This window comes from Amycolatopsis mediterranei (assembly GCF_026017845.1).
Taxonomy (GTDB): domain Bacteria; phylum Actinomycetota; class Actinomycetes; order Mycobacteriales; family Pseudonocardiaceae; genus Amycolatopsis; species Amycolatopsis mediterranei.
This window is the reverse complement of the sequence record NZ_CP100416.1, coordinates 8,093,857-8,308,627: the sequence shown is the minus strand read 5'-3', so window position 1 is coordinate 8,308,627 and position 214,771 is coordinate 8,093,857. Positions and strand designations below refer to the sequence as shown.

The 214,771-nt window shown below is 70.5% G+C and carries 213 protein-coding genes, 2 tRNA genes, 4 pseudogenes and 1 riboswitch; of the genes and pseudogenes, 126 read left to right on the top strand and 93 right to left on the bottom strand.

Annotation, left to right across the window (positions count from 1 at the left end):
• Positions 1 to 12 precede the first annotated feature (12 nt).
• Positions 13 to 579: an isochorismatase family protein gene (locus ISP_RS37345; protein ID WP_265049879.1), complete on the bottom strand. Its 567-nt coding sequence runs from the start codon at positions 577 to 579 to the stop codon at positions 13 to 15.
• 325 nt (positions 580 to 904) lie between these two features.
• Between ISP_RS37345 and ISP_RS37340 the strand changes: the two genes are divergently transcribed.
• Both ISP_RS37340 and ISP_RS37335 read left to right on the top strand, forming a co-directional pair.
• A complete protein-coding gene (locus ISP_RS37340) occupies positions 905 to 1,303 on the top strand; it encodes a YybH family protein (RefSeq protein ID WP_013228981.1) in 399 nt (132 codons plus the stop codon).
• A gap of 10 nt (positions 1,304 to 1,313) precedes the next feature.
• Positions 1,314 to 1,712: a nuclear transport factor 2 family protein gene (locus ISP_RS37335; RefSeq protein WP_013228980.1), complete on the top strand. Its 399-nt coding sequence runs from the start codon at positions 1,314 to 1,316 to the stop codon at positions 1,710 to 1,712.
• Positions 1,713 to 1,759: 47 nt separating this feature from the next.
• On the opposite strand, the gene ISP_RS37330 is transcribed toward ISP_RS37335, so the two are convergent.
• The 3 genes from ISP_RS37330 to ISP_RS37320 form a co-directional block, all read right to left on the bottom strand.
• Complete coding sequence (locus tag ISP_RS37330) at positions 1,760 to 1,954, bottom strand: hypothetical protein (protein ID WP_013228979.1); 195 nt, start codon at positions 1,952 to 1,954, stop codon at positions 1,760 to 1,762.
• On the bottom strand, positions 1,951 to 3,042 hold the full coding sequence (locus ISP_RS37325) for a flavin-containing monooxygenase (protein ID WP_230468975.1): 1,092 nt from the start codon (positions 3,040 to 3,042) through the stop codon (positions 1,951 to 1,953). The genes ISP_RS37330 and ISP_RS37325 overlap by 4 nt, the downstream gene beginning before the upstream one ends.
• A gap of 90 nt (positions 3,043 to 3,132) precedes the next feature.
• Positions 3,133 to 3,357, bottom strand: coding sequence for an NAD(P)-binding protein (locus ISP_RS37320; protein WP_230468520.1), 225 nt, complete (start codon positions 3,355 to 3,357; stop codon positions 3,133 to 3,135).
• 353 nt (positions 3,358 to 3,710) lie between these two features.
• On the opposite strand from ISP_RS37320, the gene fabG reads away from it, so the two are divergent.
• The 5 genes from fabG (at position 3,711) to ISP_RS37295 (ending at position 9,264) form a co-directional block, all read left to right on the top strand.
• Entirely contained in the window at positions 3,711 to 4,748 is a 1,038-nt protein-coding gene (gene fabG / locus ISP_RS37315; RefSeq protein WP_230468974.1) for a 3-oxoacyl-ACP reductase FabG, read from the top strand.
• 84 nt (positions 4,749 to 4,832) lie between these two features.
• Positions 4,833 to 6,008 (top strand): NAD(P)/FAD-dependent oxidoreductase, encoded by a 1,176-nt coding sequence (locus ISP_RS37310; protein WP_013228975.1) that lies wholly within the window; start codon positions 4,833 to 4,835, stop codon positions 6,006 to 6,008.
• A gap of 17 nt (positions 6,009 to 6,025) precedes the next feature.
• Positions 6,026 to 6,220 carry a ferredoxin gene (locus ISP_RS37305; RefSeq protein WP_013228974.1) on the top strand — a complete coding sequence of 65 codons (195 nt, stop codon included), beginning with the start codon at positions 6,026 to 6,028 and terminating at the stop codon, positions 6,218 to 6,220.
• Positions 6,221 to 6,252: 32 nt separating this feature from the next.
• The gene (locus tag ISP_RS37300) at positions 6,253 to 7,473 is read left to right on the top strand and encodes a cytochrome P450 (RefSeq protein ID WP_014467579.1); all 1,221 of its coding nucleotides are present in this window, start codon (positions 6,253 to 6,255) and stop codon (positions 7,471 to 7,473) included.
• Positions 7,474 to 7,635: 162 nt separating this feature from the next.
• Entirely contained in the window at positions 7,636 to 9,264 is a 1,629-nt protein-coding gene (locus ISP_RS37295; protein WP_013228972.1) for a CocE/NonD family hydrolase, read from the top strand.
• Here ISP_RS37295 and ISP_RS37290 read toward each other — a convergent pair.
• Positions 9,245 to 10,723 carry an aldehyde dehydrogenase family protein gene (locus tag ISP_RS37290; protein ID WP_013228971.1) on the bottom strand — a complete coding sequence of 493 codons (1,479 nt, stop codon included), beginning with the start codon at positions 10,721 to 10,723 and terminating at the stop codon, positions 9,245 to 9,247. The two genes, ISP_RS37295 and ISP_RS37290, sit on opposite strands and share 20 nt — an antisense overlap.
• A gap of 206 nt (positions 10,724 to 10,929) precedes the next feature.
• Here ISP_RS37290 and ISP_RS37285 point away from each other — a divergent pair, with 206 nt between their 5' ends.
• Genes ISP_RS37285 through ISP_RS37275 form a run of 3 tightly spaced genes read left to right on the top strand, consistent with a single transcriptional unit; the run spans position 10,930 to position 13,778 of the window.
• Positions 10,930 to 12,186 (top strand): amidohydrolase family protein, encoded by a 1,257-nt coding sequence (locus ISP_RS37285; protein ID WP_230468519.1) that lies wholly within the window; start codon positions 10,930 to 10,932, stop codon positions 12,184 to 12,186.
• Positions 12,187 to 12,243: 57 nt separating this feature from the next.
• Positions 12,244 to 13,080, top strand: coding sequence for a dihydropteroate synthase (gene folP, locus ISP_RS37280; protein WP_013228969.1), 837 nt, complete (start codon positions 12,244 to 12,246; stop codon positions 13,078 to 13,080).
• Positions 13,077 to 13,778, top strand: a complete 702-nt coding sequence (locus ISP_RS37275; RefSeq protein ID WP_013228968.1) for a class III extradiol ring-cleavage dioxygenase family protein — start codon at positions 13,077 to 13,079, stop codon at positions 13,776 to 13,778. The genes folP and ISP_RS37275 overlap by 4 nt, the downstream gene beginning before the upstream one ends.
• Here the strand turns inward: ISP_RS37275 and ISP_RS37270 are convergent.
• Positions 13,729 to 14,757, bottom strand: coding sequence for an enoyl-CoA hydratase/isomerase family protein (locus tag ISP_RS37270; RefSeq protein WP_230468518.1), 1,029 nt, complete (start codon positions 14,755 to 14,757; stop codon positions 13,729 to 13,731). The genes ISP_RS37275 and ISP_RS37270 overlap by 50 nt on opposite strands.
• A gap of 27 nt (positions 14,758 to 14,784) precedes the next feature.
• Between ISP_RS37270 and ISP_RS37265 the strand changes: the two genes are divergently transcribed.
• Entirely contained in the window at positions 14,785 to 15,939 is a 1,155-nt protein-coding gene (locus tag ISP_RS37265; protein ID WP_230468517.1) for a CoA transferase, read from the top strand.
• On the top strand, positions 15,936 to 17,366 hold the full coding sequence (locus ISP_RS37260) for an amidohydrolase family protein (RefSeq protein WP_013228965.1): 1,431 nt from the start codon (positions 15,936 to 15,938) through the stop codon (positions 17,364 to 17,366). Before ISP_RS37265 ends, ISP_RS37260 begins: the two co-directional genes overlap by 4 nt.
• A 6-nt stretch (positions 17,367 to 17,372) precedes the next feature.
• Here ISP_RS37260 and ISP_RS37255 read toward each other — a convergent pair whose 3' ends face one another.
• Both ISP_RS37255 and ISP_RS37250 read right to left on the bottom strand, forming a co-directional pair.
• Positions 17,373 to 18,356 carry an LLM class flavin-dependent oxidoreductase gene (locus ISP_RS37255; RefSeq protein WP_013228964.1) on the bottom strand — a complete coding sequence of 328 codons (984 nt, stop codon included), beginning with the start codon at positions 18,354 to 18,356 and terminating at the stop codon, positions 17,373 to 17,375.
• A 41-nt stretch (positions 18,357 to 18,397) separates the two neighbouring features.
• The gene (locus ISP_RS37250) at positions 18,398 to 19,165 is read right to left on the bottom strand and encodes an enoyl-CoA hydratase/isomerase family protein (protein WP_013228963.1); all 768 of its coding nucleotides are present in this window, start codon (positions 19,163 to 19,165) and stop codon (positions 18,398 to 18,400) included.
• A 46-nt stretch (positions 19,166 to 19,211) separates the two neighbouring features.
• On the opposite strand from ISP_RS37250, the gene ISP_RS37245 reads away from it, so the two are divergent.
• Genes ISP_RS37245 through ISP_RS37235 form a run of 3 tightly spaced genes read left to right on the top strand, consistent with a single transcriptional unit; the run spans position 19,212 to position 21,669 of the window.
• Positions 19,212 to 20,384, top strand: coding sequence for a thiolase family protein (locus ISP_RS37245; RefSeq protein ID WP_013228962.1), 1,173 nt, complete (start codon positions 19,212 to 19,214; stop codon positions 20,382 to 20,384).
• Entirely contained in the window at positions 20,381 to 21,175 is a 795-nt protein-coding gene (locus ISP_RS37240) for an enoyl-CoA hydratase-related protein (protein WP_013228961.1), read from the top strand. The genes ISP_RS37245 and ISP_RS37240 overlap by 4 nt, the downstream gene beginning before the upstream one ends.
• Positions 21,172 to 21,669, top strand: coding sequence for a DoxX family protein (locus ISP_RS37235; protein WP_013228960.1), 498 nt, complete (start codon positions 21,172 to 21,174; stop codon positions 21,667 to 21,669). Before ISP_RS37240 ends, ISP_RS37235 begins: the two co-directional genes overlap by 4 nt.
• A gap of 5 nt (positions 21,670 to 21,674) precedes the next feature.
• On the opposite strand, the gene ISP_RS37230 is transcribed toward ISP_RS37235, so the two are convergent.
• A complete protein-coding gene (locus ISP_RS37230) occupies positions 21,675 to 23,252 on the bottom strand; it encodes an acyl-CoA synthetase (RefSeq protein ID WP_013228959.1) in 1,578 nt (525 codons plus the stop codon).
• A gap of 132 nt (positions 23,253 to 23,384) precedes the next feature.
• Between ISP_RS37230 and ISP_RS37225 the strand changes: the two genes are divergently transcribed.
• Both ISP_RS37225 and ISP_RS37220 read left to right on the top strand, forming a co-directional pair.
• Positions 23,385 to 23,696, top strand: coding sequence for a hypothetical protein (locus ISP_RS37225; RefSeq protein WP_013228958.1), 312 nt, complete (start codon positions 23,385 to 23,387; stop codon positions 23,694 to 23,696).
• 5 nt (positions 23,697 to 23,701) lie between these two features.
• A complete protein-coding gene (locus ISP_RS37220) occupies positions 23,702 to 26,728 on the top strand; it encodes a class I adenylate-forming enzyme family protein (protein WP_013228957.1) in 3,027 nt (1,008 codons plus the stop codon).
• Here ISP_RS37220 and ISP_RS37215 read toward each other — a convergent pair.
• From ISP_RS37215 to ISP_RS37205, 3 genes are read right to left on the bottom strand one after another with little or no spacing between them, the layout of a single operon-like run.
• Entirely contained in the window at positions 26,649 to 27,353 is a 705-nt protein-coding gene (locus tag ISP_RS37215; protein WP_080582943.1) for a TetR/AcrR family transcriptional regulator, read from the bottom strand. The genes ISP_RS37220 and ISP_RS37215 overlap by 80 nt on opposite strands.
• Entirely contained in the window at positions 27,353 to 28,114 is a 762-nt protein-coding gene (locus ISP_RS37210; protein ID WP_013228956.1) for an SDR family NAD(P)-dependent oxidoreductase, read from the bottom strand. Before ISP_RS37210 ends, ISP_RS37215 begins: the two co-directional genes overlap by 1 nt.
• Positions 28,115 to 28,123: 9 nt before the next feature.
• Positions 28,124 to 29,272 carry an acyl-CoA dehydrogenase family protein gene (locus tag ISP_RS37205; protein ID WP_013228955.1) on the bottom strand — a complete coding sequence of 383 codons (1,149 nt, stop codon included), beginning with the start codon at positions 29,270 to 29,272 and terminating at the stop codon, positions 28,124 to 28,126.
• Between the two features lie 70 nt (positions 29,273 to 29,342).
• Here ISP_RS37205 and ISP_RS37200 point away from each other — a divergent pair.
• The 4 genes and pseudogenes from ISP_RS37200 to ISP_RS37185 all read left to right on the top strand — a co-directional run.
• Positions 29,343 to 29,972 (top strand): annotated as a pseudogene (locus ISP_RS37200) (crotonase/enoyl-CoA hydratase family protein); the annotation flags it as partial.
• A 66-nt stretch (positions 29,973 to 30,038) separates the two neighbouring features.
• Complete coding sequence (locus tag ISP_RS37195; RefSeq protein ID WP_013228953.1) at positions 30,039 to 31,154, top strand: CaiB/BaiF CoA transferase family protein; 1,116 nt, start codon at positions 30,039 to 30,041, stop codon at positions 31,152 to 31,154.
• Complete coding sequence (locus tag ISP_RS37190) at positions 31,151 to 32,296, top strand: thiolase family protein (protein WP_013228952.1); 1,146 nt, start codon at positions 31,151 to 31,153, stop codon at positions 32,294 to 32,296. Before ISP_RS37195 ends, ISP_RS37190 begins: the two co-directional genes overlap by 4 nt.
• A 133-nt stretch (positions 32,297 to 32,429) precedes the next feature.
• Positions 32,430 to 32,855 carry a pyridoxamine 5'-phosphate oxidase family protein gene (locus ISP_RS37185; protein ID WP_013228951.1) on the top strand — a complete coding sequence of 142 codons (426 nt, stop codon included), beginning with the start codon at positions 32,430 to 32,432 and terminating at the stop codon, positions 32,853 to 32,855.
• Between the two features lie 208 nt (positions 32,856 to 33,063).
• Here the strand turns inward: ISP_RS37185 and ISP_RS37180 are convergent, their stop codons facing one another.
• From ISP_RS37180 to ISP_RS37155, 6 genes are all read right to left on the bottom strand, one after another.
• Complete coding sequence (locus ISP_RS37180) at positions 33,064 to 33,921, bottom strand: mycofactocin-coupled SDR family oxidoreductase (protein ID WP_013228950.1); 858 nt, start codon at positions 33,919 to 33,921, stop codon at positions 33,064 to 33,066.
• Positions 33,922 to 33,947: 26 nt separating this feature from the next.
• Positions 33,948 to 34,466 carry a flavin reductase family protein gene (locus ISP_RS37175; RefSeq protein WP_013228949.1) on the bottom strand — a complete coding sequence of 173 codons (519 nt, stop codon included), beginning with the start codon at positions 34,464 to 34,466 and terminating at the stop codon, positions 33,948 to 33,950.
• Between the two features lie 13 nt (positions 34,467 to 34,479).
• A complete protein-coding gene (locus tag ISP_RS37170) occupies positions 34,480 to 35,661 on the bottom strand; it encodes an acyl-CoA dehydrogenase family protein (protein ID WP_013228948.1) in 1,182 nt (393 codons plus the stop codon).
• Positions 35,651 to 36,535, bottom strand: coding sequence for an alpha/beta fold hydrolase (locus ISP_RS37165; RefSeq protein WP_013228947.1), 885 nt, complete (start codon positions 36,533 to 36,535; stop codon positions 35,651 to 35,653). The genes ISP_RS37170 and ISP_RS37165 overlap by 11 nt, the downstream gene beginning before the upstream one ends.
• Positions 36,532 to 37,527, bottom strand: coding sequence for a VOC family protein (locus tag ISP_RS37160; protein ID WP_013228946.1), 996 nt, complete (start codon positions 37,525 to 37,527; stop codon positions 36,532 to 36,534). Before ISP_RS37160 ends, ISP_RS37165 begins: the two co-directional genes overlap by 4 nt.
• 85 nt (positions 37,528 to 37,612) lie before the next feature.
• Positions 37,613 to 38,371, bottom strand: coding sequence for an IclR family transcriptional regulator (locus ISP_RS37155; protein WP_013228945.1), 759 nt, complete (start codon positions 38,369 to 38,371; stop codon positions 37,613 to 37,615).
• A 216-nt stretch (positions 38,372 to 38,587) separates the two neighbouring features.
• Between ISP_RS37155 and ISP_RS37150 the strand changes: the two genes are divergently transcribed.
• Together ISP_RS37150 and ISP_RS37145 are read left to right on the top strand one after the other, a co-directional pair.
• Entirely contained in the window at positions 38,588 to 40,192 is a 1,605-nt protein-coding gene (locus ISP_RS37150; protein WP_013228944.1) for an FAD-binding protein, read from the top strand.
• Between the two features lie 32 nt (positions 40,193 to 40,224).
• Entirely contained in the window at positions 40,225 to 40,959 is a 735-nt protein-coding gene (locus tag ISP_RS37145) for a hypothetical protein (RefSeq protein ID WP_014467575.1), read from the top strand.
• A gap of 42 nt (positions 40,960 to 41,001) precedes the next feature.
• On the opposite strand, the gene ISP_RS37140 is transcribed toward ISP_RS37145, so the two are convergent.
• The gene (locus ISP_RS37140; RefSeq protein WP_013228942.1) at positions 41,002 to 42,642 is read right to left on the bottom strand and encodes a thiolase C-terminal domain-containing protein; all 1,641 of its coding nucleotides are present in this window, start codon (positions 42,640 to 42,642) and stop codon (positions 41,002 to 41,004) included.
• Positions 42,643 to 42,830: 188 nt separating this feature from the next.
• On the opposite strand from ISP_RS37140, the gene ISP_RS37135 reads away from it, so the two are divergent.
• From ISP_RS37135 to ISP_RS37110, 6 genes are read left to right on the top strand one after another with little or no spacing between them, the layout of a single operon-like run.
• Positions 42,831 to 43,979, top strand: a complete 1,149-nt coding sequence (locus ISP_RS37135) for an amidohydrolase family protein (protein WP_013228941.1) — start codon at positions 42,831 to 42,833, stop codon at positions 43,977 to 43,979.
• Positions 43,976 to 44,176: a hypothetical protein gene (locus tag ISP_RS37130; RefSeq protein WP_013228940.1), complete on the top strand. Its 201-nt coding sequence runs from the start codon at positions 43,976 to 43,978 to the stop codon at positions 44,174 to 44,176. Before ISP_RS37135 ends, ISP_RS37130 begins: the two co-directional genes overlap by 4 nt.
• A complete protein-coding gene (locus ISP_RS37125; RefSeq protein ID WP_013228939.1) occupies positions 44,173 to 44,991 on the top strand; it encodes a mycofactocin-coupled SDR family oxidoreductase in 819 nt (272 codons plus the stop codon). Before ISP_RS37130 ends, ISP_RS37125 begins: the two co-directional genes overlap by 4 nt.
• Positions 44,992 to 45,009: 18 nt before the next feature.
• Positions 45,010 to 45,822 carry an NAD(P)-dependent oxidoreductase gene (locus tag ISP_RS37120; protein ID WP_013228938.1) on the top strand — a complete coding sequence of 271 codons (813 nt, stop codon included), beginning with the start codon at positions 45,010 to 45,012 and terminating at the stop codon, positions 45,820 to 45,822.
• Entirely contained in the window at positions 45,819 to 46,007 is a 189-nt protein-coding gene (locus ISP_RS37115) for a ferredoxin (protein WP_013228937.1), read from the top strand. Before ISP_RS37120 ends, ISP_RS37115 begins: the two co-directional genes overlap by 4 nt.
• A 23-nt stretch (positions 46,008 to 46,030) precedes the next feature.
• Positions 46,031 to 47,251 carry a CaiB/BaiF CoA transferase family protein gene (locus tag ISP_RS37110; protein WP_013228936.1) on the top strand — a complete coding sequence of 407 codons (1,221 nt, stop codon included), beginning with the start codon at positions 46,031 to 46,033 and terminating at the stop codon, positions 47,249 to 47,251.
• Between the two features lie 12 nt (positions 47,252 to 47,263).
• Here the strand turns inward: ISP_RS37110 and ISP_RS37105 are convergent, their stop codons facing one another.
• Genes ISP_RS37105 through ISP_RS37090 form a run of 4 tightly spaced genes read right to left on the bottom strand, consistent with a single transcriptional unit; the run spans position 47,264 to position 51,571 of the window.
• Positions 47,264 to 48,451, bottom strand: a complete 1,188-nt coding sequence (locus tag ISP_RS37105; RefSeq protein ID WP_080582942.1) for a pentapeptide repeat-containing protein — start codon at positions 48,449 to 48,451, stop codon at positions 47,264 to 47,266.
• Between the two features lie 47 nt (positions 48,452 to 48,498).
• Positions 48,499 to 49,236 carry an SDR family NAD(P)-dependent oxidoreductase gene (locus ISP_RS37100; protein ID WP_013228934.1) on the bottom strand — a complete coding sequence of 246 codons (738 nt, stop codon included), beginning with the start codon at positions 49,234 to 49,236 and terminating at the stop codon, positions 48,499 to 48,501.
• The gene (locus ISP_RS37095) at positions 49,233 to 50,552 is read right to left on the bottom strand and encodes an acyl-CoA dehydrogenase family protein (protein WP_013228933.1); all 1,320 of its coding nucleotides are present in this window, start codon (positions 50,550 to 50,552) and stop codon (positions 49,233 to 49,235) included. The genes ISP_RS37100 and ISP_RS37095 overlap by 4 nt, the downstream gene beginning before the upstream one ends.
• A gap of 8 nt (positions 50,553 to 50,560) precedes the next feature.
• Positions 50,561 to 51,571 carry a phosphotransferase family protein gene (locus tag ISP_RS37090; RefSeq protein WP_013228932.1) on the bottom strand — a complete coding sequence of 337 codons (1,011 nt, stop codon included), beginning with the start codon at positions 51,569 to 51,571 and terminating at the stop codon, positions 50,561 to 50,563.
• Between the two features lie 114 nt (positions 51,572 to 51,685).
• On the opposite strand from ISP_RS37090, the gene ISP_RS37085 reads away from it, so the two are divergent.
• The 8 genes from ISP_RS37085 to ISP_RS37050 are packed head-to-tail and all read left to right on the top strand — an operon-like array spanning position 51,686 to position 59,382.
• A complete protein-coding gene (locus ISP_RS37085) occupies positions 51,686 to 52,450 on the top strand; it encodes a crotonase/enoyl-CoA hydratase family protein (RefSeq protein ID WP_013228931.1) in 765 nt (254 codons plus the stop codon).
• A gap of 57 nt (positions 52,451 to 52,507) precedes the next feature.
• On the top strand, positions 52,508 to 53,707 hold the full coding sequence (locus ISP_RS37080; RefSeq protein WP_013228930.1) for a cytochrome P450: 1,200 nt from the start codon (positions 52,508 to 52,510) through the stop codon (positions 53,705 to 53,707).
• Positions 53,708 to 53,712: 5 nt separating this feature from the next.
• A complete protein-coding gene (locus tag ISP_RS37075; RefSeq protein WP_230468516.1) occupies positions 53,713 to 54,180 on the top strand; it encodes a VOC family protein in 468 nt (155 codons plus the stop codon).
• Positions 54,177 to 55,223, top strand: coding sequence for an acyl-CoA dehydrogenase family protein (locus tag ISP_RS37070; RefSeq protein ID WP_013228928.1), 1,047 nt, complete (start codon positions 54,177 to 54,179; stop codon positions 55,221 to 55,223). Before ISP_RS37075 ends, ISP_RS37070 begins: the two co-directional genes overlap by 4 nt.
• A 1-nt stretch (position 55,224) precedes the next feature.
• Entirely contained in the window at positions 55,225 to 56,385 is a 1,161-nt protein-coding gene (locus ISP_RS37065; RefSeq protein ID WP_013228927.1) for an acyl-CoA dehydrogenase family protein, read from the top strand.
• Entirely contained in the window at positions 56,382 to 57,356 is a 975-nt protein-coding gene (locus tag ISP_RS37060) for an NADPH:quinone oxidoreductase family protein (RefSeq protein WP_013228926.1), read from the top strand. Before ISP_RS37065 ends, ISP_RS37060 begins: the two co-directional genes overlap by 4 nt.
• Positions 57,353 to 58,111 carry an SDR family NAD(P)-dependent oxidoreductase gene (locus ISP_RS37055; RefSeq protein WP_034283886.1) on the top strand — a complete coding sequence of 253 codons (759 nt, stop codon included), beginning with the start codon at positions 57,353 to 57,355 and terminating at the stop codon, positions 58,109 to 58,111. The genes ISP_RS37060 and ISP_RS37055 overlap by 4 nt, the downstream gene beginning before the upstream one ends.
• A gap of 35 nt (positions 58,112 to 58,146) precedes the next feature.
• Positions 58,147 to 59,382, top strand: a complete 1,236-nt coding sequence (locus ISP_RS37050) for an FAS1-like dehydratase domain-containing protein (RefSeq protein ID WP_013228924.1) — start codon at positions 58,147 to 58,149, stop codon at positions 59,380 to 59,382.
• A gap of 88 nt (positions 59,383 to 59,470) precedes the next feature.
• Here ISP_RS37050 and ISP_RS37045 read toward each other — a convergent pair whose 3' ends face one another.
• From ISP_RS37045 to ISP_RS37035, 3 genes are all read right to left on the bottom strand, one after another.
• A complete protein-coding gene (locus tag ISP_RS37045; RefSeq protein WP_013228923.1) occupies positions 59,471 to 60,955 on the bottom strand; it encodes a FadR/GntR family transcriptional regulator in 1,485 nt (494 codons plus the stop codon).
• Between the two features lie 97 nt (positions 60,956 to 61,052).
• Positions 61,053 to 61,823 carry an SDR family NAD(P)-dependent oxidoreductase gene (locus tag ISP_RS37040; RefSeq protein WP_013228922.1) on the bottom strand — a complete coding sequence of 257 codons (771 nt, stop codon included), beginning with the start codon at positions 61,821 to 61,823 and terminating at the stop codon, positions 61,053 to 61,055.
• A 17-nt stretch (positions 61,824 to 61,840) separates the two neighbouring features.
• On the bottom strand, positions 61,841 to 62,965 hold the full coding sequence (locus ISP_RS37035) for an acyl-CoA dehydrogenase family protein (RefSeq protein WP_013228921.1): 1,125 nt from the start codon (positions 62,963 to 62,965) through the stop codon (positions 61,841 to 61,843).
• Positions 62,966 to 63,089: 124 nt separating this feature from the next.
• Here ISP_RS37035 and ISP_RS37030 point away from each other — a divergent pair, with 124 nt between their 5' ends.
• From ISP_RS37030 to ISP_RS37010, 5 genes are all read left to right on the top strand, one after another.
• Positions 63,090 to 64,298, top strand: coding sequence for an acyl-CoA dehydrogenase family protein (locus ISP_RS37030; protein WP_013228920.1), 1,209 nt, complete (start codon positions 63,090 to 63,092; stop codon positions 64,296 to 64,298).
• Between the two features lie 31 nt (positions 64,299 to 64,329).
• On the top strand, positions 64,330 to 64,773 hold the full coding sequence (locus ISP_RS37025; protein ID WP_013228919.1) for an acyl-CoA-like ligand-binding transcription factor: 444 nt from the start codon (positions 64,330 to 64,332) through the stop codon (positions 64,771 to 64,773).
• 119 nt (positions 64,774 to 64,892) lie between these two features.
• Positions 64,893 to 66,242 (top strand): ABC transporter substrate-binding protein, encoded by a 1,350-nt coding sequence (locus tag ISP_RS37020; RefSeq protein WP_230468515.1) that lies wholly within the window; start codon positions 64,893 to 64,895, stop codon positions 66,240 to 66,242.
• Between the two features lie 7 nt (positions 66,243 to 66,249).
• Positions 66,250 to 68,994, top strand: a complete 2,745-nt coding sequence (locus ISP_RS37015) for a branched-chain amino acid ABC transporter permease/ATP-binding protein (protein ID WP_013228917.1) — start codon at positions 66,250 to 66,252, stop codon at positions 68,992 to 68,994.
• A gap of 23 nt (positions 68,995 to 69,017) precedes the next feature.
• Positions 69,018 to 69,710 carry an ABC transporter ATP-binding protein gene (locus ISP_RS37010; protein WP_230468514.1) on the top strand — a complete coding sequence of 231 codons (693 nt, stop codon included), beginning with the start codon at positions 69,018 to 69,020 and terminating at the stop codon, positions 69,708 to 69,710.
• A gap of 389 nt (positions 69,711 to 70,099) precedes the next feature.
• Here ISP_RS37010 and ISP_RS37005 read toward each other — a convergent pair whose 3' ends face one another.
• From ISP_RS37005 to ISP_RS36985, 5 genes are read right to left on the bottom strand one after another with little or no spacing between them, the layout of a single operon-like run.
• On the bottom strand, positions 70,100 to 70,873 hold the full coding sequence (locus ISP_RS37005) for an NAD(P)H-binding protein (protein WP_200881091.1): 774 nt from the start codon (positions 70,871 to 70,873) through the stop codon (positions 70,100 to 70,102).
• A 30-nt stretch (positions 70,874 to 70,903) separates the two neighbouring features.
• Entirely contained in the window at positions 70,904 to 71,545 is a 642-nt protein-coding gene (locus ISP_RS37000; protein WP_013228914.1) for an NAD(P)-dependent oxidoreductase, read from the bottom strand.
• A complete protein-coding gene (locus tag ISP_RS36995) occupies positions 71,542 to 72,591 on the bottom strand; it encodes an LLM class flavin-dependent oxidoreductase (RefSeq protein WP_013228913.1) in 1,050 nt (349 codons plus the stop codon). The genes ISP_RS37000 and ISP_RS36995 overlap by 4 nt, the downstream gene beginning before the upstream one ends.
• 25 nt (positions 72,592 to 72,616) lie before the next feature.
• A complete protein-coding gene (locus ISP_RS36990) occupies positions 72,617 to 72,988 on the bottom strand; it encodes a DoxX family protein (protein ID WP_013228912.1) in 372 nt (123 codons plus the stop codon).
• A 41-nt stretch (positions 72,989 to 73,029) separates the two neighbouring features.
• Positions 73,030 to 73,974 (bottom strand): NADP-dependent oxidoreductase, encoded by a 945-nt coding sequence (locus ISP_RS36985; protein ID WP_034283935.1) that lies wholly within the window; start codon positions 73,972 to 73,974, stop codon positions 73,030 to 73,032.
• Between the two features lie 101 nt (positions 73,975 to 74,075).
• On the opposite strand from ISP_RS36985, the gene ISP_RS36980 reads away from it, so the two are divergent.
• The gene (locus ISP_RS36980; protein ID WP_230468513.1) at positions 74,076 to 74,783 is read left to right on the top strand and encodes a TetR/AcrR family transcriptional regulator; all 708 of its coding nucleotides are present in this window, start codon (positions 74,076 to 74,078) and stop codon (positions 74,781 to 74,783) included.
• Between the two features lie 366 nt (positions 74,784 to 75,149).
• Here the strand turns inward: ISP_RS36980 and ISP_RS36975 are convergent, their stop codons facing one another.
• Together ISP_RS36975 and ISP_RS36970 are read right to left on the bottom strand one after the other, a co-directional pair.
• Positions 75,150 to 75,845 carry a TetR/AcrR family transcriptional regulator gene (locus tag ISP_RS36975; protein WP_013228909.1) on the bottom strand — a complete coding sequence of 232 codons (696 nt, stop codon included), beginning with the start codon at positions 75,843 to 75,845 and terminating at the stop codon, positions 75,150 to 75,152.
• Between the two features lie 62 nt (positions 75,846 to 75,907).
• Positions 75,908 to 76,342 carry a nuclear transport factor 2 family protein gene (locus ISP_RS36970; RefSeq protein ID WP_013228908.1) on the bottom strand — a complete coding sequence of 145 codons (435 nt, stop codon included), beginning with the start codon at positions 76,340 to 76,342 and terminating at the stop codon, positions 75,908 to 75,910.
• Between the two features lie 238 nt (positions 76,343 to 76,580).
• Here ISP_RS36970 and ISP_RS36965 point away from each other — a divergent pair, with 238 nt between their 5' ends.
• The 12 genes from ISP_RS36965 to ISP_RS36910 are packed head-to-tail and all read left to right on the top strand — an operon-like array spanning position 76,581 to position 88,497.
• Entirely contained in the window at positions 76,581 to 77,000 is a 420-nt protein-coding gene (locus ISP_RS36965) for a carboxymuconolactone decarboxylase family protein (RefSeq protein WP_013228907.1), read from the top strand.
• Entirely contained in the window at positions 77,000 to 77,737 is a 738-nt protein-coding gene (locus ISP_RS36960; protein WP_013228906.1) for an SDR family NAD(P)-dependent oxidoreductase, read from the top strand. The genes ISP_RS36965 and ISP_RS36960 overlap by 1 nt, the downstream gene beginning before the upstream one ends.
• Positions 77,738 to 77,765: 28 nt before the next feature.
• Positions 77,766 to 78,956: an NAD(P)/FAD-dependent oxidoreductase gene (locus ISP_RS36955; RefSeq protein WP_013228905.1), complete on the top strand. Its 1,191-nt coding sequence runs from the start codon at positions 77,766 to 77,768 to the stop codon at positions 78,954 to 78,956.
• Positions 78,957 to 78,974: 18 nt separating this feature from the next.
• Entirely contained in the window at positions 78,975 to 79,169 is a 195-nt protein-coding gene (locus ISP_RS36950) for a ferredoxin (protein WP_013228904.1), read from the top strand.
• 42 nt (positions 79,170 to 79,211) lie between these two features.
• On the top strand, positions 79,212 to 80,441 hold the full coding sequence (locus ISP_RS36945) for a cytochrome P450 (protein ID WP_013228903.1): 1,230 nt from the start codon (positions 79,212 to 79,214) through the stop codon (positions 80,439 to 80,441).
• A 37-nt stretch (positions 80,442 to 80,478) separates the two neighbouring features.
• Positions 80,479 to 81,423: a VOC family protein gene (locus ISP_RS36940; RefSeq protein WP_230468512.1), complete on the top strand. Its 945-nt coding sequence runs from the start codon at positions 80,479 to 80,481 to the stop codon at positions 81,421 to 81,423.
• The gene (locus tag ISP_RS36935) at positions 81,423 to 83,021 is read left to right on the top strand and encodes a flavin-containing monooxygenase (protein ID WP_014467572.1); all 1,599 of its coding nucleotides are present in this window, start codon (positions 81,423 to 81,425) and stop codon (positions 83,019 to 83,021) included. Before ISP_RS36940 ends, ISP_RS36935 begins: the two co-directional genes overlap by 1 nt.
• A 28-nt stretch (positions 83,022 to 83,049) precedes the next feature.
• Positions 83,050 to 83,976: an SDR family NAD(P)-dependent oxidoreductase gene (locus tag ISP_RS36930; RefSeq protein ID WP_013228900.1), complete on the top strand. Its 927-nt coding sequence runs from the start codon at positions 83,050 to 83,052 to the stop codon at positions 83,974 to 83,976.
• Positions 83,977 to 83,985: 9 nt separating this feature from the next.
• On the top strand, positions 83,986 to 84,918 hold the full coding sequence (locus ISP_RS36925; RefSeq protein ID WP_013228899.1) for a cyclase family protein: 933 nt from the start codon (positions 83,986 to 83,988) through the stop codon (positions 84,916 to 84,918).
• On the top strand, positions 84,918 to 85,331 hold the full coding sequence (locus tag ISP_RS36920) for a nuclear transport factor 2 family protein (RefSeq protein WP_013228898.1): 414 nt from the start codon (positions 84,918 to 84,920) through the stop codon (positions 85,329 to 85,331). Before ISP_RS36925 ends, ISP_RS36920 begins: the two co-directional genes overlap by 1 nt.
• Entirely contained in the window at positions 85,219 to 87,066 is a 1,848-nt protein-coding gene (locus ISP_RS36915) for a CoA transferase (protein WP_265049878.1), read from the top strand. The genes ISP_RS36920 and ISP_RS36915 overlap by 113 nt, the downstream gene beginning before the upstream one ends.
• A gap of 3 nt (positions 87,067 to 87,069) precedes the next feature.
• Positions 87,070 to 88,497 (top strand): aldehyde dehydrogenase family protein, encoded by a 1,428-nt coding sequence (locus ISP_RS36910; RefSeq protein WP_013228896.1) that lies wholly within the window; start codon positions 87,070 to 87,072, stop codon positions 88,495 to 88,497.
• Here the strand turns inward: ISP_RS36910 and ISP_RS36905 are convergent, their stop codons facing one another.
• The gene (locus tag ISP_RS36905) at positions 88,498 to 89,208 is read right to left on the bottom strand and encodes a GntR family transcriptional regulator (protein WP_013228895.1); all 711 of its coding nucleotides are present in this window, start codon (positions 89,206 to 89,208) and stop codon (positions 88,498 to 88,500) included.
• 102 nt (positions 89,209 to 89,310) lie between these two features.
• Between ISP_RS36905 and ISP_RS36900 the strand changes: the two genes are divergently transcribed.
• The 4 genes from ISP_RS36900 (at position 89,311) to ISP_RS36885 (ending at position 92,658) form a co-directional block, all read left to right on the top strand.
• Positions 89,311 to 90,690 carry an LLM class flavin-dependent oxidoreductase gene (locus ISP_RS36900; protein ID WP_034283890.1) on the top strand — a complete coding sequence of 460 codons (1,380 nt, stop codon included), beginning with the start codon at positions 89,311 to 89,313 and terminating at the stop codon, positions 90,688 to 90,690.
• Positions 90,683 to 91,600 (top strand): HpcH/HpaI aldolase/citrate lyase family protein, encoded by a 918-nt coding sequence (locus tag ISP_RS36895; RefSeq protein WP_013228893.1) that lies wholly within the window; start codon positions 90,683 to 90,685, stop codon positions 91,598 to 91,600. Before ISP_RS36900 ends, ISP_RS36895 begins: the two co-directional genes overlap by 8 nt.
• Positions 91,601 to 91,637: 37 nt before the next feature.
• Positions 91,638 to 92,036 carry a flavin reductase family protein gene (locus ISP_RS36890; protein WP_187324695.1) on the top strand — a complete coding sequence of 133 codons (399 nt, stop codon included), beginning with the start codon at positions 91,638 to 91,640 and terminating at the stop codon, positions 92,034 to 92,036.
• A 397-nt stretch (positions 92,037 to 92,433) separates the two neighbouring features.
• Positions 92,434 to 92,658 (top strand): SDR family oxidoreductase, encoded by a 225-nt coding sequence (locus ISP_RS36885; protein WP_200881093.1) that lies wholly within the window; start codon positions 92,434 to 92,436, stop codon positions 92,656 to 92,658.
• Positions 92,659 to 92,667: 9 nt separating this feature from the next.
• On the opposite strand, the gene ISP_RS36880 is transcribed toward ISP_RS36885, so the two are convergent.
• Positions 92,668 to 94,119, bottom strand: a complete 1,452-nt coding sequence (locus ISP_RS36880) for an MFS transporter (RefSeq protein WP_230468511.1) — start codon at positions 94,117 to 94,119, stop codon at positions 92,668 to 92,670.
• A 263-nt stretch (positions 94,120 to 94,382) separates the two neighbouring features.
• Between ISP_RS36880 and ISP_RS36875 the strand changes: the two genes are divergently transcribed.
• The 3 genes from ISP_RS36875 to ISP_RS36865 all read left to right on the top strand — a co-directional run bounded on the left by ISP_RS36875 (position 94,383) and on the right by ISP_RS36865 (position 96,815).
• A complete protein-coding gene (locus ISP_RS36875; RefSeq protein WP_013228890.1) occupies positions 94,383 to 94,736 on the top strand; it encodes a VOC family protein in 354 nt (117 codons plus the stop codon).
• A 241-nt stretch (positions 94,737 to 94,977) separates the two neighbouring features.
• Complete coding sequence (locus ISP_RS36870) at positions 94,978 to 95,766, top strand: VOC family protein (RefSeq protein ID WP_013228889.1); 789 nt, start codon at positions 94,978 to 94,980, stop codon at positions 95,764 to 95,766.
• Entirely contained in the window at positions 95,763 to 96,815 is a 1,053-nt protein-coding gene (locus tag ISP_RS36865) for a cyclase family protein (RefSeq protein ID WP_013228888.1), read from the top strand. Before ISP_RS36870 ends, ISP_RS36865 begins: the two co-directional genes overlap by 4 nt.
• Positions 96,816 to 96,858: 43 nt before the next feature.
• Here the strand turns inward: ISP_RS36865 and ISP_RS36860 are convergent, their stop codons facing one another.
• From ISP_RS36860 to ISP_RS36845, 4 genes are all read right to left on the bottom strand, one after another.
• Positions 96,859 to 97,623 carry an enoyl-CoA hydratase/isomerase family protein gene (locus ISP_RS36860; RefSeq protein WP_013228887.1) on the bottom strand — a complete coding sequence of 255 codons (765 nt, stop codon included), beginning with the start codon at positions 97,621 to 97,623 and terminating at the stop codon, positions 96,859 to 96,861.
• Positions 97,620 to 98,357 (bottom strand): SDR family NAD(P)-dependent oxidoreductase, encoded by a 738-nt coding sequence (locus ISP_RS36855; RefSeq protein WP_013228886.1) that lies wholly within the window; start codon positions 98,355 to 98,357, stop codon positions 97,620 to 97,622. The genes ISP_RS36860 and ISP_RS36855 overlap by 4 nt, the downstream gene beginning before the upstream one ends.
• Complete coding sequence (locus ISP_RS36850; protein WP_013228885.1) at positions 98,354 to 99,859, bottom strand: acyl-CoA synthetase; 1,506 nt, start codon at positions 99,857 to 99,859, stop codon at positions 98,354 to 98,356. Before ISP_RS36850 ends, ISP_RS36855 begins: the two co-directional genes overlap by 4 nt.
• 110 nt (positions 99,860 to 99,969) lie before the next feature.
• Positions 99,970 to 101,940 (bottom strand): alpha-ketoacid dehydrogenase subunit alpha/beta, encoded by a 1,971-nt coding sequence (locus tag ISP_RS36845; RefSeq protein WP_013228884.1) that lies wholly within the window; start codon positions 101,938 to 101,940, stop codon positions 99,970 to 99,972.
• 109 nt (positions 101,941 to 102,049) lie between these two features.
• Here ISP_RS36845 and ISP_RS36840 point away from each other — a divergent pair, with 109 nt between their 5' ends.
• The 6 genes from ISP_RS36840 to ISP_RS36815 all read left to right on the top strand — a co-directional run bounded on the left by ISP_RS36840 (position 102,050) and on the right by ISP_RS36815 (position 106,130).
• Complete coding sequence (locus ISP_RS36840; RefSeq protein WP_013228883.1) at positions 102,050 to 103,114, top strand: 2,3-butanediol dehydrogenase; 1,065 nt, start codon at positions 102,050 to 102,052, stop codon at positions 103,112 to 103,114.
• Positions 103,114 to 104,262, top strand: coding sequence for an acyl-CoA dehydrogenase family protein (locus tag ISP_RS36835; protein WP_013228882.1), 1,149 nt, complete (start codon positions 103,114 to 103,116; stop codon positions 104,260 to 104,262). The genes ISP_RS36840 and ISP_RS36835 overlap by 1 nt, the downstream gene beginning before the upstream one ends.
• A 115-nt stretch (positions 104,263 to 104,377) precedes the next feature.
• Entirely contained in the window at positions 104,378 to 104,470 is a 93-nt protein-coding gene (mftA, locus tag ISP_RS36830) for a mycofactocin precursor MftA (protein WP_063606962.1), read from the top strand.
• Between the two features lie 6 nt (positions 104,471 to 104,476).
• Positions 104,477 to 104,608 (top strand): mycofactocin biosynthesis chaperone MftB, encoded by a 132-nt coding sequence (gene mftB, locus ISP_RS36825; RefSeq protein ID WP_014467569.1) that lies wholly within the window; start codon positions 104,477 to 104,479, stop codon positions 104,606 to 104,608.
• Between the two features lie 303 nt (positions 104,609 to 104,911).
• Positions 104,912 to 105,505, top strand: a complete 594-nt coding sequence (locus tag ISP_RS36820) for a hypothetical protein (RefSeq protein WP_013228881.1) — start codon at positions 104,912 to 104,914, stop codon at positions 105,503 to 105,505.
• Positions 105,506 to 105,518: 13 nt separating this feature from the next.
• Positions 105,519 to 106,130, top strand: coding sequence for a GNAT family N-acetyltransferase (locus ISP_RS36815; protein ID WP_014467568.1), 612 nt, complete (start codon positions 105,519 to 105,521; stop codon positions 106,128 to 106,130).
• A 29-nt stretch (positions 106,131 to 106,159) separates the two neighbouring features.
• On the opposite strand, the gene ISP_RS36810 is transcribed toward ISP_RS36815, so the two are convergent.
• The 3 genes from ISP_RS36810 to ISP_RS36805 are packed head-to-tail and all read right to left on the bottom strand — an operon-like array spanning position 106,160 to position 107,243.
• Entirely contained in the window at positions 106,160 to 106,489 is a 330-nt protein-coding gene (locus tag ISP_RS36810; protein ID WP_013228880.1) for a hypothetical protein, read from the bottom strand.
• A complete protein-coding gene (locus ISP_RS48420; protein ID WP_350601856.1) occupies positions 106,486 to 106,836 on the bottom strand; it encodes a TauD/TfdA family dioxygenase in 351 nt (116 codons plus the stop codon). The genes ISP_RS36810 and ISP_RS48420 overlap by 4 nt, the downstream gene beginning before the upstream one ends.
• The gene (locus ISP_RS36805; protein ID WP_013228879.1) at positions 106,833 to 107,243 is read right to left on the bottom strand and encodes a TauD/TfdA family dioxygenase; all 411 of its coding nucleotides are present in this window, start codon (positions 107,241 to 107,243) and stop codon (positions 106,833 to 106,835) included. The genes ISP_RS48420 and ISP_RS36805 overlap by 4 nt, the downstream gene beginning before the upstream one ends.
• Before the next feature lie 165 nt (positions 107,244 to 107,408).
• Between ISP_RS36805 and ISP_RS36800 the strand changes: the two genes are divergently transcribed.
• On the top strand, positions 107,409 to 107,825 hold the full coding sequence (locus ISP_RS36800; protein ID WP_230468510.1) for an NUDIX hydrolase: 417 nt from the start codon (positions 107,409 to 107,411) through the stop codon (positions 107,823 to 107,825).
• Between the two features lie 13 nt (positions 107,826 to 107,838).
• On the top strand, positions 107,839 to 108,576 hold the full coding sequence (locus ISP_RS36795; protein WP_013228877.1) for a hypothetical protein: 738 nt from the start codon (positions 107,839 to 107,841) through the stop codon (positions 108,574 to 108,576).
• On the opposite strand, the gene ISP_RS36790 is transcribed toward ISP_RS36795, so the two are convergent.
• The 6 genes from ISP_RS36790 to ISP_RS36765 all read right to left on the bottom strand — a co-directional run bounded on the left by ISP_RS36790 (position 108,568) and on the right by ISP_RS36765 (position 111,319).
• Positions 108,568 to 108,822 carry a hypothetical protein gene (locus ISP_RS36790; RefSeq protein WP_014467566.1) on the bottom strand — a complete coding sequence of 85 codons (255 nt, stop codon included), beginning with the start codon at positions 108,820 to 108,822 and terminating at the stop codon, positions 108,568 to 108,570. The genes ISP_RS36795 and ISP_RS36790 overlap by 9 nt on opposite strands.
• A gap of 39 nt (positions 108,823 to 108,861) precedes the next feature.
• Positions 108,862 to 109,152 (bottom strand): hypothetical protein, encoded by a 291-nt coding sequence (locus tag ISP_RS36785; protein WP_014467565.1) that lies wholly within the window; start codon positions 109,150 to 109,152, stop codon positions 108,862 to 108,864.
• Positions 109,149 to 109,883 (bottom strand): Scr1 family TA system antitoxin-like transcriptional regulator, encoded by a 735-nt coding sequence (locus ISP_RS36780; RefSeq protein WP_013228875.1) that lies wholly within the window; start codon positions 109,881 to 109,883, stop codon positions 109,149 to 109,151. Before ISP_RS36780 ends, ISP_RS36785 begins: the two co-directional genes overlap by 4 nt.
• 8 nt (positions 109,884 to 109,891) lie before the next feature.
• On the bottom strand, positions 109,892 to 110,254 hold the full coding sequence (locus ISP_RS36775) for a hypothetical protein (RefSeq protein ID WP_230468509.1): 363 nt from the start codon (positions 110,252 to 110,254) through the stop codon (positions 109,892 to 109,894).
• 193 nt (positions 110,255 to 110,447) lie between these two features.
• Entirely contained in the window at positions 110,448 to 110,990 is a 543-nt protein-coding gene (locus ISP_RS36770; protein WP_013228873.1) for a helix-turn-helix domain-containing protein, read from the bottom strand.
• Positions 110,987 to 111,319: a hypothetical protein gene (locus tag ISP_RS36765; RefSeq protein WP_013228872.1), complete on the bottom strand. Its 333-nt coding sequence runs from the start codon at positions 111,317 to 111,319 to the stop codon at positions 110,987 to 110,989. Before ISP_RS36765 ends, ISP_RS36770 begins: the two co-directional genes overlap by 4 nt.
• A 247-nt stretch (positions 111,320 to 111,566) precedes the next feature.
• Between ISP_RS36765 and ISP_RS36760 the strand changes: the two genes are divergently transcribed.
• The 3 genes from ISP_RS36760 to ISP_RS36750 all read left to right on the top strand — a co-directional run bounded on the left by ISP_RS36760 (position 111,567) and on the right by ISP_RS36750 (position 113,658).
• Complete coding sequence (locus ISP_RS36760; RefSeq protein ID WP_265049877.1) at positions 111,567 to 112,430, top strand: helix-turn-helix domain-containing protein; 864 nt, start codon at positions 111,567 to 111,569, stop codon at positions 112,428 to 112,430.
• A 21-nt stretch (positions 112,431 to 112,451) separates the two neighbouring features.
• Positions 112,452 to 112,643, top strand: a complete 192-nt coding sequence (locus ISP_RS36755) for a DUF397 domain-containing protein (protein WP_013228870.1) — start codon at positions 112,452 to 112,454, stop codon at positions 112,641 to 112,643.
• Between the two features lie 385 nt (positions 112,644 to 113,028).
• Positions 113,029 to 113,658, top strand: coding sequence for a prepilin peptidase (locus ISP_RS36750; RefSeq protein ID WP_014467563.1), 630 nt, complete (start codon positions 113,029 to 113,031; stop codon positions 113,656 to 113,658).
• Here ISP_RS36750 and ISP_RS36745 read toward each other — a convergent pair.
• Together ISP_RS36745 and ISP_RS36740 are read right to left on the bottom strand one after the other, a co-directional pair.
• A complete protein-coding gene (locus ISP_RS36745; protein ID WP_014868666.1) occupies positions 113,653 to 115,323 on the bottom strand; it encodes a hypothetical protein in 1,671 nt (556 codons plus the stop codon). The two genes, ISP_RS36750 and ISP_RS36745, sit on opposite strands and share 6 nt — an antisense overlap.
• 185 nt (positions 115,324 to 115,508) lie before the next feature.
• Entirely contained in the window at positions 115,509 to 115,961 is a 453-nt protein-coding gene (locus ISP_RS36740; RefSeq protein ID WP_013228868.1) for a winged helix-turn-helix transcriptional regulator, read from the bottom strand.
• 152 nt (positions 115,962 to 116,113) lie between these two features.
• On the opposite strand from ISP_RS36740, the gene ISP_RS36735 reads away from it, so the two are divergent.
• The 19 genes from ISP_RS36735 (at position 116,114) to ISP_RS36645 (ending at position 130,788) form a co-directional block, all read left to right on the top strand.
• A complete protein-coding gene (locus ISP_RS36735; RefSeq protein WP_013228867.1) occupies positions 116,114 to 116,572 on the top strand; it encodes a helix-turn-helix domain-containing protein in 459 nt (152 codons plus the stop codon).
• Positions 116,569 to 117,120: a hypothetical protein gene (locus ISP_RS36730; protein WP_013228866.1), complete on the top strand. Its 552-nt coding sequence runs from the start codon at positions 116,569 to 116,571 to the stop codon at positions 117,118 to 117,120. The genes ISP_RS36735 and ISP_RS36730 overlap by 4 nt, the downstream gene beginning before the upstream one ends.
• Positions 117,117 to 118,241, top strand: coding sequence for an MAB_1171c family putative transporter (locus tag ISP_RS36725; protein ID WP_013228865.1), 1,125 nt, complete (start codon positions 117,117 to 117,119; stop codon positions 118,239 to 118,241). Before ISP_RS36730 ends, ISP_RS36725 begins: the two co-directional genes overlap by 4 nt.
• The gene (locus ISP_RS36720) at positions 118,238 to 119,443 is read left to right on the top strand and encodes an FAD-dependent monooxygenase (RefSeq protein ID WP_013228864.1); all 1,206 of its coding nucleotides are present in this window, start codon (positions 118,238 to 118,240) and stop codon (positions 119,441 to 119,443) included. The genes ISP_RS36725 and ISP_RS36720 overlap by 4 nt, the downstream gene beginning before the upstream one ends.
• A 10-nt stretch (positions 119,444 to 119,453) precedes the next feature.
• Positions 119,454 to 119,942, top strand: coding sequence for a hypothetical protein (locus ISP_RS36715; RefSeq protein WP_014467561.1), 489 nt, complete (start codon positions 119,454 to 119,456; stop codon positions 119,940 to 119,942).
• Positions 119,943 to 120,000: 58 nt separating this feature from the next.
• Positions 120,001 to 120,165 carry a hypothetical protein gene (locus tag ISP_RS36710; protein WP_014467560.1) on the top strand — a complete coding sequence of 55 codons (165 nt, stop codon included), beginning with the start codon at positions 120,001 to 120,003 and terminating at the stop codon, positions 120,163 to 120,165.
• A 136-nt stretch (positions 120,166 to 120,301) separates the two neighbouring features.
• On the top strand, positions 120,302 to 120,643 hold the full coding sequence (locus ISP_RS36705) for a DUF6355 family natural product biosynthesis protein (protein ID WP_320109488.1): 342 nt from the start codon (positions 120,302 to 120,304) through the stop codon (positions 120,641 to 120,643).
• An 81-nt stretch (positions 120,644 to 120,724) separates the two neighbouring features.
• Complete coding sequence (locus tag ISP_RS36700) at positions 120,725 to 121,297, top strand: hypothetical protein (protein ID WP_230468507.1); 573 nt, start codon at positions 120,725 to 120,727, stop codon at positions 121,295 to 121,297.
• Between the two features lie 299 nt (positions 121,298 to 121,596).
• On the top strand, positions 121,597 to 122,178 hold the full coding sequence (locus ISP_RS36695; RefSeq protein ID WP_013228862.1) for a hypothetical protein: 582 nt from the start codon (positions 121,597 to 121,599) through the stop codon (positions 122,176 to 122,178).
• Positions 122,175 to 122,840: an SAF domain-containing protein gene (locus ISP_RS36690; protein ID WP_013228861.1), complete on the top strand. Its 666-nt coding sequence runs from the start codon at positions 122,175 to 122,177 to the stop codon at positions 122,838 to 122,840. The genes ISP_RS36695 and ISP_RS36690 overlap by 4 nt, the downstream gene beginning before the upstream one ends.
• Positions 122,837 to 123,643 (top strand): P-loop NTPase family protein, encoded by an 807-nt coding sequence (locus ISP_RS36685; protein ID WP_013228860.1) that lies wholly within the window; start codon positions 122,837 to 122,839, stop codon positions 123,641 to 123,643. Before ISP_RS36690 ends, ISP_RS36685 begins: the two co-directional genes overlap by 4 nt.
• Positions 123,633 to 124,985, top strand: coding sequence for a CpaF family protein (locus ISP_RS36680; RefSeq protein ID WP_013228859.1), 1,353 nt, complete (start codon positions 123,633 to 123,635; stop codon positions 124,983 to 124,985). Before ISP_RS36685 ends, ISP_RS36680 begins: the two co-directional genes overlap by 11 nt.
• Entirely contained in the window at positions 124,982 to 125,833 is an 852-nt protein-coding gene (locus ISP_RS36675; protein ID WP_013228858.1) for a type II secretion system F family protein, read from the top strand. The genes ISP_RS36680 and ISP_RS36675 overlap by 4 nt, the downstream gene beginning before the upstream one ends.
• Entirely contained in the window at positions 125,830 to 126,681 is an 852-nt protein-coding gene (locus ISP_RS36670; protein WP_013228857.1) for a type II secretion system protein, read from the top strand. The genes ISP_RS36675 and ISP_RS36670 overlap by 4 nt, the downstream gene beginning before the upstream one ends.
• Positions 126,682 to 126,694: 13 nt before the next feature.
• Positions 126,695 to 126,889, top strand: a complete 195-nt coding sequence (locus ISP_RS36665; RefSeq protein WP_013228856.1) for a hypothetical protein — start codon at positions 126,695 to 126,697, stop codon at positions 126,887 to 126,889.
• Positions 126,889 to 127,260, top strand: a complete 372-nt coding sequence (locus ISP_RS36660) for a hypothetical protein (protein ID WP_013228855.1) — start codon at positions 126,889 to 126,891, stop codon at positions 127,258 to 127,260. Before ISP_RS36665 ends, ISP_RS36660 begins: the two co-directional genes overlap by 1 nt.
• Complete coding sequence (locus ISP_RS36655) at positions 127,257 to 127,679, top strand: hypothetical protein (RefSeq protein WP_013228854.1); 423 nt, start codon at positions 127,257 to 127,259, stop codon at positions 127,677 to 127,679. Before ISP_RS36660 ends, ISP_RS36655 begins: the two co-directional genes overlap by 4 nt.
• A complete protein-coding gene (locus ISP_RS36650; protein ID WP_013228853.1) occupies positions 127,676 to 128,080 on the top strand; it encodes a hypothetical protein in 405 nt (134 codons plus the stop codon). The genes ISP_RS36655 and ISP_RS36650 overlap by 4 nt, the downstream gene beginning before the upstream one ends.
• A 14-nt stretch (positions 128,081 to 128,094) precedes the next feature.
• Positions 128,095 to 130,788, top strand: coding sequence for a BTAD domain-containing putative transcriptional regulator (locus ISP_RS36645; RefSeq protein WP_013228852.1), 2,694 nt, complete (start codon positions 128,095 to 128,097; stop codon positions 130,786 to 130,788).
• A gap of 18 nt (positions 130,789 to 130,806) precedes the next feature.
• Here ISP_RS36645 and ISP_RS36640 read toward each other — a convergent pair whose 3' ends face one another.
• On the bottom strand, positions 130,807 to 131,037 hold the full coding sequence (locus ISP_RS36640; RefSeq protein WP_200881092.1) for a hypothetical protein: 231 nt from the start codon (positions 131,035 to 131,037) through the stop codon (positions 130,807 to 130,809).
• 262 nt (positions 131,038 to 131,299) lie between these two features.
• On the opposite strand from ISP_RS36640, the gene ISP_RS36635 reads away from it, so the two are divergent.
• The 4 genes and pseudogenes from ISP_RS36635 to ISP_RS48415 all read left to right on the top strand — a co-directional run.
• The gene (locus ISP_RS36635) at positions 131,300 to 131,761 is read left to right on the top strand and encodes a DNA methyltransferase (protein ID WP_326938646.1); all 462 of its coding nucleotides are present in this window, start codon (positions 131,300 to 131,302) and stop codon (positions 131,759 to 131,761) included.
• Positions 131,758 to 132,564, top strand: coding sequence for a DNA-methyltransferase (locus ISP_RS36630; RefSeq protein WP_013228850.1), 807 nt, complete (start codon positions 131,758 to 131,760; stop codon positions 132,562 to 132,564). The genes ISP_RS36635 and ISP_RS36630 overlap by 4 nt, the downstream gene beginning before the upstream one ends.
• The gene (locus ISP_RS36625) at positions 132,561 to 132,779 is read left to right on the top strand and encodes a helix-turn-helix domain-containing protein (RefSeq protein WP_013228849.1); all 219 of its coding nucleotides are present in this window, start codon (positions 132,561 to 132,563) and stop codon (positions 132,777 to 132,779) included. Before ISP_RS36630 ends, ISP_RS36625 begins: the two co-directional genes overlap by 4 nt.
• Before the next feature lie 102 nt (positions 132,780 to 132,881).
• A pseudogene (locus tag ISP_RS48415) lies at positions 132,882 to 134,204 on the top strand (tyrosine-type recombinase/integrase); the annotation flags it as partial.
• A 248-nt stretch (positions 134,205 to 134,452) separates the two neighbouring features.
• On the opposite strand, the gene ISP_RS36615 reads toward ISP_RS48415, so the two are convergent.
• Positions 134,453 to 134,525 (bottom strand) — tRNA-Lys (locus tag ISP_RS36615).
• 165 nt (positions 134,526 to 134,690) lie between these two features.
• Between ISP_RS36615 and ISP_RS36610 the strand changes: the two genes are divergently transcribed.
• Positions 134,691 to 135,896, top strand: coding sequence for a L,D-transpeptidase (locus tag ISP_RS36610; protein WP_187324685.1), 1,206 nt, complete (start codon positions 134,691 to 134,693; stop codon positions 135,894 to 135,896).
• On the opposite strand, the gene proP is transcribed toward ISP_RS36610, so the two are convergent.
• The 3 genes from proP to orn all read right to left on the bottom strand — a co-directional run bounded on the left by proP (position 135,893) and on the right by orn (position 138,295).
• The gene (gene proP / locus ISP_RS36605; RefSeq protein WP_071831685.1) at positions 135,893 to 137,299 is read right to left on the bottom strand and encodes a glycine betaine/L-proline transporter ProP; all 1,407 of its coding nucleotides are present in this window, start codon (positions 137,297 to 137,299) and stop codon (positions 135,893 to 135,895) included. The two genes, ISP_RS36610 and proP, sit on opposite strands and share 4 nt — an antisense overlap.
• A gap of 234 nt (positions 137,300 to 137,533) precedes the next feature.
• Positions 137,534 to 137,609: transfer RNA gene (locus tag ISP_RS36600), tRNA-His, on the bottom strand.
• A 77-nt stretch (positions 137,610 to 137,686) separates the two neighbouring features.
• On the bottom strand, positions 137,687 to 138,295 hold the full coding sequence (orn, locus tag ISP_RS36595; RefSeq protein WP_071831683.1) for an oligoribonuclease: 609 nt from the start codon (positions 138,293 to 138,295) through the stop codon (positions 137,687 to 137,689).
• A gap of 113 nt (positions 138,296 to 138,408) precedes the next feature.
• Here orn and ISP_RS36590 point away from each other — a divergent pair, with 113 nt between their 5' ends.
• Positions 138,409 to 139,935, top strand: coding sequence for a helicase HerA-like domain-containing protein (locus ISP_RS36590; RefSeq protein WP_013228844.1), 1,527 nt, complete (start codon positions 138,409 to 138,411; stop codon positions 139,933 to 139,935).
• Between the two features lie 69 nt (positions 139,936 to 140,004).
• Complete coding sequence (locus ISP_RS36585; RefSeq protein ID WP_013228843.1) at positions 140,005 to 140,379, top strand: DUF3224 domain-containing protein; 375 nt, start codon at positions 140,005 to 140,007, stop codon at positions 140,377 to 140,379.
• Between the two features lie 115 nt (positions 140,380 to 140,494).
• On the opposite strand, the gene ISP_RS36580 is transcribed toward ISP_RS36585, so the two are convergent.
• Entirely contained in the window at positions 140,495 to 141,514 is a 1,020-nt protein-coding gene (locus tag ISP_RS36580) for a S1C family serine protease (protein ID WP_013228842.1), read from the bottom strand.
• A 98-nt stretch (positions 141,515 to 141,612) separates the two neighbouring features.
• Positions 141,613 to 142,935 (bottom strand): M20 family metallopeptidase, encoded by a 1,323-nt coding sequence (locus ISP_RS36575; RefSeq protein ID WP_013228841.1) that lies wholly within the window; start codon positions 142,933 to 142,935, stop codon positions 141,613 to 141,615.
• A 269-nt stretch (positions 142,936 to 143,204) separates the two neighbouring features.
• On the opposite strand from ISP_RS36575, the gene ISP_RS36570 reads away from it, so the two are divergent.
• Positions 143,205 to 144,110, top strand: a complete 906-nt coding sequence (locus tag ISP_RS36570) for a DNA-3-methyladenine glycosylase family protein (protein ID WP_013228840.1) — start codon at positions 143,205 to 143,207, stop codon at positions 144,108 to 144,110.
• A 342-nt stretch (positions 144,111 to 144,452) separates the two neighbouring features.
• Here the strand turns inward: ISP_RS36570 and ISP_RS36565 are convergent, their stop codons facing one another.
• Complete coding sequence (locus ISP_RS36565; RefSeq protein ID WP_013228839.1) at positions 144,453 to 145,601, bottom strand: IS701 family transposase; 1,149 nt, start codon at positions 145,599 to 145,601, stop codon at positions 144,453 to 144,455.
• A 182-nt stretch (positions 145,602 to 145,783) separates the two neighbouring features.
• Between ISP_RS36565 and ISP_RS36560 the strand changes: the two genes are divergently transcribed.
• From ISP_RS36560 to ISP_RS36550, 3 genes are all read left to right on the top strand, one after another.
• On the top strand, positions 145,784 to 146,569 hold the full coding sequence (locus tag ISP_RS36560) for a M50 family metallopeptidase (protein ID WP_013228838.1): 786 nt from the start codon (positions 145,784 to 145,786) through the stop codon (positions 146,567 to 146,569).
• Between the two features lie 539 nt (positions 146,570 to 147,108).
• Positions 147,109 to 148,341 carry an aldehyde dehydrogenase family protein gene (locus ISP_RS36555; protein ID WP_013228837.1) on the top strand — a complete coding sequence of 411 codons (1,233 nt, stop codon included), beginning with the start codon at positions 147,109 to 147,111 and terminating at the stop codon, positions 148,339 to 148,341.
• A 6-nt stretch (positions 148,342 to 148,347) separates the two neighbouring features.
• Positions 148,348 to 148,737, top strand: a complete 390-nt coding sequence (locus ISP_RS36550; protein ID WP_013228836.1) for a hypothetical protein — start codon at positions 148,348 to 148,350, stop codon at positions 148,735 to 148,737.
• A 7-nt stretch (positions 148,738 to 148,744) separates the two neighbouring features.
• Here the strand turns inward: ISP_RS36550 and ISP_RS36545 are convergent, their stop codons facing one another.
• On the bottom strand, positions 148,745 to 148,996 hold the full coding sequence (locus tag ISP_RS36545) for a hypothetical protein (protein WP_013228835.1): 252 nt from the start codon (positions 148,994 to 148,996) through the stop codon (positions 148,745 to 148,747).
• An 86-nt stretch (positions 148,997 to 149,082) separates the two neighbouring features.
• Between ISP_RS36545 and ISP_RS36540 the strand changes: the two genes are divergently transcribed.
• Complete coding sequence (locus tag ISP_RS36540) at positions 149,083 to 150,174, top strand: dihydrofolate reductase family protein (protein ID WP_013228834.1); 1,092 nt, start codon at positions 149,083 to 149,085, stop codon at positions 150,172 to 150,174.
• Between the two features lie 4 nt (positions 150,175 to 150,178).
• Here the strand turns inward: ISP_RS36540 and ISP_RS36535 are convergent, their stop codons facing one another.
• Both ISP_RS36535 and cobN read right to left on the bottom strand, forming a co-directional pair.
• On the bottom strand, positions 150,179 to 151,384 hold the full coding sequence (locus ISP_RS36535; RefSeq protein ID WP_013228833.1) for a chitinase: 1,206 nt from the start codon (positions 151,382 to 151,384) through the stop codon (positions 150,179 to 150,181).
• Between the two features lie 166 nt (positions 151,385 to 151,550).
• Positions 151,551 to 155,114, bottom strand: coding sequence for a cobaltochelatase subunit CobN (cobN, locus tag ISP_RS36530; RefSeq protein ID WP_013228832.1), 3,564 nt, complete (start codon positions 155,112 to 155,114; stop codon positions 151,551 to 151,553).
• A 49-nt stretch (positions 155,115 to 155,163) separates the two neighbouring features.
• Positions 155,164 to 155,277: riboswitch (cobalamin riboswitch) on the bottom strand.
• Positions 155,278 to 155,363: 86 nt separating this feature from the next.
• Between cobN and ISP_RS36525 the strand changes: the two genes are divergently transcribed.
• Positions 155,364 to 156,092: a hypothetical protein gene (locus tag ISP_RS36525; RefSeq protein ID WP_013228831.1), complete on the top strand. Its 729-nt coding sequence runs from the start codon at positions 155,364 to 155,366 to the stop codon at positions 156,090 to 156,092.
• On the opposite strand, the gene ISP_RS36520 is transcribed toward ISP_RS36525, so the two are convergent.
• From ISP_RS36520 to ISP_RS36510, 3 genes are read right to left on the bottom strand one after another with little or no spacing between them, the layout of a single operon-like run.
• Positions 156,089 to 156,322, bottom strand: coding sequence for a helix-turn-helix transcriptional regulator (locus ISP_RS36520; protein WP_013228830.1), 234 nt, complete (start codon positions 156,320 to 156,322; stop codon positions 156,089 to 156,091). The genes ISP_RS36525 and ISP_RS36520 overlap by 4 nt on opposite strands.
• A 2-nt stretch (positions 156,323 to 156,324) precedes the next feature.
• The gene (locus tag ISP_RS36515; RefSeq protein ID WP_013228829.1) at positions 156,325 to 157,176 is read right to left on the bottom strand and encodes an ABC transporter permease; all 852 of its coding nucleotides are present in this window, start codon (positions 157,174 to 157,176) and stop codon (positions 156,325 to 156,327) included.
• Entirely contained in the window at positions 157,173 to 158,099 is a 927-nt protein-coding gene (locus ISP_RS36510; RefSeq protein ID WP_013228828.1) for an ABC transporter ATP-binding protein, read from the bottom strand. Before ISP_RS36510 ends, ISP_RS36515 begins: the two co-directional genes overlap by 4 nt.
• A 109-nt stretch (positions 158,100 to 158,208) precedes the next feature.
• Here ISP_RS36510 and ISP_RS36505 point away from each other — a divergent pair, with 109 nt between their 5' ends.
• From ISP_RS36505 to ISP_RS36490, 4 genes are read left to right on the top strand one after another with little or no spacing between them, the layout of a single operon-like run.
• A complete protein-coding gene (locus tag ISP_RS36505) occupies positions 158,209 to 158,523 on the top strand; it encodes a DUF6191 domain-containing protein (RefSeq protein WP_013228827.1) in 315 nt (104 codons plus the stop codon).
• A gap of 4 nt (positions 158,524 to 158,527) precedes the next feature.
• A complete protein-coding gene (locus ISP_RS36500) occupies positions 158,528 to 159,604 on the top strand; it encodes a nitrite/sulfite reductase (protein ID WP_013228826.1) in 1,077 nt (358 codons plus the stop codon).
• Positions 159,601 to 160,224 carry a precorrin-8X methylmutase gene (locus ISP_RS36495; protein WP_013228825.1) on the top strand — a complete coding sequence of 208 codons (624 nt, stop codon included), beginning with the start codon at positions 159,601 to 159,603 and terminating at the stop codon, positions 160,222 to 160,224. Before ISP_RS36500 ends, ISP_RS36495 begins: the two co-directional genes overlap by 4 nt.
• The gene (locus ISP_RS36490) at positions 160,221 to 161,708 is read left to right on the top strand and encodes a precorrin-2 C(20)-methyltransferase (RefSeq protein ID WP_013228824.1); all 1,488 of its coding nucleotides are present in this window, start codon (positions 160,221 to 160,223) and stop codon (positions 161,706 to 161,708) included. The genes ISP_RS36495 and ISP_RS36490 overlap by 4 nt, the downstream gene beginning before the upstream one ends.
• A 71-nt stretch (positions 161,709 to 161,779) precedes the next feature.
• On the opposite strand, the gene ISP_RS36485 is transcribed toward ISP_RS36490, so the two are convergent.
• The 6 genes from ISP_RS36485 to ISP_RS36460 form a co-directional block, all read right to left on the bottom strand.
• Positions 161,780 to 164,461, bottom strand: coding sequence for an RICIN domain-containing protein (locus tag ISP_RS36485; RefSeq protein WP_034285559.1), 2,682 nt, complete (start codon positions 164,459 to 164,461; stop codon positions 161,780 to 161,782).
• A 21-nt stretch (positions 164,462 to 164,482) separates the two neighbouring features.
• Positions 164,483 to 165,568: an RICIN domain-containing protein gene (locus tag ISP_RS36480; protein ID WP_013225269.1), complete on the bottom strand. Its 1,086-nt coding sequence runs from the start codon at positions 165,566 to 165,568 to the stop codon at positions 164,483 to 164,485.
• A gap of 118 nt (positions 165,569 to 165,686) precedes the next feature.
• A complete protein-coding gene (locus tag ISP_RS36475) occupies positions 165,687 to 167,567 on the bottom strand; it encodes a glycoside hydrolase family 127 protein (RefSeq protein ID WP_013225268.1) in 1,881 nt (626 codons plus the stop codon).
• A 13-nt stretch (positions 167,568 to 167,580) separates the two neighbouring features.
• On the bottom strand, positions 167,581 to 168,384 hold the full coding sequence (locus ISP_RS36470; protein ID WP_013225267.1) for a carbohydrate ABC transporter permease: 804 nt from the start codon (positions 168,382 to 168,384) through the stop codon (positions 167,581 to 167,583).
• Complete coding sequence (locus ISP_RS36465; protein ID WP_013225266.1) at positions 168,381 to 169,307, bottom strand: carbohydrate ABC transporter permease; 927 nt, start codon at positions 169,305 to 169,307, stop codon at positions 168,381 to 168,383. The genes ISP_RS36470 and ISP_RS36465 overlap by 4 nt, the downstream gene beginning before the upstream one ends.
• Before the next feature lie 2 nt (positions 169,308 to 169,309).
• On the bottom strand, positions 169,310 to 170,617 hold the full coding sequence (locus ISP_RS36460; protein WP_013225265.1) for an ABC transporter substrate-binding protein: 1,308 nt from the start codon (positions 170,615 to 170,617) through the stop codon (positions 169,310 to 169,312).
• A 176-nt stretch (positions 170,618 to 170,793) separates the two neighbouring features.
• Here ISP_RS36460 and ISP_RS36455 point away from each other — a divergent pair, with 176 nt between their 5' ends.
• On the top strand, positions 170,794 to 171,825 hold the full coding sequence (locus ISP_RS36455) for a LacI family DNA-binding transcriptional regulator (RefSeq protein ID WP_013225264.1): 1,032 nt from the start codon (positions 170,794 to 170,796) through the stop codon (positions 171,823 to 171,825).
• On the opposite strand, the gene ISP_RS36450 is transcribed toward ISP_RS36455, so the two are convergent.
• On the bottom strand, positions 171,822 to 173,729 hold the full coding sequence (locus ISP_RS36450) for an RICIN domain-containing protein (RefSeq protein WP_013225263.1): 1,908 nt from the start codon (positions 173,727 to 173,729) through the stop codon (positions 171,822 to 171,824). The two genes, ISP_RS36455 and ISP_RS36450, sit on opposite strands and share 4 nt — an antisense overlap.
• Positions 173,730 to 173,866: 137 nt before the next feature.
• Between ISP_RS36450 and ISP_RS36445 the strand changes: the two genes are divergently transcribed.
• The 3 genes from ISP_RS36445 to ISP_RS36435 are packed head-to-tail and all read left to right on the top strand — an operon-like array spanning position 173,867 to position 175,260.
• The gene (locus ISP_RS36445; RefSeq protein ID WP_013225262.1) at positions 173,867 to 174,025 is read left to right on the top strand and encodes a ribbon-helix-helix domain-containing protein; all 159 of its coding nucleotides are present in this window, start codon (positions 173,867 to 173,869) and stop codon (positions 174,023 to 174,025) included.
• Between the two features lies 1 nt (position 174,026).
• A complete protein-coding gene (locus ISP_RS36440; protein WP_013225261.1) occupies positions 174,027 to 174,371 on the top strand; it encodes a VOC family protein in 345 nt (114 codons plus the stop codon).
• Position 174,372: 1 nt separating this feature from the next.
• Entirely contained in the window at positions 174,373 to 175,260 is an 888-nt protein-coding gene (locus tag ISP_RS36435; RefSeq protein ID WP_013225260.1) for a class I SAM-dependent methyltransferase, read from the top strand.
• Here ISP_RS36435 and ISP_RS36430 read toward each other — a convergent pair.
• From ISP_RS36430 to ISP_RS36420, 3 genes are all read right to left on the bottom strand, one after another.
• On the bottom strand, positions 175,214 to 175,843 hold the full coding sequence (locus ISP_RS36430; protein WP_013225259.1) for a TetR/AcrR family transcriptional regulator: 630 nt from the start codon (positions 175,841 to 175,843) through the stop codon (positions 175,214 to 175,216). The genes ISP_RS36435 and ISP_RS36430 overlap by 47 nt on opposite strands.
• A 166-nt stretch (positions 175,844 to 176,009) precedes the next feature.
• On the bottom strand, positions 176,010 to 177,479 hold the full coding sequence (locus ISP_RS36425; protein ID WP_013225258.1) for an FAD-dependent oxidoreductase: 1,470 nt from the start codon (positions 177,477 to 177,479) through the stop codon (positions 176,010 to 176,012).
• 1 nt (position 177,480) lies between these two features.
• Positions 177,481 to 178,383 (bottom strand): AurF N-oxygenase family protein, encoded by a 903-nt coding sequence (locus tag ISP_RS36420; protein WP_013225257.1) that lies wholly within the window; start codon positions 178,381 to 178,383, stop codon positions 177,481 to 177,483.
• 106 nt (positions 178,384 to 178,489) lie between these two features.
• On the opposite strand from ISP_RS36420, the gene ISP_RS36415 reads away from it, so the two are divergent.
• Both ISP_RS36415 and ISP_RS36410 read left to right on the top strand, forming a co-directional pair.
• Positions 178,490 to 180,046, top strand: a complete 1,557-nt coding sequence (locus tag ISP_RS36415) for an adenylate/guanylate cyclase domain-containing protein (protein ID WP_013225256.1) — start codon at positions 178,490 to 178,492, stop codon at positions 180,044 to 180,046.
• 43 nt (positions 180,047 to 180,089) lie between these two features.
• Positions 180,090 to 181,010: an alpha/beta fold hydrolase gene (locus ISP_RS36410; RefSeq protein WP_013225255.1), complete on the top strand. Its 921-nt coding sequence runs from the start codon at positions 180,090 to 180,092 to the stop codon at positions 181,008 to 181,010.
• 5 nt (positions 181,011 to 181,015) lie between these two features.
• On the opposite strand, the gene ISP_RS36405 is transcribed toward ISP_RS36410, so the two are convergent.
• Positions 181,016 to 182,029, bottom strand: a complete 1,014-nt coding sequence (locus ISP_RS36405) for a zinc-dependent alcohol dehydrogenase (RefSeq protein WP_013225254.1) — start codon at positions 182,027 to 182,029, stop codon at positions 181,016 to 181,018.
• 80 nt (positions 182,030 to 182,109) lie between these two features.
• Between ISP_RS36405 and ISP_RS36400 the strand changes: the two genes are divergently transcribed.
• The 3 genes from ISP_RS36400 (at position 182,110) to ISP_RS36390 (ending at position 186,386) form a co-directional block, all read left to right on the top strand.
• Positions 182,110 to 182,718, top strand: coding sequence for a TetR/AcrR family transcriptional regulator (locus ISP_RS36400; protein ID WP_013225253.1), 609 nt, complete (start codon positions 182,110 to 182,112; stop codon positions 182,716 to 182,718).
• The gene (locus ISP_RS36395) at positions 182,715 to 184,331 is read left to right on the top strand and encodes a CocE/NonD family hydrolase (protein WP_013225252.1); all 1,617 of its coding nucleotides are present in this window, start codon (positions 182,715 to 182,717) and stop codon (positions 184,329 to 184,331) included. The genes ISP_RS36400 and ISP_RS36395 overlap by 4 nt, the downstream gene beginning before the upstream one ends.
• A gap of 132 nt (positions 184,332 to 184,463) precedes the next feature.
• Positions 184,464 to 186,386, top strand: coding sequence for a DNA/RNA non-specific endonuclease (locus ISP_RS36390; RefSeq protein ID WP_013225251.1), 1,923 nt, complete (start codon positions 184,464 to 184,466; stop codon positions 186,384 to 186,386).
• A 3-nt stretch (positions 186,387 to 186,389) separates the two neighbouring features.
• On the opposite strand, the gene ISP_RS36385 is transcribed toward ISP_RS36390, so the two are convergent.
• Entirely contained in the window at positions 186,390 to 187,046 is a 657-nt protein-coding gene (locus ISP_RS36385; RefSeq protein ID WP_013225250.1) for a GntR family transcriptional regulator, read from the bottom strand.
• 45 nt (positions 187,047 to 187,091) lie between these two features.
• Between ISP_RS36385 and ISP_RS36380 the strand changes: the two genes are divergently transcribed.
• Complete coding sequence (locus tag ISP_RS36380; protein ID WP_013225249.1) at positions 187,092 to 187,514, top strand: VOC family protein; 423 nt, start codon at positions 187,092 to 187,094, stop codon at positions 187,512 to 187,514.
• Positions 187,515 to 187,623: 109 nt separating this feature from the next.
• Positions 187,624 to 188,364 carry a sigma-70 family RNA polymerase sigma factor gene (locus tag ISP_RS36375; protein ID WP_013225248.1) on the top strand — a complete coding sequence of 247 codons (741 nt, stop codon included), beginning with the start codon at positions 187,624 to 187,626 and terminating at the stop codon, positions 188,362 to 188,364.
• On the opposite strand, the gene ISP_RS36370 is transcribed toward ISP_RS36375, so the two are convergent.
• From ISP_RS36370 to ISP_RS36350, 5 genes are read right to left on the bottom strand one after another with little or no spacing between them, the layout of a single operon-like run.
• Positions 188,354 to 189,403: an acyl-CoA dehydrogenase family protein gene (locus tag ISP_RS36370; RefSeq protein ID WP_176742091.1), complete on the bottom strand. Its 1,050-nt coding sequence runs from the start codon at positions 189,401 to 189,403 to the stop codon at positions 188,354 to 188,356. The genes ISP_RS36375 and ISP_RS36370 overlap by 11 nt on opposite strands.
• A complete protein-coding gene (locus ISP_RS36365; protein WP_013225246.1) occupies positions 189,400 to 190,317 on the bottom strand; it encodes an acyl-CoA dehydrogenase family protein in 918 nt (305 codons plus the stop codon). The genes ISP_RS36370 and ISP_RS36365 overlap by 4 nt, the downstream gene beginning before the upstream one ends.
• Positions 190,314 to 191,444, bottom strand: a complete 1,131-nt coding sequence (locus ISP_RS36360; RefSeq protein ID WP_013225245.1) for an acyl-CoA dehydrogenase family protein — start codon at positions 191,442 to 191,444, stop codon at positions 190,314 to 190,316. Before ISP_RS36360 ends, ISP_RS36365 begins: the two co-directional genes overlap by 4 nt.
• Positions 191,444 to 192,289, bottom strand: coding sequence for an enoyl-CoA hydratase (locus tag ISP_RS36355; RefSeq protein WP_013225244.1), 846 nt, complete (start codon positions 192,287 to 192,289; stop codon positions 191,444 to 191,446). Before ISP_RS36355 ends, ISP_RS36360 begins: the two co-directional genes overlap by 1 nt.
• Positions 192,286 to 193,818 (bottom strand): FadD3 family acyl-CoA ligase, encoded by a 1,533-nt coding sequence (locus ISP_RS36350; protein WP_013225243.1) that lies wholly within the window; start codon positions 193,816 to 193,818, stop codon positions 192,286 to 192,288. Before ISP_RS36350 ends, ISP_RS36355 begins: the two co-directional genes overlap by 4 nt.
• An 82-nt stretch (positions 193,819 to 193,900) precedes the next feature.
• Here ISP_RS36350 and ISP_RS36345 point away from each other — a divergent pair, with 82 nt between their 5' ends.
• The 3 genes from ISP_RS36345 to ISP_RS36335 are packed head-to-tail and all read left to right on the top strand — an operon-like array spanning position 193,901 to position 196,973.
• Positions 193,901 to 195,046: an acyl-CoA dehydrogenase family protein gene (locus ISP_RS36345; protein WP_013225242.1), complete on the top strand. Its 1,146-nt coding sequence runs from the start codon at positions 193,901 to 193,903 to the stop codon at positions 195,044 to 195,046.
• On the top strand, positions 195,043 to 195,813 hold the full coding sequence (locus tag ISP_RS36340) for an SDR family oxidoreductase (RefSeq protein WP_013225241.1): 771 nt from the start codon (positions 195,043 to 195,045) through the stop codon (positions 195,811 to 195,813). Before ISP_RS36345 ends, ISP_RS36340 begins: the two co-directional genes overlap by 4 nt.
• An 8-nt stretch (positions 195,814 to 195,821) precedes the next feature.
• Positions 195,822 to 196,973, top strand: a complete 1,152-nt coding sequence (locus tag ISP_RS36335; protein ID WP_013225240.1) for an acetyl-CoA C-acetyltransferase — start codon at positions 195,822 to 195,824, stop codon at positions 196,971 to 196,973.
• Between the two features lie 72 nt (positions 196,974 to 197,045).
• Here the strand turns inward: ISP_RS36335 and fgd are convergent, their stop codons facing one another.
• The 8 genes from fgd to ISP_RS36295 form a co-directional block, all read right to left on the bottom strand.
• Entirely contained in the window at positions 197,046 to 198,047 is a 1,002-nt protein-coding gene (gene fgd / locus ISP_RS36330; RefSeq protein WP_013225239.1) for a glucose-6-phosphate dehydrogenase (coenzyme-F420), read from the bottom strand.
• Positions 198,048 to 198,054: 7 nt separating this feature from the next.
• A complete protein-coding gene (locus tag ISP_RS36325; RefSeq protein WP_013225238.1) occupies positions 198,055 to 199,110 on the bottom strand; it encodes an NAD(P)H-dependent flavin oxidoreductase in 1,056 nt (351 codons plus the stop codon).
• Positions 199,107 to 199,838, bottom strand: a complete 732-nt coding sequence (locus tag ISP_RS36320; protein WP_013225237.1) for a CoA-transferase subunit beta — start codon at positions 199,836 to 199,838, stop codon at positions 199,107 to 199,109. The genes ISP_RS36325 and ISP_RS36320 overlap by 4 nt, the downstream gene beginning before the upstream one ends.
• Complete coding sequence (locus ISP_RS36315) at positions 199,835 to 200,698, bottom strand: CoA transferase subunit A (RefSeq protein WP_013225236.1); 864 nt, start codon at positions 200,696 to 200,698, stop codon at positions 199,835 to 199,837. Before ISP_RS36315 ends, ISP_RS36320 begins: the two co-directional genes overlap by 4 nt.
• Positions 200,688 to 201,428 carry an enoyl-CoA hydratase family protein gene (locus ISP_RS36310; protein ID WP_013225235.1) on the bottom strand — a complete coding sequence of 247 codons (741 nt, stop codon included), beginning with the start codon at positions 201,426 to 201,428 and terminating at the stop codon, positions 200,688 to 200,690. Before ISP_RS36310 ends, ISP_RS36315 begins: the two co-directional genes overlap by 11 nt.
• Positions 201,428 to 202,306 (bottom strand): SDR family oxidoreductase, encoded by an 879-nt coding sequence (locus tag ISP_RS36305; protein WP_013225234.1) that lies wholly within the window; start codon positions 202,304 to 202,306, stop codon positions 201,428 to 201,430. Before ISP_RS36305 ends, ISP_RS36310 begins: the two co-directional genes overlap by 1 nt.
• Positions 202,303 to 203,070 carry an SDR family oxidoreductase gene (locus ISP_RS36300; RefSeq protein ID WP_013225233.1) on the bottom strand — a complete coding sequence of 256 codons (768 nt, stop codon included), beginning with the start codon at positions 203,068 to 203,070 and terminating at the stop codon, positions 202,303 to 202,305. The genes ISP_RS36305 and ISP_RS36300 overlap by 4 nt, the downstream gene beginning before the upstream one ends.
• Positions 203,071 to 203,148: 78 nt before the next feature.
• On the bottom strand, positions 203,149 to 204,363 hold the full coding sequence (locus tag ISP_RS36295) for a helix-turn-helix domain-containing protein (protein ID WP_230468815.1): 1,215 nt from the start codon (positions 204,361 to 204,363) through the stop codon (positions 203,149 to 203,151).
• A gap of 141 nt (positions 204,364 to 204,504) precedes the next feature.
• Here ISP_RS36295 and ISP_RS36290 point away from each other — a divergent pair, with 141 nt between their 5' ends.
• From ISP_RS36290 to ISP_RS36280, 3 genes and pseudogenes are all read left to right on the top strand, one after another.
• Positions 204,505 to 205,242 carry a TetR/AcrR family transcriptional regulator gene (locus ISP_RS36290; protein ID WP_013225231.1) on the top strand — a complete coding sequence of 246 codons (738 nt, stop codon included), beginning with the start codon at positions 204,505 to 204,507 and terminating at the stop codon, positions 205,240 to 205,242.
• A 176-nt stretch (positions 205,243 to 205,418) separates the two neighbouring features.
• Positions 205,419 to 205,751, top strand: a pseudogene (locus ISP_RS36285) (cutinase family protein); the annotation flags it as partial.
• 142 nt (positions 205,752 to 205,893) lie between these two features.
• Positions 205,894 to 206,079, top strand: coding sequence for a cutinase family protein (locus tag ISP_RS36280; protein WP_013225230.1), 186 nt, complete (start codon positions 205,894 to 205,896; stop codon positions 206,077 to 206,079).
• 72 nt (positions 206,080 to 206,151) lie between these two features.
• On the opposite strand, the pseudogene ISP_RS48410 reads toward ISP_RS36280, so the two are convergent.
• The 4 genes and pseudogenes from ISP_RS48410 to ISP_RS36250 form a co-directional block, all read right to left on the bottom strand.
• Positions 206,152 to 207,373, bottom strand: a pseudogene (locus ISP_RS48410) (lipase family protein).
• 18 nt (positions 207,374 to 207,391) lie between these two features.
• Complete coding sequence (locus ISP_RS36260) at positions 207,392 to 208,366, bottom strand: alpha/beta hydrolase (protein WP_013225228.1); 975 nt, start codon at positions 208,364 to 208,366, stop codon at positions 207,392 to 207,394.
• A gap of 9 nt (positions 208,367 to 208,375) precedes the next feature.
• Complete coding sequence (locus ISP_RS36255) at positions 208,376 to 209,953, bottom strand: acyl-CoA carboxylase subunit beta (protein ID WP_013225227.1); 1,578 nt, start codon at positions 209,951 to 209,953, stop codon at positions 208,376 to 208,378.
• Positions 209,953 to 214,771 (bottom strand): SDR family NAD(P)-dependent oxidoreductase (locus ISP_RS36250; protein WP_265049876.1); only part of this gene is annotated, 4,819 nt, incomplete at its 5' end. The genes ISP_RS36255 and ISP_RS36250, both read right to left, overlap by 1 nt.

Sequence of the window (214,771 nt, the reverse complement as noted above, 5' to 3'; positions counted from 1 at the left end):
CCCGCGGCTCGATCAGATTGTCTCGACCAGCTTCAGCACCTCGTCGGTGGTGCCGGTCTCCCCGAGTGCGGGGAAGACCCGGACGACGCTGTTCTCGTGCGCTTCGGCGCTGAAGTCGGTCATCGCGTCGGTCGCGAGCGTGACGTGGTAACCGTGTTCGTACGCCTGCCGTGCGGTGGACTCCACGCCGAAGCTGGTCGCGACGCCGACCACGACAACCTGGGTCACCCCGAGGCTCCTGAGGAGCTCGTCGAGCCCGGTGCGCATGAACGCACCCCAGGTCTGCTTGAGGATCTCGTGGTCGGTGTCCTGCTGGTTCAGCTCCGGGAGCAGGTCCGCAGCGTCGGCGGGCGGCAGGGGCGCTCCCGGCCTGCTGAACGACCGTTCCGTGCGGCCGGGCGCGATGCCGGTGGCCCGGACGAGGACAACGGGCAGGCCGCGCGCACGGAACGCGTTGGCCAGGCGAGCCGCGTTGGCCGCGACCTCGGCGATCGGGTGCGCCGCCGGCAGTGCGGCGATGGCCTTTTGCAGGTCGATGACGATGAGCGCGGTCTTCGGGTCGAGGGTGGACAGGGCCACGGAACCTCCTGAGTGGACGGACGAGGAAGAGCTGGTCAGACGGTGGCGACCGGGGTCAGCGGACTGCCCGGGACACCTGGCAGCCGGAGGGGGATCGGCCAGTAGGAAGCGGCGGTTACTCCTCCCTGGCAGGCGGTCCTCGATGACGGCTGCCTCGGCATGCTACGAACTGGGTACTGATCGGGTCAACGAAACACTGAACGATGGGTTGCCCGTGAGCGTTCCCGTCGCTTAACCTGAGGTTCTCAATATTCGACTGATCGGTCTAAATAATGAATGGGATGGGGCGACGCCGAGCGCAGACCCCTTCGACTACGGAGAGACCATGAGCGAAGCCACACAGGCGTGGGTCGCGGTGGGCGTGCGCGCCGTGCTCGGAGCGCACACCCAGGCGCAGGACGCCGGACGCACCGATGACGTCGTCGCCCTTTACGTGCCGGACGGAGTGCTCGAACTGCCCGGCGTGGATCCGATCGAAGGTCATGACGCGCTCCGTGAAGCGTTCAAGGGCTGGGCGCCGACGCAACCGCAGCTGCACCTCGTGACCAACACGGTGCTCACCTCGTGGACCGACGAAGAGGCGACGGCGGTGAGCGACGTGGCGTTACTCCTGCGCGGTGAGTCCGGTTGGGCCGTCCAGGTCGTGGGGCGCTACGACGACACGCTGCGGCGGCACGGTGGCGAATGGCGGTTGCGGCGGCGCAAGACGACCTACCAGGCCTAGGAGACGCGAGATGAGCACGATCACCGAAGAGTCGGTCGCGGCGGGCGTACAGGCGGCCATCGCCGCGTACGCGCACGCGCTGGACGCCGGCCGGACCGACGACATCGTGGAGCTGTTCTGGCCGGACGGCGTCGCCGAAATCGCCGGGATGGGGATCTTCGAAGGGCATGACGCGATCCGCGAGGGCTACGCCGCCTTCGTCCCGACGCAGCCGCAGCTGCACGTCGTGGCCAACACGGTGCTCACGTCGTGGGCCGCATACGAAGCCACGGCGATCAGCAACCTGGCCTTCTTCCAGCGCGGCGAGGCCGGTTGGGCGGTCCAGCTCGTCGGACGCTACGACGACACGCTGCACCGGCGCAAGAACGTGTGGAAGTTCCAGCGTCGCATGACGACTTTCCTACCGTAGGAAGCCGCCGGCCGGATGGGCCCGGTGGGCGCACCCGGCCGGCGGAATCACGCGGCTCTTTCGGAGACTCTGGTGAACGGGAACGCTGCGTAGCCGTCTTCGGCGACTTCGACGACCATTTTCTGGAGCGTCCAGCGTCCGGTCGGGTTGAGCAATTGCTGGACCGGCTTGCCGGGGATGTTGGCCCCGGAGAAATAGCTGCTCTTGAGGAACGACGAACGCGTGTCGTTGTCGTTCATCATGGCCGTCCACGTTTCCTCGGCCTGATGGTCACTTCGACCACGTCGTACCCGTGGTCACGGGTGTGGACCAGCGCGTCGACGCCGAAGTACACCTGGTCACCCGGGTAGCGCGGGTTGTCGCCGAGCGCGCCGTGCGGCCGCCGGGGAAGAAGAAGTTCGGGAAGCCGGCGGTCACCATTCCGAGAAAAGGTCCGCGGGCGGTCCGCCCAATGCTCTTCCAGTGCGAGCCCTTCCCGGCCACGGACGCCCACCCGGTTGAGCGCACCGGTGCCGAAGTCGTAGCCGGTCGCCCAGATGATGATGTCGAAGCCCTGAGCTCCCGCGGCCGTCTCTATCCCCGTTTCGGTGATGAGCACGTTCGGGTCGTCCAGCAGCGAGACGAGCGAGACGTTGGGGTTGTTGTAGGCCTCGTAGTGGTCGTTGGGGATGAGCTTGCCGGCCGTCTCGGGATCGGCGACGATCGCGCGGATCTTCCGTACCGTGAACTCGCACCACTCCGCGTTCACGGCCGGGTCGGTCAGCATGTCGAGGCAGTTCTCGGTCAGCTTCGTGAAGTCTGGGCCCTTCCGCATCTTCTCGTAGAACTCCGGGCGATCCTGCGCGGAGTCTTCGGCGGCCTTGCGCATGTTGATCGTGTGCGGGAAACCGCTCGGAGACGGGTTGAGGGTGTCGCGGATCCGCTCGTAGTCCGCCTTGAGCTGCGCCTGCTCCTCGGCCGAAAGGGGGCCGTTGTTGTTGAGCGGGATGCACCAGTCGGGAGTGCGCTGCTGCACCGTCAGCGAGGCCACCTCGCCGGCGAGGGCGGGGACGAGCTGGACGCCACTGGAACCGGTACCGATGAGGGCGACGCGCTTGCCGGCGAAGTCGACGGGTGTCTTCGGCCAGAGGCCGGTGTGGTGCTGATCGCCGCGGAAGCCCGCACGCCCGGGGATATCCGGGATGTGCGGCACCGAGAGGATGCCGGTCGCTGCGACGGGGAACCGCGCCCGCACCTCGGTGCCGTCGGCCGTCCGGACGGTCCAGAGCCCGGTCGTCTCGTACCAGGTGGCGGAGACCATCTTGGCGCCGAAGCGGATGTCGCGGCGCAGGTAGGACCGGTCGACGACGTGGTTGAAGTAGCGCTCGATCTCCGGCTGTCGGGCGAAGCGCTCCGACCACTCCCACTCTTCCCGCAGCTCTCAGGAGAACAGGCAGCCGTAGGTGTAGCTCTCCGAATCGAAGCGTGCCTCCGGGTAGCGGTTCCAGTACCGGGTGCCGCCCACGCCGTAGTCCGCTTCGAGGAGCTTCACCGAGAACCTGGCTTCGCGGGCTCGGTACAGCTGATAGATCCCCGTGACACCGCCTCCCGCGACCAGAACATCGACTCGGCCCGCCGCGTCCGCCATGTTTGGCGGTTCGCTCATCGGCCCTCCCGCGTCGCTGTTATTTCGGTCAGCCGGTCGAATATACAGCTCTGTGAGTAGATGAGGAGGCGACTGTCGTTCAACGGAGGTTTCAGGGAAGTTGCGGCGAAGCGTTGATTGTTTCGACCGACTGTTCTAATTTTGCATACGACCAGTGCGCGACCGGACGTACCAGGAGGTACGCATGAGGACCGAGGACGCCGAGGGAACCGAGCCCAGCCTGCGGACGCTGGCGCTCGACACGATGAGCCGGATGCTGCCCGGCGTGTTCCCCGACGGGGACATCGACCTGCGGGACGGCGGCCTCGGCGAGGACCTCGTGGAAATCGGCCTGACCCAGCGTCTGGGCCGGGCTGTGGGCTCGCGAAGGGCTCAGTCACGGGAATCGCAGCCTCGTCACGCTCGGCATGTTGATCGCGCTCGGCGCCGATCCGGAACTGCGCACCCACTTCCGGATCGCGGTGACGAACGGGCTGACCGAAGACGAGCTGGCCGAGGTCATCTACCACGCCAGCGGCTACGCCGGTTCCCCCGCACCGTCGCGGCCCGCGCTGCGGTCCGCGAGGCTCCGGCCGGATAGCGAGCCGCTGCGCGGCCAGGCGATGCGCCCGGTCGCGGGGCGGCCGTACGACGAGACACAGGGAGTCAGCATGTCACTCGAAGGAAAGGTTGCGGTCGTCACCGGCGGCGGCCGCGGGATCGGCGAGGCGATCGCCGCCGTGCTCGGTGCGCAGGGTGCCGCCGTCGCGGTCTGGGACCTGGACGGCGAGGGGGCCGAGAAGACCGTCGCCGGCATCCGCGAGGCGGGTGGCACGGCGATCGCGGTGGCGGGCGATGCGGCCGATGCTGCCGCGGTGGCCGCGGCGGCGGCCCGGACTCGCGCCGAGCTCGGGCCCGTCTCGATCCTGGTCAACAACGCCGGAATCACCGCCTACGAACCGTTCACGACCATCACCGAGGAATCGTGGGACCGCCTGATCGGGGTCAACCTGCGTGGTCCGTTCCTGGTCACGCGGGAGCTGGTGCCCGACATGCTCGCGACGGGCTGGGGGCGGATCGTCAACATCTCCTCGTCGTCCGCGCAGACCGGGGCGCCCGCGATGGCCCATTACGCGGCGTCCAAGGGCGGCGTCATCGGACTCACGAAGGCGCTCGCCATGGAGTACGCCGACAAGGGGATCACGGTGAACAACGTGCCGCCCGGGTTCATCGACACGCCTTTGATCCGCGAAGGGCCTATCGACGTCGAGGCGGCCGCGGCCACGATGCCGATGAAGCGGGCGGGCCGGCCGGAGGACATCGCCTACGCGGTCGCGTACCTCGTCTCCGAGGAGGCCGGGTACGTGACCGGCCAGACGCTCAGCGCCAACGGCGGGCGCTACCTGGTTTGATTGGTTCGACCGAGTGGTCTATTTTTCGTCATGTCAGGTTCGTCGGCCGCAGGAGGAGTCAGTCATGATTTCGCGGGTGTTCGCATGACGGGCCCGGCGAGGGTGCTGGTGGTGGGCGCGTCCGCGTCCGGTATGTCCACAGTGGAGTCACTGCGGCGCAGGGGGTACGCGGGCGAGGTCGTGGTGCTCGGCGACGAGCCGCACGCGCCGTACGACCGGCCGCCGCTGTCCAAGCAGGTGCTCTTGGGCGCGTGGGAGCCGGCGCGGGCCGCGCTGCGGCCACCGGAGGCGGTGTCCGCACTGGCCGCTGGCTTCGTCCTGGGTGACCCGGCGGTCGCCTTGGACCCGGTGACGCAGACCGTGTGGACGGCGTCGGGCCGTGAGCTGCAGGCCGACGCGATCGTCATCGCGACAGGACTGCGGCCGCGAACTCTACCGGACCAGGAGGGCCTCACCGGCGTGCATGTGCTGCGCACGCTCGACGACGCGCTGGCGCTGCGGCGGGATCTCTCGGACGGCGCACGGGTGGTGGTCGTCGGCGAAGGCGTGCTCGGCGCCGAGATCACGGCGACCGCGCGGACCCTCGGTCTGGATGTGACCATGACTGGCCCGCAGCGGGCGCCGATGGCGCTGCAGGTGGGGACGCGGGTGTCGGCGGCCTTGGCGGACCTGCACCAAGAACGCGGGGTGCGGCTCCGGCTGGGCGACGGCGTCGTGGGGCTGACGGCAGAGGGAACGCGCGTCACCGGCGTGCGGCTGAGTACCGGCGAGGTGCTGCCCGCCGACGCCGTAGTGGTCGCGATCGGCGCCTCTCCGGCGACGGAGTGGCTGGCGGGCAGCGGCCTGCGCCTCGACAACGGTGTGGTCTGCGACTCCCGTTGCCGGGCGGCGGAGGGAATCTACGCGGTCGGGGACGTGGCCCGGTGGCACCACGAGCGGCTCGGCCGGCTGGTCCGCCTGGAGAACCGGACGAACGCCACGATGCAGGCCGCGGCGGTCGCCGGGGTGATCCTCGGGGAAGACGAGCCATACGTGCCGGTGCCGTACTTCTGGACCGACCAGTTCGACGCGAAGCTCCATGTGCACGGCTTCCTGTCCGCCGACGCCGATGCCGAGGTCGTCGAGGGCGACGTTGCGGACCGCCGGTTCGTCGCGCGGTACCGCAGCGGCGGTGCGGTCACCGGTGTCCTCGGCTGGAACATGCCGAAGCAGGCCCGCCTGCGTCGCGCGGAGATCGACGACGTACCCGCCCTTCTTTGAACGAGCAGGAGAAAGCCATGAAGATCGTCGTCGACGAGGAGAAGTGCGTCGCGGCCGGGCAGTGCGTGGTCGCGGCGCCGGACGTGTTCGATCAGCGTGACGAGGACGGCATCGTCGTGCTGCTGGACGAGAACCCACCACCACGGCTGGCCGGCGACGTTCGCCAGGCGGCGGCGGTGTGCCCGGCCCTGGCGATCAGCATCGAGGACTGACCGCGTTCCCACACGAGTTCGGAGGAATGACCATGGCCGAGACACAAACCGCGGAAACGCGGGTGCCCGAGTACCCGGGTGTCAGGGACGGCCGGTGCCCGTTCGCGCCGCCGGCCGAGCTGCTCCAACAAGGGAAACCCCTGTTCCGGGCCCGCATCTGGGACGGCAGCACGCCGTGGATCGTCACCGGGCACGCCGCGCAGCGCGAAATCCTGTCGGACCCGCGGGTGAGCGTGAACGAGAAGCTGCCCGGGTTCCCGTACCCGACCCAGGCGATGGCCGAGACGGTCGACCACCGGCCGTTGACGATCTTCAACGCCGACGGCGCCGACCACGTGCGGATCCGGCGGATGATGACGGCCCCGTTCACCCGTAACCGGATGGAGAAGCTCCGGCCCGCGATCCAGCAGTTCACCGAAGAGCTCATCGACCGGATGCTGGCCGGGCCGAAGCCGGCGGACCTGGTGACCGCGCTGTCGTTGCCGTTGCCGTCGCTGATGATCTGCGAGCTGCTCGGCGTGCCGTACACCGACCACGACTTCTTCCAGGAACACGCCACGGTGGCCGTCAAACGGGACGCCACCGCCGAGGAGAGCCTCGCGGGCATGCAGGCGTTGGGCGGCTACTTGACGCAGCTGCTCGAGAAGAAGCTGACCGAGCCGGAAAACGACGTGCTGTCGGACTTCGCGGCGCGGGTGAAGGCGGGCGAGCTGGAACTGCCCGACGCCACGCTGCTGGCCATGGTGCTGCTGATCGCCGGGCACGAGACCAGCGCGAACATGATCACGCTGGGCACCGCCGCGCTGCTGGAGAATCCGGACCAGCTGGAGCTCCTGCGGACCACCGAGGACCCGGCGGTCGTCGCGAACGCGGTCGAAGAGCTGCTGCGCTACCTGACCATCCCGCACCTCGGGCAACGGCGGATCGCGCTGGAGGACATTGAGATCGCGGGAGAGACCATCCGGGCCGGCGACGGCATCATCGTCTCGCTGCCTGCGGGCAACTGGGACCCCGAGGCGTTCCCCGAGCCGGACCGCCTCGACCTCACCCGCGCGGCGCGGCACCACCACGCGTTCGCCTGGGGCGCCCACCAATGCCTCGGCCAGCAGCTGGCCCGCATCGAACTCCAGGTGGTCTACCGCACGCTCTACCGGCGGGTGCCGACCCTGCGGCTCGCCGTCGGCCGGGACGAGCTGGAGTTCAAGGGCGATTCGCTCGCCTACGGCGTGTACGAGCTACCGGTGACCTGGTAGCGGGATGTGCGTCCGGATCCGGTTCACCACCAGCGTGCCCCCACCGCCGCCGACCGGGGACCGAGCCCGGATCCGGCCGGCGGCGGTGACCATGGCCGCCACGGTGGCGGCCCACCCGGGAAGAAGCGTGACTCCCGGCCGGGAGCCGGGGGTGACCCGCCGGTGAACCTGATCAGCCACCTCCTCCAGCGCGCGCTGCGGCTGGATCCGCCGCTGACGCGGGATCTGCTCGTACAGCGCGATCTTCGCGTTCCCATGCCCGACGGCGTCGTTCTCCTGGCGGACCGGTGGGCACCCCGCGCCGGGGGTGACGGGCTGCCGGTCGCGCTGCTGCGCAGCCCGTACGGCCGGAGTGGCCTGCGAGGCGCGGGCATGGCGAGGCCGCTGGCCGAGCGCGGGTTCCAGGTACTGATGCAGAGCGTCCGGGGCACGTTCGGCGCGGATGGCGTCTTCGAGCCGTTCCGGCGCGAGCGGGACGACGGCCTGGCGACCCTCGACTGGGTGATGGAGCAACCGTGGTTCGGTGACTCCATCGTGCTGACCGGCACGAGCTATCTCGGGTACGCACAGTGGGCGATGGCCGATCAGCTGCCGCCCGAGGTCAAGGCGATGGTTCCGGTGCTGACCGAGTCGGCGCTCACGCTGGAGTTCCTGCGCGCGGACGGGCTGTCGCTGGAGACGCCGTTCCAGTGGGGCGTCATGACGGCGCGGCAGGAGCGACGTGGCGCGCTGGGGGACCTGCTGACCCAGGGGCGGCGGAGGCGCCGGGCGCTGCTGACGCTCCCGCTGGCGCGGTCCGACGTCGTCGCGGCGGGGCGCCGCGTCGACTACGTCCAGGACATCCTCACCGAGGACCGGGAATCGGAGCGCTGGGCCGGGATCGACCACCGGCACCGGGTCGCCGGCACGACCGTGCCGGTCAGCACGCTCGCGGGCTGGTACGACATCTTCCTGCCCGGTCAGCTCGAAGACTTCCAGATCCTTCAGGACGCGGGGCGGCCGGCCCGGCTGACGGTCGGTCCGTGGACGCACCTCACAGCCGACGGCACGCCGATCAAGGAGGCCGTCGAGTTCGGGCTCGCCCACGCGCGTGGCGAACGGCCCGCCGAGCGCGGGGCGGTGCGCTTGTACGTGATGGGGGAGGAGGCCTGGCGGGACTTCGACCGCTGGCCACCCCGCGGCTACCCGGCCCGGCGTTTCCACCTCCGGCCCGGCGGTGCGCTGTCCGCCGACGTCTCCGCGGACTCACCGCCCGATCGGTACCGCTACGACCCGGCCGACCCCACTCCCGCGGTCGGCGGCGTGCGCATGGTTCGCGGCAGCGGGCGCGCCGACAACACCGGACTGGAGGCACGGCCGGACGTGCTCACCTACACCACTCCGGTGCTCGAACAGGACGTCGAGGTGATCGGCGAAGTCACCGCGGAGATCTGGTTCCGCTCCAGCCTGCCCTGGGCGGACGTCTTCGTCCGGCTGTGCGACGTCGATCCCCGCGGGCGCTCGCACAACGTGTGCGACGGACTGGTCGGCTTGACCGGCGCTGACGAGCTCACCTGCGCGGAGGTCAGGTTGTGGGCCACCGCGCATCGCTTCGGGCGCGGGCACCGCATCAGGGTCCAGATTTCCAGCGGCGCGTTCCCGCGGTACGCCCGTAACACCGGCACCGGTGAGCCGCACGGCACCGCGAGCACGTTGCGTGCCGCCGATCAGGAGGTCCACCACGATGCGACTCACCCGTCGGCAATCGTCCTGCCCGTGCGCGACACGAGTCTCAGCGAGCGTTCCAGCTGATGCTCTTGGTCTGCAGGTACTCGTCGAGCCCGAACTCGCCCCATTCCCGGCCGAGCCCGCTCTGCTTGTACCCGCCGAACGCCGCCCGGGGGTTCACCCCGCCGCCACCGCCGTTGATCGACACGCTCCCGGCGCGGATCTGCGTCGCGATCTCGTACGCCGTCGCGGTGTCGGCGCTCCACACGCCCCCGGCGAGGCCGTAGGGGCTGTCGTTGGCGATGCGGACCGCTTCTTCGTCGGTGCGGAACGGGATGACGACCCCGACCGGGCCGAAGAACTCCGTCCGTGCGATCGTCATCGAGTTGTCGACACCGGTGAAGAGCGTCGGCTCCACGAAGTAGCCCTTGCCGAGGCCGGCCGGGCGGCGACCGCCGCTGACGAGCCGGGCCCCTTCCTCTTCGCCGGTGCGGATCAGCTTCTCGACCTTGGCCCGTTGCGCTTCGCTGATCAGCGGGCCCATCGTGGTGGACTCGTGGGCGGGATCGCCGACGGTGACCCTGGCCAGGCCCGCGCGCACCCGCTCGACCAGTTCGTCGTGGACGGACTCGTGGACGATCGTGCGCGTGAGCAGCGAGCAGCCTTGCCCGGCGTGCACCGTGATGCCCGCCAGCGCCGACCGGACGGCGCCGTCGAGGTCGGCGTCGGCGCGGACGATGCTCGCGGACTTCCCGCCGAGCTCGAGGACGACCTTCTTCAGCGACCCCGCGGCCTGCGCGTAGACCGTGCGCCCGACGGCGTCGGATCCGGTGAAGCTGACGAGGTCCACCATAGGGTTTGTGGTCAGCTCCCGCCCGGCATCTGCGTCGCCGGTCACGACGTTCAGCACCCCCGGCGGCAGGCCTGCGGCGTCGGCGAAGTCGCCGAGCAGCAGCGATTCCAGCGGAGTGGCGGGCGCCGGTTTGAGCACCACGGTGCAGCCCGCCGCCAGCGCCGGGACCAGCTTCATCATGCTGAGGAAGAACGGGAAGTTGTAGGCCGGGATCAACGCGCACACCCCGAACGGCTCGCGGCGCAGCAGTCCCTGCGAGATGCCGGCCCGCGGCGTGATCGTAGGGTCCATCGGACGGTCCCATGCGAAGGCCGGGATCACGCGCTCGGCCATGTCCCGAAGGTGTGCCACGGGGACGCGCGTCTGGATGCTCTCCGCCACCCAGCGGACGGAGCCCGCTTCGGCTGTGTTCACGGCGACGAGATCGGGGAGCCGGCGTTCCATCTCCGCCGCCATGCGCAGCAGGACCGCTGCGCGTCCGGCGGGCTTCAGCCGCGGCCACGGACCTTCGTCGAAGGCCGTCCGGGCGGCCGTGATCGCTTGGCGCACATCGGCGAGCGAGGCTTGGGGGACCTCCGCGACCGTCTCCTCCGTCGCCGGGTTGCGAACGGTGACGCGCGTGTCCGAGCTGCCGTCGGTCCAGCTTCCGCCGATGTAGAGCCGCGAAGAGAACGAGTACGCCGTCGTCATGCTTTGAGTCTACTCATTAGACGGCGAGATGCGTGATCTTCCCTGTCATCGCCGGGAAACGGTCGTGGACTTGGCACATTGAATACACTGAAAGCGTTGACCTGACCGGTCGGTACAGCTAAATTCGGTAGTCAGCCGGGTACCGGGGCTCTGGAGCGGACGTCGAGGTTCGAAGAGAGGTACGGCCTGTGTTCAAGGAATTCGTCGTGTCAGGTGATTCGCACATCATCGAGCCGGTCGACCTGTTCAAGACCCGGCTGCCGCGGCCCCTGCGGGATCGCGCCCTCTGGGAAGAGGAGTTCACCCTCGACGAGCCGATCGTCGAGGGCGGGCACACGGAGTTCAAGAAGCTGCACACGATCGGCTTCGACGGCTGGACGATCTCCAAGTACCGGCAGACCGGCGGGGAGACCCCGGACGGCGAGCCTGACCACATCATCCGGGACATGGACTTCGACGGCGTCGACGCATCGGTGATGTTCCCGAACCTGTCACTGTTCGTCCTGTTCACCGACGACCACGAGCTGTCGATGGCGCACTGTCGCGTGTGGAACGACTACCTCGTCGAAAGGTACCTCCCGTACAAGGAGCGGCTGCGCCCGACGGCCGCGATCCCGCTCACCGACGTCCCGGCCGCGGTCGCCGAGATCGAGCGGATCGCCCGCGCCGGACTGGGTGCCATCCTGCTGCCGGAGATCCCGCCGCTGCCGTACTGGTCGCGCGAGTACGACCCGGTGTGGGCCGCCGCGCAGTCGCTCGGGTTGCCGGTCTTCTTCCACGTCGCCACCGGCGGGGTGTTCGTCAAGGAGCAGGTGTCCGAGACGGCGACCACGGTCAAGGGCCTGATGACGGCGATGAACATGGGCAAGGGTCAGCTGACCGACGACATGGTGTCGGGCCGGACCATGGGCGGCGGGAACACCGCGTCGGCCAGCCCGCAGGGCATCATCGCCGCCCTCGTCGGCGGCGGGGTCTGCGAGCGGTTCCCCGACCTACACTTCAACCTGACCGAGTTCGGCGCCGGCTGGCTGGTGTCGTACATGGGCATGATGGAGAAGTCCTGGCGCATGGGCATCGGCCAGGACCCGGACTGGTGGCTCGGCTTCTGGGACGACAGCCGCCCGGCGAACGACCAGCCCTCGATGGGACGGCTGTTCGCCATCAACGACAAGTGGCCCTACCCGCTCAAGCCGACCGAGTACGTCCAGCGGCAGATCCACGTGCAGTTCGCCGACGACCCGACCGCCGTCAAGGCCCGCCACATCACCGGGCTGTCGACGATCACTTGGGGCAACGACTACCCGCACGCCGAGGGCACCTTCCGCAGCAGCGCCGACTGCGTCGCCTTCAACTTCGAAGGGGTCGGCGACGACGACCGCGCGGCCATCCTCGGCGGCACCCTGGCCGACGTCGCGCACTTCGACAAGACCAAGAAGCTGGCCAAGGCACCCGAAACCGTCTGAGCAGGCACCCCGATGCGAGCCCGCAGGCCCCCGGAAATCCGGTTCCGGGGGCGTCCGATGCGGCAGGACCGGGCCCTGATCATGGCGATCGTGAACCGCACCCCGGACTCCTTCTACGACCGCGGTTCGACCTTCGGCCGGGACCAGGCCTTGGCGGCGGTCGAACGGGCCGTCGCGGACGGAGCGGACATCGTCGACATCGGCGGCGTCAAGGCCGGGCCGGGCGCCGAGGTCGGCGTGCCGGAGGAGATCCGCCGGGTCGTCCCGTTCGTCACCGAAGTCCGCGCCCGGTTCCCGGACCTGGCCATCAGCGTCGACACCTGGCGCCACGAGGTCGGCCGGCTCGCCTGCGAAGCCGGCGCGGATCTGCTCAACGACACCTGGGCGGGCGCGGATCCGAAGCTCGCCGATGTCGCCGCGGAATTCGGCGCCGGGTACGTGTGCACCCACACCGGCGGCGCCGCCCCGCGCACGCGCCCGCACCGGGCCGCGTTCGTCGACGTGGTCGCCGACGTCGTCGACGAGGTCACCAGCCGGGCCGACGCGCTCGTCCGGGCGGGCGTGCCCGCGGCGGGCATCCTGATCGACCCCACGCACGACTTCGGCAAGAACACCTGGCATTCGCTGGAGCTGACCCGCCGGTTCGCGCAGCTGACCGGCACCGGGTGGCCGGTACTCGCCGCGCTGTCGAACAAGGACTTCATCGGCGAAGCACTGGACGCGGCGGTACCGGATCGGGTCGCCGGCAGTCTCGCGGTGACGGCGGTCTGCGCCTGGGAAGGGGCCGCGGTGTTCCGGGCGCACAACATCGCCGAAACGCGCGACGTCCTGGACATGGTCGCGGTCGTGAGCGGCCGGAAGGCCCCGGCCAGAGCAGTCCGGGGGCTCGCATGATCGTCCGTGCGGTCACGTGTCCGCACCCGCCGCTGCTGCTTCCCGGTGTGACCGGCGGGCCGGTCCCGGAAGTCGAGGAACTGCGTACCGCGTGCCGGGCGGCGGTCGGGGAACTGACCGGCGTGGACGTCGTCGTGGCCGTCGGAAGCGCACCCGAGACCCGGATCTGGCCGGCGGAAGCCCGATCGCCACGGCTCTTCTTCGCGCCGGGCCTCGAACCCGTGCCGTCAGGTGCGGTGCTGCCGCTCAGCCTCGCCGTGGCTCGGGAACTCGTCGAGGGAGTGCCGGTCGAGCTCCACGGGGTGGACGCGGCGCTGCCGGTCGAGGACTGTCGCGGCTACGGCAGGCTCCTCGCCGCCCGGCCCGAGCGGATCGGGCTGCTGGTGCTGGCCGACGGCAGCGCACGACGAGGCCCGAAAGCGCCCGGCTACGAGGATTCTCGGGCGCGGGAACTGGACCAGCTGCTCGAAGACGCCTTGCGCGCGGGGGATCCCGAACCGTTCCTCAAGCTCGAACCGGACCTGGCGGACGAGCTGCTCGTCGGCGGCCGGGCGGCGTGGCAGGTCCTCTCCGGGGCGTGGGAAGGCCGTACCGCGCGGGCGGAGTGCCATTACAGCGCGGATCCGTTCGGGGTCTGGTACCCCGTGTTCAGCTGGACGCCGACAGCTCGTCCACCAGACCCCAGTCCAGCGCGGTAGCGGCGTCGAGTGGCGCGCCGGACAGAGCGAGGAGCAGCGTGCGCCAGCGCCCGATCCGGCGCGGGATACTCACCGTGCCGCCGGCGCCGGGGATCAGGCCCATGCCGGTTTCGGGCAGCCGGAAGTTGGTCGCGGGATGAGCGATCACCCGGCCGGCGAACGCGGGCAGCTCGATCCCCGCGCCGACACAGCTTCCGTGCACGCGCGCCTCGACGCGGGCGGACAGTCGGTGCAGCGGCAAGCCGGCCCCGGCCCGGGTGCGCACGAAGTGCGCGGTCGCGAGGTCCGGGGTGGTGCCGAACTCGGCGAGGTCGCCGCCCGCGCAGAACGACGGCCCCGCGCCGTCGAGCACGATCCGCACCACGGTGGCGTCCAGCTCGGCGATGCCCAGCGCGTCCACGAGCGCGTCACGGAGTTGGCGGCCGTAAGCGTTGCGGCGTTCGGGACGGTTCAGGGTGATGCGCAGGACGTCGCCGTTCCTCGTGACGAGGACCGGGTCCGCCGAGGCGGGCGGCAACGCTCGGGGTCCGCGCCGGGCGAGCCAGCGCCGGAACTCGCCGCCGCCGAGCAAGGTCGAGTACGCCAGGGACTCGGCGTCCAGCGCGGCCGGGACGGGGAGGTCCCCGGTGGTGCGCAGCACCTGCGCGAGCACGAGGGCGGCTTGCGGGTTCGCCTCGGCCGCCGCCCGCAGGGTCTCGGGATCGCCGGCGGCGGCGAACATCCGGCCGGACGCGGCGAGCGTCGCGGGGCCGAGCGTGAGATCCAGCGTGGCGGCGAGGTTCCGGTGCCCCTCGTCGAGGGTGTCCGCGGTGGTGATCCCGACGAGCACCCGATCCGATCGGACCGGGCCGTCCGGGAGGGGCGTGTCGAGGTCGACCACGAGGAGGGGATCGACGATGCGCCCGCGGTCGTCGAGCAACGGTGCCCGGGCGGCACCGGCGAGTTCGGCGCAGGACACCGCGCGACGAGGACCGTCCACAACGGAACGCAGCGTAACATCGCCGCGGTGTCGGAGGAACCCGTGACGGACTGGGCGGACAGCGGCGTCGTGCCCCTGACCGGTCCGGCGGCCGGACCACCGCTGGTGCCGCCCGGCCGCGCCGCGACGGTCGCCCGGGAGATCGCCGCCCGGTGCTCGCTGCCGGTCGACGGGGCGTTGCTGCTGTCCGAGCGGGCTGCGTTCACCGGCCGCGGCCGACGCGGTGCGATTTCGGTGGGCGGGGGCTGCCGGATCCTGCCGACGTCCGACGGCTGGGCGGCCGTTTCGTGTGCCCGGCCGGACGACCCGCTGCTGCTGGGTGCCCTGGTCGGAGCCGAGCTCCCCGCCGATCCCTGGCCTGCGGTGGCGCGGTGGCTGCGGGCGCACTCCGGGGACGAACTCGTCGCCCGCGCCACTCTGCTCGGTGTCGCGGCCGGTCCGGTCCGGCCACCGGCGACGCCCCCGCGATCGCCCCGGCCGGGACGAGCCCGCTCGGTCGAGGGGCTGCTGGTGGTGGACTTCAGCGCGCTCTGGGCCGGACCGCTGTGCGCGCACCTGCTCGGGCTCCTCGGGGCGGACGTCGTCAAGGTCGAGACGCCCCAGCGCCCGGACGGGGCGCGGGGCGGCAACGCGGAGTTCTACCGCCTCCTGCACGCGGGACACCGGTCGGTGGTCCTCGACCCCGGCACCGCCGGCGGACGACGGGCGATGGCCGGGCTGGTCGAGGCCGCGGACATCGTCATCGAGGCGTCCCGACCGCGCGCGCTGGCCGGCTTCGGGCTCGACGCGGAGTCCGCCGCGCGCGCGGGAACGGTCTGGGTGTCGATCACGGCGTACGGCCGGAGTTCGGACCGCGTCGGCTTCGGCGACGACGTCGCCGCGGCGAACGGCCTGGTGGCCCTCGGCGAGGACGGCACCCCGTACTTCTGCGGCGACGCCATCGCGGACCCGCTCACCGGGCTGGTCGCGACCGAACTCGCCCGGTCCGCCCCGGCGGACGGCCGCGGCGTCGTGTTCGACCTGGCGATGGCGGACGTCGTGGCGTCCACTTTGGACGACACGCTGCCGGGCGGCCCGTGGTCCGGAGACTGCGCGCGGCCGCGTCGGCGCACGGCCGTGGGAACCGCTCCGGCCGGTGGCGCGCACACCGGGGAAGTGCTGCGGGAGCTGGGCATTCGATGACCATTTTGGTGCGCGGCGCAGAACTCGACGGCACCCGGCGAGCCGACGTCCGGATCGACGGTGGCGTGGTCACCGAGCTCGCCCCGGCACTGGACCGGCGGCCGGGGGAGGCCGTGCTCGAGGCGCACGGCGGGGCGTTGCTGCCCGGCCTCTGCGACCACCACCTGCACCTGCACGCACTCGCCGCCCACGGCCGCTCGCTGCCGTGCGGGCCATCCGACGTGACCACGCCAGCCGCCCTCGGTGCCGCGCTTTCCGGTGCTCGCGCCGACGAGCACGGCTGGATCCGCGGCATCGGTTACCACGAGTCCGTGGCCGGGCCGCTCGACATGGACATCCTCGACCGCCTGCACCCCGGACGTCCGGTCCGGATCCAGCACCGCAGCGGCGCGCTGTGGGTGGTGAACGGTGCTGGTGTCGCGGCACTCGGGCTCACGGCCGGAGACCACCCCGGAATCGAGCGGGACACCGGGGGCCGGCCCACCGGACGGCTCTGGCGCGCCGACGACTGGCTGCGCGAGCGCCTGCCCCGGTCCCGTCCACCGGACCTCACGGAGACCGGCGAGCGGCTGGCCCGCCTGGGCATCACGGCCGTCACGGACGCGACGCCCGACCTCGGCCAGGCCGCGATCGACGCGCTTACGGCGGGTGACTTGCCCCAGCGCGTGCTGCTGCTCGGCGTGCCGCTCGGCCACGGCCACGCCGCGCTCACCGCGAGTGTCGTAGCCCAGCGCGGGCTGCCGCTCGGCCGAGGGTTTCCGGCCGGCCCGCACAAGATCGTCCTCGCCGACTCCGGGCTGCTCGCGTTCGACGAGCTAGCCGCACGGATCCGGGCCGCCCACGGCGAAAACCGGGCGGTGGCGGTGCACTGCGTGACCCGCGAGGCGCTGGTGCTGCTGCTCGCCGCGTTCGACGAGACCGGTACCCGGCCCGGTGACCGGATCGAGCACGCGGCTCTGGTACCGGCGGAGCTGCTGCCCCGGATCGCTGAGCTGCGGCTGCGCGTCGTCACCCAGCCGGGGTTCCTGGCCCAGCGTGGCGACGACTACCTGCGCGACCTCCCGCCCGCCGAGTACCCGGATCTCTACCGCCTGCGGTCCCTCCTCGAGGCGGGCATCCCGTGCACGTCCTCGAGCGACGCCCCGTACGGGCCGCTCGACCCCTGGGCCGTCCTCCGGGCCGCGGCCGATCGCCGGACCGCCTCCGGCCGGACGGTCGGCACTGGCGAGCGGATCGCCGTGGGCGAGGCACTCGCGGGATACCTCAGCCCGCCGGACGACCCCGGCGGCCCGGTCCGACGCGTCCGTCCCGGGACGGACGCGGACCTGGTGCTGCTGCACGAGCCGCTGGCCGAAGCACTGCGAAACCCGTCGGCAGATCTGGTGGGCGAAACGCTGATCGGCGGCACTCCGGTGATCAGCGATTGACGGGCGTCAAGCTTCGCCGATCAGGGCGAGACTGGACCGCGCGTAGGCGGCGCGCCGCTTGTGTCCCACCAGGAAACTCGGCGGCGCGAAGTACCCGACGTCCCGGGGAAGGGATCCGGCCCGGCGGCGGAGCAGTTCCGTGGCGTCGGCGGTCGTCCCGCACACGGCGATCTCGGTGAGCATCTCGTCCGTCACCGCGGTGGCCATCCCGTCCGTGTCGCCCGTCCGGAACGCCGCACGCAGCCGCGCGACCGGGTCTTCCCAGCCGTGGTGGGCGACGAACGGGTCGTACGTCTTCACCGTGAGGTAAAAGGCGATCATCCGCCGGGCGTCGGCGATCGCGCGTTCGGGGGCGGCGTCGTCGACGGCCGTGATGATCCAGCCCTGCTCGGTGCGGGATCGACCCCCCGAGCCCCTCTCGACCGCCGGACGTACGACGTCGGCCCACCAGGAGCGGGTGAACAGCCCGTGCCCGATCACGCCGTCGGCGACCCGGCCCGCCGTCACGGCCATGCGCGCGTTGAACGCCGCCAGCAGCACCGGGATCTCGAGGCGGCCGAGCACCGGGGCGCGGACGTCGGCGTCGATCGCGTAGAACTCGCCGGAGTAGCGCACCTTTTCGCCGTTCTCGGCGTGCAGCCAGGCGCGGACCGCTTCGACGGTCTCGGCGGCCCGGGCCACCGGCCGGTCCGCGGGTACGCCGAACCAGTCGCGGTTGACGCGGAAGGCCGCCGTCCCCAGCCCGAGGAACAACCGGCCCGGCGCCTTCGCGTGCAGCTGGCGCATCGCGGTCGCGTGGGCGTACGGGGTCCGGGCGAACGCGTACGCGATGGCGGGACCGACCAAGGCGCGTTCGGAGTTCGCGACGATCTCCGCGAGCGTGGTGTACGCGTCGTGGTCGGCGAAGTCTCCCGTGCAGAACGCGCCGACACCGGCCTGCTCGGCTTCGCGAGCGACGCCGGCGCCGGGCCAAGGCATGCCGAAGCGCATCCAGTCTCCTTTAAAAAAGGGCACTCTTTGTCAAGAGAGTATCAGCGCAACTTCCACTGTCCCCGGGGCACCGAGGCGCGGTCCACTTCAGCCTTCCCGAGCGGGTTGCCGAGCTGGGTGTAGGACAGTCCGGTGCGCAGTGCCTGGGTGCGGGTTGCGTCGAGCGACTCCCAGATCGCGCGCACCGTGCCCTGGATCGCGGCGGGCGGCTTGGCGGCGATGACGCGGGCGATCTCGTCGGCGCGGTCCCAGAGTTCCGCGCGCGGCAGTACCTCGCTGACCAGCCCGATCTGCAATGCCCGTTCGGGGGAGAGGCGTTCGTCGAGGCCGAGCAGCGCGATCCGCAGGGCCTCGCCGAGCGGGATGCGCCGGGCGAGGCCGATCGGCTCCAGCGCGGCGGTGAGCCCGTAGCTGACGTGCGGGTCGAAGAACGTGGCGTCGTCTGAGCAGATGATGACGTCCGCCTCGTTGAGCCAATAGAACGCGCCGCCGGCCACCATCCCGTGCACCGCGCACACGAGGGGTTTCCACACCTGGTTGAGCTTGGGTGAGAGCTGCTCGCCCGGATCGGTCTGGCTCCACACGTTGGATCGGCGGTCGATGCCCTCCTTGACGTCCATGCCGGTGCTGAACGCGCGCTCGCCCGCGGCGCGCAGCACGACGACGTGCACGTCGTCGTCGGCCTTGACCGTCCGCCAGATGCCGGCGAAGTCGTCGAGCATCGCCTGGTTGAAGCTGTTCATGGCTTCCGGGCGGTTGAGGGTGATCGTCGCGACGTGCCGTGTCACGTCGAACAGGACGGTCTCCATGGTGCCTCTCTTCCCGTCGGCGTCAGAATAGAGTACAACGAATTACATGACCGACGCCGTCTTGCTGTCAGCCTGCCGCACCGCCATCGGCACCGCTCGCAAGGGCGCGCTGCGCGAAGTGAGCGCGTTCGACCTCGCCACCACGGTCGTCCGCGAAGCCGCGCACCGCTCGGGTCTGCCACCGGAGTCCTTCGACGACGTCGTGCTCGGGGAGTCCATGGCTGGCGGCGGGGACATCGCCCGGTACGCGGCGCTCGAAGCCGGGCTGACCCGGGTGCCCGGCCTGGCGCAGAACCGGCATTGTGCGTCCGGGCTCGCCAGCGTCGCCACCGCGGCGGCGGGCGTCCGGGCGGGGATGGACCGCGCGGTCATCGCCGGTGGCACCCAGTCGTCCTCCACGGCGCCGGTGTCACGGCGGCGGATCCCCGGCACCGAGGAGTGGCAGGACCCCTGGAGTTCGCCGTCGCACGTGCCGACCCCCGAATCACCCAACCAGGACATGTCGATCCTCGTCGGCTGGAACACCGCCCGGCTGGCCGGCGTCTCGCGGGCGGAGATGGACGCCTGGGCGCTGCGTTCGCACGAGCGCGCCATCCGGGCCATCGACGCGGGGCGGTTCGCCGACGAGATCGTTCCGGTCAAGGTCGCCGGCGCCGACGGTGCGGTGTCGGTGTTCGACGTCGACGAACACCCGCGGCGCGGCACCAGCCTTGCGAAGCTGGCAGCGTTGAAGGTGCTGCACCCGGAGATCGAGGGTTTCTCCATCACCGCGGGCAACTCCAGCGGGGTCAACGACGGAGCGGCCGCGCTCGTCGTCGCCGATGCCGCGCTCGCGGCGGACCACGGCCTCACGCCGCTGGCGACGGTCCGTTCGTGGGCGAGCGTCGGCGTCGACCCGGTGGAGACGGGACTCGCCCCGATCGCCGCCATCCGCAAGGCACTGGGCCGGGCCGGGATCGAGGTCGGCGACGTCGACCTCTTCGAAGTCAACGAAGCGTTCGCGTCGGTCGCCGTGGCCGCCGCTCGCGAGCTGGGGCTCGACGAGAAGCGGGTCAACCCGTTCGGCAGCGGCTGCAGCCTCGGCCACCCCATCGCCATGACCGGGGCGCGGATGGTCACCACGCTGGCCCACGAGCTGCGCCGCCGCGGTGGTGGGACGGCGGTCGCGGCGATGTGCGCGGGCGGTGGCATGGGCTCGGCGCTGGTCCTCACGGCGTGATCGAGGATCCGGGCGCCGTCGGGCTCGGGTGCCGCTGGGCGGACGGGGTGCTCTGGCTGACTCTGGACCGCCCAGAGGCGCGCAACGCGCTGACGATCGCGATGCGGCGCGGACTGATCACCGCGATCCGGGCGGCGGACGCGGATCCGCAGACGCGGGTGGTCGTGCTGACCGGGACCGATCCGGCCTTCTCCGCGGGCGTCGACCTCAAGGAGTCGCTCGGGGCGCCGCGCGGCGCCCGGACCGACCCGGCGGAGGCGGTGCGGGCGGCTCGCGCTCCGGTGCTCGGGGTGATCAACGGCCCGTGTTACACCGGAGCGCTGGAGCTGGCGCTGTCGTGCGACTTCCTCGTCGCCTCGGACCGCGCCCGGTTCGCCGACACGCACGCCGCGCTCGGCCTGGTGGCCGGGTGGGGGATGAGCGCGCTGCTGCCCCGGGCGGTCGGCGTGCGGCTGGCCCGGCAGATGATGCTGACCGGCGAGCCCGTCGACGCTGGGCAGGCGGTGCGTGCTGGGCTGGTGAATGAGGTCGTGCCCCACGAGCGGCTGGCGGAGCGGGTCCGGCAGGTCGTGGCCGGGATCCTCGCCGCCGCGCCGGAAGCGGCCGACGCCACGCTGCAGCTGCTCGCCGACGGCGAGGACGTGCCCCTGGCGCACGCTCTCGCGCTGGAGGCGAGGGCGAAGCGGCGGCGGCGGATAGACGTGGCGGAGGTGGCCCGCCGGTTCGCGGCCCGGACCGCTCACGTAAGTGACCACAATGGAATGATGCGCACGGGAGCGGAGGACCGATGAAAGGCACGGATGTCGCGCGGTGGGCGCTGCGCGCCGTGGTCGGCGGCACGATGATCGCGCACGGGGTGCGGCACGCCCGGACGCTCGACGGCACGGCGGGCTGGTTCTCCTCCATCGGATTCCGTGAGCCCCGGCTCCAGGCAGTGGCCAGCGCGGTCGTCGAAGTCGGGGCGGGTGCCGCGTTGGTCGCCGGCGCGGCGACCCCGCTGGCGGCGTCGGCGGTCGTCGGGACGATGGGCGTCGCCGCCCGCACGGTGCACCTGCCCAACGGGTTCTTCGTGCTCAACGAGGGCTACGAGTTCGTGCTCAACCTCGGTGCCGCGTCCGTGGCGCTGGCCGCGCTCGGACCGGGCCGGTTCAGCGTCGACCGGGCACTCGGGCTGGACGGCCGGTCGAGCGGTCCGAGGCGGGCCGCGTTCGCGGCCGGGCTTGGACTCGCTGCGGCCGCCGCCCAGCTCGCGGTCTTCTGGCGGCGCCCGGCCGGCAGCGCCTGAGCGGATCAGCGCGTGCGCGGCGTTTCCCGGGAGCCGGCCTGCTGTGCTTCCGGACCGGGCCCCGTGCCCGCGTACTGCGCACGCAACCGCCGGCGCAGCAGCTTGCCCGTGGGCAACCGCGGCAGTTCGGTCACGAACTCGACCGCGCGAGGGCACTTGAAGCGGGCGAGCGACGTGCGGCAGTGCGCAATGAGCGCTTCGGCCAGCTCCGGGTCCGCGACCTCACCCGGTGCCGGCTGCACGACGGCGAGGACCGCCTGGCCCAGTTCCGCGTCGGGCACGCCGATCACCGCGACGTCGGCGACGGCCGGGTGCAGGACCAGGGCGCTCTCGATCTCCGCCGGGTAGATGTTGACGCCGCCGGAGACGACCAGGTCCGTCCGGCGGTCGGCGAGGTGGAGGTAGCCGTCGCCGTCGAGGTGGCCCAGGTCGCCCAGGGTGGCCCAGCCCCGTTCGTCGATCGCCTTCGCCGTCTGCTCCGGATCCCGGTGGTACTCGAAGGTGCCGCCGCCGGAGAAGTAGACGGTGCCGATCTCGCCGGTGGGCAGTTCCCGGCCGTCCTCGCCCACGATGTGCACGACGCCGCGCGCGGCCCGGCCGACGGAACCGGGGTGTGCCAGCCAGTCCGCCGAGTCGATGATCGTCATGCCGACCGCCTCGGACCCGGAGTAGAACTCGATCAGCTTCGGTCCGAGCCAGTCGATCATCCGCCGCTTGACCTCTACCGGGCACGGCGCGGCGGCGTGGACCACGACCTCGAGACTGGACAGGTCGAACGCGTGCCGCTGCTCCTCCGGCAGCTTGAGCAGGCGCACGAAGTGGGTCGGGACGAACTGCGCGTGCGTCACGCGGAAGCGCTCGATGGCGCGCAGGCACGCCAGCGGGTCGAACCGCTCCATCAGCACCACGGTGCCGCCGTTGCGCTGGGTGCCCATCGACCAGCCGGCCGGCGCCGCGTGGTGGAGTGGGGCGGGGCAGAGGTACACCGAGTCCGGACCGAATCCGAACGCGGCGGCCATCCGGTGGTCGATCGGCCGGCCGGTGCCGAACGGCGGGAACCCGTGGCCGGGCTTGATGCCTTTCGGCCGGCCGGTCGTGCCGGCCGAGTAGAAGAAGTAGCTGCCTTCGACCTCCTCCGGCACCGGTTCGACCGGGATGCCGTCGAGCGCCCGCGCGTAGTCGGTCAGGCCGTCGCGGGCACCGCCGACGGTGAACGCCGACTCGACTTCGGGGCAGTGTCGGACGACTGTGGCGGCCAGCTCGGCCGTTTCGGCGGCGGCGAACAGCGCCCGGGCGCCGCAATCCGCGACGACGTAGGACGCTTCCTCGGCGGTGAGGTGCCAGTTCACCGGTGTCCAGTACAGCCCACAGCGCTGGGCGCCCCATGCCGCTTCGAGGAATTCCGGCCGGTTGCCCATCAAGAGCGCGACGTGGTCGCGGACGCCGAGCCCACGTGCCCGGAGCAGCTGGGCGACCCGCCGGCTGCGCCGGTCCAGTTCGGCGTAGGTGACCGTCCGGCTGCCGTCGGCCAGGACGATCGCGGGCTTGTCCGGTGTCCGGTCCGCGATGCGGGTCAGATGCATCGCTCCTCCAATTCAGTACACTGAACCTCTTGCCGTAGCCGCACATGTGGCTCAATAATGCGGTGATTGAGCTTAATCGTATACTCTTCTCCGGTCCCCGGCCGGTACAACGAGATCCGCGGAGGACGCTGTATGAAGCCGCGTGTGGGGCAGACGCTCACCAGCACGGTCGACGCGACGACGGTGATCGTGGTCCGCTGCCCGGACGACGAGCTGGACATCACCTGCGGTGGCGCGGCCATGGTCGACCCGCGCGGGCCGGAGGCGGGGACCAGCGGCACGGCCGACCCGGCCCAGCAAGGTGGCGCGCTGCTCGGCAAGCGTTATGCCGCTGACGAATTCGGCCTGGAGCTGCTCTGCACGAAGGCGGGGCCGGGCACGCTCGCGGTGAACGGCGTCCCACTGCCGATCAAGGGCGCCAAGCCCCTGCCGGCTTCGGACTGACCCCGGTGAACATCGCGACGCTGCTGGACATGGCAGCCGACGGGTTCGGCGAGCGGATCGTGGCCGGCCGCGCGGAAGACGGTGTCACGGCCGCGAGATTGCGCGAGCTGTCCGCGGGCGCGGCGCGAAAGCTGGCCGGGGCGGGCGCGCTCGTCCACCTCGCGGTCAACGGTCCGGCTTTCCCGGTCGCGCTCTTCGCCGCGGCCCGCGCCGGGGTACCCCTGGTCCCGCTGAACTACCGGCTGGGCCGCGAACAGCTCGACGCGGTGCTGGCCGAGCACCCCCGCGCGCTGGGCATCGCCGATCCGGCGTACGCCGGGGCGCTGGGCCGCGCCGGGCTGCCGGTGTGGAGCCCGGCCGAGTGGCTCGCCGCGGCCGAAAGCGAAGCAGGCGAAGGGGATGAGCCCGAGCCGCAGCCGGAAGCCCCCGCGGTGGTGATCTACACGAGCGGGACGACCTCCGCCCCGAAAGGGGTGATCCTGCACCACCACAACCTGGTCTCGTACGTGCTCGGCACCGTCGAATTCGCCGGCGCCGGGTCCGACGAGGCCGCGTTGATGAGCGTGCCGCCGTACCACATCGCCGCCGTGTCGAACGTGCTGACGAACCTGTACGCGGGGCGGCGCGTGCTCACCCTCGAGCAGTTCACCCCCGGTGGCTGGCTCGATCTGGTGCGGGCGCAGCGCGTCACGAACGCGATGGTCGTGCCCACGATGCTGGCCCGCCTCATGGACACCGAAGGCCTGGACCGGTCGGTGCCGTCGTTGCGGGCGCTGGCCTACGGCGGCGCCAAAATGCCGGTCCGGGTGATCGAGACCGCGCTGCGCGCTTGGCCGCACGTGGACTTCGTCAACGCGTACGGACTGACCGAAACCTCGTCCACCATCTCGGTTCTCGGCCCGGAGGACCACCGGATGGCCGTCGCGAGCGCCGACCCGGTGGTGCGGGCGCGACTGGGTTCGGCCGGCCGGCCGCTGCCGTCGATCGACCTCGAAGTCCGCAACGAGACTGGCGCGATCGTCGCGCCGGGGGAGCCCGGCCAGATCTGGGTGCGCGGCGAGCAGGTCTCGGGCGAGTACGCCGGACACGGTTCCCCGCTCGACGAGCGGGGGTTCTTCCCCACCCGCGACCAGGGCCGCCTCGACGCCGACGGCTACCTCCACGTCGAGGGCCGGCTCGACGACACCATCATCCGCGGCGCGGAGAACATCGCCCCCGCGGAGATCGAGGACGTCCTGCTGCGGCACCCCGATGTCCTCGACGCCGTCGTCGTCGGGGTCCCGGACGAGGAGTGGGGCCAGCGGATCGAGGCCGTCGTCGTACCGCGTGCCGGTGCGGACGTCGACCTCGAAGCGCTGCGTGCGACGATCCGCGCCACCCTGCGCGGGTCGAAGACGCCGGACCGGATCGTCTGCTGGCCCGAACTGCCCCGGACCGCGACCGGCAAGCTCGTGCGCCGTGACATCGTGGCCGGACTGGCCGGCCCGAAGGGCACGCCGACCCCCGGCGACCGGCCGCTCCCGGCCCGCCTGCGCCGGGTGCTCGCCGCCGACCCCGGGGCGACCGCGCTGACCTTCGAGGACCGCAGCTACCCGTGGGCATTCCTGCGGCACGCCGTCGACGACCTCGACCGGCTGCTCGCCGAAGCCGGCGCCCCGGACGCGCACCGGATCGGGATCGTCCTGCGGAACCGCCCGGGGCACCTGGCCGCTCTGGTCGCGGTGATCGCCACCGGGCGCCAGGTGGTGACGCTCAGCCCGTTCCACGGTGACGTGGCGCTGGCCGAGGACATCACGACGCTGGCGCCGCAGGTGGTGGTGGCCGGCGCGGAAGACTGGGCTCGGCCGGGGGTGGCCGCCGCGGCGGCCGGGGTGTCGGCAATGCCCCTCGCCACGGGCGAAGAGGACCGGCCGCTGCGGTCCCACCCCGCGGACTGGACGGTCGCGCCCGGCGCGGCCGAGCGCGGCGACGTCGCGGTGCTCATGCAGACCAGCGGGACGACCGGGCGGCCGAAGCGGGTGGAGCTGACCTACCGCAAGCTCACCGCCGCGTTCGAGGCGTCGGGCACGCCGGTCGCCTCGCCCGAGGTGCGGCTGCGCACGCACCCGTCGATCCTCTGGACGTCGCTCGTGCACATCGGTGGGCTGTACTTCGCAATCGCCAACGTGGCGGCCGGATTGCCGACGGCGCTGCTGGAGCGGTTCGACGTCCGCAAATGGGCCGCCCTCGTGCGCCGGACCCGGCCGCGGCGCGTCCGGCTGGCGCCGACCGCACTGCGCATGGTGTTGCAGTCGGACCTGCCTGCCGACACGTTCGACGGGGTCGAGCAGGTGTCGTCCGGCACGGCTCCGCTGCCTCCCGACGACGCCGACCGGTTCACCGCGCGCTTCGGCGTCCCGGTGCTGTCGGTCTACGGCGCGACGGAGTTCGCGGGGGCGATCGCGGGCTGGGACCTCGCGCTGTACCGGGAATGGTGGGGGGCGAAGCGCGGCAGCGTCGGACGGGCGTTCCGCGGCATCGCGCTGCGCATCGTGGACCGGGAGACCGGCGAGCCGGTGCCGGCCGGCACCGCCGGCGTGCTCGAGGCGAAGGGCGCGCAACTGCCGGACGACGGCTGGGTCCGCACCACCGACCTCGCGAGCCTCGACGACGACGGATTCCTCTTCGTCCACGGGCGCGCCGACGACGCGATCAACCGGGGCGGCTTCAAGATCGTCCCGAGCGTGATCGAGGAGGCGTTGCGGGCGCATCCGGCGGTGCGCGACGCGTCCGCGGTCGGCATCCCCGACGAACGGCTCGGCGAAGTGCCGGTCGCGGCGGTGACGATGCGGGACGGGGCGCGCGTTCCGGTCGCCGAACTCCTGCGGTGGCTGGCCGAGCGGCTCGCCCGCTACCACCTGCCCACCGAGGTCCGGGTCGTCGACGAGCTGCCCCGCACCCCGTCGATGAAGGTCAGCCGGCCGGACGTGCAGGCGCTGTTCCGGGCCGCTCCGGCCGGAAACCGGCCTGGTCGGCCGGCTCCGGGGCGGTGACCGGTGCCGACCACAGGCCGGTGAGGGCGTCGATCAGCCCGGCCGCGACGTCCGGCCAGTCCCGGCGGGGAGGGGGCGAACCCTCGGCGAGAGCGCGTTCGTGGTCGGCGACCACGTGCACCAGCAGCTGGCGGGTCATGTCGCCGCGTTCGGCGCGCACGCCGGCCGGCATGGGAGGCGAGCACCGGTGCACCCCGGCCACGATGCGCACCAGCGCCGGGGACGACAGCGACTCTTCGACCATGATCGGGCGAAGTGCCGGGTCCGTCATCATCTGCGCGCCGAACCGGCCGTACCACGTCGAGCTGCCCGCCGCCGCGAGGTGCTCGACGACCGGGGTCACGAGGCAGCTGATCCAGTCTCGCAGAGTTGCGTCGCCGCCGATTCCCGCCAGTCTGCGGCGGCGCAGTTCGTCGATCGCGGCGGAGTGCCGGCTGGCGATCGCACGGACCAGCTCGGCCTTGGTGCCGAAGTGGTATCCGACCGCGGCATTGTTGCCCTGCCCGGCGGCTTCGCAGATCTGCCGGTTGGACACCGCGTGCACGCCGCGCTCGGCGAACATCCGTTCCGCCGTGCTCAGAAGCCGTTCCCGGGTCGCCCGCGCGAGCCGTGTTTCGCCGGGCATCAGCGCGGGGCCATCCGGATGGCCCCGTCGAGCCGGACGGTCTGGCCGTTCAGATAAGGGTTTTCGAGCATCTCGACAGCGAGGCGGGCGAAGTCGTCCGGGTCGCCGAGCCGCTTCGGGTGGGGTACCGAGGCCGCCAGGCCTTCGCGGATGTCGGTGCGCAAGCGGCCCAGCATCGGCGTGTCCATGATCCCCGGGGCGATGGTGTTCACCCGGATCTGCCGGCTCGCCAGGTCCCGGGCCGCGACGAGGGTAAGACCGTGCACACCGGCTTTGGAGGCGCTGTAAGAAGTCTGCCCGATCTGGCCGTCGAACGCGGCGACGGACGCGGTCAGCACGATGGCTCCGCGGTCGCCGTCGTCGAGGGTGTCGTTCTCCGCGATGCGGGCGGCGGCCAGGCGCAGGATGTTGTAGGTGCCGATCAAGTTGATTCGCACGACCTCGGCGAACGTCGTGAGGTCGCCGGGGCGGCCGTCCTTGCCGAGGATCCGGGTGCGGTCGCCGCCGCGGCCGGCGCAGTGCACGGCGAACCGGAGCGGGCTCGCGGCGTCGAGGGCGGCTTTTACCGCCGTCTCGTCGGTGACGTCCGCCCGCACGAACCGGGCGGCGTCGCCGAGGTCGGCGACCGCCTTGGCCCCCAGTTCTTCGGAGAGGTCGGCGATGACCACCCGGCCGCCGCGGCCGACGATCTGGCGCGCGGTGGCCAGGCCGAGCCCGGACGCGCCGCCGGTGACCAGTGCCGAGGAACCCTCGATGTGCATGCCAACCCCTTACAGGCCCAAGGATTTGCTGATGATGGTCTTCATGACTTCGCTGGTGCCGCCGTAGATGCGGCTCACCCGGGCGTCGGCGTACAGCCGGGCGATCGGGTATTCGAGGATGTAGCCGTAGCCGCCGTGCAGCTGGAGGCAGCGGTCGACCACCCGGCCCTGCACCTCGGTGCAGAACAGCTTGGCCTTGGCCGCGTCCACGGCGCTCAGCTCGCCGGCGACGTGGGCCGTGACCGCGGCGTCGAGCATCGCTTGCGCGGCCTCGAGTTCAGCCGCCATCGCCGCGAGCTCGAACTTCGTGTTCTGGAAGTGCGCGACCGGCTGCCCGAAGACCTTCCGGTTCCGGACGTAGGCGATGGTCAGGTCGATGGCGGCCCGGGACTGGGCGACCGCGCCGACCGTGATGGCCAGCCGCTCCTGTGCGAGGTTCCGGCCGAGGTAGGAGAACGCCGCGCCTTCCTCGCCGAGCCGGTCGGCGACCGGGACACGGACGTCGGCGAAGGACAGTTCGACGGTGTCCTGGACGGTCAGCCCGAGCTTGTCCAGCTTGCGTCCCACGGTGAACCCGGGCAGGTCCTTCGCCACCACGAGCAGCGTCAGGCCGTGGCGCCGGTCGCCCGGATCGGTCGAGGTGCGGGCGACGACGATCACGAGGTCGGCGTGGTACCCGCCGGTGATGAACGTCTTGGCGCCGTTGAGCACGTAATGGTCGCCGTCGCGAACCGCCGTCGTCGCGATGCCCGCGAGGTCCGAGCCCGTCCCCGGTTCGCTCATCGCGATCGCGGTGTACAGCTCTCCGGAAGCCAGTCCGGGGAACCAGCGTTCGCGCTGCCCGGCGTCCGCCAGCCCCAGGAAGTACGGGACGACGACGTCCAGGTGGGTGCGCAGTCCGCCCAGCGTCACGACCGCGCGGGCACACTCCTCCTGGATGACCACGTTGTACCGGTAGTCGTCCTGGCCACCGCCGCCGTACTCCTCGGGGACGGCCGTGCCGAGGATGCCGAGCTTGCCCAGCGCGGTGAACAGTTCGCGGGGGACGAGACCGGCCTGGCGCCAGTCCTCGTACACCGGGACGACCTCACGGGCGAGGAATTCGCGGACCAGGAGGCGGAAGTCTTCGTGATCTTGCGTGAACAGCGTGCGACGCATCAATTCAGTATACGCATTAGCTCCAGTGGGCAGTATGCTGAATCGATCGGAACCCCGCGAGGGAGGGCATGTGCCGGACGAAGTCCTCGTCGAACGCCACGGCGCCGTCCAGGTCGTCACGATCAACCGTCCCTCGGTAAGGAACGCGCTGAACGCCGGGGTCGCCGAGGCGGTGGCCGCCGCGGTCGACGAGCTCGACGCGTCGGACGACCTGCGCGCCGGCGTCCTCACGGGTGGCGGTGGGACGTTCTCCGCGGGGATGGACCTGAAGGCCTTCCTGCGCGGCGAAAGCCCCTCCATCGAAGGTCGCGGCCTGTGCGGGATCACCATGACCCCGCCGCGGAAGCCGCTGATCGGCGCCGTCGAGGGGTGGGCGCTCGCCGGGGGGTTCGAACTCCTGCTCGCCTGCGATCTCGTCGTCGCGGCGCGGACGGCCAGGATGGGGGTGCCCGAGGTCAAGCGGGCCCTGGTGGCCAGGGCGGGGGCGGCCATGCTGCTGCCGCGGCGTGTTCCGTCCGCGATCGCGCTGGAGCTGCTGCTGACCGGCGAGCCGATCGGTGCCGAGCGGGCCGCGGAGATCGGTCTGGTCAACCGGCTCACCGAAGAGGGTGGGGCACTGGAAGGCGCGCTCGAGCTCGCCGAGGTGATCGCCGGGAACGACCCGCTCGCGGTCGTGGCGACCAAGCGGATTGCCCGCGCCGGTTGATCCGATAATAAAGAGGATACTCTATAGTTGCGAGGTTCCCTTGAGTTCAGGAGATCGATGATGGCTGCGGGACCGCTGGCGGGGTGCCGGGTGGTCGAGCTCGGCGGCATCGGCCCGGGCCCGTTCGCCGGAATGCTCCTCGCCGACCTCGGCGCCGAGGTCGTCCGCGTGGATCGGCCCGCGGCGACCGGAGAGGCGGGCCGGGGCGGTCCGGCGGATGTGCTCAACCGGGGCAAGCGATCGGTGGTGCTCGACCTGAAACAGCCGGACGGTGTCGCCGCGCTGCTCGGGCTGGCCGGCCGCGCCGACGTCCTGCTCGAAGGATTCCGGCCCGGTGTCGCAGAACGCCTGGGTATCGGGCCCGGCGAGTGCCTGGCGCGCAATCCCCGGCTGGTCTACGGCCGGATGACCGGCTGGGGCCAGGACGGACCCCTCGCCGCCACGGCCGGGCACGACCTCACCTACATCGCGCTCACCGGGGCGCTGGGCGCGGTGGGTGCCGCGGGCGGCCCGCCGCAGATCCCGCTCAACCTCGTCGGCGACTTCGGGGGCGGCGGCTGCTACCTCGTCATCGGCGTGCTCGCGGCGTTGCGCGCCGCGGAACTGAGCGGCCGCGGGCAAGTCGTCGACGCGGCGATCGTCGACGGAACCGCGCACCTGCTCGCCAGCACGTTCGCCAAGCTCGCCCGCGGCGCCTGGACCGACGAGCGCGGGGTGAACCAGCTGGACGGTGGCTGGCCGTTCTACGCCGTCTACGAAACCAAGGACGGCCGGCATGTGGCGGTCGGCGCGCTGGAACCGAAGTTCTACCGGCGGCTCGTCGAGCTCCTGGAGCTCGACGTGGACCCGGACAGGCAGCACGACCGGTCCCGGTGGCCAGAACTGCGGCGGCTGCTGGAGAAGCGGTTCGCCGAGCGTACGCGGGACGAATGGGCGACGCTGTTCGAGGGAACGGACGGCTGCGTTGCGCCGGTCCTGAGCCTCGCTGAGGCGGCCGGTCACCCGCACCTGGCCGCCCGCGGGAGCGTGGTGGTCCGGGACGGCGTGCTCCAGCCGGCTGCGGCGCCGCGGTTTTCGCAGACGCCGTCGGCTCCCGGCGCCGCCGCGCCGGCGGTGGGTGCCGACACCCGTGCCGTGCTGACCGACTGGGGCATCGACGAAAGGATCATTCCATGAGGGACGCCGTCATCGTCGACGCCGTGCGCACGCCGATCGGCAAGCGCAACGGCTCGCTGGCCGGGATTCACGCGGCCGACCTGTCGGCCCGGGTGCTCACCGCGCTGGTGGAGCGCACCGGGGTCGATCCCGCCACGGTGGACGACGTGGTCTGGGGGTGCGTGACCCAGATCGGTGACCAGTCGAGCAACATCGGCCGGTTCGCCGTGCTCGCGGCCGGGTGGCCGGAGCACGTGCCCGGGGTGACGATCAACCGGGCGTGCGGGTCGAGCCAGCAGGCGGTGGACTCCGCGGCGCACGCGGTCATGGCGGGGCAGTACGACCTCGTGGTCGCCGGCGGGGTGGAGACGATGAGCCGGGTCCCGCTCGGCTCGCACCGGACCACCGGCATGCCCTACGGGCCCGGTGTGCTGGCGCGGTACGACGGGTTCGAATTCAACCAGGGCATCGGCGCCGAGCTGATCGCCGAACGGTGGGGCTTCGACCGGCGGCAGCTCGACGACTTCGCCGCCGGTTCGCACGCCAAGGCCGCGGCGGCGATCGACGACGGCGTGTTCGACGACCACGTCGTGCCGGTCGAGGTCGACGGCACGAAGCTCACCGTGGACGAAGGGCTGCGGCGCGGAACGTCGGCGAAGACTTTGGCCGGTCTCAAGCCTTCGTTCAAGCCGGACGGCGTGATCCACGCCGGGAACGCCTCCCAGATCTCCGACGGCGCGGCCGCGCTCCTCATCACGACCACGGACCGCGCCCGCGAGCTGGGCCTGACGCCGATCGCGCGCTACCACGCCGGAGCGGTCAGCGGCGCGGACCCGATCACCATGCTCACCGGCCCGATCCCGGCGACGGAGAAGGTACTCCGCCGCAGCGGACTGTCCATTGAGGACATCGGCGTGTTCGAGGTCAACGAAGCGTTCGCGCCGGTCCCGTTGGCCTGGCTGGCCGAGACGGGCGCCGACTCCGAGCGGCTCAACCCGCTGGGCGGGGCGATCGCGGTCGGCCACCCCCTGGGCGGCTCGGGCGCGATCCTGATGACCCGCCTGCTCGCGCAGATGCGGCGCCGCGACCTGCGGTACGGGCTGCAGACCATGTGCGAAGGCGGCGGCACCGCGAACGCCACCATCGTCGAACTGCTGCGCTGAAGGCAAAATGGTCAGGTCGTCTCCTTGGGATGATCATGGTGTGCCGGCGGGTCGTGGTCGTGCTCGTCGAACAGGACCTAGGTCGCCGGATCCGGTCGAATTCCGCCGACGGTCCAACGTCTGGAGGCAAGAAGTGACAGACCCGATGACGCGTGCTCAGTTCGTCGCGTTCGTAAGGGCGGCAGGGCAGGGCGTCGTCGCCACGGTCGACGTCAGGGGGAACCCGGAGGCCGCGCTGGTGGGCCTCGCTGTCACCGATGAGGCCGAGGTGATCTTCGATTCGTTGACCGAAACACGAAAGGTGCGCAACATCCGCGCTCACCCTCGCATTGCGCTGGTGGTCGGATGGGACAGCGGAGTGTCCGTACAGGTCGAGGGAGCTGCAGACGTCGTGTCGGGCGCCGAGCGTGACAGATACGGGGAGATCTACCTTTCGCAGTTCCCGGGAGCACGAGCACTCGCTGATGAGTTCTCGATCGTCAGGGTTGTCCCGCACTGGTTGCGCTACTACGATGCTCGGCCGGGATCGGCGCTGGTGGTGGAAAGTGAGTGCTGGTGAACGAACTCGCGTCGAGACACTCCGGTCGAGTTCAAGGTCAAGGTGTGAACCTGCCCGAGCCGGAGGCGTAGGTCGGAAACGTCCGGCCTCCCTCCGCTTGCACCTGTAGCGCAAGGTTGGCTTTGGGTGCGTTGGGCGCACCCAAAGCCACGTCGGGTGTTTCCCTGCCGACTCGCGAGCGAGACCACCGGCCTCGTCGTGGTGCCGGTCAGAACTGCGGCTGCTGCATCCGCCGGTTGACGATCGCGCCGGCGTCGACGCGCAGCTGGACCCCCGTGATGTAACGGGATTCGTCGGACACCAGGAACAGCACCGCATCGGCGATGTCCCGCGGTTCGACGTACGGCAAGCCCATCGCGGTCATGACGTGGAACGCGGGCAGGGCGTCCTCGCGGGTCGGGTTGTCCAGGTCCGGGCGGAACTCCCGGTACATCGGGTCGCTGTTCAGCATGGGGGTGTTGGTGTTCGTCGGATGCACGGCGTTCGCCCGGATCCGGCGCGGGGCGAGCACGATCGCCAGGTCGTTCACGAACGCTGCCACCGAGCGCTTGGCGAACGAGTAGCCGAGCTTCCCTGAGTCCGGCGTGCCGTTGTGGGTGGACGGCATCAGCGCGGCCGTCGAGCCGGTCGCGACGACCGAGCTCCCGTCGGGCAGGTACGGCAGCGCCGCTTCGACCGCGTTCACGACCCCGTTGAAGTCGACGGTGACCGCGTCGAGGAACGCCTGCGGTTCGGGCCGGCCGATCGGCGCGATCCCGGCCTGGGCGACCACGGCGTCGAGCCGGCCCAGCTCCGCCACCCCGGCCGCGACCGCGGCCTGGAGGGCGGCCGGATCGCGGACGTCCGCCGTCAGCGTTACGATCCGCCGGTCCAGCTTATCCACCTGGCGCGCGGTTTCCTCAAGGTCGTCCTGGCTCGCCATCGGGTAGCGGACGCTGTCGATCTGCGCGCAGATGTCGACCGCGATGATGTCCGCGCCTTCCTCGGCGAGCCGCAGCGCGTGGGCGCGCCCCTGCCCCCGGGCGGCTCCGGTGATGAAGACGACCTTGTCCTGTACCCGTCCCATCCGGGTCTCCTCTCAGGTGACTGTGCCTACCAGCCGACGAGCCGGTCCAGCACGAGCGATGTGGTGGAGAAGTAGTCGCCGTACCCGCCCCGGAAGAACAGCAGCGGCGTCTTCGGCGACTCGACGCGCAGGTCGCGGACCCGGCCCACCGCGAGGAAGTGGTCGCCGAGCTCCACCACTTTCTCGAGCTCGCAGTCGACCCACGCGACGATCCCGTCGAGCACGGGATTGCCCAGCGGGGACGATGTCCAGACCACGCCGTCGAACTTGCCGGGCCCGCTCACCGCCAGCCGACGGCAGAGGTGTTCCTGGTCGGCCGCCAGCACGTTGGCGCAGTAGCGGCCGGCGGCCCGGATCTTCGCGAAGGTCTTCGAAGCGCGACCGGCCAGGAACGACACCAGCGGCGGGTCGAGCGAGACCGAGGTGAACGTGCCGACGACCATCCCCGCCGGCTGCCGGTCCGGCCCCACCGCGGTCACGGCGACCACGCCCGTCGGCAGGTTTCCCAGCACGTCGCGGAAGTGCCGTCCGTCCAGAGGGCTCATCCGGTGTTCCCCTTCAGATCAGGATGCGCATCTGCGGCGGCAGCTCGAGCCCCATCTGGGCCAGGGCGTTCGCGTGGTAGGCCACGCCGGGCACGTGGATCATGTGCTGGAGCCCGACGTGCGCGTCCCGCCAGTACCGCTGCAGCGGGTTGTTGCGCCGGATCACGTTCCCGCCGGACCGGGCGAAGATCTCGTCCAGGGCCGAGACGGCGCGCCACGCGCAGCGGACTTGGTTGCGCCGGACGTTCGACCGGTCCTCGATGGTCACCGGCTGCCCGGCGTCGAGCTTGTCGTAAAGCCGGCTGATGCCGTCGATCAGCTGGATCCGGGCGGCCTCGATCTCGGCCGACGCCTCCCCAGTCGCATAGAGCACGTATGGATCGTCGCGGACCTGGACGCCGGTGACAGCGACCCGGTCGCGTTGCTGGCCGATGTGGGCGGCCAAGGCGCCCTCGCAGATGCCGATGACGGCCGCCGTGATCCCGAGCGGGAACATCGCAGCGAAAGGCAGCTTGTACAGCGTGTCGGTGACGCCGTGGCGCGCCGCGGCCTGCCCTTCCTGGACGTCTCCCTGGTTGATCGTGCGGTGCTCGGGGACGAACGCGTCTTTGACGACGACGTCCTTGCTGCCGGTGCCCGAAAGGCCGATCACGTCCCAGGTGCCGTCGATGATCTCGTAGTCGGACCGCGGGAGGATCACGTGCAGTACGGCCGGCGGTGTCGCGGGCTTTCCCTTGCCGTCGCCGACCAGCGCGCCGAGGAAGTCCCACTCGCAGTGGTCGGCGCCCGAGGAGAACGGCCAGCGTCCATTGAGGACGTACCCGCCGTCGACCGGTTCGGCGATCCCGTTCGGCATGTAGGGCGACGCGATCCAGGTGTCCGGGTTCTCACCCCAGACCTCCTGCGCGATCCGCGGGTCCAGTTGCGCGGCCTCCCACGGGTGGACGCCGACGACGCCGCAGACCCAGCCCGCCGCGCCGTCGTGCCGGGCGACGGCCATCACCGCTTCGGCGAAGTCGCGGGGATGCGCGGCGTGGCCGCCGAACTTCGTGGGCTGCAGCAACCGCACCACGCCGGCCGAGCGGAGCAGGGCGACGGTTTCGTCGCTCAGCTTGCCCAAGCTCTCGTTCTCGTCGGCCAGCGCCGCCAGCTTGGGCCCGATTTCCTCGATGCGGTCGACCACTTCATGAGCCATGACGCGTACCTCCGGTTTCCTCGGTGAGATCGGACGCCTTGCGAGTGAGGAACTCGATCACGACCCGCTCGAAGTCGGACTTGCGCTCGATCTGGATCCAGTGCCCGCAGCGCGAGAACGTGTGCAGCTCGACGTCGGGCAGCCACCGGTTCGCGAAATGGGCCTGGTCATAGGGGAGCATCCGATCGTCCCGGCCCCAGAGCAGCAGGGTCGGTGTGGTGACGCTCGCCGCTTTGGTCCACAGTGGCGTGTACTGCGCCTGACGGCGGGGGTCGAACATGGACGCGAAGATCGCCTTCGTCTTCTCGAGCACGCCCTCTGCCGTGGCGTTGCTCATGCGTTCGTCGACGAGGGCATCGGTGATCCGCCGCGGATCGAAGACCATCGTCTTGACCCACCCGATCATCCGCTCCCGGGTGGGCTCTTCGAGGAACTCGAAGAGCCGCTTGAAGCCCTCGCTCGGCTCCGCCTGGAAGATCCCGACGGACAGCCCGCCGGACCCCATCAGGGCCATCCGCCGCACGCGGTCCGGCGCCAGCACGGCGAGTTCCGCGGCGACCGCGCCGCCCATGGAGTTGCCGACGAACACCGCCGACTCGATGCCCAGCTCGTCCATCAGCCGGGCGATCCACTTGGCCGCGGCCCGGGGATAGACCTCGTCGAGCTCGGGCAGGTCCGTCCCGCCGAAACCCGGCAGGTCGGGCATGATCGTCCGGAACCGCTCGGCGAACACCGGCAGGTTGTCCCGGAAGTTCGACCAGGCGCTGACACCTGGCCCCGAACCGTGGAGCATGAGCAGCGGCTCGCCCTCGCCCGCCTCGTGGTAGGCGAACGTGAGCCCGTCGACGTTCCTCGTCACCGGCGTCGAGGTCATGGCACCAGACCCGCCGACGGCGTCGTGGACAGGAACGAGCCGCCCGGGCCGACGTCGAGGACGTCGCCGTACCACGTCTGCCCCAGCTGCAGCTCGGGCAGCTTCCACTCGAGCGCGTCCCAGTCGGGGTCGTAGATGTGGTAGCCACCGGAGTAGAGCTCGATCCGGTGTCCGGAGCCGGGGTCGTGGATGTAGAGGTACATCGCCTGGCCGATGCCGTGCTTGCCCGGGCCGGCGCCGTAGGCGATGTCGAGGTCGCGGATCTGGTCCGCCGCGGTGAGGATGTCGTGGAAGTTCTCGACGTTGAACGCCACGTGGTGGAACTGGCCGGGCCGGTCCTCGGCAGCTACGCCGATGGCGATGTCGTGCACCTGCGACGTCACCGACAGCCAGGACGCCATGATGACGTCCGGCGCCTGCGGGATCCGCGCGAACTCGCGGCGCTTGAACCCCAGTTCCTCGCGCAACCACCCTTCGGCCTGGTTGACCGTGGCGGCGCTGGTCTGCAGGTTGATATGGTCGAGCCGGCGCACGCCGAGCCCGCGGCGGCGCGAGCTGTTGCTGAGGTTCTTCGAGCGAAGGGACTCCTCGGCGATCGGCCGCTCGATGTCGTAGTAGAACTCGAAGGGGTGCTCACTGCCCGGCACGAGGAAGCGGAGCGCCTCACCCCGGCCGCGCTCACGACCGGTGGCGTCGACCGTTCGCAGTCCCTGGTTTTCGAACTGCTTGTGGAACAGTTCGACGTCCTGCTTGCGCTTGACGCGGAAGCCGTAGGAGTTCACCACGGCCTCCTCCTGCTGGGTCAGGACGAGGGAGTGGTGGACGTGTTCCTGGTACCCGCGCAGGTAGGCGACACCGTCGACCTGTTCGACGACCTCCATGCCGAGCAGGTCGCGGAAGAACCAGAGCGACTTCTCGAGATCCGGGGTGCCGAGGCCGATGCTGCCGGCGTACGCGATCTGCGGTCCCGGGTCGTAGTCCGGCTGAGTCATGTGGTGCTTCCTTTCCTGGCTTTCGGGCATCGTCGCTGTTCGGGTGGGCGACCGGACGCGGCGCGTCCGCTGAGCGGGACGGTGATCACGCGGGCAGGGGGTGGGCCGTCGCGGTGAGGCGCCGCGAGATCTCCGCGGCGGTCCACATGACGCGGTACTTGAGCTCGTCGACGCGGATGCGTTCCTGCGGACCGCACACCGAGATCGCCGCGACGGCGGAGTCGAACTCGAGGATCGGCGCGGCGACGCACGCTACTCCGGGTGAAGCCTCGCCGCTCTCGGTCGAATAGCCGCAGTTGCGGATCCGGACCATCGCGGCCTCGAGTGCGTCGGCCGAGCCGATGCTCGTGCGCGTCCGCGGGCACAGGCCCCCTTCGAGGTACCGGTCGACGACGGCCCGGGGGGAGTAGGCGAGGAGAACCTTGCCCACCCCGGTGCAGTGCGCGGGAAGGCGCCCGCCCACCCGCGACGGCAGGGTGCTGGCGAACGCCCCGCCGATCTTCTCCAGGTAGACGACATCCCGCTCGTCCAGCAGCGCGAGGTGAACGACCTGACCGGTGGTCGCGCACAGCTCCTGCATGAAGGGCCGGGCGACGTCGCTGATCCGCGTGCGGCGCACGACCAGGCTGCCGATCTCGAACATGCGGAGCCCGAGGGTGTACTCGTTGTCGCTGCGCTGGAGCCAGCGGGCGCTGACCAACTGCTGCAGGATCCGGTGCACGGAGGTGCGGGGCAGGCCGCTGCGCGAGCTGATCTGTCCCAGGGTCAGCCGCCCGCCGGACCGCTCGAAGACCCCCAGGATCAGGACCACCCGGTCGACCATGCTCGACGGACCATCGGACATGTGCGACCTCCTCGTGCGCCGACTCCATTATGAGCGGAGTTCACTAAGAAGAGTATCCCTAACTGAGGATTGACACTGTCGCGATGGCAGCGCACCATCCCGGTACGCCGTGGGTTGACGCCGCTCCGTGCGGCGCGACACCGAGATGAGGTTACTCAGTACGGTCTGATCGCCATGGCGAGTCGCGTGCTCCGGTGCACGGATCTGGAGGTAGGGATGACCACCAACGAGGAGACCTACGACATCGTCGTCGTCGGTTCCGGGGGAGGAGGTCTGGTCGGGGCCTACGTGGCCGCGTCACGCGGCCTGCGCACCCTCGTCATCGAAAAGACCGGCCTGGCCGGCGGCACGACCGCCTATTCCGGTGCCGGGCTGTGGTTCCCCGGCTCGGCCCCGATCGCGCGGGCCGGTGTCGAGGACGATGTGGAGAACGCCCGGGCGTATCTGCGGGACGTCGTCGGCGACAGCTCGCGGGAACGGCTCCAGGACGCCTACCTCGAGGCGGGTGTCCGGCTGATCGACGAACTCGAGCGGAACCCGTGGTTCCAATCGTTCGTGCACGGCCCCGTGCCGGACTACTTCGCCTCCGCACCGGGTGCTTCGGTGGCCGGGCGGACGATCTTCCCGCCGGAGATCCCCGCCGCCGGGCTCGGCGACCACGCCCGGCTCGTCCGCGGTCCCCTTTCCGCCGAGCGCTGGGGCGTCGACCAGGGCCCGGTGCTCAACGGCGGCCGCGCGTTGATCGGCCGGGCGCTGGCGGCGTTCCTGGAAACCGGCAAGGGAACGCTGCGCGTCGACACCGCCCTGGACAGCCTCGTGGTCGAGGACGGCCGGGTCGTCGGGGTGGACGCGGTGAGCGACGGCGCGCCGGTCCGGTTCCGCGCCACCCGCGGGATCCTCCTCGCGGCCGGCGGTTTCGAGCGCAACGCCGAGCTGCGCGCGAAGTACCAGCCGATTCCGCTGACCGGTGAGTGGTCCAACGGCGCCCCGGGCAACACCGGCGACGCGCTCTTGGCGGGCATCGCCGCCGGCGCGGACACCGACCTGCTCGACGAATCCTGGTACGTCCCCGGCCTGGTGCAGCCGGACGGCCTCCCGGTCTTCCAGAGCGGCCTGCGCGGCGGGATCTGGGTGAACGCCGCGGGGGAACGGTTCATGAACGAGGCTCGTCCGTACGACCAGGCCGGCCACGAGATCGCCCGCCTGCACGCGGAGACCGGCGTCTCGCACATCCCCGCCCACTGGGTCTTCGACCAGCGGCAGCTCGACCGGGACAGCTTCGGCGGCCCGCCGGACCAGCCGGTCCGCCCGGAGTGGTTCTCCTCCGGGGCGTTGCGGAAGGCCGACACCCTCGAGGAGCTGGCCGAGCTGATCGACGTCCCGTTCGGGACGCTGAACCGGACGGTCGAGAAGTTCAACGGCTACGCGCGGACCGGCGTCGACAAGCAGTTCCACCGCGGCGAGACACCGTGGGACCGGATGTTCCACCACGTGATCCCGTTCCCGTTCCTGCCCGAGCTGAACTACCTGGCGAAGCCTTCGCCGGAGTGGCCCAACCCGATCCTGCTGCCGCTGGACACCCCGCCGTTCTACGTCGCGACCATCGTTCTGTCCGACATCGGCACCAAGGGCGGCCTGAAGACCGACGAGAACGCGCGAGTGCTGCGGCCGGACGGCCAGGCGATCGAAGGCCTCTACGCGGCGGGCAACACGGCGGCCGCGATGTCCGGCCACGTGTACCCGGGCGCGGGGACGCCGATCGGCTCGAGTCTCGCCTTCGCCTACCGGGCGGTGCTCGACATCGCCGGCTCCGCGACCTGACCCCCGCACCACACCCGATCAAAGGAGATCCCGTGGACGAAAAAGTGAAGTTCAAGCTTTACCGGATGTCGGTCTGGTGCGGTGTGCTGGTCCTGATCGCCGCCACCCTCGCCTTCTCCGTGGTGGGGCACCTGACCCCGCCGCCGTCCCCGACGGCCGGTGCGGACGAGATCGCGAAGTTCCTGGCCGAGAACCGGTCGGGCATCCTCTGGGCCACCGTGATCATGGGCCTGTTCGTGCCGTTCTTCTACGCCTTCGCCGTCATCACGAGCCTGCAGATACGCCGGATCGAGGGTGGCTGGGGCCTGCTGTCGATGGTGCAGCTGACGACCGCCGTAGTCGCGCCGACCGGCTGGGTCTACCCGCTGGCGGTGCTCGCCACCGCGGCGTACCGGCCAGGCCGGGACCCGCAGCTGGTGCTGCTGCTGAGCGACCAGTTCTGGCTGACCTACGTGGGCATCGCCGTCATCTTCGTCTTCAACCTCGCGTCGATCGGCGTCGCGGCGCTCGTCGACCGCCGGTCCGAACCGGTCTTCCCGCGCTGGTTCGGCTACCTGAACTTCGTCCTGGGGCTGCTCTTGCTCCCGGGCGTGTTCGTTTACGTGGCCACGGACGGCCCGTTCGCGTGGAACGGCCTGTTCACGAACATCATCCCGTCCATCGCCTTCATCATCTGGAAGATCGCGATGATCTACGTGCTGCTCCGGGCGGTCAAGCAGGAGGAGCGGGAAACCCTGGGCGCCCCGATCGTCCCCGCGACAGCCTGACCTCGGAGCCGGGCTTCCGCCGACCGCGGGATCCCGGCTCCGCTATGCCGTGCGCAGCAGCAGCACGCCGGACGGCACCCCGCCGCCCGAGGTGACGACCGCCGTCCGCGCGCCTTCGACCTGACGTCCGTGGGCTTCGCCGCGCAGTTGCAGCATGGCTTCGCGGACGAAGCCGTAGCCGTGGAGGCGGCCGGCCGAGAGCTGCCCGCCGTGCGGGTTGAGGGGGAGTTCGCCGTCGAGCGCAATCGTCTTGCCGCCGGCGAGGAAGGCGGTCGCCTCGCCGGGGCCGCAGAAGCCGAGACCCTCCAGCCAGGACACGACGTTGAACGTGAACCCGTCGTAGAGCAGGGCGACGTCGACGTCGGCCGGGGTCAGGTCCGTCCGGGTCCACACGTGCGCGGACGGGCCTTGGGACTGGGGCAGGTGGGTGAGGGTGTCCTGGTCCCAGCTGAGCCGTTCGAGAATCGCCGTCCCCGCGGCCTCGACGAAAACGGGTGCCTTGGGACGGTCGGCGGCGGTCTCGATCGCCGAGACGACGACGGCCACCGCCCCGTCGCAGGGCACGTCGCAGTCGTACAGCCCGAACGGCGTGGTGATCAGGCGGGCACCGAAGTAGTCGTCGATCGCCAGCGGGTCCCGGTAGAGCGCTTCCGGGTTCCGCGCGGCGCCGGCCCGCGTGGTGACGGCGATGGCGCCGAGTGCTTCGCGGCCGACGCCGTAACGGTGCATGTAGTGCGAGGCGTGACAGCCGATCCACTGCGCGGCCGACACGGCGCCGAACGGGGCCCGCCACTCCAGCATCCCGGTGGCGCGCCCGCCATTCGCCTGCCACTCACCGGACCGGACCAGGGCGGCGTGGGAGGACTCCCAGACCGTGCGGAAGCACAGGACGTGCCGGCACAGCCCGGCGGCGACCGCGAGCATGGCGGCGGTGATCGAGCCGATCTGCCCCGGCACCTCGCTCCCGCCGTTGACCCAGGTGGGCCGCAGCTGCAGCGCCTCGGACAGTGCGGTGATCCCGCCTTCGCTCATGCCCGTCGGGCTCACCGCGGGGTAGGTGGAGAGGCCGTCGATCTCGTCGAGGTCGAGGCCCGCGTCCGCCACCGCGGCCAGGCACGCGTCGACGGTCAGCGAGATCGGGTCGACCATGAGCCGGCGGCCCACACGCGACTGGCCGACGCCGGTCAGCGCGACCCGGTCCTCGTACTTCCGGGGAGAAGCCATGGGACGCAGCGCGGCGCGGACGTCACGGGGCTCGGGCAGCGGACCCGGTCCGTCGGCTTCGGGGTCCGGTTCGAACAGCGGCAGGTACACGTCTTCCTGCTGCTCGAAGCGCACCCGGACGCGCATCCCGACGTACACCTCGTCCGGCTCGCAGCCGACGATGTTCGTCGTCAGGCGCGCGCGGTCGTCCTCGGCGAGCGCGACCACAGCCACGACGTAGGGCGGCGGGAACGCGGGCAGCCACGTCTGGTGGTCGACGCTGAAGCCGACGACCACCGCCTTCCCGGAGGTGGGCGCGAGCGCCACCGCGCGCCCGCGGCAGCCGGGGCACACCGGCATCGGCGGGTGGAAGTACCGCCCGCAGTCGTCGCAGCAGGCGATCCGGAGCACACCGTCGGCGCCCGATCGCCAGAACCCGGCGCTCGCGAGCGTCGGCTGTGGGAGGGGGCGCGTCGTCATGGGGAGTCCATTCGGAGAGATAATCAGGGCACTTAATACTAGGCATGGCGCGATAGTCGTGGGAAGGTGGTCCCGCGTGGGCAGGGAAAGTGCCGGAGTTGCCCTGAGGCAACACGGGATCAGGTGTACACAATGATCGTCCGGAGGTAGTCTCGGAAGACCCGGGCGGATGGCGAGGGAGCGCGACGATGCCGTTGCAGTCATGGATGAAGCTGCTGTCAACCGACGACCACCTGATCGAACCCCCGCGGTTGTGGTCGGACCGGCTCCCGGCGAAGCACCGCGAGGCCGGTCCGCGAATCGTGGAGCAGTCGCGGGGCGAAGGCGTCGCGCCCGCGGAGGTGTGGACCTACGAGGACCGGATCTACCCGTACATCGGGTTGAACGCCGTGGCGGGCAAGAAGCCCGAGGAGTTCGGCATGGAGCCGACGCGGTACGACGAGATGATCCCCGGCTGCTACGACCCCAAGGTCCGGCTGCGGGACATGGACCTGGACGGGGTGTGGGGCGCGTTGTCCTTCCCGTCGTTCCCCCGGTTCGCCGGCACGGTGTTCCTCGAAGGACAGGACCCGGAACTCGCGCTGCTCTGCGTGCGGGCGTGGAACGACTTCCAGCTCGACGAGTGGTGCGCGACGGCGCCGGACCGGCTGATCCCGCTGGTCATCCTACCGCTGTGGGACGTCGAAGCCTGTGTGGCCGAGATCCACCGGACCGCGGCCAAGGGCGCGAAGGCGATCTCGTTCCCGGAGAATCCGGTCCCGCTGGGGCTGCCGTCGTTCCACACCGACCACTGGGACCCCGTGTTCTCGGCGGCGGAGGAGACGGACATGCCGCTGTGCCTGCACTTCGGCACCTCGGGCAGCGCGCCGAAGACCGCCCCGGAAGCGCCGTTCGCCGTGACGATCGCCCTGTTCGGCTGCAATTCGATGTACGCGACCGCCGACCTGCTGTTCTCCCCGGTGTTCCACCGGCACCCCAAGCTCAAGGTGGGGCTGTCCGAGGGCGGGATCGGCTGGGTGCCGTACCTGCTGGAACGGATCGACGGCACCTGGGAACGGCACCGGTTCTACCAGAACGTCAACCAGGACGTGCGGCCGTCGGAGTTGTTCCACAAGCACATGCACGGCTGTTTCATCGACGACCGGTTCGGGGTGCGCAACCGGCACGACATCGGGGTCGACCACATCACCTGGGAATGCGACTACCCGCACTCCGACTCGTACTGGCCGAAGAGCCGTGCCTACGCGGCGGAGGTGCTCGCCGACGTCCCGGACGACGAGGTGCACCAGATCGTCGAACTGAACACCCGCCGCCTCTACAACTTCCCCGCCGCATGAGCCGCCGACCGGAGTCCGAGCGGTCCGATTGGACCGACCTGGACCTGCTGACCCGCGAGGAGGCGGCCGGCCGGCTCCAGGAGGAGATCGCGGACATCGAGCCACGCCTGGGTGACGCCGACCCCGGCGAACGGGAACTCCTGCAGACCCGGCTGCACGCCCTGCGCGAGGCCGTCGACGAATTGGCTGCCTCGTGACCGCCGGGCGGGTGGCGGGCAAGATCGCCCTCGTCACCGGTGCGGCCCGCGGGCAGGGCCGCTCGCACGCGGTGCGCCTGGCCGAGGAGGGCGCGGACGTCGTCGTCACCGACGTCTGTCACGACATCACCGACGTGCTGCCTTACTCGCTGGCTTCGAAGGAACAGCTCGAGGAGACCGTCGCGCTCGTGCGGGCGACGGGCCGCCGGTGTGTCGCCGTCCAGGCCGACGTCCGGTCGATCACCGACGTCCGCGCGGCCGTGGACGCGGCGACAGCCGAGTTCGGCCGGCTCGACGTCGTCGTGGCGAACGCCGGTGTGATGAGCTCCGGGCGGGCCTGGGAACTGTCCGAAGAGGAATGGGACGTCGTCATGGACGTCAACCTCAAGGGAGTCTGGAACACGGCGCGCGCGGCGCTCCCCGGGATGATCGAGGCCGGGGCAGGCGGATCGATCGTCATGATCAGCTCGGCCGCCGGGATCCGGGGCCACGTGCCGTACGCCCACTACGTGGCGAGCAAGCATGGTGTGGTGGGCCTGATGAAGGCGCTGTCCAACGAGCTGGCTCGGTACGAGATCCGCGTGAACACGGTGCACCCCACCGGAGTGAGCGACACCGGGATCACCGTCGGTGTGCCGATCGAGGAGCTGTCGGCCCGCGAGCCACTGTTCGGCCTGGGGGCGATGAATCCGCTCGCCCCCTTCGTCGAGCCTCGTGACGTGTCGAACGCCGTGCTGTTCCTCGCCTCGGACGAGGCGCGGTACGTCACGGGTCTGCAGTTCACGGTCGACGCCGGCGGAACGAACAAGCCGTAGCCGTTGCGGAGGAGTGCGGTGGGAACGATCGGGTTCGTCGGCGCCGGGAGCATCGGCGAGCCGATGGTGGAGCGGTTGCTGGCGGCCGGGCACCCCGTTCGCGTGTTCGCCCGGCGGACCGAAGTCCGGGACCGGCTCCGCGCCGCCGGGGCGGAGCTCGTCGACCGGGTGCGTTACCTCGCCGCGTGCGATGTCGTCGTGAGCTGCCTGTACGACGACGCCCAGGTGCTCGACGTCCTGCCCGAGGTCGTCCGGGAGATGGCGGCGAGCACGGTGCTGGTGTCACACACGACCGGCCGCCCGGAGACGCTGAGCAGGCTCGCGCCGATGGGAAAGGCAGCGATCGTGGACGCGGCGTTCAGCGGGACGGCGGAGGCGGTCCGCGCCGGCCGGCTCACGGTCTACCTCGGCGGGGAGCCCGGGCCCGTCGCGACGGCGCGCGAGATCGTCGGTGCGTATGCCGATCCTGTGATCACGACCGGCTCCCTGGGGTCGGCGCTGCGGGTGAAGCTGCTCAACAACCTGCTCTTCGCCGCGATCTCGCAAGTGACGTTGCGGGGACTGGAGGCGGGCCTGGTGATGGGGATCGACGAGAGCGTCCTGCTCGAAGCCCTCGCCGTCGGCAGCGGCGGGAGCAGCGCGGGGCGCTACATCGCTGCTCGCGGTGGGGCCGAACGCTACGTCGCCGCGGTCACGCCGTTCCTGCGCAAGGACCTGGCGGCCTGCCGGGAGACCGCGGCCGGGCTGGGCGCCGACCTGGCGAAGCTGCTGGCCGCGGCCTGCGACGGGCCGATGGACCTGGAGAACCTCGAGAACGGAGTGGTTCGGTGAAGATCACCATCGACACGGGTTTGTGCTCCGGGCACGCGCGGTGCGCGGCTACGGCACCGGAGGTGTTCGAACTCGACGACAACGGCTACGCACTGCCCTTCGACGGCGAAGTCCCGGCCGCCCTCGAAGAGAAGGCGCGCGAAGGTGCGTTCGCGTGCCCGGAACGGGCGATCACCGCTCAGTGAGGAGGCACGGAGTGCATCGGCCGATGGAAGGTGTGCGCGTCCTGGAGGTCGCGCAGTTCACGTTCGTCCCTGCGGCGGGTGCCGTGCTCGCGGACTGGGGCGCCGACGTCATCAAGATCGAGCACGCCGAGCGGGGTGACGGCCAACGCGGGTTGTCGCGGGTGCTCGGTGTGGCGACGGCGAGCGAGGGCTCGTCGTTCTTCCCGATCATGGAGGGCCCGAACCGCGGCAAGCGCAGTGTCGGGCTGGCCCTGGAGAAACCGTCCGCGCGGGCGGTGTTCGAGGAGCTGGTCCGCTCCAGTGACGTCTTCTTGACAAACTTCTTGCCCGGCGCGCGGGCGAAGCTGAAGATCGACGTCGAGGACGTCCGGGAAATCAACCCGGACATCATCTACGTGCGAGGGAGCGGCTTCGGTGCCCGGGGGCCGGAGAGCACCAAGGGCGGTTACGACAGCACCGCGTTCTGGGCGCGTGGCGGCAGCGCGGCCGGGCTGACCCTGCCCGAAGTCGAGCGGATGCCGAGGATGCCGGCCGGTGCCTACGGCGATTCGATGGGCGGGATGACGATCGCGGGTGGAATCGCCGCCGCCCTGTACTCGCGCCAGGTCACCGGCGAACCGTCCGTTGTGGACGTTTCCCTGCTCGGCGTGGGCGCGTGGGCGACCCAGTACTCGGTGAACCAGGCCCTGATGACGGGCGGCCCGCTGCCCCCGCGAGAGCAGCCGAAGTATGGCTCGGCCACCAACCCGCTGATCGGCGCGTACCGCACAGCTGACGGCCGGTGGCTCGAGTTCGCGATGCTGCAGCCGGGCCGGTACTGGCCGGAGTTCTGCCGGCTGGCCGGCCGAGAGGACCTCGCGGCCGATCCGCGCTTCGCCGACGTCTCGCAGATCATGGCCAATGCTTCCGCGGCCGCGGAGATCGTCGCGGAGATCATCGGGGCGCGGACGTTCGCAGAGTGGACCGAGATCCTGTCGCACGGCGAGGGCCAGTGGGCGGCGGTGCAGAACGCGTGGGAGGTGGCGCAGGACCCGTCGTTGCGCGCGAACGGGCTGATCGCCCGGGTCGTGGACGCGGAAGGGAAAGAGCGGGAGCTGGTGGCGAACCCGGTCCAGTTCGAGGAGACCGCGGCGACGCTCACCCGGGCGCCCCTGTTCGCCGAGCACACCGACGAGGTCCTGCGTGAACTGGGTTTGTCCGAAGAGGAACTGATCCAGCTGAAGATCGACGGCGCGGCAACGTGACATGAGCAAGAGTTACTCATCCGTCGAGTTCGCCATCTCGGAAGCGGAGTCGGTCACATCCTCGACTCCGGCCTGAGCGGGATCGAAATCCGTCGGCCACTTGGTGGTGGCGTCTGCTACCGCTCCTCGAAAGTTCGCGGCGTTGGTCCCGTCTTCGTCGGCCAGTAGCGCATTGGTCAGGTCTGATCCTGTCAGATTGGCCTGGGCGAACTGGGCTCCTCTGAGGTCTGCGTCGCTGAGATCCGCCATGAACAGGTCGGTGCCGTGGAAGTCTGCCTGGATGGCGGATGCTTCCGAAAAGTATGAGCCGGACATCTGATTTCCGGCAAAATTCGCGCGAGCGCAATTCGCGGCAGCGAAGTTTGCGCCCTCGCAGAAGCTTCCCGAGAGGTTCACCTCTTGCAAGTTTGATCCACGAAACAGTGCCCCTTCGAAATGTGCCAATGTTAGGTTTGCGCCGCGGAGGGACGTCGAAGAAAGGTCGACCAGGTTTCGGTCGGTCCGGCGGAGAAGTTCTTCCAGGGTAGGCGCTTCGTTCCAGGCTCTCCCGAGTGCCGTGAGAGCCAGCTGGATGTCCACCGGTGGCCGCTGTGACGGTCGACCCCACCGGGCCTGTTGCTCTTGGTCTGCATCTCCGTTGTTCGTGTGAGCAAGTGGGGATCCATTGCGAATGAAGGCACACAAGATTTCGACGGCGATATCTCGAAGCTGATCATCTTCTCGGGCAAGCTGCTCCAGGGAGGCTGCTCCGCCGAGTCGGGTGGTGGTGCTCTCGCTGCCAAGCTGGTCCACGGCCCGTGAGAATGTCTCTCTCTGTTGAACCTGCCTGGTGGCCTCGAAGCTTTCGAGGCTGGTTCGTCTGCTGAGTTCCAGCTGCGCCCAGTTTGCTGCCACCTGGTCCCGGTTGATGCGAAGTTGTCGTGTTGTCAGGACTATCCCAATCAGCAGGATTATTCCACCAAATGCTTGAATCAGGGATGTACGAACACTGTTCTCGGCGTTGAGCACTTCAGCGGCGGAGAGCTGACCTCCTGCTGCTGTGCGCGACTGTGTGGTCGTGACGATCACTGTCGGCAGCCAAATGGTTGCCGCGCATAGAAGCGTGACGCCGGTCAGTATCATCGCGACTGTAACGAGGTTTGACCTGAGCCCGATGTGGTTCGAACTTCGAGGTGGCTGGTCCCGCTCGGCCCTGCTCATTGGCTCAGGCTACTGCCGGCGACTGCGGGCACTGCGCAGACGGGTCCTCAGTACAGCCCGCCGTCCACTCGGATCAGCGCTCCCGTCGTGTAACTCGATGCGTCGTCGGCGAGATACAGCGCCGTGCCGACGATCTCCTCAGGACGCCCGGGCCGGCCAAGCGCACTTCGGGCGGATTCGCGCTTCTCCGGCGCCCAAGCCTTCGAGACGTCGGTGAGGAACGGCCCGGCCGAGATGGTGTTCACCCGCACCTTCGGCCCGTATTCCAACGCGAAGACGTTCGTCAAGGCGTTGAGAGCAGCCTTCGCCCCCGCGTACGGGCCGAACCGCGGCTGCGGCATCAGCGCTCCCGAAGAAGAGACGTTGATGATCGAACCCCCGTCACCGTCGGCCATGCGCTGCCCGATCAGCGAAGCCAAGCGGAACGGGCCCTTGAAGTTGACCCCGATCACCTTGTCGAACAGTTCCTCGCTGGTCTCCGCCGACGACGGCGCCAGCGGTGACATACCCGCGTTGTTGACCAGGATGTCGACCTTCCCGAACTCGTCGTACGCGGCGTCGGTGAGCCGGCCGAGATCGTCCCAGTGCCCGACGTGCGCCGCGACCGGCAGGGCGCGTCGGCCGAGCGCCCGAACCGACTCGGCGGCTGCTTCGCACGCGTCGAGCTTGCGGCTGGTGATCACCACGTCCGCCCCCGCGGCGGCGAAAGCGCGCACCATCTCCAGTCCCAGGCCCCGGCTGCCGCCGGTGACCAGCGCGACCTTGCCGGAGAGGTCGAACGTCATGCGTTCACCCGGCCGGACAGCGCGGAGTCGTTGATGATGTGCGCGTACCGCTTGCGGGCGGCCTCGAGCCGCGGCGGGATGTGCTCACTGGGGAAGAGCCCCTCGGCCGGCCGGTGGTTCTTGAGCACCTGCTTGGCGATCGTGGTGCGGTGCACCTCGGTCGGGCCGTCGGCGAGGGCCAGGTTCGGCACGGCCATCCACCAGTGCGCGAGCGGCAGCTCACCGGTGGTGCCCAGCGAGCCGTGCAGGTGCAGGGCCCGCTGGATGACGTCGTGCAGCACCTTGGCCATCGCGACCTTGCACATCGCGATCTGCGTGCGTGCGGCGCCGTGTGGCTGGGTATCGATGATCCACGCCGTGTTCAGCACGAGCAGGCGGAACTGTTGCAGCTCGATCCACGAGTCCGCGATGAACTGCTGGACTGCCTGCTTCTCGGCGAGCGGGGTTCCCTGCGTACGGCGGGAAAGGGCGCGCTCGCACATCATGTCGAAGGCGCGGGCACATTTGCCGACCGAGCGCATCGCGTGGTGCACCCGGCCGCCGCCGAGGCGGGCCTGAGCCACCTTGAAGCCGTCACCGGGACCGCCGAGCATGGCGTCGAGGGGGACGCGCACCTGGTGGTAGCGCAGGTAGGCGTGGATGCCTTCGTCGAGCGACTCGCGTTCGTCCATGGTGCCGACGTTGCGCTTGATCTCGATCCCGGGCGTCTCGGCCGGCACGACGAACATCGACATCCGCCGGTGCGGCGGTGCGTCCGGGTCCGTGACGGCCATGACGATGAGGAACTCCGCGTACCGCGCGTTGGAGGAGAACCACTTCTCGCCGTCGATCACCCACTCGTCAGCTTCACGCCAAGCACGGCAGACGAACTCCTTCGGGTCCGCGCCGCCTTGGGGCTCGGTCATCGAGAAGGTGGAGACGATGTCGCCGTCCAGGAGCGGCTGCAGGTAACGCGCCTTCTGCTCCTCGGTGCCGAACATCGCCAGGATCTCGGCGTTGCCGGTGTCGGGGGCGGCGGTGCCGAAGACCGTCGGCGCCCAGTAGGAGCGGCCGAGGATCTCGTTGAGGTAGGCGAGCTTGACCTGCCCGTAGCCGGGCCCGCCCAGCTCGGGGCCGAGGTGGCAGGCCCACAGGCCCTGAGCCCGGACCTGCTTCTGCAACGGCTTGACGATCGCGCGCGCCTTCTCGTTGCGCGTGTCGTACGGGTCGCCGCCGTGGGGGAAGAGCAGGTCGAGCGGCTCGACCTCCGCCCGGACGAAGGCGGCGGCCCAGTCGAGCTTGGCCTGGAACTCCGGCTCGATCGAGAAGTCCAGCATGGGTCCTCCTAGCGGCGGGTGAGGTGGGTGAGCGCGGCGGTGAGCAGCAGCGGGATCCCGCGGCGCATCCGCTCCACTCGGTCGGTGACCTGGTCGCGGCGCTCGGCGTTCTTCACCAGCAGCGCGGACGCGGCGGCCTGCTTGTACCGCACGAGCGCGTCGAACCACGCCAGGTCCGCCACCGGGGAGCCGTACGCGGCCAGCAGTTCGCCGGGTTCCAGCGTGGGTGCCTCCGGCGCGACGGCGGTCGGGTGCGCGGGATCGGACATCAGCCGCAGCCACGCGAGGTCCAGCCGCGGGTCGCCGATCGACCAGATCTCCCAGTCGATCACCGCCCGGATGCCGGCGCCGTCGCACTGCATGTTGCCCAGCCGCCAATCGCCGTGCAGCACCGCGGGCCGCAGGGGAGCGGGGATCGCCGCGGTGAGCTGTTCGCGGCACTCGAGTTCGGCGCGGGCGGCGGCCGGCTCGAGCGCGCACGTTGCCAGCGCTTTCCGCCACCGCTCGACCTCGGTTTCCAGCGTCACGGCTTCCTCGGTGATCCCCAGCTTCGCCGGGTCGGCGGTGTGCAGGGCCGCCAGCATGCGGGCCGCCGCCGTGGCCCGGCCGCGCACGTCGGCCGCCGGCGGCCGACGTGCGCGCGCGATGTGCCGGGGTTCGTAGCTCTCACCGTCCGCATAGGACATGACGAACAGCGGGGGGACGTCCGGCGGGGCACCGGGGTCGGACCCCAGCACCTCCGGGACGGCCACCTCAGGCACCTCGGACAGCGCCGTCAGCACCCGCGCCTGGCGCAGGACGTCCCGGTTGCGGACCGGCTCGAGCCCGGGCGGGGCGACCTTCACGACGACGCGGACGCCGGAGTCCGTCACGGCGGAGTAGGTGAGGCTGGAAGTACCGCCGGGCAGGGGCTCGAGTTGGTGCAGTGGCTGTCCGGCGGCGTTCGTCGCCCGCCGGACGACGTCGGCGCGATCGGCGATGCCGACCTTCGTCCGCGCTGCTGGTGATCCGTCGACCATGCGCCTCCGTTCGTCGAGATGAGTATACGCAAATGAGCGGATGGACCGCGAGACTATCGCCTTGGGGCCGGTTAAGGGTACTCTTCTGTCGCACCGTCGCGTGGAGGAGGAAAAGTGCCGGACGAGGTTGTCGTCGAGCGCCACGGCGCCGTCCAGGTGATCACTATCAATCGCCCCCGGGTGAAGAACGCCCTCGACGCCGCCGTGGCGGCCGGGGTGGCGGCGGCCGCCGACGAGCTCGACGAGTCGGCCGAGCTGCGGGTCGGCGTGCTCACCGGCGCGGGCGGGACGTTCTCCGCCGGGATGGACCTGAAAGCGTTCCTGCGCGGCGAAAGCCCGGCGATCGAGGGGCGCGGGCTGTGCGGGATCACGATGACGCCGCCGCGCAAACCACTCATCGGCGCGGTGGAGGGCTGGGCGCTGGCCGGCGGGTTCGAGCTGCTGCTCGCTTGCGACCTCGTCGTCGCGGCGCGGACGGCGCGGTTCGGGGTCCCCGAGGTGAAGCGGTCACTGGTGGCAGGCGGCGGTGCGGCGTTGCTCCTGCCGCGGCGGGTGCCGTTCGCGCTCGCGCTGGAGCTCCTGCTGACGGGCGAGCCGTTCGACGCGGAACGCGCGGCCGCGGCCGGCCTGGTGAACCGGCTCACCGACGACGGCGGCGCGCTCGAAGGGGCACTGCGGCTGGCCGGGACCATCGCCGCCAACGGCCCGCTCGCCGTCGCCGCGACCAAGCAGATTGCCCGGTCGAGTGCCGACTGGACGCTTGAAGAGGGCTGGGCCGAGCAGGCCGAGATCGTCCGGCCGGTGTTCGACTCGGACGACGCCAAGGAAGGGGCGACCGCGTTCGCCGAGAAGCGCGCGCCGGTCTGGCGGGGGCGCTGACCGCCTGGGCAACCCCCGCGATCGCCCACTGCAGCAGCGTTCGACGAAAGGACCGTCATGAGCACCATGCTCGAGCCGGAGGGAACCTACGAAGGGGTGCCCGCCTACCACTACGACAACACCGCGAGCGGTCCGGTCCTGAGCCACCACCAGCGGTGGGACGAGATCGCCGCGACGCACTCCGGGTTCCGCAGCAGCATCGCGCGCGGGTACTGGGTGGTCACCGACGGCGCGGCGGTGCAGGAAGCGCTGCAGGACTGGCGGACGTTCTCGAGCAAGTCCGTGACGGCGCTCGACCCGGACCCGAAGTTCCTGTGGATCCCGGAAATGCTGGACCCGCCCGTGCACACGCAATGGCGGCGGCTGCTGGGGCGGGAGTTCTCACCGAACGCGGTCGCCGCCCGGGAACCGGAGATCCGGCGGGTCGCGGCCGAGATGATCGACCGGCTGACCGGCGCCGGTGGCGCCGACGTCCTCGACGAGTTCGCCCGCCGGTTCCCCACGCTGATCTTCCTACGGCTGATGGGCTTGCCCGAAGAGGACCTGGACAAGTTCCTCGGCTGGGTGCACAACATGCTGCACTTGTCCTACGAGCAGGACCCGGACCGGAGCCGGCAGCTGGCGGCGATCACCGAGGCGTCGGCGTACTTCGAGGAGCAGATCGCGCTGCGGCGGCAAGCCCCGCGGGACGACCTGCTCTCCCGCGCGATGACGTGGGAGATCGACGGCGAGCCGATCAGCGATCGGGACATGCACGCCTTCTGCGTGCTGATGTTCCAGGCCGGGCTGGACACGGTCCCGATCTCGGTCGGCTGGGCCCTGTATCACTTCGCCGGTCATCCCGAGCAGCGCGCGGCGATCGTGGCCGACCCGTCGCTCATCCCGACGAGCGTGGAGGAGATCCTCCGCGTCTACTCGTTCGTCATTCCGGCCCGCAAGGCGACGAAGGACGTCGAGATCGGTGGCTGCCCGGTCAAGTCCGGCGAGATGGTGATGCTCCCGCTGGCGGTCAGCAACCGTGACCCCGCGCGGTACGAGAACCCCTTCGAAGTGGACCTGAACCGCAAGACCAGCAACCACATCGCGTTCGGTTCCGGGCCGCACCGCTGCCTGGGCTCGCACCTGGCCCGTCTCGAGCTGAACGTGGCGATCGAGGAGTGGCATCAGCGGATCCCGGACTACCGGATCGCGGACGGCCAGGACCTGGAGGAGACCGGCAACATGTACGGCCTGAAGTCACTGAGGCTCGAGTGGTGAAGCCCGTGACACCGCCGCTCAATGCCGCGGACCTCTACCACACGGGAATCGTGGTCCCAGACCTCGAAGCGTCGATGGCACGGCTGGCCGAGGTCGCCGGTTATCGGTGGACGACGATCCAGTCCGCCGAGTTGACCATCCGCCTCGCGGACGGCGAGCGGATATTGACACTGCGGTACGCGTACTCGCTCGACGGGCCGCACCTCGAACTTGTGCAGGAGATCCCGGGGACGCCATGGACGGCTGCCCCGCGCGTCGCGACGCACCACCTCGGGTACTTCTGCGACGACGTCCCGGCGACGTCGAAGCTGCTGGAGGAGTCGGGTTTCGCGTTCGAAGCCGGTGCGGTGCTCGAGGGCACGCCCTCCCTGTTCGCCTACCACCTGGATCCTTCGGGGGTGCGGATCGAGGTCGTCGACCGTGGTCTGATCCCGGACTTCCCCACCTACCTGCGCGCGAGGACCCCGCGGTGATCGCGTTCACGGAGGAGCAGGAGGACCTGCGCGCGGTGGTGCGTCGGTTCCTGGCCGACCGGGCGGACGTGCGCGCCCGGCTGGACTCCGGGGAAGGCCACGATCTGGCCGTGTGGCGGCAGCTGGCCGACCAGCTCGGGCTCCCCGGCATCGCTGTGCCAGAGGAGTACGGCGGGTCGGGCGGCGGCCCGGTCGAGCTGGGGATCGTGCTGGAGGAGATGGGACGGGTGCTGCTGCCGTCGCCGTTCTTCGCGACGGTGGCACTGGTCGGTCAGGCACTCACCGCTTCCGGTGATGATGCGGCGAAGTCCCGGTGGCTGCCCGGCATCGCCGACGGTTCGCTGACCGCGACCCTCGCCGTCGCGGAGGAAAGCGGGCGGGCGACCGACCTCACGACCACCGCCACCGGCGGGACCCTCTCCGGCACCAAGATGTTCGTCGTCGACGGGCACACAGCCGACCTCCTGCTCGTGGTCGCGCGCACCGGACTGTTCGCCGTCGAAGGCACCGCGCCCGGGGTGACGAGGACCCGGCTCGAAACGCTCGACCGGACCCGCCGGCTGGCGCGGATCGACTTCGACGGCGCGCCCGCGGTGCCGATCGGGGAGTCGCCGCCGCGCAAGGCACTCGACCTGGCCGTCGTCGCGCTCGCCGCGGAGCAGGTCGGTGGCGCGCAGGCGTGCCTCGACATGGCGGTCGGCCACGCGAAGGTCCGGGTCCAGTTCGACCGTCCGATCGGGACGTTCCAGGCGATCAAGCACAAGTGCGCGGACATGCTGCTGGCGATCGAGGCCGCGCGGTCGGCCGTCTACCACGCGGCGTCGGCCGGGGACGAGCTGCCCGTGGCCGCGAGCGTGGCCGGGGCGTACTGCTCGGTGGCCTTCACCCACGCGGCCAAGGAGAACATCCAGATCCACGGCGGCGTCGGCTACACGTGGGAGCACGACGCGCACCGCTACCTGAAGCGCGCCAAGTCGTCCGAGCAGCTGTTCGGCGCCCCCGCGGCACACCGCGCCCGGCTGGCCGACCTGGTGGGTATCTGAGGTGCACGACGACGACTTCCGGGCGCGGCTGCGGGCCTTCCTCGTGGAGCACCACCCCGGCCGCCGCCCGAAGGACCGCACCGAACGGCTGGCCTGGCAGAAGGCTTGGCTGGCGAAACTCTTCGACGCGGGGTACGCGGGTCCGAGCTGGCCGCGCGAGTACGGCGGGATGGACCTCAGCTTCGCCCGGCAGGTGATCTACCAGGAGGAGTACGCGAAAGCGCGCGTACCCGGGCCGCTGGGCACGGGCCTGGGCATCGCCGCTCCCACGCTCGTCAAATACGGTACTGCGGAACAGAAAGAGCGGTACTTGCGCCCCATGCTGCGCGGGGACGCGGTGTGGGCGCAGGGCTACTCCGAGCCCGACGCCGGTTCGGATCTCCCGGCGCTGCGGACGACGGCCCGGCGGGAGGGCGACGAGTACATCGTCAACGGGCAGAAAGTGTGGACCAGCTCCGGCGACATCGCCGACGTCCTCTTCACCCTCGTCCGCACCGGCACGCCGGCATCGCGCCAGCACGGGATCAGCTACCTGCTCGTCGACGCGCACGCCCCCGGGGTCACCGTGCGGCCCCTGCGCGACCTCACCGGCGACGCGCACTTCTGCGAGATCTTCTTCACCGACGTCCGGGTCCCCGTGGCCGACCGCGTTGGCGAGGAGAACGGCGGGTGGCCACTGGTGCGCACGAGCCTCGGCCACGAGCGCGCGGCCGGGGCGATGAACCAGGCCGCGCGGTACCGGCGGGTGCTCGACGAGCTGATCGAACTGGCCCACGAGCGCGGCGCGACCGCCGACCCGCTGGTGCGCGCGCGGCTCGCGGACTTCGAGATGCGGGTGCGGATCATGCGCTACACCGGGATGCGGACGATCGCCGACATCCTGGCTCGCGGCGAACCGGGGCCGGCGTCGTCGACGTCCCGGCTCTTCGTCGTCACCTTCGAACAGGACCTCCACGAGTTCGCCGTCGACCTCCTCGGGCCGTACGGGATGCTCGGCCGGGACGACCCGCATGCCGTGCAACGCGGCCGCTGGGTGTGGGGTTTCCTGCGCACCCGCGCGTCGACGATCGGGGCGGGGACGGCGGAGATCCAGCGCAACACGATCGCGGAGCAGCTGCTGGGCCTGCCCCGCGACCCGGCCATGCCGCCGAGTTCGCGGTGAAGGCCGCCTGGTGCGTGGAGTACGGTCCGCCGAGCGGCATTTCGGTGGCGGAGCTCGACGAGCCCGAGCCCGGGACGGGCGAGGTCCTGGTCCGGGTGCACGCCGCGGCCGTCAACTACCCCGACGTGCTCATCGCCGCGAACCACTACCAGGTGTCCGCGCCGCTGCCCTTCACCCCCGGCAGCGAGTTCGCCGGTGTTGTCACCGCGCTCGGGGCTGGGGTGACCGGACCGGCGGTGGGGTCTCCCGTGGCCGGGGCCGTGTTGAGCGGAGCGTTCGCCGAGCAGGTCGTGGCGCCCGTCGAAGCGTTGCGCCCGATCCCCGATGGACTCGACATGGTGCACGCGGCCGCGTTCCACGTCACCTACACCACCGCATACCACGCGCTCGTGACGATCGGCGGGGCCACGGCGGGGGAGTGGGTGGCGGTGCTCGGTGCGTCGGGCGGGGTCGGCTCGGCCGTGGTCGACGTCGCGACGCGGCTGGGTCTGCACGTCGTCGCGGCGGCGTCGAGCGAGCAGCGGCTCGCGGTCGCACGGAAGCTCGGTGCCGAGGCCGGGATCGACTACCTCCGTGAGGACCTCAAGACCCGGATCCGGGAGCTGACCGGGGGCGCGCACCTCGTCATCGACCCGGTCGGCGGCGACCACGCGGAAGCCGCGCTGCGGGCGTTGCGCCGGGCCGGCCGGTTCGTCACGGTCGGGTTCGCCGACGGCGCGATCCCGCGCATCCCGCTGAACCTGGTGCTGCTCAAGAACTTGGTCGTGCGGGGCTTCGAAGCCCGGATGATCCGCCATGAGGATCCGGAAGCCACGCTCGCGGCCGAACGCGCCCTCGCCGGGATGGTCCGGGACGGGATGCGCCCGCTGGTTTCCCGCGTGCACCCGCTGTCCGACGTCGCGGGCGCGCTGACGGCCGTCGCCGAGCGCCGCACGACCGGAAAGATCGTCCTCGAGATGGCGGCCCGATGAGGGCAGCGCTCAGCGGGCGACGCGTGATCGTGACGGGAGCGGCCGGCGGGATCGGCGCGGCGGCCGTAACCGTGTTCCTCGAGGCCGAAGCCCAGGTCGCCGGGCTGTTCCACGCCACGCCGCCGCCGGACGACCTTGCAGGGCGCTGCCAGTGGATTCCCTGCGACGCGCGGGACCGCCGTTCGGTGGGAACCGCGTTCGAGCGGGCCACGTCGGCCTTGGGCGGTCTCGACGTGCTGGTGCACGCGGTGGGCAGCTGGCGGCCGAGCACCCCGGAGTCGTTGTCCGACGACGAGTTCGACCTCGTCCTCGACACGAACCTCCGATCGACGGTGCTCGCCAACCAAGCGGCCTTCGAACGCATGCGCGCCGGTGGCGGGCAGATCGTGAATCTCGGTTCCAGCGAGGGCGTCCGCGGGAATCCGCTGGCCCCGCACTACGCGATGGCGAAGGCCGGTGTCCACGCGTGGACCCGGTCAGCAGCCGCGGCGTGGGGACGGTTCGGGGTCACGGTCAACGCCCTGGCGCCCGCGGTCGGGACACCGGGCGCCGAGCGCCTCTGGGCGCACCTGGGCGATGACCGGACCGCGGCGTTCAAGGAGCGCTTGCGGACGAGCATGCCGCTGCGGGGCGAGCTCGGCGATCCGGAGACGGATCTCGGGCCGGTCCTGGTGTTCCTGGCCGGTCCGGGCGCCCGGTTCATGACCGGACAGCTGATCGCCGTCGACGGCGGGCTGCAGATGCTCGGCGCCTGACCGCCGGACACGCTTGTGAACTAGGAGGACCTGGGATGACGAGTACCGAGTTCGGGTCACTGACCGACGAGGCGATCGAGCGATCCCGCCGACGGCTCGGCGTCCCGAACCCCCAGCGCAACCCACCGCACAACTACGAAGTGACCTGGGACGGCGTGCGGCACTTCGCGTTCGGTTACGGCGACGACAATCCGCTCTACTGCGACCCTTCGTATGCCGCCGGCAGCCGCTGGGGTTCGCTGGTCGCGCCACCGACGTTCCTCTACACGATGGGCGAGGACGCCGCCCCGAAGCCGGACCCCGAGACCAAGGCGCTGTTGAAGGGCGACCCGTTCGCCGGGCTCGGCTCCTACCAGGCCGTCATGGAGTTCGAGTGGTGGCGACCGCTGCGCCTGGGCGACCGGTGCCGCGTGCTGCAGACCCAGGTCGGCGTGCAGCCCAAGCGAAGCAGCTTCGGCGGACGCACCGCACACGTCACCCACGACTACCTCTACACCAACGGCGAGGGAGAGATGCACGCCGTCCGCCGCGGTACGTGGATCAACGCCGAGCGGCACACGTCGCAGAAGCGGGCCAAGGAGAAGCTGGAACAACAGCCGTACACGTCCGGCCAGCTCGCCGAGATCGACGCCGCGTACGCGGCTGAGACGCGCCGCGGCGCCGAGCCGCGATACTGGGAGGACGTCGAGGTCGGCGATCCGCTGCAGCCCAAGGTGAAGGGGCCGTTGACCACCACGGACGTGATCGTCTGGCACCTCGGCTGGGGGATGCAGCTGACTCCGCCGGGGGTGTTCAAGATCGCCGCGGGCATCCGGCGCAAGGCCCCGGGGCTCTACCCGCCGAACGGGCTGAACATCCCGGACACGGTGCAGCGGCTGCACTGGGAATCCGCGCGGGCGACCGAGCTGGGACTGCCGAACTCCTACGACTACGGCGGCATGCGCGAAACCTGGCTGTGCCACCTGCTCACCGACTGGATCGGCGACGACGGCTGGCTGTGGAAACTGCGGTGCGAGCACCGCAAGTTCAACTACCTGGGCGACACCACGTGGGTGCGCGGCGAAGTCGTCGGCAAGCAGCTGGTCGACGGGCGTGGCGAGGTGCAGCTCGCGGTGCGCTGCGAAAACCAGCGTGGCGAGGTCACGACCCCGGGCACCGCGGTCGTGGTGCTGCCGACGCGGGACCGCGCCGTGGAGCTGCCCGCGCAGCCCGCACCGGACCTCGACGGCATGGTGGCGCGCGAACTGGCCCGGTTTAACGTCCCCGGCTGACTGGGTCGGTTATACAACGTCGCGAATGACTCATTCGGGACCACTGAAGTCTCAAATGAGTCATTCGCGACGCCACGTCACTGCGCACTCAGTGCCACCAGGGGATGAGGGCGTCGAGGTGGCGGCGCATCCGGTGCCGGGCCACGCCGGCATCACCCACGAGGATCGCGTCGAGGATGCGCTGGTGCACGTGCTGCACCTCGTCGGCCGCCGAGTCGCCGGGTAGCGGTCGGTCCTGGCCGGCCGCGTGCCGGCGGAACAGCTCGGTGATGATGCTCAGGAAAAGCGACAGCACGGGGTTGCCGGCCAGTTCGGCCAGTTCGGCGTGGAACAGGTCGGCTTTGCGGGGAGCGTCGGCCGGGCCTTCCGTCGGCCACCGGACGGCCGCGGCGAGGCGTTCGGCCACCTCGGCGTCGCCGTCGGCGTGCCGGGCGGTCACCCGGGCGACGGTACCGAGCTCGATGGCGTCGCGGACGATCCGCAGGTCGTCGGCCGTGACGCACTGGTACTCGAGGAACAGCGCCATCGTGTCGATGCTCGCCTGCGGCTCGGGGGCCGCGACGATGAGCCCGCCACCGGGGCCGCGGCGCATACGCGCCACTGAGTGGTACTCGAGGAGGCGGACGGCTTCGCGCAGCACGGCCCGACTGATCCCGTAGCGGGCGAGGAGATCGGCCTCCGAGCCGAGCGCCGAGCCAACCTGCCAGCCGCGGGCGGCGATGTCGTCGTGGATCCGGGCGGCGACCACCTCGGCGAGCTTGGCCCGTGGCCCCTCGACCATCTCGGGCTCGATCACGGTGCCGGTGATCTTCGTGCGCTGCACGCGGTGCTTTTCGATCCAGCCGGCCACCCACTCCACGTGCGCGGTCAGCGTCGTCTGGGCCCGGGCGCCGTCACCAGCGATCACGGCGTCGGCGATGGCCCGGTGCGCCTCGTGGGAGAGCTCCTTCGAACTCGCCACTTCCGCCTTGGGGACGCGCCGGGACGTGTGCGCGTAGCGCGCGGTGAGCCGGGTGAGCACGTCGATGAACAAGTGCAGGACCGGGTTGCCCGACAGCTTGCCGAGCAGCGGGTGCAGCGGGTCCTGTGTCCCGATGCCCAGCTCGCCGCCGTGGGCCAGTTCGTCCTCGAGCGTGGCACGAAGGGTCTCGATGCCTTCCTCGGTGACCTGGTCCGCGGCCAGCCCGGCGGCAATCGGCTCCAGCAGCAGGCGTGCCTGGAGCAGGTCCGTGACGCTGGTGCCGATGTACTCGAGGTAGATCACCATGGACCGGGTCGCCGGGCCCGCGTCGGGCGCGCACACGAGCAGCCCGCCGTTTGGACCCCGGCGCATCCGGGCGACCTGGTGGTGCTCGACCAGCCGTACCGCTTCGCGCAACACCGAACGGCTGACACCGAAGTGCTCGCGCAGGTCCAGTTCGGACCCCAGCGACTCACCGACGGGCCAGCCCCGGCGTACCACGTCCGCTTCGATGCGGTGCGCGATCCGGGCGGCGAGCGTGCCGACCTTCGCGCCGGCGAGGTCGGATTCCCGCTCATCGTCGGCGGACTCGAGGTCGACGCCAGTCGTCATACTGCTGACTCCTCAGGACGTTGCGTACCCTCAGTCTAGTCGGATGCTGCTCGACGGCCGTCGCGACGCACCGTCGGGTCGGGGTTGGGGATACTGTTCACCGGGGCGCGAAGCGCTGGCCGGCGTCGAGGCGCAGGCACTGCCCGTTGAGCATCGGGTTGTCGACGATGGCGAGCACCAGCTTGGCGTACTCCTCCGGGCGGCCCAGGCGCTTCGGGAACGCCGCGTCCTTCACCAGCGAGATCTTCACGTCGTCCGGGATCTTCGCCACCGCGCCGGTCTCGAACAGGCTCGGCGCGATCGCCAGCACGCGGATGCCCAGCGAGCCCAGGTCGCGCGCCATCGTGAGGCACATGCCGGCGATGGCGGCTTTGGCGGCGCTGTAGGCCACCTGGCCGATCTGTCCCTCGAACGCGGCGATGGACGACGTGGTGACGATGACGCCGCGTTCGCCGGTGACCTCGGGGTCCTCGGGTTCGTTGCGGCTCATGTGCGCCGCGGCGAGCCGGCTGATGTTGAACGTCGCGACCGCGTTGAGGTCGAGGACCCGGCGAAAGGTGGCCAGGTCGTGCGGACCGTCCTTGCCGAGGGTGCGTCCGGCCACGCCGCCACCCGCCGTGGTGACGGTGACGTGCAGGCTGCCGAGGTCCGCCACCGCCGCGGCGAGCGCCTGCTCGGTGCCTTCGAAGTCGGTGACGTCGACCGGGTGGAAGCTGCCGCCGACCGCGGCGGCGACTTCGACGCCTGCCGAGCCGGGGCGGTCCAGCACGGCCACGTCGGCACCGCGGGCGGCGAGCAGCTCCGCGGACGCCCGGCCCATGCCGGACGCGCCGCCGAACACCGCGGCCTTCTTGCCCTTGATTTCCACTGGCTTCCCTTCGTGCTTCAGTGCGCCGCCGGCACCGGCCGGACCAGGTCGCACAGCCGGTCCCGGTGGATCGCGGCGTCGCCGTAGAGCACGCCGTCGGTCTCGGCTCGGCGCAGGTAGAGGTGCAGGTCGTGGTCCCAGGTGAAGCCGATCCCGCCGTGCAGTTGCAGCGCTTCGCCGGACATGTCACCGGTCGCGGCACTCGAGTACGACGCGGCGACGGACGCGGCCCGGGCTGCGTCGGGCGCAGCGGCGTCGGCGGCCATCGCGGCGTAGTAGGTGGCGGCGCGGGTGCCGTGGACCAGCATCGCCATCGTGGCGCACTTGTGCTTGACGGCTTGGAAGCTGCCCAGGGGCCGGTCGAACTGGACCCGCACCTTGAGGTACTCGACGGTCAGCTCCAGCAGCCGGTGCAGCACGCCGAGGGTTTCACCCGACGTCAGCACCGAAGCGTCGTCGAGCCCCTGCTGCACCTCGGCGGGTCCGCTGTGGACGCGGTGGTCCCGGGGGACCCGGACGCCGTCGAGCCGGACTTCGTAGAACGAGCGGGTCAGGTCGAGGACCCGCTGGCGCCGGACGACGACGCCGGGCGCGTCGCGGTCGACGAGGAACGACGCCGGTGCCCCTTCGTGCCGCGCGGTCACCAGCAGCCAGCGCGCACCACCCGCGTCCTGCACGGCGGTCTTGACACCGTCGAGCACGACCGAGACGCCGTCGGTGCGTGCGGTGGCGTGGATGCCGTCGAGGGTCCACGGCGAGCGCGGTTCGGCGAACGCCCACGTCGCCCAGGCGGCGCCGGTGGCCAGCGCGGGCAGCACTGCCGCTCGCAGCGGCGGTGCCGCGTCGCGCGCCAGCGCGCGCCCGACGAGCGCGGAGGGCAGGAACGGCCCCCGTGCCACGGCCCGGCCGATCTCCTCGGCGACGAGGGTGAGTTCGGCCAGGCCCTGGCCGGCGCCGTCGTGCTCTTCCGGGATGGCAAGCCCGAGCCACCCGAGCTGCGCCGCGAGGCGCCAGAGCGCAGGGTCGACGTCGTCGTCCTGATCCAGCTGCGCTCGGACGACGTCGATCGAGGCACGGTCGGACAGCAGGTCGCGGGACGCCGCACGCAGCATCGCCTGCTCGTCACTGAGCTCGAAGTCCACTAGAGGAAAGTATCCTCTTTTAGGGAACCAGTCGAGGTGTTAGCCGAATCTCGCTCTCGTCAGCGAGCGGCTTCTCAGTTTAGAGTGACCTCATAAGCGGTCTCGACGATGGGAGAAGGGGACCATGCGGCTGGAGCCCACACCGGAGCTCGAAGCCTTCCGGGAGAAGGTCCGGGCGTTCGTCGCCGAGCACGCGCCTGGTACCAAGCGGCACGCGGGAGTCCGGGCGCCCGACCCCGGGCTCATGCCGGCGATCCGGGCGTGGACCGCGAAACTCTACGAAGCGGGTTTCCTCGGGATCACCTGGCCCGCTGAGTACGGCGGCCGGCCCGACGCACACGCCCTCGAACCGTTCGTCGTGGCCGAGGAGATCGCCCGGGCCCGCACGTGGCCACCCGTCGGGGCGGCGGCGCTGGCCTCGGCCGCGGTGATCGACTTCGGCACCGACGAGCAACGGGCCCGGTTCCTGCCGCGGATCCGCTCCTGCGAAGACGTGTGGTGCCAGCTGTTCAGCGAGCCGGGCGCGGGCAGCGACCTGGCGGCATTGCAGACCCGCGCGCGCCGCGATGGCGAGGATTTCGTCGTCGACGGGCAGAAGGTGTGGACCACCAACGGTCAGCACGCCGACCTGGGCTACCTCCTCGCTCGCACCGACCGCACCACTCCCAAGCACAAGGGCATCACGGCGTTCGCGCTCGACATGCGCAGCCACGGCGTCGACGTCCGGCCGCTGCGGGAGATCACCGGCACCACCGACTTCAACGAGGTCTTCCTTGACGGCGTCCGGATCCCGGCCGCGAACGTGCTCGGCCGGGTGAACGACGGCTGGCGGGTGGCGATGAGCAGCCTCGGTCACGAGCGCTCGGGGGTGGCTGCGCGCGGGGTCGAGTTGTTCGCCGCGCTCGACGACCTGCTGCGGCTCGCCGGCGACATCTCCTTCGGGGGGCATCCGGCCCTTGAGGATTCCGCCACGCGGCAAACGATCGGCGAATTCGCCACCCGGGCGCACGTCAACGCCGCGATGGTCGGTCTTGCGCGGTCGCGGCTGCTGCACGGCACCGAGCAGTCCGCCGATGCCGCGCTCGGCAAGATCTTCTTCAGCGAGCTCAACCACGACTTGGTCGCGTTCGGCGTGCGGCTGCAGGGCGCGGACGGGTTGCTCGCCGAGGGCGACCCGGCCGCGGTGGCCGGAGGCTGGTGGCAGGACGCACACCTGTACTCGCGCGCCTACACGATCGCCGGTGGCGCCAACGAAGTCCTGCGCACTCAGGTCGCGGAGCGCGGGCTCGGGTTGCCTCGCGAACCGCCGGGCGCGACGGTCCGCGGACTGTGACGCGGTCGCGGCGGTGGGACGACGACCGACTGTGAACCACGACTCGGTGTCCGGCTTGCAGTGGAAGGCGTTCGACCAGGAGGTCGAGACGATGCGCGAGCTGCTGGCCGGCCTGCCCGGCGAGCTGCCCGTCCTGGAGGCCGTGCGCCGTGCCGTGCTGGGCGCCAACCAGTACCGCGTCGGCGACCTTGCCGAGCTGCGCATGCGGGTGAGCCTGCTTGCCGGACCGGTTCCCGGCCTCGCCAACGACGATGCGCTGCACTACGGCGCGTGGGAGCGTGCGGTCAGCGCCTACGTCGGCCGTCGTTCCGGTCAGCCCGCGGACTCCCTTTACCCGATCACTGTCGGACGCGTCGTGCTCGCCGTCTGCTGCGCGGCCTACGAGTACTGGGCCCGGCGAGCCGACGGCGACCTGTCCGGCTACCTCGACGCTGCCCTCCGCAGTCTCGCCACAGGGTTCGGATACGTGCACTGAAATATCTTCGGAGTCGGGGATTGAGCCTTGTCGAAGGTGGACGGTGCTATTAAAGTGCACTCTATAGAGATCCGGCGGACTTCGGCACGAACCGCCGTCCCATCCCTCAAGAGGCAGCAGTGTGGCTGCGGCTCCGGCCCTTCGCGCTGCTCTTTCGCCGACCGCAGCGGGTGCCGGGCACTCGCCGAAACTCCGGGAAGACAGCCATGTCCAAGTCGGTTGCGTGCGCACGCCGGTCACGAGTATCGATCTCGCTGGTGTTGATCACCGGTCTCCTCCTGGCGGCGTGCGGGGGTGGCGGCGACGCGGGCAGCACCGGCGGAACGGAACGACCGGCCGCGCTGGCGAGCGCCTTCCCGGGCAAGAAGGCCACTGGAGAACCGGTGAAGATCGGCCTGATCACCAACGAGGGCGGAGCCGGCATCAGCCAGCCCGAGACCCGGGAGGCCGCCGACGCCGCCAGGAAGTACGCCAACGACAACCTCGGCGGGATCGCGGGCCGGCCAATCGACTTCGTGGTCTGCAAGACCAAAGAGGAGCCGGCGACCGCCCGGGACTGCGCCAACCGGATGGTCGAGCAGAAGGTGGCCGCCGTCATCCTGACCAGCAGCGGACTCGGCGGTTCGATGGTCCCGATCGTGACCCAGGCCGGTATCCCCTGGACGACCGCGGTGGCGACTAGCAACGCCGAAAGCACCAGCACCAACGCCTTCTCTTGGACCGGGGGCTTCGCGGCGAACCTGGCGTCGATGGCCGAGTACGCGAAGGAGAAGGCGTACAAGAAGGTCGTCGCTTTCGTGATCGACGTGCCCTCGGCCGTGGCAGGCACCGAAGCCGTCGGCAAGCCGGCCTTCGCCAAGGCCGGCGTCGATCTGCGGATCGTGAAGATCGCCGCCGGCACGCCGGACGCCTCACCGCAGGTGAGTGCCGCGCTTCAGGACAAACCCGACGCCATCAGCATCGTGGGGGAATCGACCGTGTGCACTTCCGTGCTCCAAGCGATGAGCACCCTCGGTGGCACCACCGGCCGGATGATCCTCCAGCCGTGTGTGGCCCCCGAAGTCCTCGATGCGCTGGGACCAGCCCTGGACGGGGCGCAGGTGTTCAGCAGTTTCGACACGAGCAGTGACGACCTCGAGGCCCAGCTGTACCGGCAGGTGATGAAGCAGTACAGCCCCGATACCCCGGCCGGTGGGTATGCGGCAGTCGGTTACCAAGGGGCGCTCGGTCTGGTGCGCGCGCTGAAAAACCTGACGGGCGAGGTCACGCCGGCGTCGATCACCGTGGCACTTGGCGCAGCCAAGGACGTCGTGCTGCCCGCGGGCCACGGCAACACGTTCACCTGTGACTCCTCTGCGATACCGGGGCTGAAAGCGGCGTGTTCGGCCAAGCAGGTCACCGGCACCGTGACCGGCGGCAAGCTGGAGAACGTCCGGAGCGTCGATCCCGCGTCTCTGCTGGGCAAGTAGCCCGACGATGAGCCAGTACGTGTTGTTCCTCCTCCTGGGCCTGGGAAACGGTGCGGTGTTCGGCGCGCTCGCGATGGCGCTGGTCCTGACCTACCGCAGTTCCGGGGTGGTCAACTTCGCCACCGGTGCGATCGCCCTTTACAGCGCGTACACGTACGCGTTCCTACGCAAAGGTGAAATGCTCGTCCCGATTCCGGGCCTGCCCAAGACGATCGTCCTCGGCCCACCGCTCGGACTCGTCCCGGCGGCGGCGATCTCGGTGGGGCTCGGCGCCGGGTTCGGGGTGGTGCTGTACGGACTGGTCTTCCGGCCCCTGCGGTCCGCGCCGCCGGTGGCGAAGGCGGTCGCCTCAATCGGAGTGATGCTGGCGATCCAGGCCGTGCTCGCGGCGCGCGTCGGCACGGCACCGGTGTCGGTCAGGCCTGTTCTGCCGAACGATGCCGTGGACTGGGCCGGGACGCGCATCCCAGGCGACCGGCTGTGGTTCGCCGCCGTTGTCGTCGTGCTGACCGTGGTTCTGGCGCTGGTGTTCCGGTTGACCAAGTTCGGGCTGGCGGCCAGGGCCGCGGCCGAAACGGAAAAGGGCGCGCTGGTCAGCGGGCTGTCGCCGGAGCGGATCGCGGTGGCGAACTGGGCGCTGAGCTCGGCCGTGGCCGGGCTGGCCGGCATCCTGATCGCCCCGATCGTCCCCCTGGTCCCGATCTCCTACACCCTGTTCATCGTGCCCGCGCTCGCCGCGGCGCTCGTGGGCAACTTCACCGCCCTCGTCCCGGCCGTCGGGGCCGGCCTGGTCATCGGCATGCTGCAGTCCGAACTGCAGTTCCTGCAAGGCAAGTGGACGTGGCTGCCGCAGACCGGGATGACGCAGCTGGTACCGCTCGCTGTGATCGTGGTCTACCTCGTTGTCCGCGGACGGCCGCTACCCGGGCGCGGCGCGATGATCCGGCAGACTCTGGGGCACGCCCCACGACCCGACCGCGTACTGGTCCCCGCGATCGTGAGCACCGGTGTGGGCGTCGTCGTGCTCACCGCCACCCACGGCAGCATCCGCGCCGCGGTCATCACATCGCTGACCTTGGGGGTGATCTCGTTGTCGCTGGTGGTCGTCACCGGCTTTGCCGGCCAGATCTCGCTGGCTCAGCTCACCTTGGCGGGCGTCGGCGCGTTCAGCCTCAGCAAGCTCAGCACGGCTTGGGGTATCCCGTTTCCGTTCGCGCCGGTGCTGGCGGCGGTGGTCGCGATGGTGATCGGTGTCGTGATCGGACTGCCGGCCCTGCGCATCCGCGGACTCCCGGCGGCGGTCGTCACGGTCGCGCTGGCGGTGGCCCTCGAGGCGTTCTGGTTCCGCAACACCGAGCTCAACGGCGGCCTGGACGGCTCGAAGATCCCGCCACCCCGCCTGTTCGGGCTGGACCTGGGCATCGGTGCCGGGCAAGGCTATCCGCGGCTGCCGTTCGCACTGCTGTGCCTGGGGGTGCTGGTGCTGGCCGGCCTGGGGGTGGCCTGGCTACGACGCAGCCGGCTGGGCGCGGCGATGCTGGCGGTGCGGGCCAACGAGCGGTCGGCCGCCGCGGCCGGTGTCGACGTCGCCCGCACGAAGATCGTCGCCTTCGCGATCGGGGCGTTCATCGCCGGGCTCGGCGGTGCTTTGCTCGGCTACCAGCAGACTGTCGCCGACGCCGAGATGTTCACGGCGATCGGCGGGCTAGGGTTGTTCGCCACCGCCTACCTCGCCGGCATCACCGCCCTGTCCGGCGGCGTCGTGGCCGGAGTGATGGGTGCCGGGGGCCTGCTGGTGGTGCTCCTGGACCGGGCGCTGTCACTGGGGGAGTGGTACAGCGTGATCATGGGGATCGGGTTGGTGCTCACCGTGATCACGAACCCGGAGGGGCTGGTAGGGCCGGCGCACGACCTGATGGCGAAACTAAGGCGCCGCCCGCCCGTCGCCGACGAACAGGACAGTGACGCGCTGAAGGAGACGGCGGCACCTGATCGGTGCCCTGCCCCGGAGCCGGGCGAGGTGGTGCTTTCGTTAAGCGACGTCAGAGTTCGACACGGCGGTGTGGTGGCGGTCGACGCGGTGTCGTTCGCCGTGCGCTCGAGGGAGATCGTAGGCGTCATCGGCCCGAACGGAGCCGGGAAGACCACACTCCTCGACGCGATCAGCGGGTACCAGGCCAGTACCGGCACGATCGAGTTCCACGGGCGCCGGATTTCACGGCTCAAGCCGCACCAGCGGAGCCGGGCCGGGCTGGGCCGCACGTTCCAGGGCATCGAACTCTACGAGGACCTCAGCGTGGAGGAGAACGTGCTGGTCGGGGAAACTGCGGCCCGGCACGGCGACCGGGAGCGGCCGGACCTGCGGGACACGCTGCTCGAGACACTCCACCTGGACCGGTTCCGCGCCCGGCCGGCACGCGAACTCTCGCAGGGCAGACGGCAGCTGGTGTCGATCGCGCGGGCTCTGGCCGGGCGTCCCCGGATGCTGCTGCTGGACGAGCCCGCCGCCGGTTTGGACAGTGGCGAGAGCCGATGGCTGGGTGAACGGTTGCGAGCCGTCCGGGACGCCGGTGTGACGGTGCTCCTCGTCGACCACGACATGGGACTGGTGCTCGACGTGTGCGACCGGATCGTGGTGCTGGACGTCGGAAAGGTGATCGCCCTGGGAACCCCGGCCGAGATCAAGGCAGACCCCCAAGTCTCCGCCGCCTACTTCGGTGCGGCCCCGGCCCGGGCCGAGGTCGCGCGATGACCGCGCAATTGGCCTGCGCGGGCTTGGCCGCGGGCTACACCAAGGGGTATCCGGTGGTGCGGGCGTTCGATCTGGAGGTAGCAGCGGGAGAAGTCGTCGCGCTGCTCGGGCCGAACGGCGCCGGGAAAACGACCGTGCTGCTCACGCTCGCGGGCTTGCTGCCGGCGCTTGACGGCACGGTGGTCTTGTGCGGACAGCGGGTGCCGCCGGGTCGCGCCCGAGCCGCCGCACGGAACGGCGTGGTTCTGGTCCCCGACGACCGAGCGCTGTTCACCCAGCTGACGGTGCGCGACAACCTGACGCTCGCCCGTCGTCGCCGGGCCGGCGCGGTGGACGAGGTGCTCGACTTCTTCCCCGCACTGGGAAAGCGACTGAAGGTCGCGGCCGGAATGCTTTCCGGTGGGGAACAGCAGATGCTGGCCCTCGGCCGGGCTCTGATCCAGCACCCGAGAGTTCTGCTCATCGACGAACTCAGCATGGGTCTGGCACCGGCGATCGTCGAGGACCTGCTGCCCTCGGTGCGCCGCGTGGCCGATGACACCGGTGCGGCGGTGGTGCTGGTCGAGCAGCACGTCCGGCTGGCTTTGGAGGTGACGGACCGAGCGGTGATCCTCGTGCACGGACAAACGGTCCTCGATGGTCCCGCGGCGCGGTTCGCGGCCGATCCCGGGCTGCTCGAACGTGCCTATCTCGGAGAGTCGACGTCCGCGCCCTGATCGCCGGGCAGCGGCGCGGCGCGGCGAACCGGCAAGCGGATTCTCGTAGCAGGCCCGCTCCGGCCCTGCTTCCGGGAGCCGGTCGGCGACTGCGGACCGCGTTCACCGGACCGCGCGAAGACGGCCGCGCAGTGCTGCGCCGGAACATCGCGCGCACGGGGTTCGCGATCGGCGTGCGCCCCGGACTGCCTGGCCGAACCGCCTCCGGACCCTGCCGAGCTCGATCGCCTGCGCGGCTACGATCCGCAGCGCAACTCGCAGAGTGATGCCTTGTTGCGCCGTGGCAATCGCCGGCCGAGTCCCCGCGGGTCAGCTCCAGGTGTTCAGGGTTGCGGCCAATGGTTCGGTGGATCGGTTGATGAGACGGGCCAGGTCGCCGGGGGTGGGAGTCATGGCGCCGTGGCCCAGGTCGGTGTTGAGCGCGACCAGGAAGCCCGCGGTGCCTTCGTCCAGGCCGTGGGACAACAGCTGTTCCCGTTCCTGTTCGGCGGTGAGCGGCTGGTAGACCACGGGCCTGCCGCGCAGTTCTTGTGCGGTGGCGGCGAATTCGGTGAAGTTCCAGGCGATGTCGCCGGACAGTTCGTAGGCCTTGCCTTCGTGCCCAGGAGTGGAGAGGACGGCGGCGGAGGCTTCGGCGTAGTCCTTGCGCGGGGCGGTGGCGAGGCGTCCATCGCCGAGGCTGTTGGCGATGACGCCGTGTTCGCGGGCGGCGGTGAAGTCCTGCTGGTGGTTTCGGTGTACCAGCCGTTGCGCAGAAAGGTGGCGGGGATACCGGAGGCGGTGATGAGTTCTTCGGTGGCCTTGTGGTCGGCCGCGAGCCGCAGGACGGTCGTCGGTGCGTGCAGGCCGGAGGTGTAGACCAGGTGCGGCACGTTTGCCTGTCGGGCGGCGTCGATGGCGTTGCCGTGCTGGGCGACCCGGCCGCCCAGGTCGCCGAAGGACACCAGCAGCAGCTTCTCGACGCCGGTGAGCGCGGCGGCGGTGCCGGCGACGTCGTCCAGGTCGATGACGCTGGTGCGCAGGCCGCGCTGGGCGAGCGCAGCTAGGCTTTCGGCGTTGCGGCCCAGGGCGAGGATGTCGCCTGCGGGGACGCCGCGGTGGAGCAGGGCGTCGAGGATGAGGCCGCCGAGCTTGCCGGTGGCGCCGATGATCGCGATGGTCACGGGGATCTCTTTCGTCGAGGAGGGATCGGGTCAGTTGCTGATGGCGGGGGCGCGGCCGATGTAGGTGGTGTCCTCGACTTGCGCGGCGGTGAACGCGGCGACGTCGGCGCGGCTGACGGCGAAGCCCAGCTTGTCGGTGCCGAAGAACCCGGCCCGCACGCGTGGCTGCTTGGGGGTGTCCTTGGGGGCGATGAACCGGACGATGGTCCAGTCCAGATCGGAGCGGGTGACGAGGTCGCTCATGCCGGTGATTTCGTCGTAGGCGCGGCGCATGAAGGTGCGGGGCAGGAAGCGAATGAGCCGCGTGACCGGGGTGGGCTTTTCGTGCGGGTCGAGGATGGCCGGGGTGGCGTGGCCGATGTAGCGGCGCACACCGTGGCGCCTCATGGCGTCCAAAATGTGGGCGGTCCCCGCGACCAGCGGCAAGCCGGTGGCCTTGCGGTCCATGCTCGGCCCGAGCGCGCTGACGACCGCGTCCGCCCCGGCCACGGCCGAGTCGATCGCGGCGGCGTCCGACATCTCACCGATCACGACCTTCACCTGATCTCCCCAGGACGCGGGGACTTTCGCGGGGTTGCGGGCGTAGGCGGTGACCTGGTGGCCGCGCTGCAGGAGTTCGGCGACAGTGAGCGAGCCGATGGCGCCGGTGGCGCCGAAGACGGTGACGTTCATGCGGGCGTGTCCTTGTCGAGTTCGGCGTGGATCTGCGGAAGCACTTTGGTGCCGAGCAGTTCGATGGCGTGCAGGAATTCCCGCTGCGGCATCCCGCCGACGTCCATCTGCAGGATCTGGCGGGTGTGGCCGAGCAGGCCGTGCAGGTGCAGGATGCGATCGGCGATCTCGTCGGGGCTGCCGGCGAAGACCATGCCGCCGCGGCCGAAGGCGGCGGCGCGGTCGGAGCGGGCCGGGGCGAGGCGGCCTAGTTCGGCGAGTCCGTCGGCCATCATGCGGTGCTCGTGCTCGAGGTAGGTGGCGTGGGCTTGCGCGGTGGTGTCGGCGACGAACCCGTGGACCGCGACGGCGATGTCGGCGTGGTCGACGGGATGTCCGGCCTGGGTCCAGGCGTCGCGGTAAGCGTGCCCGTAGCGGGCCCAGTGCTCGGGGGTGCCGCCGAGGATGCCCAGGAACATCGGCAACCCGAGTTCGGCGGCCCGGTACACCGACTCGGGGCTGCCGCCGGTGCCCAGCCAGATCTTCAACGGCTGTTCCGGTCTGGGGAACGCGGTGGCGTTGTGCAGCGGGCGGGTGCGGTGCGGTCCGGTCCAGGTGAGGTTCTCTCCGGCGTTGAGGGCCATCAGCAGCTCGAGCTTGGAGGCGTAGAGCCTGTCGTAGTCGTTCTCGTCGTAGTCGAACAGCGGGAACGTGATGGTGGACGATCCGCGCCCGGCGACCGCCTCGATCCGGCCCGGTGCGACCGCGGCGGCGGTCGCGAGTTGCTGGAACACGCGGATCGGGTCGTCGGTCGACAGGACGGTGACGGCGGTGCTGAGCCTGATCCGGCGGGTCGACGCGGCCGCGGCGTTGAGCACCGAGGTGGGCGAGGACAGCGGCATGGTCCGCATGTGGTGCTCGCCGACGCCGAAGAAGTCCAGCCCGACCTCGTCGGCGAGCTTGATGGCCTCGAGCACGTCGCGGATGGCTTGTGCGGTCAGGCCGCGGCTGCCGTCGGGCAGCCGCGGGGTGTTGCCGAAGGAGTAGACGCCGAGTTCGAAGGTCATGGCAGGTTCCTCAGGACGCGGGGTTTCAGAAGGCGTAGGGGCCGAACCGGCCCCAGGCGACGACGGCCGCGACGATCAGCAGGACGACGTTGAAGGCGATCGCCTGGGGTTCTTTGCGGCGGGCATGGGTGATGATCGCGCCGAGCATGATGACGACTAGTCCGGTCGCCGCGAGCGGAGTGAGGACGGGGGCGATGTCGAGCGCGGCGGGCAGGATCAGGCCGAGGGCCGCGGCGAGCTCGGCGACACCGATGACCTTCACGACGCCGGGGGAGAAGTCCTTCACCCACGGCAGTTTCTCGGCGAGTTTGTCCTTGGGCTGGGTCGACTTCATCACGCCGGCCATGCCGAACATCGCGGCGAGCACGGCTTGCAGGATCCACAAGGTCACGTTCATTGCGGGTCTCTTTCGAAGCAGGGAGGTGAGGAAGGAACCGGTCAGGAGCAGGTGACGGCGATCTTGCCGAGGCTGCCTTCGCCGAACGCGGCCAACGCCTCGTGGGCCTGCTCCAGCGGGTAAATCGCGGTGACCGGGACCCGCAGTGCCCCGGAAGCGGCCTGCTCGGCCAGGACGGTCAGGATCTGGCTGGTGGGGTCGGCCATGATCGGGTACACGGTGACGTCCTCGATCTCGACGGCGTCCGAGGTGAGGCCGCGGGTCGAGGCGATCCGGCCGCCCTTGGCCAGCAGGCCGGCCAGCTCGGCACCGTCGCCCGCCAGGTGCAGGACCACGTCCACACCGTCCGGGGCGATCGCGCGGACCTGCCCGCCGAGGTCGCCGGTGTAGTCGACGACGTCGACGTCGACGTCGGCGCTGGTGAGGCCCGTGACGAAATCGGCTTCGGCGCCGGGACGGGCGGTGGCGATCACCGTCGCGCCGCGCGCGGCGGCGAGTTGGACGGCGAGCGCGCCGACGCCGCCGGTCGCGCCGGAGATCAGCACGGTGTCACCGCCAGCGACCTGGGCGGCGTCGAGGCTGTCGAGCGCGGCGGTTCCGGCCAGGCCGAGCGCGCCCGCGTCCAGCGTCGAAAGGCCTGCGGGAATACGGGCCAGGCCGTGGGCGGCGGGCACGGTCACGAACTGCGCCAGCGTCCCGGCCTGCAGGACCGGCTTCATCACCACGCCGAACACCTGGTCGCCGACCGCGAACCCCTCGACTCCCTCACCCAGCTCGGTGACCGTCCCGGCGAAGTCCTTGCCCCGCACGAGCGGGAAGCGGTGCTCCAGCATCCCCTGCACATGCCCGGCCGCGACCGACAGGTCGAAGCCGTTCACCGACGCCGACGTCACCTCCACCAGGACCTCCCCGGCCTCCGGGCGCGGCGCTTCCACGTCGCTGAGCTGTGGGTTGGCGGGGACGGTGTCGACTGCGACAGCACGCATGGTGATCTCCTCGGTCAAGTGAAACGGCCTTTCCGTTTCCATCGCAGACTGTAACACCACATGTGGAAAGGCTATTCCAGTTGTCGCCTATGATGGGTGCCATGGGCCGCGCCGACCACGAAACCCCAGGCCAGATCGCAGAGCACGACGACGGGCAGGACTCGGCGCCGCTGCGGGTGGACGCCGAACGCAACCGGGAGCGGATCCTCGACGCCGCCCGCCGGGTCTTCGCCGCCGAGGGGATCGAGGTGTCGATGTCAGCGGTCGCCCGCGCCGCGGGAGTCGGGGTGGCCACCTTGTTCCGGCGCTTCCCCACCCGCGAGGACCTCCTCGACGCCGTGTTCGCCGACACCATGCGCGGCTACGTCGAAGCCGCCGAGATCGCCGAAGCCGACCCCGACCCCTGGAACGGCTTCACCGGCTACATCCGTGCCGTGTGCTCCATGCAAGTGGCCAACCGCGGCTTCGCCGACGTGCTCACCATGACCTTCCCCGCCGCCGCCCACCTGGAAGAACACCGTGCCCGGGCCTACGAGGGCTTCCTGCGGCTCATCGATGCCGCCAAGGCCGCGGGGAAACTGCGTCCCGACTTCGCCGACCAGGACATGGTCGTCCTGCTCATGGCCAACGCCGGCGTCATCACCGCCGCTGGCGCGACCGCCCCCGACAGCTCGGCCCGCCTGGTCGCCTACCTGATTCAAGCATTCACCGCGCCCCAGTCCGCCACCCTGCCGCCACCCCCGGACCCCGACGCCCTCGCCCACGCCATGCTCGGCCTGGACTGCGCCGGCAACGAGAAGTCCGAGTGAGCCTCCCGCGCGGCACACCGACAGGGACAGGCGGTCGGTGCCGTTCAGGTTTCGGGGGCTGGTGCTGTCGCTCCAGGTTCCTGTGTCAAGGCGGTGCACCATGGTCGCCACGGAGGCGACGATCTCGGGCACGGCCTACGCGCAGTGCCCGACCGCGTCCACGAGCGACTGACGGTACAGACTGGTCTTGCCGTTGGCGCGGACTCCTTCCGCGTAGCCCGCCGTCAGCGCCGCGCTCTTCTGTGCCGTGATCCTTGGATAGTCGTTGATGTGCCACAGCTCGGCCGGAATCTGGTGGGTGCGGTCCAGCCCGGCCTTGGCGAGCCGGCAGTCGCCGCCACCTGATCGGAAGCGACCGCGTCCGCGTCAGCGCTTGCGGGTGACCTTCGGCGCTTGGGGATCTTCGCTCTCGCGCTGCGCGATGATGCCGACCATCCGCTCCTCCAGGTCGTCGCACTGGTAGTCCGGGCTGCGGAAGCCGGAGATCAGCGTCGCGCAGTACTCGCGGGAGAGGTACTCCGCGTCCCAGTCGCCGCCGGGCTTGACCCACTGGTAGGTGTGGTTGTGCAGGTTGAGGAACTGCAACGTGGCCAGGCGCGGGTCGAGCTTGCGGAACGAACCGATGTCCATCGCGGCGACCAGGAGGCCCTCGACGATCTTCTCGAACTCGCGCCGCTGGCGCATAAGCCGGGCACGGTTCGTGCCCTTGAGGTTCCGGTAGTCGTGCTCGTAGACCCACACGTGGTCCAGGCGGGCGAGGATGTTCTCCAGCAGGGCCTGGGACAGCATGCGCAGCCGCAGCACCGGGTCGTCGTCCAGGGTGGCGATGCGCCGGGCCGAGACCAGCAGCGGGCGCATCACCCGGTCCTGGATCTCGACGAGCAGGTTCTCCTTGGAGCCGATGTAGTAGTACAACGCGCCCCGGGCGACGCCAGTCTCCTCGAGGAGCTCCGCGATGCCGGTGGCGGCGTAGCCCTGCTTGGCGAAGAGTGCGGCGGCTCGGTCGATGATCTCTTGGCGCTTGATCTCGTAGCCTGGCCCGTGCCCTGGTGGTCTTGGCATGATTCAGCAGCTTATAGGCCCGTCACGGAACCCGTCGAACCACACGGGCGCCCCGGTGTGTCTCAGGCGGGCGCCGGGGCGGTGAAGGTCAGCGACCGGCCGGCGAAGAGCCAGTGTCCGTCGTGCCGGCGCAGCACGTCGTCGTAGCGCCCGGCCAGCGCGATCTGCCAGCCGTTCTCGCCGTGGCTCAGGAACACCAGGTCGCTGACCGCGCTGACCTGGTTGCCGTCCCCGGTGGACACGGCGGTGTTGACGACGACGTGGCGGGTGGTCCCGCCCTGCGCGGTCACGCCCCGGTACAGCTCGCGCAGAGCGTCGTGCCCTTCGACCGGATCCATGCCCGGTAGCGCGGACACCCCGTCCGGCGTGAACAACGAGACCAGGTCATCGACCCGGCCGTCGTCGAGGGCTTGGCAGTAGGCGGCGATGGCGTGGCGGACCTCCGCGACGACCTCCGCTCCGCCCTGAGCAGTGGATCCGGGGGTGGCGGTCGGCATGCGACACTCCTTCGTCGAGGTGGTGCCGCAACGTTAGAACAACTGGTCGTTACTGGCAATGCTTTCGGCGTCATCGATCTTTTGGGGATATGCAACACATCTAGCGACCGTCGATGTGGACGTTGCCCGGAGGCGCGGAGTGCGCGTAGGGTGACGGCAATCGTTGATTCGACCGGTCGGTCTAATCTACGCCGGCGGGAAGGATTCGGACAGTGCAGTCGAACGAAGGTCGCGAGCGATGAGCGGCGGCGATGCCAGCGGTACCGGTTCCGACGATCTGCGGAAGCTGGGCCTGGACACGATGTCTTCCGTCGTAGCGGCGAACCTGCCGCCCGACGCCGATCTGCGCGACGGACAGCTCGGTGAAGATCTCGTCGAAATCGGTCTCATCGGGGTGTGGGCCGCGCTCTGGGCGCGGGAAGGCCTGGCGCGGCGCGACCGCAGCCTCGTCACGCTGGGGATCCTGATCGCTTTGGGTGCCGAAGACGAGGTGAAGAGCCACGTCCGGATCGGGCTCAACAACGGCTTGACCGAGAACGAGATCGCCGAGGTGCTCTACCACGCGGCCGGCTACGCGGGTTTCCCGCGGGCGATGGCGGCTCGCAAGGCAGCACGCGCGGCGATGAGCGACGGACCACTCAGCGCGGAGGAGTCATGATGGGGCTGGACGGGCGGAACGCGGTCGTCACCGGCGGCGGCCGCGGGTTGGGACGAGCCATCTCGGCGGTGCTCGCCGCACAGGGTGCGTCCGTGGCGGTCTGGGACCTCAACGCCGAAGGCGCGGAACAGACGGTCGCGCAGATCCGCGAGGCGGGCGGCAAGGCCGTGGCCATCGCCGGCGACGCGGCCGAGCCGGCGGCGGTCGCGGCCGCCGCGGAACGGGTGCGCGCCGAACTCGGCCCGGTGACGATCCTGGTCAACAACGCGGGCGTGACGAAGTACGTGCCGTTCACCGAGCTCGCCGAAGACGAGTGGGACCGGATGATCCGGATCAACCTCAAGGGCCCGTACCTGGTGACGAAGCAGTTCGTGCCGGACATGCTCGAGGCCGGGTACGGGCGCATCGTCAACATCTCCTCGTCGTCGGCGCAGACCGGGGCGCCGACGATGGCGCACTACGCGGCGTCCAAGGGCGGTGTCATCGGGTTCACCAAGGCACTGGCCATGGAGTACGCGGCGAAGGGGATCACGGTCAACAACGTGCCGCCCGGGTTCGTCGACACCCCGTTGCTGCGCGAGGGCTTCGACCCGGACGAGGTCGCCAAGTCGATGCCGATGAAGCGGCCCGGGAAGCCGGATGACATCGCGTACGCGGTGGCCTACCTGGTTTCCGCGGAGGCCGGGTACGTCACCGGGCAGACCCTGAGCGTCAACGGCGGCCGTTATCTCGTCTGAGAACAGCACATCACCCCGGGAGTGGTTCATGAACGCCGGTGCGCATCGGGACGTCGGCGAGGTGGTCGTGGTCGGCGCCTCGGCGGCCGGCCTGTCGACGGTGGAAGCGCTGCGCCGCAACGGGTACACGGGCGGGATTACCGTCCTCGGGGCCGAGCCGCACCAGCCCTACGACCGGCCGCCGCTGTCGAAGCAGGTGCTGTCGGGAGCCTGGGACCCGGTCCGCGCCACATTGCGGCCCGCCGACACGTTGGCAAGGCTCGGCGCCAAGTTCGTTCTCGGCGACCCCGCGTCGGCGCTCGATGTAAGTGACCGGACCGTTCACGCAGCGTCCGGATTGGCGCTGCGGGGCGACGCCGTCGTCATCACCACTGGCGCGAGCCCGCGCACGCTGCCCGGCCAGGAGGGCCTGTCCGGGGTGCACGTGCTCCGCACGCTCGACGACACCGCGGCGCTCGGCGCCGAATTGGGCCCAGGGACGCGGCTGGTCGTCGTGGGAGAAGGAGTGCTGGGCGCCGAGATCGCCGCCACGGCACGGAGCATGGGCGCCGACGTCACGATGACCGGCCCGCTGGCGGCGCCGCTGGCCCTGCAGGTCGGCCCGATGGTGTCGGAACTACTCGCCGGGCTGCACACCGCACACGGTGTCCGCCTCCGGCTCGGCACCGGCGTCGCCGGGTTCACGCAGGACGACGGCCGGGTGACCGGAGTCCGCCTGGGCACGGGCGAGATCCTGCCCGCCGACGTGGCCGTGGTCGCGATCGGGGCCATCCCCGAGACCGGCTGGCTCACCGGTAGCGGCCTGCGACTGGACGACGGGGTCGTTTGCGACTCGCGATGCCGGGCCGCCGCCGGGATCTACGCCGCCGGCGACGTCGCCCGTTGGCGCCACGAGCACCTCGGCCGCCTGCTCCGGCTGGAAAACCGCACCAACGCGACAGAACAGGCCACCGCCGTGGCGGGCGCGATCCTCGGTGAGGACCGGCCCTACACGCCGCTGCCGTACTTCTGGACCGACCAGTTCGACGTCAAGATCCAGGTGCACGGCTTCCTGGCGGCCGACGCCGAAGTGGAGATCACCGACGGCGATGTCGCGGCCGGCCGGTTCGTCGCTCGGTACCGCAAGGACGGAGCGGTCACTGGCGTCCTCGGCTGGAAGATGCCCAAACAGGTGCGCCTGAGACGGGCCGACATCGCCATGCCGGCGCCTACTCACTGACGAGCACGAGGAAATCCCATGAAGATCGTCATCGACGAAGAACGGTGCGTCGCGGCCGGGCAGTGCGTCTCCGCCGCGGCGAAGGTGTTCGACCAGCGCGAAGAAGACGGCATCGCCGTGCTCCTCGACGAGCGCCCGCCGGCGGAACTGGCCCCGGACGTGCGCCAGGCGGCCGCCGTGTGCCCCGCCCTCGCGATCCGGATCGAGGAATAGCGCCGTTCCCCCACAGGAGAACCGGCCGGAGAGAGGACGATCATGACCGAGACCGCGACGACCGAAGAGCTTCCGGAGTTCCCCGCGCCCCGGTTGGGCAAGTGCCCGTTCGCGCCGCCGCCGGGGCTGCTGGAGCTGCAAGACGCGGACAAGCCCGTTCGCCGGGTCCGCATCTGGGACGGCACCACGCCGTGGCTCGTCACCACCCACGTGGCGCAGCGACAGATCCTCAGCGACCCCCGGCTGAGCGCAACGATCGCGCGCGACGGCTACCCGCACACGACCGAAGCCATGAAGGTCCACGCGAGCGAAATGCAACCGTCGATCAACAACACCGACGGGGCAGAGCACACGCGCTGGCGGCGGATGCTGACGAGTTCGTTCACCCGGCCCCGCATGCAGAAGCTGCGGCCGGCGATCCAGCAGATCACCGACGACCTCATCGACAAGATGCTGGCCGGCCCGAACCCGACCGAGCTCAACGAAGCGTTGTCGCTGCCCTTGCCGTCGCTGATGATCTGTGAGCTGCTCGGGGTGCCTTACGACGACCACGAGTTCTTCCAGGAGCACGCCGGCGTCACCAACGCCGTGTTCAAGTCCCCGGAGGCGTCGGCGGCCACTGCGGCCACGTTGCGGAGCTACATTTCCGGGCTCATCGAGAAGAAGATGGACGACCCCGGCGAAGACGTGCTGACGGACCTCGCGGAGCGAGTCAAGGCGGGAGACCTCGCGATGGAGGAGGCGGCCCCGCTGGGGCACATCCTGCTCGTCGCCGGGCACGACACCAGCGCCAACATGATCACTCTCGGCACGGCGCTGCTGCTGCAGAATCCCGAGCAGCTCGCCGGGCTGCGCGAGCACGCTCACGACGAGAAGTACGTCGCGAACGCCGTCGAGGAGCTGTTGCGGTACCTCACGCTGCCGCACCTGCTCGCGCGGCGGGCAGTCGTCGAGGACATCGAGCTCGGCGGGGAGACGATCCGGGCGGGCGAGGGCGTCATCGCCAGTCTGCCCGCGGCGAACTGGGACCCGGTGGCATTTCCGGAGCCCGCCACCCTCGACCTCGCGCGCGCCGCGGCGCACCACCTCGCGTTCGGGTGGGGTCCGCACCAGTGCGTGGGCCAGCAGCTGGCCCGCGTCGAGCTGCAGGTCGTGTTCGGCACGCTGTTCCGCCGCATCCCGACGTTGCGCCTGGACGCCGAGCTCGACGACTTGAAGTTCAAGGAGGACTCACAGGCCTACGGAATCTACGAGCTTCCGATCGCCTGGTGACCGCCGTCCCCTGACCACTCGACACAAGGGAGTGTCCGTGTCCGCTACCGATTTCCGGGTAACGCGGCTGTACCACCCGAGCCACCACGTGACCGACCTGCGCGGGTCGGAGGCCTGGTTCGAGCGGGTGTTCGGCCGCGCGAGTCACCCCATGGCCGAGATGACGAAGAACCAGCCCGCGAGCGAGGACTACCCGACCGACTATTCGACGTTCACCCCGATCAGCGACGTGCTGTTCGACATGATCGACCCCGAGAAGTACGTGCTCGACGGGGTGCAGCAGTACGCGTCGGTCGACAAACCGCACCTGAAGGGGTTCGGCTGGTACATCGACGGGATCGTCGGGGCCTACCAGTCGCTGCGCAAGGTCGGCGTCGAGATGGTCGGTCAGCAGGGCCAGCCCGCGGACGGGGACGACCCGCCCACCGCCCCTGGCTCCCCGATGCCCATTTTCTTCACCGTGCCGGCGAGCGCCGGCCTGCGGTACGAGTTCCTGCCGCAGATCCCGTTCCCGCTCGACCACCGGCTGGCCGAGGGCTGGGAGGTACCGGCGGTGTCGGACGACGACCCGCTGGCCATCCGGCAGTGCTCGCACCACACCGTGCTGACCGACCAGCCGGCGCGCGGCCTGCGAGTGCTGGTCGACGCGCTGGGCGGCGAAGTCGTCCACGAGGGGCGCAACGAAGTCCTCGGCGCGACGAGCACGTATGTCCACCTCGCCGACGCCGTCTACGAGTATGCCGTGCCCGACCAGGGCACCGCGGCGCACGACGACTGGAGCCTCAAGGCTCCGGACGACACCTACCACGCCATCACCTGGCAGGTGGCCGACCTCGACCGCGCGGTCAAGCACCTGGAAGCTCAAGGCGTGGGCATCCGCACCCGGACGAACGACACGGTCGTCACCGACCCCGAGACGAGCCTCGGCATTCCGTGGGGCTTCACCACCGGGCTGACCCCCGGCGACCCGAGGCGGGCGTGATGACCGAATCCACCGTGGATAACGACGTCGACGTGCTGGTGATCGGCGCCGGAGTGACCGGCATCCACCAGCTCTACCGGGCCCGCGAGGCGGGGTTCTCCGTACGGCTGCTCGAAGCCGGCGACGGCGTCGGGGGAGTCTGGTACTGGAATCGCTACCCAGGCGCCCGGCTGGACTCCGAGAGCTACACCTACGGCTACCTCTTCTCGCGGGAGCTCTTCGAGGGCTGGGAATGGCAGGAGCGGTTCGCCGGTCAACCCGAGAACGAGGGCTACTTCAATTACGCCGTGGACAAGCTGGATCTGCGGCGGCACATCACGTTCGGCGCGCGGGTGACGTCGGCTGTGTTCGACGAGGGCTCCTCGACGTGGGTCGTGCGGGCCGGTGATGGTATCGAGGTGCGGACACGGTTCCTGATCGCGGCGACCGGCGTGCTGTCGATCCCGGTCTTCCCGAAGGTGCCCGGCCGGGAGACGTTCAAGGGTGTGGCACACCACACCGGCCAGTGGCCGGACGAGCCGGTCGATTTCCGCGGCAAGCGGGTCGCCGTCGTGGGCACCGGGTCCAGCGGCGTCCAGGTCGTGCCCGCGATTCTCGACGACGTCGCGTCGCTGACGGTGTACCAGAGGTCGGCGAACTGGTGTACTCCGTTGTCCAACACACCACTGACCGACGAGCACCACGCCCTGCTCAAGGCCGGCTTCGAAGGGATCCGCGAACGCCTGGACGCCTCGCAGAGCGGGTTCCTGCACCAACCGCGCGAGCGGAAGGCGTTCGAGGATGGCGAGGACGAGCGGCGGGCATTCTACGAAAAGATGTGGACCAGCCCGGGTTTCTCCAAGGTGATCAGCAACTACGCTGACACCCTGACGGACAAGCAGGCGAACGACGCGTGGTGCGCCTTCATGGCGGGAAAGATCCGCGAGCTCGTCCGAGACCCGGCGACCGCCGAGAAGCTCATCCCGCGTGATCACGGGTGGGCGGGCAAGCGCCCGCCGTTCGTGACCGGCTATTTCGAATCCTTCAACGATCCCAAGGTTTCGCTGGTGGATCTGCGCGAGACGCCGATCACCCGCGTCACCGAGACCGGGATCGAGACCGTTGGCGGCCTTCAAGAGTTCGACGTAATCGTGTGGGCCTCCGGGTTCGACTTCGGCACCGGCGCGCTGACGCGGATAGGCATCCGCGGCCGCGACGGCCTGGCGCTCGAGGAGTACTGGGCGGACGGCCCGAGCACGTTCATGGGCGTCATGTGTCACGGGTTCCCGAACTTCTTCTTCCCCGCCGGACCGCACGGCGCGGCGGGCAACAACCCCCGCTATGGCGAGGACCAGGTGAACTTCGTCGCCGACATGCTCGAGTACATGCGCGAGCATGGCCACACCGTGGCCGAGGTCCCGGCGGAGGCAGAAAAGACCTGGAACCAAATGGTCGCCGACCTGGCCGTGCACTCGTCCTTCGGTGAGCACAGCTACTTCTACGGCTCGAACGTCGAAGGCAAGCCGCGCAGCTTCCTGCTGAACCCGGGCGGCCGGCCGATCCTGCGCAAGTTCCTCGCCGAGGTCACCGAAGGCCGCTATGCGGGCTTTCTGGCGTGACGTCGGACCGACCGAAAAGGGTAAGACAATGACGGAGCACAGATTCGACGGCCGCGTCGCGGTCGTGACGGGCGCCGGCCGCGGAATCGGCCGGGCCTACGCCCACCTGCTCGGCGAGCTGGGCGCGAAGGTCGTGGTGAACGACCTCGGCGGCAGCATGGACGGCGCCGGCGCGGACACCGGCCCGGCGCACACCGTGGCCCGGGAGATCACCGACGCGGGCGGCACGGCGATCGCCGACACCAGCGACGTGTCGACGGTGAAGGGCGGCGCCACGCCGATCGACCTCGCCGTCGCGGAGTTCGGCCGTGTCGACGTGGTCGTGAACAACGCGGGCAACGTCCGCTTCGGCGGGCTACCTGACATCGAGGTGGACAACCTCGACAGCCACCTCGGCGTCCACGTCCGCGGCGCCTTCAACACCAGCCGGGCGGCGTGGCCGCACCTGCTCGCGCAAAACTACGGCCGGATCGTGCTCACCGGGTCGATCGGCATGTTCGGGCTGCCGGACAACCTGGGGTACGCCACGGCGAAGGCCGCGCTCCTCGGAATGGCCAACAGCCTGACCGTGTCGGCGGGCGAGACCGACATCAAGGTCAACGTGATCCTCCCGAACGCCATGACGCGCATGGGCGGGGGCCCCTCGGAAGGGATGGACCAGCTGCGCGACGGCAGGCCCGAGGCGGGCTCCGACATGGCCCCGTCGCTCGTGGCGCCCATGGTCGCCTACCTCGCGCATGAGAACTGTGACGTCAGCGGCCAGGCCTACCTCGCGGGCGGCGGTCGGTTCGCGCATCTGTTCGTCGGGGTCACCGAGGGCTACTTGCCTGCGGATGCCCAGAAGACGACGGTCGACGACGTCGCGGAGCACCTCGGCCGGATCAAGGACCCGGCCGGCTTCTACGTTCCCACCAGCCTCATGGACTGCGTGGGCCACTACATGTCCCACCGATGAGGAGGAACCGTGACCGACGAGAAGGTGTGGCCGCAGCACGCGCTCGGCAAGGAGCTGAACAACTGGGGCCGGTGGGGTGAGGACGACCAGATCGGCACGCTGAACTTCGTGACACCGGAGAAGCGGATCGCGGCCGCCCAGCTGGTGCGGACCGGCAAGGCGTTCGACCTCGGGATGCCGTTCGACAAGGAAGGCCCGTTCAAGGCGGGCGGTTTCCGGACCAACCCGATCCACCTGATGACGCTCCTGCCCTCGGACACCCCGACCCCGGACGGGCTGATCTCGGCCGACGACATGATCATCACCGGTTTGCAGTCGGCGACGCAGTGGGACGGCCTCGCGCACGCCGGGTACGGCGGCCGGTTCTACAACAACGTTCCGGCGGCGGCGGTGAACAACTTCACCGGTGCTTCGCGCAACTCGTTCCACCACGCCGTGACTCGCTTGATCTCTCGCGGGGTGCTGCTCGACATCGCGCGGCTCAAGGGCGTGGACCGGCTCGAAGACTCCTACGAGGTCACCGAAGCCGACGTGCTGGCGGCCGAGGAACGGCAGGGCGTGCGGGTCGAGTCCGGCGACATCGTGCTGCTGCGCACCGGTTCCTACAAGTGGTTCCTCGAAGGCGACCGTGAGCACTTCCTGGGCAACGCGCCGGGGCCGGGCTTGGACATCTGCCGGTGGCTGCACGGGCGCGAGGTGGCGGCACTGGCGATGGACAACTTCTCCGGCGAGGTGTGGCCGAGCCCGGTCGAAGGCGCCATGATCCCCTTCCATCAGGTCACCATTCGCGACATGGGACTGACCCTGGGGGAGATGTTCAATCTGGAGGAGCTGGCCGAGGACTGCGAGGCCGACGGAGTGTGGGAGTTCCTCTTCTGTGCGCCCGGCCTGAAAGTCACCGGTTCGACCGGGTCGCCGATCACCCCGATCGTGCTGAAGTGATGACGAGTTTCGCCGAGGTGTACGCAGCCGTCGAAGCGACGATCGCCGAGCACGCGCACGCGCAGGACGAGGGCCGCGTCGGTGACATGGTCGCGTTGTACTGGTCCGACGCGGTGGTCGAGATCCCGGGGATCGCGACATTGAAGGGTGTGGAGGCGATCCGCGAGGCGTTCTCGCGGCCCGCGTGGCAGCCGGATCCGGCCAACCCGCAGCGGCACGTCGTGGCCAACTCGGTCGTGACGGACTGGAGCGACCGCGAGGCAAAGGTGACCAGCGACGTCGTCATGGTCAAGTTCGACGGTGCCGCGTGGGCGCCCGCGATCGTCGCGCGCTACCACGACGAGTTCGGCGAGTCCGGCGGACGATGGCTGCTGCGCCGCCGGGCGGACGAGTACGTCGGCTACCACCCCTGATCGGAAAGCGTGGAAGAACAACCGTGGAAGCCGACTCCGAACCGCTCGCCGGACTCGTGGCCAACAGGCGATCACCGAAGTCGTGTACCGGTACTGCCGCGGCCTCGACCGGATCGACCTGCCGCTGGCCGACTCCGTCGGGCATCCGGACGGCATCGCCGACTACGGGCCGAGCTACCGCAGCTCCGGAGCCGGCTTCCTCGACTTCGTGTGGGCGTACCACGCCGGGCTCGACGCCGACTCCCACCTGGTGTCGAACGTCCTCGTCGACGTCGACGTGCGAGCCGGTACCGCGAGCAGCGGGAGCTACGTCGCGGTGTGGTGCCGGACGCTCCCGGCCGACGGCGTCGCGACCGAGCTCTTCCACCGCGGCCGCTACGTCGACCGGTGGTACTGCCGTGACGGACGCTGGGCGATCGTTCACCGGGTGTTCGTCGGCGACCTCTACCACCAGCTGCCGCATCCGGCGCCGGAGCTGGCCCTGCCGTGGGGCGGCGCAATCGGACGGATCCGTCCTACGACCGACAAGGACCCCATCATGAGCGACGGACCCCTGGCTGGTCTCCGGGTACTCGACGCCGCGACCCTCGCCGCCGGCCCGCTGATCGCGACGTGGCTCGGCGAGCACGGCGGCGACGTTATCAAGGTGGAGCAGCCCGGGGGCGGCGACGCGCTGCGGCAATGGGGTGCGCAGAAGGACGGCGTCGGCCTCCTGTGGAAGAGCGTGGGCCGCAACAAGAAGAGCGTCACCCTCAACCTGAGGGAGGAACGCGGCCGGGAGCTGCTGCGCCGGCTGGCCGCGCAGGCCGACGTCGTCGTGCTCAACCTGCGTCCGTCCACGCTGCACAAGTGGGGCTTGGACTACGAAACCCTCGCCGAGGCGAATCCCGGCCTGGTCATGGTGCACGTGACGGGTTACGGCGCGGGTGGCCCGAAGTCCGACCGGCCGGGGTTCGGCACGCTCGGTGAGGCGATGAGCGGCTTCGCGCACCTCACGGGCAGTCCCGACGGGCCGCCGACGCTGCCGTCGTTCATGCTCGCCGACGGCGTCGCCGCGCTCACCGCCACCTACGCGGTGATGATGGCGCTCTACCACCGCGACGTGCACGGCGCCGCCGGGCAGCTCATCGACGTCAACCTGATCGAACCGCTGGCGCGGCTGCTGGAGCAGCCGGTGCTCACCTACGACCAGTTCGGCACGATCCCGGTCCGGACCGGGAACCGGTGGGACATCAGCGCGCCGCGCAACGTCTACCGGACCAAGGACGGGCACTGGCTGGCGATGTCCGGCAGCGCACCGACGATCGCGAGACGGGCCCTAGAAGCGGTCGGGCGGCCCGAACTGACCAAGGATCCCCGGTTCGCCGAGGCGCAGCAGCGGCTACGCAACGCCGCCGAGATCGACGGCATCATGGCGGCCTGGATTGCCGAACGCACCCTTGACGACGCGATGACCGTCTTCGAGGAGGCGAACGTCGCGGCCGCGCCGGTGTACGACGCCGAGCAGCTCCTCGCCGATCCGCAGCTGCAGGCGCGCGAGGTCTACCCGTCCATTCCGGACGCCGACCTCGGCTCGATGCGCGTGCAGGCTCCGGTCCCGCGCTTCTCCGCGACCCCGGGACGCATCGACCACCTGGGCCCGGCACTCGGGGAACACAACAACGAGGTGTACGGCGGCCTGCTCGGCCTGGACGCCGGCACCTTGCGCGAGCTGCGGGAGCAAGGGGTGATTTGACGGATGGCCACGGTCACTGAGTCCTTCGTCGACGGCGAGTCCGTGGGCGCGAAAGAGACGTACGAGAACGTCGATCCCTCCAACGGGCAAGTCCTCGGCGAGGTCGCACGCGGTGGTGCGGAGGACATTGACAGGGCGGTCGCGGCCGCACGTCGAGCCAACCGGACGTGGCGCGCGACGACGCCCGAGCAGCGGTCCGCGTTGCTGTGCCGGCTGGCCGACCTGATCGAGCGGGACGTCGAACCCCTCGCCCGCCTCGAAAGCGAGGACACCGGGAAGCCGTTGTCCCAGGCTCGCAACGACGCCCGCGTCTGCGGGCGCTACTTCCGCTTCTACGGCCACGCGATCGACTCGTACTACGGGCTTTCCCTGCAGTTGCGGCCGGACCTGCACGCCTACACCCGGCGCGAGCCGCACGGCGTCACCGGGCACATCGTGGCCTGGAACTATCCGCTGCAGTTGTTCGCCCGCGGCGTCGCTCCGGCCGTGGCCACCGGGAACTGCAGCGTGGTGAAGCCCGCCGACGAGACGCCGCGCACCGCCGTGGCGGTGGCCGCGCTCGCGCGGGAAGCCGGGTTCCCGCCCGGTGTGATCAACGTGGTGACCGGGCTCGGTCCCGAGGCGGGTGCGGCGCTGTCGGCGCACCCGGGGACCGACCACCTCGGCTTCGTCGGATCGACGCGGATCGGCGCTCTCGTCGCGGCGAGCGCCGCCGAGCGGGTGTCGCCGGTGATGCTCGAACTCGGCGGCAAGTCGGCGCACCTGGTGTTCGCCGATGCCGACGTCGAGAAAGCGGCCCGGGTGGCCGCGAGCGCGATCCTGCAGAACGCCGGGCAGACCTGTTCCGCCGGTTCGCGGGTGCTCGTCCACGAGAGCGTGCACGCCGAGGTCGTCGAGCGCATCGCCGGCCACTTCGCGAAGGTGTCGATCGGCCGCGGTCTCGACGACCCCGACCTGGGCCCGCTCGTGTCCCGCAAGCAGCAGGACCGCGTGCGCGGCTACGTCGACGCGGTGGGCACGGGGGAACTCTTGGCCGGCGGGGCGATCGCCGAGCCCGACGGGATCACCGGCGGCGCCTACTTCGCGCCGACCCTGATCGACGGGGTCGACCCGGCCGCTCCGATCGCGCAGGAGGAGATCTTCGGACCGATCCTCACCACGATGCGTTTCGCCACCGAAGAGGAAGCGGTCGCGCTGGCGAACGGGACGGACTATGCGCTGCTGGGCGCGGTGTGGACCCGGGACTTGAGCCGCGCGCACCGGCTGGCGGCCGAGATCGAAGCAGGCCAGGTGTACGTCAACACTTACGGCGCCGGCGGCGGGGTGGAACTGCCGTTCGGCGGGTTCCGCAAATCGGGTTACGGGCGAGAGAAGGGCGTCGAAGCGTTGGACGCCTACACCGCCACGAAGACGGTCGTCGTCCAGCTGTGATCAGGTCCCGCTCCGGCCGGCGAACTGCCGGCGCAGCAGCGCGGCGGCGCTGTCGAAGTGCTGTTCGGCGACCTGCCTCGCCGCGGTCTCGTCCCGGCTTCCGAGCGCGGCCACCAGCGCGTCGTGCTCATCGAGGCTGCACGGCACGTGCTCGGGAAACAGCTCGAAGAACCGGCGCGGGATCAGCCGTCCCGCTTCGGCGAGCATCCGCTGCAGGCGCGGCGAGTGGCAGGCGCGGTTGATCTCGCGGTGGAACTCCCAGTTGAGGGTGGCGATGTCGTCGCCGACCGCGGCGGCGACCTTGATCTCGCGGTGCAGTTCGCGCACCCGCCGCAGTTCCCGTTCGGTGATTCCGCGTGCGGCCCACTGCGCGGCCAGACCGGACAGGGCTGCCATCAGGGCGAAGTTCTCCAGGATCGCCTCGGAGGACAAGCCGATCACCACGATGCCGCTGCGTTGCGCGACGCGCACGAGTCCGTCCTGGCTCAACGCCAGGCAGGCTTCGCGCACGGGTGTGCGGCTGGTGCCGAACTCGTCGGCGAGCGCGTCGAGGTTGAGCTTGGTGCCCGGAGGGAGCACGCCGGACAGGACGCGGTCGCGGAGCACGTCGACAATGCGCTCTCGCCCGGTGCGGTACGTCGTGGTCTCGTCGGAAGCCAGGTCCACCGGCCAAGGTCCGACGTCGTCCGGCATGGGCTCTGCGACGCTCATCCCCAGTCTCCTCTCCTTGACACACCTCGTCGGCGCGAAGAATATATCAGTACGAAACTGATGTATCAGTTGCCGGTCCGTCGAAGCCCTCGAGAGGCCCCGATGACTACACGACGCAAAGACCAGATGACCCTCGTCGCGTTCCTGCAGGCGTCCAACGTGTCGGTGTACTCCGGCTCGTGGCGCTACCCCAGCGCGGCGGCGGACTACCTCGACCTGCGGTACTACCAGCGGATTGCCCGGGTGCTCGAAGAGGGCACCTTCGACCTGATGTTCTTCGACGACCGGCTGGCGATGCCCACGATCTACGGCGACTCGCCCGCCGAGGCCGTGCGCTACGGCGCGCGGCCGATCAAGCTCGACCTGAGCACGGTCCTCGGCGCGGTCGCCGCCGCGACCGAGCACATCGGACTCGGCGCGACCTACTCCACCACCTACTACCAGCCGTTCCACGTCGCGCGGACCTTCGCCACGCTCGACCACCTCAGTGGCGGCCGGGCCGCCTGGAACGTCGTCACCTCGGTCAACGACGCCGAGGCGCAGAACTTCGGCGTGGAGCAGCACTTCGCCCACGACAAGCGGTACGACCGCGCTGAGGAGTTCATCGAGGTCGTCGCGAAGCTCTGGGACTCGTGGGAAGAGGGCGCGATCCTCGACGACCGCGCGAACGGTGTCTTCGCCGATCCCGAGCGCGTCCACGAGGTGGATCACCAGGGCGAGTACTTCACGGTGCGCGGCCCGTTGACAGTTCCGCGGACCCCGCAGGGCCGGCCGGTGATCATTCAAGCGGGCCAGTCCGGGCGCGGCATGCAGTTCGCGGCGAAGTGGGCCGACCTCATCTTCACGGCGGACCCCAGCCAGGAGATCGCGCAGGAGCACTACCGGCAGCAGAAAAAGCTGATCACCGAGGCCGGACGGGAGGCCGACACCGTGAAGCTGCTGCCGATGGCTTACACGATCGTCGGCGAGACCGAGACCATCGCGCGGGAGAAGGAGAAGATCTTCCTCGACGAACTGGTGCACCCGATGGCGTCGCTGACGCTGCTCTCGGAGGTGACCAACTACGACTTCGCCGGGCACTCGCTCGACGACGTCGTCACCGACGAGCTCATCGACTCGGTCTCCGGGATCCGCGGGCTCGTCCAGGGTGTCCGCCGGCACGTCGGCGAAGGCAAGCTGACCCTGCGTACGCTGGCCAACCACCGCGCGACCCTCCTGCAGGGGCCGCGGTTCGTGGGCACCGGGCCGCAGGTCGCCGACCAGATGCAGCAATGGTTCGAGTCGGGGGCGTCGGACGGGTTCGTCGTCGCGGCGACCCACTTCCCGGGCGCTTTCGAGGACTTCGTCCGCTTGGTCGTGCCGGAGCTGCGCAGCCGGGGCCTGTTCCGGACCGAGTACACCGGCGCGACGCTGCGGGACAACCTGTCGCTGGCCCAGCCGGCGAACCAGTTCGCGAAGAACGAGGAGGCGACGAGTGCCTGAGATCCAGGCCCTGCGCCGCTCCGAACTGGCCACCCCCGCGACCAGCGAGCGGATGTTCGCCAAGGCCGCCGCGTCCGACGCCGATCTGGTGTTCCTCGATCTGGAGGACGCCGTCGCGCCGGCGATGCGCGAGAAGGCCCGGGGCTTGGCCGTGCGGGCGTTGACCGAATACGACTGGGGCACCACGGCTCGCGCGGTGCGCATCAACGGCATTCACACCAAGTGGGCCCACGGGGACATCATCGAGGTGGTCACCGGGGCCCGGGACAACCTCGACACCGTCATCGTGCCCAAAGCCACCGCGGCGCGGGACGTCTGGTGGGTGGACGTGCTGCTGACGCAGTTGGAGGACTACCTGGGGCTGCGCGAGCGCATCCGGCTGGAGGTGCTCATCGAGGACGTCGCCGGGATCGCCCACGCCGAGGAGATCGCGACGGCCAGCTCCCGGCTGGACGCGGTGATCTTCGGTGCCGGCGACCTCTCGGTGTCGCAGGGCGCCCGGGTGGACACCAACTTCCAGCCGCGTGACCACTATCCGGGCGACTTCTGGTACTACGCGCGGATGCAGGTGCTCACCGCGGCCCGCGTCGCCGGGATTCTCGCCATCGACGCGCCCTACCCCGATTTCCGCGACCCGGAGGGGTACGAGCGGGACGCGAGCAACGCGGCTTCCCTGGGCTTCAACGGGAAGTGGTCGATCCACCCGTCGCAGATCGCGATCGCCAACCGGGTCTTCCGGCCGACCGACGTCGAAGTCGAACGCGCGCAGCGCAATCTGGCGGCCTACCGAGCCGCGGAGGCGGACGGCCTCGGCGCGACCAGTGTCGACGGTCAGCTGGTCGACGCGGCCCACGTCAAGCTGGCCGAGCGGGTCCTGGCCCAGCACGCCGCCGCGTCGGGGCAGTCGTGACGGTCCGGGAGCTCGACGTCGTCCCGGCGACGAGACCCTGCGCGCGGCGTTCGCCTGCTTTCCGTCCGGGGTGGTGGCCCTCTGCGCGCTCGCTGACGGCACCCCGGCCGGGCTGGCGGCGAGTTCGTTCACGTCCGTGTCGCTCGTCCCGCCGCTGGTTTCCTTCTGCGTGCAGCGATCTTCGACCACCTGGCCGGTGCTCCGGCCCGCCGCCCGGTTGGGGATCAGCGTCCTCGCCGCGGATCAGGGCAGCTTGTGCCGTCAGCTTGCCCGCAAGATCGGCAACCGCTTCGAAGGCGTCAGCTGCACGGTGGAGACGGAACTGCTCGCGGGTGACCACTACATCGTCGTGTTGCGGATCCGCGGGCTGCGGGCCGATCCGCAGGCCTCGACATTGGTCCTCCACGGCAGCACGTTCGGCCGAGTCGCCTCGTAACGGCTCGCTATCTCTTACCGCAGAACGGAAAGATCGGAGACGCTGATCGCGTCGGAGCGGAAAGTCGCGTTCATCACGGGTGTCGCACGGGGACAAAGCCGGGCCCACGACGTGAAACTCGCGGCGCAGGGCCTGTGCATCATCGGGCTCGACATCTGCGCGGACATCCCGTCGATGGACTATCCAAACCGCGCAGATCTGCAGCGCGCACTGACGAGGGACTGGCACGCTTCGGCCGGGTGGAGGTGCTCGTGGCGACTGCCGGCATCATCCGGTTGAGTCCCGGTGGCGACTGGGACGAAGTGTGGACCGACGGCATCGAGGTCAACCTCACGGGCGTGTGGCGCACGGTCGAAGTGGCGCTGCCCGCGATCCGGCCCGGTGACCGCGGGGTTCGATCGTCATCACCACCTCGTCGGCGTGGATCAAGGACGTGGCGAGCAGCAAAGCCGGCGCGCATGCTTACATCGCGGCGAAGCGCGCTCTGGTCGGGCTGATGCAGGTGCTGGCGAACGAGTACGCGAGCGACATGATCCGGGTGAACACGATCCCGGAGCCGGGAGGACGAACAGTGCGGGCACGCAAACCCGGTTACGGCCTACGCGCCCGCAGCTGTCGGTGACCTTGCCGGTCAGGCTTCCGCGACGACCGGGGCGGCCGGCGCACCGCTGACCGCCGGTGACCCCTTGCGGATGAAGAGCGAGAGCACCAGTGCCGCCACACAGCAGACACCGATCAGCCCGAATACCTGGAGGTACGCCCCTTTCGTGCTGAACTCGGTGCCGGGAACGAGGGACAGGCTCAGCAGTAGCGTGGCGACCGAGTTGCCGACGCCGTTGAACGCCTGCTGGACGACGGTGTTGACCCCGGTGGCTTCGCTGGTGTTCTCCGCCGGGACGCCCTCGACGATGAGGTTGGGCAGTGAGGTCAGCATGAACGACGTCGTGACGGTGAGGCACAGGGCCGTGATCAGCATTCCCACCAGACTGTTGCCGATCACCGCGAGCAGGATCGTGCTGAGGATCCCGAAGCCGCCACCGATGGCGAGCGAACGGCGGGACCCGGCGAGGCGTGAGATGCGGCCGCTGAGCGGGGAGAGCAGGAAGCCGATGATCGCGGTGCAGAAGGACAACGCGCCGGCGGCGGTGGCGGTGAGGCCGAGGCCGATCGGTGCGCTGGTCGGCGTCTGCATGATGAGTTGCAGCAGGAAACCGGTGGCGCCGATGGGGCCGATCGACGCGAACGCCGTCGCCGTGAGCGTGAGTGCCTGTTTGCGTTCGCCGAACAGCCGGAGGTTGATCATCGGCTGGTGGCGGCGAAGCTCCCACCAGATCCAGACGGCGAGCAGCGCCAGCCCGCCGACGATGAACCCGAGCGTGCGGCCGTCGGCCCAGCCCCACGAGCCGGACTCGGTGATGCCGAACAGGACCAGTCCGATGGCGGGAGCGAACAGGATCGCGCCGATCCAGTCGATGCGGGTCACGGTCGCGGTCAGCCTGGATCGTGGCAGCACGGTGCAGGCGCCTGCCGCGATCAGGGCCACCGCCGCGGCGACGACGAAGATGTAGTGCCAGTCGAGGGCGTCGATGATGGCGCCCGAGATGATGTTGCCCGCGGCGCCGGCCAGCATGGCGGCGCCGGCGATGACCGCCACGGCCACCGGGATGCGATGGCGGGGCAGGTGTTCCCGAACGATGCCGAAGCACAGCGGGAGGATCCCGCCGGAGATGCCTTGGATCGCGCGTCCGGTGACCACGCCCGCGAGATCACCGGTGCTGATGCTGATGATCGACCCCACGGCGGAGACCAGGAGCAGGACAAGCAGCACCCGCCGTCGGCCGTAGACGTCACCGAGGCGCCCGCACACCGCGGCCGATGCCGCCGCGACGAGGGTGTAGGCGGTCAGGACCCAGCTGACGTTGGCGGGCGAGGTGTGGAACGCCGAGATGAGCCGCGGTAGCGCGTTGAACATCATCGTGGACTCGAACGTACTGACGACGACCGCGAGCAGCAGGATCGCGATGATGATCGGAACCGGTCTCGTTGGGCGGATGCTGTCGCTGAGCTCTGCGGAAGACGACATCATTGTCTCTTTCGGTCGGACGGCCGGCGATCGACGCTCCGGTGGATGTCCCGCTGGGACAAGGCGAAACGGTAGGACTCGGTTCCTCGAACAGTCAACTGTTTCGCCGGAGCAAAAGCGGAACTGGTCTGATCCGAGGCATTGGCGTACGGTCTGTTGACCGATCGGTACAACGTTTGGAGGCGACTTGGTCAAAGCCTCGCCGGGCACCGATCAGTCCTGAGGGGCCGATCGGCCATGGTGAGTCCTTCCAGCGCCAGGCCGTGGGTGGCCCTCTCCTCCAGGCGGCGGGCGATCCGCTGCCGGCGGACGAGCGGGGTTGGCCGCAGCACTTCCGGTTGGGCGGCGAGGCTGTCGGCCAGCCGGCGGGCGCGGCGGAGGACGTCTCCCGGCGGCAGGACCTGGGTGGGTACCTGAAGCTCACGCACCGCTCGATCGTGCTCACTCAGCAGGACGATGCGCAGGTGAACTCCTGCAGCTTCCGGGTGCGGCGGCCGCAGGACGTCGAGCTGTTCCTGCAGCAGCTCACCCGGCAGGAGATCGAAAGCGTCGAGCTGGCCTCGGGCCACGAGCAGGGCCGGGGGACCGCGGTCCGGTTCCTCGTCCCCCGGTGGTGAGCACCCCTTCGAGCCGTAATACGACATCGACAAGCCGGTCGCCGAAGAGTCGCTGCGCTCGAAGCTGCCGAGCAACAGTTCGCGCCGCTGCGGATTCGGCGTCCGCCGGCTCGACCACTTCAACATCATGACCAGCCTGCGCATCGTGAACCAGGCGAGGGGTGGCTGCGCGAGGGACTCGGCTTCAAACGCCGCGAGTGCGCCATGATCCCGCAAACCCCGGAAACCGTCCTGACTTTCGGTGACCCCGCAGGTCCACGAGGTGGCGATCGGCGTGAGCCCCGACGAGCAGAACGCCCGCTTCCGCCACGTCGACTTCATCATCGAGAACTTCGCCGACATCCTGCGCGCCGCGGACGAGATCCGCGACTTGGAGTTACTGCGACGGGTTCTCCCGGTCTGCGGCAAGCTTCTTGTACACCAGCCGGCTCTTGGTCTAGTCTCGTGCTCTCAATATTCGAACGATCGGTCGAAACAACGCGGAGGTCCCGTGCACCCGACGACGCCGTCCGGGCTGGTCGAGGTCCTGGTCGTGGGTGTGGACCCGGCTGAGATCCGGCGGGCGCACCTGGCCGGCGAAGCCGGGTTCACCGTGTGCTCGCAGGAGACGAGTCACGACGGTGCCCGGGCCGACTACGACGAGTCCACCGGCACGTGGACCGTCCGTGTCCGAGGCGGGGCCGTCATGCGGGCACGCTTCCTCTTCGCAGGCCCCGGAAACCGGCTCGACGTCCGGGGATGCGGCGGTGTTCCGCTGGAGAAACATCGTGCACGCAGCCGCTTCGATGTCGCTGTGGCGGGCTTCCCGAATCTCTTTTTCTATGGGGGGCCGCGTGCCGGCGGCCGGGTGGAGCTCGTCCTCGAGCTGCTCGGGCACGCGCGCAGGATGGGCTACGAGATCGTCGAGGCGGATCCGGCCGCGACGGACCCCGCGCCGTTTTCGCCCGACGAAAACAGCTACTTCAAGGCCGGCGACTTCCAGACCTTCGAGTTCGGCAGACCACCTCGAGTGCAAGGAGCAAGATCGTGACACAACGTTGGAAGCAGCGTCCGCCGGGATCGACGTGGGGCGACTACGGCGAAGACGACGAGCTGGGCCGGATCAACCTGCTCACCCGCGAGAAGGTGCTCGAAGGTGTCCGCGAGGTCGAGCACGGAATCACCTTCAGCCTGAGCCTCCCGCTGGACTACCCCGGGGGAACGGCGCTGAACCAGCGGCGTTACCCGCCGATCCTCCGGCCCACTGAGGACCTCGAGCACAAGCAGGACGTCTTCTACAACGTCGTCGCCCGCGAGCAGATCGCCCCCAACCTGACCGACGTGTGGTCCGACGATGTCGTCACGCTGTGGCTGCAGTATTCGACCCAGTGGGACGCGCTGGCCCACCAAGGCGAAGAGTTCGACGCGGACGCCGACGGCGTCGCCGAGCCGGTCTTCTACAACGGCTTCCGGGCCGGCTCCGACATCGTCGGACCCGCCGAGGACGCCAAGGGTGACGGCAGCGGCAGTATCGGGTTCGCCAAGCATCTGGGCCTCGAGAAGATGGCCGAACACGGCGTGCAGGGCCGGGGGGTGCTGATCGACCTCGCGCACCACGTCGGCACCGATTGGCAGCCGGTGGGTTTCAGGAAGCTGCAGGAGATCATGGCGGCCGACGACATCACCGTCGAGCCGGGCGACATGCTCTTGCTGCGCACCGCGTTCGCGACCCAGATCCTGGCGTGGGGCAAGAACCCCGACCCGGTGGCCATCCACGCCACGGCGCCGTACCTCGACGCCCACGACGATGACCTGCTGCAGTGGATCGCCGACTCACAGATCTCCGCGCTGATCGCGGACAACTACGCAGTCGAGGGAATCGGCGTCCCGGGAGCGGACGAGTCCACGCCGCACACCCTGCTGCCGATCCACAATCTGTGCCTGTTCAAGCTGGGCGTGCCGCTGGGCGAGCTGTGGTACCTCGACGACCTGGCCGCGTGGCTGCGTGAGCACAACCGCAGCCGCTTCCTGCTGACCGCGCCGCCGCTGAACCTGCCGGGCACGCAGGGCAGCCCACTCACGCCCGTCGCGACCGTCTGAGCCACGGGAGCCGCCGGCCCGGCGAGCGGGGCGGCGGCTCCCGTCACCAAGTCGCTTTGCCGGGCCCGTTCTCGACGAAGCTGCGGAGCCCGTGCTGCCCGTCCTCGCTCGCGAAACAGGCGGTGATGAGGTGGGCCTCGAGTGCGAGCCCCGCATCGATGGGCAGGTCGGCGTCGAGAGCTTGCTTGGCGTACCGCAGCGCGATCGGGCCCCGGGCGTACGCCAGCGCTCGTTCGACAGCTGCGGCGTACACGGTCTCGTCCTCGGTGACGTGGTGGACCAAGCCGATCTCCAGTGCCTCGGCCGCCCGGATCTGCCGGCCGGAGAGGATGAGGTCCTTGGCTCGCGCGTGGCCGACGATCCGGCCGAGCCGTTGTGTGCCGCCCGAGCCGGGCATGATGCCGAGGGTGATCTCGGGCAAGCCCAGCACGGCACCGCGGCCGGCCACCCGGAAGTCCGCGGCCAGCGCCAGCTCGCAGCCGCCGCCGAGGGCGTAGCCAGTGATGGCCGCGACGGTCACCTGGGGCGCGGTCGCCACCAGGTGGAAGGCGCGTTGCAGGACCCGGTTGCGGGTGCTGAACTCGGCCGGCGTCAGCGGAAGCATCTCCTTGACGTCCGCACCCACTGCGAAGTGCCGGCCGCCGGCGATCACCACCGCCCGGTACGGGCTGGCGGCGTCGTGCAGCTGTGCACCGACCTTCAGCAGGGCGTCCCACATGGACTGGCTCAAGGCGTTCACCGGCGGCCGGTCGATGCGCAGGACGGCGAGGCGTTCCTCGTCGGGATGAGGGGTGAGGGTGACGTTCATTGCGCCGTCCAACCGCCGTCGACGAACAGGGTGCTCCCGGTGACGTACGAAGACGCGTCGCTGGCCAGGAAGACGACCGCGCCCGCCAGCTCGCTCGCGTCTCCGATCCGGCCCTGCGGGATGGCGCGCCGCACGACCTCGCCCCAGGAACTGCTGATGAGCCCGTGCGACAGGTCGGTCGCGAAGTAGCCGGGAGCCAGGGAATTGACGCGCACGCCGCGGTCCGCCCATTCGACCGCGAGGACCCGGGTCAGTGCCTCGACTCCGCCCTTGCTGGCGGCGTACGCGGCGATCCGGTCGAAGCCGGTCGTGGCGTGGACCGAGGACACGTTGACGATGCTGCCCGAGCCCTGGGCCAGCATCCGGTTGCCCGCCGCGCGGGCACAGAAGAACGTACCGTCCAGGTTGACCCGGAGCACCCGGTGCCAGTCGTCTTCCGAGACCTTCTCGCTGCGGCGGAAGGTCGGGCTGATGCCGGCGCAGTTGACGAGGACGTCCAGCTTTCCGATCCGCTCGACGCACTCCTCGGCGAACCCCGGCTCGTCCACCGAGCCGGGGAGAACCACGGTGTCGTCACCCAGTTCCGCGGCCAGCGCGGTCAGATCCGCCTCGGTACGGGAGGTGACGGCGACCTGTGCGCCGGCCGCGGCCAGCGCCGTGGCCATGGCGCGGCCGAGTCCCTTGCCCGCGCCGGTGACCCACGCCGTCCGGCCGGTGAGATCGAATTCCTTCATGCGTTCGCCGTCCGCAGGTCCCGCTTCAGCACCTTGCCCGACGGCGTCCGCGGCAGCTCGTCGACGAAGCGGATCTCGGCCGGCACCTTGAATTTCGCCAGCCGCTCACGGCAGTGCGCGACCAGCGTCACGGCGTCCAGGCCGGAGCCGGGCCGAGCCACGACGAACGCTTGCGGCACCTCACCCCAGCGCTCGTGCGGCAGCCCGACCACTGCGGCCTCGACGACGTCCGGGTGCTCGTACAGCACGCGCTCGACCTCGGGAGTGGCGATGTTCTCGCCGCCCGAGACGATCATGTCCTTCTTGCGGTCCTCGACGTAGAGGTAGCCGTCCTCATCGAGCCGGCCGACGTCTCCGGTGTGGAACCACCCGTCCCGGATGGCCTTGGTGGTGGCTTCTTCGTCGCGCCAATAGCCGGAGAAGACCTTCGGGCCGGCGAGGGTGATCTCGCCGAGCTGTCCGGTCGGGACCTCGGCGTCGTGCTCGTCGACGATGCGGACCCGCAGGTGCTGCACCGGCCGCCCGACCGAGCCCACCTTGCGCAGCACGTGGTCGGCGTCGTTGAACGTGTCGCCCGCGACGGTCTCCGTGAGCCCGTACGCATCGGCGAACCACGCGGTCGGGAACGCCTCCTGGATCCGCTGGACCAGGGGCACCGGCATCTTCTCGCCGCCGCCGATGATGAACCGCAGCGAGGAGGTGTCCCGTTCGCGCAGGCCGGGCAGCTGCAGGATGGCGTTCATCATCGACGGCGCGAGCCAGATGTTGGTCGGCCGTTCGCGCTCGATCAGATCCACGACCTCGGCCGCGTCGAACTTGCGCACCAGGTGGAGGCTGCCGCCCGCGTGCAGGGTTCCGAGGCCGGGCAGGTCGAGGCCGCCGACGTGGTAGAGCGGACCGCAGACGAGCGTGCGGTCGTCCCGGCCGAGGCCGAACTCGACGATGTGCGCGAGGTTCTTGAACAGCAGGTTGTGGTGCGTGATCGGCACACCCTTCGGCCGCGACGTCGTGCCGGAGGTGTACATGAGCCGCTGCAGATCGTGGGCGCCGACGTCGGCGAGCGGGACCCGATCACCGTGGTGGGCGGTGACGAGGTCGTCGTAGGACTGCCAGCCGGGTTTGCGCTCGCCGAGCAGGATGCGGTGCTTCAGGCCTTGAGTGGGCAGCGCGTCGGCGAATTCGGGCTCGGTGAGGATCGCGACCACCGACGCGTGGCCGAGGATGAACTCCCACTCGACTGGGGAGAGGCGGTAGTTCAGGGGCAGGAACGCCGCGCCGAGCCGGTTGAGCGCGAAGACCGCCTCGAGGAATTCGAGGTGGTTGTAGAGCAGCAGTGCGACGATGTCGCCCGGGCCGACGCCGAGGTCGCGCAGACCGGCCGCCAGCGCGTTGACGCGCTCGTCGAGCTCGTGGCCGGTGAGCCTTCGCTCTCCCTGGGAGAGCACGACCTGGTCGGGGTGGTGGGCCGCGTTGTGCTCGACGACGCCGGCGAAGTTGTACATCAGCCCTCCTTCTGGAGAAACGTGCTGTGCACCAACGGGTTGTACCGTTCGGTCTAGGAAACGATCGCGCGCCGACCCTATGTGCCGGGCGCCAGGCTGACAAGGTCCGATCAGGCGGCCGCCGACCGGCGCACCGCGGCGGCGATGCGGTCCGGACTCGGCAGCCACTCGCGTTCCAGCGAGGGCGCATACGGCGCCGGCGTCGCAGCCGCGCCGACGCGGATCACCGGGGCATCGAGCGTCCAGAAGCCCTCGTCCGCGGCGAGCGCGGCCAGTTCCGCCCCGACCCCGAACTGTTCGACGGCCTGGTGCGCGATGACGAGCCGGCCAGTCTTGGCCAGCGAGCGCAGGACGGTCTCGGCGTCCAGCGGTGCGATGGTCCGCAGGTCGATGACCTCCACGCTGATGCCCTCGCCGGCCAGCTGCTCCGCGACCGTCACGCAGTCGTGCACCAGCTTCGAGTACGAGACCAGCGTGACGTCGGTGCCCTCCCGGCGGATCGCGGCCTTCCCCAGGGGGATCAGGTGCCCCGGCTCCGGTCGCGGTCCTTTCCGGCCGTAAAGCAGCCGGTTCTCGACGAACACGACGGGATTGGGGTCGCGGATCGCGGCCCGCAGCAGCCCGTAGGTGTCGGCCGGTGTCGAGGGCATTACGACGGTGAGCCCGGGGATGTGCGCCAGCAGCGCCTCCAGGCTCTGCGAGTGCTGGCTGCCCGATGACTTGCCCGCGCCGAACTGCGTGCGCACCACCAGCGGGAGGGTCACCGCGCCGCCGGTCATGAAGCGCAGCTTCGCGGCTTGGTTCATCAGCTGGTCCAGGCAGACGCCGATGAAGTCCATGTACATCAGCTCGACCACCGGCCGCATCCCGGCCATCGCGGCGCCCACGCCGACACCGACGACCGCGCTTTCGGAGATGGGAGTGTCGCGCACGCGTCCCGGGTACTTCTCCGCGAGCCCGCGGGTCAGGCCGAAGACGTTGCCTCCGGCACCGACGTCGATCCCGGCGACGAAGACGCCCTCGTCGGAGCCGAGTTCGTAGTCCAGCGCCTCGTGGACGGCGTCCATCGTGCGGAAGATCTCGCCGGTCGGCTCCGGCGGCTCGGCCACCGGCTCGCGAGGCACACCGACGTAGTGGTGCAGCGTCTCCGGCGCGGGTTCTTCGGCCGCCTTGGCCTCGGCGACGGCCTTCTCGATCAGGATGTCGATCTCGTGGTCGATCTCCGCGATCCGGCCGGGGTCGAGCCGCGCGGCCAGCCGCGGCAGCGGGTCGCGTTCCTTCCACGCGGCCAGTTCCTCGGGCTCGCGGTAGCGCTCGGGGTCGCCCTCGTAGTGTCCGTGCCAGCGGTAGGTCTCGGCCTCCAGCAGTACCGGTCCGGCACCCGCACGCAGGTCGGCGACGAGTGCGGTCACTGTGTCGGCGACCGCCACGACGTCATTGCCGTCCACGTGGGCGTATTCGACGCCGTAACCACGGGCGCGGTCGGCCAGCGTCGCGCGGTGCTGGTCCGCGGCGGCCGAGAACTCGGCGTAGTGGTTGTTCTCACAGCAGAAGATCACCGGCAGCTGCCACACCGCGGCCAGGTTGACGGCCTCGTGGAACATGCCCTGCGCGACCGCGCCGTCGCCGAAGAACGCAAGCACGACTCCGCCGCGTCCCCGCAGCTGCGCGGCGGTGGCGGCTCCGGTCGCGATGGGCAGGCCTGCCGCGACGATCCCGTTCGCCCCGAAGATCCCCTTGCGGGGGTCGGCGATGTGCATCGAGCCGCCGCGGCCCTGGCAGGTTCCGGTGCGCCGGCCCATCAGCTCGGCGAACATGCCGGTGACGTCGAGGCCTTTGGCGATGCAGTGCCCGTGCCCGCGGTGGGTCGAGGTCACGACATCGCGGTCGTCGAGGGGCCAGCAAGCACCTACCGCGGATGCCTCCTGGCCGATGGACAAGTGCAGGAAACCGGGGATCTCGTTGGTGCGGTACAGCCGCGACGCCCGGTCTTCGAACTGCCGGATCAAGCGCATTCGCCGGTACAGCTCGAAGAGCGCCGTCGGATCCGCGGAAAGCTCGGTGGCAACAGTGGCAGTCATCGCGTCCTTGCCTTGTCTGCTCGTGGTACCGCCCTCGCCCCTTGACATTCGGCGAGGAACCACGATTCTTGTACCGTTCGGACTAAATTACAAGCGTCGAGGGGAAGCGATGGGCATGCGGGCCCTGCGGTGGCACGGAAGAGGGGATCTGCGGCTCGACGAAGTCGAGGAACCCGGCCCGCCCGGACCGGGTCAGGCCGTCGTCGAAGTCGCCTACAGCGGCATCTGCGGCACGGACCTGCACGAGTTCCGGCACGGCCCCAACCTCATCCGGACCGGCCCGCACCCGCTGACCGGGCACGAGCCGCCGGTGACCCTGGGACACGAGTTCAGCGGCCGGGTGACCGCCCTGGGCAGTCCCGTGCCCGGGATCGACGTCGGCACGCGCGTGGTCGTCGACCCCTGCCTGCGCTGCGGGGTCTGCCGGTGGTGCCGGCACGGCGAGTACCACATCTGCGCGAAGGGCGGTTCCGTCGGATTGGCCGCGGACGGGGCTTTTGCGCCTTACGTCACCGTGCCGGTCGAGGGGCTCGTCCGGATCCCCGACGCCGTTCCGGACGACCTGGCCGCACTGGCCGAGCCGCTGGCCGTCGGGCTGCACGCGGTGCGCCGCGGCACGGTCCAGCCGGGGGACAACGTCCTCATCCTGGGCGCGGGACCGATCGGCATCGCCGCGCTGTTCGCGGCCAAGCTGGCCGGCGCGGCGGGCGTCCACGTCAGCGAACCGGTGCACGCGCGAGCCGAGCGTGCCGCCCGGCTGGGCGCGTCCGAAGTCTTCGACCCCACCTCGGCCGACGTGCGGCGCGAGGTGTTCCTGCGCACCGGCCGAGTCGGCCCGGACGTCGTGATCGAGGCGACCGGGCTGCCGTCGCTGGTCGAGCTGGCGGTCACCACGGTTCGTCGTGGCGGACGCGTGGTGCTCGCCGGGATCAGCGGAGGAGCCGCGTCACTGCCGATCACGCAGATCGTGCCGTTCGAGCGGACCGTGATCGGCTCACTCGGCTACAACTACGACATCCCCCGGGTGCTGGACCTGATCGCCGAGAAGCGGTTCGACCCAGGTGCGCTGCACACCGGCACCTATCCGCTTTCCGAGGGTTTGGCCGCTTTCGCCGAACTCGACGCGGACCGCGGCGCGCACCTGAAGATCCTGCTGACCCCGAAGGAGCTTTGATGGATTTCGACCTGCCCGAGGACGCCGTCGCCGTCCAGCGGCTGGTCCGCGACTTCGCGGCCAAGGAGATCGAGCCGTACGCGGCGGACTGGTCAGAGCGGGCCCACTTCCCGGCGAAGGTCTTCCGCACCTTGGGTGAGCTCGGCCTGATGGGCATGCTGGTCGACGAGGCCTACGGCGGCGCGAACGCCGGATTCGTCTCCTACGTCGCGGCGATGGAGGCCCTCGGGGCGGCCGACCAGTCCGTGGCCTCGGCGTGGAACGCGCACTCGACGATCGCGTCGCTGCCGCTCGCCACGTTCGGCACCGAGGAGCAGAAGCAGCGCTGGCTGGTACCGCTGGCGACGGGGCAGAACATCGGCGCGTTCGGCCTGACCGAACCGACCGCGGGCTCCGACGCCGCGAGCATCCGCACCCGGGCCCGCCGCGACGGCGACGGCTGGGTGCTCAACGGCACGAAGATGTTCATCAGCAACGCCGGTACCGAGATGAGTCTCGGTGTCACGGTGCTGGCCGTGACCGGCGACGGCGATAAGAGGCGCTTCGGCACGTTCTTCATCCCGGACGGCACGCCCGGCTACGAGAAGGGGCAGCCGCTGCGCAAGCTCGGCTGGCACGCGATGGACACCCGCGAGCTGGTCTTCACCGACGTCCGGCTGCCCGGCGACCACCTCATCGGCGAGGAAGGCAACGGCCTGCGCCAGTTCCTCGAGGTCCTCGACGCGGGCCGGATCAGCGTGGCCGCGCTCGGGCTCTCGCTGGCCCAGGCGTCCCTCGACCTGGCGCTGCGGCACGCGACCGATCGGCAGCAGTTCGGCCGTCCACTGAGTGGCTTCCAAGCGGTGGCGCACAAGCTGGCCGACATGGCGACGGAGATCGAGGCCGCGCGCGCCCTGGTCTACCGGGCGGCATGGCTCGGTGACCAGGGGCGTCCGTTCAGCCAGGAAGCCGCGATGGCGAAGCTGTACGCCTCGGAGGTCGCCAACCGCGCGGCGAGCGCGAGCGTCCAGATCCACGGCGGCTACGGCTACATGCGGGAATCGGCGATTTCCCGGTTCTACGCCGACGCGAAGATCCTGGAGATCGGCGAGGGCACCAGTGAGGTGCAGCGCAACGTGATCGCCAAGCGACTGCTGAAACGCCATTGAGCCTGCGTTCGGACATCTGAGTGCCGGTCCGTATTCATCGCAGCGTGTCAAGACCGACTACGTGCCATGGGAGCCACGATGACTGAGAAGACCGCTGAGTCACCGGCCCGGACCGATGTCGCCGTCTCGTCTCGGGAGGACTCCGGCGTTGGTCGAGGAGCTGCTGGTGGAGCAGGCCTCGATCGACGGGATGTGCGATGTCTACTGACGTCGGGTGGCCATCCGGCCGGAGCGGTTCGGTGCGCTCCTGTACCACTTCGGCACCCGCCGCCTGTCGTTCTTCAAGAGCCCGGCCCCGCTGACCGTCGGGCCGGAAGCACCGATCCTGGAACAGTCCTCCTGCTGATCGGTGACAGGAGTACGAGCTTGAGCGCTCAGTGCTGCAGCCGTGGTCACCGCAGGGTGACGTGGATCCGTTCGGCTTGACAGGTCCCGCACCGTCTCGCAGGAGCCGAGCAGGTGTTCGATGAGTTCGGGTCCGCTCGCGGCTTCCCCACGCGGGCGTCTCCGGCGCGTGTTCGTGGTGCTGGAGGTGCGTGGTGGCGGTACCGGAAGCAGTTGCCGGGCTGGCGGCGATTGCTGACGTCGCACGGCCGCTCAGCTCGGCGAGCCGAGCTCGGATCCGTCTGCTTCCGCCGGGTCGCTACCGGTGACGCCGGCCTTCGCCGGGCTGGTGCCGGGCGGCCTGCGGCGCGGCAGCACGATGTCGGTCGGAGGTTCCACCGCGTTGGTCCTCGCATTGCTCGCGGAGGCTACCCAGGAAGGATCGTGGGCGGCGGTCACCGGCATGCCGGACCTCGGCGTGGCGGCGGCCGCCGAACTGGGCGTCGACCTCGGCCGGCTGGCGCTCGTCCCCGATCCCGGGGCCGAGGTCGCTGCGGTGCTGTCGGCGTTGATCGACGGGTTCGACCTGGTCGTCCTGGGCCCAGCCGTCGCCCGTGGAATGCCGCCGCAGCTGGCGCGCCCGCTGGCCGGACGCGTCCGCAACCGAGGCGCAGTACTGCTCGCTGCGGGCCCGTGGCCAGGAGCCGATCTGGAGCTGCGTGTGTCGAACCGCCGGTGGCGCGGTCTCACCGACGACGGTTTCGGTCACCTCGAGTTCCGTGACGGCGTCGCGACCAGCCGCGGCCGCGGGGCTGCGGCTCGCCCGCGCAACGTGGCGCTGCACTCCCAGGCCCCTGGCGGTGCAGTCGCCCCCATCGAGGCGCCCGCGGGCCGCGGGCTGCGGCAGGTCGCCCGATGATCCGCGCGCAGCTGTGGCGCTCGAACTGGGCGAGACCGTCACGAGGTGCTCGATGATCGACCAGGTTGGTGAAGCCGTCCGGTCGGGAGCGTGCGGTGAGTTCGGTGCGCTGGTTCCGGTCCGGCCAGCGGTCAAGAAGATCGACTTGTGCTTGCGTGGCCACTGGTTCAACTTGGATCTCTACGACAAGCTTGCGCCCTTCAGCCAGGGTTACCAGTTGCACGGCTGGCTGTGCGAGGTGTGCCGAGGTCAAGAAGCTTGCGAGCGTGGGGCTCGGCGCCTCGCCGAGTGGGCGCACCTGGACGTCACGGTCCAGCACGCGCCCGACGTGGCGCCGACCGGTGGTCTCGTCCTGGTCGCCCATCCGCCGGCCGCGGGAACGCTGGCCGGACGGATCGAACTCCACCTCGACGGCACCGAGGTCGGCGAGGTGACGGCGAGCCCGTGCGGGAGGTGCCGAACAGCCACGCTCGACTATGTCCACGTCGCCACCGACTACCGGCGACTCGGCTTCGGCCGCACGCTGGTGGCGGCTGCGGTGGCTCGGGCGCCGTCGTACCGGTGGACGGCTCCGCTTCCGGACGGTCCGGTGCGCAGTCGTTCCGCGTTGCTGTCAGGGCGGTGACACGTCCAAGCTTCGGACGGTCTTCGCCGTCAATGCCGGCCGATGGGCTTGTGCTTCGCCCGGATCGAGCGGCCGGTGAAGCGGCTGTTCTCGATGGCGGCGATGGAGAGGTGGATCTGCTCGTCGTCCGGTGCGGGGAGGGCGGCGTTGAGCACGATGGTGAGGCTGCGGCGGCGGACGTCGATGAACACCGGGTCGATGTCGGCGGTGCACGCCTCGCGTACGGTCGCCTGCCAGTGGGCGAGGTCTTCGTCCGGGCCGAGGTCTTCCCAGCGCGCGATCATCCACTTGCCGCGCTGGAGCTCGCCGACGATTTCCGACAGCTCGGACACCCAGTAGGGCGCGGCGACGCTCGTCATGACACAGCCCCCGGAGTGAAGCCGGCCGGGATGCGCCACTCCGGTCGGGGGTCGACGAGGGCTCGGCACATCGTCCGCGGGCCGGCGAAGGCGGTGCGACCGTGCAGCCAGCGGCGGTTGTTGACGACGTAGCCGCTGCCGACATTCGTCGGGAGGACGATGGTGTGGCGGTCGATGGTCTGAGCGAGAACGGCGAGCCGGCGTTGAGTGTGCGGCGCGAACCGGGCCAACTCGTCGCGGCGGAGCCGGATGCCGACCAGGCCGCGGTGGCCGGGTTCGAAGACGTTGCCGACGACTCCGGCCGCGCCGCCGAAGTAGGCGCCGCGCCGGGCCGACAGGTCGGCTATCGCCTCGGGGGCGTTCGTGGCCAGCTCGTCGTGAACCGCGCGGCCGTCGGCCAGGAGCAGTCACCGCCGCGGTCGGCGGGGCGGACACAGGTCATGGCCACCAGTAGCGGAGGCTGCGGCAGGTCAGAACAGTCGGTGTGCACGGCGAGCGCGTGCCGGCTGAACCCTGCCCTCCCCACCGGCGGGCGGGCGCTCCCGCGGTCGGTGATCACCGTAAGCCCTGAGCTGGTGCTGTCGCGGTGGGGCACGAGCCGGCCGAGGCGGACCGTCAGCTGCAGCAGCTGCTGTTCCGTGTGCACGCCGTCGAACAGGGCGACACCATCGCGGGCCAGCACGGCGGCCAGCTCGCCGACGCCGCCCGCCGCACCGACGTTGACGCGGCATTCCGACAGCGTGGTCACGGACATGCTGGCACCCTCCTCCGGTTGTAGGCACTGTGAGTTCGACCAGCACACCGGTCCAGGTCGGCGGCGTCCACTGACAGATCGTCAACCCCGTGACAGCGCTGATGACCGGGTCGCGCTGCTACGGTCGGTGACACGGAGCGCGTGGAGGGCGGGAGGCTGGTGTCGGTGGCGGAGACCGGGTACCCGGTGTCGATCAAGGGAGTGCTGATCCGGGACGACCGGGTGCTGCTGGTGCACAACGAACGCGACGAATGGGAACTGCCGGGCGGCCGGATCGAAGCCGGCGAGACCCCTGAGCAGTGCGTCGCGCGGGAAATCACCGAGGAGTCCGGATTGCCGGTCGACGTCATGGGAATCCTCGACGCCTGGGTGTACCACATCGCCGTCGCCAACAAGGACGTGTTCATCGTGACGTACGGCTGCACGTCTCCCTCGAACGCAGCGCCGGTAGTCAGCCACGAGCACAGCCGGATCGGCGAGTTCGCCGAGCACGAGGTTCCTGGCCTGCGCATGCCCAACGGGTACAAACGCTCCATCGCCACCTGGTTCGACCGGCTCCGCGTTCTGCAACCGGCCCGGTAGCGATCATGGCCGGTTGCGAACGCTGCGGGACGGCCTTGAGCCGCTACGCCCGTGCCACGGTCTGTCCGGCCTGCCGAGCCGCGACCACCAGCCTTTCCCCACGACCCGCAGGCGCACGCCGGGGACGTCGCCCGGGCACCGGCACATCGCGTGCGCTCTCCGCCTTCCGTTCCACCTGTTCGGGGTCACCGACGCGGACGACGCCGACTTCGCGGCGCTCGTGCAGTTCGGTGACAGCGTGATCCGGCTGGCCGAGATCGCGCGCCAGTCCGGTTGGGTGGTCGAAGCCGTCAACGACCTGTGGCCGCTGGCCGCCCGGCTCGAAGCCCGGGCAGCCGAAGGACGCCTCGAGCGCGAGACCTTGTACCTGCTCGCCTCCGCGCGCCTGGCCCTCGGCGTTTCCCTCGGCACCGTGTTGCCCGAGGAGCGCCTTCCCAGTGCCGTGGCCTGGACCGGCAAGGCTCTCGTCTTGGCGCAGCACCTGGACGATGACCGCTTCCTGGCGGGTACTTTGCGGATGCACGGCAACGAACTGCGCAAAGCCGGTCGCGTCCGAGCCGCTGCCGCCCGGTTGGAGAGTGCCGTCGCCTTGTCCGCGACTCCCGCCGGGCAAGGCGCGGCGTCCGCGCTGCTCGCCCGAGCCGCAGGCGACGCGGGATTGCCGAACAGTTCACCGAAGCCATCGAAGGCTGCCGGCAGTGGCTCGGCGCGGGGACTGGCAGCGAACTGCTGCTCAACCCCTTCACGCTGAGCGAGATCCACGCGTGGACTCCTCGCCCTGGATCGGCCGCACGACGCTCTCGACGTCCTGAACACGGTCATGGGGGAGCCCGCCGCGCCGCAGTGGCAGGTGATCGAGCAGGTGACCACCGGCGAAATCCTTGCCGCGACAGGCGAACAGGCCGGTGCGGAGGAGGCTCTGGCCTCGGCCATCGCAACCGCCGGGCAACGATGGCTGCCCCACCAGCTCCAGCGGCCTGTCCGCGCTGCCGAGCATGGGCACCTCCAAGTCATCGCCAAAGCCGGACGCCTTGCGCTACAACGCCTTCATGGCTTGCTGTCGCCTGCCGCGTAGGTCCGCACCGCGGAGCCGGTCCTGCTGCAACGGGATGCCGTGGTCGCGTCGGTACGTCACATCACAGCTGTCGCACTGCCGGGGAACCTCGCGCGTTCGGCGTTCGCTCAACGGCAGGAAAGTCGCAATGTCCGAAATTCCGCAGAGTGTGGTGAACTCTTGCCCTGGCCGCAGCACTCCGGCAAGGCGATGCCACTCACCGTTGATCACCGGATGGACCGCCTGCGGGTCCACGTAGATCACTGCGCTCATCGTGACACCTCACGCTGCAACCGGTCGAATGCCGAGCGATAGCCCTTCACGATCTCGGGGTCGCCGAGGTAGATGCGGGCGTGCTCGTGTCGCAAGACAACGGTGGCGAATCCGGAGTCGGTTTCGTAGATGGTGAACGCGTCGATCGTCCCGGGCTCCGAAGTGCTCGTAGGGACGATCCCCGCCGTGACGTTCTCCAGCCGCGGCAGATCCGTATCGGAAGGCCAGGCGGCTTCGCTCACGAGTATGACGCTAGGGAAGTGCTTCGGCCGGTCGATTTCCCGGACTTGCTGCGCGAAGATCGCTTGGTCGATGTCGTCGGACGGAACGTCGCGGCACTGCAGCTCGGCCCGGATGTAGTCCGGTGTCCGCAAGAACTTCGGGACGCTGTGGGGTGCCCACTCGAACTTGCGAGCCGCGAGCTGCTCGTAAGCGGGCTCCAAACTGGGAGTATCCGGAGCCAGTCGTTCGACGCAGTTCAAGCGGTCGCCCTGCTCGTGGATCTGCACGAGTAAGCGGTACGCCGGCGGCCTGACCCGCAGATGCCCCAGGATGTACCCCAAAGCCTCCGCCGGAGGCCGGCGTAGGCCTGTTTCCCACGCCGAAAGAATCGAGGGGTTGAAGCCCAGCCGCCGAGCCATAGTGCGCAGGCTGACGTCGTGCTTGATGCGCAGTTCGCGCAGGGCGTGGCCGAGGAGCAGCAGTGCCGGGTAGACCTTGAGTTCGGACATGGAGGTTCTCATTCCGTGCGCAGGAGATGGCTCGGTGCCGCGACGATCCCGGCATCGATGTCGTCGGCGCGGGTGCGGAGCAGGTCGACCACTTCCTCGACCTTGTCCGCGAATTCGCGTTGTTGGCCCGGTGTCGCCGTACCGTCCGTCAGCTGGGTCCTGAGCACGGCGATCCGAGCTTCGACGGTCAGGAGGACCTCGACCAGCTTCTGCGTGGCGCGCGTCATGCCAACCCCGGATCGTACTGGTGGTCCGTCTGAACCGGACAGTCGGCGGAGCCCGACGAGGATTCGGCACAGCAGAACGAATTCGTGGTGCTCGGCAACCCGCAGGTCCGCTTCGGACGGCCAGGCGATCTCCGTCGACGGCACCGTCGTTCACCACCTCGTGGATCGGCGAGAGCGGACGTAACTCTGCGGGTTGCCCCAGGTCGGTGACATCCAGGCGGAACGGGGCGCCTCTTCGCTACGGTCGGAGTGCCGGGCCCAGCATCGCCCGGCACCGGCGGCTTCCTCCTCGCCCGTGGTTTCACTCCAGTCTCCACGGTGCCGGGGAGGAAGCCGCTCACCGCGGAAGCCCACGGACTTGGCCAAACGATTCGTCGTAGCATCGCCGGATCACCTCCCCGGGATCGATTCCCAAGCCACAGCAGAGGATCGCGAACGCGACGACGGGCATTGCGCGGCTGCCGCGCTCCCAGTGACCGAGGACGGCCGAGCTGTAGCCGACGCCGCACGCGGTGAGGAGGTCGGTTCTGGACCAGCCGCGCATCCTCCGTGCCGCTCGCAACTCGGTCGCGAGTGCGGCCAGGAACTGGTGTGTCGCGAGGGCGACGACGGTTCCTCGCGGTGAGTGAAGCGTCGAGGACTCGGCCTGACGTCCCGGACCGGCCAGGACTGTGCCGGTTTTCGCAAAATCGCTTACCCACCGCCGAATCGTCGTGGTTGACACGTTCGCACGTGCTGCCATGCCCGCCTGCGATTCGCCGTCGTACCAACGCTGCACGGCTTCCGCGCGGACGCGCGTGCCGCCGTCGGAGTCTTGCGCGGCGGCGGCAAGGGCGTACCGTTGCCGGCTGGTCAACTTAGGGCGGGTCGTCGGACTCACCGCGCGTCCTCATCGGCCCAGTCCAGTACCTCGAACAGAACCTCATCGGGTGCTCCCGTGATCGGTCCTCGAATCGGGAAGCTGCCGTGCTTGCCCCAGTCGCCCGGCGCGAACCTCGCGCCGATCGCCTGCATCGGGTTCTTGGCGGCCTCGATAACCACGACGTCGTCGTGGGTGCCCGCAGCTCGTCGGCCGATCAGTTCCTCGGGTTCGGCCGAACCGGGCGGACGACCCGTCCACTCCCAGCCGCGCTCGCGCGAAACTGCGATCGCGCCGCTGGCGCGCTCCCACGCCAGGGGCAGTTGGCCCCACTCATCCGGGCTGTTCATGGGTCCCTCCCGAGGCGGTGGTGCGGCGGCGGAGATGCGGGATAAGGCCCTGTCGGGGAAGGCCCTTGCTCCGCCGCCTGTCGTGGGCAGGCGTCGCCTGTGGATTAGTGCTGTGAGCACGATCGCGTAAATTTGCGTGTCATGCAAGTACTTGGCTCTGCAAATTTACATAGCCACTCGTTTGGGTTACCGTGCAACTTGGACGTGCTGTCGTAGGCTCGACGCCGACCGATCGAGAGAGGTGTCCGTGGCCGACGAGACCAAGGCGAAGACCGCTGGAGTTCGCATGCGGCGAATCGCGCGAACGATCCTTGCCTGGCGTACTGCGAGTGGTCAGGATCAGATGGAGGTCGCGAAGGCGGTCGGCTGGTCGAACGCGAAGCAGTCGCGGATCGAGACCGCCAAGCTGCCGATCACGCCGGCCGACGTCATGACGCTCGCCCTGCACTTCGGTCGCCCTGCCGAGGAACGCGACGCGCTGTTCCGCGACGCGCAGGCCGCGCAGAGTTCCCGCTGGCTGGACCAGATCTCCGCCGAGGCGTTCGCCGCGGACGTGCGCGAGTATGTGGCACTCGAGTCCGAGGCCAGTGAGGCGCGGATCTTCAAGATCGATGTCGTGCCCGGGCTGTTCCAGACCGAGGACTACGCCAGGGCCATCTCGATGCTGGGCTCCGCGCCCGACGACGAACGCCGCGAAGAGCGAGTGCAGGCGCGCATCCGGCGCCAGGCTCGGTTGCAGGACGAGGCACCGCTTCGCGTCCGGTGCGTGCTGACTGAAGCGGTGCTCAGACTCCAGGTCGGCGGTCGCGAAGCCTGGCTCGAACAGCTCCGGCGAATCGCCGACCTCATGGAGGTGCCCAACGTCGACATCCGGTTCCTGAAGAGCGAGAACGGCGCCTATCGCGCGATGGGCTATCCCTTCACCGTCCTGAGCTTCGACGACAGTGAGCCGGACATCGGCTACATCGAGCTGCTGCGGGCTGGCGTATACCTTGAGCAGGACACCGAGGTCCAGCCGTACGTCGAAGCCTTCGAAGAACTCTGGACGTCGGCGGAGGAGCCGGCCGAATCGCGTGAACTGCTGACGGAGATCATCGGAGCGGCCGGGTGATCAAAAGACTGGAGACAGACGTTGGACGAGACGCAACTGCCGGAGGCGGTGTGGCGGAAGAGTAGCTACAGCGGCGAAGGTGGCAATGAATGCGTCGAGGTGGCGATCCTCGGCGACAGCGCTGCGGTCCGTGACTCGAAGGACCCGCAGGGCGGGTTCTTCGTCGTGTCGGACGCCGGCTGGTCGGCTTTCCTGACCACCGTCACGAAGTAGTCAAAGGTAAAGCGGGCGGGTTCCGGGGCTGGCCGGGCCCGCCCGCACTGCGTCGCCATCGAACGCACGTTCTACTCGTCTGATAGGTTCGTCGCGCCGAGGTCGGGATCGCTGTGTCAGGAGGTCGCTGTGGCGTGGTTGCTGAGGGAACGAGCTACCGGCCGGGAGTGGCGCATCGGCGACAGCGACCTCGCGTGGGAGGCCGGCGGCTACGACACCGTGCGGTTCGAGCTCCACGTCCTCGACGAGGACGTCACTGGAGCTCCTGACGGCCTACCCGCCAGTCGCGTGGCCTCAGCCTGCGGAAGGTGAAGCTCGGGCGATCTCGTCGCCCGGCGCCTAAGATGATCATCTCGGATCTTCTGATCATGGGGTGGGGTGCCGGATGGCGGGGATGGTTCGGCTTGCCATCGGGCTGGTCGCGTCGCTGGCGCTCACCCCGCTGATCGTTCGCCTTCTGCGCCGGTCGACCCGCAGGAGATTGCAGCGCTGGTTCGTCCTGGAGATCGCCGTTGTTGTCGTGGCTGCCGGGGCACTGGTTGCGCTCTGGAGGCCGGACGCGATCGCGTTGGGCGCGGCTTTCGTCGTCCTGGGGATCCCGGCCGCGGCGGTCGACGCCGTCGAGCACCGCATCCCGGACCGGCTCAGTCTGCCGCTGTGCGGCGCGAGCATCTTGGCGGCCGTCGGTGCCGCGATCGCCGGGCACGACGTCGGAAGTGGTTTGCGAGCCCTCGCCGGTGGCGCGGTCTGGGGCGCGGCGCTGCTGGTTTCCTATCTGGTGACCGGCCAGCCGGGTCCGGGCGACGTCAAGCTCACTCCCAGCGTCGGCATCCTGCTCGGCTGGTTCGGTTGGGCATGGGTCCTCGGCGGCTTCCTTGCGGCGTACATCCTCACGGCCGTGGCGGGAGTCGTTGGCGTCCTGCTTCGCCGGTACTCGTTCCGCGAGGGCCAGGTGCCGATGGGACCGTCGATGATCGTGGTCGCGTTCGCGGGCGCCACGCTGGCCCAGCTATGAACCGGCAAGGCGAGATCTGCTCTTGACGAACCGAAGAAGCTCGCCAAGCCCTACCGCTTTGCGGAGCTCGCCCTTTACGATCGCTGTCGTTTCGGGCGCTCTGGAAAACATCACGTGGGGTGTCACGACCACACCGAGGATTTCGTCGAAGGCGCTGAAGTCATAATTGTCGCCCACCGGATGTCGTCGCACCGTCGCGATCACCTGGTCCCACTGCCGAACGGCCTCGTTCAGGCGTTGCTCAACGTTCCGGACGACGGAGTACTCGCCGGCGGCGTACCGCTCGGTATGTGGCATGTTCTTGCAGCTGACCAGGAGAAGGGCTCGGCCATGCTGGCCGATCGCGTCGACATCGGTCAACTTCTTCGAGGTCAACTTCAGGTCACGGCCCCGCAGTGTTGCCATTCTCTCCGTCGGACGCCAGCTGCTTCGATCCAGAGCGTCCTGGACGAAGAGTTCGAATTCATCCGAGATGACGTTGACGACATCCCCGCCGAGGTCGCGGGGCATGGTGACCATGTGCACCAATCTCTGCGTGGCAGCGTGGAGGTCCACCACGACCTGCTGACCGCCGGCGCGGAGGACCGGGCCAGGCTGGAAGGGCCAGCACACCGGGCCGATCTCACTTATCCTCGCGAGGGCCTCCTCGCCAGTTCGCGGAACACTGCCCCGAAACATTGCTTCGAGGTCTCCTCTGGACAACTCCAGTTTCCAATCGAGCGCTCTGATCAGCCCCTCGCGTGGCAGTGTCGTGTAACCGACCTTGGGAACTCCGACGCCCATGTGGAAACCGTCCCGCACGAGCACGTACATCAGACCTTGCAGCAGGAGGACCAGGCTGGGCAAAGCGTCGGGCCACCACTGGCGAGTGTCGTCGGCGACCCGGTCGAGCGCCCGGCGGAGGTCGTCCAGTGAGGTCGGCCAAAAGACGAACTGCCCTCTGACCTGGGCTGGAATGCTGTCCGTGGGCTGACCGAGCCAACTCGGTACGACCGGCCAGAGACCCGGCAGACTCGCCACGGTGAGGAGAAGGCCCATCGAGGGGACGCTTCGATCAAGTGAACGAAGTCCTTGCAGCCAGGTGCCGCCGGGATCCTCGGCCACGCGCTCGTCATACTGCTCGATCGAATCCTCAAGTAGGGGATCTCCGACCGGCTCTGGGAGCCGGTCAACGTGGACAGTGAACCTGGTGCCCTTCCCAGCGCGCCGTATCCAGGCGTGGCACTGGGACATGGCGACCGCGAGTGATGCCATCCGTGCGACAGGCCTTAAAGCGATCTCGTCCGTCGGATACACCACGGCTCCGTCGACGAAACCTCGCTGCATGTCGTCCGTCTTGTCTGACAGGCCGGTGAGTGTTTCGGCCAAGCCGTGGTCGGCAGGTGCGGTGGTAGACAGGTGGCCGGCGAAGTACTCGCGGGAAATCCGGCGGAAATACCAAAGCCAACCGGCCGGAGAGTAGATCTGCGCGCGTACCCGCGCCTCGGCCTCCAGCCGACTGCACACATTGCGGAGGTACTCGGTGGCGGCTGCCGGTTCCAGGATCACGCCGGCCTGATAGCCGCGCGGCAGAAGGAGCAGGAAGCTCCTGCGAACCCGTTCCTGCTCTCTCGGCCACACGCTTTCGAACGCGCGGGAGACTGCGTAGATCGTCGGATCGTTCACTTCCACGTCAGTATCGGGAGGTCGCGATCGACTCTCACCCGCTGAAGCCTCGCTAGTAGGCATGGTGCACGCTCCACAAAATCACCGTCGATGAAGCTGTCGCCCGGAGCGATCTTCGTGTTACGAGCGAATGGCACCTCGGGCCGGATCCGCGACAGACCGAGGCAATGGGACGCCAATCGGCATCAGGCCGAGCGGCGAGCGCCGTCCGAGTCATCGCGACGGCGATGGCGTGCCTGGTCGACGATGTCCGGGTGCCTGCTGACCCAATCGGCCAGCGGCTGCATGGCGTCGAGCGCCTCCCGGGTCGCCGGCGCCAGCGAGTAGACGACCGATGGCGGGAACACCCCGGGCTCCTGATCGCGGATTATGAGGCGGTCGGCCGTCATGGTCTTCAACGTGCGCGTCAGCACGCTGGCGTGCAGCACCCGCGGCCGTCCGGACCAGTTGTTCGCCGCCGCGGCGTGGTTCAGCGTGCCGACCATGCCGAGCAGTTCGGTGTAGTGCTTCGGGCCGCTCTTCAACGCCAGCAAGATCGCCGTCATCCAGTCGCCGCCGAAGAGCTGCCTCGCATCGTGCAGCTTGCGCAGCCGCTCGGCGTCCTCGGCGGTGATCTCTTGTGAGCTCGGTCGAGTCATCGTCCCCTCCCCGGTTCGATCACCCCAGGCTGTTGATCTTAAGTTTCTGCAGGTGGCGTCTCAACTATCGACGAGACATTCACCTGATCAGGCCTTAATCTGAGTTAAAGCGCCTGGTGGGCGGTACCGTCGAAGGGAGCTGAGGAGGGGTGATGGCTGAACGTCCCGCGCGTGACTTCGCGGACAAGCTGAACCACCTGTTTGCCGTCACGAAGTCTCCGGAGGGCGACGAGTACAGCAACGACTTCGTCGCGGACTCCATCACGGCCGCGGGTACGAAGATCTCCGGCACCTACGTCTGGCAGCTTCGGAAGCGGAAGCGGGACAACCCGACGATCAAGCACGTCGAGGGGTTGGCCAAGTTCTTCGGCGTCCCGTTCAACTACTTCTTCGACGACGACGTGACCGACCGCGTTGACCAGCAGCTGCGCGACCTCGCAGCGGAGCAGGAACGTCTCAAGGCCCAAGCTGGTGCCCCGGAAGCACAGCTCATCGCGATGCGGGCCGGTGAGCTGACCCCGGGCCGACGTCAGCTCGTGATGGATCTTCTCGACGTCGTCTACCGCGATCAGCAAGCAGAGCAGGAGCGGAGCCGGGGAGGGGAGGGATGAGCGAGCGGGCGCTCCGGCGGCGGTGCCGGCGGTTGCTGAACGAGTTGGACATCCACCCGCCGCTGGACGTCGTGGAGCTGTGCCGGCGCGTCGGTGATCAGCGGGGAAAGCCGATCCGCCTGCTGGCACACCCGATCCCGGTGCCGGGTCCGTTCGGCGTGTGGATCAGCACGCGCCCGGCGGACTACATCCTGTACCAGAGCGAAACCAGCGGGCCGCACCAGAACCACATCATCCTGCACGAGCTCGGACACCTGCTGGCAGGTCACCAGAGCGACCCGTGCGACGACAAGCTGCTCGCCGAGCTCTACCCGGACATGACGACGGACAGCCTGCGCGAGCGGTACCCGGACCTGGAGCCGGACGCTGTTCGCCGCGCGCTGCGGCGAACCTCGTACGACACCGAGCAGGAACGCGAGGCCGAGACCACCGCGACGATCGTCCTGGAGTGGGCCTCGGTTCTCGACCACGTCGTCGTCAGCGGGGGCTCGAGCGGCGCGGCGCGGCGGATGGGCGCCGCGCTCGAAGACCGGTTGGGCTGGCTGTGAAACCACTGATCGCCGCGTACGGCATCGTGTCGGCCGTCGTGCTGCTCTGGCTGGTGCTGAGGCTGGTCCGGAATCCCGGCAACGCCGCGCTTCGCAGCGTGACAGCGCTGGTGGCCTGCCTGGCGGTTGCGTTCCCGTTCGGCGCCGCGGCCGACAACGGCGCCCGGGTGGCCGGGCTGCCGCCGATGATCTCGCGGTTGACCCAGCACGGTGTTCTGCTGGTCGGGGTCTACTGCCTGGTGTGCTTTTTCCTGTTCTCCGCGCGAGAGCGGCCGGTCGCGCGGCGACGGGCCGTCTGGTACGCGCTTCCGCTGCTCGCGGCGGAGGTGGCACTCGTCGTCGCCGCGCTGGCGACGCCAGCCTCCGCCCGGACCAACGACCAGTCGGTGCCCAGCGTGGCGATCTTCTTCATCGCCGCGGACGTGTTCATGGCGATCGGCTTCGCTGCGGCGGCGGTGTGGGCCTGGCGGTTCGCGCGCGAGGCGGTCGGCAGGCTGGCTCGAGGACTGCGCATCGCGGCCATCGGCCTGGTGGTCATCGTCGTGGCGAACTGCGTCTTCGTGCCGGCGATCGTGCTGACCTTGGTTTACGACGTCGGCGTCGCGGAGAGGCCCGGATCCGCGGGGACGGTGATGGGTGCGCTCGCCGCCACCTTTTTGCTGATGCCTGGCGTACTGCTGTTCTTGGCCGGAGTCACCTATCCGGCTGCGGTGACCAGGTGCGGTGCGGTGCGGATCTGGTCGCGGCACCGAAGTGGGTATCGGCAGCTGGCTCCGCTGTGGACGGCGTTGCACTCGCGGTTTCCGGACGACGCACTGGATCGCGTTCCGGCGGCACCTTGGCGTGACGTGCTTCGCCTTCGGGGGACGCATCGTCGGTACTACCGCCGGGTCGTCGAGTGCCGCGACGGGCTGGTCCGGATCAGCCCGTACCTGGCGCGGACCGATGCCACGGCCGACCTGCCGAGCCGCCTGGAGCAGGCGCTGGCCGCGCACGCGGCCGGTGAACCGGCTGACGTGAAGGCGGTTCCGGTGGCGCTTCCGGAGGGCGAGGGACTGGACGCCGACGTGCGCGAGCTGATTCAGCTGGCGCGGGGCCTGGAGACGAGGGGAGCGGGATGACCAAGGCGTTGATCATCGGCGGAGGCATCGCGGGGCCGGTCGCGGCGATGGCGCTCCAGAAGGCGGGTATCGACTCCGTTGTCTACGAGGCATACCCGGAAGGTGCAGACGACGTCGGCGCTTTCATGACGATCATGAACAACGGCTTTGACGCGCTGCACGCCATCGATGCCGACAAGCCGGTGCTGGAGGCGTCGTTCCCGGCCGACCGAGCGTTGTTCTGGAGCGGATCGGGCAAGCTGCTGGGTGAAGCGCCCATCGGCGGCGGCTCGACCGGCGCGTACGGGCCGCACACGATCAAGCGGGCCGAGCTGTACCGGGTGCTGCACGACGAGGCCGTGCGCCGCGGGATCAAGATCGAGCACGACAAGCGGCTCGACGACGTGGACACCGACCTCGATCAGAGCGTGGCGGCGGTCTTCGCGGACGGCACCCGCAGAGAAGGCGACCTGCTGATCGGCGCCGACGGCATCCACTCGGCGACCCGCGTGCTCATCGAACCGGACGCGCCCGAGCCGCGCTACACCGGGACGGTCGTGCTGTGCGGCTATGCCAGGCGGGCGCCCGTCGATCCGGTGCCGGGCGTGTACCGGATGATCTACGGCAAGCGGGTCTTTTTCGCCTACACGACCGCGCCCACCGGTGAGACATGGTGGTTCGTGAACCTGCCAGGCCCGGAGATGAGGAAAGCCGAGTTGGCGGAGACGTCGCTCGAGGGCTGGAAGAGGCAAGCCACGGTGCTGCTTCGGGGAGACCGGTCGCCGGCGTCTGCGATTGTCGAAGCGTCGGAGGAGATCCGGGCAAGCAACGGGTACGACATCGCGTCCACCCCGACCTGGCATACGGGCCGGATGATCGTCATCGGCGACGCGGCGCACGCCGCGGCGCCGAATGCCGGACACGGCGCGTCGATGGCGATGGAGGACGCCATCGTCCTGGCGAAGTGCCTGCGCGACGTGCCGGACGTCGCCGACGCGTTCCGAATCTATGAAGGGCAGCGCCGGGAGCGAGTCGAGCGCTTGGTGGCGACCAGCGCTCGGATGGGCGGCACGGCAACTCCGGGGCCGGTCAAGCGGATTCTCCGCGACATGGCGATCCGCAAGCGTCTCAAGGGCGGGCCGCGGAACACGGCGGTGTGGCTGACCCAGCACCACATCGACTGGGAAGCGAATTACGGCTGTGTGAGGCGTCACCGAAGCTGAGCTTCTGTCCATGGCGGAAGCGTCGGCGGACGACACGGATTCGGGCGAGACCGAGGAGGAGAGCAGCTCGTCCGAAGGCGCCGAATCCCCGGTGGAAGACCGACCTGTGGGAACGAAGCGTCGGTCCTTTGCGCTCAAGGGCTTACTCGTCGGCCTGCTGACGTTCGTCGGCTTGGTGGCAACGACCGTGGCCGGCGTGTATGCCGCTGTTTACACGGTCACCCCGGACCTAAGACCTCGCGAAAAGCTCGGCGCCACTATCGACCACATCGCGGTCGAACATGCCGTCGACTACACCGGCTATCTGCAGAGGATGGGCGACACTGACACGACCCGGCCACAGAACGTCAGTCCGATGCCAGGCGACATGGTTTTCGTTCGCGTGTCGCTTCTCGGCTACAAGGACCGGAGCTACGGGTTGCAAATCCAGCTCCTCGACGAGCGAGGAGTCCAACTGCCGCCGCGCGAGGGCACTCCCCCTCCAACAGACGCAGGGTAGCTGCGAAGACCTCAGCCCGAAAGCTGACGAGGACGGCATCACGTGGCGCTGCTGGGCGGTGACGCCGACCCCTGGCACGAAGTACCGCATCCGCGCCGAATTGTTCGACTACGGTCTGTCCGCGGACCTCGCCGAAGGCACGATCACCGGCCGTAAACCGTTGCTGGACTTCAGGGAAACCGATCTCTTCACGGCGGTCGACTTCTGCCTTGATCGCCCATGAGGTCGCTGACAAGGTGAAATCACGGCTATTTCCCATGCGTACCTCAAAGTCCGCGTCATGCACCGTTTGCAGTGCGTGGGACGTCCGCCGGTAGACCGGATCCATAGCAAGAACATGGACTGGTTTGGAGGACGGAATGTCAAACTCGAAAATATTTCGCGGGGCAGGTCGGATCATTAGCGCGGCCTCAGCGGTGATCGCCATGTTCGGATGCGTCTCCGTGTCGGCTGCCGATGCAGCTGTCCCGCACACGATGGCGGAACACTGCGGGTATCTGGAATGGGGACAGTACCGTCACTGTGACGGCGGGACGGGTTCCACTGTCATGCTCGACGTCCAAGACGTCTGGGGGAACATCTATCACTACTGCGTCGGGCCAGGCGTGACGGACCTGCAGCCGGTCATCAGATGGCGCGTGACCGGCGCGTGGTGGAACGGTGGCGTGGGTTGCGCCCCCGGATACTACGGCCCGGCCTGACACATCCGAGTGAACAGATCAACGTCGTCGCGCTCTGCCGGTTTGATGGCCATATCAACGGTCGTCAGAGAGGTTTGAACAATGACGGAAAGCTGGTTGTCCGTAGTGGCGCTCGTTCTCGTTTCGGCCGGATTGGTCAGTTGTGCGGGGGATACGCAGGGAACGGCGCCGAGTGCGTCACCTTCCAGCGTCTCGCTTCCGCCGGATCCGAAAAGTCCCGACGATGATGCCGCTCAGTCCGCGTTGGCCGCCTACGAGTCGTACTGGCAGATCAGTGAACAAGCCGGGCATTCTCCACGCGGGAAGGATTGGCGGCCGGAGCTGGCGAAGGCGATGGCCGATCCGGCGCTGACGGACTACGTGAACGAGGTCGCCAACCTCGTGTCCGTTCCGGCGCACGTCGTCGGCCGGTACGGGCGGGCGCCGAAGGCGACCACGGTGTCGCTCGGCCGGCCGCCGAGGGTGGTCATCACCGACTGCCTCGACGCCACCGACGTGCACCTGGTCAGCGACAAGGCCGGTGAGACCGGCCGAAATCTCGATAATCCGGCTCAGCCGCGGCGATACGAATTCGAGGCCCAGGTCGTCCAGTACCCGGACGCCGATCGGTGGCTGGTTCAGCAAGTTCAACCACGTCTGGAGAAACGATGCTGAAGGGAAGCTGTGTCCTTGCGGCCGGCCTCGTCGCGGCGGCTGTGCCCGCGGTGGCGTATGGCCAGGCAGGCACAGGCCAATGCGAGTCGGCCGGCACCCGCGGGATCTGCTGGGTGGCGGCCACCGACCCGGGGCGGCCCGGCGGCACGGCGGCAGGCGATAAGCCGCAGCGCGGGACAGGCCCGGGCCACCAAGCTGGCGCATCCGGAGGGCCGCGGCCGTCCTGCGTGGACCAGCCGTGGACTCCTCCGCCCGCCGGTGACCCGCTGTGGGGTGGACACTCGCCGTCAGAAGGCTCGTTGAAGCTCCTGATCTGCCAGGGCGGTGGTGCCCTGCAGGGATGGCCGCGGGTGGTGTTCGCCCCGAACGGACAGCCGGTCGTCGTCCCGCAAGTGTCGCCGGCGGCGCTGGCCGAGCAGGCCATCTCGGAGATGGGGTTGTCGGCCCCGGACATCCGGCTCGCTCCGCCGGCGGATTCGCCGCACGGCGCGACGATCGGCTTCCCGGTCTGGATGTGGACCGCCCGCCGCGAGGCCACGGTGGGCCCGGTGACGCGGACCGCGAGTGCCGGCTCGATCACGGTCACCGCCACGGCCACCTTGGCCAAGATCGACTGGTCGATGGGGGACGGGATCACGGTCAGCTGTCCGGGGCCGGGCGCCGAGTTCACCGACGGCCTGGCCGGACAGCCGTCACCGACGTGCGGCCACGTCTACCGCGACCTCGTCGCCGGGGGAGTGGCTGGGATCGACGCGACGAGCCGGTGGGAGATCCGCTGGTCGGGCGGTGGGCAGAGCGCGTTCCGGACGATGGCGCTGACCTCGTCGGCGCAACTGCCGGTCCGGGAGATCCGAACCCTGAACACCCGGGGCCCGCGATGACCACGCGGGTGCAGCCGCTGCGCGGCGTTCCCGACGCTCCACCTCCGGCACCGGTTCCGCTCCGGCCGCCGCGACGACGCCGCTCCAAGCTGCTCGTCCTGCTCGGCCTAGTGCTGTCCGCGCTCTCCGCTGCCGGGGTCGTGTGGGTCTTCCGCGCGACCGACGAGGCAGTGGCCGCGGTCGGCGTCGCCCGGCCGGTCCGGTACGGCGAGGTCATCACCGCCGATGCCTTGCGCGAGGTCCAGGTCCGGCCCGACCCCGGTGTCCGGCCGTTGCCGTGGGATCGGCGGTTCGACGTCGTCGGCCGGACGTCCCCGACCGACCTGCAGCCGGGCGAGATCGTGACGCCCGACGCGGTGACGGACCCGGCCATCGTCCCGGGCGCCGGGCAGCAGCTGATCGGTGTGCCAGTGAAGCCGGGGCAGCTGCCCGCGGCGCCGTTGCAACCTCGCCAGCCGATCCTTCTTGTTCCCGCTGGTGTCGCGGGAACCGCTGCCGAGGCGTGGGCGCCGGTTCGCGGTGCGGTGATCAGCGTGAGCGACCGCGACGCGACCTCGACGCAGGTGATCGACGTCGTCGTGCCGGAGGCGAACGGCGTCCAGTTGGCATCCCGGGCCTCGGCCGGCGGTGTCGCGATCGTCGTGTTGCCGAAGGACCGGTGATCGACGTGTTGATCTCCTTCATCTCGGTGAACGGCAGCCCCGGCGTTTCGACGGCGGCACTGGCTCTGGGCTGGGTCTGGCCGCGGCACGCCGTCGTCGCCGAGTGCGACCCGGCGGGCGGGCGCGCGCTCAGCGTGTTCGACCCCGACGGCACCCACGGAAAGACCGGCGTGTTCGAGCTGATGCTGCAGGCGCGGACCATGCCGCTGCACCGGGCGATGTCGAGCCAGCTGCGCGTCCTGCCGGACGGCACCGGCCGCCATCATCTCCTGCCCGGCGTGGGTTCTCCGCGGGAAGCCTGCAGCCTGGATTGGCGCCGGCTGACGTCGTTGTTCCTCGACCTGGAGACCGTCGACGTCCTCGCCGACTGCGGCCGGTTCCACAGCCGGGCCACCGCGGCCGCGGTGTTGTCGGAGGCTGACCTGGTCGTGGCGGTCGTGTGCAACTGTCGCGGTTCGCTGCAAGCGCTTGCGAAGGCTGTGGACGTGATCCGGGAGGAGCACGGCGTCTTCGACCACGATGGACTCGTGGTCCTGGTCGCTGATCCGGACCCGCGGATCTACCAGCGCTATCCGCACGGCGAGATCGGGAAGGAACTCGGCCTGCACGTCGTCGGTGCGCTGCCGTGGGACCCGGTGACTGCGGCGCAGTTCTCCGACCTGCACCGGCCTGGCCGGAGGTTCGAGACGTCGCCGCTGCTGACCCACGCCCGGAAGACGGCCGGCGAGGTCGGCCGCCGCGCGATGGAGCGGATGAGCTGGCTGCGAAAGCCACACCCGGTGGTGAACGACCATGTCCGTTGACCTCGCCGCGTTCGCCGGCATCGACGAGATCGTCGAGCGGGTGCAGCAGCGCCTGGCGCCGCTCGTGCAACAGAAGATCGCGTCAGGGGAGCGGGACGAGCGTGCGATCGCGGAGATCCTGCTCGACGACGCCCTCGCAACGGTCATCAAGGAGTGGGCCGGGTCCGGCCGCCCGTTCCTCGACGTCGAACAGGAGCAGGCAGTCCGGTCCAGCGTGCTGGCGGAGATGTTCGGCCTCGGCCGCCTGGAGACTTTGCTGGCCGATGACGAGGTGGAGAACATCGACATCATCGGCTGCGACCCGGTGTGGCTGTCCTACCACGACGGTCGCGTGGGCCGGGCGCCGCGGATCGCACCGACCGACCAGGCGGTCGTGCAGTGGTTGCAGCGAATCGCCGCCCGGATGGGCCGTACCGAGCACACGATCAACGACGCGCGTCCGCTGCTGAACATGGAGCTGCCGGGCGGGGAGCGGCTGGCTGCGGCGATCGGCGTCACCGACCGGCCGCACGTCTCGATCCGCCGGCACCGGCTGCCCACCGCTGGCCTGGAAGAGCTGCGACAGCGCGGGATGCTGTCGACGGCTCAGCTGGCGCTGCTGCGTGCGGCGGTCCGCGCCGAGAAGAACATCGTCATCTGCGGGCGGCAGAAGGCCGGGAAGACGACGCTGCTGCGGGCGTTGTGCTGGGAGGTCCCGGCGACCGAGCGCTTCGCGACGCTGGAGACGGAGTTCGAACTCGGTCTGCACCGGCATCGCGAGCGGTTTCCCGCGGTGGTCGCGTTCGAAGAGCGGGAGGGCAACACCGAGCGGTGGGAGAACGGCCGGCCGGTCGGCGGGGTGGATCTTCCGCGGCTGGTCTGGCAGTCGCTGCGGATGCACACCGCGCGTACGGTCGTCGGCGAGGTCCGTGGCGGCGAAATTGTCCCGATGCTCAACGCGCTAGCCGCGGGTGGCGCCGGGTCGCTGTCCACGCTGCACGCGCGCAGCGCCGCGCAGGCCATCCACCGCATGGTCCTGCTGTGCCTGGAGACGAACGCGGCCTGGACACCCGAGTTCGCCTACGAGGTCGTCGCGAACACCATCGACCTGATCGTGCATCTCGACCTCGTGCACCAACCCGGCCGCCTCGATCGCCACGTCGCCGAAATCGTGTCCATCGAACCCGGGGAGTACGGGCGCCCAGCCCGCACGCACCTGTTCGCTTCAGCCGACGGCTTACGTTCCGCGCCGACCGGGAACCTGCCGACCGACATCGAGGACTACGAGCGCGGAGGCTTCGACCGGACCTGGCTGACCAGCGGCGGCGACGGCGGCTGGCTGACCGATCGGAGCCGACGATGACCGAGTTCATCCTGACCGTGGCAGGCGCCGGAGCGGGCCTGGGAATCACCCTCGTTGCCCTCGGCATCTACGGACGCGAACCGAATGACATGCCGGCCTTCCGCCATGGCCGACGGTGGCTCCTGGGCCGACGCGGCAGTTCGGCGCGGTGGGGGCTGGCTTGCGGTGCGGGTGCGCTGGTCTGGCTGGTCAGCGGCTGGCCGGTCGCCGGGATCGCCCTCGCGGTAGCGGGCGCGTTCCTGCCGTGGCTATTCGGCGCGGGGAAGCTCGCCGAGCAGCGAATCGAGCGGCTGGAAGCACTCGAGGATTGGCTGCGCGGCCTCGCGGACGTCCTGCGCGCCGGCAACGCGGGCCTCGTCGGCGCCCTGCTGGACTCGGCCAACGACGTGGCGCCCGCGATCCGCGCCGAGGTGACCACGCTCGGACAGCGGCTGCGCACCTGGGACGTCGCCGGCGCCCTGCTGCAGTTCGCCGACGACGTCGACGACCAGATCGGCGACGCTGCGGCGGCCGGCCTGTGTGTCGCTCACCAGCAAGGGACCGGTACTGCCGAGTTGCTGACCACCTTGGCTCGGCAGGTCGCCGCCGATGTGGCGGCGCGACGGGGCGCGGAGACCGAACGCGCCCGGCGGCGGTCCGCCGCGCGGATCCTGCTCGGGCTCTGGGCGGTGATGTTCGTCGGCTTCGCCGCCTTCGGCAGCGACAGCTACACCTCGGTCTACAGCTCAGTAGGTGGGCAGCTGGTGCTGGCCGTGGTGCTGGGTGTCGTTGGCGTCGCGGTCGTCTGGTTGCGTCGCCTTGGCGTCGAGCCACCGGCGCCGCGGTTCCTTCTTCGGGACCCGTCATGAGTACCGAAGCGGTGCTGATCGTCCTGGCGATCACGGCGGCGATCGGCGTGATCCTGGTTGTGGCGGCCTTCGCACCGACACGGCCACGCCTCGCGGATGTACTCCACGAAACTCCGCGCGGCTCGGATGGTCTGCTCGACGCCGTCGTCGTGCGTGCCGACCGGATGAAGCTGACCGCGAAGCCCACGGATCTCGCGCTGGTCGGACGGTCGCGTGAGTCCTTTGTGGTCCAGCGCGTGGGCTTCCTGCTCGGCGGTGCACTGTGGATCCCCGTCCTAACCACCGTGCTGGCGCTGGTCGGAGCCGCACCGCCGATCGTGCTGACAGGCGCGGCGTCAGTGGGCGGTGCGGTCGTCGGCTGGCAGCTTCCCGTGGTGATGCTGAAGAGCAAGGTCAAGCACGCACGAGCGGCGTTCTCCGGCGCGCTGGCCGCCTACTGCCGGCTCGTCGCGCTGGGACGGCTCGGCGACCGCGGTCCGGTGGAGGCACTGCGCTACCCGGCCATGCTCGGCACCGGCTGGGCATTCCGGCGGATCAAGCTGGCCATCGACGAAGCCGTCCTCCGCGGCCGGATGCCCTGGGCCGGCTTCGCCGAGCTGGCCGAGGAAACCGGCGTCCGCGAGCTAAAGGACATCGGGCACATCATCGCGAGCGCCGGCCAGGACGGCGCCAGCATCGTCGACACCCTCCGCGCCAAAGCCGCCGCCCTGGACGAAAAGCAGCTCGCCGACCGCAAGACCGGCTCGTCGGTCCGCTCGGACCGCATGGACATGCCCGTCGCCCTGCTCGGCCTGGCCTTCATCGCCTTCCTCGCGTTCCCCGGCCTCTACCTGATGCTCCACACCTGAAAGGGAGAAGATCATGCTCGGCAAGATCACCGTCTGGTGGCTCTACCTGCAGACGCGCCTGAGCCAGTTCGCCGACGAAGGTGAACGCGGCGATGAGAACATCACCAAGGCCTTCTACGCCGCGCTCGGGATTACCGTGGCGACGCTGATCGGCGCCGGGATCACGGCCTTCGTCAACGGCAAGCTCCCGCTGATCGGCGGCCACTGATGCTGACCGGGGAACGCGGCGACGACAACGTCGCCGCGGCCATCATCTTCAGCGCCATCCTGCTGGTCGCCTGGGCGATCCTGCAGGTCGCCGTAGTCCTGCTGGGCCGCGGCGTGGCGCTCGAAGCCGCACGCGACGGCGTCCGCGTGGCGCGGCTCCCGCCGGTGGACACCGCGGCCGCCGCCTCGGCCGCGGCCGGCTACGTCACCCGGGCCACAGGCTCCTGGCTGCATGATGTCGCCGCACACGCCGAGACCGACGGCCGCAACGTCACCGTGACGGTCACCGGAGAAGCCGTGTCGCTGGTGCCCTTCGCGCAGTTCTCGATCAGTCAGACCTCGTCCGGCCCGATCGAGGAGCTGCGCCCATGAAACCGGGATCGGAGCGGGGCGACATCACGATCGAGGCGGTAGTCGGTGTGGTCGCGCTGTTTCTGATCTTCGGGCTCGGCCTAGTCGGCCTGCGTCTGCTCGTGGCCGACGCGGCCATCGACGACGCCGCCCGCTCCGCGGCCCGCGCAGCGTCGATCGCCCGAGACGGCCACACCGCCGCGATCACCGCCGACCGTCGCGCCCGCGCGGTGCTCGCCGAGCAGCAGCTGGCGTGCAGCAGCCTGGACGTCAACGTGGACGCCCGCGACTTCGCCAAGTCGCTCGGCGAGACCGGATACGTCATCGCGACCGTGACCTGCGTCGTGCCCCTTGCCGACCTCGTCCCGGGGATCGGCGGGTCGAAGACGCTTCGGTCGGCGTTCCGATCGCCGATCGACCGGTTCGGAGCCCGGTCATGAGGTCGGTGCGCGGGGAACGCGGCTCGGCCTCCGTGCTCGTCGTGGGCTTGAGCCTTGCCGTGCTCATCGGGGTGGGGTTCGCCGTGGACGGGAGCCGCAAGGGCTTGGCCTACTCCGAGGCGACCTCCATCGCCGAGGAGGCCGCACGCGCTGGGGACCAAGCGCTCCGCGTCCCCGCGCTCGCCGCAGGGACGGACGCTGACGTCGTGCCCGACCTTGCCGCTGCCGAGGCTCGCCGTTACGTCGTGTCGGCCGGCGCGACGGGGACAGTGCAGGTGGACAACGGCCGCATCGTCGTCGACACCACCATCGTGCGGCAGACCGTCTTCCTCGGCGTCATCGGCATCGGGGAGTTCACGGTTCACGGCCACGGTGTCGCGGTCCTGGTCTCCGCCGGCTAGTGAAGGAGTCTGCGATGCGATCTACGGCCTTCCTGCGAAGCGTCACTGCGGCATTCACGCTCGTCGCGGTCGTCGTCGGACCACCCGCTGCGCTGTGGCAGTTCCGGTCCGCCTACCTGCCCGGCCACGTCCCCAACCCGGGGGAATTCGTCGAGATGCTGACCAGCCCCGACGACGGCGGAGTTTTCCTGGTCTTGCTCGTCGGCGCCGGGCTCGTCGCCTGGCTGCAACTGCTTGTGGCAATCACCGTCGAGGTCGTAGCTTGGCTGAGCGGAGCGACGGTGCCGCGGCTGCCTGGATTCGGCTGGGCGCAGCGAATCGCCGCCGGAGTCCTGCTTCTTCTCCTCAGCGGCACCGCAGCCGCGGAGGCCGCCGAACCCGCACCGGCCACCCTCGTTGCGTCCGTGTTGAGTGCGGGGAATCCACCGTCGACCGACGCTTCAGGACGCCCCGTTCACGTGGTTGCTCCGGGCGAGAGCCTCACGCGGATCGCCGAGACCGAACTCGGCAACAAGAACCGGTATCAGGAGCTGTTCGACCTGAACCACGGTGTTCGCCAACCGAGCGGTGGCGCACTACGGGACGCGAACCTGCTCAAACCCGGCTGGATTCTCGCCCTCCCGCAGGATGAATCCACGGACTGCGAAGAGGTGGTGGTCCGCCCCGGCCAGACCCTCTCGCAGATCGCCCGAGATCGCCTCGGCGATCCACGGCGCTACCGGGAGATCTTCGACCGCAGCCGCGGCCGCGCGCAACCTTCCGGACGTCCGCTGACCGACCCCGATCGACTCCAGCCAGGAGATGTCCTCCTGGTACCGGTGAAGGTACCCCCGCCCAGCGGAGGCGGCGGAGCCTCGGCTGCGGCACCAGCCAGCTGCGCACCCTCACCGCCAGCGCCGCCTGAGCAGCCGCCGCCTGTGGCGCCGCGGCCCATCAGCCCTACGACGCCCCGGCCGCAACAGCAGCAGGTCGCCGGCCCGGTTGATACCAGCCTGCCGGTCGGCGCCGTTGCCGCCGGAATCGGAGCAGTACTCGCCGCCGGCCTGCTTGCCTTGCTGGCCGCCCGGCGGCGACGGACCGGTCGCCCGGCTCGGCCGTTCCCACGCGAACGAGAATTCGAGAGCACGCTGCGGGAGACAGCGGAACCAGTCTCGGTCGAGAGCCTCGACCGTGCCCTGCGCACCTTGGCGCACAACGCCCACGACCGGGGCGTCGGCTTTCCCCCGCTGATCTCGATCAGGCTCGGCGCCAAGGCCGTTCGGCTTCGCCTGGCCGAGCCCACCGCGGATGTCGCGCCTTTCCGCTTGAGTTCAGCCGCGGAATGGCGCCTCGACCCGGACGCCGTCCTCGACGACCAGGGCATGGCAACGCCGTATCCCACGCTGGTGTCGCTCGGCCACAGCGCCACCGGCGAACTCGTGCTGATCAACCTCGCCCAAATCGGTGTGATCGCCCTGCGCGGCGCGGCGGACGATATCGAGGCGGTCCTTCTCGCGATGGCCTGGGACCTCGTAGCCGCCCCATGGGCTGAGCAGACGACCATCACGCTCATCGGCGTCGGACAGAGCACAGCGACGCTCAATCCCGCCCGAGCCCGGTTTGCGCAGACCTGGGCGGACGCGCTCGAGGAAGACTTCAGCGACGGGCGCACACACTTGCTCCTGGCCGCGCAGTCCCTGGACTCTGACCAGCTCCGACGTCTCAACGAACTCGAGCACGCGGGAATCGCGGCTGTTGTCACCGCGCTCGCTGACGACGTCGACCTGCCCGGATCCTGGCTCCTCGACGTCACCGCAGAGCGGACGTTCGTCGAGCCACTACAGGACGACATCGCACTGCAGCGGCTGACGCCAGGCCAGGTTCACCAGCTCGTGACAGCCTTGGGTGATGTAAGGGAGCAAGTTGGCGACCCTGAGCCGGCTCCGACGCCTGGCAACCCAGAACCGCCAGTGCGGAACCGCAGCGGCGTCCCGGCGATCCGGCTACTCGGCCCGGTCAGCGTCCAGGGCGTCGATCCGGCGCAGGTCGAGGCCAAGAAACTCAACCGGCTCACCGAACTGGCCGCTTACCTCACCCTCCACCCCGGGGTCACCGCCGACGAGATCTCGCACCGCCTCGGCACCAATATCCACCCCTGGTCGGCGGCGACCAGACAGGGCTACATCTCGCGCTTGCGGACCTGGCTGGGAACCGACGCCGACGGCGAGCTGTACCTGCCCAACGTCGACGCGCGCTACGGCGGCTACCGGATGTCCAACTCGTTCGGCTGCGACTGGCACCAGTTTCAAACCCTGGCCAACAACGGCCTCCGCAACCTTCCGGGCGGTCCGCTCGACGACCTGCAGGCCGCCCTCGACCTCGTCGCAGGTATGCCCTTCGGCAACGTCCCGCCGGGCCGGTATGCCTGGAATTCGTGGATCCAGCGCGAGATGATCGATGCCGTCGTCGACGTCGCCCACACCCTCGCGGACGCCCACCAGAAAGCCGGAGACCTGCCGGCCGCTCGTCGTGCGGTTCTCCGCGGTCTGCTGGCCGAGCCCATCAGCGAGGTCCTCTACCGAGACTTGCTCCGCATCGAGTACCGAGCGGGGAACGTCGCCGCGGTCCGTGAGAGCGCGGACAAGCTCGCCGATCTCGCCGCGGCTCTCGACATCGAACTCGACGACGAGACCACCCGTCTCGTGAGCGGGTTGCTGCACGACCGGTGAACGCCCAATGCGCCCCGCTCAATGAGGGTCGGGCGGGTTCCGGTTCCAGTGCCGGTCGGCGAAGTCGTCGCGGTTGTCCGCACCTTTCCACTGCTGCTTGGGCAAGTCACCTCGAAAGTTGCATCCCGGGCAAACATCCTCGCCCTGGATATGGCCTTCGTACCAAGCGTGGACGGCCGCATGCGTCACGGCTACCCGGACGTTTGCTTCGCCCGACTCATACGCCGCCACGGCGCCTTCGATGATCATGCCCAGAACTGGTGAGTCTGGAGCAGGGAAGGGCGGCGAGGGGAACCTTTCAGCTTCCATGGCTGTCCAGCGTACTGGGAGCCGGCAGCGAGACCACTCCGATCAGGTCTCGTTGCGCGCGTTGCCGAGGTATCAAACCGAAGAGTGATCGCCGTGTCTCCTGTGGTCGACGGTTCCGGAGGTCGCATTGCCTGCAATCAGCTGTGCTTCAACCTCTTCCCGCGTTCTCATCGATCTGCCGGAGAATTCAGTCGATTGTGTTGTGACTCGGGACTTCCCGTGTTCCATCGAGACGGTCGGGCGTGCTTCCGCAGCGCTACGCCGAATTTTGTGTCCGACCGGAGTGGCCTGGCTCATCGTTGACGCACACAAGGCATCCGACTTGTGCTGGCGTGTTGCTTTTGCGCTGCAGGAGGACGGCTGGCTCCTGCGCAACGCGTTGATCGTCGAGCAGGTGCCGGAGACTGCCAGCTACGAGACGGTGTTCCTGTTCGCCAGGACTACTCGCTACTACTTCGATCTCGACGCCATCGGAACCACGACCAGAAAGAACCCTGGCGATGTCTGGCCGGCACAGGATGTCCTCGAGAAGTGCATTGCCGCCGGATGTCCCCACGAAGGCGTTGTGGCGGACCCGTTCGGCTGGTCGGCAGATGTCGGCGCTGCTGCTCGCCGCGTTGGTCGTCACTACGTCGAGCTCCGACCGCAGAGGTCGGCGGCGTGAAGACCTACTACGACGATGGCCAAGTCGTGTTCCATATCGGGAACGCCGCGGGTATCGTCGCGGAGTTGCCTGAGTCCTCGGTCGACTGCGTCGTGACGTCACCACCGTATTGGGGATTGCGCGACTACCGGGTTGCCGAGCAGCTGGGCGGGGAACGCACTGTGGACGAGTACGTCGCTCGGCTCGCCGCGGTCTTCGATGAACTTGTTCACGTGCTGGCTCCACAAGGGACGGTGTGGCTGAATCTCGGGGACAGCTACGGCGGTTCGTGGGGTCACTATGTCGCAGCGGGATCGACGGCGCGGACCGCGGCGGAGCGGTCGCGGACCCCGTACGGAACGCATCGACCGCCGCAGGCTTCGCATCGGGCGAAGGATCTCGTCGGGGTGCCGTGGCGGGTCACGCATGCCCTCCAGGAGCGCGGCTGGATTTTGGAGCGCGAGATCATCTGGCACAAGCCGAACGCACGGCCCGAGAGCGTCCGAGACCGGTTCGCGCGCCGGTACGAGAACATCTTCGTCCTGACCCGAGACCGCCGAGACCCGTGCGAGACCAGCGAGACCGCCGTGTGGAGCATCTCGTCGGACCGCGGCCGGGTCGGGCATCCGGCGAAGGGAACTCTCGAGGTGGCCCGCCGTTGTGTCCGGCTCGGGTGCCGGCCAGGCGGGACCGTTCTCGATCCGTTCTCCGGCAGCGGGACCACCGGGATCGCCGCGCGAGAGCACCGCTGCCGGTTCATCGGGATCGACCTCAATCCGGACTGTCACGCGCTCGCGTTGCAGCGGCTGGGGTTGGACACATGACAGCTGAGCTGGGGCAAGCGATGACGCTCGCGGAGGTGGCCGCGTTGCCGGCGGTCGTGGACCTGATGACGGCCGCGCGGGCGTTGGGTATCCGGCGCACGACGGCGTATGCGTTGGCTCGCGGTGGCTCTTTCCCTTGCCCGGTGTTCCGGGTCGGCGCGGCGTATCGCGTGCCGACGTCGGGGGTGTTGCGGTTGCTGGGTTTGACCACCTGATCCGGTGATCTTTCCCGGGCTCGGGCTTCCCCGAGTGGTGGTCGCAGCGCGAGTATCGGGCTGCGAGAAAGCCCTTGGTGGGTGCTTGACGAGTGAGGGGAGATGACTTCGGTGACCGATGGCTCGGTGTACCGGCGGTGTTCGTGCCGGGACGAGAACAAGAAGTCGCTCGGTGATGCGTGTCCGAAGCTGGCGAACAAGCGGCACGGGCAGTGGTACTTCCGGATCGAGCTGCCGAAGGACGTGCAGGGCAACCGCCGGCCGCGGCGTCGCGGCGGCTACGAGAGCGCGACCGAGGCCGAGAAGGGCTTGCAGCGGGTGCGAGACCTGCTCGGGATCGCCGAAGAGGGCGACACCGAGACATCGCGGAAGATCGGAGACTTGCTGGCGGGACTGATCTCGCAGAAGGAGCCGCTGCCCGAGACCGAGACGGTGCGTCGTCTCGTCCGGGCGGGGTCGGCGGTGCTGGAGCAGCCGTTGATGGGCGTGGTGTTCGACGAGTTCCTGGCGCGGAAGAAGCGGAACGTCAGCCGGAATATGTACCGCTCTTACGAGTCGCACGTCCGGCTCTACCTGCGCCCGCACCTGGCCAAGGTCCGGCGCGACCGGCTACGCGTGGGGCACCTGGATGCGATGTTCGAGGCGATCGTGGAGCGCAACGAGCAGATCGCCGAATACCGGGCCAGCGGCGACCCGCGGAAGATCGAGGCGGTGAAGTGGCAGCGGCCGGTCGGGCCGACGTCGCTGCACCGCATCAAGGAGACACTGCGGGCGATCCTGCGACCAGCGGTGGACCAGGGCCTGCTGACCCACAACGTCGCGAAGCTGGTCGAGTTGCCGTCGGCGGTGCGGCCGAAGCCGAAGCTGTGGACCCCGGAACGCATCGCAAAGTGGCGCCGGACCGGCGAGGTGCCTTACCCGGTGATGGTGTGGACCGGGGACCTCACAGGGGCGTTCCTGGACTTCGTAGTGAACCACCGGTTGTACGCGCTGTTCCACCTGATCGCCCACACCGGCCTGCGGCGGGGCGAGGGCTGTGGCCAGCGGCGCTCAGACACCTACCTCGACGCGGCATCGCTGGAGGTGGCGAACCAGATCGTGCAGTACGGCTGGGAGACCGGTCAGAGCAAGCCCAAGACCCCCTCCTCGGAGGGCATCGTCGCCCTCGACCCGAACACCGTGCTCGTCCTCCGCGCCCACCTGGCCCGCCAGGACGAGACCAAGGCCCGCCTCGGCGACGACTGGGTCGAGAACGACTTGCTCTTCACCGAGCCCGACGGCAATCCGCTGCATCCCGCGGACGTGGCTGACGAGTTCGCCCGGCTGATCAAGCTGGCCGGCTTGCCCCCGATCACCCTGCACGGGCTCCGCCACGGGGCCGCCACTCTGGCCCTCGGGGCTGGTGTGGACATGAAGGTGATCCAGCACATGCTCCGGCACTCGTCGATCAAGGTGACGATGGACCTGTACACGAACGTCGCCGAAGAAGTGGCTGCGGACGCGGCGCGGAAGCTGGCCGGGGCGATCCCGCGGAAGGCTCTGCACCCGGCGTGCGCTCTCGGGCTCCCCTCGGGCTCGCAGGAGACCACAATGGACAGTGAGGAAGTGGACGAAGTGATTCCGGATAACACAAAACCCCAGGTTGAAGAGATCTTCAACCTGGGGAGTGAGTGTGCGCCATCAGGGACTCGAACCCCGAACCCGCTGGTTAAGAGCCAGCTGCTCTGCCAATTGAGCTAATGGCGCCGGTGTCTGCCGGAGGCTTCCCTCGGCGACGTGGAAAAGATTAGCACCCGCTGCGAGGCCTGTTTCAGGGGGGTCCCCCAACCCGGGTCCGGCATCGCCGCCCCGGTGTCGAGGCTGGTCGGGCACACTGGAGCCGGACATCGACGGCCAAACGGGCGGGTGGGCATGCGGGGTGTGACGGTGCGGTTGCTGGTGGCCGCCGGGGTGATCGGCCTCACTGTGGCAGGGTGCAGCAGTAGCCCTTCGGGTGAACCTCCGCGGGAGACCGCTTCCGCGAGCAGTAGCAGGAGCACCAGCAGTGCTCCCAAACCCGCCCCGAAGCCCGCCGTGCTCACCGTCACGCCCGCCAAGGATGCGAAGGACGTTGCGCCCGGGGAGCCGGTGAGCGTCACCGTCGCGGACGGGAAGGCCGGGGACGTCAAGCTGACCGGGGCCGATGGCAAGGTCGTCGCCGGCAAGGCGCGGGCCGACGGCTCCGGGTGGGACTCCGCCGAGCCGCTCGGCTACGGCAAGACCTACCGGCTGACCGCGACCGCCACCGGCTCCGACGGCAAGGCGGTCACGTCGGAGTCGACCTTCAGCACCGTCAAGCCCGCCCGGCAGCTCGGCGTCTCGGTGAACCTCGACGAGGGGGAGACCGTCGGGGTCGGGATGCCGCTGATCTTCACCTTCACCGGCAACGTTACCGACAAGGCCGCGGCCGAGAAGGCGCTGAAGGTCTCCGCGGAGCCGGCCACCGAGGGCGCCTTCCGCTGGTCTGGCGACAAGCAGGTCACCTGGCGGCCGAAGGACTACTGGAAGAGCGGTACCAAGATCAAGGTCGACGCCGCCGTCTACGGCAAGCCGCTCGGCAGCGGCAGCTACGGCCGGGAGGACAAGGCCGCCAGTGTCACCGTCGGCGACAAGCTCGTCGCCGTCGCCGACGGCGGGACCCACCAGATGACGGTCACGGTCAACGACAAGGAGGTCAAGACCATGCCGACCTCCATGGGCAAGCCCGGCCACAACACGCCGGCCGGCACCTACACCGTCATGAGCGAGCACACCGGCTACACGATGAACTCCGCCACCTACGGCGTGCCCGAAGACGCGCCGGGCGGCTACAGCACCTTCGTCCAGTACGCGGTCCGCCTGTCCTACAGCGGCATCTTCTACCACTCCGCGCCGTGGTCGGTGCGGCAGCAGGGCCACAGCAACGTCAGCCACGGCTGCCTGAACCTGTCCACCGAGAACGCGAAGTGGCTGATGGACACGTCCAAGAAGGGTGACGTCGTCACGGTGCAGAACAGCGGCGGCCCGAAGCTCGAGCCGACCGACGGCTGGAGCGTCTGGCAGCTGTCCTGGGACGAGTGGCGGACAGCGGCGAACTAGCCCGAGTCGCGGACCAGCTCGCGTGCCTCGGCCTCGGTCGACACCGCGGGACCCGAACCCCACAGCGGCTTGTTCGCCGTCTCGCGGCTGAAGTACACCGCGACGGCGCCGATCGCGCCCGCCGCCATCAGGTACCAGGCCGGCCAGAAGTCGTGGCCGGTGGCGGAGATCAGCGACTGCATCACCAGCGGGGTCGTGCCGCCGAAGAGCGACACCGAGATGTTGAACGCGATGGACAGCGCTCCGTACCGGATGGCCGTCGGGAAGAGCGCGGGCAGCGCCGCGGGCATCGACACCTCGAAGCAGAGCAGCAGCAGGCCGAGCCCCATCAGCCCGAGGAAGGTGAGGAGGAGGCCGCCGTCGTGCACGAGCAGCATCAGCGGCCAGGACAGCACGAGGAACCCGAGGCAACCGGCCATCATCACGGGCTTGCGGCCGACGTGGTCGGTGATCCGCCCGCCGACCATGATGATGAGCATCATCACGACCATGACGACGATGATCAGCAGCAGCCCGTGGGTGGCGTCGAGGTGCAGCTGCTCGGACAGGTACGTCGGCATGTACGACAGCAGCATGTAGTCGGTGACGTTGAAGACGAGCACCAGGCCGACGCACACCAGCAGCGCGGGCCAGTACTCGGTGAACATCTTCCAGAACGGTTCCCCGGACTTCCCCCGCTTCTCGGCCTCCTCGGCGTGCTTCTGGAAAGCGGGCGTCTCCTCCAGCTTGAGCCGCATGTAGAGCCCGATGATCCCGAGCGGCCCGGCGACCAGGAACGGAACGCGCCAGCCCCAGTCGAGCAACGTCTCGTGCGGTACCCACGCCTTCATCCCGGTGACGACGGACGCTCCCAGCACATACCCGGACAACGTCCCGAACTCGAGCCACGACCCCATGAACCCCCGCCGCTTGTCGGGCGAGTACTCGGCGATGAAGGTGGTGGCGCCCCCGTACTCCCCACCGGTGGAGAAGCCCTGAACCATCCGCGCGACGACAAGCAGAATGGGCGACCAGACCCCGATGGAGCTGTACGACGGAATCAACCCGATACAGAGCGTCCCGATGGCCATCATGATCATGGTGACGGCGAGCACCTTCTGCCGCCCGATCCGATCCCCGAGCGGCCCGAACACCAGCCCGCCGAGAGGTCGCATGAGGAAGGCGGCGGTGAAGGCCCCAAAGGTCCCGATCAGCCGAACCCCAGGAGACACGGTCGGGGGAAAGAACACCTCGGCAATGGTGTCGGCAATGTAGGCATAGACCCCGAAGTCGAACCACTCCATGGCATTGCCCAGGGCAGCAGCCCCCACAGCTCGCTTCAGCAGAGACTGATCAACAACGGTGATGTCCTCATACCGAAGCTGCTTCTTCCGACCCCTGACCTTCCCACCTGAACGTTCCACACCTCAACGGTGCATCCCCACCGGCAACCCCGCACGCTGAGCCATCCAGTCGTGAGCGTTACCACGAACGGCCCAACCCCCAACCTCCCAACCCGCCCCCGGCAGCGCAAAGCAACCACACGGATGGGGGTCCGGGGGCGCGCCCCCGGCGGGGGTGTGGGGGTTCGACCCCCACAAAAAGGCGAAACCCCAGTTTGGGGGAGGGCCCGCCAGGGCCCGACCAAACCAGGGTGATGGGGTGAGCGACGGGTTTCGAACCCGCGACCTCCTGGACCACAACCAGGTGCTCTACCAGCTGAGCTACGCCCACCATCGCCGAGGGGATCCGCTTGCGATCACCTCGCTGGCAGTAATCGTAGCGGGTGCCCTCGACCGCTTTTCAGGGGGTCACCTTTGGTGCTGTTCCTGCACTTCAGCGGCGGCGGCCTTGGCTTCTTCGCTGGTGGGGCCGGGTTGGGGGACGAAGGCGACGCGCCGGTAGTAGTCGAGTTCGCCGATGGATTCGCGGATGTCGGCGAGGGCGCGGTGGGCGAGGCCCTTCTCGGGCTTGGCGTAGTAGATGCGCGGGTACCAGCGGCGGACGAGTTCCTTGACGGAGGAGACGTCGACCATGCGGTAGTGCAGGTGGGCGTCGAGGGCCGGCATGTCGCGGGCGATGAAGCCGCGGTCGGTGGCGATGGAGTTGCCGGCGAGGGGCGCGGTGCCCGGTTCGGGGACGTGCTCGCGGATGTAGTCGAGGACGCGGCGTTCGGCTTCTTCGAGGGTCACCGTGGAGCGGCGGACTTCTTCGGTGAGGCCGGAGTGGGCGTGCATCTCGCGGACGATTTCGGGCATCCCGGCGAGTTTTTCCTCGTCGGCGTGGATGACGATGTCGACTCCGTCGCCGAGCACGTTCAGTTCTGCGTCGGTGACGAGGGCGGCGATTTCGATCAACGCTTCTTTGCCGAGGTCGAGCCCCGTCATTTCGCAGTCGATCCAGACTAGGCGGTCGGTCACCTCGTGACCCTAACCCGACACGGGGATAGGAAGGGCGTTACCTGCGCGTACGGCGCGTTACGCTCGCCAAGCCGGGTTCGGTGTGGTGCAGGACACAGATCGAGGAGCGGGCAGTGGCCGAGCAGGAGTCGCCGGCGAGTGAGATCGCCGCTGGTTATGCGAGTGAGGGCGCCGCGCTGGAGCTGGGTGCGGTGGTGATCGACGGGCAGGTGGACGCGGCGGCGGCGGTGCGCCTGCCGTTGGCGACGTTGAACCGGCACGGGCTGGTCGCCGGCGCGACCGGCACGGGCAAGACCAAGACGTTGCAGCTGATCGCGGAGCAGCTGTCGGCGGCCGGCGTGCCAGTGGTGCTCGCGGACGTGAAGGGCGATCTGTCCGGGCTGGCCGCGGCGGGCGAGGCGAACGACAAGGTCGCGAAGCGCTCGCAGGAGCTGGGTGACGACTGGGCCGGCACGGCGTTCCCGGTGCAGTTCCTGTCGCTGGGCACCGGCGGCAAGGGGTCGCCGATCCGGGCGACGATCACCAGCTTCGGGCCGGTGCTGCTGGCGAAGGTGCTCGGGCTGAACGAGACGCAGGAATCGACGCTCGGGCTGATCTTCCACTGGGCCGACCAGCGCGGCCTGGCCCTGCTGGACACGAAGGACCTTCGGTCGGTGATCACGCACCTGACCAGCGACGAGGGCAAGGAGGACCTCAAGGGCATCGGCGGGGTCTCGGCCGCGACGGCCGGGGTGATCCTGCGTGCGCTGTCCAACCTCGAAGCGCAGGGTGGCGAGGACTTCTTCGGCGAGCCCGAGCTGGACGTGCACGACCTCATGCGCCAGACCGGCGGGAAGGGTGTCGTGACGCTGCTCGAACTCGACAACCTCCAGGCGAAGCCCGCGTTGTTCTCGACGTTCCTGATGTGGCTGCTGGCCGAGCTGTTCGAGGAGCTGCCCGAGGAGGGCGATCTCGACCAGCCGAAGCTCGTCTTCTTCTTCGACGAAGCCCACCTGCTGTTCGCCGACGCGTCGAAGGCGTTCCTCGATCGCATCGAGCAGACCGTGAAGCTGATCCGGTCGAAGGGCGTCGGCGTGTTCCTCTGCACGCAGCTGCCCACGGACGTCCCGAACGCCGTGCTCTCGCAGCTCGGCGCGCGGATCCAGCACGCGCTGCGGGCGTTCACCCCGGATGACCAGGCGGCGCTGGCCAAGACGGTGAAGACGTACCCGAAGACGAAGTTCTACGAGCTCGACACGGCGTTGACGTCGCTGGGCATCGGCGAGGCCGTCGTCACGGTGCTGTCGGAACGGGGTGCGCCGACTCCGGTGGCGTGGACGCGGCTGCGAGCGCCCCGGTCGAAGATGGGCTCGATCGGCGACGAAGCCGTCGCCGCGGCCGTCACGTCGTCCGACCTGCACGCGAAGTACGCCGAGACGATCGACCGGGAGTCGGCTTACGAAAAGCTGGCCGCGAAGGTCGCCGCCGCTCCCGCTCCCGAAGCTGCTCCCGAGGCGCCGGCGCCGTCGCCCGAGAAGGACGAGCCGGGGCTGCTCGCGTCCGCCATGAAGAACCCGGCCGTGAAGTCGTTCATGCGGTCCGCGGCGAGCGCGCTGGGCCGGGAGATCACGCGCGGGCTGTTCGGCAACCGGAGGCGCTGACGAATACCTGACGTTCCCTGTCAGGTTTCGCTGCCAAGGTGGTGCCACACCGAAGAGAGGGAACCAGCCATGACCAGCACCGCCACCGCGTCGTTCACCGTCGACCAGTGGGAGCCGCAGGCGACCGACGAGTTCGGAGGCAACGAGCTCGCCCGGGTGGCGATCGCCAAGACGTTCACCGGGGCGGTCGAGGGGACCAGCAAGGTCGAACTCCTGACGGCGACCAACGCGACGTCACGCGCGTACGTCGGTTTCGAGCGGCTCGAGGTCTCGGTCGACGGCCGCAAGGGCAGCTTCGTCCTGCACCACACGGCCGACGAGTCCGGGATGACCCTGAAGATCCTCACCGGCTCCGGGGCGGGCGAGCTGACCGGGATCTCCGGGACGGCGAACATCGAGATCGACGGGGAAGACCACCACCTGACCCTCAGCTATACGCTCTGAGCAGCACAAAGGCCGTTTCGAGAGCCCCCGATTGACTCTCGAAACGGCCTTCGCGGTGATCTCCCGCTCCCCGAAGCGGGGGGACGGACCGCCCCGACCACGGCCCGTCCGCGTCCTAGTTGCTCACGATCTGGTCGACGATCTTCTTGGCGTCGTTGATCGGGATGGCGAAGCCGATGCCGACGCTGCCCGCCGAGCCGTTGGCCGAGGCCGAAGGGCTGTACAGCGCCGAGTTGATGCCGATCACGTTGCCTTGGGCGTCGACCAGCGCGCCGCCGGAGTTGCCCTGGTTGATCGCGGCGTCGGTCTGGATCGCGGTGTAGCTGGGCGAGTCGCTGCTCTGGTTCGACGTGCGGCTGAACGGCGAGCGCTGCTGCTCGCCCTGCCCGATGTCGGACAGGTTCCGGTTCAGCGCGCTGACGATGCCGGTGGTGACGGTGTTCTGCAGGCCGCCCGGCGAGCCGATCGCCACCACTTCCTGGCCGACGGCGAGCTTGCTCGAGTCACCCAGGCTCGCCGCGGTGAGACCACTGGCGTTCTTCGCCTGGACCACGGCGATGTCCGCCTTGGTGTCCGCACCGACCACGCTGGCCTGGTACTTCTTGCCGTCGGACGTGGTGATGACGACGTTCTGGGCGCCGTCGACGACGTGCGCGTTCGTCAGGATGCGGCCGTCCGAAGTGAGGATGACGCCCGAGCCGATGGCCTCGCCCTGGCCGGTCGTGACGTTGATCTGGACGACGCTCGGCGTGACCTTCGCCGCGACGGCGCTGACGTCGCCGGAGGTCGAGTTCGCGACCGTCTGCCCGTTCGCGGCCGGCGTGCTGATCGACGTCGTCGCGCCGTCGGCCGAAGTCGTCGTGAGGCCGACGATCGCCGCGCCGCCGACGCCGCCGACCAGCGCGGCGCCGAGCGCGGTCGCGCTGACGATCATCGCGACCCGGCCGCCCTTGCGCGGCTTGGTCTTCAGCGCCGTGGGCGCCTGGGCGTCCGGCTGCTGCGGGGTGAAGAGCGGATTCGGCGCGGCCTGCTGCTGGTGGCCGTACTGCGCGTACGGCCCGTACTGCTGAGTGCTCTGGTGCGGCTGGTGCCCACCGGTTGAGGCGGGGCCGGGCCGACTCTCGTTCTCGGTCATGTCCCCAGATTCGCGCCCGCGCTTGTGAGCAACCTGTGGAAATACCTCAGGCTTTGCTGAGAAGAATCAGCTGAGAAAACTCAGGAAATCCTCAGGCCTCAGGCGAAGAACGTCGGGACGTCCAGGGCACCTCCCGCCGCCTCGAACTCGTCGTGCACCGCCTGCCGCAGCTCGGCGTCGCCCAGGTAGTCGGCGGCGGTCAGAGCCAGGCCGAGCGCGCCGTCGCGGACACCCGCGTCGCCCGTCTCCGAGCTCGCCGCAGCCGCGAATTCCTTGGTGTGCAACGCAACTGTCGGCCGCGAGATGGCCAGCATGGGGTGCAGCGCGGGGACGCGATAGGAGAGGTTGCCCAGGTCCGTGGAGCCCGTGAGCGACTCCGGCACGATGCCCGGCGGGAGCGGCTTGCGTCCGGTGATCACCTGGTTGGCCGACCAGCGCCCGGCGAGCGCGGTGTTGAACCGGATCGGCAGGTAGGCGGCCTGGGCATCCCAGATGAGCTCGACGCCGCAGCCGGTCATCGCCGCGGCGCCTTCGGCGATCGACGTCATGCGGGCGGCCAGGTCGCGCAGGGTCTCCGGGCTTTGGGACCGGAGGTAGAACAGCAGCGCGGCGCGGGCCGGGATGACGTTGGGCCGGGCGCCGCCGTCGGTGAACACCCCGTGGACGCGGTCGCTCTGCGGAAGCTGCTGGCGCAGTGCCGAGACGCCTTGGTACGCGGCGACGGCGGCGTCCAGCGCGTTGCGGCCCATGAACGGCTGGGCGCTCGCGTGCGCGCCGACGCCGTGGAAGACCATCTCCAGCTGACGGCGGCCGAGGAACGGGTGCAGCGCGATGTCGTGGCTGAACGGATGCAGCATGATCACCGCGTCGACGTCGTCGAACACGCCGGCGCGGGCGAGGATCTCCTTGCCGCCTCCGCCTTCCTCGGCAGGTGTGCCGATCAGGCTGACGCGGCCGCCGAGCCGCTCGGCGACGGTCGCGGCGCCGAGGAAGCCGCCCGCGGCGGTGGTGCAGATGACGTTGTGGCCGCAGGCGTGGCCGAGCCCGGGCAGCGCGTCGTACTCGGCGAGAACGGCGATGTGCGGCCCATCTCGTGGTGGTGTGCTGACGCGCAGCGCGGTGTCGAGCCCGCCGACGCCGATCGTGGCTTCGTGGCCGTGCCGGTGCAGGAGCTCGGCCAGGGCCCCGACGGACCGGTGTTCGGCGAACCCCTCCTCGGGATGGGCGTGCAGATCTTGGCTCAACGCCACCAGATCGGGTGAGCTGCGCTCGACCGCGGCGGTCACTTCGGCTCGCGTCGCCTCGTCCGCGCCGGTGTGTGGCGAGGACAGCGGTTCGGCGGCCGCGACGGCGTCGGCGGTGGCCTCGACCAGGGAACGCAGGTAGCTGTCGTCGGGCGGGACGGGTTCGGCGTGGGTCATGGGGCGATGCTAACCGCCACCTCCGACAATTCTCGGCGCTCTGCCGAGCTCGCCCGCGGCGATCTGCGTGATGCCGGCTCGCCGCGGCAAACGACGTCCACTGTGGACCAAGGCAGCGGGGTCGGCGCGCCCAGCAGGTCGAGGTAGCCATCCCGGGCCTTGCCTGCCACTCGATCGAGTGAACAAATTCGGGATCAGGCGTTCGACGCCCGGAATTGTCGGTGCCCCTCCCTAACGTCGCAGGCAAGGTTCCGATCCGAGGAGGAGAGATGACGACGATTTCCCGACCGTGCGCCGAGCTCGCGGTACAGGGCGAGTTCGACCTGGCCGCGGCGGCTCGCTTCCTGACCGGCTTCGCCCCGGCGGGCCAGCCGGACTCCGAACCGGGCGCGCTGCGGGTGGCGTTCGCGCTCGACGGCGAATGGACGCCGGTGGGAGCGGTGCTGCGGCAGAGATCGCCCGGCGAGGTCACGGTGGAGGTCCACGGGCCGCCCGAGCACACCGACGCCGTGGTGGCACAGGCGCGGCGGATGTGTTCGCTGGACGTCGACGGCACGGCGTTCCCGGAGGCCGGCGCCCGTGATCCGGTGGTTTCGCTGCTGCAGGGGTTGCATCCGGGCCTGCGTCCGGTCTTGTTCGCGTCGCCGTACGAGGCGGCGTGCTGGGCCGTGCTGAGCCACCGGATCTGGATGACGCAGGCGGTCCGGCTGCGCCGTCGCTTGACCGAGCGCTACGGCACCGAGGTCGACGTGGGCGGGAGCAGGCTGCGGGCGTTCCCGGCGCCGGCCGCGCTGGCGAAGATGGAGTATCAGCCGGGGCTGCCGGGCCCGAAGATCCCGCGCCTGCGAGCCATCGCCGAGGCGGCGGCCGACGGAATGCTGGACGCGGCGGCGTTGCGGGCGATGCCGGCGGAGGAGGCGCTGAAGCGGTTGCAACTGCTGCCGGGCGTCGGCCGGTTCAGCGCGGAGCTGATCCTGATCCGCGGCGCCGGCCACCCGGACGTCTTCCCCCGCAGCGAAACCCGCCTCCACGAGATCATGCGCGACGCGTACCACCTCCCGGACGCGGGCGTCGCGGAGCTGGCGGAGATCGCGGAAGCCTGGGCGCCGTTCCGCAGCTGGGTGTCGTTCCTGTTCCGGGTCGAGGGCGAGGCCCGGATGCGGGAGTCGCGATGACCTGACCTGGGAGACGGCCCGCCGGCGGTCGCCGGGTGAAGCTGCTCGCCGAGCTCGGATCCGGCTCGGCGTGGCGGCACGCCTCGGCGCGCGTTCTTGCAGCTCGCGTTCGGACGACAGAAAGGAGAGCGCCACGACTCAATATACTACAGGGCTAGATCTCTAGCATCTGCAGTCGGAGGCGTCGTCTGACGTGGTGTCTTCGCGCGTCTGCCTGGTGTTCGCGGCGCCAGGCAGACCAGCGAAGGCCGTGGTCGATGGCTTGATCATCTTTGTCGGCGAGGTTGAACAAGCGCCGGATCTCGGCGACGGTGAGCGCGATCAGGCGGCGGGTTCGTGTCGTCAGGGTGTCCGTTCTGCCCACCGGTGGAGTTTCTCTTTTTTTGCTTTGTGTCTCATGACCGCGAGGAATGCCATGGCGAGCATCGACAGGGTGATGTGCCGGTACCAGGCGTGATAGAGGCGGACTTGGTAGTTGTCGAGCCCGGCATCGGTTTTGGCTGCTTCGAAACACTCCTCGATCGGCCACCGGGAACCGATGACGCGGACAAGTTCCGTCAGCGATTCTCCGTGTGGGTTGTAGCAGTGAAAGTAGGCGAGTTCACCGTCTGCGATGTTCCGCCGGAAGACGTACTGGTGACCGTCGCCGGCATCCACCAGTGCCCAGTCATAGGTCCGGAAGCCTTTGGCGCCGATCCCACAGGCACGACGGGACCAATCGTGCGGTTTCAGCCGGGATGCGACATGTTTGACCAGTGTCGGCAGAGTGGCAGCCGAGGAGATGCCGCCAGTATTGGTATCGGTGTTCTTCGGCACGGCCATCGCATAGGCGATTCCTTCGTCTTCCAGATATGAGCGCAGCCCCGGATTTTGGCCGAATTCCTCGTCCGCGGCGAACCAGGCGAACGGCACCCCGGCCGCCACTGCCCGCTCGATCATGTCCTGAACCTGCTTGGGGCGGGTCGCGAACGTCACCTTCCCGGGCACATGCGCCTCGGCTCGGCGGTCGGGATCGGCGCACCACGACTCATTGGGCAGGTACAGTTCCCGATCAATGAGTACCCGATCACCGGCAGTATTGGCATAGGCCAGGAACACGCCGATCTGACAGTTGTCTATCCGCCCCAACGTGCCCGAATACTGACGCTGGACACCGGCCGACTTGTCCCCTTTCTTGGCGAACCCGGTCGGGTCGGCAATCAACACTGCACGCGGGTCAGCGAAATGCTCCATCGCATACGCGCGCACCAGATCCCGCGCCTCGTCGGCATCCCACGGCGACAGATTCAACAGTCGCTGAAGCGCCTTCGGCTCAGGGTTCCCGGAATACTCGGCGATCGTCCAACCATTCTTCCGTTCCAGCGGGGCGATCAATCCGCGCACGTAATGCCGGGCATGCGCACGTGAATCCGTCCGATAGAACAGCCCGTCAAGCCGCGCACAGACATCCCGAAACTCCTGATCCCACGCGGCCAGATCCTCCCGGGTCACACCGCCCGCGCCATCAGACCGTCCGACAGAAGGAATAGTCACCGTCAAATAGTCGCACAACCGGCGACCGACATCGCCAACCGACACGCAAGATCTAGCCCTGTAGTAAATACCGGAAGCCGCGAAGCGGCGAGCGGTGGGGACTCACGGTAGCCAGATATCGCCTGTGGTGAGGTGTCCGGGTGAGCTCGCCCGTTCATTTCGCGCTCGGTGGTCCGGCCGGTGACGCCCTGTCAGCTTTCCGCGCGGCTGCCGCCACGGACACTTCGCCGGCCGGTTCGCTGCTCGAGCAGGCCCAGACCCCCGCGGTGATCACCCTGATCGCGGGCGGCGTGGCGCTGCTGGTGGTGCTGGTCGGCGGAACGGCGTGGCGGCGGGCGCGGAACGTCGTGACGATGGTGCACGAGGCCGGGCACGCGCTGGCCGCGGTGCTGGTCGGACGGCGCCTGCAGGGCATCAAGCTGCATTCGGACACCTCGGGCGTCACCGTCTCGCGCGGCAAGCCCGAGGGGCCGGGCATGGCGTTCACGGCGATGGCCGGATACCTGGCGCCGTCGGTCCTGGGGCTGGTGTTCGCCAGCCTGCTGGGCGCCGACCTGGTCGGCACGGTGCTGGTCCTGATCGCGCTGCTGCTGCTCGGCGTGCTGGTGATGGTGCGCAACGCCTACGGGGTGTTCACGGTCGTCGCCAGCGCGGCGGTGCTGGCGCTGATCGCGTTCGTGGCGCCGGTCGAGCTGCAGGCCCCGTTCAGCTACCTGGTGACGTGGTTCTTGCTGTTCGGAGGCGTGCGGCCGGTGGCCGAGCTCCAGATCAAGCGACGCCGGGGCCAAGCCCGCGACTCGGACGCGGACCAGCTGGGCCGCCTCACGGCGGTCCCGCCGGTGCTGTGGGTATTGGTCTTCGCGGTGGCAACGATCAGCTGCTTGATCGCCGGTGCCCTGTGGCTCTTGGAGCCAGTGGCCAAGTAGCGCCGGCAGCCGCGGTCCCCGGCCCCGGTGCTCGACGCATCGGGCCCGCGACCCGGACTCGCCCCACTGGGCGACGGGAGCTGCCCGCTCTACGCGCTGCTGCTCACGGGCCCGCGCGGGTTCCTGGCATGACCTACCCGCGTGGAGCGGCCCGGCAGCTGCGGCCCGAGTCGGCGGTTCGCTCGCCAGCCGGTCGCGGTCCTTGCGAGGTGCTGCTGCGGCGTTGGAGCATCTCGCCGGTCGGTCGAGGGCCGCTTGTCGCGGTCGCCGCGCGGACGGTCGACCAGCCGCGCTGGTCGTGACGTGCCGTTGCGGTGTTCTGGCCTGCGGCCGGTCGGTCGCGGGCCTGTCGCGGTCGCCGCGCGCGGGCGGTCGGTGCGGTGCGCGGCGCCTGCGCCCGGTCGGCGCTCCGTCGCGGCCGCAGCCGGCGGCCGCGCCACCCGGCGCAAGCCTGCGCCTCGGTCACCGGCAGTGGAGCCCGTGGCCGGTCACCGGGGTGCATGCGGCAAACTGGTGGTCCGCGCGGAGGGAGACGAACGATGGACGAGGTCGCCAAGGCCGTCGAGGAATGCGCACGGGCGGCGAAGCTGGCCGCGCCGTCGCTGGCTGCCGCGAGCGCCCAAGCCGTCGATGCCGCTCTGTCCGGGATGGCCGAGCGGCTGCTCGCGCACCGTGACGAGATCCTCGAAGCGAACCGCGCCGATGTCGAGCGCGCCAAGGCCGACGGGATGAGCGCCGGCCTGCTCGACCGGCTCACCATCACCCCGGAGCGGCTCACCGGCATGGCCGAACAGCTTCGGCTGCTCGCCGGCGCCCCGCACCAGGAGCGCTCCGTCGACGTGTCCACCCTGGACGGCGGCCTGCGGCTGGTCGAACGGCGACGGCCGGTCGGTGTCATCGGAGCGAACTACGAGGCGCGGCCGAACGTCACCGTCGACGTGGCCTCTCAGCTCGTCAAGTCGCGCAACGCCGGCGTGCTGCGGACCGGCTCGGCCGCGCTCGGCTCCGCCCAGCGGCTGCGTGAGGTCGTCATCGCGCCGGCGCTCGCGGAAGCGGGCATCGACGCCGACTGCGTCCAGCTCGTTCCGCGCGTGGAACGGGAGGCGGCGTCCGCTCTTGTGCGGCTGCCCGGCCTCGTGCCGCTGGTGATCCTGCGTGGCAGCGGGGACAGCACCCGGGCCCTCGCCACCGAGGCGGCCGTCCACGGCGTGCGCACCCTCGCCCACGCCGATGGCGGTGGCGTCCTGTACGTCGACCGCGGGGCGGATGTCACCAAGGCGCGCGACCTCGTCTACGCCAGCCTCGACCGGCTGGGCGTCTGCAACCGGCTGAACCTGCTGCTCATCCACGAAGACATCCACGACGACGCCTGGCCCGCGATCTCGGACGCGCTCGCCGAGCGCGGCGTCACGCCTTCGCTGGCCCCGCACGAGCACCCCATCGGCTACGAGTGGGCACTGGACTCCGACCGGGAAGCCACCGTCACGGTCGCCAAGGTCGGCTCGCTCACGGACGCGGTCGAGATCGCCAACGAGCGCACCTCCGGCCTGGCCGCGGGCATCACCACCGAAGACGAGTCGGCCGCCGACGCCTTCTTCGACGGCTACACCGGCACGGGCGTCTTCTGGAACGCCCCGACCCGCCTCCTCGACGGCTTCAAGCTCCTCGCCGTCCCGGAAACCGGCATCAACCTCGACAAGGTCCCCGGCCCGCGGGGCCCGGTGACGTACACGGACCTCTACGTCCGCCAGTACGCCGTCCTGCCCGCCTGAACCGGGATGCTGCTGCCGGTCGCCGTGGCGGACATCCGTCGGGTCGAGCTCGTTCGCGTCGGGAATTCCCGCGAATGGGATGAATGGGACGCCGTTCCGGGGGAGACGCTCGGCTCGGTGGTGGGCGCGGACGCGGCGGCCATCGCCGGGCTCGTCGCCGGCCTCCCGGACGGCGAATCGATGCGGTGCTTCAGCCCCGCGTACGCACTGAAGGCGCATGGGGCGGAGGGCGTCCTCGTCGAGATCGCCTTCTGCTTCCGCTGCCACAACGCGCTCGTCGTCGTCCCGGGTGGGGGCCGCCCCGGCCTCGTCGCGTTCGAGCCGGATTCGCCGGCCGGGCGGGCACTGCTCGCCCGGTTCAAGGCCGTGGACCGGACGACGCCCACCCCGGCATGAGGCCCGGTCAGCGCGTCGGCGGCGCGCCGGTGAGCTTGCGAAGCTCCTTGACCGTGTCCGCGGCGTTGGTGACCAGCTCGGTCAGCTCGCCGGCGTCGCCGGAATACCGGTAGATCGCCGTCGGCCCGTCGCTGATCGCGATCGCCGCGACCAGGCGGCCTTCGGGGTCACGGGTGAGCCCGGTCGTCACCGACACCTCCCGGCCGACGGTGTCGACCGTGGTGAGCGTCCGCTCCTTGTACCAGCCTCGCGTGGTCATGTTCCGCAGCTCCGGGGGATGGGCACGACAGGGGGATACGTCGTAGGACGCCGGGACCGCCCCGGGTGTTACGGCATACTGGCCGGGTGATCTCCCGGCCGCACGTCCTGCTGTCCGCCGCGCAGTCGCTCGACGGCTACCTCGACGACACCTCGCCCGAGCGGCTTGTACTGTCCACAGAGGACGATTTCGCGGTCGTCGACCGGTTGCGGGCCGAGGCCGACGCCATCTTCGTCGGAGCCGGGACCGTCCGGGCCGACAACCCGCGGCTGCTCGTCCGCTCCCCGGAGCTGCGGCGGAAACGGCTGGAGCAGGGCAAATCCGAACAGCCCGTCAAGGTCACCGTGACCACCCGCGGTCTCGACCCGGACGCGCAATTCTTCACCGTCGGGGACACCGAAAAGATCGTCTACGCGCCGCCCGGTGCCGCCGACGCGCTCAAGCACGTCGCCACCGTCGTCGACGCCGGGAATCCGCCCGACTTCGGGCGCGTGCTCGACGACCTCGGCGCGCGCGGCATCGAGAACCTGCTGGTCGAAGGCGGCGGCGGGATCCACACGCGCTTCCTCACCGAAGGACTCGCCGACGAACTGCGGCTCGCGATCGCGCCGTTCTTCGTCGGTCAGCCGGACGCGCCGCGGTTCGTCGGGCCCGGCCTCTATCCGCGACCGCTGGTCCTGACCGCCGCGAACGAACTGCAGGGGATGGCCGTCCTCGAGTACCGCGCGGCCGCGGAACCGACCGGCCGGGACGTCCAGCGCCTCAAGGAAGCCATCGCCCTCGCCGCCGAGTGCCCGCCCAGCCACACCTTCCGGGTCGGCGCCGTGATCACCGACGCCGACGGCGAGGTCGTCGCCACCGGGCATTCCGGCGAAGGCGATCCGGGCAACCACGCCGAAGAAGCCGCGCTGGCCAAGTGCGGCGGCGACCCGCGGCTGGCCGGCGCGACGATGTACAGCTCGCTGGAACCGTGCAGTCACCGCAGTTCCCACCCGCGCAGCTGCACCCAGCTGATCCTCGACGCCGGGATCCCGCGGGTGGTGTTCGCCTGGCGCGAGCCGCCGGTCTTCGTCGACGCCCGGGGCACCGAGCTGCTGCGGCAGGCCGGGCGGCACGTCGTCGAGGTGCCCGCGCTGACCCCGGAGGTCCAGCGCGAGAACACCCACCTCGACTTCTGAACCACTAACAGGCGCCGTTGTCCTGCCAGACGCCCCATTCACCGGTCGTGCCGGGCTCTTCGCCCTGCGTCCACCACTTGGCCGTCCACTTGTGGCTGTTGTGCGAGACGACGTTGTCCTTGACGTAGACCTTGGTCCGGTCCCACTCCGCCGCCGTGCACGAGCCGTTGCCCGGGGTGGTCGGGGTCGTCGTCACCGGCGGCGTCGTCTGGGGCGGCGTCGCGCCGGCGAAGCGGACACTGAACTTCGTGAAGTCCCAGTCGTTCTGCGGGACGTTGCTGCAGACGCCGTTGTCCGTGGTGCCGACGCAGGCGCGGTCGCGGTTGACCGACCAGAACGTGAAGCGGCCGAGGCCGTGGCTGGTCGCGTAGTCGTACACCGTCTGGAAGTCCGAGGTGTAGAACATCTCCGCCGCGTCCGACTTGCCGTTCATGCCGGAGAACCCTTCGTGCGCGTACGCGGTCGCGCTGTCCCAGCCCATGTGGGACATCAGCAGGCCATGGAACGCTTCCAGTGCCGACACCTGCGACGAACCGCCGTTGAAGCCGCCGTCGAACGGCATGATCGAGAAGTTGTTGGGCGAGAAGCCGATCGACTTGGCCTGGTCGATCAGCTGGGTGCCGAACCAGCCGGTGCCGGCCGCGGTGCCCGGCATGGTCACCGAGACGAACAGGCCGGGGTTGTTGGCCTGCAACGTCTTCGCGGCCCCGAGCTCGTTCGCGATCGCGGCGGTGTTCTCGTACTCGGGCTCTTCGAGGTCGAAGTCGATCGCCTTGAGCGAGTACTTCGTGATGACCTGCTGGTACGCGGCGGCCGTCGCGGCCACCGTCCCGCAGGTCTGGCCGAGCTTCGTGCCGCCGTACCCACCGACGGACACCGAGACGTCACCGCCCGCGCCGCGGATCCGCGAGATGACGCCCGCGACCGCGGTGTCGGACGAGACGGCGGAGGTGCCGTCCCAGGTCGGGCTGCAGCCGCCGCCGTTCGGCGCGAGGATGAACGCCAGCTGGAACGCCTTGAGCCCGGTCGCGTTCATCACGGTCACGGGGTCGGGCGGGTTGTTGCTCTGGGGCATCAGGTACGGCGCCGCGGCGTACCAGTTGTTGCTCAACGCCGCGGTCGCCGACGGTGCGCCGAGCACGAGGCTGACGGCGGTGGCGGTGAAAGTGGCGGCGGCGAGCCCGACGGCGGCCAGTCTGCTCCTGCGCATGGGCTGTCCTCCCGGTGGGGATCGAGGTGGACAGATCATTGGACTAGACCATTAACGAAGTCAAGCCACCAAGGTCGGGCATTCCCGATCGCCGGGCGAAACGTCCCGAAATATCCGAAACTTGTCCGGCGAAAGCGGCGGTGGTCCGGACCACCGCCTCCGGCCGTCACTCCGACTCGAGGTCACCCTCCAGCGAGAGGTACACCTCACGCATCTTCTCCAGCAACGCCGGATCCGGCTCCGCCCACAGCCCGCGGTCCGCCGCCTCGTTCAGCCGCTCGACGATCCCGCGCAACGCCCACGGGTTCGCCTGGCGCAGGAACTCCTGGTTCACCTCGTCGAGCACGTAAGACTCGGTCAGCTTCTCGTACATCCAGTCGCCGACCACGCCGGCCGTGGCGTCGAAGCCGAACAGGTAGTCCACCGTGGCCGCCAGCTCGAACGCGCCCTTGTAACCGTGCCGGCGCATCGCCGCCAGCCACCGGGGGTTGACCACCCGGGCGCGGAACACCCGGGCCGTCTCCTCGCCCAACGTGCGCGTGCGGACCGCGTCCGGCGACGTGCTGTCGCCCACGTACGACGCCGGGGCCGCGCCCGTCAGCGCGCGGACCGTCGCGATCATCCCGCCGTGGTACTGGAAGTAGTCGTCCGAGTCGGCGATGTCGTGCTCACGCGTGTCGGTGTTCTTCGCCGCCACCACGATGCGCTTGTACGAGCTCTCCATGTCCTCGCGCGCCGGACGGCCGTCCAGGTCGCGGCCGTACGCGAAGCCGCCCCACACCGCGTACACCTCCGCGAGGTCCTTGTCGTCGCGCCAGTTCCCGCTGTCCATCAGCGGCAGCAGGCCCGCGCCGTACGCGCCCGGCTTCGACCCGAAGATCCGCGTTGTCGCGCGACGGGCGTCACCGTGCGAGGCCAGGTCCGCCGAGACGTGCGCGCGCACGAAGTTCTCGGACGGCGGTTCTTCCAGCGCGGCCACCAGCCGCACCGCGTCGTCCATGAGGGTGATCACGTGCGGGAACGCGTCGCGGAAGAAGCCGCTGATCCGGACCGTGACGTCGATCCGGGGCCGGCCCAGTTCCGCGAGCGGGATCGCCTCGATGCCCGTCACCCGGCGGGACGCCTCGTCCCACACCGGCTGCACGCCCAGCAGCGCCAGGACTTCCGCCGCGTCGTCGCCGGACGTCCGCATCGCCGACGTCCCCCACACCGACAGCCCGACCGACTTCGGCCAGTCGCCGGTGTCCTCGCGATAGCGCTTCAGCAGCGAATCCGCCAGCGCCTGGCCGGTTTCCCACGCCAGCCGGCTCGGGATGGCCTTCGGGTCGACGGTGTAGAAGTTCCGCCCGGTCGGCAGCACGTTGATCAGCCCGCGCAGCGGCGACCCGCTCGGCCCGGCCGGGATGTACCCGCCGTCGAGCGCGTGCAGCACCGCATCCAGCTCGGCCGACGTCCCCGCCAGCCGGGGGACGATCTCCGTGGCCGCGAACGAAAGTACCCGCGCGACCTGGGCGTCCGGCGCGACCGAAGCGACCGCGCCGGGGTCCCATGAGCGCGCTTCCATGGCCTCGACCAGGGAACGCGCTGTCTGCTCGACCGCGTCCACTTCGGACAGGGGCGCGTCCTCCTTCAGGCCCAGCGCCGACCGCAGGCCCGGCACCGCGCCCTGCTTGCCGCCCCACATCTGCGACGCGCGCAGCATGGCCAGCACCAGGTTGACGCGGGCCTCGCCGACCGGCGCCGCGCCCAGGACGTGCAGCCCGTCGCGGATCTGCGCGTCCTTGACCTCGCAGAGCCAGCCGTCGATGTGCAGCAGGAAGTCGTCGAACTCCGCGTCGTGCGGCCGTTCGTCGATGCCGAGGTCGTGGTCCAGCTTGGCCGCCTGGATCAGCGTCCAGATCTGCTGGCGCACGGCCGGCAGCTTCGCCGGGTCCATCGCCGCGATGTTCGCGTGCTCGTCGAGCAGCTGCTCCAGCCGCGCCATGTCGCCGTAGGACTCCGCGCGCGCCATCGGCGGGATCAGGTGGTCGACGATCGTCGCGTGCGCCCGCCGCTTCGCCTGCGCACCCTCGCCCGGGTCGTTGATCAGGAACGGGTAGACCAGCGGCAGGTTCCCGAGGACGGCGTCCGGCGCGCACGACGCCGAGAGCCCCGAGGTCTTGCCCGGCAGCCACTCCAGCGACCCGTGCTTGCCCAGGTGGACGACGGCGTGCGCGCCGAACTCCTCTTCCAGCCAGCGGTAGGCGGCCAGGTAGTGGTGGCTGGGCGGCAGGTCCGGGTTGTGGTAGATCGCGACGGGGTTCTCGCCGAACCCGCGCGGCGGCTGGATCATGATGATCACGTTGCCGCTCTGCAGGGACGCCAGCACGATGTCGCCGTTGTCGACGTACAGCTCGCCCGGCGCCGGCCCCCAGTGCTCCTCGACACCCTCGCGCAGCTCGGCCGGCAGCGCGTCGAACCACTGCTGGTAGCGCGCGGCGGGGACGCGGATCGGGTTCCCGGCGAGCTGCTCTTCGGTCAGCCACTCCGGGTCCTGGCCGCCGGCGGCGATCAGCGCGTGGATCAGCGCGTCGCCGTCGGGCTGCTCGGTGCCGGTCGGGTCGACACCCGGGAACGCGTCCGGTCCGAGGTCGTAACCGGAAGCGCGCATCCGACGCAGCAGCTCGATCGCCGACGCGGGCGTGTCCAGCCCGACCGCGTTGCCGACGCGAGAGTGCTTCGTCGGGTACGCGGACAGCATCAGCGCGATGCGCCGCTCCGGCGGAGGCGTGTGCCGCAGCCGGGCGTGCGCCAGCGCGATGCGAGCGACGCGGGACGCGCGCTCGGCGTCCGGCACGTACCGGGGAAGACCGTCTTCGTCGAGTTCCTTGAACGAGAACGGCACCGTGATCAGCCGTCCGTCGAACTCCGGGACGGCCATCTGGTTCCCGGCGTCGAGCGGGGAGAGGCCGTCGTCGCTGGCCGCCCACGTCTCGCGGTCGCTGGTCAGGCACAGCGCCTGCAGGATCGGGACGTCGAGAGCGGCCATCTCGGCGACGTCCCAAGCCTCGTCGTCACCACCCGCGCCCACCTCGGACGGCCGCGTGCCGCCGGCCGCGAGCACGGTGACCAGCAGGGCGTCCACGGAAGCCAGCTCGGCCATCATCTCCGGCTCGCGCGTCCGCAGCGAAGCACAGTAGATCGGCAACGCGCGCCCGCCCGCGGCTTCGATCTCGTCGGCGAGCGTGTGCACGAACGCGGTGTTCCCGGACAGGTGGTGCGCGCGGTAGTACAGGACGCCGATGACCGGGCCCTCGGCGCGTGCAGGCCGCTCGAGGAAACCCCACGACGGCTGCTCGGCGGGCGGCTCGAAGCCGTCGCCGGTGAGCAGCAGCGTGTCGGAGAGGAACCGGTGCAGCTGGGTGAGGTTGGCCGGGCCGCCCTGCGCGAGGTAGGCGTGGGCCTCGGCGGCGATGCCGGCCGGCACGGTCGAGAGCTTCATCAGCTCGGCGTCGGGCGTCTGTTCGCCGCCCAGGACGACGACGTGCGCGCCCGACGCCCGCAGCGCGTCCAGGCCGTCCTGCCAGCTCCGCGGCGTGCCGAGGATCCGCGCGACAACGATCTTCGCGCCGTCGAGCAGGCCCGGCAGCTCGGCGACGTCGAGCCGGGACGGGTTGCCGAGCCGGTACTCGCGCTCGCTCGATCGGGCGCTGAGCAGGTCGGTGTCCGAAGTGGACAGAAGCAGGATCACGAGGTTCCTCCTCGGGGTCCGCGCCCCGGGTAGACGGGCGCGCCGGCCGGAGTTCCTGGCTCCCGGAGAGGTGCGCCGACCCACTCCCTCCCGCGGAGGCGGCATCGGACCCAGCTCTCCGGTGACAGTGGCGGGACCGCCCCGGACTCTCACCGGGTTCCTCCACCTGCCGACGCGTGGGTATCGCTCTCACTCTCCGGTGCCGGTCGGAGTGCGTCAAGGTGACGTTGGCCTGGGTAACCTGACGGCTTGGATTCTCTGCTCCGGAGCTTCACCGCTGCTCAGTCCGCGCGGCAGCCCTACCGCGCGCCGGCTGCCGCGGAGCTGGCGGCTGCCGAGGCCGGCTTCGCCGCTTTCCTCGACGGCACCCCGCACCACCTCGGTGAGCTGGGGTTTTCCACGCCGGACGAGTCCCTGGTCATCCAGGAGCCCGGCACCGAACGCGCCTGGGGGCTCTACGCGATCGATCGGTCCGCGCCGCCGTCACTGGTCGTCGAGGTGCCGCACTCCTCGTCCGACCTGCGGACCGACCTGATCGGCCTGGCGCTCTTCCGGCAGGTGCCCGGCGCGGTGCTGGCCGTTGCGGGCGCGCACCGCCGCCGGGAGGACCCGGCGCACGAGCCGCGGACCGTGTTCCACGTCGTCACCACGCTGCTGGCCCGCCGCGGCCTGCCCCAGGTCCAGCTGCACGGCTTCAAGGACCGCACGCTGCCCGCGGCCGACGTCGTCCTCTCGGCCGGGGCGGGGGAGGCCGGCGACGCGGCCCGCCGGGCCGCCGACCGCCTGGAAGCGGCCGGGTTCCGCGTCCGCCGGGCCTGGGCCGAGCCCTGCCGCGGCCTGGCCGGGACGACGAACGTCCAAGGCCAGGCCGCCGACGGCACCCCGTTCCTGCACGTCGAGCTCAACCGGACGATCCGCGAGACCCGCCGCGACGACGTCGTCCGCGCGCTGGCCGATGCCGACCTGCGCAAACCCTAGGCGGACCGCTCTCCCAGGCGGGGGAAGGGCTTCGTCGAGAACAGCACTTCCACGGAGACCTCGAAGAACTCCGCGATCCGCAGGGCCAGGAACAGCGAAGGGCTGTACTCGCCGCGTTCCAGGTAGCCGATCGTCTGGTAGTGCACGCCGAGGGCCTCGGCCAGCTGCCGCCGCGAGATCGACCGCTCCGCGCGCAGCATCGCGATCCGGTTGTAGACGACTTCACTCATGACTACCCCACACGCTGCATGGCCTTCTCCCGCCGCTCGGCCAGCGACGAGCCGGCCTCGCGCCGCGCCATGCGGCGGAGCAGGACCGGGGCCAGCGCCAATCCGATCACGGCCCACGCGACGAGCACCGCCAGGGTCGGCAGCGGCCGCCAGGACTGGCCGATCTCGACGACGACCGCGCTGTCCGGCAGCAGCGCCGAGCGCATCCCGAGGCCCAGCCAGTACATCGGGAACACCTGCGCGATGTCCTGCACCCACACCGGCAGCGCCGTGATCGGGTAGAAGATCCCCGAGATCGCGCCCAGGCCCATGATCGGCAGGGTGATCAGCCCGATCGAGCGCGGGCTGCTGGTCAGGGACCCCAGCGCCGCGCCGATCGGCATCGTCGCGATCATGCCGACCAGCAGCACCCCGAGCAGGTGCAGGTACGACCAGACGCCGTCCGGTGCCAGTGCGGAGAACACGAACAGGCACGGGATCAGGACCGCTATCAGGCCCGTGAGCTGGGCGAGCGACAGTGCTGTCGTCTTCCCGAGCAGGTACCCGAGCATCCCGTTCGGGGTCGCCTTCGCCCGCAGCAGCGTGCCGTCCTCGCGGTCGACGGCCAGGTAGCCCGCCGCGCCGGTCAGCCCTTGGAACACGATGCCGGCGCCGAGCACACTGGGTACGGTCGCGGCGCCGAGGGAGAACGACGTGCCGGGCAGCGTCGCGTTCCGCATGAAGAACAGCGTGCCGAGGAAGAGCGTGACGAAGACGAGCTGGCCGATCACGTCGTCGAGGTTGGTCCACGTCTGCTTGAACTCGATCCAGCCACGGGCCAGCCCGTTGCGCAGTGCCGCTGTCCTGGCGTTCATCGCGCACCCGCTTCCTGGAGGCCGAGCTCCGTCTCGCCGCCGGCCTCGGCGCGGTGGACCAGCGTCATGTAGGTGTCCTCCAGCGACGCCCGCCGGACCTCGAGGTCCGCGACGGCCTCGCCGTGCTGCTTGAACAGGTCGTACACGTACTTCGTCGCTTCGGTCGTCGAGTGCACGAAACGCTGTCCGCCGACGCTCCAGCGGACCTCGGCCTCGCCGGAGATCTGCCGGGACAGCGCGTCGGCCGAGCCGTCGGCGATGATCCGGCCGCCGTTGAGGATGAGGATCCGGTCGGCCAGCTTCTCGGCCTCGTCGAGGTCGTGCGTGGTCAGCAGGATCGTCGTGTCGAGCTCGTCGGACAGGCGGTGCACCAGGTCGTGGAACTCCCGCCGGGCCTCGGGGTCGAAGCCCGCGGTCGGCTCGTCGAGGAACAGCAGCTCGGGGCGCCCGACGATGCCGATGGCGACGTCGAGCCGCCGCCGCTGGCCGCCGGAGAGCTGCTTGAGCTTCTTGTGCGCGTGCTCGGTGAGCCCGACCGTCGCGATCAGCTCGTCGGTGTCCCACGGCCGCGGGCGGGCCGCCGACGAGTACGGCGCGTAGTACCGGCCGAGGTGGGCGAGCAGCTCGCGCACGCGCCACTTCCCGTGGTCGCGCCAGGACTGGAGCACGACCCCCAGCCGTGCCCGCCAGTCCTCACCCCCGTGCGCCGGGTCGACGCCCAGCACGCTCACCTCGCCGGCCGACCGCATGCGGAAGCCCTCGAGGATCTCGATCGTCGTCGTCTTGCCCGCGCCGTTCGGCCCGAGCAGGCCGACGACCTCGCCCCGGTACGCCTCGAACTCGACGCCGTGGAGGACGTCGTTGGTGCCGTACCGCATCCGCAGCCCGCGCACGCGGACGACCGGATCGGCTGGATCTCTCATCGCGGTCACCCCCAGTTGACTGATGCGATCGAATGTAGCACACCTACTACATTTGATGAGACTTCTGCTGCCTCGGGAACTTGACCCGCGGTCATCCGGTTCGCGGGGCATGGCAACTTGGCTGGGGCTCGCCCTTCCGGGCGGCGTCGTGATCCTGCTGGTCATGGCCGCGATCGAACTGCGGCCGCGCAAGAACGGCTCGCGCTTCAAGGCGCGGCTGTCCGCCACCTCCATCGAAGAGGCCACCGCGTTCCTGTACGGGACCAAGCGGCGTGAGCTGGAACACCGGGAAACGATGTCGATGCTCGTCGAGCAGGACGCCGAAGGCGCACCTCCCTGGCGTGACGTGGACCTGGACGCCGGAACGGCCCGGATCCGGCCGCGTTCGGACCCGCCGGAGCGCCGGAACGGCCAGCTACAGTGACCCCATGCCGACCCCAGCACGCGTGCGAGCCGACGCGTGCCCCGGTGTTTTCGCACCCCACGACGCCGCCGACGGACCGTTGGCGCGGGTGCGGCTGCCCGGCGGCACGATTTCCGCAGTGCAGCTGCACGCGCTGGCCGACGCGGCCGAAGCCTGCGGCGACGGCGACCTCCACCTCACTTCGCGCGGCAACGTCCAGCTGCGCGGCGTCACCCGGCCCGGGTTGGCGGCCCGGCTGACCGACGCGGGTCTGCTGCCGTCGCCGTCGCACGAGCGGGTCCGGAACGTCCTCGCGTCGCCGCTGAGCGGAGTGAGCGGCGGCCTCGCCGACGTCCGCGGCCTGGCGGCTTCGCTGGACCTGGTGCTGTGTTCGACGCCGGAACTGGCGGCGCTGCCCGGGCGGTTCCTCTTCGCCTTCGACGACGGCCGCGGCGACGTCGCCTCCGAAGGCGCCGACGTCTGCTGGCGTGCTACCGGCTCGTCCGAGGGAACGCTGCTGCTCGCGGGCGGCGACACGGGTCGCCGGGTGGCCCGCGCCGACGTCGTGGCGGTGCTGATCGAGGTGGCGCTGGAGTTCTGCCGGGTGCGCGGGGCGGCCTGGCGCGTCGCCGAACTCGACGACCCGGCCTGGCGCGGGACGCCGGTGCCGCGGACCGGGTTCTCCATGCCGGCGGGGCTGATTCCCCAGGACGGCGGTGGCTACGCAGCCGGTGTCGTGCCGCGCTTCGGACAGCTGTCCGCGACGCAGGCGCGGGCGCTGGCGGAGTTCGGGACGGCGCTGGTCACGCCGTGGAAGTCCCTGGTCCTGCCGGACGTGCCTCCCGACGTCTTCGCGCGGCTCGGGTTCGGGGGCGAGGCACTGGGGACCACCGCGTGCATCGGCCGTCCGGGCTGCGCGAAGTCGCGCGCCGACGTCCGCGCCGACGCGGTGTTCCGGCCGGGCCTGCGGGCCCACTTCTCGGGCTGCGAGCGGCGGTGCGGAAAGCCGTCGCAGTCCTATGTGGACGTGGTCGCCGAAGCGGGGGGCTACCGCATCGACGGCCGCTGGGTGCCGCTCGACGAGATGGAAGGGAAGCTGTGATCGACTACCTGCGGGACGGTGCCGAGATCTACCGGCACTCGTTCGCCACGATCCGCGAGGAGGCGGACCTGGCGATCCTGCCCGACGACGTGGCCGGGCTGGCGGTCCGGATGATCCACGCCTGCGGCATGGTCGATCTGGTCGACGACCTGCGGTACACGCTCGACGTCGTCGAGTCCGGCCGCGCGGCGCTCGAAGCCGGCGCGCCGATCCTGTGCGACGCGCAGATGATCGCCAGCGGCGTCACCCGCCGTCGCCTGCCCGCGGACAACGAGGTGCTCTGCACGCTCTCGGACCCGAGCGTGCCGGGGCTGGCCGAACGCATGGGCACCACGCGGTCGGCCGCGGCGCTCGAACTGTGGCGCGACAAGCTGCCCGGCTCGGTCGTGGCGATCGGCAACGCCCCGACGGCCCTGTTCCGCCTGCTGGAGATCCTCGACGAAGGCGTCGGCGCGCCCGCGGCGATCATCGGCGTCCCGGTCGGCTTCGTCGGCGCGGCGGAGTCCAAAGTGGAGCTGGCCAAGCGCGCCCCGGCACCGTACCTGGTGGTGCACGGGCGGCGCGGCGGCAGCGCGATGGCCGTCGCGGCGATCAACGCACTCGCGAGCGCCGAAGAATGACCGGCACGCTGTACGGTGTCGGGCTCGGCCCCGGCGACCCGGAACTGATGACGGTCAAGGCGGCCCGCCTGATTTCCGAAGCCTCGGTGATCGCGTACCACTGCGCGCGCCACGGCCGGAGCATCGCGCGGTCGGTCGCCGAGCCGTACCTGCGCGAGGGCCAGCTCGAGGAGAAGCTCGTCTACCCGGTCACGACCGAGACGACCGATCACCCGGGCGGCTACGAGGGCGCGATCGCCGACTTCTACGAGCTGAGCGCGAAGCGGCTGGCCGAGCACCTCGACGCGGGCCGCGACGTGGTCCTGCTCTGCGAAGGCGACCCGTTCTTCTACGGCTCGTACATGTACATGCACGAGCGGCTGGCCGGCCGCTTCGAGGCGGTGGTCGTCCCGGGCGTGACGTCGGTGAGCGCGGCGTCGTCGGTCTTCGGCCGCCCGCTGGTGCAGCGCGACGAGGTGCTCACGGTGCTCCCGGGTACGCTCCCGGCCCCGGAACTGGCCCGGCGCCTCGCCGACACCGACGCGGCGGCGGTGCTGAAGCTGGGCCGGACGTTCTCGTCGGTGCGGGAGGCGTTCGCGGAGGCCGGCAAGCTGGACGACGCGGTGTACGTCGAGCGCGCGACCTGGGGTCAGCAGCGGATCGAGCCTCTGGCGTCGGTGGATCCTTCGACGGTTCCGTACTTCTCGCTGGCGTTGCTGCCTTCGCCGGCTTATGCGTCCCGTCAGTCTTCGCCTGCTCCGGCTGCTTCGCCTTCTTCGGTTGGCGAAGTGGTCGTTGTGGGTCTCGGCCCGGCAGGCCCGGAGTGGCTGACGCCCGAGGCTGCTTCGGAGCTTGACGCGGCGGAGCACATCGTCGGGTACGGGCCGTATGTCGCCCGGGTGCCGCAGAAGGCGGGCCAGCAGCGGCACGCATCCGGCAACCGCGTCGAGGCGGACCGGGCACGCGAGGCGTTGTCGCTGGCTGCTTCCGGCTCTCGCGTGGCGGTGGTGTCCTCGGGCGACCCGGGCGTGTTCGCGATGGCGTCGGCGGTGCTGGAGCAGGTGTCCGCAGGTCACGGCGCCGGTGTCCGGGTCCGGATCGTGCCCGGAGTGACCGCGGCCCAGGCGGCGGCGTCCCGGGTGGGGGCACCGCTGGGACACGACTACTGCGTGCTGTCGCTGTCCGATCGGCTGAAGCCCTGGGAGATCATCGAGAAGCGTCTCGACGCAGCGGGCGCGGCGGACCTGGTGCTGGCGCTGTACAACCCGGCATCCCGCACCCGCACGACCCAGCTGGCCGACGCGCGTGCCGTGCTGCTCCGCCACCGCGCGCCTTCCACACCGGTCGTCGTGGCCCGGGACGTGGGCGGCCCGGAGGAGGACATCCGCATCACGACACTGGGCGAGCTGGACCCGTCCACAGTGGACATGCGCTGCCTGCTGATCGTGGGCTCGTCTCGCACTCGATCCGACAACGGCATCGTCTGGACGCCCCGCAGTTACTAGGTCTGCCGCGGCTTGTCGTGGGGGGGGGGGGGGGGGGGGGCCCCGCCCGGCCCCCCCCACCCCGGGAAGGTTCAGCTGGCGAGGGTGATGGTCACCGTGTTCGCGCTCGCGGTGACCGTGTGCGTGGCGGCGTCGTAGCTGCCGCCGCTGACCGAGTTCACACCGGTCGAGAGGAACACCGGCAGCTGGATGGCGACCGCACCGCCGGGCAGGCTGCCCGACAACGTCACCGTGACGACGCGGGCGCCGCTCGAGCCGCTCACCGCGAGGGAAACCCCGTAGGTGGACCGGTTGCCCGAAGCCACGTCGTAGGTGTTGGTCAGGTTGCCCACCGAAATCGTCTGGCCGGGGGTGACCCAGGCGTTCGGCACGCCGCGGCCGATGTAGAGCGGCCGGGTGAAGGTGTACGGCCCGGAACCGCCGGCCGCCAGACCTTCGGCCACCAGCGACTCCAGCAGCCCCTGCTGCTGCCCGGCGATCGGCCACGCGTACGGGCACGCGCCGAACTGCGGTCCGGCGTGGCTGCCGATCCACGGGTTGGCCGGGCTGGGCCCGCTGCCGTTGGCCTCCCACCAGGCGTTCGGGCCGCCGGTGGTGGTCTTGAGCTGCCAGGCGTAGCTGGTGATCGGCAGGTCGCGGTAGTTGTCGGAGAACAACCCGTCGGAGGAGTACGACGTGTTGTACGCCGTCGAGTACCCGTTGAACGCCCCGAAGGTCGGGAACGGGTAACCGTTGGCCGACAGCCGGTTGAAGCCCCACTGGTACATCCGGTCGATCTGGCCGGGGTCGCCCATGATGCCGGTCAGCGCGCCACCGGAGAGCATGGTCGACCACTGGTTCTGCCCGACCCAGCCGGGCGAGGCCCAGTTGGCGTCGTTGAAGGTGTTGCAGCGGTTGGCGCTGTTGGGCTTGTCCACTTCACACGGCAGGTAGTTGAAGCCGTTCGCGGACTGGTTGCGGCCCACGACGGTGTTCAACGCGTTCAGCAGCGAGGTGTAGGCCGTGTTCGCCCACGTCGCTTCGGCGGTCTGGCCGATCTTGGTCGCGATGTACTTGTACGACGCCAGCATCTGCAACGCCGAGAAGTTGCTGAACAGCCAGCGCCCGGTGGAGTCGTTGTCGAAGTTGGTCTGCAGCGTCCCGTCCGAGGCGAGCTGGGCGGGGTACTTCACCCGGGCGATGGTCCGGAGGCTGGGTCCCCACGAGCCGGTGTCGTTGAAGTACTGGCTGACGAACGCGGTGTCGTTCGTCTTCGCCAGGTACGTCGCCCAGGAGCCCATCGTCTTCCAGACGCCGTCCCAGTACCAGTTGGCACCGACTTCGTCCCAGCCGTCCTGCTGAGCGATCCGGGCGGTGAGCAGCAGGTTGCGCGCGTCCCGGAAGTCGCCGGTCTCGAATTTGGCGGTCAGCTCGCCGGGGACGTCGTGGTTGAGGATCCAGTTGTAGTTGTTGGCGCCGGAGAACTGCGCTTTGCCCACCTGCATGATCAGGTTGTAGACAGTGCCCGCCTTGTAGGCGTTGGCCATCGCGGTGCCCGGGTTCGCCAGGCCGCCGGTGTTGGGCAGGGTCGTGTTCGGCAGGCTGAAGGTGTTCGTCTCGGCCAGCCGCGAGTTCCAGTACGAGGTCATCTGGCCGTAGGCGGTGTCGAAGTTCGGCGCGTTCGACGACAGCGCCGAGCCGGTCGGCAGCGCGACGCCGCTGCCGAAGTTGTCCACCGCCACCACGAAGTCGTGGTTGCTCGTCTGTCCCGCCGTGACCGTGTCCAAACCGGACGAAGTCAGCCGGACGAGGCCCGGTCCCGAACCACCCGGCGGGACGGTCACCGAGCCGGAGCCGTTGTTCTTGATGGAGACCCGCGTGTAGACCAGCATGACCGCGGAGCCGTTGATGGTGACCTTGTCGGCGAAGTTCTTGATGGTGATCCCGACGCTGCCGGAGGTCCGGGACGTCGTCATCGCCGGCAGGTAGCCGTTGTCCTCGGTCCACTGCACCGACTGCGCGCCGGGATTGCCGCCGTAGGTGTAGGCACTGAACGAGTACATCCCGCCGCACAGGCCGTTGTAGGTCGTGTTCACGCCGCGCGCGAAGAACGAGCCGGACAGGTAGCTGAAGACCGGCCAGTAGTTGCCGTCCCAGCCGATCGCCGTCGTGTTCTGGAACCCCTGGCCGTAGGGGTCGTTCGGCGTCTGGAAGTTCGTGCCGTACGACCGCGGCAGCCCGGAGTTCTTGCACGCGTTCGGCGCCAGGTTCGGGATGCCCTGGTAGACGTCGGACGTGCCGGGCGTGTACCCGGGCACGCGCCAGGCGCTCGCGCTCGAACACGGCAGCTGGACGAGCGCGGTGTTCGCCGGGGTGACGCACTTGCCGGAGCTGACGGCCACGACGTTGAACGTGTTCGTGCCGACCGATTGCAGCCGGAACTGCTGGTTGGTCTCCCCGTGGCAGGCGTACTGGATCACCGCGGCGTTGTCCGAAGTGGACGCGCCGTAGATGTCGACGCAGCTGCCGGCGGTGAAGGTGCCGATGGTGTAGGCGTCGGCTGATACGGGGGTGAACGTGTACGACTGCGCGGCACCGGAGGTGCAGGCCGTCTGGGTGAGCTGGACGGCGCTGGTGCTGTCGGGGACGGTGGCGCACTGGCCACTCGAAGAGCTGACCATCGTGCTGGTGAACGTGTCCGCGGCGCGGGCCGGGGCCACCACGGCGAAGCCGGCCACCAGGACGGCGGCGGTGAGCAATACCGGACGTCTCATCGGGTTCTCCGATCCGAAGGTTCAGAAGAGGAAGGAGCCGTACGGGCCGTTGAAGATCGCGGTCTTCTGGCTTTGGCTGAAGTGGGTGTTCGGGTAGTCGTAGAAGGACGCCGACATCGGCGTCCCGTCCGTCGAGGTCGAGTCCGGCAGGCCGAAGGCGTGGCCGAGTTCGTGCACCATGCCGCCGTACCAGCGGTTCATCGGGCCGTTGATGCCGGCCGCGCCGTCGGCGTCGTGCCGGCAGAGGATCACCCAGCCGTTGCCGCCACCGCCGCCCGCGCCCTGGCCCTCGGCGATGACCTCGCCGACGTTGATCCACCGGCTGTCCCCGTCCCGGACGCCGAACCGGCGCACCAGCTCCTGCTGCATATTGAACACGGCCCACCAGTAGCGGTCGCCGCCGTTGGGTGTGTCCTCGTACCAGCTCTTCACGTGCTCGCCGGTGACCACCTGGACGACCGGGGCGGTGAGCCGGAACGTCTTGCCCAGCTCCTGCCCGTAGTACCGCTGCGCTTCCCGCATGACGTTCGCGATGCCGTCCGGGTAGCGCTGGTCGTAGGGCACGTCGGACGGCCGCAGCAGCCACACCCGCACGGTCTTCTCCGGCGGGGTCTGCGGATCGCCGCCGGACTGGAAGCCGGGCAGCCGCCACAGGGCGGCCGTGCCGCAGGCCAGCTGGACGAGCAGCGCGTTCACCGCCGTGACGCACTTGCCCGAGGCGACCGCGACCAGCGTGAAAGCGCTTCCATTAGCCTGGAGGCGAAACTGCTGGTTGGTCCCGGAGTGGCAGGCGTACTGGATCACCGCAGCGTTGTCCGAAGTGGACGCGCCGGAGATGTCCACGCAGCTGCCCGAGGTGAAGGTGCCGATGGTGTAGACGTCACCGGACACCGGGGTGAACCGGAACGACTGACCGGCACCGGAGTTGCACCCCGTCTGGGTCAGCTGGACCGCACTGGTGCCGTTGGGAACGGTGGCGCACTGGCCGCTCGAAGAGCTGACCACCGTGCTGGTGAACGCGGTCGCGGCCAGTGCGCTGCTCGCGGACAGCACCGAGAGCAGGCCGGCCACGAGGCAGAGCACCACGGAGGGAGCCAGCCGCCGCACGCCACGGTTGTGCCGAAATACCACAGGACGCGTCATCGGGTCCTCGCAATCTTCGGTTTTGTGAGCGTTAACATTTGTCGGCTGGGTGCGCTCCCGGGTGCCGATCAGGGGGTGGCGGCTATTCGGTGGCGACCGGGAGCCAGACCCGCATCGGGCCGGGTTCCCGGTTGCCCCAAAGGAAATAGGGGACGGCGGTCAGTTCCACCGGCTCGCCGGGCATGACGGACCCGGCACCGTACAGCTCGCCCGACGCGGGCACCTCGATCCGGCCGCGCGTGGTCAGGGCGACCGGTACGTCGGGCAGCGACGCGCCGGAGAACGATGCCGCCGGGTCGATCCGCACGTCCTCGAGGGTGACGCCGTCCGGCAGGTCGGCCTGCTCCAGGCAGTAGACGAGCGGCCCGCGCGTCACGGCGGCGCAGCCGCGCACGGCGTCGATCCGCGGGTGCGGACGGACGATCCGGGCGGGCATCGGCAGTTCGAGCGTCACCGTGGTGCCGCCCGTCCAGTCGCGCCGCACCTCCGCGTAGCCGTCGCGGACCTCGGCGGGGACGCCGTCGATCAGGGCGCCCTCGGCCCAGCCGGGGACGCGCAGGGACAGCATGAACGGCGCCGAAGCCGTCACCGTCAGCTCGACCCGGCCGTCCCACGGGTACCGGGTGCGCGTCTCGACGCGGACGTCGGCACCGTCCACAGTGGTCTGGATCGTCCCGGCCGCATACAGGTGCACCTGCAGGCCACCGGGATCGGCGGTCGCCACGTAACCGGACAGCGAGGCGACCAGCCGGGCCAGGTTGGGCGGGCAGCACGCGCACGAGTACCACGGCAGGCGCTGCGAGGGCGCGTCTTCGTGCGTGCCGTCGTGGCCGGTCCGCAGGTGCAGCGGGTTGGCGTAGAAGAAGTGCGTGCCGTCGAGCGCGGTCGACCCGGCGATCGCGTTGTACAGCGCGCGTTCCATCTCGTCGGCGTACTTGCCCTCGCCGGTGGCCAGCAGCAGGCGCCAGTTCCACTGGAAGCTCGCGATCGCGGCGCAGGTCTCGCCGTAGGCCCGGTCGGGCGGCAGCTCGTACGGGTCGCCGAACGCCTCGTCGCGGTGGCGGGAGCCCTGGGCGCCGGTGAGGTAGGTCTTGGCGCCGAACGCGTCGGCCCACAGGCGGCGGGCCGCTTCCAGCAGCGCGTCGTCCCGGGTTTCGACGGCGACGTCCACGACGCCGGCGAGCAGGTAGAGCTGGCGCACGACGTGCCCGGCGACCTCGTCGGCCTCGCGGACCGGGACGTGGTCCTGCAGGTACCGGGAGCCGAATCGTTCGCCGTCGAGCAGGCCGCGTCCCCGCAGGTCGAGGAAGCGCAGCGCCAGCTCGAGGTACGGCCGGTGCCCGGTCACCCGGTACAGCTCCACCAGCGCCGTCTCGATCTCCGGGTGCCCGTCGACGTCCTCGACGCTGCCGAACCGCTCCACGATGAGGTCCGCGAAGCGCCGGGCGACCGTGACGAGCTGGGCCCCGACCCCGGCCCGGGCGGCGGCGACGGCGGCCTGGATCAGGTGGCCCGCGCAGTACAGCTCGTGGCTCCAGTGCAGCTCCCGCCACTTCAGGTCCGGCTTGTCGACGGTGAAGTACGAGTTCAGGTAACCGTCGTCCTCCTGGGCCTTGGCCACCAGCGCGGCGGTGGTGTCGAGGAACGCGCGCAGCTCGGCGTCGCCCGGATCGCGTCCGAGCTGCCAGGCGGCGGCTTCGAGGGTCTTGTAGACGTCGGAGTCGGCGAACCACATGTTGCGGCGGTCGCCGTCGACCTCGCCGGTGACGCGGCGGAGGTTGTCCAGCGCGCCCGCCGCCTCGAGCTGCTCGACGCAGTGCGGCAGGGTCCGGGTCGCGTTGCGGGCCTGGCACTCACCGAGCAGGCTGTCCGGCGCGAAGGTGACCGCGCCGAGGAAGAGCGGCCGCAACGCCGACTTCGCGGCGGACGTGGGGTGGACGGGCCCGAGGATGCGTTCGGTCATCGAGTGCTCCTTCTCAGCCTTTGAGGGCTCCCGAGGTGAAGCCGCGGACGTAGTACCGCTGCAGGACGAGGAAGACCGCCACGCACGGCAGGGCGGAGACCACCACGCCCGCCTGCAGGGCCCCGAAGTCGACCGAGCCGAGGCTGCCGGACTGGAGGTTGAACAGCGCGACCGGCAGGGTGAACTTCTCGCCGTCGGTGAGGAAGATCAGCGGGGCGACGAACTCGTTCCAGGCCGCCAGGAACGAGAACAGCGCCACGGTGACCACGCCGGGCAGGACGCCACGCAGCAGCACCCTTCGCAGCGCGCCGCCGATCGAACAGCCGTCGATCAGCGCTGCCTCTTCCAGTTCCACCGGCAGCGCCTCGAAGGAGTTGCGCATCATGAACAGGCCGAACGGCAGCTGCAGCACGGCCATCACCAGGCCCAGGCCGAGCAGCGAGTTCTGCAGGCCGAGCCAGCCGAGCAGGATGTAGAGCGGCACCAGGATCGTCGTGTAGGGCACCATCAGGATGGCCAGGGTGACCAGGAACAGCAGGGTGCGGCCGGGAAAGGCGAGCCGGGCCATCGCGTAGCCGCCGAGCGTGGTCGCCAGCACCGTGACGGTCACCGCGACCAGCGCGACCACGGTCGTGTTGACCAGGTAGGTGCCCAGACCGCTGCCGTAGTCGGCGAGCCGCCGGTAGTTGTCCGTCCCGGAGCCCCCGGCTTCCCGCCCGCTGAGCGACGAGTAGAGCGTCCACAGCAGCGGCAGCAGGAACAGCACGGCCAGGGCGGCGCTCGTGACGTGCAGGCCCGCGGCCCGGAGCCGGTTCACTTCCCCTCCCGGCGGATCAGGCGCAGCTGGGCGACGTTGAGCACGATGAGCACGGCGAGCGTGGCCACCGAAACCGCGGCCGCGCGCCCGAGGTCCTGGGACAGGAACGCCTCGCGGTAGATGTCGATGACGACCGTGGCCGTGTCGTGGCGGCCGCCGGTGAGGATGAAGAACTGGTCGAACGCCAGCAGCGAGCCGGTCAGCGACAGCACCATCGCGAGCGCCAGGGTCGGCCGCAGCTGCGGCAGCGTCACCCGCCACAGGATCTGCCACCGGTTCGCGCCGTCGATGCGCGCGGCCTCGTACAGCGCCGGGTCGATGCCCTGCAGGCCGGTCATCAGGATCAGCATGGAGAACCCGGCGAACCGCCAGGTGATCATCCCGACCGTCGAGCCGAGCGCGCTGCCGCCGGAGCCGAGCCAGTCGGCCCGGCCGAACCCGAGGAAGTCCACCAGGTGGTTCAGCGCCGACGAGTCGGTGTTGAACAGGCCGTAGAACAGCAGGCTCGTCGACGCGAGGCCCACGGCACTGGGCAGGAAGAAAACCGTGCGGGCGAAGCCGGTCCCGCGCCGGTCGTGCTGCACCAGCAGCGCCAGCCCGAAGGCGACGAGGCTGAGCACCACCGTCGTGACCAGCGTGTACTTCAGGGTGAACCACACCGCGCGAAGGAACAGCGGGTCGCTCAGCGCGTCGTAGTTCTTGACGCCGTTCGGGTAGGACGCGCCGACGAGCGGCCAATGGCTGACCGACATCCACAGCATCAGCCCGAGCGGGATGACGAAGAAGACGGCGACCAGCACGGCCATCGGAGCGGCGTAGGCGATCCCCAGCCGGCGACGGCCCCGGGCGATCGAGCCGCGGCGGCGGGGTGCCGGCGCCGGGGCCTCCGGCGCCGACACCCGCGGGGAAACCAGCGACACCATGATCAGCTGCCGCCGGAGAGGGACTCGGTCACGGCCGCGTTGTGCTGCTTGAGGATCGCTCCGGCATCACCGCTGCCGAAGACCGCGTCGATCACCGTCGCCGTCCAGGGTCCGTTCGTGTCGTTGAACGTCTTGCCGAAGTTGACCGAAATCGGCGTCTGGCCCTGGCTCGCCAGCCGGTTGAACACGCCGAGCCGCGGATCCTGCTTGGCGTAGGTGTTGTCCGCGAGATCGGACCGGACGGTGATGTTCTTGCTCTTCGCGACGACGTCGACCTGCGCCTGGTCCGACAGCGTCCAGGCGATGAAGTCCCACGCGGCCGCGGCGTGCGTGCTGTTGCCGCCGATGCCGAGCACGTCCCCGCCGACGAACGACGAGCTGCCCCCGGTCAGCCCCGGGATCGGGGCCACGCCGACCTGCAGGTCCGGTCCTTCCTTCATGCCCTGCAACGCCGTCGCGCCCATCGGCTGGATGCCGATCTTGCCGTCGAGGAACGACTGCGTCCACGTGGGACCGGACTCGTTCTTCGCCGATGCCGGCACGACGCCGTCGGCGTAGAGCTGCCGCAGCCACGAGTAGACCTTCGCCGCTTGGGGGCTGTCGAGCGTGGCGGCCGTGCCCTGCTCGTCGAGCACCGTGCCGCCCGAGGCCCAGATCATCGGCCAGCTGGTGAACAGCTGGCACCCCGGACACGCGCCGCCGAAGAAGTAGCCCTTGGTGTCCCCGCCGAGCGCGGCGATCTTGCGCGCGTCGGCCGCAATTTCGTCCAACGTGGACGGTGGCTTCTCCGGGTCGAGACCGGCCCGGGTGAACAGGACCTTGTTGTAGAACACCGCGGACAGGTCGATGTCGTGCGGCACCGCGTAGTGCTTGCCGCCGGCGGTGGCCGCCTTCATGTGGGCCGCGGCGAGGCTGCCGCTGAACGGCAGCTGCGTGACGCGGGCGGTGAGGTCGAGGAACAGGCCCTTGGCCGCGTAGTCGGGCGCGTAGACGACGTCGGCCGCCAAGAGGTCCGGCAGCTGCTTCGCGCCCGCGGCCGTGCCGACCTTCTGCTGGTAGGAGTCGGCCGGGAAGACGGTCAGCTTGACCTTGTTCTTGTGGCTCGCGTTGTAGGCGTCGATCAGCGTCTGGCTGAAGGTGGCCGTCGGCGACCGGGTCCACATGGTGATCGTGGTGCCGTCGTCCACGCTCGCGGTGTCCCCCGCGGCCGCCCCGGACGGGCCGCTCTGGCAGGCCGCGAGGACGAGGACGCCGGCGACGGCGACTGCGGCACGCCCCCACCGTGCCGTGGTCCGGATGTGCGAAGTCATCGACTCTCTCCTAACGGGAGGCCGCCGCCTGCGGTGCCGAAGAAGGACCGGGAAAATTTCAGAAACCGGTTTCCGACTCAAGCTAGGTCCGATCGATCGGCTCGTCAAGGGGCTGTTTGCCGTAGTCTGCGCGCGTTCCATTGGGTCGCGGCGGTCGGCGGAGGTACTGTGCCACCATGCCTCCGCGGAAACTTTCGGAAACTCCCGGCGCCGTTGCGAAGCCGGCCACGATCAGCGAGGTCGCCCTGCTGGCGGGTGTCTCGGTCGGCACCGCGTCGAAGGCCCTCAACGGCCGCGGCTCACTGCGCGCGGAGACCCGGCAGCGGGTGCTGTCGGCGGCCGAGCAGCTGGGGTTCCAGCCGAACCGGGCGGCCGTGACCCTCAACTCCGGGCGCACCTACACCGTCGGCATGATCACCACCGACACGATCGGCCGGTTCAGCATCCCGCTGATGATGGGCGCCGAGGACGCCCTCGGCGCCGGGGAGATGTCGGTCTTCCTCTGCGACGCCCGCGACGACCCGATTCGCGAGCAGTACTACCTGCGCACGCTGCTCTCCCGCCGGGTCGACGGCATCATCGTCACCGGCCGCCGGACCCAGGCCCGTCCCCCGATCGGCGCGAACCTGCCGATCCCGGTCGTGTACGCGTTCATCAGCTCTGCCGATCCGCAGGACTGTTCCGTCGTGCCGGACGAAGCCGGCGGGGCGCGCAAGGCCGTCGAGCACCTCCTGGCCACCGGACGGCGCCGCATCGCCCACATCACCGGCCCCGAGCGGCACCACTCGGCGACCGTGCGCGCGGCGGCCGCCGCCGGCCGGCTCACCGAGGCCGGGCTCGACCCGGCCGGGACACCGATGTTCGGCGAGTGGAGCGAGGCGTGGGGCCGGCAGGCGGTGCGGATGCTGCTGGGCGCGGGCACCGCCTTCGACGCCGTCTTCTGCGGCAGCGATCAGATCGCCCGCGGCGCCGCCGACGCGCTGCAGGCGGCCGGCCGCCGCGTGCCGGGCGACGTCGCCTTGGTCGGCTTCGACAACTGGGACGTCATGGCACTGGGCTGCCAGCCGCCGCTGACCAGCGTCGACATGGAACTGGAGGCACTCGGGCGGACCGCCGCCGACCGCCTGCTGGCGGCGATCAACGGCGAGCCCTCCCCCGGCAGGCACACCCGGCCGTGCCGGCTGGTCATCCGGGAGTCGACCGCCTAACGCCGGGTCCACTGCTGGTTGGCGCCGCCGCTGCAGGTCCAGAGGATGATCTTCGTGGCGTTCGCGGTGGCCGCTTGGCTCGCGTCCAGGCACAGCCCGGACACCGCGTTGGTGATCGTCCCGTTCGCGTTGAACGTCCACTGCTGGTTGCGCTGGCCGTTGCAGTCCCAGACGACCACGTCGGTGCCGTTGGCCGTTCCGCTGTTGTAGGCGTCGAGACACTTGGTGCCGTTGACGACGAGCTGCCCGCGCACCGGCGCCCAGGTCTGGTTCAGGCCCGCGGCGCAGTCCCACAGCTGGGCCTGGATCCCGTTGGTGATGCCGTTGTCGTCGACGTCGAGGCACCGTCCCGAGGGGACACCCGCGATCTGGACGCCGGTGCTGCCCGGCAGCGGCAGGATCGACACGGCCGACAGCTGCGGCGGGGTACCGGAGAACGTCAGGGTGTTGGTGGTCCCCTTGCCCAGCGACACGACGGCGGAGACGGTCTTCGGTGTGCCGCCGGTGGCCGGGAAGGCGAGGACGGTCGGCTGCTGGCCGTTCACGGCGAGGGTCGCCGTCTGCGTGCCGGCCGCGCTGTAGGTGAAGGTGGCGACGGCGAGCCCGGTCGAGGCGGCGGTGATGCCGGCGAACCGGGAGCCGTCGGCCGGGTAGCTCGCCGCCGCCGCGTCGGTGCCCTGGACGGTCAACAGCACCGAGTCGCCCGCCGGGACGGTGACGCCGTAGCCGGTGGCGAAGGCACCCGCATTGCCGGCGCCCCAGACGTTCCGGACCTGCGCGGTGGCCGGGGTCAGGCCGAGGTCGGCCCACCGGACGGTCATGGCCGCGGCGGCGGACGTCCGGTTGAGCAGCACGACCGCGCGCTTCCCGGAGCCACTGAGGACCTTCGAGTAGACCTGGAGCCCGGCGGCGTCCTCGGCGACCTTGACGCCCTGCAGGCCGCTCGGGTCCTGGTCGACGGCGATGACTTCCCGGTTGGTCAGGATCGACTTCGTGGCCGCGCTCATCGTCGCGAGGTTGTTGCCCGCCAGCAGCGGCGCGCCCGAAACCGACCACAGGCCCAGCTCCGTGCGCGCCTGCGCGTCGGTGAGGCCCGGCATGCCCACGGTCAGCATGTCCGGGTCGTTGACGTAGCCGGTGTGCTGCGAAAGGGGGTGCTGCGCCTGGTCGAAGTTGGTGAGCACCTGGCCCAGGTTCGCCGTCTGGCCGTAGTAGATGATGTCCGTGCTGGTGCGCCACATCGGCGCCGTCCCGGCGCCCCAGTTCCACGGGTTCTTCCTGCCCCAGTCGCAGATGGACAGGGTGAGGGTGCGCCCGGTCTGCGCGGTCGCGGCCTGGTTGGCGTCGCTGATCGCCCGGTAGGTGCTCTGCGGGTCGAGGCCTTCGGCGTCGCCACCGCACCAGTCGACCTTGACGAAGTCGAAGCCCCAGCGCTGGAACTGCAGCATGTCCTGCAGGTAGTGGCCTTCGCTGCCGCTCCCGGGCGCCGCCGGGCGGCCGGTCGGGAAGTAGTAGCCGCAGCCGTCGCGGCCGGCGTCGGTGTAGATCCCGGCCTTGAGTCCCTTGCTGTGCAGGTAATCCGCGATCGCCTTCATGCCACCCGGCCATTCGGCGGTGTCCACGGTGATGTTCCCGGCGCTGTCGCGGGTGCCCTGCCACCAGCCTTCGTCGATGTTGACGTAGCTGTAGCCGGCGTCCTTCAGCCCGGCCGAGACGAGCGCGTCGGCCTGCGCCTTGATGGTGCCGTAGTCGATCTTGGCGGCGAAGGTGTTCCACGACGCCCAGCCCATCGCGGGCGGCGGAACCGCCACCGCGGTGGCGGTCGTGCTCGCGGCGGCGGCTCCGAATCCCGGGACCACGCCGGCGATCAGCACGAGCGCGGACAATGCGAGGCGCAGCTTCATGGCGGGGCTCCGACTTCGTCGTCGAGGAGTGTTAGCGCTAACAAATACGCCTGGATTGTTGACCTCGCGCGGCTCGACGTCAAGATCCGGACGGAGGGACTTGCGGAGTTAGCTTGCTAGCATGCTAGCCTCGGGGTGTGGGCGATGACGACGTCAAGCAGTTCAACGTGTACCTGCCGATCGGGCTGATCCGGCAGGTCAAGCACCGAGCCATCGAGACGGAGCAGTCGCTCTCGGCGCTCGTCGCCGAAGCGCTGCGCGCCTACCTCGCGACCGATCCCGAAGAGGAGCACTGACATGACGACCGAGGGCATCGAGGCGCTGTACCTGGAGACGCACAACTGGGGCAAGGCGGCCAAGTTCTTCCAGGCACTGGGCTACGAGATCGACTTCGCGACCGACCACAACTCCGGGCAGCTGCGCAACGGCGACGGTCCCCGGCTGTTCATCGCCGAGGTGCCCGAGAGCCGGGAGCCGCGGACGCAGATCGTGTTCAAGGTCCCGGACGCGGACGAGTTCGAGGCCGGCGACCTCGTCGAGGTGGTCACCCCGTTCGAAGAAACCCATTACGGGACGCGGGAAATGACCGTCCGCGACCCCGACGGGCGGACGTGGACGCTGTCGGCGCCGGGTGCGGCCTGAGGTGGCGGCGCCGGACAGCACGGCGGTGCGCACGGCCCTGTGGCGAGCCCTGCACGTCGCCGTCGATCCGCCGCCGCACGTCTTCGCCGACGAACTCGGCCTGCGGCTGGCCGACCCGGGCGAGGACTGGCGGCACCGCGGCGACATGGACCCGGCCACCGCCGGGCGCTACCGGGCCGGCATGGTGGCCCGGGCCCGGTTCGTCGAAGACCTGGTCACCGAGCGGGCGGCCCGGGGTGCCGGCCAGTACGTGATCCTCGGGGCCGGCCTGGACACCTTCGCCCAGCGGCGCCCGGAAATCGCGTCCCGGCTGCGCGTGTTCGAAGTGGACCAGCCGGGCCCGCAGGCCTGGAAGCGCGCCCGGCTGGCCGAACTCGGCCTGGGCGTGCCGGACTGGCTGCACTTCGTGCCGGTCGACTTCGAGACGGCGTCGTGGTGGGAGCGGCTCACGGCGGCGGGCTTCACGCCGGACGAACCGGCGGTGGTGGCGTCCACCGGCGTCAGCATGTACCTCACGAAGGAGGCGAACGCGGCCACGCTGCACCGGATCGCCGGGTTCGCCCCGGGCTCCACGCTGGCGATGACGTTCATGCTGCCGGACGAGTGGCTCGACGAGGGCGAACGCGCCCGCCACCGAGCGACCGCGAGCCGGGCGAAGGCGGCGGGGACGCCGTTCCTCAGCTCGTTCTCCCCGGCGGAAATGCTCGCGATGGCTCGCGAGGCCGGGTTTCGCGACGTCGTCCACGTTCCGGGCGCCGAGCTGGACGAGCGGTACTTCGCCGGCCGCGCCGACGGGCTCCGGATCGTGCGAGGCGAGGAATTCCTCGTCGCCACCACGGGAACTACGGTCGGGGCTGCTGCCCGAGGTACGCCCGCAGCATCGTCTTGACCGGTTCCAGGAGTTCGGGAGAACCGTCGCGGCGGAAGGCCTCCTGGATCACGGCGTCGGCGGCGAGGAACGCCGTGCGGCACGCCACCGCGGCCTCGTAGTCGTCGCGCAGGAGGCGCTGCGCGACGAGGATGCGGTGCACGCCGGTGGCCATCACGCGCTTGTGCGCGAGGTCGGCTTCCCGGGTTCCGTCGGTGAGGCCACGGCCGAACCACAGCGCGCGGAACCCGGGTTCGGCGCGGTAGAGCCCGGCGAAGGCGTCGACGAGCAGGCCGACGGGGTCCGCCCAGGTCTCCTCGGCCGCTCGCTCGGCGAACGACGTCATCAGGTCTTCCAGGCGGGCGAGGTAGACCTCGCCCAGCGCCTCGGTGATGGCGTCGCGGTCGGGCAGGTACTGGTACAGCGCGCCCACCGAGACGCCGGCCTCGGCGGCCACGCGCGTGGTGGTCAGCGCCTCGACGCCGTCCGCGGCGAGCAGCCGGTCGGCGGCCGCCAGCACCTGGGCCAGCTTCTGCCGCGAGCGCGCCTGCCGCGGTACCCGGCGCAGGCGGACACCCGCTTCGATCCGCTCCGGGCCGGTCATGCGGGCTCCAACCTGAACCTGACTTTGGTTCGGGTTTATTCTAGCCCGGCCCCCGGCTCCCGGCAGCCCGAACTTCGACGCCGCGCGCCCGGACCACTTCGATCCGCCTGCCCCGCCCCCGCGGCAAACCCGGACGAGACCGGGCCACCCCGCAACCGGCCGCGGCTCAGGCGCGACCGAACAACCTCGATCCCTTACGTCGCACCGGAAGCCGCCCGGCCACCGCGTCCTCCAGCAACGCCCCCACCGTCTCCCGCGCGCACGCCTTGTTCGCGCCGATCCCGCCCGACGGCCCGCGCTTGATCCACCCCGCCACATACACCCCCGGCCGCCCGGCCACGCGGCCCGCCTCGTTCGGGACGATCCCCTCCTGCTCGTCGAACGGCAGGCCCGGCACCGCGACCCCGCGGAAGCCCGCCGCCCGGACCACGCGGCCCGCCGTGATCTCGACGTCACCCTCCGGGCCCGACGCCACCACCGCGCGAACCTCCGTGTCACCCCCGAACGCCACCGGGGCCGAATGGAAGCGCAGCACGATGCGACGGCCCTCCGGGGGCGGTGTCGACCAGTCGACTTTCTCGCGCGGTACCCCTCGCAGCCACTCGGCCTTCTCGCCCGGCGAGGCGCCTTCGATCGCCGCCGCGATGCGCGGGTCGTGCGTGTCCACCACCAGCCCGCCACGGGCCGCCAAAGCCAGCAGCTCCGGGCGCGTGTAGGCCGCCGTCTCCGGCCCGCGGCGGGCCAGCAGCACCACCTCGCGGACCTTGGCCGAGCGCAGGCGCGCCAGCGCTTCCGGCGCGATCGACGTCCCGGCGAGGGCCGCCGGCTCCGCCGTGAGGATGCGGGCGATGTCCAGGGCGACGTTGCCGGTGCCCACGACGACCACGCGCTCCGCCGAGAGGTCGACGGCGTCCGGCTCGACGTCCGGGTGGCCGTTGTACCAGCCCACGACCGTCGCGGCCGGCAGGCTGCCGGGCAGGTCTTCGCCCGGGACACCGAGGCGGCGGGCCTCCGTCGCCCCGACCGCGTAGATCACCGCGTCGTGGCGATCGGCCAGTCCGGAGCCGGCCGGCTCGCCGAGCCGCAGGCGCAGCCGCGGGTGGTCGTGGAACCGCGCGAACGTCTCGCCGATCTTCTTCGTCGACGGGTGATCGGGCGCGACGCCGTAGCGGATCAGCCCCCCGGCCACCGGCAGGCGGTCGATGAGCGTCACGCGGGCGTTCGTGTGCAGCAGCAGGTCTTCCACCGCGTACATCCCGGCCGGCCCGGTCCCGACGACGGCGACGTCCAAGGGCGGGAAGTCGCTCGGCAGCACCCGCGCGAACGACGGCGGGGACCACCGGTGGAAGTTCGGCGCCACCGGAACCTCCGCCAGGACGTCCCGGCCCGCGTAGTACTCCGCGTTGATCTGCTCGTACGCCCGCAGCGGGCCGGTCAGGTCGCCGGCCGGGAAGATCGCGTCGACCGGGCAGGCGTCGGCGCAGGCACCGCAGTCGATGCAGGTGACCGGGTCGATGTAGAGCAGGTCGGTCGTCCCGAAGTCCGGCTCGTCCGGCGTCGGGTGGATGCAGTTGACCGGGCAGACCGACACGCAGGTCGCGTCGGTGCAGCAGGTCTGGGTGATCGCGAACGCCATCTCAGATCAGGTTCGCCCGCTTGTAGAACCACAGCGAGGGCTTGGTGAGCAGCCCGGCCGAGTGCAGGAACTCCATCAGCCCGGAACAGCTGGAGCGCAACATCGACTTGTGGTGCTCGTTGGCCTTCGCCTCGCGCCGCGCGCGCTTGCCGTCCAGGCCGGCGTTCTCGTAGACCTTGCCGTTCACCATGCTCGTGACGATGAAGTAGGACGCGATCGCGACGACCAGGGCGTTGATCTGCCGCCGCAGCCACCCGGCGCTCCGCAGCCGCTCGCGGGTCTCCTCGCGGGCGAACTTCATGTGCCGCGATTCCTCCACGACGTGGATGTTGTTGATGGTGCGCACGAACGGGACCACCCGCTCGTCGCGCATCCAATCGCGCTGCATGACGTCGAGGACCTCTTCGGCGACGAGGATCGCCGCGTAGGCGGCCTCCCCGCTCGCGGTGGCCTTGAAGACCCGGCCCAGTTCGACGACGAACCGGCGCGGCCGGTAGGCGGGGGCCCGCAGCTTCGCCGCGCCGCGGGCGAACATGATCGAATGGCGGCATTCGTCGGCGATCTCGGTCAGCGCCCACTGGAACGCCGGGTCGGTCGGGTCCTTGGCGTAGAAGTCGCGCAGCATCATCTGCTGCAGGATCATTTCGAACCAGATCCCGGTGCTGGCCACCGACGCCGCCTCCTGGCGGGTCAGCTCGCGCTGCTGCTCCGGACTCAGGTCGGCCCAGTAGGAGGTGCCGTAGAGCGTGCTCCACTCCGGACTCGCGCCGTGGTAACCCGTGTCCAGCGGCGTCTCCCAGTCGACCTCCTTGACCGGGTCGTAGGACAGCTGCTCCGACGAGTCGAGCAGCCGCCGCGCCACGGTCTCCCGGTCCGACACGCCCGATTCGCTGATGCTCGTCACGACCGACCTCCTCGTCAGGTGTTACCGAAGTTCACTGTTACCAACCGTAACACATACTCCGGCACCCGTCTCGGATCACTTCAGTGAACGACCGTACACTCAGCCGGTGACCCCAGGACGCTCCCCCGCGGAGCCGTTCGGCTCCGGCCTGCTCGGACCGTTGGACCAGCACGCCACCGCGTTGCGCCGGCGCGTCCAAGGCCTGCTCACGGCCGCTTTGATCGCCACCAACGTGATCGGCGCCCTGGTCGTGGCCGGGCTCGCGGCCCTGCTCATGCCCGCGCCCGGAATGTCCGGTGAACTCGTGCGTGTCACCGCGGTCGCAGTACCCGTGTACGTCGTTTCGGCGGTCGTCGCCGGCACGCTGTGGGGCACCCGCGGCGCCCTCCGGACCCTGCGCTGGGCGGCCGACGGACGACGGCCGACCGACGCCGAGCGCGCCGCGAGCCTGCGCGTCCCGTTGCGGCTGACGTTCGTGCAAGCCGTGCTGTGGGGCATCGCGACGCTGCTCTTCGGCGGGCTCGCGGCGCTCGTGCAGCCGAAGGTCGTGCTCACCGAGTTCCTCGTGGTCGCGTTCGCCGCGGTCGTCGTCTGCGCGATCGCCTACCTCTTCGGCGAGTTCGCGCTGCGGCCGTACGCGGCGCTGGCCCTGGCGGGCACCACGCCGCCGCGGCCGGTCAGCGGCGGCGTCAACCGGCGGATGCTGCTGTTCTGGTGCCTGGGCACCGGGGTGCCGGTGGCCGGGCTGATCGTCACCGCGGTGCTGGCCTGGGTGCGCGGCGACGTCTCGACCACGAAGCTCGCCGTGTCGGTGATCGCGCTCGGGCTGGTCGTGCTGTGCTTCGGGTTGCTGGTCACCGTGTTCACCGCCCGCTCGGTGGTCAACCCGATCTCCTCGGTGCGCGACGCCCTCGGGCGCGTCCGGGCCGGGGACTTCACCGTCGAAATCCCGGTCTACGACGGCTCCGAGCTGGGCCTGCTGCAGGCCGGGTTCAACGACATGGCGGCCGGGCTGGCCGAACGCGAACGGCTGCGCGACCTGTTCGGCAAGCACGTCGGCCACGAGGTCGCGGTCGAGGCCATGCGCACGTCGACCGGGCTGGGCGGCACGGTCTGCACGGTCTCGGTGCTGTTCGTCGACCTCGTCGGGTCGACGGCGCTGGCCGCGAGCCGCCCGCCGGAGGAGGTCGTCGGCCTGCTCAACCGGTTCTTCACGGTGGTGGTCGACGAGGTCGACCGGCACCACGGCCTGGTCAACAAGTTCGTCGGCGACGCCGCGCTGGCCGTGTTCGGGGTGCCCGCTCCGCTCGGCGACCACGCCACCTGCGCACTGGCCGCCGGCCGCGCCATCGCGGCCCGGCTGGCCGCCGAGGTGCCGGACGGCCCGGCCGGCATCGGCGTGGCGACCGGCGACGCGGTCGCGGGCAACGTCGGCGACCCGCGCCGGTTCGAGTACACGGTGATCGGCGACCCGGTCAACGAAGCCGCCCGGCTGACCGAACTGGCGAAGAACGCGCCCGGCCGCCTGCTGGCCTCGTGGACGGCCGTCGAGGCCGCGGCCGCGGACGAGGCGGCCCGGTGGACGGCGACCGGGGACGTCACCCTGCGCGGCCGCACCCGGCCCACGACGCTCGCCTCGCCGCTTCCGCGCGACGGTGGCTGATGCCGTACGGTCCTGAGTGGACGACGGCGAACAGGGGAACCGAATGGTCACGCACCGGACCGTCGAGGTCGGCGGACTCCGCATGCACCTCGCCGAACAGGGCACCGGCCCGTTGGTGCTGCTGCTGCACGGCTGGCCGGAGACGTCGCACTCGTGGCGGCACCAGCTGGGGCCGCTGGCCGACGCCGGCTACCACGTCGTGGCACCGGACCAGCGCGGCTACGGCGGCACCGGCTCCCCCGCCGACGCGAGCCGGTACACGCTCCTGCACCTCGTCGGCGACGTCGTCGGGCTGATCCACGCCCTCGGTGAGCGGGAGGCGATCGTGGTGGGTCACGACTGGGGCGCCCCGGTCGCGTGGCACACCGCGCTGCTGCGCCCGGACGTCGTCCGCGGCGTCGCCGGCATCAGCGTGCCGCCCACCCTCCGCGCTCCCGCGCCACCGCTGAGCCTGCTGCGCGAGCGGTTCGGCGACGGCTTCTACCAGATTTACTTCCAGCGGCCCGGCGTCGCCGAAGCCGAGCTCGGCGCGGACCTGCGCACGACGTTCCGCAAACTGCTCGGCGGGAGCGCGGAAGCACCGGTCGTCCGAGAGGGCGAAGGCTTCCTCGATCGCTTCACCGAACCGGCCGTGCTGCCGGACTGGCTGAGCGAGGAGGACGTCGACGCCGCCGTCGAGTCGTTTGGCCGCTCGGGGTTCACCGGCGGGCTCAACTGGTACCGCAACATCGACCGCAACTGGGACCTCCTCGCCGCGTGGCGGGACACGCCGATCACCTGCCCGGCGTTCTACCTGTGCGGCGACGGCGACCTCACCCGCGCGTTCACCGACAGCAGCCGCATCGCCGAGGCCGCGCCCGACCTGCGCGGCGTCGTCGACGTCCCGGGCGCCGGGCACTGGGTGCAGCTGGAACGCCCGGACGAAGTGAACACGGCGCTGCTGGAGTTCTTCAAGCAGCTCTGAGTGCCTCAGCGGCGCGGGTCGATGTGGACCTTCGGTCCCGCGCCGCCGATCCGCTCCCCCGCGAGCACCGCCCCGACCTCGCCCAGGCCCACGGTCGCCGCGACGAGCGGCCGCGGGTCGACGGCGCCGCTCGCGTACGCGGCGATCGTCTCGGCCAGGCCCGGCGACCCGGACAGGACACCGACCGCCGTGACGTCCTTCAGCACCAGCGCGCGGGTGTCGAGCCGGCTGGGCTGCCCGGACAGTCCGATGTAGACGACCCGGCCGGCGGGCTCCACCAGTTCCACCGCCAGCGCGGGCGAAGCGGCGGCGCCGGTCGCGTCGACGACCGCGTCGAAGGGCAGGTCCGGCAGCGTTTCCCGGGTCCACGTGTCCGCGAAGCCGAGGCCGCGGGCGAAGTCCGGGGAACCGAGGCCCAGCACGTGCACTTCGGCGCCCGCCGCGCGCAGGAACATCGCCGTGAGCAGCCCGATCGTCCCGGGGCCCAGTACCAGCGCCCGATCGCCCGGGCCGGCGCCGGCCGCGCGAGCCGCGCGCACGGCGTTGGCGCCCGGTTCCACCAGGGCACCGAGCGCGGCGTCCACCGTGTCGGGCAGGGCGTGCAGCGACCACGCGGGCACGGCGAGCCGTTCGGCCAGCGCGCCGGCCCGGCCGCCGCGGATGCCGACCTCCTGGCGCCGCTCACAGGTGTGCTGGTGCCCCCGGCGGCAGCGGCGGCACGTCCGGTCGCCGAGCATCGTGTCGCCCATGACCCGGCGGCCGAGCCAGGCCGGGTCCACGCCCGCCCCCACCTCGGTGACCGTGCCCGCCCACTCGTGGCCGAGCCGCATCGGGTACGCCGAGTGCCCCTGGTGCAGGTAGGTCATCTCGCCGGTGAAGAACTCGACGTCGGTGCCGCAGACGCCCGCCCGTTCGACGTCGACGACGACCTCGCCCGCGACGGCCCGCGGTGCGGGGACCTCCTGCACCGAGCACTCGCCCGGCCCGGTGAGCACGAAGGCCCGCATGGTCGAAGACATGGCCGCATCCTCGCATCCCGCGGGACGCCCGGATTACCGAACACTTGCTATTTTCTTGACACCTGTCCATTATCGACGGCGTGACCGGCGACTGGACGACCGAAGCACCCGCCAAGGACCGGCGGGTGCGCCGATCGCGTGCGGCGCTGATGCGGGCCGCCGTCGAACTCGTGTCCGAACGCGGCTCCGCCGCCGTCCCGGTGTCCGAGATCGCCGCGGCGGCGGACGTCAGCCGCCAGGTGCTGTACCAGCAGTTCGGCGACCGCGACACGCTGTTGCTGGAGGCCGCGCTCGACCTCGTCCGGCGCGAACTGCTCGGCGACCTCGACGGCCTCGCGTCCGCCGCCGACAAGCACGGGTCGTTCCTGGCGCTGGGCCGGCACTTCGCCACCCACCGGCGCTTCTACCGCGCCCTGCTGACCGGGGCGTCCGCGTACGCCCTCAACAAGGCGCTGACCGGCCTGTTCCTCCCGTTCAACCGGGAGCACCTCGGCCACACGCTCGGCGATCAGCTCGACGCCGCGGGTGTCGACGATCTGGCCACCTTCCTGACCGGGGGTGCCGGGGCGTTCGTCAACGCGTGGGTCGTCGACGGGCCGGACCCGCTCGACCCGGAAGAGTTCGCCGGCCGGCTGGCGCGGATGCGCTCGGTCGTCACCACGATGATCACGAAGGAGGCCGGCCGGTGATCAGCCGACTCGTCGAACGCCTGCTGAAGCTGCCCGCGCCGGCCACCCGGCGCGTCACCGTCGAGCGGGACCTGCGGGTCCCGATGTCCGACGGCGCCGAATTGCTGGCGGACCACTGGGCGCCGCGCACCGGGGGTGCCGGCCTGCCGACCGCGGTGCTGCGCAGCCCCTACGGCCGCCGGGGCGTGTTCGGGGCGATCCTGGCGCGGCCCCTGGCCGAGCGCGGTTTCCAGGTGCTGATCCAGAGCACCCGCGGCGGCTTCGGTTCCGGCGGTGCCTTCGATCCGCTGCGCCAGGAGCGCGAGGACGGCCTCGCGACGCTGGACTGGGTCGTGCAGCAGCCCTGGTTCGGCGACGCGATCGTGCTCGCCGGCCCCAGCTACCTGGGTTACGTGCAGTGGGCCGTGGCCGATCGCCTGCCGCCGCAGGTCAAGGCGATGGTCCCGCACGTCACCGAGTCCGGCCTGACGCTGGAATTCCTGCGGGAGGACGGCCTTTCGCTGGAGACACCGTTCGGCTGGGGCGTCCAGGTCGCGACCCAGGAGCGCCGCTTCGCGCTGCTCCGGCAGCGTACCCAGGCGAAAAAGGTGAACCAGGCGCTGAACACGCTGCCGCTCGCCCAGGCCGACGTCGTCGCCATCGGCCACCGCTCGGACTACATCCAGGACGTCCTCGCCCACGCCGAGACGAGCCCCCGGTGGGCGGCGCTCAACCACCGGGACCGGGTCGCCGACGTCACCGCGGGAGTCAGCTCGGTCGCCGGCTGGTACGACATCTTCCTGCCCGGCCAGCTCCGCGACTTCCGGACCCTGCAGGACGCCGGACGGCGGCCGCGGCTCACGGTCGGGCCGTGGACCCACGCCGGCGACCTGCTCACCGGCGCGGGCGTCTCCATCCGGGAAACCCTCGAGTTCGGGCTCGCGCACGCCCGCGGCGAGGAACCGCCGCCGCGGGCGCCGGTCCGGCTGTTCGTCATGGGCGAGGAAGCCTGGCGCGACTTCGCTTCGTGGCCGCCGGAAGGCTATGCGCCGCAACGGTTCCACCTGCAGGCCGGCGGCACCTTGGCCACGGACGCGCCCGGCGGGTCGGCTCCGGACCGCTACCGCTACGACCCGGCGGACCCGACGCCCGCGGCCGGTGGCGTGCGCATGGCCCCCGACGCCGGCCGGGTGGACAACAGGGTGCTCGAAGCCCGCGCCGACGTCCTCACCTACACCACGGGCGTGCTCGGCGAAGACGTCGAAGTGATCGGGGACGTCAGCGCGGAAATCTGGTTCCGCTCGAGCCTGCGGTTCGCCGACGTCTTCGTCCGGCTCTGCGACGTCGACCCGGACGGCCGCTCGGTCAACGTCTGCGACGGCCTCACCAGCCTGCGCGATGCGGATGAACTGGCCGCCGTCACGGTCCGGCTGTGGCCGACGGCGCACCGGTTCCGGCGCGGGCACCGCATCCGGGTCCAGGTCTCCAGCGGCGCTTTCCCGCGCTACGCCCGCAATCCCGGCACCGGCGAACCCCACGCCACCGCGGTGACGCTGCGCGCCGCGGACCAGGAGGTCCACCACGACCCCGCGCACGCCTCGGCGATCGTGCTGCCCGTTCGGGATTTTCGGTAATGGCGCCGTTTCCGCGAAAATACCGCGAAGTGGATTGAAAAAGAATTCCCGGCGACGCGCCGGAAATCGTGTAACGCGGCCTCCGGGAGCGCGACTAACGCGGTGTTTCCGAATCGCTCGCCGGGAGGCATCGTGGACGTCAGGACGGACCGCCAGGCCGAGCAGGAACAGGCCGCGGCGGCGCGGGCCGCCGAGCGCACCGGGCCGCGGCAGGCCAAGATCGCGTTGCTGCGCAAGCCCGGCGGGATCGCCGAGGCCGACGAGCCGAGCCGGATCGCCACCCGGATCGACCGGCTCGGCCGCTACTACCCCGACATCCGGCCGGTGAGCCCGGCGGCGATCGCGGCCGGGGACCCGGCGGCGATGACGGCCGCCGGCGCGATCCTCGAACGCATCGTTCTCACGAACGATCTGCTCGGCGTGGGCTACCTCGAAGGCGGGGTCGCGGCGTCGGCCGCCGTCGGCCGGGTGAACATCCGCAACGCGCAGGGCCGGCTGATCGGCTACGGCACGGGATCGCTGGTGTCGCCGGAGCTGCTGCTGACCAACCACCACGTGCTGCCGGACGCCGAGGCCGCCGGGTTCAGCGTCATCGAGTTCGACTACCAGGACGGCATCGACGGCCTGCCCCGGCCGGTGCGGGCCTTCACCCTCGACCCGGACCGCTTCTTCGCCGCCGACCAGGAGCTGGATTTCGCGCTGGTCGCGGTGAAGGCGACCGCGGACGAGCTGCGCCCCTTCGGCTTCAACCGGCTGATCGCCAGTGAGGGCAAGGCGATCGTCGGCGACTTCGTCACCATCGTGCAGCACCCCGGTGGCGGCAAGAAACAGATCGCGCTGCGGGAAAACCGGGTCGTCGACGTGCTCGAGGAATTCCTGCACTACGAAACCGACACCGAGCCAGGGTCGTCCGGCTCGCCGGTGTTCAACGACCAGTGGGAGGTCGTGGCGCTGCACCACGCCAGCGTCCCGGCGGCGGGCCACGCCGAGTACGGCGGTTTCCTCAACGAAGGCATCCGGGTCAGCAAGCTGCTGAAGTTCCTGCGGGAGCAGAAGTTCGCGCCGGCGCAGCAGGCGCTGCTCGACCGGCTGGCCACCCGCCCCGAGCGCGCACAGCCGGCCGCCGACGGGGCCGCCCCGGTGCTGACGCTCTCGATGCCGTTCGACATCCGGCTGCGCGCCGAAGCCGCGACCGGGCGGATCGATCCCGACTATTCGAACCGCGAAGGCTACGACCCGGCCTTCCTGCCCGGGCACACCGTGCCGCTGCCCGGCCTGCCCGACGCGCTGGCCGGCCTGGCGGCGATCAACCGCCAGGCCAGAGGCGAGCCGAAGTACGTGCTGCCGTACCACCACTTCAGCGTCGTCATGCACCGCGAGCGGCGGCTGGCGATGTTCACGGCGGTCAACATCGACGGACGCACCAGCCGGTCGCTGCGGCGCGAAGCCGACCACTGGTCGCTCGACCCGCGCGTGGCCGTGACCGAGCAGATCGGCGAGGAGATCTACCGGGACAACCCCCTGGACCGCGGGCACCTGGTCCGCCGCCTCGACCCGGCGTGGGGCGCGACGGAGGCGATCGCGCAGCTGGGCAACGACGACACCTTCCACTTCACGAACTGCTCGCCGCAGCACAAGGACTTCAACCAGAACAAGACGACCTGGGCCGGCCTCGAGGACTACATCCTGACCAACGCGGACAACTTCGACCTGAAGGTCACCGTGGTGACCGGCCCGGTACTGGCACCGGACGACGACCAGTACCGCGGCGTGCAGCTGCCGCGCCAGTTCTGGAAGGTCGTCGCGATGGTCAAGACCGGCGGCGCCCTCTCGGCGACGGCGTACCTGCTGAGCCAGGAGGAGCTCATCCACGGCCTCGAGGCGGCGACCGAGTTCGACTACGGCGCCTACCGCACCTATCAGGTGCCGGTCCGGCGGATCGCCGAGCTGACCGGCCTGTCGTTCGGCGACCTCGAGGCCGCCGATCCCCTCGCCGGCCTGGAGTCCACGAGCGTGGCCCAGGAGATCCGGACGGTGGCGGACCTGGTGCTCTGACGGTTAATCCGTCCGTCCACTGAGGATTTCGAAGGCTTGGCGGCGGTGCTCGGCGAACAGCGCGAGCACCGTCTCGCGGTCGCGGGCCCGCAGGGCCGCCGCGAGCTCGCGGTGCTCCGCCGGGATGCCCGCGAGGTAGCCGTCGGTGGCGACGCCGATCCGGGTCAGCAGGAACAGGTGCACCTGCGAGCGGATCGCGCACCAGGCCTCGAGCAGCCGCCGGTGGCCGGCGGCCGCGTAGACCGCGTCGTGGAATTCGAGGTCGCACCGGACCATTTCGTGCTCGTCGGCCGCGCGGTCCATGCGCCGCACCACGGCGTCGATTGCGGCCAGAGCGTCTTCGCCGGCGCGCTCGACGACCAGCTCCACGGCCAGATGCTCGAGGGCCGCGCGCAGGCTGTCGAGCTCGGCGACGTCTTCGGCGGAGAGCGTGGTCACCGTGGCGCCGCGGTGCCACTCGCTGCGGACGAGCCCTTCGCGTTCCAGCTTGAGCAGCGCCTCCCGCACCGGCCCGCGGCTGACGCCGAGCGCTTCCGCCAGCTCCACCTCGCGCAGCTGGCCGCCGGGGGCGTAGCCGCCGTCGAAGATCGCGTCCCGGACCCGGTCCGCGACCTCGTCGGCCAGCCCGCGGCGCCGGGCGGGAACCAGCGAAGCACTCATGACTTGATGTTAACATTCGGACAAGAGTTCGGCGAAGGGAGACCGATGACCCCGTCCATCCCCCGGTTCCACCTGGCGATGCCGGTGGACGACCTGACCACTGCTCGGCGGTTCTACGGCGAGGTCCTCGGCCTCGAGCAGGGCCGCAGCGCGGACACCTGGGTCGACTGGAACCTGCACGGCCACCAGTTCGTCACGCACCTGGCCCCGGCCGGCCCGGAGCGCGTCCACAACCCGGTCGACGGGCACGACGTCCCGGTGCCGCACTTCGGGCTGATCCTCACCGTCCCGCAGTTCCAGGCCCTCGCCGACCGGCTGCGCGCGGCGGGCACGGAGTTCGTGATCGAGCCGTATGTCCGCTTCGCGGGCCAGGCCGGGGAGCAGTGGACGATGTTCCTGCTCGACCCGGCCGGCAACGCCCTGGAGTTCAAGGCCTTCGCCGACGACGCCCAGGTCTTCGCAGTCTGAGGGGCCGAGCTCGCCACTCGATCGGGGCCACCGGCGATTACGGACCTGAATGTCCCGTTCACTTTGGGTACCCGGGTCGCGGAGCGTGCCTGACCTCGGGGAGACCGCCATGGAACCAGCCGACGAAGAGCCGGACTCCGTGCTGCTCGCCGCCCTGCGGGCCGGGGACCTCGACGCCGCCGGGCGGCTCTTCCGCCGGCACGCCGAGCCGCTGTGGCGGACCGCCGGGGCCTGGGCGCGGCAGCCCGCCGAGCGGGACGATCTCGTGGCCGAGACGTTCGCCAGGGTGCTGACCGTGGTGCGCGCCGGCGGCGGGCCGCACGGGGACCTGCGGCCCTACCTCGTCGTGACCCTGCGCAACCTGGTGGCGCGGTGGAGCAAGCAGCGCAGCCGGGTGGAGCTGCGGGCCACGCTCCCCGAAGCCCCCGCCGGGGGCGCCGACGAACTCGCCCTCCACCGCTCGAACGCCCGGCTCGTGTGGTCGGCCTACTGCACGCTGCCCGGCCGGTGGCGGACCGTGCTGTGGCGGACCGAGGCCGAGGGCAGCACTCCGACGGAGGTGGCATCTTCGCTGGGGCTGTCGCCGAACAGCGTCGCGGCGCTGGCCATGCGGGCGCGGGAAGGGCTGCGGCAGGCCTACCTGCAGGTCCAGGTGCCCGAGCCGGACGAGCCGAGCTGCCGCGAACCCCGCCGCCGGATGGGCGCCTGGGTCCGCGGCGCCCTGCCACCGCGCCGCGCGAACGCGGTCGCCGAGCACGTCGCCGGCTGCCCGGCCTGCCGGCTGGTCGCCCGCGGCCTGGCCGAGGCGAACCGCGAACTACCCGGCTCGGCCGCCCGGCTCACCGGCTGAGCCACGCACCCGGATCACCGAAGAGCAGGGCGGTCCCGTGTGCCCGTTTGAAGTACAGGTGGGCGTCATGCTCCCAGGTGATCGCGATGCCGCCGTGGAGCTGGATCATCTCCGCCGCGGCGTGCTCGAACGCCTCGCCGCACACCACCTTCGCGGTCGCGACGGCCTCGGCGTCGCCGTCCACCAGGGCCGCGTAGAGCGCCGAGCGCGCCGCCTCGACGTGGACGTGCACGTCGGCCATCCGGTGCTTCAGCGCCTGGAACGACCCGATCGGGCGGCCGAACTGACGGCGTTGCTTCGTGTACTCGACCGTCAGCTCCAACGCCCGCGCGGCCGCGCCGACCTGCTCCGCGGCGACGGCGACCGTGGCCGTGTCGCGCAGCTGCCGCAGCGGCTCGGCGAACCCGCCGGTGTCGAGGCGGCGGGCGGGTGCCGAAGCGCATTCGACGACCGCGAGGCGCCGGCCCGGGTCCAGGCTGGTCACCCGTTCCCGGCGGACCGCCTCGACCGGCACCTCGAACAGGCCGGCGCCGTCGTCCGTGCGGGCGACGGCGACGAGGACGTCGGCGATGTCGCCGTCCAGGACGTAGCAGGCGCGGCCGTCGAGGCCGGCGTCCGACGCGCGCAGGGCCGGCGTCCACCGGCCGTCCGCGCCGGACCAGGCCAGCGCGGCCAGGGTCGTGCCTACGGCGATGCCCGGCAGCAGTTCGCCGCACGCCGCGTCGTTGCCGGTCAGGAGCAGGGCCTGAGCCGACAGCACCGCCGAGCCCAGCATCGGCGCGGGGGTGAGCGTCCGGCCGAGTTCCGCCAGCACGACGCACGCCTCGGCGAGCCCGGCGCCCACTCCGCCGTAGTGCTCGGGGATCGCCAGGGCGGCAACGCCGATCTGTTCACACAGCGTCGACCACAGCTTGTCGTCGTAGCCCAGCGGCGACTCCAGCGCGGCCCGCACCGCCTCCGGCCCCGACCGGCGCGTCAGCAGGGCCCGGACGGCGTCCCGCAGCGCCCGGGCTTCCTCGGTCTCCATCGGGTCCGTCATCGGAGGACCCGCGCGCGGTGGAACGACCCGGTCCCCCAGGCCCCGGCGAGGGCCCGCACCTTCGTCAGCCGGAGGCCGAGGTCGTGCTCGGCGGTGTAGCCGATGGCGCCGTGCACCTGCAAGGCGGTCCGCGCCGCGAGGAGCGCGGCGTCCCCGGCCATGACCTTCGCCGCCGAGACGTCCCGGGCGAAGGTCTCCCCGGCCACGGCCGCGCCGTAGAGCAGCGGCCGCGCCAGTTCCAGCCGGGTGACGACGTCGGCGAGGAGGTGCTTGATCGCCTGGTACTCGCCGATGGCCCGGCCGTACTGCTTGCGTTGCTTCGCGTACGCGACCGAGGTGTCGAGGAGCCACTGACCGGCCCCCAGGAGCTGGGCGGCCACGGCGAGGACACCGCGGTCGAACGCGACGCCGTCCGAGCGGCCGGCCGCGGCCGGGACCCGGAACAGCCGCCGGGGCGGGTCGATCGAGCGAACGGGCTCGGCACCGGCGGTGAGGGACGCACCGGTGAGGTCGAGGACCATGCCCGCGACGTCGGCGTCGAGGGCGAGCGGGACTTCCGGCGGCGCGACGACGGTGGCCACGAGGTCGCCCTCGGCGAGGGAGGTGAGCCGGTGCCCGGTCAGCAACGCCGGGGCGACCGCGGCCGACTCGACGAGCGGGCCCGGGACAGCGTGGTAGCCGAGCGCTTCGCAGGCGACCACCAGGTCGACCGGACCGGCGCCGAGACCGCCGTGGTCCTCGTCGACCAGGAGCGCGAAGACGCCGACGTCGGCGAGCGCGCGCCAGAGCTTGAGGCCGCGGTCGTGCTCCCCCGCCGCCCAGGCGCGGGCGGCGGCCGCGGTGTCCGCCCCGCCCAGCAGCTCGTGCAGCGTCGCGGCGAACTGCCGCTGCTCCGGTGAGAGCTGGAACCTCATCGGCGGGCCTCCCTCGGGAGCTTCAGCAGCCGTTCGGCGATCGTGTTGCGCTGGATCTGGTCGGTGCCGCCGTAGATCGGGCCGGCCAGGGAGAACAGGTAGCCGTCGACCCAGGCCCGGTCGGTCTCGGCGGCGGGACCCAGCACGTCGAGGGCGGTTTCGTGCAGCTCGACGTCGAGGTGCGACCAGAACAGCTTGTTCACGCTCGACTCCGGCCCCAGCTCGCCCCCCTCGGCCAGGCGGCTCACGGTGCCGAAGGTGTACAGCTGATAGGCCCGCGCCCCGATCCAGGCGTCGGCCACTCTGTCCCGTGTGGACGGTGACGCGCCGTGGTCCCGCCACAGGTCCACCAGGCGGTCGGCCGCGGCGAGGAACCGGCCCGGGCTGCGCAACGACAGCCCGCGCTCGTTGTTCGCCGTCGTCATCGCGACCCGCCACCCCTGGCCGACTTCGCCGATCACGTCCTCGTCCGGCACGAACACCTCGTCGAAGAAGATCTCCGCGAAGCCGGCCTCGCCGTCCAGCTGCGGGATCGGCCGGACCGTCACTCCCTCGGCACGCAGATCGGCCATGAAGTACGTCAGGCCGTGGTGCCGCTCGGCTTCCCGATCGGTGCGGAACAGCCCGAACGCCCGATCGGCGAAACTGGCGCGGGAACTCCACGTCTTCTGGCCCGACAGCAGCCAGCCGCCGTCGGTGCGGACCGCCGTGCTGCGCAACGCGGCGATGTCGCTGCCCGCCTCGGGCTCCGACCACGCCTGGGCCCACACCTGCTCGCCGGTCGCCATGGCGGGCAGGATCCGGTCGCGCTGCTCCTGCGTGCCGTGGGCGAACAACGTCGGCCCGAGCATGAAGATCCCGTTCTGCGACACCCGCCCCGGCGCGCCCGACGCGTAGTACTCCTCCTCGAACAACAGCCACTGCAGCATCGACGCGTCCCGGCCGTGGTACTCGGCCGGCCACGACACGACCGACCAGCGCGCCTCCGCCAGCTCGGCTTCCCACGCACGGTGGGCCTCGAAGCCGTCCGCGGTGTCCATCGACGGCAGCGAACGGACGTGCGAGGCGAGCCAGTCCCGGGCCTCGTCCCGGAAGGCCGCCGAAGCCTCGTCGATGTCGAGGTCCATCACGCCTCCTTGTTCGCGTCGCGCATCGACCGCGCGGACTGCCCACCGAGGGCGTCTTCGGAGGTTTCCGCGTTGTGGGCGTGCGCGAAGTGGTGCAACCCGAACACCGAGTCCATTCCGGACCGCAACCCCATCAGGTCTTCGGCCTGGTTGACCGCCTTCTTCGCCAGCGCCAACCCGAAGGACGGCATGCCGCTGATCTTTTCGGCGAGTTCGAGGGTGCGCTGTTCCAGCTCGGCGCGCGGGACGATCCGGGTCACCATCCCCCACTCCTTGGCCTGCTGGACGGTGAAGCGTTCGCCGGTGAACAGGATCTCCTTCGCCGCGCGGGGACCCAGCACCCATGGATGCGCGAAGTACTCGACACCCGGGATCCCCATCCGCACCACCGGATCGGCGAAGAACGCGTCATCCGACGCCACGATCAGATCGCACACCCAGGCCAGCATCAGCCCGCCCGCGATGCAGGCGCCTTGGACGCAGGCGATCATCGGCTTCGGGATCTCCCGCCACCGGCGGCACATCCCGAGGTAGACCTCGGACTCGCGGGCGAACCGCTGATCGCCGCCGGCCCGGTCGGTGTGGTCCCACCACATGACCGCCCGCCGGTCGAACGACTGGTCCGCGTCCCGGCCCGGGCTGCCGATGTCGTGCCCCGCCGAGAAGTGCTTTCCTTCCCCGGCCAGGACGATCACCTTCACCTCAGGGTCGTTCACCGCGCCGGTGAAGGCGTCGTCGAGGGCGTAGGTCATGGCCGAGTTCTGGGCGTTGCGGTACTCCGGCCGGTTCATCGTCACCACCGCGACCGGGCCGCGCCGTTCGTAGCGGACGACCGGTTCACTCATGCCTTCTCCTCGGTCAGCAGCCGCTTCAGCACCTTGCCGGAAGCGTTGCGGGGCAGTTCGTCCAGGAACGCCACGAACCGCGGGGTCTTGTAGTTGGCGAGCCGCTCGCGGCAGAAGGCGATGACCGCCTCTTCCGTCAGCCCGGCTCCGACGACGAACGCCTTGCCGACCTCGCCGAGCCGCTCGTCCGGGACGCCGACCACGGCGACGTCGCGGACGCCGGGCAGCTCGGTCAGGGCGTGTTCGACCTCGGCCGGGTAGACGTTGAAGCCGCCGCAGATGTACATGTCCTTGAGCCGGCCGGTGATGGTGAGGTTGCCGGCGGCGTCGAGTTCGCCGACGTCCCCGGTGTGCAACCAGCCCCGCTCGTCGACGGCCTTCGCCGTCGCTTCCGGGTCGTCGAGGTACCCGAGCATCACGTTCGGCCCGCGCACCACGATCTCCCCCGGGGAACCCTCGATCGCCACTTCGAAACCCGCGGTCGCCCGGCCCGACGTGCTCGCCACGAGCTCCGCGGGGTCGCCGGGGCGGCACATCGTCACCACGACGGCTTCGGTCAGGCCATAGGCGGTCAGGATGGTTTCGAAGCCGAGCTCGGACCGCATCCGGCGCACGAGCGACGCGGGCACGGTGGCCGCCCCGGTGACCGCGAGCCGCAGCGACGACAGATCGCCCTTGCGCGGCTCGTGCAGCAGCGACTGGAAGACCGTCGGCGCACCCGGCACCACGGAGATCCGCTCCCGCTCGATCGCCTTCAACGCCGCGCGGACGTCGAACACCGCCTGCGGGACGATCGTCGCGCCGGTCAGCAGGCCCACCACGATGCCGGCCTTGTAGCCGAAGCTGTGGAAGAACGGGTTGATCACCAGGTACCGGTCGTCCGCGGTGACCTGGCCGCAGTCCGCCCACGCCGCGGCGACCTCGACCGTCTGGCGGTGGGCCGACAGCACGCCCTTGGAGCGGCCGCTGGTGCCGGAGGTGAAGAGGATGTCGCTGACCTCGTCCGGGCCGACGGCGTCCGCCCGTGCCTCGGCTTCGGCCGGCGGGACCCGTTCGGCCATGGCCAGGAACTCGTCCCACCCCACCGTCCCCTCGACCGGCCGGTGCGGCTTCTGCAGCGGCACCCGGACGACCGTGGCGAGGTCCGGCAGCGCGGCGCCGGTCTCCCGGATCGCGGCGTGGCGGTCGGTGCCGAGGAAGTCGGCGGCCACGACGAGCGCCTTGGCGCGGCCGCGCACCAGCAGGTCGACCGTTTCGGTGGCGGTGAAGCGGGTGTTGACCGGGATCAGGGCCGCGCCCGCGTAGAGGGCGCCAAGGGCCGCGAAGACCCAGTGGTGGGTGTTGGGCAGGGCGACCGCGACCCGGTCGCCCGCCTGGACGCCGCACGCGGCGAACGCCCGCGCGACCGTTTGAACACGTTCCAGAAGCTGGTCGTAGCCGAGCCGGACCGAGCCGTCGACCAGTGCTTCCGCGGATCCGAACTTCGCGGCGGCATCGCGGACGACGGCCGGGATCGTGGTCTGTCCCACCACAGCCTCCTCTGGACCGGCAAAGTAGAACGTGTTCTCATTACCCTAGGTGCCGGACCGGCCCGGCAGCAAGGAGGCGTGCGTGGAACCGTCGCGATTCCGCCGCGAGGTCGCGGACTGGCTCGCCGCCAACCTGACCGGCGAGTTCGCCCGTCTGCGCGGTCTCGGCGGCCCGGGCCGGGAGCACGAAGAGTTCGACCTGCGCCTGGCCTGGGAACGCCACCTGGCCGCCGCGGGCTGGACCTGCGTCGGCTGGCCGGTCGAGCACGGCGGCCGGGGGCTGTCACTGGCGGAGCAGGTCGCCTTCCACGAGGAGTACGCCGCCTCCGGCGCACCCGCCCGGGTCAACCACATCGGCGAACAGCTGCTCGGCCCGACGTTGATCGCCTTCGGCACCCCGGAACAGCAGGCCCGGTTCCTGCCCAGGATCGTCGCGGTCGAGGAACTGTGGTGCCAGGGCTACTCCGAACCCGGCGCCGGCTCCGACCTCGCCGCCGTCTCGACGTCGGCGGTGCTCCACGACGGCGAGTGGGTGATCAACGGACAGAAGATCTGGACCTCACTCGCCCACGTGGCCGACTGGTGCTTCGTGGTGGCCCGCACCGAACCCGGCTCGCAGCGCCACCACGGCCTGTCCTACCTGCTGGTCCCGCTGCGCCAGGACGGCGTCACCATCCGCCCGATCCAGCAGCTCACCGGCACCTCGGAGTTCAACGAAGTCTTCTTTGACGACGCCTGCACGTCCGCCGCCCATGTCGTCGGCGAACCGGGCGAGGGCTGGAAGATCGCGATGGCCACCCTCGGCTTCGAACGCGGCGTCTCCACGCTGGGCCAGCAAATCGGGTTCCGGCGCGAACTCGACGACATCACCGCCGAGGCCAAGCGGCTCGGCACCTACGACGACCCGCTGCTGCGCGCCGACCTCACCCGCGCGCGCCTCGGCTTGCGGGTGTTGCGCGCCCACGCCCTGCGGACGCTCGGCCAGGCCGCCGGACCCGAAGTCGCCGTCGGGAAACTGCTGTGGGCCCGATGGCACCGCGGGCTCGGGGAACTGGCCATGCGCGCCCGCGGCGCGCGGTCCCTCGCCTCCGACGGCCCCGAGCTCGACGAATGGCAGCGGCTGTTCCTGTTCACCCGCGCCGACACCATCTACGGCGGCTCCGACGAAATCGAACGCACCATCATCGCCGAGCGCGTCCTCGGCCTGCCCCGGGAGGCCCGCCCGTGATCCCCCAATACCCACCCGGCCACGACCTGCTGCAGGGGAAGATCGTGGTGGTCACCGCCGCGGCGGGCACCGGGATCGGCTCCGCGGTGGCGAAACGCTGCCTGGAAGAAGGCGCGCACGTCGTCATCAGCGACTGGCACGAACGCCGCCTCGCCGAAAAGGCGGCCGAGCTGGCCGAACTGGGCAAGGTCCACGCCATCACCTGTGACGTCACCCGCGAAGACCACGTCCAAGCCCTCGTCGACGGCGCGGTGGACCACTTCGGACGACTGGACGTCATGGTCAACAACGCGGGCCTCGGCGGCACGAAGTCGGTCCTGGACATGACCGACGAGGAGTGGTCGAAGGTCCTCGACATCACCCTCACCGGCACGTTCCGCTGCACCCGCGCGGCTCTCAAGCAGTTCGTCGCCCAAGGCGGCGGCGGGGTGATCGTCAACAACGCCTCGGTGATCGGCTGGCGCGCCCAAGCCGGCCAAGCCCACTACGCCGCCGCCAAAGCCGGCGTCATGGCCCTGACCCGGTGCTCGGCCCTCGACGCCGCCGAACACGGCGTCCGGATCAACGCCGTCGCCCCCAGCCTCGCCATGCACCCCTTCCTCGCCAAGGTCACCAGCGACGAACTCCTCGAAGACCTCACCAAGCGGGAAGCCTTCGGCCGCGCGGCCGAACCGTGGGAGGTCGCCAACGTCATGGTCTTCCTCGCCAGCGACTACGCGAGCTACCTCACCGGCGAAGTCGTCTCCGTCAGCAGCCAGCACCCCTAGGAGCCCCCGTGCCCGAAGCCTTCCTCCTCGACGCGGTCCGCACCCCCGTCGGCCGGCGCGGCGGCGCACTGTCCGGGTGGCACCCGGCCGACCTCGGCGCGCACGTCATCAAGGCCGCCGTCGAGCGCGCCGGCGTCGACCCGGACCTGGTCGACGACGTCATCCTCGGCTGCACAGACACCCTCGGCCCGCAGTCGGGCAACATCGCGCGCACCGCGTGGCTCGCCGCCGGCTACCCGGACCACGTGCCCGGGGTGACGATCGACCGGCAGTGCGGGTCGAGCCAGCAGGCCGTGCACTTCGCCGCGCAGGCCGTCATGTCGGGCACGCAGGACCTGGTGCTGGCCGGGGGCGTGCAGAACATGAGCCGCATCCCGATCAGCGCGGCGATGCTGGCCGGGCGCGAATACGGCTTCGACGACCCGTTCTCCGGCTCGAAGGGCTGGCAGGAGCGCTACGGCAGTGCCGAGGTCTCGCAGTTCCGCAGTGCCGACATGATCGCCGAGCACTGGGACATCAGCCGCGCGGCCATGGAGGAATACGCGCTGCGCAGCCACCGGCGAGCGCTGGCCGCGATCGACGAAGGCCGGTTCGACGCCGAGATCGCCCCGGTCGACGACTTCCGCCACGACGAGGGCCCGCGCCGGGACACGTCACTGGAGCGGATGCGCGGCTTGAAACCGCTGAGCGAGGGTTCACGGCTGACGGCGGCGGTGGCCAGCCAGATCTCCGACGGTGCGAGCGCGGCCATCCTGGCGTCGGAGACGTTCGTCAAGGAGCACGGCCTGACGCCGCGGGCCCGCATCCACCACCTGTCGGTGCGCGCCGCGGACCCGGTGTGGATGCTGACCGGCCCGATCCCGGCGACCGCGCACGCGCTGCGCAACGCCGGGCTGAAGATCGAGGACATCGACCTGTTCGAGGTCAACGAAGCTTTCGCGAGCGTCGTCCTGGCCTGGCTGGACGAAACCGGCGCGGACCCCGGCCGGGTCAACGTGAACGGGGGCGGGATCGCCCTCGGCCACCCGATCGGGGCCACCGGCACCAAGCTCCTCGCCACGCTCCTGCACGAGCTGGAGCGCCGCGGCGGGCGTTACGGCCTGCAGACGATGTGCGAAGGCGGCGGCACCGCCAACGTCACCATCATCGAACGGCTCTGAAGCGATCGCAGTGAATGACTCATTCCTGGCATCAGAGGTCAGGAATGAGTCATTCACTGCATCGCGGGCCGGTCAGCCGAGGGCGCGCAGCTTCGGCAGGACGTCCTCGGAGAACTGGGTCAGGAAGCGTTCCTGGTCGTGGCCCGGGCCGTGGAACACGAGGTGGTTGAGGCCCGCGTCGAGGTACGGCTTGATCTGCGCCACGGCCTCGTCCGGGTCCGACGCCACGATCCACCGCTTGGCGACCTGGTCGATCGGCAGCTCGTCGGCCAGCCGTTCCATCTCTTCGGCGGAGGAAACGCTGTGCTTCTGCTCCGCCGACAGCGAAAGCGGCGCCCAGAACCGGGTGTTCTCCAGCGCCTTCTCGTGGTCGCGGTCGTAGGACAGCTTGATCTCGATCGTCCGGTCGACGTCCTCGACGGTCTTTTCGGCCGCCTCCGCGCCTTCCTTGACCGCCGGCATCAGCTTGTCGGTGTAGAGCTCCATGCCCTTGCCGGACGTGCAGATGAACCCGTCCCCCGCCCGGCCCGCGTACTTGGCCACCACCGGGCCGCCGGCGGCGATGTACACCGGCACCGGCTGCTCCGGCCGGTCGTAGATCTTGGCGTCCACCAGCTCGTAGTAGTCACCCTTGAAGTTGACGTTGTCGCTGGTCCACAGCTCCCGGATCAGCTTGATCGACTCGCGCAGCCGGGCGAAGCGCTCCTTGAACTCCGGCCACTCCCGCCCCGAGACCGCGATCTCGTTCAGCGCCTCGCCGGACCCGACACCGAGGATGACACGGCCGTTCGACAGCAGCGACATCGTCGCGAACGCCTGGGCGATCACCGCCGGGTTGTACCGGAACGTCGGGGTCAGCACGCTGGTGCCGATCTGCACCCGCTTCGTCCGCTCGGCCACCGCCGGCATCCAGGCCAGCGCCCACGGAGCGTGGCCGCCTTCGTGCCGCCACGGCAGGAAGTGGTCGGACACCCACACCGAATCAAGACCGACCTCTTCGGCGCGGACGGCGTACTCGACCAGGTCCCGCGGCCCGAACTGCTCCGCCGATGCCTTGTATCCGACCTTCAACACCGCTGTCTCATCCTCCCGTTTGCCGGCCGAGCCGCCGCAGGATCTCACCTGCCTCGGCCACTGCGCCGTCGACGATTTGCGCCACCGTGGGCAGGTCGTGGAGCATGCCCACCACCTGTCCCGACGCTAGCACTCCCGCGTCCGTCCGGCCTTCGACCAGCCCCGCCCGCAGCAGCATCGGGGTGTTGGCCGCCATGACCAGCTGGCTCCACGTCAGATCGTTGCCGTGCTTCATCGCGAAGCCTTCTTTGACCATGGCAACCGGGGACAGTCCGGTGATATTCCGGAACCGCAGCGCGTTGCGGGCGGCTTGCGCCAGGCCGCGGATCCGGCCGGTGCGTTCGAGCTTCTCGACGAGATCGGTGCGCAGCACGCGGTGCGGGAGGCCGTCGACACGCTTGGTGACGACCGTCCCGGTGAGCCCCTGCTCGAGGTAGAGGCGCTTGACTTCGTCGGGGACCGTGCTCTCCTTGCTCAGCAGGAACCGGGTGCCCATCGCGACGCCGGCCGCGCCGTAGGCCAGCGCGGCGGCGAGCCCGCGGCCGTCGAAGAAGCCGCCGGCGGCGACGACCGGGATGTCGACGGTGTCCAGAACCGAAGGCAGCAGCAGGGTGGTGGCCACGCCCCCGGTGTGCCCGCCGCCTTCGCCGCCCTGGACGATGACGGCGTCGGCGCCCCAGGCGGCGACCTTCTCGGCGTGCCGCGCGGCGCCGACCGACGGGATGACGACGATCCCGTGGTCCCGCAGTTTCGCGATCATCTCCTTCCGCGGGGCGAGCGCGAACGACGCGACCTTCACGCCTTCGCGGATCAGCAGGTCGATGCGCGCGCCGGCGTCGGCCGAGTCGGCGCGGAGGTTCACGCCGAACGGCTTCTCCGTCCGCTTCTTGACTTCGGCGACGGCCGCTTCCAGCTCGGCGAACGTCATCGTGGCGGACGCGAGGATGCCGAGGGCCCCGGCTTCCGCGGTGGCCGAGACCAGCCGCGGCCCGGCGACCCAGCCCATCCCGGTCTGCACGACCGGGTGCTCGACCCCCACCAGCCGGGTCAGGGCCGTCTTCACGCCGGAACTTCCTTGTCCCGCAGGCTCTTCGGGTCCAGGACCTCGCGGATCAGCCGCAGCTCCTCCGCGGTGGGTTCCCGGCTCTTCTCCACTGTGGACAGATCGACCGCGAAGGCGGTCGCGGCGGTGACCTCGTCACGGGTGACGCCGGGGTGCAGCGACACCGCCCGCATGGCGTGGTCCGGGCCGCCGAAGTCGAACACACCCAGGTTCGAGACGACCCGGTGGACGTCGTGGTACTTCTGCGCCGACGGGCCCGCCTTGGCCGCGTTGTCGTATCCGACCCCCGAAACGACGTCGACCGCATCCACGAACACGCGGCTGGAATGCCGGGGCACCCAGTAGCTCGTCCGGTGGTTGAGGGTGTTGCCCGGGGCGCCCCGGACACCCAGGAGCTGCTTCTTCGGCCGGGCGTGGTCGCCGATGGCGGAGATGTTCTGGTTGCCGTACCGGTCGATCTGGTTGGCCCCCATCACGACGTGCCGTCGCCCGTGCGGGACGATCGTGTCCAGCATCTTGCGGAACGGCTGCCAGCCCTCGACGACCCCGTCGGTCGTCATCAGGTAGGCCTCGCCGTCGGACATCAGCAGGTCCGGCTCGAACGTCAGCCGCGCGAGCTTCGCGCCCAGCTGCGGGATCAGGCCCATCGGGCTGGCCACGATCTCGCCGTCGCCGCGGAACAGCTCGGCCACCGCCACCACGGCGATTTCGGCCCGGGTCGCGCTCATGCCGCCTCCGCCTCGAACTTGTCCACTTCGGACAGGTACTGCCGGTCGTCACCGGAGAGGAACCGATCCACGAAGCCGGGCCACGCGTCCAGGTCCTTGGCGCAGGCGGCGTAGTGCCGCTGGAACCGCTCGTCCCGCCCGTAGTCCGGCACCGCCGTGGTGAAGTGCGCGCCGCGTGGTGCCTCCACGACGCCGTCGACGGCACCACGGGTGAGCAGCAGCGACTGCACCGGCCCACCCGCGGTCAGCTCGGCCGTCTCGACGACTTTTTCGACCGACACGAAACATCTTTCCGCGGCCAGGCCGAACAACTCGTCGAAGTACGGGTCGGGCCCGAGGTACTGGGCGTTGCCGCGGGCGTCCGCGCGGTTGAGGTGCACCAGCGCCACGTCCAGGTGCTGCGCCGGCACCGCGACGAGTTCCTCGCCGTCGTCGTACGGCGAGCGCACGGTGCGCAGGTGCGGGTTGGCGCGCATGACTTCGGAGCCGAGCCCGGCGCGGGTCGGCAGGAACGGCAACCGCTGCATCGCCGCCGACAGCGCCGTGCCGAACATGCCCTCGTCGTACTCGGTGACCTCGATCGCGCCGGTCTCGCGGGCGCGGCCGAACCACGGGTCGTACGGGATCGAATCCAGGGTGACGAACCCGAACACGACCCGCTTCACCTTGCCCGCCGCACAGAGCAGGCCGACGTCCGGGCCGCCGTAGGAGACGACGGTCAGGTCCTTGACCGGGGTGCGCAGGATCGCCCGGACCAGTGCCATCGGCTTGCGCCGGGAACCCCAGCCGCCGATCCCGATCGTCATGCCGTCCTTCAGCTCGGCCGCCACGTCGTCGGCGGTCGTGCGTTTATCGGCCATTCAAGAACTCCTCGCGGGCTTCGTCGGACGCGCCGAGCAGGTTCAGCTCGAAGGTGAAGCCCTGCTCGAAGCGGTAGCTGCGGTGCACCTGCTGGGTGTCGATGCCGTTCAAGGCCTCTTTCGCCGCCCGGATCACCCGCGGGTCCTTCTTCGCGATGTCCCGGGCGACTTCGAGGGCCGCCTCGTCGAGGTCCGCGCGCGGCACGACCCGGTAGACCGAACCGTGGGTGTGCAGCTCGGCGGCGGTGATCTTGCGGGCGGTGAAGTACAGCGTGCGCATCAGGTGCTGCGGAACGAGCCGCGCCAAGTGCGTGGCCGCGCCCAGCGCCCCCCGTTCCACCTCGGGCACGCCGAACGTGGCGTCTTCGGAAGCGATGATCACGTCGGCGTTGCCGACCAGCCCGATGCCGCCGCCGAGGCAGAAGCCGTGCACCGCCGCGATCACCGGTACCGCGCAGTCGTAGACCGCGCCGAAAGCCGCGTAGCACCCACGGTTCGCGCCGACCAGGGCGTCGTATCCGGCGCTGCGCTGGATCTCCTTGATGTCCACGCCCGCGTTGAACCCCCGGCCTTCCGCGCGGAGGATCACGACGTGCACGTCGGGGTCCCGGCCCGCCTGCGTGACCGCGTCGGCGAGGTCGAACCAGGCCTGCACGGGCAGCGCGTTCACCGGCGGGAAGTCGACCGTGACGACTTCGACGTGGCCGTCGCGCTTGGTCAGGATCCCCATCAGCTCGCTCCGTAGACGGGTTCGGGCTCGGGCGCGCGCTCGAGCAGGTCCCGCACCACCGCGCCGAGTTCCGCCGGGTGCCACCGCTCGCCCTTGTAGACGGCCGGACCGTGCCGCCAGCCCTGCGCCAGGGCGACCTTGCCGCCCTCGACTTCGAAGACCCGGCCGGTGACGTGCCCGGACTCCGCGCTGCCCAGCCACACGACCAGCGGCGAGACGTTCTCCGGCGCCATCGCGTCGAAGCCGGTGTCCGGACGCGCCATCGACGCGAACACCGCCTCGGTCATCCGGGTCCGCGCGGCCGGCGCGATCGCGTTGACGGTGACGCCGTAGCGGGCGAGTTCCGCGGCCGCCACCACGGTCAGCCCCGCGATCCCCGCCTTCGCCGCCGAGTAGTTGCCCTGGCCGACACTGCCCAGCAACCCGGCCCCCGAACTGGTGTTGATCACCCGGGCCTGCGGCACGCGGCCGGCCTTGGCTTCCGCACGCCAATGTTCCGCAGCGTGCCGCAAGGGCGCGAAATGCCCCTTCAGGTGCACCCGCACCACCGCGTCCCACTCGTCTTCGCCGAGGTTGACCAGCATCCGGTCCCGGAGGAACCCCGCGTTGTTCACCAGCACGTCCAAGCGGCCGAAGTTCTCCAGCGCCGTGCCGATCAGCTCGCGGGCCCCGGCCCAGTCGGCGACATCGGAGGTGTCGGCCACCGCCTTCCCGCCGAGGTCCTCGATCTCGGCGACGACCCCGGCGGCCACGTCCCCGTCCACGTCGTTCACCACCACCGGCGCGCCCTCGGCCGCGAACGCCAGTGCGTGCGCCCGTCCGATGCCGCGGCCGGCGCCGGTCACCACGACCACGCGGTCCTGGCACAACCCGCTCACGAATCCTCCCGATGGTTGACGTCGGCCGCGGCGAGGAACGCCGGGACCTCACCTCCGCCGTGCACGCGCAGGGTCGCGCCGGAAACGTAGGAAGCCAGGCCGGAGGCGAGGAACGCGGCGCAGTGCCCGACTTCGGCCGGCTCGGCGAGCCGGCCGAGCGGGACGGTCTTCCCGACCGCCTCGACCGCCGCCTCGCTGCCGTAGTGCAGGTGCGCCTGCTCGGTCCGCACCATCCCGACGTCGAGGGCGTTCACGCGCACCTTCGGCGCCCACTCGACCGCCAGGCTCGCGGTCAGGTTGTCCAGCCCGGCCTTCGCGGCGCCGTAGGCGGCCGTTCCGGGTGACGGCCGGGTGCCGCTCACGCTGGAGATCATCACGATGGCGCCGCCGGAGTCCTGGCGCTGCATCACCGCGTTGGCGTGCTGCGCGACCAGCAGCGGGGCCAGCAGGTTCAGCTGCACGATCTTCTCGTGCAGCCTCGGCGACGCTTCCGCAGCCGACACGAACGGCGCCCCGCCGGCGTTGTTCACCACCGCGTCCAGGCGCCCGTGCCGCTCGACGATCCCCTCGACCAAGGCGGCCACCTGCGTCTCGTCGCGGACATCGCACGCGGCGAACTCCGCCTCGGTGGGTGCCTCCCGCCGGGCGCAGACCACGACCCGGGCCCCGTGGGCGAGGAACACGTCGGCGATCCCCCGGCCCACGCCGCGGACGCCCCCGGTGACCAGCACCACCGTCCCGGCCAGGCCCAGCTCCGTCTTCACCGGCCCACCACCTTCCGCCCCCAAAACTAGAACATGTTCTCGCTGGGGACAAGGTGGAGAGCCGAGCCGGGAAGCCTGCTATTCGTCGGGAGAGGAGAACTCGTTCCGGGTGACCCGCAGGCCCGACGCGCGCAACGCGGCCTGCATGGCGAACCGCGCGTCGGGGTCGTCGAGGCGATCCCCGAAGGCCTGCTTGAGCTGCCGCACGCGGTAGCGGACCGTCTGCGGGTGCACCGAAAGGTCGACCGCGATCTTCTCGGAGTTGCCGCCGTTCTGCAGCCAGGACAGCAGGGTCTCGCCCAGCCGGCGGCGCGTCCGCTCCGGGAACTGCCCGAGCGGGGCCAGTTCCTGCCGGGCGACCTGCTCGGCCAGCGGCGAGTCCGACAGCAGCCACAGGTCCGTCAGGTGGTCGGTGCACCAGGTCACCGGCGTGTCCGGGAGCGCGCCGTCGGCCACCAGCCGCAGCGCGGTGCGCGCCCAGCGCAGGGAATGCGCCGCCGCGCCGAGGTCCGTCGGCGGCCCGACCGCGACGCGGGTGCCGAGCCGCGTCAGGGTCCGTGCGTCCACCGGGGCGGGCACCAGCAGGTACGGCTGCGGGGAGTCGAGGTCGGCGAGGACGTCGGAGCCCCACGAGGTGCTCACCGTCGTTTCGGCGGCCACCGCCGCCACCTCGCGCGGGACCGGCCAGCCCGCCGCCGCCGCGAGTTCGGCGAGGACCGCGTCGGGGATGGTGCCCGGGCCGGTCAGCAGCCGCAGCAGCCGCCGGCGCAGGCCCGCCCGGGTGCCCTCGAGCTCCGCCCACGCTTCGCGGTGGCCCCGGCTCGACATCCGGGCGAGCTCGTCGGCGTAGCCGAACAGCATCTCGGCCAGCTGCGCCATGATCGCGGAGGACAGCCGGTGCCGCCGGCCCAGCCGCATGATCCAGCGCCAGCCGACCCGGGTGCCCACGCGGTAGGCCGCCTGCAGGTCGTCGAGGGTGCGGCCCTCGCGCGCCTCGCCCGCGCCGAGCCGGCGGCACGTCTCGTACAGCCGCTCGCGCGAGGCCAGCGGATCCTCGACGAGGTCCACGAAGAGCGCGACAGCGCACTCGACGCCGTGCCGGGTCTTGCGGCCGTAGGTCCCGTCGCCCGGCCGGGCGTAGATGGGGACCGCCCGCAGGACCTCCCGGACGATTCCGTCCACCAGCGCCGGAAGGGCCGGACGCATCAACGCGGCGAGCTCTTTCCTCCGGACAAGTTCGTCGCCGGCGTCCCGGGGAGCCGGGACGGGTTGCCGAGCACTGTCGCGGGACACCAGGGTTCCTCCACCGGGGGACGGCGATCGCAACTCTTTCGGGGGTCCGGGTGGCGGACCCCCGGCCCGGGGCGAAGCCCCGGATATCACGGAGCGTGCTTTACCGGACAGTAAAGCAAGGAGTCCGTACAGTACACCTCCATGAGCCGGCAGAGTCCTCCTGATCGATCCAGCGCTCGCCGCAGCCCGGCCGCCCGCCCCACCGACGACGAGCTGCTGGACGCCGCCCGCGCGGTGTTCGCCGAGCGGGGGTACGCCCAGGCCACCATGGGGCTGATCGCGGACCGCGCCGACTCCACCAAGCCCACCCTCTACGCGCATTTCGGCGACAAAGCGGCCCTGTTCCGCACCACCGTCCGGCGCGAGGTCGCCGCGCTGCGGGCCTGGGTGGTCAGCGCGTACGAAACGGCGAACACGCGCCCCCTGGAGGAGCGGGTCCGGCTGTCGGTGATGGCCATGTTCTCCTACGCCGGCGCCCACCCCGAGAGCTTCCGGCTGCTGTTCGACTCGGCCGTCGACGAGATGTCGAACGAGCGCCGTGAGCTGGCCGGCTCGATCGCCACCCACGTGGTCGGCCAGGTCCGGGACCACCTGCTCGCCCACGGGCGCCCGGTCGGCCCGGGCGCGGACCTGCTCGGGGAGATGATGGTGGGCTTGGTAGGGCGGGCCGCGATGCACGTCTCCCACTCCCCCGGGCTCGACCCGATCGCCGCCGGCGAGCTGGCCACCGGCTTCGTGATGGCCGCGCTGCGCGGGCTGGATCCCGCGCTGCTGGAGCGCCTCGACCATCTTTCGGGGGGTCCGGGTGGCGGAGCCCCCGGCCCGGGGCGAGGCCCCGGATGTCACAGCCCGTACCCGGCCGGGCAGTGCGCCACCTGAGCGTCCACACCGGACTGTTTGTCACCGGCTGAACAATTCCCGGCGCGCCGGGAATTCGCCTCTTGCCGGGTTCGGCAACCGCTGCGACGCTGCGATCACCGCAAGCGACGCACGTATTTCCGCCCCCACGGAAAGCGCTTGCCGACCCCTTTTCCCACAACGAGGTGTGATCAGCCATGATTCGCGTCCCCCAGAAACGCCTGCTTTCCGCCGCCGCCGCGGTGGGCTTCGCCGTCGCCGGGCTCACCGTGGCCGCCGCGCCGGTCGCTTCGGCCGCGCCGTGCTCCGACATCGACGTCCCGGTGGCCCGCGGCACGGGCGAACCCGGCACGCTGGGTCTCATCGTCGGCGACCCGGTCTTCTCTGCCGTGCAGAACCGGCTGCGCCCGCGGTCGGTGAGCGGCTACCGCGTCGACTACCCGGCCGACCTCGGCGAACCGGCGTCGGTGCAGCGCGGCAACACCGACCTGGTCAACCACGTGCGGTCGCAGGCCGCGGCCTGCCCGTCCCAGCGGTTCGTCCTCGTCGGCTACTCCCAGGGCGCCAACGTCGTCGACAACTCGATCGGGATCAGCAGCGACGGCGCCATCGTCGGCGGCCCGATCGTCGCGACCATCCCCCGCGGACCTGGCGCCCCGGATCGCGGCCATCGTGCTGTTCGGCAACCCGATCCGCGCGATCGGCCGTTCGGTGACCGGCACCTACCAGAGCCGCACCAAGGACTACTGCGCCCTCGGCGACCCGATCTGCCAGTTCGGCGGCACGAACATCCTGGCCCACCTCAGCTACGGCAACCAGGCCGATGACGCGGCCGGGTTCGTCGCGGGCAAGGTCTGATCCCGGCCCGGTGCAGTGAATGACTCATTCCTGGCGTCGGACGTCAGGAATGAGTCATTCACTGCGTCCGGATCAGCAGTTCGCAGGCGCGGTTTCGCCGTTGAACCGCTTCACGATCCACTGGTGCGCATCCGCGTTGCCGGCCAGGATTCCGGTGGCGTGCTCGGCGACGTAGGTGGTCCACTGCTCCCGCACCCCGGCCGCGCAGTACGCCCGGTGCAGCGTTTCCGCCTGCGGGGTGTTGACGATCTCGTCGGTGCTCGCGTGGTACTGGAACACCGGCACCCGCGGCGGGTGGGCGCCCAGCTTGTTCTGCGCCAGCCGCGCCTGCCACTGCGGCGTCGCCAGCGGATTCGACGTAGTGAAATCACTGATCTTCTTGAAGGAGTAGTTCAGCAGCAGTTCCGCCGTGCACGCGTTCTTCTTCGCGTCGCCCAGCTGCTGACGACCGGTGTCGTTGAGGAACGAATCGAGCCTCAGGTCCGGGTACGCGGCGTCGAGCCCGACCGCGGCGAAGGCCAGGAACCCGAAGCCGAGGTAGCCGTCGAGACCCTTGGCGACCTCGGTCAAGTCGGCCGGCACGCCACCCGCGACGACGCCGACGGCGTTCAGCTCGGGTGCGTACGTGGGCTGCTTCTCCCCGGCCCACATCGATCCACCGCCGCCCTGCGAGTACACCCTGGAAGATCACCTTGGCGCCCCGGGAAAGCCGGGTGGCCGGCAGGTCCTGCGCCGCCCGCACCGAGTCGATCACCGCGGGGCCTATGGACTGCCCGGTGATGTAAGTGGGCACGGTCGTCGGCGAATAGCCCTCGTAGTCGGTCACCGCGACCGCGTAGCCGCTGGAGAGCGAGTCGTTGATGGCGGGCTGGTCGTACAGCGTGCCGCGTTCCATCGCCTTGGACGCCGTGCACTTGAACGCCGGCCCCTGCGTGCCGACCGCGTAGCCGACGATCGGCGCCTTGGCCGGATCCACGCCCTTCGGCACGAGGATCGTCCCGGTGACCGCGTTCCGGTTCCCCAGCGCGTTGGTCGAGAGGTACATGACCTGCCAGGCGTCGGCGTTGAGCGCGTTCAGCAGCGGCACCGCCGGCCGCCACCGGACGACGTCACCCGGTTGCCCGGCCGGCAGCGGCGAGGGCGGGGTGTAGAAGGAGTCGTCGAACGGCCCGGGCAGCAGCGGCGCCGCACCGGCGGGCGGGCTCGCGGCCGCGACGCCCAGCGCCACCAGGCAGCAGGTCAGGAGCGCCGAAAGCACGGCGCGACATCGAGCATGCTTCACCACAACCTCCATCGGGGAAAGGGAAAACGCTCAGGCCGGCAGGCCCAGCGCGCCGGCCAGGACCGGCCAGGACTGGTGCAGGGCCCGCTGCCAGTACGGCCAGCTGTGGGTCCCGGGCCCGTAGTAGTCGACGGTCGCCGGGATGCCGGCGGACTTCAGGCGGTCGGTGAAGCTGCGCGACGACATCTCCGCCGTCGACTCCAGGAAGTCCGCCTGCCCCGGCGGATCGAGCGGCCCGGTCTGCCCGTTGCCGCAGGAGACGTAGAGCGCGGTGCCGCGCAGCTGGTCGACGTGGTCGTACGGGTTGTTCGCCGACCAGAGCACCGGATTGCCGAACGCATCGCCCCAGAGGTTGAGGTAGCTGTAGAACCCGGCGCGCGCCAGGATGCCGATGATCCAGACCGGCAGCCCCGGGTAGAGCGTGTTCGGCACCCCGCTGTAGGACGCGGCCGCGCCGAACATCCCCGGGTGCTTGAACGCGTACGCCAGCGCGCCGTACCCGCCGATCGACAGCCCGGCGACCGCGCGGCGCGTGCCGCCGCGGTAGCCGCGTTCGACGATCTGGCGCACTTCGGCGGTGTGGAAGGTGTCCCAGTCAGGCGTGTTCCAGAGGCCGAAGTTCCACCACTTCGTGTACATCCCCGCCGCCCCGTCCGTGGGCATCACGACCAGGGCGTCCTTGGCCGCGGTGAACGCCTTGACGTCGGTGAACTGGTCCCACGAGCGGTAGTCGACCGGTTCGCAGCAGCCGTGCAGCAGGTACAGCACGGGCCAGGTCCGGGTGGGCTGCGCGGCCCAGCCGGTCGGCACGATCAGCCGCACCATCCCGGTGGTGCCCAGGGCCGGCGAGCTGATCTGCAGGTCGACGGTCCGGGCGTCCACCCAGGTCTCCTGGACGACTTTCGCGCCGTCGTCGGCCACGGCCGGGCTCGCCTGGGCGGGCGCCACGCCGGCACCGGCGAGCAGGAGGACGACGGACAGCGCCAGCAAGGCGATCCGTTTCATGAGGACTCCTCAGAGGGGGATGTTCCCGTGTTTCCGGGCCGGCAGGCTCTGGCGTTTGGTGCGCAGCATCCGCAGGGCCCGCGCCACCTGGAGGCGGGTCTGCGACGGCGCGACGACTTGATCGACGTAACCGCGTTCGGCGGCCAGGTACGGGCCGCCGTGGCGTTTGCGGTACTCGTCGGTGAGCCGCCGGCGGGCCGGCTCGCGTTCTTCCGGCGGCAGGGCGGCCAGCTCGCGCCGGTAGAGCACCCGTACCGCGCCTTCGGCGCCCATCACCGCGATCTCCGCGGTGGGCCAGGCCAGCACGACGTCGGCGCCGAGGTGCTTCGAGCCCATCACCGCGTAGCCGCCGCCGTAGGCCTTGCGGACCACCACCGTCACCTTCGGCACGGTCGCCTCGGAATAGGCGTAGATCAACTTGGCCCCGCGGCGGATGATCCCGCCGCGTTCCTGCTCGGTGCCCGGCAGGTAGCCGGGCACGTCGGCCAGGGTGAGCAGCGGGATCGAGAACGCGTCGCAGAAGCGCACGAACCGCGCGGCCTTCTCCGACGCGTCGATGTCGAGCACGCCGGCCTGGTGCCGCGGCTGGTTCGCCACGACGCCGACCGTGTGGCCCTGCACCCGCGCGAAGGCGCAGATCATGTTGGGCGCGAAAGCGCTGTGCACCTCGGTGAACTCGCCGTCGTCGACCAGCCGGACGAGCAGCTCGGCCATGTCGTAGGTCTCGTGCGGCGAATCGGGCACCAGCCGGTCGAGCTCGAGGTCGGCGGCGGTGATGCCGGGGCTGGTCTCGTCGGCGTACGCGGGCCCGGGGTCGAGGTTGTTCGCGGGCAGGTAGCCGAGCAGCGTCTGCACCCAGTCGACGGCGTCCTGCTCGTCGGCGGCGCGGTGGTGGGCGTTGCCGGCGACCTCGCTCTGCACGGCCGCCCCGCCGAGTTCCTGCGCGGTGACGCGCTCGCCGGTGACGGCGTGCACGACGTCCGGGCCGGTGACGAACATGTGCGAGGTGTCGTCGACCATCACGGTGAAGTCGGTGATGGCCGGCGCGTAGACCGCCCCGCCGGCGCACGGGCCCATGATCATCGAGATCTGCGGGACGACCCCGGACGCGTGGGCGTTGCGGCGGCCGAGTTCGGCGTAGTACGCCAGGGAGACGACGCCTTCCTGGATCCGGGCGCCGCCGGAGTCGTTGATCCCGACGACCGGGCAGCCGATGGTCATGGCCAGGTCCATCAGCTTGAGGACCTTTTCGCCGGAGACCTCGCCGAGGCTGCCGCCGAAGACGCTGAAATCCTGGGAGAACACGCAGATCTGCCGCCCGTCGACGGTGCCGTGCCCGGTGACGACGCCGTCGCCCCACGGCCGGTTCGCGTCCATCCCGAACTCCGCGCACCGGTGCCGCGCGAACTGGTCGACCTCCACGAAGGACCCGGGGTCCAGCAGCAGCGCGATCCGTTCGCGCGCGGTCAGCTTTCCCTTGGCGTGCTGCCGGTCGACGGCCCGCTTTTCGGCGATCCGCACGGCTTCGTCCTGCCGGGCGGCCAGATCGGCGATCCGGAAGGCGGTGGTCGGGGTCAGCTCGTCCATCACCGCACCACCGCCCCGAGCCGCTCGGCCAGCACCGCCACGTGCGGCGGATCGATCATCGACACGTGGTCGCCGGGAACCCGCACGACTTCGAGGGCGCCGCAGTGGGTGTCCCAGCCGAGGGCGTCGTCGGTGCGCAGGTACCGCGGGTCCAGCGCCGTGGTGAGCGGGTGCGGGTCCTGGGCGCGCAGCAGGACCACCCGGCCGTCGTAGCTTCCCGGCGTGTACCGCTCGGCGACGCGCGCGTCCACATAGGACTCGTACTGGTGCTTGAGGACGCCGGCGCCCATGTCCGGCACCTGCTCGGCCAGCTTGGCCATGACCCAGTGGATCTGGGCGTCTTCGTCCAGCTTCACCAGTTCCTCGCGGGGCACTTCGAAGGGCACGCCGTAGGTCTGCGAGATGTGGCCGGCGAACCGGTCGAAGCGGTCCAGCAGTTCGTCGGCCGGGGTGCCGGTGGTGGGCAGCGGCAGGATGGTGTCGATCAGGAAGACGAGTTCGGCGCTTTTCAGCTGTCGCGCGGTCTCATAGGCCAGGCAGCCGCCGAACGACCAGCCGCCCAGCCGGTAGGGGCCGGTGGGCTGGATGTCGCGGATCAGCTCGGCGTACCGGGCCGCCTTGCCTTCGACGGTGTGCTCGTCGTCGAGGCGTTCGAACCCGTGCACCGGGAGGCCTTCGGGCAGCAGCCGGGCGAGTTCGCGGTAGACGCTCGCGGTGCCGCCGGCCGGGTGGAAGAGGAAGACGGGCGGCCCGCCGACGCCATCGCGCAGCAGCCGCACGGGGCCGCCACCGTGGCCTTCGAGCTCGGCCCGCAGCAGATCGGCCATCCCGGCCACGGTGGGAGTGGCGAAGAGCCGGTCGTGCCCGGGGACGGCGGTGAGGTGCTCGGCGAAGATCGCCCGCAGCCGCCGGGCCTGCGCTGGATCGCCGCCGAAGCGGTCGTGGACGCCGGGTTCGGCGCCGCCGAGGACGGTCCGCCAGTGCCGGGCCACCCACCGTTCGGCGGGATCCCGCGGCCCGGTGACGATCGGCTCGGGGAGATCCCGGGGATCGGCGCCTACCAGCGCAGCGGGCCCGGCGAGGTCCCGCGGACCGACATCCACCGGCGCAGCAGGCCTGGCGGGCTCACGCGGACCGGCATCCACCAGCGCAGCAGGCCCCGCGAAGTCCGCCAACCCAGCACCCACCGCCGCAGCGGGCCCGGCGAGGTCCCGTGGACCGGCTCCCGCCGGCGAAGCAGACCCAGCCAAGTCCGCCGACCCGGCACCCACCGGCGCACCAGGCCCGAAACCCGCCTCCTCGGCCAGGTGCCCGGCGAGCTCCGCCAAGCTGGCCCCCCGCAGCAGCAGCGGAATCGGCAACGGCAGCCCGAAGTCCCGTTCCACCGCGCCGCGCGCCCGCATCGCCGACAGTGAATCCAGCCCCAAGCGGGTGAGCGGCACCGTCCGGTCGATCTCCGGCAACCCCAGCAGGTCCGCGACCAATCCCGCCAAGTGCGAAGCGATCGCCGCGCGGGCCGCTTCCGGCGTCGCCGAACGCAGCGCTTCCAGACCGTCCCATGTGGACGATGCCGCCCGTGGCCCGAAGAGCGCGAAGAACGGCCGCTCCCCCAGCCGGGGGAAGAGCTCCAGCACGGTCCCCGGGTCCACCCGCGCCACCCCGGTCGCCGCGCGGTCGCGGGCCAGCAGGAAGTCCAGCGCTGACAACGCTTCCTCGGTCTCGAGCGGCTCGAGCACCGGGTTGGCCGAGCCGGCCGCCGCGCCCACCTCGCCCCACGCGCCCCAGCCGATCGTCGCTGCCGGGAGGCCGTGGGCCCGGCGCCACACGACCAGTGCGTCGGCCCACGCGTTCGCCGTCGCGTACGCGGCCTGGCCCGGCGATCCGAACAGCGCGGCCGCCGACGAGTACACCAGCCACCAGTCGAGGTCGTGCCCCGCCGTCGCTTCGTGCAGCCGCCACGCGCCCAGCGCCTTCGGCCGCCAAACGGCTTCGAGCGCGTCGGCGTCGAGGCTGATCGCGGCGCCGTCGGCCAGGACACCGGCGGCGTGCAGTACCCCGCGAAGCGGCACACCTCCTTCGACGGCCGCCGCGACCAGGCTCTCGGCCGTGCCCGGGGCGGCGATGTCACCCGGCACCACCCGGACGTCGACGCCCCGTCCACCGAGCCCGGGATCGGCGGCGTGCCGGCTGTTCAGCACCAGCCGTGTCGCACCGCGCGCGGCCAGCCACTTCGCCGCGGCCAGCCCCAGGCCGCCGAGGCCGCCGGTGACGATGTACGCGCCGTCGCGGACCGGCTCGCGCGCCGCGTCATCGAGGGTGGGGCGGATCAGGCGCCGCGTGTACCGCGTGCCGCCGCGCCAGGCGATTTCGTCGTCCGGGCCGTCCGCGCGGACCTCGTCCCGCACCCGGTCCGCTCCGCCGTCGACCTGGCTCACCCGCAGTTCGGGGTGCTCGAAGGCCAGCACGCGCACGAGCCCGCGCAGCGCCGCGGCCCCGGGTTCGCCCCGCTCGCCGGGCTCGACGGCGTGCGCTCCGGCGCTCACCAGCCACAACCTCGGCGCCACGGGCAATTCGGCCAGTTCGGCGACGACCCCGGCCAGCGTCTCGACCAGCCACGCCCCGCGCGCCGGATCCGGCTCGGCGGCCGCGCCGAGCATCGCGAGAACCGCGGCCGGCTCCCCGTCGCGCAGCAGTTTCGCCAGCTCGGGCCGGTCGCCGAGGCGGGCGGTCCGGACGTCTTCGCCCGCGAACCGCTCGCCGGCTTCGTCGTCGGACAGCACGATCCAGCGCCCTGGCCCGCGGGGGCGCCCCCCGTTTTCCACACTACCGGCCGGCACCGACAATTCCGGCGCGGTTGGAAGCGGTGCGGGCTGCCAGGCCGCCTCGAACAGCAGCCGCGCCATCGCCGCGTCGCGGTAGGGGCGGCAGTAGACGTCGCGGAATTCGACCAGGACGAGGTCGTCGGCGTCGACCAGCTGGACGCTGCCGAGCACGCCGTCGCCGGACTCCCGGAGAACGGCGTCCACCCGCACGCCTCGGCGCGGGTCGCCGGCGACCACCACCTCGCCCACGCTGAGCGGCAGGTAGAGGGCGTCCGCCTCGCCGACGGCCGCGGCCAGCGCGTGCAGGCATGCGTCGGCGAGCGCCGGGTGCAGCACGTACGCGGGGTGGTCGGCTTCCGGCTGCACGATGGACGCCGACGCGCGGCCGGGCGCGGCCGTCACCCGGCGCAGGCCGCGGAAGGCCGGGCCGTAGGACTGCCCCAGCTCGGCCAGCGCCCGGTAGACGTCGACCGGCTCTCCGGTCGTTTCCCCGAACGGCGCCGACGGTGTGCCGCTGGTGCCGATCCGCGCGGTGGCGTGCCGGACCCACCGCCCGGATCTCGTGTGGACACTCAGCTCGGTGCCGCGGAGCGTCGTGGTCACCTCGGTGTGGTCTCCGAGCGGCAGGACTTCCTGCAGTTCGAGGTCGTGGACGCGGCCACCCGGACCGGCGGCGGCGAGCGCGAGTTCCAGGAATCCGGTGGCCGGGAACACCGGGACGTCCCGGACGGTGTGGTCCGCCAGCCACGGCAGCGCGGCGGTGCCGGCGTCGCCTCGCCACAGGTGGCCGCCGCCGGGGTCTTCGATGTGCACGCCGAGCAGCGGATGCGCCCCGCCGGTGCGGACGGTCCGGCGCGGCCAGAAGCGTTCGTGCCGCCAGACCGGGCCGGGCAGCTCGACCGGCGGCGTCTGCGGCCGGGCGGCCAGCACGCCGGGATGACAGATTTTTCGGGGGTCCGGGTGGCGGAGCCCCCGGCTCGGAGCGAAGCTCCGATTGTCACCGCCGAGCACGTGCAGCCGGGCCAGGCTGGTCAGGAACGCCGTCCGCTCGTCGATCCGGCGGCTCGCCGAGGGCAGGCCGAGGCCGCCGGACTGCTCGATCGCGGCCAGCGCCACGGGGTGCGGCGCGATCTCGACGAAGACGGTGTGCCCATCGGCGGCGGCCGCCGCGAGCGCCTGGCTGAACCGCACGGGCCGGCGCAGGTTCGCCGCCCAGTACTCGACGTCGAACGCGGGCGGCTCGTCGTGCACGCTGCTGTAGCAGAGGATTTCGGGCGTGGCCGGGGTCAGCCCCGCCACCGCGGCGCGGAACGGGCCGAGCAGCGGCTCGACGGCTTCGGAGTGCCCGGCGCCCCCGACCGGCAGCCGTTTCGCGAGCCGGCCGAGGTGTTCGGCGTGCGCGACCACGGCCTCGACGCGGTCCTCTGCCCCGCTGATGGTGCACTGGGTCGGCGAGGCGTAGACCGCGATGGTGACATCGGGGAATTCCGCGAGCTCGGCCGGCGAGAGTTCGACGAGCGCCATCGCCCCGCCCCCGCGTTCGTCGAGTTCGGCGAGCAGCCGCGCCCGGGCGGCCATGACCCGCAGGCCACCGGCGACGTCGAGCGCCCCGGCCACGACAGCGGCGGCGACCTCCCCCATCGAATGCCCCAGCACGGCGGCAGGAACGACGTCGTGCGCCCGCCAGAGGACGGCCAGGGCAAGCTGCACCCCGAACAGGGCGAGCTGGGTCGCGGCGAGGTCGGGAAGCTCGTGTTCGAGGGCTTCGCGCAGGGAGAACCCGGCTTCGGCCCGGAAGACGGGATCGAGCGCCTCGATTTCGGCCCGGAAGGCGGGTTCGGACTGCAGCAGCAGGCGGCCCATGCCGGACCACTGCGAGCCATAGCCGGAGAAGACGAAGACGACCCCACTCCCACCCGAGCGCCCCAATGTGGCCTTGGTTGCGTTCAACGCACCCAATGTGGCCTTCGGTGCGTTGAACGCACCGAAGGCCACA

What these genes read in the sequence shown, in the direction of transcription:
- ISP_RS36385 (WP_013225250.1), bottom strand. Translation starts at nt 187,046, where the DNA reads ATGAGTGCTTCGCTGGTTCCCGCCCGGCGCCGCGGGCTGGCCGACGAG.
- ISP_RS37155 (WP_013228945.1), bottom strand. Translation starts at nt 38,371, where the DNA reads ATGTCCGATGGTCCGTCGAGCATGGTCGACCGGGTGGTCCTGATCCTG.
- ISP_RS37225 (WP_013228958.1), top strand. Translation starts at nt 23,385, where the DNA reads ATGAAGCCGCGTGTGGGGCAGACGCTCACCAGCACGGTCGACGCGACG.
- ISP_RS36535 (WP_013228833.1), bottom strand. Translation starts at nt 151,384, where the DNA reads ATGCGCAGGAGCAGACTGGCCGCCGTCGGGCTCGCCGCCGCCACTTTC.
- ISP_RS36455 (WP_013225264.1), top strand. Translation starts at nt 170,794, where the DNA reads ATGCCTCCGCGGAAACTTTCGGAAACTCCCGGCGCCGTTGCGAAGCCG.
- ISP_RS36440 (WP_013225261.1), top strand. Translation starts at nt 174,027, where the DNA reads ATGACGACCGAGGGCATCGAGGCGCTGTACCTGGAGACGCACAACTGG.
- ISP_RS37110 (WP_013228936.1), top strand. Translation starts at nt 46,031, where the DNA reads ATGGAAGGTGTGCGCGTCCTGGAGGTCGCGCAGTTCACGTTCGTCCCT.
- ISP_RS36290 (WP_013225231.1), top strand. Translation starts at nt 204,505, where the DNA reads ATGAGCCGGCAGAGTCCTCCTGATCGATCCAGCGCTCGCCGCAGCCCG.
- ISP_RS37030 (WP_013228920.1), top strand. Translation starts at nt 63,090, where the DNA reads ATGCGGCTGGAGCCCACACCGGAGCTCGAAGCCTTCCGGGAGAAGGTC.
- ISP_RS36985 (WP_034283935.1), bottom strand. Translation starts at nt 73,974, where the DNA reads ATGCGTGCTGTCGCAGTCGACACCGTCCCCGCCAACCCACAGCTCAGC.
- ISP_RS36700 (WP_230468507.1), top strand. Translation starts at nt 120,725, where the DNA reads ATGACGGAAAGCTGGTTGTCCGTAGTGGCGCTCGTTCTCGTTTCGGCC.
- ISP_RS36520 (WP_013228830.1), bottom strand. Translation starts at nt 156,322, where the DNA reads ATGAGTGAAGTCGTCTACAACCGGATCGCGATGCTGCGCGCGGAGCGG.
- ISP_RS37235 (WP_013228960.1), top strand. Translation starts at nt 21,172, where the DNA reads ATGAAAGGCACGGATGTCGCGCGGTGGGCGCTGCGCGCCGTGGTCGGC.
- ISP_RS36990 (WP_013228912.1), bottom strand. Translation starts at nt 72,988, where the DNA reads ATGAACGTGACCTTGTGGATCCTGCAAGCCGTGCTCGCCGCGATGTTC.
- ISP_RS36740 (WP_013228868.1), bottom strand. Translation starts at nt 115,961, where the DNA reads ATGACTCGACCGAGCTCACAAGAGATCACCGCCGAGGACGCCGAGCGG.
- ISP_RS36640 (WP_200881092.1), bottom strand. Translation starts at nt 131,037, where the DNA reads ATGATCATCGAAGGCGCCGTGGCGGCGTATGAGTCGGGCGAAGCAAAC.
- ISP_RS37175 (WP_013228949.1), bottom strand. Translation starts at nt 34,466, where the DNA reads ATGAGCCCTCTGGACGGACGGCACTTCCGCGACGTGCTGGGAAACCTG.
- ISP_RS36690 (WP_013228861.1), top strand. Translation starts at nt 122,175, where the DNA reads ATGACCACGCGGGTGCAGCCGCTGCGCGGCGTTCCCGACGCTCCACCT.
- ISP_RS36580 (WP_013228842.1), bottom strand. Translation starts at nt 141,514, where the DNA reads ATGACCGAGAACGAGAGTCGGCCCGGCCCCGCCTCAACCGGTGGGCAC.
- ISP_RS36315 (WP_013225236.1), bottom strand. Translation starts at nt 200,698, where the DNA reads ATGGCCGATAAACGCACGACCGCCGACGACGTGGCGGCCGAGCTGAAG.
- mftA (WP_063606962.1), top strand. Translation starts at nt 104,378, where the DNA reads ATGTCGCCGTCTCGTCTCGGGAGGACTCCGGCGTTGGTCGAGGAGCTG.
- ISP_RS36655 (WP_013228854.1), top strand. Translation starts at nt 127,257, where the DNA reads ATGAAACCGGGATCGGAGCGGGGCGACATCACGATCGAGGCGGTAGTC.
- folP (WP_013228969.1), top strand. Translation starts at nt 12,244, where the DNA reads ATGCGGCAGGACCGGGCCCTGATCATGGCGATCGTGAACCGCACCCCG.
- ISP_RS37130 (WP_013228940.1), top strand. Translation starts at nt 43,976, where the DNA reads ATGAGCCGCCGACCGGAGTCCGAGCGGTCCGATTGGACCGACCTGGAC.
- ISP_RS37215 (WP_080582943.1), bottom strand. Translation starts at nt 27,353, where the DNA reads ATGCCCGGCGAAACACGGCTCGCGCGGGCGACCCGGGAACGGCTTCTG.
- ISP_RS37335 (WP_013228980.1), top strand. Translation starts at nt 1,314, where the DNA reads ATGAGCACGATCACCGAAGAGTCGGTCGCGGCGGGCGTACAGGCGGCC.
- ISP_RS36900 (WP_034283890.1), top strand. Translation starts at nt 89,311, where the DNA reads ATGACTACACGACGCAAAGACCAGATGACCCTCGTCGCGTTCCTGCAG.
- ISP_RS36665 (WP_013228856.1), top strand. Translation starts at nt 126,695, where the DNA reads ATGCTCGGCAAGATCACCGTCTGGTGGCTCTACCTGCAGACGCGCCTG.
- ISP_RS37045 (WP_013228923.1), bottom strand. Translation starts at nt 60,955, where the DNA reads ATGACGACTGGCGTCGACCTCGAGTCCGCCGACGATGAGCGGGAATCC.
- ISP_RS37080 (WP_013228930.1), top strand. Translation starts at nt 52,508, where the DNA reads ATGAGCACCATGCTCGAGCCGGAGGGAACCTACGAAGGGGTGCCCGCC.
- ISP_RS36360 (WP_013225245.1), bottom strand. Translation starts at nt 191,444, where the DNA reads ATGGACCTCGACATCGACGAGGCTTCGGCGGCCTTCCGGGACGAGGCC.
- ISP_RS36510 (WP_013228828.1), bottom strand. Translation starts at nt 158,099, where the DNA reads ATGAGAGATCCAGCCGATCCGGTCGTCCGCGTGCGCGGGCTGCGGATG.
- ISP_RS36935 (WP_014467572.1), top strand. Translation starts at nt 81,423, where the DNA reads ATGACCGAATCCACCGTGGATAACGACGTCGACGTGCTGGTGATCGGC.
- ISP_RS36485 (WP_034285559.1), bottom strand. Translation starts at nt 164,461, where the DNA reads ATGAGACGTCCGGTATTGCTCACCGCCGCCGTCCTGGTGGCCGGCTTC.
- ISP_RS36995 (WP_013228913.1), bottom strand. Translation starts at nt 72,591, where the DNA reads ATGACCTTCGAACTCGGCGTCTACTCCTTCGGCAACACCCCGCGGCTG.
- ISP_RS36715 (WP_014467561.1), top strand. Translation starts at nt 119,454, where the DNA reads ATGGCGGAAGCGTCGGCGGACGACACGGATTCGGGCGAGACCGAGGAG.
- ISP_RS36465 (WP_013225266.1), bottom strand. Translation starts at nt 169,307, where the DNA reads ATGGTGTCGCTGGTTTCCCCGCGGGTGTCGGCGCCGGAGGCCCCGGCG.
- ISP_RS37260 (WP_013228965.1), top strand. Translation starts at nt 15,936, where the DNA reads ATGACCATTTTGGTGCGCGGCGCAGAACTCGACGGCACCCGGCGAGCC.
- ISP_RS36460 (WP_013225265.1), bottom strand. Translation starts at nt 170,617, where the DNA reads ATGACTTCGCACATCCGGACCACGGCACGGTGGGGGCGTGCCGCAGTC.
- ISP_RS37340 (WP_013228981.1), top strand. Translation starts at nt 905, where the DNA reads ATGAGCGAAGCCACACAGGCGTGGGTCGCGGTGGGCGTGCGCGCCGTG.
- ISP_RS36780 (WP_013228875.1), bottom strand. Translation starts at nt 109,883, where the DNA reads ATGTCCGAACTCAAGGTCTACCCGGCACTGCTGCTCCTCGGCCACGCC.
- ISP_RS36545 (WP_013228835.1), bottom strand. Translation starts at nt 148,996, where the DNA reads ATGACCACGCGAGGCTGGTACAAGGAGCGGACGCTCACCACGGTCGAC.
- ISP_RS37210 (WP_013228956.1), bottom strand. Translation starts at nt 28,114, where the DNA reads ATGCACATCGAGGGTTCCTCGGCACTGGTCACCGGCGGCGCGTCCGGG.
- ISP_RS36845 (WP_013228884.1), bottom strand. Translation starts at nt 101,940, where the DNA reads ATGACTGCCACTGTTGCCACCGAGCTTTCCGCGGATCCGACGGCGCTC.
- ISP_RS37055 (WP_034283886.1), top strand. Translation starts at nt 57,353, where the DNA reads ATGAGGGCAGCGCTCAGCGGGCGACGCGTGATCGTGACGGGAGCGGCC.
- ISP_RS36930 (WP_013228900.1), top strand. Translation starts at nt 83,050, where the DNA reads ATGACGGAGCACAGATTCGACGGCCGCGTCGCGGTCGTGACGGGCGCC.
- ISP_RS37160 (WP_013228946.1), bottom strand. Translation starts at nt 37,527, where the DNA reads ATGACTCAGCCGGACTACGACCCGGGACCGCAGATCGCGTACGCCGGC.
- ISP_RS36810 (WP_013228880.1), bottom strand. Translation starts at nt 106,489, where the DNA reads ATGACGAGCGTCGCCGCGCCCTACTGGGTGTCCGAGCTGTCGGAAATC.
- ISP_RS36670 (WP_013228857.1), top strand. Translation starts at nt 125,830, where the DNA reads ATGAGTACCGAAGCGGTGCTGATCGTCCTGGCGATCACGGCGGCGATC.
- ISP_RS37310 (WP_013228975.1), top strand. Translation starts at nt 4,833, where the DNA reads ATGACGGGCCCGGCGAGGGTGCTGGTGGTGGGCGCGTCCGCGTCCGGT.
- ISP_RS37250 (WP_013228963.1), bottom strand. Translation starts at nt 19,165, where the DNA reads ATGGAGACCGTCCTGTTCGACGTGACACGGCACGTCGCGACGATCACC.
- ISP_RS36490 (WP_013228824.1), top strand. Translation starts at nt 160,221, where the DNA reads ATGACCGGCACGCTGTACGGTGTCGGGCTCGGCCCCGGCGACCCGGAA.
- ISP_RS37140 (WP_013228942.1), bottom strand. Translation starts at nt 42,642, where the DNA reads ATGACGACGCGCCCCCTCCCACAGCCGACGCTCGCGAGCGCCGGGTTC.
- ISP_RS37275 (WP_013228968.1), top strand. Translation starts at nt 13,077, where the DNA reads ATGATCGTCCGTGCGGTCACGTGTCCGCACCCGCCGCTGCTGCTTCCC.
- ISP_RS37105 (WP_080582942.1), bottom strand. Translation starts at nt 48,451, where the DNA reads ATGAGCAGGGCCGAGCGGGACCAGCCACCTCGAAGTTCGAACCACATC.
- ISP_RS36980 (WP_230468513.1), top strand. Translation starts at nt 74,076, where the DNA reads ATGGGCCGCGCCGACCACGAAACCCCAGGCCAGATCGCAGAGCACGAC.
- ISP_RS36550 (WP_013228836.1), top strand. Translation starts at nt 148,348, where the DNA reads ATGCTGCTGCCGGTCGCCGTGGCGGACATCCGTCGGGTCGAGCTCGTT.
- ISP_RS37015 (WP_013228917.1), top strand. Translation starts at nt 66,250, where the DNA reads ATGAGCCAGTACGTGTTGTTCCTCCTCCTGGGCCTGGGAAACGGTGCG.
- ISP_RS36880 (WP_230468511.1), bottom strand. Translation starts at nt 94,119, where the DNA reads ATGTCGTCTTCCGCAGAGCTCAGCGACAGCATCCGCCCAACGAGACCG.
- ISP_RS36570 (WP_013228840.1), top strand. Translation starts at nt 143,205, where the DNA reads ATGACGACGATTTCCCGACCGTGCGCCGAGCTCGCGGTACAGGGCGAG.
- ISP_RS37135 (WP_013228941.1), top strand. Translation starts at nt 42,831, where the DNA reads ATGCCGTTGCAGTCATGGATGAAGCTGCTGTCAACCGACGACCACCTG.
- ISP_RS37300 (WP_014467579.1), top strand. Translation starts at nt 6,253, where the DNA reads ATGGCCGAGACACAAACCGCGGAAACGCGGGTGCCCGAGTACCCGGGT.
- ISP_RS36785 (WP_014467565.1), bottom strand. Translation starts at nt 109,152, where the DNA reads ATGAGCGCAGTGATCTACGTGGACCCGCAGGCGGTCCATCCGGTGATC.
- ISP_RS36555 (WP_013228837.1), top strand. Translation starts at nt 147,109, where the DNA reads ATGGACGAGGTCGCCAAGGCCGTCGAGGAATGCGCACGGGCGGCGAAG.
- ISP_RS36675 (WP_013228858.1), top strand. Translation starts at nt 124,982, where the DNA reads ATGACCGAGTTCATCCTGACCGTGGCAGGCGCCGGAGCGGGCCTGGGA.
- ISP_RS36960 (WP_013228906.1), top strand. Translation starts at nt 77,000, where the DNA reads ATGGGGCTGGACGGGCGGAACGCGGTCGTCACCGGCGGCGGCCGCGGG.
- ISP_RS37095 (WP_013228933.1), bottom strand. Translation starts at nt 50,552, where the DNA reads ATGCTGGACTTCTCGATCGAGCCGGAGTTCCAGGCCAAGCTCGACTGG.
- ISP_RS36425 (WP_013225258.1), bottom strand. Translation starts at nt 177,479, where the DNA reads ATGGCGTTCGCGATCACCCAGACCTGCTGCACCGACGCGACCTGCGTG.
- ISP_RS36955 (WP_013228905.1), top strand. Translation starts at nt 77,766, where the DNA reads ATGAACGCCGGTGCGCATCGGGACGTCGGCGAGGTGGTCGTGGTCGGC.
- ISP_RS36475 (WP_013225268.1), bottom strand. Translation starts at nt 167,567, where the DNA reads ATGACCGAACGCATCCTCGGGCCCGTCCACCCCACGTCCGCCGCGAAG.
- ISP_RS37245 (WP_013228962.1), top strand. Translation starts at nt 19,212, where the DNA reads ATGACCGACGCCGTCTTGCTGTCAGCCTGCCGCACCGCCATCGGCACC.
- ISP_RS36970 (WP_013228908.1), bottom strand. Translation starts at nt 76,342, where the DNA reads ATGCCGACCGCCACCCCCGGATCCACTGCTCAGGGCGGAGCGGAGGTC.
- ISP_RS36850 (WP_013228885.1), bottom strand. Translation starts at nt 99,859, where the DNA reads ATGTACAACTTCGCCGGCGTCGTCGAGCACAACGCGGCCCACCACCCC.
- ISP_RS36500 (WP_013228826.1), top strand. Translation starts at nt 158,528, where the DNA reads ATGCCGACCCCAGCACGCGTGCGAGCCGACGCGTGCCCCGGTGTTTTC.
- ISP_RS36260 (WP_013225228.1), bottom strand. Translation starts at nt 208,366, where the DNA reads ATGAAACGGATCGCCTTGCTGGCGCTGTCCGTCGTCCTCCTGCTCGCC.
- ISP_RS37050 (WP_013228924.1), top strand. Translation starts at nt 58,147, where the DNA reads ATGACGAGTACCGAGTTCGGGTCACTGACCGACGAGGCGATCGAGCGA.
- ISP_RS37000 (WP_013228914.1), bottom strand. Translation starts at nt 71,545, where the DNA reads ATGAACGTCACCGTCTTCGGCGCCACCGGCGCCATCGGCTCGCTCACT.
- ISP_RS37290 (WP_013228971.1), bottom strand. Translation starts at nt 10,723, where the DNA reads ATGACGACGGCGTACTCGTTCTCTTCGCGGCTCTACATCGGCGGAAGC.
- ISP_RS37330 (WP_013228979.1), bottom strand. Translation starts at nt 1,954, where the DNA reads ATGATGAACGACAACGACACGCGTTCGTCGTTCCTCAAGAGCAGCTAT.
- ISP_RS36840 (WP_013228883.1), top strand. Translation starts at nt 102,050, where the DNA reads ATGGGCATGCGGGCCCTGCGGTGGCACGGAAGAGGGGATCTGCGGCTC.
- ISP_RS36310 (WP_013225235.1), bottom strand. Translation starts at nt 201,428, where the DNA reads ATGGGGATCCTGACCAAGCGCGACGGCCACGTCGAAGTCGTCACGGTC.
- ISP_RS36920 (WP_013228898.1), top strand. Translation starts at nt 84,918, where the DNA reads ATGACGAGTTTCGCCGAGGTGTACGCAGCCGTCGAAGCGACGATCGCC.
- ISP_RS36625 (WP_013228849.1), top strand. Translation starts at nt 132,561, where the DNA reads ATGACAGCTGAGCTGGGGCAAGCGATGACGCTCGCGGAGGTGGCCGCG.
- ISP_RS37255 (WP_013228964.1), bottom strand. Translation starts at nt 18,356, where the DNA reads ATGCGCTTCGGCATGCCTTGGCCCGGCGCCGGCGTCGCTCGCGAAGCC.
- ISP_RS37090 (WP_013228932.1), bottom strand. Translation starts at nt 51,571, where the DNA reads ATGGTCGACGGATCACCAGCAGCGCGGACGAAGGTCGGCATCGCCGAT.
- ISP_RS36950 (WP_013228904.1), top strand. Translation starts at nt 78,975, where the DNA reads ATGAAGATCGTCATCGACGAAGAACGGTGCGTCGCGGCCGGGCAGTGC.
- ISP_RS37320 (WP_230468520.1), bottom strand. Translation starts at nt 3,357, where the DNA reads ATGAGCGAACCGCCAAACATGGCGGACGCGGCGGGCCGAGTCGATGTT.
- ISP_RS37305 (WP_013228974.1), top strand. Translation starts at nt 6,026, where the DNA reads ATGAAGATCGTCGTCGACGAGGAGAAGTGCGTCGCGGCCGGGCAGTGC.
- ISP_RS37170 (WP_013228948.1), bottom strand. Translation starts at nt 35,661, where the DNA reads ATGGCTCATGAAGTGGTCGACCGCATCGAGGAAATCGGGCCCAAGCTG.
- ISP_RS36515 (WP_013228829.1), bottom strand. Translation starts at nt 157,176, where the DNA reads ATGAACGCCAGGACAGCGGCACTGCGCAACGGGCTGGCCCGTGGCTGG.
- ISP_RS36805 (WP_013228879.1), bottom strand. Translation starts at nt 107,243, where the DNA reads ATGTCCGTGACCACGCTGTCGGAATGCCGCGTCAACGTCGGTGCGGCG.
- ISP_RS36405 (WP_013225254.1), bottom strand. Translation starts at nt 182,029, where the DNA reads ATGTCTTCGACCATGCGGGCCTTCGTGCTCACCGGGCCGGGCGAGTGC.
- ISP_RS37195 (WP_013228953.1), top strand. Translation starts at nt 30,039, where the DNA reads ATGGCTGCGGGACCGCTGGCGGGGTGCCGGGTGGTCGAGCTCGGCGGC.
- ISP_RS37205 (WP_013228955.1), bottom strand. Translation starts at nt 29,272, where the DNA reads ATGCGTCGCACGCTGTTCACGCAAGATCACGAAGACTTCCGCCTCCTG.
- ISP_RS36660 (WP_013228855.1), top strand. Translation starts at nt 126,889, where the DNA reads ATGCTGACCGGGGAACGCGGCGACGACAACGTCGCCGCGGCCATCATC.
- ISP_RS36705 (WP_320109488.1), top strand. Translation starts at nt 120,302, where the DNA reads ATGTCAAACTCGAAAATATTTCGCGGGGCAGGTCGGATCATTAGCGCG.
- ISP_RS37100 (WP_013228934.1), bottom strand. Translation starts at nt 49,236, where the DNA reads ATGACGTTCGACCTCTCCGGCAAGGTCGCGCTGGTCACCGGCGGCAGC.
- ISP_RS36365 (WP_013225246.1), bottom strand. Translation starts at nt 190,317, where the DNA reads ATGAGGTTCCAGCTCTCACCGGAGCAGCGGCAGTTCGCCGCGACGCTG.
- ISP_RS37230 (WP_013228959.1), bottom strand. Translation starts at nt 23,252, where the DNA reads ATGCATCTGACCCGCATCGCGGACCGGACACCGGACAAGCCCGCGATC.
- ISP_RS36320 (WP_013225237.1), bottom strand. Translation starts at nt 199,838, where the DNA reads ATGAGCGCGACCCGGGCCGAAATCGCCGTGGTGGCGGTGGCCGAGCTG.
- ISP_RS36720 (WP_013228864.1), top strand. Translation starts at nt 118,238, where the DNA reads ATGACCAAGGCGTTGATCATCGGCGGAGGCATCGCGGGGCCGGTCGCG.
- ISP_RS36610 (WP_187324685.1), top strand. Translation starts at nt 134,691, where the DNA reads ATGCGGGGTGTGACGGTGCGGTTGCTGGTGGCCGCCGGGGTGATCGGC.
- ISP_RS37150 (WP_013228944.1), top strand. Translation starts at nt 38,588, where the DNA reads ATGACCACCAACGAGGAGACCTACGACATCGTCGTCGTCGGTTCCGGG.
- ISP_RS36575 (WP_013228841.1), bottom strand. Translation starts at nt 142,935, where the DNA reads ATGACCCACGCCGAACCCGTCCCGCCCGACGACAGCTACCTGCGTTCC.
- ISP_RS36430 (WP_013225259.1), bottom strand. Translation starts at nt 175,843, where the DNA reads ATGACCGGCCCGGAGCGGATCGAAGCGGGTGTCCGCCTGCGCCGGGTA.
- ISP_RS36835 (WP_013228882.1), top strand. Translation starts at nt 103,114, where the DNA reads ATGGATTTCGACCTGCCCGAGGACGCCGTCGCCGTCCAGCGGCTGGTC.
- ISP_RS36965 (WP_013228907.1), top strand. Translation starts at nt 76,581, where the DNA reads ATGAGCGGCGGCGATGCCAGCGGTACCGGTTCCGACGATCTGCGGAAG.
- ISP_RS36375 (WP_013225248.1), top strand. Translation starts at nt 187,624, where the DNA reads ATGGAACCAGCCGACGAAGAGCCGGACTCCGTGCTGCTCGCCGCCCTG.
- ISP_RS36380 (WP_013225249.1), top strand. Translation starts at nt 187,092, where the DNA reads ATGACCCCGTCCATCCCCCGGTTCCACCTGGCGATGCCGGTGGACGAC.
- ISP_RS36975 (WP_013228909.1), bottom strand. Translation starts at nt 75,845, where the DNA reads ATGCCAAGACCACCAGGGCACGGGCCAGGCTACGAGATCAAGCGCCAA.
- ISP_RS37165 (WP_013228947.1), bottom strand. Translation starts at nt 36,535, where the DNA reads ATGACCTCGACGCCGGTGACGAGGAACGTCGACGGGCTCACGTTCGCC.
- ISP_RS36855 (WP_013228886.1), bottom strand. Translation starts at nt 98,357, where the DNA reads ATGAAGGAATTCGATCTCACCGGCCGGACGGCGTGGGTCACCGGCGCG.
- ISP_RS36645 (WP_013228852.1), top strand. Translation starts at nt 128,095, where the DNA reads ATGCGATCTACGGCCTTCCTGCGAAGCGTCACTGCGGCATTCACGCTC.
- ISP_RS36735 (WP_013228867.1), top strand. Translation starts at nt 116,114, where the DNA reads ATGGCTGAACGTCCCGCGCGTGACTTCGCGGACAAGCTGAACCACCTG.
- ISP_RS36355 (WP_013225244.1), bottom strand. Translation starts at nt 192,289, where the DNA reads ATGAGTGAACCGGTCGTCCGCTACGAACGGCGCGGCCCGGTCGCGGTG.
- ISP_RS36945 (WP_013228903.1), top strand. Translation starts at nt 79,212, where the DNA reads ATGACCGAGACCGCGACGACCGAAGAGCTTCCGGAGTTCCCCGCGCCC.
- ISP_RS36730 (WP_013228866.1), top strand. Translation starts at nt 116,569, where the DNA reads ATGAGCGAGCGGGCGCTCCGGCGGCGGTGCCGGCGGTTGCTGAACGAG.
- ISP_RS36860 (WP_013228887.1), bottom strand. Translation starts at nt 97,623, where the DNA reads ATGAACGTCACCCTCACCCCTCATCCCGACGAGGAACGCCTCGCCGTC.
- ISP_RS36905 (WP_013228895.1), bottom strand. Translation starts at nt 89,208, where the DNA reads ATGAGCGTCGCAGAGCCCATGCCGGACGACGTCGGACCTTGGCCGGTG.
- ISP_RS37190 (WP_013228952.1), top strand. Translation starts at nt 31,151, where the DNA reads ATGAGGGACGCCGTCATCGTCGACGCCGTGCGCACGCCGATCGGCAAG.
- ISP_RS36585 (WP_013228843.1), top strand. Translation starts at nt 140,005, where the DNA reads ATGACCAGCACCGCCACCGCGTCGTTCACCGTCGACCAGTGGGAGCCG.
- ISP_RS36765 (WP_013228872.1), bottom strand. Translation starts at nt 111,319, where the DNA reads ATGAACAGCCCGGATGAGTGGGGCCAACTGCCCCTGGCGTGGGAGCGC.
- ISP_RS36650 (WP_013228853.1), top strand. Translation starts at nt 127,676, where the DNA reads ATGAGGTCGGTGCGCGGGGAACGCGGCTCGGCCTCCGTGCTCGTCGTG.
- ISP_RS36370 (WP_176742091.1), bottom strand. Translation starts at nt 189,403, where the DNA reads ATGACGGACCCGATGGAGACCGAGGAAGCCCGGGCGCTGCGGGACGCC.
- ISP_RS36750 (WP_014467563.1), top strand. Translation starts at nt 113,029, where the DNA reads ATGGCGGGGATGGTTCGGCTTGCCATCGGGCTGGTCGCGTCGCTGGCG.
- ISP_RS37180 (WP_013228950.1), bottom strand. Translation starts at nt 33,921, where the DNA reads ATGGGACGGGTACAGGACAAGGTCGTCTTCATCACCGGAGCCGCCCGG.
- ISP_RS36450 (WP_013225263.1), bottom strand. Translation starts at nt 173,729, where the DNA reads ATGAAGCTGCGCCTCGCATTGTCCGCGCTCGTGCTGATCGCCGGCGTG.
- ISP_RS36910 (WP_013228896.1), top strand. Translation starts at nt 87,070, where the DNA reads ATGGCCACGGTCACTGAGTCCTTCGTCGACGGCGAGTCCGTGGGCGCG.
- ISP_RS36255 (WP_013225227.1), bottom strand. Translation starts at nt 209,953, where the DNA reads ATGGACGAGCTGACCCCGACCACCGCCTTCCGGATCGCCGATCTGGCC.
- ISP_RS36790 (WP_014467566.1), bottom strand. Translation starts at nt 108,822, where the DNA reads ATGCTCGGCAGCGCGGACAGGCCGCTGGAGCTGGTGGGGCAGCCATCG.
- ISP_RS36680 (WP_013228859.1), top strand. Translation starts at nt 123,633, where the DNA reads ATGTCCGTTGACCTCGCCGCGTTCGCCGGCATCGACGAGATCGTCGAG.
- ISP_RS36410 (WP_013225255.1), top strand. Translation starts at nt 180,090, where the DNA reads ATGGTCACGCACCGGACCGTCGAGGTCGGCGGACTCCGCATGCACCTC.
- ISP_RS36505 (WP_013228827.1), top strand. Translation starts at nt 158,209, where the DNA reads ATGGCAACTTGGCTGGGGCTCGCCCTTCCGGGCGGCGTCGTGATCCTG.